Origin of the sequence: Parahaliea aestuarii, assembly GCF_008064635.1 — a bacterium.
Lineage (GTDB): Bacteria > Pseudomonadota > Gammaproteobacteria > Pseudomonadales > Halieaceae > Parahaliea > Parahaliea aestuarii.
Genome location: NZ_VRYZ01000005.1, coordinates 55526 through 286211, shown reverse-complemented (window position 1 = coordinate 286211; position 230686 = coordinate 55526). Strand labels below are relative to the sequence as shown.

The window sequence follows — 230686 nt, the reverse complement described above, 5'->3', positions numbered from 1 at the left end:
CGGCGGCGAAACCAACTACATCCGCGCCACGGTGTCGCTGTACCTCAACATCTACAACCTGTTCGTCCACCTGCTGAGCCTGCTCACGGCGCTGGGCGGCGATGACTGAACAGCGGTTGTGGCCGCTCAAACCCCGGTGCTGGCCACCGGGGTTTTTTATTTGTAGGCCCGCTTATCCATGAACTACGCCCTCCTCGTCCTGGCGCCACCCGGCAGTGCAAGCCGCGCCGCTCTCGGCTTTGCCCGCGCGGCCTGCGCCCGCGGGCACCAGCTGGAGCGGGTGTTCTTCCTCGACCGCGGGGTGGAGAACGGCATGGGGACGGCCGTTGCGCCCCAGGGTGAACGGGATCTGCCGGCACAGTGGGCACAGCTGGCGTCAGAACAGGGCGTGGAACTGGTGCTGTGCATCAGTTCCGCCATCCGCCGCGGGCTGCTGGATGCCACCGAGGCGCAGCGCCACGAGAAAGTGGGCCCGACTGTCGCCCCGGGGTTTACCATCGGCGGGCTCGGCCTGCTGGTGGAAACCTGTACAGATTGCGAGCGCCTGCTCACCTTCGGAGAGGGCTGCTGATGGCTTCCGATACACCGAAAGCCAGCGGCCAGGCAGAGCCGCCCCGCCTGCTGCTGGTCACTCGCAGCCCGCCCTATGGCAGCAGCCTGGCACGCTCAGCACTGGATACTGCGCTGGCGGCGGCCGCCTTCGATATGGCCCCGGCGCTTTTGTTCCTCGATCACGGCGTACTGCAACTCTTGCCGCAGCAGGAAGGTGCCGCGTCGGAAACCCGCAGCCACGGCAAGGTTCTGGACTCCCTGCCCCTTTACGACATCGACAGGATCTACGTGGACGCCGCTGCACTGCTGCATTTCGGGCTGCAGGACATGCCCCTGCCGGCCGCCGCCGAAGTCGTGGACAGCACAGGTATTCGCGCCCTGCTGGAGGGCTGTGACCACATTCTGAGTTTTTGAGATGATCCTGCACACCCTTAACGCAAGCCCCGGCAGTACAGCTTTTGACCATTGCCTCGCACAGGTCGCGGCAGATGATGGCCTGCTGCTGATGGGCAATGCCGTGTACGCCGCACTGGCCAACGCCCCGGCCCTGGCCCGGCTGCGCGCAACTGGTGCACGCCTCCACGTACTGGAAGACGATGCCCGCACAGCGGGCGTGACACCGCAGATGTCGGAAGATGTCCTGGCCATTGACTTTGATGCTTTCGTCGCACTCAGTGAACAGCATGCACGGCAGGTGGCCTGGTTCTGACATGCTCGGCGCGGATGCATTCGACACGGAGGGTTTCCTGCGCCACCTGAAGGACTGGAGCCCGGCGGTGGCAGAACAGATTGCCAGCGATGAAGGTATCGCGCTCGACGAGGCGCACTGGGAAATCATCTACCTGCTGCGGGACTACTACACCGAATTCGATTCCTCACCAGCCATGCGCCCTCTGGTAAAATACTGCGCCGCGAAACTCGGTGCAGACAAAGGCAAGAGTATGTACCTGTTGTCACTGTTTCCCGGTTCGCCCGCCAGGCTCGGTAGCAAGATTGCCGGGCTCCCGAAACCTGAAAACTGCCTCTAGGAGGCGCCCCTGATGGCCCCAGCACCGCTCGCAGCCGTAACCGCGGAGCATCCCTTTGCGCCCTTCGTCCGCATTCTCGGCAAGGGCAAGACCGGCACCCGGTCCCTGACCTTCGACGAGGCCCGTGACGCCTTTGCCATGATCCTGCGCAACGAGGTGGAGCCCCTGCAACTGGGGGCCTTCCTGATGCTGCTGCGGGTCAAGGAGGAGTCCGGGGAAGAACTGGCCGGGTTTGTCGCCGCCTGTCGCGACTGCATGGTGCCACACGATCTGGCGGGCAAGGCCGATCTCGACTGGTCGAGTTATGCCGGCAAAAAGCACCAGCACCCCTGGTATCTGCTCGCCATACTGCTACTGGCCCAGGCCGGCTACCGGGTGTTCATACACGGCGCCGGCGGCCACACCGCGGGGCGTCTGTACACAGAACAGGCGATGGCGCAACTGGGCCTGCCGGTGGCGGCCGACTGGCAGCAGGTGGGCGAGCAACTGAATACAGCGGGGCTGAGCTACCTGTCCCTCCAGGCCTTCTGCCCCGGCCTGTACAACATCATGCAGTTCAAGCCACTGCTCGGCCTGCGCTCACCGGTCAATACCTTTGCACGCATGCTCAACCCGCTGGGGGCAGCAGCCAGCATCCAGAGTATTTTTCACCCGGCCTACGCCGCCCTGCACCGCGACGCCGATCTGTTGCTGGGCCAGCCCGCTTCGCTGGTTTTCAAAGGCGACAGCGGCGAAATCGAGATCAAACCCCAGGCCAATACCCGACTGCTGTTCCAGCGCAACGGCGCAGCCAGCGAGGTCGCTTTTGAACGCGCCATTGATGAGCGCGTGACTGCCGTGGAACAGCCGGATGTTGAACCGCTGCGCGCACTGTGGCGCGATGACGCAGCGGATCCCTACGGTGAGCGGGCCAGCCTGTCCACCTGCGCCACCGCCCTGTTGCTGCTGCGACCGGAGCTCGATCAGCCGGCCGCGCTGGTGGAAGCCCGGCGTCTGTGGACCGAGCGCGACCGGGAGAGGTTGCCACCATGCCGCTGAGCGCCTTCGCACCCGAACACTACGAAAGCCTGCTGCAGGACAAGGTCAACCGTGTCAGCGCCTTGCTGGCGCCCTTCAAAGCACCCGCCGCCGAAGTGTTTCGCTCCCCTCCCAGTGGATTCCGCATGCGCGCGGAGTTTCGCATGTGGCACGACGGGGATGCACTGGATTACGTGATGTACCGCCGCGACGATCCCAAGACCCCGGTTCCGGTTCACGAATTCCCCATCGCCTGCGAGCGGATTCAGCAGCTGATGCCGCAACTGCAGGGGAAACTGCGTGCCAACGACCTGCTGCGGCGCAAGCTGTTCCAGGTGGAATTTCTCAGTACGCTGGCCGGGGACACGCTGGTCACCCTGATCTACCATCGTCGGCTGGAGCCGGACTGGTGTGATGCTGCACTCTGCCTGGCGGACGAACTCGATGTGGCCATTGTCGGGCGCAGCCGCAAGCAGAAGGAAGTGCTGAGCCGGGACTATGTTACCGAGACGCTCCCGGTCAGTGGCCGCGATTTCCACTACCGCCAGTTTGAACAGGCCTTCACCCAGCCCAATGCCCGGGTCAATATCCAGATGCTGGAATGGGCGGTTGGCCGCGCCAGCGGACTCGGTGGTGACCTGCTGGAACTCTACTGCGGCAACGGCAATTTCACCCTGCCGCTATCGTCCTGCTTCGATCAGGTCATCGCCACCGAACTGGCGAAAACCTCGGTGCGCGCGGCGCAGTGGAACCTGGAACGCAACGGCATCGACAACGTGCAGATGATTCGACTGTCCGCGGAGGAGGTCAGTCAGGCCATGGCCGGCGAGCGGGAGTTTCGCCGTCTGGCAAGTCTGCCCAGGCCGCTGCCGGATTACGACCTGCGCACGGTGTTCGTCGACCCGCCCCGGGCCGGCCTGGATGCCGCGACCCAGGCCATGGTGAGCGGTTTCGAGCATATCCTCTATATTTCCTGCAACCCGCAGACCCTGGCCGACAACCTGCAGCAGATCAGCGGGAGCCACCGTATCGAACGCTTCGCCCTGTTCGACCAGTTCCCCTACACTGACCACATGGAGTGCGGTGTCCTGCTCAGCCGGCGCTGAGACAGGGAATATACTTTAACTATCTGCTGTACAAGCGAGGATGTATCAATGTCACTGGTCAAATTGTCCGCCGCCGAAATTGAGGAAATGCTGGCATCCCTGCCCGACTGGGGTATTGACCAGCACAAGCTCTACCGCCACTTTGTCTTCAGTAACTTCGTCGACGCCTGGGGCTTTATGTCGCAGGTAGCGCTGCTGGCAGAAACGGCCAATCACCACCCGGAATGGTCCAATGTCTACAACCGGGTGGAAATCCATCTGACCACACACGACTGCGACGGCATTTCCGAGCGGGATTTCGCCCTGGCCAGGCAGATCAACAGCCTGCTCTAGCAGCGAATACCGAAAGCCAGCAGCCCCCGGCCCAGCACTTCGTCCAGGCGCTCGCCGTCGCCCTTGTTGACTTCTATCGCCTTGAGCCCGAGGTCCCGGTAGTACTCCCGCCGCCGCAATCGGGCCGACAGGTCACCGCCAGCTACTTCGTCATCCCAGCAATCGATATAGACATGCCCCTGGGGCAGGTAGAAATCGGCGTACAGCGCCTCTTCGCAGGGCAGCGCGCGGTGATGTGCGTGCACCAGTTGGGCCAGGTAGAGCCAGTCACACACCTGGCGCTGCAGGCTGGATTTAAGCTGGTGGCCGTCCAGGCCCGCCAGCGGCGCAACAGCGGCTCCGGCGAACAAGTCCACTTCACCGGGCGCCGTCCCGTCATCGCCAGCCTCCGCCGACGGAGCGTGCACCGGCAACAGGCGGGACAGCTCCCGCTGCACCACCGGGTGATCGACTATCTCGTGGGGCCAGGTGACGTAAAAGGTGCCGTTGTTTTCGCTCTCTGCCTGCTGGCCGCCCCAGGCCTGCCCCAGGTCGGTCAATTCCCAGCCGAGGATACTGTGCTGTTGCAGGCCAATTTCCGCCAGCGCCCGATTGATGCTGCGGGCGTGCACACCGGGAAAGAAACGTCGCAGAGAGGCGGCGGTCATGCGCTGGCTGGACTCAATGGCACTGAGCATTGGATGTTCAACCAGTTTCTCTGGCCAGACAATGTAGCGGCCAAAACGCTTGCTATTGCGGTAACTGCCGCCCTCATACTCGCCCTTCGGGGTGAGCAGCCAGTTGTCGCCCCGGCGTTCAATCCAGCCGTAGTCGCGCAGGGTGACGAAAAGCTGCTGCAGCGGGATATCCAGTGCCCGCGCCAGAGCCGTGGTGGAAAGTTTGTCGGCCGCTTCACTCACGCTGGCATCAGCCTCCGTTCAACTCCCGGTAGCGCTGTTGCAGGGCGCTGTAGACCTGTTCGGCAAAATCCGCGGCACTCTGGTCCAGGCCGGCGATCAACTCAACCAGGTGTTCGTTGTCCTCGCGGCCCTGCCAGTTCTTGATATAGCTGCCGTCCTTGTAGCCGTGATCTTGACGAAAGAAATTGAGAACGTTTTTCCCGACATAGGCGGAGTACAGGGATTCGAAATCCAGCCCCGCCGCCAGCATCAACTCCCAGAACCGCGCAGCGGAAAAGCTCTTGCTCTGCAGCGAGTGTTCGGCCAGCGCTTCGGTGGCTTCGCGCACACCCAGTCCAGCTGGTTTGTAATCGGCGACTTCGCTGGCGATTTCGGCGGCCAGGCGCGCCTCGCTCTTGCCCGGCGCAAACAGGGCCGACATGCCAAAATGCCAGATATCGATGACTTCCAGCCGCACCTGCTCCATATCCGGTTCCTGCTTTTTCCACCACTTGTAACCGTAGTGCTCTATCAGTTCACCGCACTCAATCCAGATGGCCCGGTACCATTCAAAATTCTGCTCGATCCAGTGCTCATGAACCCGGGTGTTCATCCGGTGCTGCATGGCCAGCATGTTTTCCAGTGCCTGTTGCAATGCCTTTCCTCGTCTTGGCGGTAGAGAATCTATCACAGCCAGCATAGCAGCTGCGTTGTGCCGGGAGCGATCAGCCGTCGATGGCTGCCCAGCTACCGGGGATATTGTCCTCCACCAGTTCGTTAATACTGATACTGATGATGTTGTGATCCTGGCCGACCTCGGAGGCGAACAGGGATTCCTTGCTGCTGCGCGAGATCACCATGGACAGGGGATACTTGCGTCGCAACCACAGGGCGGTGCGCAGGTTGTCCTCTTCGCGGCCGGTACCGAGCACAAACACGGTGTTGTCCCCCCTGACTTCCACGGCGTCACTGACCTGCCGCCAGACCTCGGGATGGGAAATATCGCCGTCATAGATTTCCCGGCGATAGCGGCCGGAGAAGGCCATCTGTTCGTCCGCGACCAGCACCCGGCGGCGGGCATCGCGGTCGATGATAAATACTGTCGCCAGTTCGTCGATGGCACAGCGCTGCAACTCTTCCAGGATAGTCTGCCCGAAACGGCCAAAGCCGGCGATAATCACTACGTCCTTGGAGCGGGTCTCGCGAAAGTGCTGAATCATGTGGCTGCGCACCAGGCCGGCGGCCGCCAGGTGGTAGGTATTGAATGTCTCGCACTGCCGGGCCACACGGGTATCGGACATGGCGCGCATGAAGCGCAGGTTGCCGCAGTGAATCACTACCCGGGGGCCTATCTCCGGTTCCAGTTGCAACAATTTGCTGGCGGCCTCGTAGCTGCGCAGGCTGTTGTCATCCAGCAGCAGGATCTTGCGCGCGCGCTGCACTTTCAGCTGGTCGAGGCAGTACTCATGGGTGATATCCCCGATCATTACCAGGGCGTCAAAGCTGTGCTTGAGCTCTTCGATTAACGAGCTCTCCATGGCGGCATCGCTGACCACCACCACCGGTAATCTTGGGTTACGCTTGCGCAGCACCCGCAGGTAGCTGAACGTCAGTTCGCCGTGCCCCACCACCACAATATGGTCCTTCAGGCGACGAAACTGCCAGCGCCGGGGAGCGATGGCTTTCAGCAGGGCCTCAATAAGGGTAGATGCCGCCAGGATAGGGGCACCAAAGAAAGACAGCCACAGCAGCATGCGCGCCGGCAGGCTGCCCCCCTCGGGTGTGCCGAGATCGGCTCCGCCCACCACAAACAGGGTCAGGGCGTAGTAAGCCTTGCTGAGCAGGGAGCCCTCGGCAACGGCCGGGCGCTCGCTGACCGTGACGCCCAGTTCAAAAGCGACGATCGCACCGACAAAGAAAAACAGCGCGCCGGCCGTGCGCCAGGGGAAGCGTCGTTTTATCTGTATCGGCTGCATGGCGTCGGCAAAAAGGCCAGCTTAGCGGTGGTGACCCAGCGCGTCTACGGCGGACTCAGCTTTTCCAGGTAAAGCAGTGCATTTAACCAGGCGACAAAACGCGCGCTGGCTGGCGCCGACAATTGCTGCATATTTGTCAGCGCCCGGGTCGCCAGCTTTTGCGGATTCAGCGGCCCCGATTCCTCCGGTGCCCCGGCCACTGAGTCCGCCAGCAAGCGCTCTGCCCCGCTGCGTTGCATGCGCTGCCGGTAGGAGCGAGCCGAACGCAGTTCGCCGCTCTCCCCGACCTGCCCGAATTCCGCCATGAGCTGGCGCTCCTGGCGACGCAGCTGTACTTCCAGACTGTCGCCGCCGTCATCCAGCGGAGACTCCCGGTGCAGCGCCTCTATCTGTGTTACCAGCTCTGCCAACGGCCCCGCCGCGATGCAGGCCGACTGCCCGCGTTGCAAGCGACGCAGGGCACGCCCGTCCCAGTTTTCCAGGGCGGTGTTAATGGCGAGAGCCAATGCCGGGGTGTTGTCATAGAGTGCCTGCGCGTCTTGTACCCAGGCAGCCCGGGCCGCTTCGGCGCTATCGGCGTAGTCCACCAGCGCCTGGCGTGCGCGCTGATCGTACCAGTCGGCCAACGGCCCCTCAGCCAGCTGGCAGCGCTCAACCAGTGCGCAGATATAGGCATAGCGCGGAGGGTCGTACTGATTGACACCCAACCCTTCCAGCGTGGCCAGGGCCTCGTCCAGCGCCATGGCATCCGTATCCGGAAGCGCTGCAGGCAGGCTCAGTACCGCTTCCGCCGGGAATTCAGCCATCGTTGCTCAACCTGGGGACCGGAGCCATCTCGACCCGACGATTGCGCGCCCGCCCCTCCTCGTCACCATTCGCGGCCACCGGCTGCTGCTCGCCAAAAGCCGAGGCAAACACCAGGGAGGCGGGCATCCCCTCTTCAATCAGCGCCCGCGTGACCGTCAGGGCGCGCTGAGCGGACAGTTCCCAGTTGTCTTCAAAGTACAGATTGTCACGCTGAATCGGCAGGTCATCGGTAAAACCACTGACCATCAGCAACTCCTCCCGCTGGGAAAGGTAGTCCTGCAGCGGCCCCGCCAGGGAGGCCAGCAGGGAGCGCCCCTCTTCCTGTAAGTCCGCCGAGTTCAGGGCAAACAGCACACTGCCGGAAATACCGATGCGGCCATCGCGCAGTGAGATGCGCCCCTCTGCCAGCGGTCCCGCCAGCGCTTGCTCCAGTTGTTCGCGGCGCTGCTGTTCGACCTGTCGCTGCTCGGTTTCCCGGGCGAGGTCCTGTGCCAACTCCAGCTGGTAGCCAATCACCCACACCAGTATCAGCACAAACACGCCCACCAGGGCGGCCATCAGGTCGCCGAATATGGCCCAGATCGGTGTCTCGGTATTGCTGTCCTGCAGCTCGCTCATGAATTCGCCTCCGGGGCGAACAGTTGCTGCTGGCCACCGAGCTGACGCAGTTCTTCGATGATCTCTTTTTGCGACAGGACGCTGTGATCGATAATCTCCCGGGCCTGGGCCACGTAATAGCCCAGCTGCTCATCGCTGCGCGCGCCCGAACGCTCCATGGCCTGCTCCATCCGCTCCAGGCCATCTATCAGGGCCTGGTTGGCCTCGCCGAACTGCTCCACCGCAACCCGGAAGGACTCGCCCAGACTGGCGACATCGCCAGCGCTGCCGGCCACGTCCACCGCCAGCCCGGCCAGCTGCCCGGCACTGCCATTGAGATCCGCACCGATAGTCTGCCCCAGCTCCAGGAGAGTATCGGCGGAGCGGGACACCGCCGACTGCACTGCGTCCAGCTGCCCGGCAGAGGTCGACTCCATGTTGTCGAGCAGCACTGCCAGGCGCTCCAGCAATTGCTCGCGCTCCTCCAGCAACTGGTTGTCGCGCACGACATTATTGCTGAGCTCTTTGCGCAGCTGGGCGATAACTTCCGCCGCCGCCTTGGGGGTTTCCGATGCGGTTTCGATCAGTCGCGTCATCGGCGCTTCCAGGCTGGCGCCCAGCGCGCCGAGATGCTCGGCCGCCACTGCCTCCAGCGCGGCCAAACGCTGGGCGGACGCTTCCGCCCTCTGTTCTTCCGCGTCGCGCAGGGCGCCGAGCTGCTCAGCGAGATTCGCGGCCAGTGACTGCCACAGCTCACCTTGTTGCACCAACGACTGCTGCTGGGCTTCCAGGGTCTGTGCCCCTTGCCGCTCCTGCTCTGCCTGCAGTGCCTGCAGTTGCGTCAGTACACGGGTTGCACCCTCCGCTTCGCTGTCGCGGATAGCCGCCAAAGCAGAGCTACTCTGTTCAAGCAGGGCCTGTAACCGCTGATCCAGTTGTTGCAGGCGTTCCGTTTCCGCCGCTGCGCTGGCCTGCTGATGTTCCTGCAACGCGGATTCCAGGGCCAGCAGGCGTTGCTGGCTTGCCGCAGCGCGGGTCTCATCGGCGCTGGCCAGTTCATCCAGCGCCGCTGCACTCTGTGCCAGCAGCGCGGACATACGCTCCTGGTGTTGGGCCAGCCAGCGTTCCTCTGCGTCTGCTCGCTGTGCCACCAGAGCTTCGGTTTGCACAAACAGCGCCTCGAACTTCGCCAGCAGGCCCGCCTGCTGTTCTGCCTGTGCGGCTTGCTGACCGGCGGCGGAGGAAGCCAGACTGTTCCCGATTTGCTGCGTCAGTGTGGCGTGGGCCTGAAGCTGCTTTTCAGCCGCGGCATTCACTTCAGCCTGCAACTGAGCGGTCGCCGCGTGCAAATGCCCGGCCAGGCGTTCGCCCTGCTCGCGCGCCAGTTCGATCAGCTGCGCCTGCGTGCTGCTACTGTGCTCGGCCAGTGCTGACACCGTCGACTCCAGTGCCGGGCGAATGCCCTCCGCAGCGGCCCGGCCACTCTCGCTGAGACTGCTGTGCATCGTATCGCCCACCTGCTGCGCCAGCCGGCTGAACGATTCACCCAGGCCGTCCTGCAGCGTTTTCTGGTTGGCCAGTAGCGAGTCGCCCAACTCCCCGCCCAGGCGCGACAGGCGATCCACCAGGGCATCCAGGCGATCGACCACCGCCGGCACTGCTGCGGACTGCGCTTCCAGCGCCTCAAAGGCCTGCTGCCGGCGACGATCCAGGTGATGATCCGGAAATATGTCGCGGGCAAAGCTGTCCAGTGCACGCCCGGCCAGCAGGCGCTCGCGGCGGCAAATGACCGACAGCAGACCGAGACAGGCAGACGCGGCGATACCCGCTACCGACGTGCCAAACGCCACACCGAGGCCAGCGATCGGCGCGGCCAGCCCGGCGCGAATGGCATCGAGCTCAGTACTGCCCTGCAGTGCTCCCACGGCGCCAGAGAGGGTGTCGACCATGCCGAAAAAGGTACCCAGCAGGCCCAGCATCACCAGCAATCCCACCAGATAGGGCGTGATCAGCGGCCCGGGCAGGGCCACTGATTGACCTTCGATACGCAACTGGACCGGCCCGCGCAGCTCGCTGTCCAGTCTTGCCAGCCAGCCTGTCAGAGTGCCGACCTCAGCGGCGGGCATGGCCAGCGCCGCCACCAGACTGCCGGTGCTGCGCCGGAAGCGCCACAGTTCGGCCACACCCACGCCGTAGGCGGCGCCGATCAACAGGGTGACCGCCAGTGCCAGCGTTGTCGCGCCGACAAAGCCGGCCGCCACCCAGGCGATGACGGCGGCGCCGGCCAGGCCAACCAGGGGGAAAAGCAGTCTATTCATGTTCATTCGCATTCCAGGTGTTCATCCAGGGCCTCTATCAGACCCAGCGCAGGTAACAGGCGAGCGTCGATTTCCGCCAGCAGCAAGGCCTGCACATCGGTTTTCAGTTGACCTTCAGCGTCGGCGCCGCCCTGCAGCAGCATTTCCCGTGCGGCCACCTGCATTTTTTCCAGCACATCTGGAATGTTTCCGAACAGGCGGCGGCTGTGCCCGGCGAGCGCATCCATCAGCGCCTGGTCCAGTGTGGCCAGTTGCATCAGCGCCGCGGAGCACCCCCTCAGGGCATCGCGGCAGCGCTCCTGCAGTCCCCGCACGCGGGCATCCATCTCACGCTGGTGGGCGCTGTAAAAACGCCGTAGCGCATCGCCGCCCCCCGCGTCCAGCACCGCCTCTGGCCAGCGTATGCGGGACGCCCCGCCGTCTGGCACCAGGCTGCGTATGACGGCGCCCATCATTGCCGCACGCACCCGCAGGAAGTCCTCCCGTGCGCGTGCCGGGTCTTCGTCCACAGGCTCAAAGGGCTGGCGTTCCAGCGAAGCGAGGGTATCCGCCAGTATCACCGAGTGCGACAGATCGATCAGGCCACCCAGGCGCTGGCCAAACTGGCGCGAATCGGCGTCGCCGCGCGGCCCTCCCAGAGAACTGAGAAGACTGATCAGGCGAGTCTGGCTGAAACTGCTGGAGGTTGGCGTTCGGCTCATCACTTCATTGGGCAGGGGCGAACCCCGCCCGGCGCGCGCTCCACTAATTTATTGATTTAGTTGCGCTTTTTCGAAACACAGGCAAGGAACAACAAGCCCGCATTATACGTGGGGGGCCGGTGATGGCAAGGCGCGCGAAGCGCCGACTGACGGACCTTCATATGGTGCGACGGGCGGGACTTGAACCCGCAAGGCCTGTTAAAGCCGGGGGAGTTTAAGTCCCCTGTGTTTACCGATTTCACCACCGTCGCAATGCGATCTGCAGGGGAACTGACTCTGCGCATGTGCCGCACCCCGAGGGGGCGGGATGATAGCACAGGGCCAGCGGCGGGCAAGGCGCAGCGTGCTACACTGCCGCGAACGCCGTCACTACTGCCACCGCATGCGCCTGCTCGCCGTACTGCTGATCTCCCTGCTCCTGTGCGCAGCCCTGCTGGCCGGCGCCGGGGTATGGGTGCTGCAGTCGCCACAGCGCAGCATCGCGACGCTGAAATGGGCGGTGTCGCAGTTCAGCGATCTGCGGCTGGAATTGAACGGGGCACAGCTGCAACTCACCGAGGACAAGGTCTCCGCCCGGCAGATACTGCTCTACCAGGACGGCAGCGATAATCTCCCCCTGCTCAGCATCCACAACTTCCACGCCACGCTGAAACCGCACCACCTGCCCTTCGACCGCCTGCGCAATGCCAGCCTGAGCGCCGACAACCTCACCGTCTATATTGCCTCCCACGACAGCACCAAGGATCCCGGGCCGGCCAGTTGGATGGCTTACCTGCGCTGGCTGCCGCGGCAACTCCATATCGGCTCGGTGCATCTGATACGGCACGGCGAAGACATTCTGGTTTTCCCCTTGCAGCAGCTCAGTGGCGAGCGCGAGAGCGCGGGAAGCTATCGTCTGCACGCCGTCGGCGACTATGACGGGGAACCGCTGGACACCACGGTTTATCTCTACGCCCTGCACAACACCCGCGGTTTCCGCGGTATACAGTTGCGCGCAGACCTCCACGCCACCCGCAGCTCTCGTCTGGCAATTCTGGAGGGCGAGGTGCTCGGTGGCGTCGACGACTTCAGCTATGACTTCAGCCTCAACGCCGCGCTGCCGGATATCAACCGGCTGGCAGGCTTTGGCGACAGCCTGGCGGCACTGGAGGGCGCCCTGCAGGTGCGCGGGCGACTGCAGGGTGACGATCGCCAGTTCCGCCTCACTGAAGCCGAGTTCGCCCTGCTGAATGCGCCCCGGTACGAGTTCATCGCCCGCGGCAGCTTCGACTACCGCGGGCCGGGAGACACCCTGCTGCAGGCCGAGGCCACCGGACATCTGGAAGAGCTGGGACTGCTGCTCAACTGGATCGAGGCCGACTTCTCCAACCTCGGCAGCGCCGCCGCGGAACTGACCATAGAGGGGCCGGTGGACGCCCTGGCCGTGCCCCGTTTTACCCTGCAAACCCGCCACCAGCGCGGACTCGAACTGAGCCTGCAGGGCAGCCTCGCGCCGGGCGCACTGACCGGGTCGAGCATCCAGCCAGAAGACAATGAAGTCCAGCTACTGGCCCGCGGCAGCGGACTCGATGTGCTGCACCCGTGGATTGGCGAGTTACCCTTCGAGCCCGGCCCCTGGCAGCTCGAAGCCACACTGGGGGGCAGCCGTGACCAGCTGGCACTGAGCGGCATCAAGGCCCGGCTGGGAGCGAACGGGCAGACTCAGTTGCACGCCAGCGGTGCCATCGGAACCGTCGATCTGACGCCGCCAGTCGCCCTCACGTCAGTGCGCGACATCGATATCAAGCTCGAACTGGAGGCGCCCACATTGGCGCAGATCAGGCAGTGGTTTGACCTCGATATCGACAGTGAATTTCGCCTGACGGCGTCTGCCCTCGCCACTGGCAATGCCGACAGCATCCGCTTCAGCGCCGGCAGCGCCCGGCTCGAGGACAGCGACCTCAGCATCGTGTTGACCAGTGTATCGGGGGAACTGAATCCGGAGGGTCTGCCGCGGCAATTGCGGGCGGATATCGCCGCCAGCCTGAGTGACACCAGCGCCCTGTCCCAGTACCTGACTCTACCGGTACCGGTATTGGGAGCTGTCAATCTGACCGGCCGGTTGCAGCAGGCTGACGCCGGCTGGCGCCTGGACAATTTGCGCGGCGGAATCGACAGCGAACAGCTGGCACTCAAGGTAACAGGGAGCATTGACGATCTGACGACTCTGGCGGGCACTCGCCTGGCGCTGGATTTTGCCCGCCTCGACCTGCGCAACCTGATTCACAGCCAGCTCGACGACTTTCGCTATCCACAGCCGCTGGGACACCTGGCCGGCACCCTTGAGCTGCAACAGCGCGACGGTCACTGGCACCTCCCGGCGTTTGCCGTAAACAGCGACGACAACCGCGCCCTGTACCTGACCGCCCGCGGTTCCGCCAGCGACCTGTTGGGGCAGACCGCCGGAGAGATGGCCGCAGAACTGGCGATCTCCAGCCCGGCTCTGCTCAAGGCGCTGAGCGGGCGCAATCTGGCGCCGCTCAGGGCGCAATTGAAGGCCAACGCTGAGGGCGACCGCCTAAACTTGAGCGCCCGGGGTACCCTGGGTGAGAACCCGATCGACGTTAGCGCTGAATTGCGCCACGAACAACGCGCGATCACCGCTTTGAAGGCCCGCCTGAGCGCACCGTCCCTGCACCTGGCGGATCTTGGCCTGCAAGCCGGCGATACGTCTCCGGCACCGAAAGCCAGTACGGGGCAAGCCGACGCTTCCCTGGAAGGCTTTATCGCCAACTTGCCGCCCTATCCCCTCGATCTGCAGCTGCAACTGGGGCGCCTGCGCGGCGACAGCATCGATGTACAGGATATCGACCTCGCCCTGGAGGGCAGCGCCGGCCGCTACCTGCTGCGGCGCATGAATTTCCGCGGCGGCCAGGGACACCTCGAGCTGGCCGGTGTTATCGACCTCGCGGCAAAACCGCCGGCGCTCAGCCTCGGCGGCCAGGCCCTGTCACTGAACATGCGGCAATTGATCAATGATCTCGGTCTGCAGGCCGATGTGACCGGCGTGCTCAGCCTGCGTGGCGGCGTCAGCGCGCGCGGCCACGGCGCGGCCGAATGGCTGGGCAGCCTGGATGGCAACCTGTCGATGGCGCTGCAGGCCGTCGAGATCCAGGGCGCCGCCTACGACCTGCTGGCCACCGATCTATTGGCCTGGATCTACTCGGGCGCGGCACTGGAAACCTCGACCCACGTGGACTGCAGCATGGCCAGTTTCACCCTGCGCTCCGGCATTGCCCGCAGCGAAAATCTGTATATCGAATCGCCGCGTATGCTCGCCACCGGCACCGGCACCTTCAACCTCGTGCAGCAGACGCTCGACGTGCGCATCAAACCGTTGTCCAAAAGCCGGGTGCTGCAGATACCATCGGCGGTGACCCTCAGCGGCAGTATGAAAAAGCCGCGCACCTGGGTATCCCCTATTGCCGCCACCGCCGACGCCTCCGCGGAAGCCCTGATGCTGATCCCGAAATTGACGATGAAGCTGCTCGGCCTGGACCGGGAGCGCAGCGGGCCGGTCCGACCCTGCGAAGCCCTGCCCCCGGCGTGAACCTGCGTGTTACACTCCCCGCCGCAATAACAAGCACACGGAACTCTCTTCTATGGCATCTCCCCGGGGCGAATTCAGCTCGCGTTTTGGCTTTATCATGGCTGCCGCGGGCAGCGCCGTCGGCCTCGGTAATATCTGGGGCTTTCCCACCCAGGCGGCCAGCAATGGCGGCGCCGCCTTTTTGCTGGTCTACCTGGTGCTGGCCTTTTCACTGGCCTACCCGGCATTGATGGCGGAACTGATCATCGGCCGCCACGCCCACGCCAACGCGGTTAACGCCCTGCGCCAGATTGCGCCGAACTCACTGAGTCGCCGTATCGGCGCCGGCACCGGCATTATCGGTTTTGTGATCGCCAGCCTGATTCTCAGTTTCTATGCCATCGTGGCCGGCTGGATGATGGCCCACTGCCTGGGGTCCATCGTGGAGTTGCTGGGCTTCGCCGACGCAGCCCGCTGGCTCACCGAATTCAGTTTTACCCGCAACGTCCTGTTCATGGCGCTGTTTATGGTTCTCACCATCGGCATCATCTCGGAGGGGGTCCAGGGCGGTATCGAGCGCTGGTCCAGCCGCCTGATGCCCATGTTGCTGATCACCCTGGTGGTGCTCGCGCTCTACGTTTTCACACTGGACGGCGCCGCCGATGGCCTGCGCGTCTACCTGTTGCCGGATTTCGAGCGCGCACTGTCCCCGCAGCTGATCATCAGCGCGCTGGGGGCGGCCTTCTTTTCGCTGTCCCTGGGGGTCGGCACCATGCTGATCTACGGCTCCTATGTGTCCGACCGGGAGAATCTCCCCAGCCTGGGGGGCATGGTGACACTGGTGGATATCACCATCGCGGTACTGGCGGGTTTCCTGGTGCTTCCGGCGATGTACGTAGCGCTGCACAACGGCGTGGAGATTTTCAATGCCGGTGGCACCCTGATCTCTGAGGACACCCTGATCTTCACGGTACTACCCGCTCTGTTCAACACCATGGGCCTGGCCGGCACCGTTGTATCGCTGACCTTTTTCTTCCTGATGAGCATCGCCGCGCTGACCTCGTCCATCTCCATGCTGGAAGTGCCGGTTGCCTACACCATCGAGGAACACGGCGTGAGCCGCAAGAAAGCGGTGGTACTGATCGGCGGTGCCATCGCCATTATCAGTACGGTTATCCTGTTGAATTTCGGCGAGCTGTTCGGCTTCGTAATCGCGCTCACCACCCGCTATGCACAGCCCCTGCTGGGCTTTATGTTCTGCATTTACGCCGGCTGGCTGTGGCACCGGGACAGCCTGTTGCAGGAACTGCGCAAGGGCAATCCGACAGCAGAAAACACCCTGTTCTGGAAGATCTGGCCAGGCTATGTACGCGTGGTCTGCCCGCTGATTATTCTCGCCATCTTCGCCCAGTCTCTACTGGGCTGAAGCGGCCTCAGTTCAGTTTGAGGCTGCCGGTCTCTTCCACCCGCTGGGTGGGCAGAAAGCCCTGGAAATCAATTTTGGCGGCAAAGCGATAATCCAGGGCATCGCCCTGGCTGCGTCCAAGATCTGCCAGCAAGCGCAACATCTGGAACAGATGCACGCCCGCTTCCAGCTTTACCACCTGTTCCGAATAGGCTTCGATGCGCGGCACCTGGTTGGTCACACCACTGACCAGTTCGTGATCCATAATATCGATGGTGTAACTGATACCGGCGATTTCCAGGGCCTGCTTGTTCGGATTGGCCACCCGCAGGGTGATTTCAAAGCGTGGGCCCGAGTCCTGGGACGGCAGCGAACGCACGTTCTCCACGGTGACTGCGGGCGGATCGATATCGGCAATCAGCGAGGCGCATCCACTCGCCAGCAGCAGGGTAAAAAGGCATGCCAGTCGCAGGGGCCATTCACGCACAACGGTGATGAACATCAGGAAATCTCCTTGTTGCCGGCTTTCTTCGCCGCCATGAAGAAAATCGCATAGCCGAAACTGCCGCCGGCAAAGACCAGCGCCACCCAGTCACCGGTCTGCAGGTACATCCAGGTGCTGAATACAAACATCGCCAGGGTCAGTGCGAGACCAATCCAGCGCGCGCCCTTGGACATGAATTGCCTCGCCATGTCAGTTTGATCACTCGCGGGCCTTTCCAAGCCCACGCCAGCTCACCATAATAGCACCCACATGAAAAAGTTTATTCTCGTCTTTCTCGCCGTCCTGATCGGCCTTTTCACGCTGGAAATGCTGACTGCGGTGCAGCTGCATGTGGTGCAACCCTTTACCGGTTGGCTGGCGACACTCAGCGCGGCATTGATCACACCCTTCGACAGCGACGTGGTGGCCTACGGGCGCATTATCGAACACACCACCAATCATTTTGCCGTATCGATTGAAGCCGGCTGCAATGGCGTGGAGGCAGCCATTGTCCTGATCGCAGGTATCATTGCCTTCCCCGCTTCCCTGCGTGACCGCCTGCTGGCCATCGGCCTCGGCTTTATCACCATCCAGGTACTGAACATCTTGCGCATCATCAGCCTGTTCTACCTCGGCCAGTGGAATGAAGCTGTTTTCTCCTTTACCCACCTCTATCTGTGGCCGGTGCTGATCATGCTCGATGTGCTGATCGTATTCCTGCTCTACCTGCGCTACCTCGAGCGACGCAGGGCACCGGTGGCTGCGGCGTGAATACGGCGACGCCCCTGCGATTCATGGGCTGGGTCATACTGCTGATGATCCCTCTGTTCGGGCTGTGGTACGCGCTGGGCACCCTGCCCGCAGCCCCGGCCTTCCTGCTGGCCCGCTACGCCCTGGAGTGGGGCCTGCCGGATATCGTGGCCGGCGTATCGCTGGACCAGACACGCATGCTGGTGCTTACCCACTTCGGCGAAGTGGACGGCGCCCTGGTCAGCGCGGAGCAGGCCGGTTACCAGCTCGCCTATCCCGTCGATACCCGACTGGTGTCCTATTCCCTGCCCTTTTACGCCGCCCTGATATTCGCCGCCCGGGTGCCGCAGGCGATCGAGCGCTTCTGCCGCGGCATGGTAGTGCTCTGGTTGTTGATGGCAATCGGGCTGGTCTGTATCGAACTGAAAAACCTGATGCTCGGCCTGCAGGATGCGCTGTTTCAGCGCGCGGCGCTGCCACTGCCCCCGCCGCCGGTGATCGCCCTGCTCTACCAGCTCAACACTCTGATTATTCCGACCCTGGCCCCGGTACTGATGTGGCTGTGGATGGCCCGCGACTCCGCGCTGCTGCAAAACCTTGGCCGTGTACCGGTGGCGGCAGCGGCCACCGGAAGCTCCTCCCCGGAACTCTGACTGCGTGGCGCCAGGATACCGGCGCCGGCTGATCTTTTAGTGCCGGTTGTGCGTAACAAGGCTTATGAAACCTGAGGAATACCCCACAACGGATACGTCGCGACCGGTGGTTGGCATCGGCGCCTGCCTGAATGGCCAGCCGGTGCGCTACGACGGCAGTCAAAAGCGCGCCCACGAGGCCCTTGAGCGCATGAAACAGGCCTTTGCATTGCGCCCCTTCTGCCCCGAGGTGGGCATCGGCATGGGCGTGCCGCGCCCGCCGATTCACCTGGTCGGCAGCGACGCGGATCAGGTGCGGGCGCTGGACGTGGCCACTCACCAGCGCGACTACACCGATGCTCTGGACGGCTTTGCCCGGGACGTGCTGTCGCGGGCCCCGGAACTCTGCGGTTATATCCTGGTAAAAAACAGCCCCAGTTGCGGCTACGCGCGGGTCAAGCGCTATAACGAAAAGGGCAATCCGGTCGGCGCAGACAGCCAGGGTATCTTCGCCGCGGCGCTGCAGCGGGCCGCCCCCCTGCTGCCGCTGGAGGACGATGGGCGCCTGCATGACCCGGGCCTTCGAGACAGCTTCATCGCCCGCGTTTTTGCCTACCACGACTGGCACCAGTGCTGCGCCAGCGGCCTCAATGCCGGCGCGCTGATCGCCTTCTACAGCCGTTACAAGTACCAGGTCATGGCCCACAGCGTCAGCCACTACCGGGAAATTGGCCGCCTGCTGGCCAATGCGGGCAAACGCGACATCTCCGCGCTCGCCAGCGAGTTTATCTCCCTGTTGATGGACGCACTTTCACGGCGCGCCACAGTGCGCTCCCATACCAACGTCCTGTTCCATATCTCCGGCTACCTGAAGCGGGAACTGGGTGATGCCGAGCGCCAGCGTCTCAAGGCGCTGATCGACGACTATCGCCAGGGCCTAATCCCCCTGGTCGTGCCGATTACCATGCTGCGCCACCATTTTGCCAATCACCCAGACCGCTACATTGCCGGGCAAACCTATCTGCAGCCCTACCCGGACGAACTCGGCCTACGCAACCATCTGTAACAGAGATGCCGGGGCATTGATCCGACTGCGCTGAAACGACGTACCCCAATCATGCCCGATACCATCATTCTCTGGTTCCGCCAGGATCTGCGAATCAACGACCACCCCGCCCTGCAGGCAGCTGCCGCCGCAGGCGGGCCTGTACTACCGCTCTACATACTCGACGACGACTCACCGGGCCGTTGGCGTGCCGGCGGGGCCTCGCGCTGGTGGCTTCACCACAGCCTTGCCGAACTGGCCACAACGTTAAAGAGCAAGTACCGCCTGCCACTGGTATTGCGCCGGGGGGAGCCCCGGCAGATTCTGGCCGACCTGTGTCGCGAGAGTGGCGCCAGCAGGGTTTTCTGCAGCCGGCAGTACGAACCCTGGGCCGCCAGCCTGGAAGAGCAACTGCATCAGTCGCTGGGGGAAATGGGCATCACCCTGCGCCGCTTTGCCGGCAGCCTGCTGTTTGAACCGGGCAGTGTGCTGACAGGCGCGGGCACCCCTTTCAAGGTATTCACGCCGTTCTGGAAGGCCTGCCGCTCGGCACCGGAGCCGCGCTGGCCGCTTAGCCCCCCGGACACACTTCCCGCACCCGCACAGCTACCCGCCTCGGATTCACTGGCCGACTGGCAACTGACACCGCGCAAGCCGGACTGGGCCCGGGGCTGGGACGAGCGCTGGCAACCGGGTAGCGAGGGTGCCGCCGCGGCACTTGCGGCCTTCCTCGGCGATCGTCTGGGGAGCTACAGTCACGACCGCGACGTACCCGCTCTCAGGGGCACCTCCGGTCTTTCACCCCATCTGCATTTTGGCGAAATCTCGCCGCGCACGGTGTGGCACGCCGCCAGCCAGCAGGCGCGCGGCAACCCTGCACTGACGGAGGAACTGTCGCGCTTTCTGGGCGAGCTGGGCTGGCGTGAGTTTTCCTACCATCTGCTGCATCACTTCCCCGGCCTGCCCGATGAGCCCTTCCGCGAGGCCTTCAGGGCATTTCCCTGGCAACGCAACGACAGCTTGCTGAAAGCGTGGCAGGCGGGCCAGACCGGCTACCCGCTGGTGGACGCCGGCATGCGTGAGTTGTGGCAGACCGGCTACATGCACAACCGGGTACGGATGGTCGCCGCGTCCTTCCTCACCAAGCACCTGCTGCAGCCCTGGCAGGATGGCGAAGCCTGGTTCTGGGATACGCTGGTGGACGCCGACCTGGCCAACAACGCCGCCAGCTGGCAGTGGGTGGCCGGTTGTGGCGCGGATGCGGCGCCCTACTTCCGCATCTTCAACCCCTCCGCCCAGGGCGGAAAATTCGACCCCGACGGGGAGTATGTCAGGCACTGGGTGCCGGAACTCGCACGCCTGCCCGCCCGCTATGTGCACTGCCCGGTGGAGGCGCCGCCAGCGGCGCTGGAAGAAGCCGGCATTGTGCTCGGCAGGGACTATCCGCTACCGCTGGTCGATCACCGCCTGGCGCGCGAGCGCGCCCTGGAAAGCTACCGCAGTTTGAGCCAATGAGCCCTCTGCCGCGTGGCAATTCTGCGCCAAACCACTACACTGAACACTGTCTGAAAGACCGGGGCAGCGCCTGCCCCGCAGTACGGGCATCGCGGGATAGCCTTGCCCCAGTCAGGACCCTGTGTCCCCAGTGATAACCCCAAAGGAAGACACCATGATCCGCAAGATCCAGAAAACCGCACTCGCCTGTGGCATCACTCTGGCCCTGGGCAGCACCATTGCCAGCGCCGACATTGCCGAGGTCACCACCGAAGATGGCGAAGTCATGACCTTCGAGTACGAGGGCAACCAGCTCCGCATCAACGCCGGCGCCAACGGCGAAGGCTACATGCTGCTGCGCGACGAAAAAATGTATGTGGTGAATTACAACGAAGGCAAACCCATGGTCTTCGACCTCGGCTCGGCCTTCCGCATGTTCGGCCAGATGGCTGCCAGCGCCACTCCGAACACGGTCGAAAGCAAGGTCATCTCACTCAAGGCCACCGGCGCCAGTGAAACCCTGGGCGGCATCAAGGGCGAGGTCTACGAACTGCGCTTTGTCGACCACGAGGGTCGCGAGCGGCAGGACACCATGGTGCTGTCCAGCGATCCGCTGGCGATTGGCTTTCGCGACGCTATTGAAAACATGGCGAATACCATAGCCAGCAACCTCGACGAGGAAGATATCAAGCAGCAGGTAGAAGCCAGCGAAAAACTGCAGCAGCAACTGGCCGACCTCGACAAGGGGGTATTGCGCTACGGCAAGGACATGCAGGTCCGCTCGATCAAGGACACCACCGTGGATGCCCAGCGCTTTGTCCTGCCGGCGGAACCCACTGACCTGGGTGGCATGATGAGCGGCATGTTTGGCGGCGGAAGTGGCCAGAACGGCAGCGGCGGCGGCCTTGGCGGCCTGTTTGGTGGCGGCAGCAGCGATGAGGATGCGCCAGCCGATCAGGGCAGCGAAGGTAGCGGCTCCGCTGCGGAGGATGTCGGCAAGGCAGTGGGCGAAGCCTTCGGCAAACTGTTCGGCAACTGATCCAGGTCGCGACTGACTTGCGATAGGCCGCCCCCATCGGGGCGGCCGGCGTTTCAGACTCCCAGCGCGTCCAGCTCCGCCAGCAAATCCTCGTGGTGGGTCTTGGTCTTGAACTTGTCCATCACCTTTAACAGGCGACCGTCCTGGCCAATGATAAAGGTGGTTCGAATCAGGCCCATGAACTCCTTGCCCATGAACTTCTTCAGCCCCCAGCATCCGTATTTTTCAGCGATGGCGTGATCCTCGTCGGACAGCAGGGAAAAATTGAGCCCCTGCTTTTCGATGAATTTCGGCAAACGCGCTACCGGATCCGGGCTCACACCGAACACCGCAACGCCGCGCTTGTCCAGTTCCTTGCGAATATCGCGAATACCGCAGGCCTGCACCGTGCATCCGGGGGTCATCGCTTTGGGGTAGAAAAACAGCACGACCGGCTGTTTGCCCTTGAAGTCTTTCAGGCTGACTTTGTTGCCGTCCTGGTCCTGCAGGCTGAACGCCGGTGCCATATTGCCAATTTTGGGGTGTGCCATGGGGCCTCCTCAACAGCGGGTGAAGGGAATTGCCGCTGAGTCTACTTGCACCCTCCACGAAAGGCTAACCCCGGCGCGCTATTCGCCGTCATTCAGCATCACGCCAACCTCGTTGCCGTCGTAGACCAGCTCAAAGGTGCGCAGGCCGCGGCAGGGCTCCTCAGTGGCGTGAATCAGCTGACCGTCGGCAATCGCGAACTGGTACTGGTGCAGGGCGCACTGAATGATGCCATCGGCAATGGTCGCCGCATCCAGGGGATGGTCGCGGTGGGGGCAGCGGGCCTCGATCAGGTAGCGCTCACCCGCCCGCTGTATCAACAGCAGTTCGACGCTATCGATCTTGAAGCGCCGGGTGTAGTGATCGTGCAGGTTGATCAGTTTCTCCAGCGGGAAGAATCGCATGCCATCAGGCCTGGAAAACGTCCATGATCCGGCGGGCAGCAGCGTAGGCGGTCGCCCTGCCCTCGGCTACATCGCGCTCCAACGCCGGCAGGATCTCTCTGACCCGCGGGTGGCGGGCGAGACCCAGGTGCAGCATTTCATCGACCAGCTGGTGCATCCACTGGCGGTTCTGGCGCGCGCGCTTGCTGATAAAGGCGCCGTTGTCCTGCGCCTGGAAATAATAATCGACAATCATGCCCCAGACTGCATCGACGTTCTCGTTCTGCAGCGCCGAGCAGGTCATGACCCGGGGCGTCCAGAAGCTGGTGTGGCGCAGCAGGTTCATGGCGTTGTTGTAGTGCTGGCGGGTGCGTTTGGCCAGCGTGGAGCTGTCGCCGTCGGCCTTGTTGATGACCAGCGCGTCTGCCAGTTCGACAATGCCCTTTTTGATACCCTGCAGTTCGTCGCCACCGCCGGGCAGCATGAGTACCATGAAGAAGTCGACCATGCCGGCCACCTGGTACTCGGACTGGCCGACACCCACGGTTTCCACCAGGATGACGTCGTAGCCAGCGGCCTCGCACAGCAGCATGGTCTCGCGCGTTTTCTGCGCCACGCCGCCGAGGGCGCCCTCGGAGGGAGAGGGACGGATAAAGGCCTCGTCCCGCCGCGACAGTTCCTCCATACGCGTTTTGTCGCCCAGGATGGAGCCACCGGCTACGGGGGAACTCGGGTCCACCGCCAGTACGGCGACGCGCTTGCCCTGGCTGATCAGGTAGAGGCCAAAGGCTTCGATAAAGGTCGATTTACCGACGCCCGGCACGCCGGTAATGCCGATGCGAACGCTGTTGCCGGTGTGGGGAAGTACCTGTTGCAGGATGTCCTGAGCCTGCTCGCGATGGCTATCGAGTTTGCTCTCGACGAGGGTGATGGCCTTGGCGAGGGCGCGGCGGTTGCCTTGTAGCAGGCTGTCCAGATCGATATGACTCATTGGGTGGGAGTATACCTGTTTGCTTTGTTGTTCATTGTTCACTTGGCATTGAACGCCGGCAACCGCACCGCGCAGCCCGGTAATGCCCTCACCGGACCGCCAAAAAGCGTACACCGGAGCGCCGGACCGCCATGTACAGGCTCGACAGCCGCCCCGTCCTGGCGGCTGACGCCCGTTGAGGGCATTACCGGCCCACACGGCGCTCCTATGGAGCCCTGAATGCACGTTGCTGACCCAAATACTCAAGCTTCTAGAGTCGTTCGGAAAGCTACTCACCAAACGCTCAGTGGACGCTTAAAGAGAATTCGGAGTAACGAATCAGCGCTTCGATGCCCGGTGAGGGTTGGCGGCGGCGTCGGCGGACAGGACGTCCGCCGCCGAGCCTGCACAAGGACGTGCGCTTTTTGGCGGTCGCCGCAAACCCTCACCGGGTAGCGGAGCGCGGGCCGTTCTGGGAAACCCTGGAAAGTTGCCCAAACAGAAAACAGGTCAGCCCTGCACCTGATTTACGGCGTCAAGCACCTCACGCGCACACTGCGGAATCGGCGTCCCCGGTCCGAAGATGCACTTCACCCCGGCCTGGTACAGATGATCGTAGTCCTGCCGCGGAATCACCCCGCCCGCAATCACCACAATGTCATCCGCACCCTGCTTGCGCAGCTCCTCCACCAATTGCGGCACCAGCGTCTTGTGACCAGCCGCCAGCGACGAAGCACCGACCACATGAACATCGTTCTCGATGGCCTGACGCGCCACCTCCTCCGGCGTCGAGAACATCGGCGACAGGTCGATATCAAAACCGACATCAGCAAAGGCCGTGGCAATCACCTTGGCGCCGCGGTCGTGACCGTCCTGGCCCATCTTGCACACCAACATGCGCGGCCGACGGCCGTGCTTCTCGACGAACGCGTCAATGTCGCTGCTGATGTTCTGCCAGTTCTCATCGTCCTGGAAGGCCGACCCGTAGACACCGGACACCGTCTGGGCCTGGGCATTGAAACGACCGAACTCACGTTCCATGGCAAAAGATATCTCCCCGACGCTGGCGCGGCGGCGGGTGGCCTCCACCGCGAGCGCCAGCAGGTTGCCCTTACCGGATACCGCACACTGGTAGATGTCCTCGAGGATGGCTTCCACGGCGGCTTCGTCGCGACCTTCCCGCAGCGCGGCGAGGCGCTGCAGCTGGGACTGGCGTACGGCCTCGTTGTCGATGTCCAGTACTTCCACGTCGCTGGCGGCATCGGTCTGGTACTTGTTGACGCCGACAATCACATCGTCGCCGCGGTCGATACGGGCCTGCTTGCGTGCGGCGGCCTCTTCGATACGCAGCTTGGGCATACCGGTTTCAATCGCCTTGGCCATACCGCCGGCCTGCTCGACTTCCTCGATCAGCTCCCAGGCCTTGTCGGCGATATCCTGGGTCAGGGATTCCATCAGGTAGGAGCCGCCCCAGGGGTCGACCACGTTGGTGATGCCGGTTTCTTCCTGGATGATCAACTGGGTGTTGCGGGCGATGCGGGCGGAAAACTCGGTGGGCAGCGCGATGGCTTCATCGAGGGCGTTGGTGTGCAGTGACTGGGTGCCGCCGAACACGGCGGCCATGGCCTCGATGGTGGTGCGCACTACGTTGTTGTAGGGGTCCTGCTCGGTGAGCGACCAGCCGGAGGTCTGGCTGTGGGTACGCAGCATGGAGCTCTTCGGGTTCTTCGGGTTGAACTCGGAGACGATTCGCGCCCACAGCAGACGCGCGGCGCGCATCTTGGCGATCTCCATGTAGAAGTTCATGCCGATGCCCCAGAAGAAGGACAGGCGCGGGGCGAACTGGTCAATGTCCAGGCCCGCCGCCAGTGCGGTACGGATGTACTCCTTCCCGTCAGCCAGGGTATAGGCCAGTTCCAGCGCGGCGTTGGCTCCCGCTTCCTGGATGTGATACCCGGAGATGGAAATGGTATTGAAGCGCGGCATGTGCTCGGAGCAGTAGGCGATGATGTCGCCAATGATTTTCATGCTCGGCGCGGGCGGGTAAATGTAGGTGTTGCGCACCATGAATTCTTTCAGGATATCGTTCTGGATGGTGCCGGCCAGTTGCTCCTGGGTGACGCCCTGCTCCTCTGCCGCGACGATATACCCCGCCAGCACCGGCAACACGGCACCGTTCATGGTCATGGACACCGAAACCTGGTCCAGCGGAATGCCGTCAAAGAGGATTTTCATGTCCTCGACCGAATCGATGGCAACCCCCGCCTTGCCCACGTCACCGGTCACCCGCGGGTGGTCCGAGTCGTAACCGCGGTGGGTAGCCAGGTCGAAGGCCACCGATACACCCTGCCCACCGGCAGCCAGAGCCTTGCGGTAGAAGGCGTTGGAGGCCTCGGCCGTGGAGAAACCGGCATACTGACGGATGGTCCAGGGCCGGCCGGCGTACATGGTGGCCTGGGGGCCGCGGATGTAGGGGGACAGCCCGGGCATGGTATCGGTGAATTCCAGCCCTTCGATATCAGCAGCGGTGTACAGCGGCTTGACCGGGATATCCTCCGGCGTCTGCCACACCAGGTCATCCAGGGTCTTGCCCCGCATCTGCTTGCTGGCGAGTTCCTGCCAGGCCGCAGGAGTGGCCGCGGATTTGTCGTAGATTTTATCGCTCATGGGGTAGTCCTCACACAATCTGCTCGAGGAAGGCGCCGGTGATCCGGCGGCGACGGGCGGCGATTTCTTCCGGTGTCTGAACCACGATTTTCTCGTCCGGTGTAATCTTGAACAGCGGTTGGCCCTTGCTGATGATCACTCCGTCATCCTCCACCAGCACTTTCTCGATGGTACCGGAGAACGGCGCGTAGACTTTGTTGAACATCTTCATGACTTCCACGATGTACAGGGGGTCACCGGCATTGAAGTGGTCGCCCTCTTTCACGTAAACATCGTGCTGCGGCGTTTCGCGGCCGTAGAACATGCCGCCGCTCTCCGCCAGGATTTCATCGGACTTGGCCACAGGTGGTGGCACCAGTACTTTGGCCATGCGTTCCTGCAACTCGCCATCGAACAGCCGCTCGGGGATGTGGATGCTGAGATCGGGATTGACCGCAAGATCGTAGTAACCAGTGGCCTCGGCAATGGCGGGCAGAATGGCAAGAATTTCCGCCCCGGCCTGGAAGCCCTTGTGGGCGGCGCGCACTTCGTTCCATCCGGCCGCGGAAAAGCCCGCCGGGGCCTCGCCCTGGGCCAGCAGGGTCTGCAGCGAAATCCAGTCGTCGGCGTCCACCCGGTTGTTCAGCTCGGCGTAGAAATCCATCGCCTGCTGCAGCACTTCGTTGTCGTGATCCCAGATCACGCTGGCGGCGGGTGCACCGGCCACGAAGTCCATGTTCAGGTAGTGATAGCTGTCTGCCAGCAACTCCACCGGGTTCTCGTTCCAGCAGATCTTGCCTTCGATCAGGGTATAGCAGTCGCGGTTGATACTGAGCCAGCCGGACAGCACATGCGGTTCTTCCAGCAGGCGCGCAAGCGGGCGCAGGAACAGGGTGCTCTTGCGGTCCAGGGCCGTGGCCAGGGCTCCCGCGGCATCGCCGTCATGCCCCTCCAGCGCGGCGCGACTGACTTCGCGCCAGGCGTAATCGAGATCGACGCCGTTGGCCTGCTCCTTTAATTCACCCACTGCCGTCAGGTAGGGCACGATAAAGCGGGTAGTCGGCCGGGCGTTGATGTTCTGGCCGATAAACCAGTTCACCAGGCCGTAGTGGAACTCCAGGTTGGTGGCCAGGTCCTTGCCGCGCATGTTGGTCTGGCGGATAACCTCCGCCATGCGCTCGTAGGTATCGAGGCGGGTTTCACCCACTGTCAGCAACAGCGCGATGTTGGAGTCATAGGCGCCGGCCAGGGTGTACTTCATGAACACGTCGGTGTCAGGGTTGTGCAGGCTGATCCCCTGGTCGTCGCGAATCTCGCCCTCCACCGCATCGGACCAGGCCTCGATGACGCCGCCGGCACTGGGCTGCAGGGCCTGGTTGGTGGCGTTGAGGCGCGCTTCCACGCTGTCGTTGTGACGCAGGATGCGCTCCGGGCGCGGCAGTTTCTCACCGTGGGCCGCCAGCAGCACCATGGCCTCTACCAGTGACTCGACGATGAAGTGCTCTTCCGGATTGTCGGGGTTGGCAAACTTGAGGGCGTAGCACAGTTCGGTGACCCGGTGTTCCACCTGGATACGGGTATTCATCTCCATGAAGAAGTGCTTGTCGCGATCGACTATGCACTCGAAGGTGGATACCGAGTCCAGACCCACCGCGGCGCCAAAGCGGGCTGCCTCATCTTCCATCGCTTCCAGGGTCAGCAGATCCTGCTTGAGGATGCGGGTTTCCACCTCGTTGCCGCTGGCCTCGGCCTGGGTAATAGCGGCCTGCAGCGACTCCACCGTCACCGACACTTCCAGCAGCTTCTGCTCGTGCATCTGCAGGGAACAGTCACGGCCGCCCATGGTCATGCACCACTCGCCGTTACCGATCACCTGGATTTCCTGGTGACGGGTGGTTTCGATATTCAGTTCCACCAGCACGTTCTTGTTGTCGCCAACGCCGGTGGTTTTCACTTCGTTGAGGATCTCGCGCACCATCTCCGACGTGCGCGCGGCCTCACCGATACCGAGAATGCGCTGACCCTTGCCACCGCCGCCGCTGATAGCCTTCAGGCGCACGCGGTTTTCCGGGTACTCGGCGGTCATTTTTTCCACCGCCTCAGTCAGCGTCTCGCTGAGCTCATCGACCGTGTAGAGGTCGATGCCCTTCCTGTAAGAGGCGGCGAGCACCAGGTCGGCCTTGTCTTCCAGGCTGATGTCCGGGTTGTCCAGTACGCCCTCTTCCACCGCCAGCCCCTGATCTGCACACAGGGTCTTGAGGTCGGCAATGGTCGGATGCTTCTTCAGCAGGGTCAGGGCGGTGCCATTATCGATGCCGGGTGTAACGGAAACGCCAGTCTTCAGTGCGGTGCGTTTGGCTTCATCCTTCAAGCCGGCATCGTGCACAGTGCGCGAGCAGGGGCCGATAAAGTTGAGGCCGGCGCGCTCCATGGCCGCCACCATGTTCTCGTCTTCCGCCATGAAACCGTAACCGGCGAAAATGGCGTTGTAGCCGTTCTCGTGAGCAATGGCGATAATCTGGGCGATGCGCTGGTCGCGCTCTTCCTTGTTGGCACCGGTGTAGTCCGGTACCCGGTGCACACGGTCGGGATTGGCGATGCTGCGCAATTCCGGTGCCAGCGCGCTCTGGTAGACAATGGAGTCTTTTTCAGAAAGCAGAATGCCGAAGTCCTGGATGCCCATTTCGCTGAAGACGTCCATGGCTTCCTTGCGAATGGGGCCGCGGCAAATGATCAGCGGGCGCAGGTGGGTGCAGTCGAACTGGTTGATCCAGTCGGAGTGCCGGCGGCCCAGGCGCCGGTCGCGGTGAATCAGGGGGTTGCGCAGATAGTGCTCGTTGGACACGGTGTTTCCTCTGTTCTTGTGCGTTGCGGCGGCTTAGTGGAATTCGCGCTGTACCGAGGACAGCGGTTCCGGCGTGTAGTGGCGCAGGCAGAAATCCATGTGCTCCGCCAGCACCTGGCGCAGGTCGGAGGGCATGACAATCTGCGAGATGGAACCCAGGCTCAGGGCCTCGTTCGGATTCATCAGCTCGCGCTCGTAGCGCTGGGCCAGCAGCTGTTCTTCGGACTTGACCCAGTTGCCGACCAGTTGCTTGGCCATGGCGCTGGCATCGTCGGCGGACAGGCCGGCCTGCATCTGGGCTTCGGTCTCGGCGGCAATTTTGCCGGCCACGGCACCGCGCAGCTTCTTCAGTTCGTCCTTGTAGACATACTCCACACCGGCGGGCCCCATCACGGCCACCCTGGTGGTGGGCAGGGCCACCACGAAGTCAGCCCCGGTGGGATAGTTGTTGTAGGACGCATAGGCACCGCCGAAGGCGTTGCGCACCAGTACCAGGAAGCGCGGGGTGCGCAAGTCGACGATGGCGTCGAGCATGGCGCGACCGGCCTGCACGATACCGCGGCTCTCCTGCTCGCGGCCGGGCAGGAAGCCGGTGGTGTCCTCGAGGAAGATCACCGGGATGTTGTACAGATTGCAGAAGCGGATAAAGCGGGCGTTCTTGTAGGCCGCATCAATGTCGATCTGGCCGGAGGCTACCGCCGAATTGTTGGCCACGAAGCCGACCACGTTGCCGCCCATGCGACCGAGGGCGGTAATGGTGTTGCGGGCGCGTTCCGCCTGGATTTCGAGAAAATCACCGTGATCGCAGAGCTGCTGGATCATGATGGTGATATCGATGGGCGTGTTGAAACCGGTGGGCGAGTTGAAGGCCTTCTTCAACAGGATATCGATATCCCAGGTCTTGCGGCTGACCGGGTCGGAGGACGCCTGGTGCGGCGCCAGCGAGTTGTTGCTGCTGGGCAGGTAGTTGAGCAGGGCCCGCACCTTGCGCAGGGCCGCCACTTCGTCGGGCACCACAAAGTCGGTCACGCCGCTCTGGCTGTGTACGCCGGGGCCACCGAGCTCATCGGGGGTCACGTCTTCGCCGAGCACCGACTTAACCACGCCGGGACCGGTGAGGCCGAAGAAGGTCTCGTTGGGCTGGATCAGGAAGCTGCCCTGGCGCGGCAGGTAGGAACCGCCGCCGGCGTTGAAGCCGAACATGCACATAATGGAAGGCACCACGCCGGAAATCTTGCGCAGGGCGGTGAAAGCATCCGCGTAGCCATCCAGCCCCCCCACACCGGCCGGAATGTAGGCGCCGGCGGAGTCGTTCAGGCCCACCAGGGGGATGCGACGCTTGGCGGCCAGTTCAAACAGGCGCGCAAGCTTTTTGCCGTTGGTGGCATCCATGGAGCCGGCGCGCACCGTGAAGTCGTGGCCGTAAATGGCGATATCGCGGCCGCCGACCTTGATCAGGGCCGTCACCAGGGAGGCGCCGTCGAGGTTGGGACCCCAGTTCTGGTAAAGCACCGTCGGCGCTTCATCGGCGAGAAACTGGATGCGCTCCCACACCGTCATGCGGTTTTTCTGGTGCTGGCGCTGGACGCTTTTGACACCGGCGGCCCGGTAGGGGCGCTGCTGCAGTTCCCAGCCGGCCTTGAGGGCATTTTCGTAGAGACCCGGTTCGCTGGCGATCTGGCCGGGAACCTTGAATTCCACTTCGTTGTGTTCGGCGAAGGGATTCTCCAGGGAGGCGATGAGTGCTTGATCGTTGTGTGCTGTCATAGTCCTTCTTTACCGGGCTGTAAGGTTGCCGTGCGGCAGCCTTGGGGTGTGCCCGTTCATGCTCCTCGAGACTTTGGGGGATTTGCGCGTTGCGATTGGCGGGCTTAGGATGCAGTCCAGCCGCTGTATCGGCGCAACACAGTAATTCACCACCCTGGGTGAGTCAATTTCTTGAGGTGACACGAAAATTGACATTCTGGACGCAATTCAAGTGGTTAAACCGGTCTCCTCTGCCGGTTTGCGTATTTTTCGCTCACCGCTGATACGGATGTAAGCAGTGACAATATTGCACCGCCCGCACACGCCGGCCCTCACCCGGGGGCAAAGTGCCTGAGTTCGCCCTCAAGCTGGAGGAGGTGCCCTACTTCCCCGACGTCTGCGAGCTGTTTGCCCGCCTGCGCGAGTTACCGGACGCCGCGCTGCTCGACAGCAGCCACGGCGCACCACGGGCCGGGCGCTTCGACATCCTTGTCGCGCGGGCAGCCGAAGACAGTCCCCCGATGCTGACGGGAGGCGCTACAGGCGCCGCCGTGCGGCGTCACCTCGGCGAACTGCAAACCTTCCAGCGCCAACGCTACCGGGGCATCGGCGCCCCGGATGCAGACCTGCCCTTCTGCGGCGGCCTGCTCGGCTACATCAGCTACGATGCCGGCGCCCTGCTGCACGGTATTGATACAGCCCAAAGCGAACACCAACCGCTGGTTGCCCTGCGCGCCTACGATGCCTGTGTGATCCAGGACCACCTGCTGCAGCGCAGTACCCTGGTCACCCTGCCGGCCCTGCCGACGCAGTGGCGCAGTGACCTGCTGGCAAGGCTGCGCCAGGCGCCTGCCACCGACAACGGCGAATTCTCCCTCTCGCGCCCCTTCCGGTCGCAGCTGGGCGAGCGCGGCTATCGCGAAGCCTTCGCCCGTATCGCCGAATACATTGGCGCCGGCGACTGCTACCAGGTCAACCTCGCCCAGTGCTTCAGCGCCCCTTATCGGGGCGACCCGTTTACCGCCTACCGCGCCCTGCGCCGGGTCGCAGGCGCTCCCTTCTCGGCCTTTGTGCAGCAGGAGAATGGCGCCCTGCTCTGCCTGTCCCCGGAGCGCTTCCTCTCGCTGCGCGGCCGCCATGTGGAAACACGGCCCATCAAGGGCACTCGCCCGCGCTCTGCGGATCCGCAGCGGGACGCCGCACTGGCAGCGCAACTGCGTCAAAGCCCCAAGGACCGGGCTGAAAACCTCATGATCGTCGACCTGCTGCGCAACGACCTCGGCCAGAACTGTGTACCCGGCAGTGTCTGCGTCGACGCCCTGTTTGAGGTGGAGAGCTACCCCACCGTGCACCACCTGGTCAGCGCCATCAGTGGCGAGCTGGTACCACAGCGGGATGCCCTGGACCTGCTGCGCGATGCCTTCCCCGGCGGCTCCATTACCGGCGCCCCCAAGCGCCGCGCCATGCAGATCATCGCCGAACTGGAAACCACACCCCGCCTGGCCTACTGTGGCTCTCTGATCTACATCAGCGCCGACGGGCGTATGGACAGCAATATCGCCATTCGCAGCCTGCTCTGCAGCGACGGTGAGATGAGCTGCTGGGGTGGCGGCGGTATCGTCGCCGACTCGGATTGCGAAGCAGAGCACCGCGAAACCCTGGACAAAGTCGGCCGCTTCCTCGACTGCCTGGAAAACGAATTCGGGGCGGGCTAAAAACCCCCTTCGCTTTCACCAACCTGCACTATAGTGAACAGTGACCACAGCGATGGCCGTTTGTGGTACAGCCAGCATGTAATAGGCGATAGCTAAACGGCGGCAGCCCCTGGCGGCCGCGATGGGGGTATCAGGTTATGCGCGTTGCACATCTTTCCCTGCTCTGCGGGCTGCTCCTGTTGGGGCCGGTGGGCTGTGGCAAGGACAGCTCCGACACTACCCCGGCGGCCTCCCCGGCCGCACTGACGCTGCGGGCAGACCAGGTCGCCACGGTCAGCGAGCGCACCATCGAACCGGAATTCACCCTGACCGGCAAGACCGAGGCCGTCCAGTCCGCCAGGATCAAGCCGCAGATTGCCGCGCGAATACAGGCCCAGCATTTCCGCGGCGGCGAAACCGTCGAGGAAGCCCAGCTACTGGTGGAACTGGATCCGGCTGACTTCAAGGCCAACCTGGCGGCAGCCAGGGCCGCGCTGCAGTCCGCAGAAGCTTCAGTGAGACAGGCAGAAGCAAACTGGGAGCGCGCCGAGTCCCTGCTGCCCAAAGGCTATATATCCCGACTGGATTACGATTCCGCACGCGCCTCGGTGGAGAGCGCCAGGGCCGAGGTGGCCGAGGCCGAGGCCAGCCTGGAACAGCACGAACTCGACCTGGAGCGCACCCGTATTCTGGCGCCCTTCAGCGGGCGCATCAGCCCGCCCGGGCACGCGGTGGGAGACCTGGTCAGCCAGCTCTCGGTCAACGCCCTGTTCGAACTATCCCAACTGGACCCGATCTATGTGACCGGCAGCGTCGAGCAAGGCACCTACAACCGCTTCGCCCTGCTGGCGCAAAAACTCCAGGCCCAGGGTAGCGAACTGCCGCAAATCAAGGTCACCCTGGAACTCCCCGGCGGTGAGCCCTATCCCCATGAAGGCGTTTTTCAGGCCTGGGATCACAGTGCCAGTGCCGCGCCGGGAATGATCATTGGCCGCACCGAGTTTCCCAACCCGGACGGCATTCTTTTGCCGGGTCAGAACGTCACCCTCCACGGCCACGCGCTGCGCAGTGTCACCGGGGCCTTCATTCCCCAGGCCAGCGTACAACAGGACCAGCAGGGACACTTTGTGATGATCATCGGTAATGACGGCACCCTGCAGCGGCGCAACATTGAGGTCGGCATCCGCGACGGCGCCGACTGGTCGGTGCGCACCGGCCTCAGCCCCGGTGAGCGGGTGGTACTGCAGGGTGGCCAGGCCCTGCCCCCCGGAGCGCCGGTTGTTGTCGCCGACCCCTGAAGCAGCGTCTGAACGCCACCCCCGGAGGCCCGCCAGGTGAGTCCCCAGTTCTTTATCCGCCGCCCCAGGTTCGCCCTGGTGATCTCCATTCTGATCACCTTGCTGGGAGTTCTCGCGGCCATCGTGATGCCGGTGGATCAGTATCCGGATATCTCGGCCCCCAAGGTGGTGGTGCGGGCCAACTTCCCCGGCGCCAGCGCCGAGACGGTCAAGAAAGCGGTCGCCGCGCCCATCGAGGATGAGGTCAACGGCGCTGAAGGCATGGTTTACATGTCGTCCAAATCCGCCAGTGACGGCAGCTACACGCTGACCGTGACCTTCGAAATTGATGTCGACCCCTCCCTGGCCCAGGTCGATGTGCAGAACCGCGTGGCCCTGGCGACACCGAGGCTGCCGGAAGAAGTGCGCAAGCGAGGCGTCAGTGTAAAAAAGCGCTCCCCCGACATGTTAATGGTCGTCAACCTGCACTCCCCGGACGAGCGCTTTGACGGTGTTTTCCTGTCCAACTACGCCAGCCTCAATATCACCGGCGAACTGGCGCGTATTCCCGGTGTCGGCGAAGCCAGCGTCATCGGCGCCCTCGACTACGGCATGCGCCTGTGGCTCGACCCGATCAAGCTCAATGCCCACGATCTCTCGGTCAACCAGATCCTGGCCGCTGTACAGGAGCAGAACCAGCAGGCCGCCGTGGGCCAGCTCGGTGGCCCCCCCAACCCCGACTCGACCCAATTCCAGTATGTACTGAAAACCAAGGGCCGTCTGGCCACGGTAGAGGAATTCGAGAACATCATCCTGCGCAGCGACGACCAGGGCGCCCGTCTCACCATCGCGGACGTGGGCCGGGTGGAACTCGGCGCCCAGGCCTACAAGGGCTACGGGGAGTTCAACAACCGCCCCGGGGTACTGATCGCCATTTACAAGCAGTCCGATGCCAACGCCCTGGCCACCGCAGAACAGGTGCGCGAGCGCATGGACGATCTCGCCACCTATTTCCCGGAAGGCCTGGAATACGCGGTGGGCCACGACACCACCCTGTTCATCGAGGCCTCGCTGGAAGAAACCGTCTTTACCCTGATATTCACGATCGCGCTGGTGGTGCTGGTGACCTATCTCTTCCTGGGCAGCGTGCGCGCCACCCTGGTCCCCACCATCGCCGTGCCGGTCGCGGTGATCGGCACACTCGCTGTTCTCTACGCCCTGGGCATGACCATCAATACGGTCACCCTGTTCGCCCTGATTCTCTCTATCGGGATCGTGGTGGACGACGCCATCCTGGTGGTGGAAAACGTCGAGCGACTGATGCACGAGGAGCACCTGGCGGCCCGCCGCGCCACCGAGAAGGCGATGCAGCAGGTGGCCGCCCCGATAGTGGCCACCTCACTGGTACTGGCCGCGGTGTTTGCCCCCACTACCCTGCTGCCGGGCATCACCGGGGAAATGTTTGCCCAGTTCGGCGCCACACTGGTGGTATCGGTGCTGATCTCCGCCGTCAACGCCCTCAGCCTGAGCCCGGCGCTCTGCGTGATGCTGATGAAGGAGAGTGAGCACGCCCCCAACCCGGTGATCCGCGTATTCAATCGCGGTTTCGCTGCGGTCACCCGCGGCTATGTGTCCCTGGTCGGTTCGCTCGCCAGTCACCTGGTGATCAGCAGCGCGCTGATCGTCGGCCTGTTCGCCCTGCTGGTATTCATGTACCAAATCGTTCCCACCAGCTTTATTCCCGAAGAAGACAAGGGCTTTTTCATCATCGACGTGCAGTTGCCAGCCGCCGCCTCACTCAACCGCACCGGCAAGGTGATGGACGAAATCCATACCCAGCTCGAGAACGATCCGGCGGTGGAACTGGTGCTGTCGGTCAACGGATACAGCCTGCTGAACACGGCCCTGCAATCCAATGCCGGCATGGTGATCGTCAAACTCAAGCCCTGGTCGGAACGCAGCGGCCCCGACAGCCACCAGTTCACCCTGCAGCGCAAGTACCAGCAGCAGTTGAGCGGCCTCGGCACCGCGCGCATCCTGGTGTTTGGCTCGCCTGCCATACCCGGTCTCGGCACGGTGGCGGGCTTCTCCTATGTACTGGAAGACACCCAGTCCCGCGGCGCGGAGACCATGGCGGCGCAGGTGGAGACACTACTGCAGCAGGCCAACAGCCAGCCACAACTGGCGCGGGCCTTCTCCACCTTCCGCGCCGACTATCCACAGATCTGGCTGGAAGTGGACCGGGAACTGGCCAAGAACCTCGGCGTTTCGGTGCAGGATATTTTCCTCACCCTGCAAACCCAGCTCGGCGGCTTTTACATCAACGATTTCAACCTGTTCGGCAAAACCTATCGGGTCATGGCCCAGGCCGAAGCCGAATTCCGCCAGACCGAGTCCGACCTGAAATCACTCTACGTACCCGGCCAGAACGGGCAGATGGTGGCACTGTCGGCGCTGGTCAGCACCCGGCCCGTGCAGGGGGCCGATGTGCTGTACCGCTACAATACCTACGACGCCGCCACGATCACCGGGCAGCCCGCCGCCGGCTTCAGTTCCGGCCAGGCCATGGACGCCATGGAAAACCTTTCTGCCGGCTCGCTGCTACCCGGGTTCAAGTACGAGTGGACCGACTCCAGCTACGAAGAGCGGAAATCGGGCAACCTGGCGCCCATTGCGCTCGGGCTGTCGCTGGTGTTCACCTTTCTCTTCCTGGCCGCCCTGTACGAGTCCTTCAGCATGCCCATCGCCATTATCCTGTCGGTACCGCTGGCCCTGGTCGGCGCCATGGCGGGGCTGTTGATCGGCGGGGAATCCCTGAGCCTCTACGGCCAGATCGGGTTGGTGCTATTGGTGGGGCTGGCGGCCAAGGTGGCCATTCTCATCGTGGAGTTTGCCAAGTCCCTGCGCGAGGCGGAGGGCATGGACCTGCAGGAAGCCACGGTCACCGCCGCCCACCAGCGCTTTCGCCCGGTGATGATGACGGGACTGTCCTTTACCGTCGGCGTGGTCCCGCTGGTGTTGGCCAGTGGCGCCGGGGCGGCCAGCCGGGTATCGCTGGGACTCGCCATTTTCGGCGGCACGATCGCCTCGGCGGTGTTCGGTACCCTGCTGGTGCCGGTTTTCTTCAAGTTGGTGCAGTTGTTCCGGGAGCGCATCCACGGCGGCCGCACGCTGCCGCCGGAATAACGCGCGAGCCGTCATCGCCAAATCACTACAGGCTGAGATCCCGCACGCTGGCGTCGATAAAGGCCTGCTTGAGGTCGGCGTAGGTGTGCACCGCGGGGAACTGGGGGAACTCGGCAATCACATTGTCGGGGGCGTGAAACAGGATACCGGCCTCGGCCTCCGCCAGCATGGTGGTGTCATTGTAGGAATCGCCAGCGGCGATCACCCGGTAGTGCAGGCTGTGCAAGGCCTTGACCGAGGCCCGCTTCGGGTCCTCCTGGCGCAGTTTGTAGTCCACCACACGCCCGCTGTCGTCGGTAATCAACCGGTGGCAGAACAGCGTCGGCCAGCCAAGTTGGCGCATCAGTGGCTGGGAGAACTCGTAGAAGGTGTCGGAGAGGATAATGACCTGGAAACGCTCCCGCAGCCAGTCGACAAACTCCACCGCACCGTCGAGGGGCTCGAGGGTGGCAATCACCTGCTGGATGTCGTCGATCTTCAGGCCGTGCTGGTCCAGCAGGTCCAGTCGCTGGCGCATCAGCACGTTGTAGTCGGGAATGTCCCGGGTGGTGGCACGCAGTTCATCGATGCCGGTTTTCTCGGCGAAGGCGATCCAGATTTCGGGGACCAGTACCCCCTCCAGATCCAGGCAGGCCAGTTCCATATTGTTTACTCCAGCGGGGGAAGGAAGCGCGACAATCTAGCGGCTGTGGCCCGAGGGTGCAAGCGTGAGGCGCCTGCAACGATGGCGGGGTTCAGTAGACCGGTAATTCCAGATGGGAAAACAGCTCTTCCAGTTCTGTCTTGCTGTGGCAGGCGAAGGCTTCCGTGACTACCTGGCGGGTCAGGTGGGGCGCGAAGTCCTCGATGAAGTCGTACATGTAGCCGCGCAGGAAGGTGCCGCGACGACAGCCGATACGGGTTACGCTGCTGGCGAACAGGCGGCTCGCATCCAGCGCCACCAGATCACTGTCGACACTGCTGTCATAGGCCATGTGGGCGACAATGCCGATGCCCAACCCCAGTCTGACGTAGGTTTTGATAACGTCGGCATCGGCGGCGGTGAACACGACTTTGGGCACCAGCCCCTTGGCCATGAAAGCCTCATCGAGCTTGGAGCGGCCGGTAAAGCCAAACACGTAGGTGACAATGGAGTGGGCGGCAACATCCTCCAGGGTCAGCTCGGACAGCTGGGTCAGGGGATGATCTCGCGGCACCAGCACGCAGCGGTTCCAGCGGTAACAGGGCATCATCACCAGGTCGGAAAACAGCTCCATGGCCTCGGTGGCGATGGCGAAGTCCACGGTGCCGTCCGCGGCCATCTCGGAGATCTGCATCGGTGTGCCCTGGTGCATGTGCAGGGACACTTCCGGATAGCGTTCAATGAAAGAGCGAATGGTGGCCGGCAGGGCGTAACGGGCCTGGGTGTGGGTGGTGGCGATGGAAAGGCTGCCCTTCTTCTCGTTGGAATACTCCTGGGCCACCTGCTTGATGCTTTCAACCTTGCGGAGCACTTCTCCAGCAGCCTTGAGGATGGCCTCTCCCGCCGGTGTGACATGAGTGAGGTGCTTGCCGCTGCGGGCGAAGACCTCCACCCCGAGTTCATCTTCCAGCAGGCGAATCTGCTTGCTGATACCGGGCTGGGAGGTATACAGGCTCTGGGCAGTAGCAGACACGTTGAGGTCGTGGTGGGCCACTTCCCAGATATAACGAAGTTGCTGCAACTTCATGACCGCCTCCCGTGAAACCACCAACGTGCGCCGCCGCGGGCGGTGCTATATGCACAATAGTAGTTAATCCAGGCCAACGCTAGGGCTTCAGGCATAAGGACCTAAATCAGGCATTGGCGACGCCATGAGGTACGTGACCGGTGGCCACATGGGGGCCGGCGGAGGCGCAGTGTGTTTGCTGGTCATCAAAGAACACATCGGCCTGGTAGGCTCGCAGGAACTCGGTTTTGTTGAGTCCACCGAGAAAGATGGACTCGTCAATGCGGATATTCCAGGCTCGCAGGGTGCGGATGACCCTGGCGTGGGCCGGCGCCGAGCGCGCGGTCACCAGGGCGGTACGAATCGGCGCCTCGCTGGGCGGGAAGGCCTGCTGCAGGCGGTGCAGTGCCGCCAGAAATGGCTTGAAGGGGCCGCCCCCGAGGGGGGTATGGGCGGCCGCCTGCTCACTCGCGGTAAAGGCTTCCAGCCCTTCGGTTTTGTAGATCCGCTCGGCCTCGTCGGAAAAAAGTACCGCGTCGCCGTCGAAGGCAAAGCGCAGTTGCCCCTTGTCGGAACTGCCGCCGCGGGACGACACCAGGGTCGCGGCCGCCACGCCACACTCCAGGGCGTGGCGCACGTCGTCCGCCTCGTTGGACAGGAACAGCTGGCAGCCGAAGGCGCGGATATAGCGCCAGGGACTCTCGCCGCCGCAGAAGGCGGCGCGACTGATGGGCAGGCCGAAGTGCTCGATGGAGTTGAATACCCTGAGCCCGGTGTCTGCGCTGTTGCGCGACAGCAGGACCACTTCCACCTGGGTTTCACCGCCCAGCATTTCGTTGAGGCGCAGCATTTTCTGCACCAGCGGAAAAGCCTCGCCCGGCTCCAGCGGTTCGTCCTCGTGCTCCACCTGGTAGTCAGAATAGGCCTGCAGGCCCTCCTCCTCGAAAACCTGGTGACTGGCGTCCAGGTCGAACAGCGCCCGGGAGGAAATGGCGATAACCAGTTTGTTGTCTGTCGTTCTATCCATGGCCACTAGCATAGCGCCGGCGCGGGAACGGCACCAGACGAGGGGCGAGGTTAAAAATCACCACCCGCGACTCGTGAGTCGCCCTGCAACCAGCCGCGCTCCTGCAAAAGGCTGGACAACACCCGCCCCAGCAGACCTTCACCCACGTTCGCCGGCGGCGCCAGTTGCAGGCGCTGCAGGTAATCCGCCGCCGCCGCGGTCGGTTTATGGCGCAGCGCACGCCACAGCAGCCCCGGCCACTCCCGCGGCTGCTGGCGCATGCCGTCCAGCACCTTGAGGCAATCCGCAAGGCCCTGCTCCACGCGTGTCAGGTCCGAGCCAAAGGGGTAGTCCGGTAGCCAGCCATCGCGCCGGAAGGGCTCCAGCGCCGCCGCCAGTCGCTGCGGTGTGTTGTTCAGGCAGGACTCCGGTAAGCGGTAGTCAGCCTCCACCTTGCCACTGGCCACGGCCGCCTGCAGCAGCTCCCCCTGGAAGCGGGAATCCGCCACCTGGATCAGGCGTTTCATCACCTCGCCGTCATCCTGCCCACGCAGATCGGCAATACCGTACTCGGTGACCACGATATCCCGCAGGTGACGCGGGATGGTGGTGTGACCGTAGCGCGGAACGATATTGGAATGCAGGCGACGCCCGTCCCTGCGGGTGCTGCGTATACAGAGGATGGAGCGCGCATCGGGCAGGTCGTGAGCCATGGCCACGAAGTTGTACTGCCCGCCAACGCCGCTGATCACCGTGCCATCCTCCAGCGCGTCGGATACCACCGCGCCGGACAGGGTCGCCATCATGCCGGTATTGATAAAGCGGGCGCGGCGGCGCTGGGCGCGATACAGGGGAGCATTTTCCAGCAACTGATTGGTGCGCCCGACCCAGGTCATGCAGAGGCTCTCGGCCACAGCGGGTTCAAGCTCCCGCAGGCGCTGGTAAAAGTCCCGGGGGCCGAGAAAGAAACCGGCGTGCAGCAGATTGCCGTGGCGCAGTGGCATGCCGCGGTTTTGCTCGAGCAGAACGCGACGCACCGCGTGCTGGTCGATATCGTTGTCGAGGCGCTCTCCTGCACAATAGAGATCGCCCTCCGCCAGCGTCACCGAGTCGCCCACAATGCCCCAGTGGCGCAGCCAGGCAAGGTCCCCTTCTCCCAGCCGGGCGGGCAATGCCTCACACTGGCGCAGCCAGAGCAAAAGCTGCTCGTCCACAATGCCACCAATAGCGCCTTCATTCAGACCCTCCTGCAACAGCAGGTCGTCGTAGACCCTGCGCTTTACTATGCCTGCCTCGATCAGCGCCAGCATGCCGCTGACAAACATTTCGGTGGACACATACAGGCCCTTGTCGAAACCTCCCCGATACTGCTGCACCGGGCTGGGCAGGGTTTCGAGGCCAGCCAGCAGCCGCTGGTAGGTGGCGTTCTCCCGCTGGCGCAGTATACAGGCCTGGGCCACGGCATCGCCGAGCGCGCCGATGCCGATCTGCAGTGTGCCGTTATCGGCGATCAGGCTGCTGGCGTGGATGGCAGCCGCATAATCCGCCAGCGGCACCTGGCCGTTGGGAGCACTGAACAGGCGCCGGCCGCAATCCGGCCCCGCCACCAGTACATCAAAGAAGTCCGGCGCTACCCGTGCGTCTCCGCCCATGAAGGGCAACTCCGGATGGACCTGGCCGAGATGTATGCAGGGGCGTCCGGCCTCCGCCAGCATCCTGGCCATGTGAAGAGTGAGATCAGGGTTGCAGGACAGGCTGATCTCGCCGTCGCGTCGCGCCACCAGCTGCGCGATGACATTGACGCCGTGCCCCACCAGATCCCGGGCAACATGAGTGTAATTACTGGAAATATAGTGGCGCTGGGCCTCGGCCACGGATTTCATGGCACCGGCCCGAAAGTAGAACTCGCTGATGCGGATATTCTCCGGCAGCTCGCCGGCGCGCAGGGGCGCCATATAGGCAAGCTCCTCATAGTCGCCGTAGATGCGCTCTATGACCGGCCCCGCCAGGCGGCCCGCCAGTCCCGGCGGTACCTCCGGCCGCTCCAGCGACAGAGCGGTCAGAATATGCAGGCTGATGCCGGGATCGGCTGCAGCGCGCCGATAGAAGGCGTTGACCAGTTGCACTGGCTTGCCAAGGCCCAGTGGCACTGCCAGCACCAGCTGCCTGCCCACTCGCGCCAGAGCGCGATCGACACAGTCCTCTACCGACTCGATCAGCGCCGTTGCTCTCCCTGTATCGGACACCGCTACCTCCCTGGCCGTCCGGCCGCCAATCCCTGGCCCTGGCTTACTGTTTACCGCGGCTGAAATACTCCCGGCTCAGCTTGAACACCAGCGGCGACAGCAGTAGCAGGGCTATCAGGTTGGGGATCGCCATAAACGCGTTGAGTGTATCGGCAATCAGCCACACCAGATCCAACTGTATAACTGTTCCCACCGGAATTGCCACAACCCAGGCCAGGCGGAACGGCAAAATACCCCGGGTACCAGCCAGGTAGACCACACAGCGCTCGCCGTAGAAGGACCAGCCGATCATGGTGGTAAATGCGAACAGGCAGAGGCCGATAGTGACGACGTACTCGCCCCCCGGAAAGGCATTGGCAAAGGCCATTGAGGTCAGCACCGCACCACTCTCCCCGCTGGGAAGAACATCCATGATAACGATGACAAGGCCGGTCATGGTGCACACCACCAGGGTGTCGATAAAGGTGCCGAGCATGGCGATCATGCCCTGCTCCACCGGCTCATTGGTACGCGCCGCAGCGTGGGCAATCGGCGCGCTGCCGAGCCCGGCCTCATTGGAAAAAATACCCCGTGCCACACCGAAGCGCAGGGCCGCCATGACCGTGGCGCCGGCAAAGCCGCCGGCGGCGGCGCTGCCATTGAAGGCGCTGTCCACAATGACGGCGATCGCGTGGGGGATATGTTCCAGGTTGACAGCCAGTACCACCAGGCTCATCAGGATGTAGCTGAGGGCCATGAAAGGCACCAGCCAGCTGGCGACGGTCGATATGCGGCGAATACCGCCAAGTATCACCGCACCCACCAGTACCATCAGCACAAAGCCGGTGGCCAGCGGCGGCACCGAGAAAGAATCGCGAAGAATTTCCGAGACCGAATTGGACTGCACGGTATTGGCGATACCAAAGCCCGCCAGGCTGCCGAAAATGGCGAAGGCATAGCCCAGCCAGTGCCAGCGACGGTGCAGACCGTTGCGGATGTAGTACATCGGGCCGCCGCTGAAATTGCCGTTGCTGTCGGTCTCGCGAAAGCGCACGGCACACACCGCCTCGGCATACTTGGTAGCCATGCCAACCAGCGCGGTGATCCACATCCACAGCAACGCGCCGGGGCCGCCGAGAGCGATAGCGGTGGCCACCCCGGCGATATTGCCGGTGCCGATGGTGGCCGACAGGGAGGTCATCAGCGCCGCGAAGGGCGAGATATCGCCTTCGCCCTTGCCCTTGCGGCCGCCCAGCAAAAGCCCGAGGGCCACCGGGATCTTGCGCACCGTGGCAAAGCGCAAGCCGACGCTGAGGTAGATACCGGTACCCAGCAACAGCACCAGCATCACTGGCCCCCAGGCAATGGCATTTACCGATTGAATGATTTCTGTCATGAGGCCCCCTCGTTCTGTTAACGGGGCAGTCTAGCAGAGAGCGCCTAGAGGCAGGAGTTACGTTGCGCCATGAGGCCGAAAATTCCGCCGGTATGGACGAAGACAATATCGCGGCAATCGGCAAAGCGCCCACGCTCCAGTTCCCGCAACATGCCGTAGAAGGCCTTGCCGGTGTAGACCGGGTCGAGTACCAGCCCTTCGAGTCGGGCAAGATCACGGATGAGGTCGAAGATTTCCCGCCCCGCCTCGCCATAGCCGCTGCCCACGTAGCCGTCCAGCACCCGTGCCACAACCGTGGCATCCGGCTGCCCGGGATAGCGCTTGCGCCAGTCGCTCACATCGTCGGCGACCTTGTCGATAAAGTACTGCTCGTCATCGCAGACATTGACACCCCAGACCGTCAGCGGCAGTTCGTGCAGCGCCGCCCCGAGGGTAAGCCCGGCCTGGGTGCCGCCGGAACCGGTGGCGCAGACCAGGTGTGCGCCGTCGATGCCGGCGCTTTGCAGGTCGTCCCCCAGTTCACCGGCGGCGGCGATATAACCCCACAGCCCGAGGCCATCGCTGCCCCCTGTGGGGATCACCAGCGCCCGCCTGCCCTGCGCGACGTAGTCCGCCTCGACCCTGGCCAGCAGGGCCTGGAGCTCGCGGAAATAGCGCTGTGGCGGGTGAATCTCCACCTCGGCGCCGGCCAGCAAATCGAGGAAGTAATTACCGTCGGGTGCGGCCGGCGGCTCGCCGCGCAGCAGCAGGTGGGCTTTCAGCCCGGCCTGGGCCGCGACAAAGGCGGTGGCGCGGCAGTGATTGCTCTGCAAACCGCCGCAGGTGACCAGGGTGTCGTAGCCCCCGTCCTGGGCGTGGGCCAGGATGAACTCCAGTTTGCGCACCTTGTTGCCGGACAGCAGGCTGCCGGTGAGATCGTCGCGCTTGACCCACAGGCGGTGCCCGCCGCCCCAGGCGACGGTCGCCCGGGGCAGGTATTGCAGGGGAGTTGGCGTGCAGGCCAGGTCGACCCGCCGCGGATAAGTGATCGCCATCAGGCTGGAAGGCTGGCGGTCATACCCGCCGGTATCCGAGTCAGCCGATGGACTTCAGGGTGCCCTTGGGCAGCACCGCGTGAACGTGTACACGCTGGAACTTCATGTCCACTTTCTCGGCTACGGTGAGCACGATGTAGTTGTCGTCCAGTGCGCTGATACGCCCGAGAATGCCTGAGGTGGTCACCACTTCATCGCCCTTGGCCAGGGCGGCGACCATCTGGGCGTGCTCCTTCTGGCGCTTGCGCTGGGGGCGAATGGCGATGAAGTAGAACAGGGCGAAAATACCGACCAGAAACACGATCTGGAAGATTTCTCCGCCGGGGGCGGGGGCCGCGCCCGCCTGGGCGTGGGCGCTGGCGATAAACAGACTCATAACAGGTTCCTTGCGATGGGCCCGGACCGCAACGGGTGCGGGCGTTAAAGCGCGCTAATGTACCCGTTTGCCCCGGGCGGGGCAATCGCCGGGGTCCCGCCCACGCACTATCGCGGCATCGTGGCAATAGACACATTCGCGCAAAACAATAGATACAAAAGGTCGCTCTCGCACAGCCCGGTACAAATAGGTCAACAGGCACTGCAATTCACTGTCACCGGCGGTGCAGCCAATCACGCCCCCTAGTATCATGCCGGGTTTGATAACAAGCGCAGCGACCGGGCGGGATCGCACCCGGTCCCGCGCAATGCGCCACACCCGCAGCACAGGAGCAGACATGAGCACAGAACTGACGGCACTGGTGAGCGCGATGGATACCGCGCGACAGCAACTCACCGGCCCCGGCGCCCCCTGGGAACTGGAACAGCGCACCATCAATGGCGTTGAGCTGCGCTGCTACAAGCAGGCGCCCGGCACCCTGCGCGACGCCATCGACAGTGGCCGCACCCACGGTGACAGGATCTGTGTCAGCTACGAGGACGAGCGCTATACCTTCGATGCCTTCTTCGAAGCCGCCGACCGCCTGGCCAATCACCTGGTGAGTAACTGCGGGGTTCACCGCGGCGATCGCGTGGCCATCGCCATGCGCAACTATCCCGAGTGGATGATGACATTCGTCGCCGCAGTGTCGATCGGCGCCATCGTGGTACCGCTCAACAGCTGGGGCAAGACAGAGGAACTCTGCTACGGCATCCAGGACTCCGGTTCGCGCATTGTCGTGTGCGACAGCCAGCGCCTGGAGCTGATCCGGGACGCGCTGCCAGAGCTCGACTGCAAGGCGATCCTGGTGCGCGGCGGCGATGCCGGCGATGAGCGGGTTGAACCCTGGTCGGTCAGCCAGCAACAGGCTGCCAAGCACCCGGAAGTCGAGATCAGCCCCGGCGACCTCGCCATCATCATGTACACATCCGGCACCACCGGCAAACCCAAGGGGGCCGCCTCCACCCACTTCGCCGTGGCCCAGGCGCTGTACAACTTCGAATTCCACGCCGCCCAGTCCGCCATGGCCAATATGCCGACTATCGAGAAAATGCTGGGCTCGGGCTTCGATTCAGCCACCCTGCTGGCCGTGCCCCTGTTCCACGTATCCGGCTGCTATGCGATATTCCTGGGCAACCTGCGCGGCGGCCGCAAGACCTGCATCATGTACAAGTGGGACCCGGCCAGGGCACTGGAGATCATCGAATCCGAGCGCATCACCGTATTCACCGGCGTGCCCACCATGACCATGGCCCTGCTGGAGCACCCCAACTTTGCCAGCACCGACACCAGCAGCCTGTTCGCTCTGGGCGCCGGCGGCACCGCCTGCCCGCCACACCTGACCGATCTCATCTACAGCAAGCTGCCGGACGCCTACCCGGGCACCGGCTACGGCATGACCGAAACCAATGCCACCGGCTCCAGCTGCACCGGCGCCGCCTTCCGCCTGCGCCCCAATGCCGCGGGCAATCTCTCGCCCATCGTCGAGGTGCGCACGGTGAACGAGAACGGCGAGGCGCTGCCGGCGGGGGAAACCGGCGAGCTCTACCTGCGCAGCCCCACCAATGTGCAGCGCTACTGGAATCTGCCCGAGGCCAGCGCCGCCACCTTTATCGACGGCTGGGTCGCCACCGGTGACATCGGCCACGTGGACGATCTCGGATTTCTCTATGTGGTGGACCGGGTCAAGGACATGGTGATTCGCGGTGGCGAGAACATCTACCCGGTAGAGGTGGAAGGCGTCCTGCTGACGCACCCGGCGGTGCACGAGGCCACGGTGTTCGGAGTGCCCCACCAGCGCTGGGGCGAGGAGTTGATGGCCAGCGTCTATCTCGGGGAGGATGTCGCCAGCGAGGAGGAACTGCGCACCTTCCTCGGCGAGCACCTGGCGGCCTTCAAGGTGCCTGCCCGCATACTGATCAGCAGTGGCGAGCTGCCGAAAAACGCCACTGGCAAGGTGCTGAAAAAAGCCATTCGGGACGCCTACCTGGCCCAGTCCTGAGCAGCCAATACTGACACCGCCCCGCTTCTGCGGGGCGGCGGCGACTGACTCAAAGCCCCATAAAATCGGGGACGTTGAACACCCAGCTCTTTTCTTCCGCCCGCCGGCTGATGCGCCAGCCAACGTCGGTGCGGCGGTATTCATCGACGTACCACAGTCCGAGCATGAACACCTGAGTACTGCCGTCGGGCATGGCCATCTCCATCGGGTTGTAGCACATCACCCGCCCCTTGCCGGTATCCCCCTCCACGCTCACCTGCACATTGGCATTGAGGTGCTGTGAATTGGGAAACACGCCTTCCGACACCGCTTCCTTGAGGTAGGCGATGGTGGTCTCCAGGTCGCCGACACTGCCGCCGAACACGCTGTAGTCGATATGGGCGTCGACGGTGAACACATCGCGCAGGTCGTCAAAGGACTTTGTATCAATCAGATGCGCATAATGAAAGACCAGGTCCTGGATTTCCCAGCGGTCTGACATTTCCTGTTGGCTAAGCATGCTGTTCTCCTTATGTGTGCATACCGTCGCTCGCGATGAGCGACAGCTAGAAATCCAGTGGCAGATCGAGGTGACGTTGATAGATGCGGTCGCGGTGGGCCCTGAGGCGCGGGGTCAACAGCGCCTGGACCGCCTCGCCCCCGGAACCATAGGTACTGCGCATAAAGGCCGGCATAGGGCACAGGTCCTCCGGCAGCGGGTCGATCATGGTGGCGAAGGTGGCCCAGTAGATGTCGGCCGCGCCCAGGCGATTGCCGACGAAATACTCGCCGCCCCCCTCCTCTGCCGCGGCGAGCACCGCGTCGAGATGGCCGCTGATCGATTCCAGTTCTCCCTGTGCCGATGCCGCCGCAGCGGCGCTCCAGCCATATTTCTGCGCCATGCGGGCCACTGCCTCGGGCGGCTCATCGAGCTGCATTCCGGGCGTCAAAAGCTGCAGGCGGCGCTGCCAGCCGAAGCCGTTGACGCCGGCAATCAGGGCACACAGGCCAATGGCCTCTGCGCGCTGCGCCATTGCCCGCGGCAGCAGCGGCGAATCCGGCGCGAGTCGCTCGGCATGCAGCAGGATGTCGAGCCAGTGACTGACTGGCGGTAAAGCTTCGCCCACCAGCACCGGCGCGGAGTCTTGCCCGGTCCACGCGCGCAGGGAGTCGTTGGCCTGCCCTGCGTCCTGGCGCACCGGCAGGTAGTCCAGGCGCTTGTGGGAGAGGATGCCCTTGGCCGCCTCGCCCCAGGGGCCGGGCACACCGGCGGTCAGCACCAGCTTCAGGCCCGGCAGCTCGCGGGCTTCCTCGACGCTTGAATAGTCCATCTGTACTTATTTATCCAGTTTGAATACACGGAGGGCATTTTCCCGCAGGAACTTGGGCCACACTTCATCGCGGAAGGGTACGTCGGGCATCTCCCTGAAAATGCGATCCAGCGAAAGGCCCATGGGGAAGTAACCGGCATACATCACCTGGTCGGAGCCGCGCGTGTTGGCGAAGTGGACGATGTCCTTGGGGTAGTGCTTGGGCGCAAAGGCGCTGGTCATGTAGTGCAGGTTGGGGTATTTGAGCATCATCTTCCAGGCCACGTCTGTCCAGGGCTCGCAGCCGTGTCGGGTTACCACGTTCAGCTCGGGGAAGAACCACAGCACCTCGTCCAGCAGCTCGACCTTCTGCGGGCCGAAGGGCAGGCGCGGGCCGGGAATACCCATGCAGGGGCAGAAGGGAATATCCAGCTCCACCAGCTTGGCGTAAATCGGATACCACTTCTTATCATTCACCGGCACCGGCGGGCAGATCATGGCGGGCGACGCGGTCACCGCCTTGATGTCGAACTCCTCCTTCAGCGCAACGATGGTGCGTACTTCCTCCATCCCGTTATTGGGGTTGGCCTCGTAACAGGCGAAGAAGCGATCCGGGAAGCGGCGCAGGGCCTCCTTGTGCTGCTCGGCGTAGGGGCCGACTCCGATCATGGCGCGATCGATGCCGTGCTTGTCCATCTGCGCCACAGTGTAAGCAACGTAGTCATCCTGGCCGTCTATCTGGGGGATGTCCTTGAACATGTACTGGGCGGGCATCTTGAACATCTCATGGCTCTGTTTGTCCATGAGCATCGGCTTGATCCACTCGTAGAAGTGGCTGTTGTCGTCACCGGGAACGGCCAGCATCAGGTCGATGACGCCGATATCTTTGGGCATGGGCATGTGGATTCTCCAGTCTGTGTCAGCTCATCGCACCATTGTGGCCAATCGGGCGCGTCCCACAAGCAGGCACAACGCCGGGGCGAGAGAATCCCACCCCGGGCTTAAATGGATGTACCGGTAACGAGACCCTCAGGCCACGTCAAATACAATCGGCATTTTCTTGATGCCGTTGATGAAGTTGGAGCGCAGCCACTGGATGTCGCCGTCGAACCGGGGATTGCGGATGTGCTTGAGAATCTCGGTGAAAATAACCTCGAGCTCCAGCCGCGCCAGGTGAGAGCCCAGGCAGAAGTGCTGGCCGATACCGAAGGCGCGGTGCTCGTTGCGCACGTCCTCGCGACGATTGCGGGTCACGTCGAAGGTGTCGGGTTCGCTGAAATTGGCCTCGTCGGCGCTGGCCGCACCGTAGTAGACCTGCACCCTGTCACCCTTGCGAATCACCTCGCCCCCGAGTTCCACATCTTCCATGGCGGTGCGCTTGAAGGCGATCACGGCGGGGTTGAAGCGCAGGAACTCCTCAATGGCGTCACCGATCAGGCTCCGGTCATCCACCAGCATCTGGTACTGCTCCGGATGCTCGATCAGCAGACGCATGCCCTGGCTGGTAACGGTGCGGGTGGTTTCATTGCCGGCCACGATCAACAACATGAAGAAGTTGCAGAACTCGTCGTCGGTGAGGGGTTCGTCTTCCACCGTGCCTTCCAGCAGGGTGTTGACGATGTCCTCCTGGGGCTTTTGCTTGTGCGCCGCGGCAATGTCCATGGCCATCATGAACATTTCCACCATGGCGTTGGTGCCATCTTCCGGCGAGGTGGTGAGCTCCGGGTCGTCCATGCCGAGCATGATGTTGGTGAGTTCAAAAAGACGCTGGCGACGCTCGATGGGCACGCCCATCAGCTCGCAGATGGCCAGCAACGGGAGCTCCATGGCCACATCCTCCACGAACTCGCAGCGCCCGCCCTCGACGGCGCGGGCCACAATGTCGCGGGCGATCTGCTCGAAACGCTCACGGTAACTCTCCACCTTGGCCGGGGTGAAAGCGTTGCGAATGAGGCGCCGGTACTTCAGGTGCTGGGGCGGATCCATATTGATCATCAGCAGGCGCAGCATGGCCAGGTCGTCGTCGGTGGCCGGCTCGTGCAGCATGCAACTGCGCTCGTGGGAGGAAAACAGCTTCGGATTCTTGGACACGAAATCCAGTTCCTCCTGGCGACTGATCACCCAGTAGCCCGGATGATCGCCAATGCCTTCGTGCCAGTACACCGGCGCCTCGTTGCGCAGGTAGCGGTACATCTCACGCGGATGGCCGCCTTTGAAAGTGTCGGGATTGATCAGGTCGATATGGGGACAGCCGCTCATACGGGTACTCCTCGCTGCAGGGTTGCGCCGCTCAAGGTGGGCGCGCATGACTCAATACTACTAACTAATAGGTATTAGTCCAATAGGCGCAGAATGAATTTGTCGGCCCTTCCGGGATGACGTTAGCAGGGGGCGACGGGGGACGAAAGCCCCCCGGCGTCAGGCGTGCCTACTGGCGGTCGATATAGGCGGTGAAGCCATCGCTGAACACATCGCGGCCGATGATCAGCTTCATCACCTCCGAAGTGCCGGCAAAGATGCGGGTAATGCGGGCGTCGGTGTACATACGGGAGATCGGGTACTCGTCCATGTAACCGGCGCCACCGTGCAACTGCACCCCCTCGTCCACCATTCGCCCGAGGACTTCACTGGTGAAAAGCTTGGCCTTGGCGGCCTCTTCCGAGGTCAGCTTGCCGCTATTGAAGGCCGCCACGCAGGCATCCACGTGGGCCTGGGCGACATCGATCTCGGTGCGCAGTGCCGCCATCCTGAACTGGGTGTTCTGCATGTACGACAGGGGCTTGCCGAACACCTTGCGCTCCATCACAAAGTCCCGGGTCACCTCGAATGCCTTCTGCGCCCCGGCGATAAAGCCGCAGGCGCCGATCAGGCGCTCCTCCGCCAGGCCCTGCATCAGGTAGATAAAGCCCTTGGCGGGGTCGCCCAGTACATTGGCCTTGGGCACCTTGACGTTATTGAAAAACAGTTCCGCGGTGTCCTGGGCCTTCATGCCCATCTTGTTCAGGTTGCGGCCGCGCTCGAAGCCGTCCATGCCCCGCTCCACCAGGAACAGGCCCATGGCGTGGGGGTTGTTCTCCGGGTCGGTCTTGGCCGCCACGACCACCAGGTCGGCATTGATGCCGTTGCTGATATAGGTCTTGGTGCCGTTCAGCAGCCAGTGGTCGCCCATATCCTTCGCGGTGGCGCGCATGCCCGCAAGGTCGGAGCCGGCGTCCGGTTCGGTCATGGCCACCGCTAGAATGCACTCGCCGCTCACGCATTTGGGCAGAAAGCGGGATACCTGTTCCTCGCTGCCGAAGCGGGTCAGATAGGGGCCCACCAGGCGGCTGTGCAGGGTATTGGTCCAGTCGCCGGCGTAGACGTTGGCGGTTTCCTCGATGATGATCTGCTCGAAACGGAAGTCGGCATCGCCCATGCCGCCATATTTTTCCTCCGGCCACACCATCAGGAAGCCCTGCTCTCCCGCTTTCAGATAGGCCTCGCGATCGACGATGCCCTGTTCCCGCCAGCGCTCGACATGGGGAGCAATTTCGCGTTCGAGGAATTTGCGGTAGGCATCGCGGAACATGAGTTGTTCCTCGGTGAAGTTGCGTGGAAGCATGGACTGGTCCCGTTATGGTTGGCGTAAGGCAGCCAGTAATACCGGGGATATGGCCGCTGTACAACCTCGCACAAATTACAGTGGCGTATTCAGCCGCAGGCCGTTTCGGCAAGCTTCGCCTGGCTTGAAATCCTCGGCAGCGGTACGGAGGCATGACAGCAGAAAAGCAGGATATTTTTTGCGCAAAAATCCCGCCTTTCTCTTGATTTCAAATATTCGGTATGCAAAATTTCCCGGCAACATAACTACAACGAGCGGCCCTGCCGCACAGCCAGGAGATTCACCCATGCAGCCGTCCAGCCTGTCCAGCCTGCGGAACGCCGGTTTCGCCCCGGTTCTCGCCGCCCTCCTCGGTTCCACCCTCAGCGCGTGCAGCGACAGCAGCGATCCGGCCCCGGCGGTGCCGCTGCCGCCCGAACCCAGCCCGCCGGCCTACAGTTTCAGCGCGGTGGATGACCGCTTCCAGCGCTTTCTCGATGAGAGCGAGGTCTTCGACGGTATTTCCTACACCATCGTGGATCGCGAACAGGGTATAGTGCACGAGTCCGCGCTGGGCGATCACACCCTCGACATCGTGGTGATGCTCGCATCCACCAGCAAGATGCCGACCGCGGCCCTGCTGATGGCCCTGCACGAAGACGACACACTCGATTACGACGTAGCGGCGAGCATCGACAACTACCTGCCCTGGGAGGGCGTCTACGGCGCTGCCACCAGCATACAGTTGCTCAGCAACACCTCCGGCATTCCCGGCCTGGAAGCCCTGTCCAGCTACGGCGCCCACCTCTGCCAGTACGCGCCCGCCGGCACCCTGGAAAACTGCGCCCGCACCATCTACAGCACTCCTCTGGCGAACAGCCAGCCCCCGGGGACCAGCTACAGCTACGGCGGCTCCCAGTGGCAGCTGGCAGGCGCGGTGGCGGAGCAGGTCAGCAACAGCAGCTGGCGCCAGGCCTTCGACAGCTACATCGCCGAACCCTGCGACCTGGAGGTGTTCCAGTACGGCAACATGTGGAGCGACCTCAGCGCCTGGAGCGGCAGCCCGGACAGCCTGCGGGGGCTGGACAACCCCAACATCGAAGGCGGCGCCATCAGCAACATGCAGGACTACGCAAAACTATTGCTGATGACCCTGAGGGGCGGCGTCTGCGGCGAAAACCGTGTGCTGTCCGAAGATGCGCTGGCCTTTATGCGCGAGGATCGCGCCGGCGAGTTCGGCACCCCCTACGGCATGGGCTGGTGGATTGCCGCCCCCGACACCGACGGCGAGGCGGCCACCGTGTTCTACGACCCGGGTGCCTTTGGCGCCGTCGCCTGGATCGATACCGCCCGCGAAATCGGCGGCTATGTCGCCATCGACGACTACAGCCGCACCGATTCCGGGGCGCCCGTTCAGCTGGTGCTGGAGGAAATCATTGCCATGGTGGCCGAGGAAGTCGATCGCGCCCGCGCCGAAGCCGCCAACTAGATCGGTGAGCCCGGCGGCGCCCCGAGCAACTTCAGCCCCGCCAGCGCTTCCCCGTCATCGAGGAAGCGGTCAATCTGCACCGCGAGAAAACGGTAGTGGGCGCGCCAGTCAGGGCTGGCCACGGGCGCCCGCTCCTCCAGTTGCGGCTGTAATGCCAGCAGCACATCCAGGGCCTCGGCCCGGGCCTGGGTCTGGGCGTCCGCGTTACCCGCCAGCTGCATCAGGCGATCCAGTGTGACCGTATTCACCACCCGCTGCAGCGCGCCAGCGTTGCCGGTGGCGGGTTCGGCGTAGAAGGTGACCGCCAGCAGTGCACCCAGCAGATCGAGGAAAGCCGGCTGTGCGGCAGAGCGCGCACGGTTGTTATTCATACGTGCAGCCCGGGTCGGGTTCAGGAGCAAATCCACACTGAGCGAGGCAGCCACCTGCGCCGCCGCCAGTGGGTCGACCACGTAGCCGGTCTGGCGCGGGAACAACTCGCGGTCATCCCCGGAACCCGGCGGCCGCGGCGGAATCAACGCCAGCAGTTCCGGGCGCAGGGCCAGGGCCTCGGGCTTCAATGTATCCAGCAGTGCGCTGATCGCCTCGCGCTGCCGCGCCGGCGTCACCATCGCGGTCGGCACCAGGCCATCGCCGCGCATGGCGTAGGAGAACTCCTGGCCGCCGATCAGGGTCGCCGCGGCCTGCACCTGGTAGCGGTGCATCAGGTACATCGGCACCAGCGCGTCCTCGATACTCGCCATCGGCCGACCGACGCGGACAGTGCGCTCGGAAAATTGCGCCAGCACCGTCTCGCGCAGCGTCATCAGGCGCTGCAGTTCTGCCACCGGGTCGCTGCCGTTGTCCCACAGGCTGCCGCGGGGATGGGCCGGGCCGGCGGAGACGGCAAAGGCATCGCCACGTGAGTGCGCGTCCGCCACAAAATGCAGGCCCCGGGCGTAGGTGTCGCGGATAATCTGTTCGCGCGCGGCGGCTGCGTCTGTACCTTCCGGAAAATCCTGGTAACCGTAGAGAATGGCGCGCTTGTCCCACTCGCCCATGCCGCTGTCATAGGCCTGTGACAGGTCCACTTCACCGTTGCCGGTGAGGGTGACGTAGGGATGGGGATAATCCATTACCGAGGCGCGATTGTCGGTGCTGGCGGCAAAATTGTGTTCCAGGCCCAGGGTGTGACCCACCTCGTGGGCGGACAACTGCCGTATACGGGCCAGGGCAAACTCCAGCAATTCTTCCGGCACCGCGCCGTCCTCGCCGTAGGGCGCGGTCAGACCTTCCGCCAGCAGGTAGTCCTGGCGCACCCGCAGGGAGCCGAGAGTCACGTGGCCTTTAATTATCTCCTGGGTGCGCGGATCGCGGACGCTGGCGCCATAGGACCAGCCCCGGGTGGAGCGATGCACCCACTGGATCACGTTGTAGCGCACATCCATCGGGTCGGCGCCCTCCGGCAGCATCTGCACCTGGAAGGCGTCCTTGTAACCGGCCGCCTCGAAGGCCTCGTTCCACCACAGGGCGCCTTCAATCAACGCAGTACGCACCGGCTCAGGGGCGCCCCGGTCCAGGTAGTAGACGATGGGTTCCACCGGCTCGCTCAATACCGCCGCGGGATCGCGCTTTTCCAGCCGGTGGCGCCAGGCGTAGGTCTGGCGCAATGGCTCGCCAATAGGGCTGCCGTAGTCATAGCGCAGACTGCCGTAGCTGGGATCGATAAAGCCCGAGCGCGGATCGTAGGGCAGGGGCTCGTAGCCCGGCTCCGGCAGGCGCACGAAGGAGTGGTGCTGGTGCACGGTCACAGCGCGGGCATCCGGCGTCACGGTGCCGATAACAGCGCCTGAAGGCTCACCAGCCAGGGTGACCATCGCCTCTATTTCGGTGTTGTCCGGGAAGGCTTTGGTGCGCGGCAGGAAGATGGCAGAGCGCTGTGGATCGGCCTTGTAACTGCCCTGCTCCGTCTGTTTCAGGCGTGCGGCGACATTGTGGGCATCGCGCAGGAACCAGTCAGTCGCATCCACCAGCACCCGCCCCCGGCTCTCGGCGACTATCTCGAAACCGCCCAGTGCCGAGCGGGCGAAGGCCTCTCTTATGGCCTGCAGTTCGTCGGCGTTGTCGCTGGTGGCAACGTAAGCCGGATTGTCCGCGAGCAGCAGGACCTTCTTGCCCGAGCGCACAAAACGCGCGAGATGGGTTTCGCCCAGCTGTCCGCGATCCAGGCCGAGGTCGTTGGAACCGACCCCGCGCGCCAGGCTGCTGACATAGATAAAGGGCGTTTCCAGCTCGGCCACTTCCAGCAACAGCTTGCCACCCTCTTCGTCCCAGTACAGGTCGACGAATCCGTCGAGGTGCTGCATGCCACGGGTGTGTCCGTCGATACCGGGCAGTCCGGCCGGGGCGTTGTCGCCGTCGCCGCCACAGGCCGCAAGCGCCAGGCCAAGCAGAACAATACAGAGGGCTCTCATACCCGTTCTCCAATGCGCAAAAGCGCGCAGTCTAGCAGGAAAGCGGCGGAAGCCGCCGCTTCAGTCCCGGGACACGCCAAACTGCTGCAGTACCGCCTCCCGCAACAGCGCCGGCGGCAACAGGCCCTGCTTCAGGATGAAGTCGTGGAATTCCAGCGCGCTGAAATCGTCACCCAGGGCGATTTCCACTTCCGTGCGCAGGCGCATCAAGCGCACATAGCCGTAGTAATAGGAGGTGGCCTGGCCGGGCAAGCGGAAGGCATAGCGGTCGGCCTCGGAGCTGGCCATGGGCCGCGACAACGCCGTCTGCTCCACCAGGAAATTCTCCGCCTCGTCGCGGCTCATCTGGCCGGTGTTGACCATCGGGTCGAGGAACATGCGCGCCGCCCGCATCAGGCGTGTGTAGAGGTCAAACAGCTGGCCTTCCAGCGGCAGGTAGGGCTGCATGATGGATTCGGCGTAGAGCCCCCACCCCTCGGCATTGGCGCTGTTGAAGGCGTAGATGGCCCGCGCCAGTGAGGTGCCGTCTTCCACCAACCGGGAGAACTGCAGTTCGTGACCCGGTCGCGCCTCGTGCACCAGCAGGGCCCATGTCATGGCGTCGTGGCTCCAGTCGTCCATCTGCGCTTCCGGCCCCAGCGCGGGATTGCTCTGCACCAGTACGAATTCACCGTACTGGCCGGTGTTGTCGATCAACTGGGGCGGGCTCATGAAGGACGCGGGGATCGCGGCGGCTTCTGCCTCGCTCGCCATGCGGATAACCGCATCGCGCCCGGGCAGCGTGACCAGTTGCTCGCGGCGGATGATGTCTTCCACCGTCTTCAGGCGCTCCCGGTACAGCGCCAGCAGTTCGTCCTGTGGCACCTGCTGTTTTTTCAGCTCGCGCAGCACCGGCACCAGGCGATGGTCTTTCCAGCCGCGTTCCGCCGCGATGCGCATGGCCAGCGCCTGCATCTGGCTGCGGATCAACTGGTAGCTGTACTGTCCCTCGGCGATCAGGGCCTCGGGAGAATCCATGACGCCGTAGCTCTTGAGACTGTCCACGTAGAGGGCCTCGGGCAGGCGATTGTCCTCCCGCGCCAGCGGCAGCACGGTCTCGCGTACCCAATTCCCGTAATCCGCCAGCTGCTGTTCCAGCAGCGCCAGACCATCCTGCCAGCCGTCGAGGCCCGAATCCTCGAACACGCTGCGCAGGCCGGCCAACAGGTGGGGAGCGGACTCGAGATGGTTTTCCACTTCGCCGCGGTAGGGACCGAGCAGGGTCTTGTCAGCGCGGCGGGATTCGGTGAGCGACCGGGCCTGCTCGGTGATCGGCGTAACGCCATCGGCCTGGCCAGTGTACTTTGCCAAACGCTCCAGCGCGGCGGGATAGCGCTTCCTGTCGACGCGAGGATCCAGCAGGCTGCGGAAGCTGTTGAACAGGAAAGCGTGCAGGTCGACGTAGGGCAGCAGGTACTGATGCTCCAGCTGCAGAGTGTCGAGCTCTCCCTGCATGGCGCTGGCCATGATCTCCAGGTCCTGAATGACACGGGTATTTTTCTCGCTCTCGCGCCAGCCGTCGATAGCAGCCAGCAGCTCCCGGTACAGCGCCAGTTGGCGCTGATGGCTGCCGGGACCAATGTGCGCCACCTCCGCGTCAAAGCGGGACAGGCCATAGGCGGCGACTGTCTCCGGCTCAACACTGGCCTGGCGTTCCAGGACCTGCATGGCGTAGCGATTGCTCTGCTCAATCCAGTCGGCATGAGCGGACAGGGACAGCAGGGCGAGAAAAGCCAGTAGGTAAATTCTGGTCATATTGATAATCCATGTAACTGGTTCATGAGACTGGTAAAGTGTTGCGAACCAGGCGGCCTAGGGCAAGGGTCACCTGGCGCTGCGGCCCAGGGCGGTCGGCGTAACTGGCGCAGATATTGCCTATAATTTATGAAAATCTGTTCCTGAGTCCCAAGCCATGCTGGAATCCTACATACACATCGAATTTGACAGCGACCGCACCCTGCAGGACCAGGTACGTGAACACCTGGTCGACCTGATTCTCAGCGGCAAACTGCCCGCCAGTGAACCACTGCCCTCCTCCCGGCGCATGGCCAGCATGCTCGGCGTTTCGCGCAACACCATCGTACTGATCTACGAGCACCTGGTGGACACAGGCTACCTGGTCAGCCGCCCGCGTCGCGGCTACTTCGTGGCCCCCACTTACGCCGACCCGGAATACCTGCCCGGCAACTGCGACGCAGGTGATGTCGAAGCGGTAGACTGGCAGCAGCGTTTCTGCATCCGCCCCGGCAGCGACCGCAATATCGTCAAACCCAACAACTGGGCCAGTTTCGAATACCCCTTTATCTACGGGCAGGTGCAGCACGAGTATTTCCCCATCGAGCAGTGGCGGGACTGCGCCCGCAAAACCCTCCACGAGCGCTGGAGCCGGCACTGGATCGACGACAGGGTGGACACCGACGACCCGATGCTGATCGAGCAACTGCGCACCCGCCTGTTGCCCCGGCGCGGCATCTACGCCGAGGCCAGCGAGATACTGGTGACCATCGGCACCCAGAATTCCCTCTACCTGCTGGCCAACCTGCTTTGCCAGCCCGGCGTACGGGTGGGGCTCGAGGACCCGGGCTTTCGCGATGCGCGCAATATCTTTGCCACCTTCGGCGCGGACCTGCACCTACAGGGCGTCGACGAACAGGGCATTGTGGTCGACGAGCAACTGGAAACCTGCGACTACCTCTACCTCACACCCAGCCACCAGGTGCCCACCGGGGCGGTACTCAGCGCAGATCGTCGCAAGGCCCTGCTGCACATGGCACAGTTGCGCGACATGATACTGATCGAGGACGACTACGATGCCGAAATCAATATGCAGGACAACCCCACACCGGCGCTGAAGGCCATGGATCGCGGCAACCGGGTGGTCTATATCGGCAGCATGTCCAAATCGATTTCTCCGGGGCTGCGCATCGGCTTTATGGTGGCGGACGAGGAATTGATCAACGAGGCCCGCTCGCTGCGCCGGCTCATGTATCGCCATCCGCCAGCCAACAACCAGCGCCAACTGGCCCTGTTCCTGTCACAGGGCTACTACGATGCCTACCTGCGCAAGATTCGCGAACTGTATCGCTCCAAGCTGGATCGCATGGTGCAGGGGGTAGAACAGTACCTTCCCGGTATGCTGGGTGGCTCGGTCAGTTCCGGCGCCACCTCCCTGTGGCTGCAGGCGCCGCCGGGGGTGGATAGCGAGGCCCTGGCCTGGCGCGCAGCGAAGAAAAGTGTGCTGGTCGAACCGGGCGGCATTCACTTCGCTGGCGACAACCCGCCGGCAAACTATTTCCGCATGGGTTTCTCCGCCATTCCCGCCCACAAAATTACACCCGGGATTCAAACCCTGGCGCAGTGTTTTGATCGCTAGTGCAGCCGGGAATGCCCGCGACTTGCGCCAATCGGGAGCAGCAAAGCACTACCGCCGCACCACGGCGGCGCAAAGCGGCGGTGCAGACGGTATGATAGGTGCCCGTTTCAACTCCGGAATCTGACCATGCAAAAGACTGTTTTCATCACCGGCGCCACCTCCGGCTTCGGACTCGCCTGCGCCCGCCGTTTCGCCCATGAGGGCTGGAACCTGGTCATCACCGGACGTCGCAGTGACCGTCTGGAAGCCCTGAGCACCGAGCTGGCCCCTCTCAGCACGGTATTGCCGCTGACGCTTGATGTGCGCGACACCGATTCGGTACAGGCCGCCGTGGCGTCCCTGCAAGCGCCCTTCGACAGCATCCACACCCTGATCAACAATGCCGGCCTCGCCCTGGGAACCGAGCCAGCCCAGCGCTGCGACCTCGAGCAGTGGCATCGCATGATCGACACCAACGTCAAGGGCCTGACCACCGTCACCCATGCCCTGCTGCCGCGTCTCATCGAAACCGGCACAGGTGCCAGCGTCATCAACATCGGTTCGGTGGCCGGCCACTGGCCCTACCCCGGCGGCAACGTGTACTGCGGCACCAAGGCCTTTGTCGAGCAGTTCTCCTACGCCCTGCGCGGCGACCTGCAGGGCACCGGCGTGCGCGTCACCAACCTGGCGCCGGGGCTGTCGGAGAGCGAGTTCACCCTGGTGCGCACCGACGGCAACCAGGATGCCCACGACGCCCTGTACGCCGGCGCCAACCCGATCCAGCCCGAGGACATTGCCGAAACCTGCTGGTGGATTGCTTCCCTACCACCCCACCTGAATGTGAACGCGCTGGAACTGATGCCGGTGAGGCAGGCGTTTTCGGCCCTGTCGATTTACCGGGATTGAAAAAAAAAGGCCCGGCACCTGATCGGTGCCGGGCCAAACTGCACAGCCCGCAACGGCTGGTTCAGATTTTTCGATACACGGCCTCTCCTCCGACATAGGTGAAAAGTACCTCGATATCGCGTAGTTCCAGCGGATCAATGGTCAAAGGGTTCTTCGACAGCACCACGAAGTCCGCGAGCTTGCCCACCTCGATCGACCCCTTGTCCACCTCCTCGAAGTTCTGCCAGGCCGCGTCGATGGTCAGGGCGCGCAGGGCGCGCTCCACGGCCACCCGTTCCTCGCCACCCAGCACCTGGTTACTGCGGGTCAGGCGGTTGGCAGACACCCACAACAGTTGCAGGGGATCCACCGGCGTGACCGGGGTGTCGTCGTGGATGGTGTACACGATGCCGCGTGCGTCGGCGGAGGCCAGCGGGCTGATGCCCGCCGCCCGCTCGGGGCCCATGAAGATGTCGCGGTGGCGGTCACCCCAGTAGAACACGTGGCCGACGAAGAACGATGGCGTGATACCGAGTTCAGCGATGGTATCGAGCTGGTCCTTGCGCACCATCTGGCAGTGCTCGATACGGTGGCGCGCATCGGCGCGCGGGAAGGCTTCCTGGGCGGCGCGGAAGGCATTGAGGATCTGGTCTATGGCGGCGTCGCCATTGCCGTGGATGGCGATCTGGTATCCCTGCTGGTGCAGGTCTACCACCATCGCCGTCAGCTCTTCCTGGCTGCGCCAGGGATAGCCGCGCCACTGGTCGTCGCCGTGATAGGGCGTGTGGTAAGGCTCGGTGAAATAGCCTGTATAGCCCTGGTTGGAGCCGTCCTGCACAATTTTAACGCCACCGAGCTTCAGGTGACTGTCGCCGAAACCGCTGACAAAACCGGCACTCTGCACCGGGGCTGGTTCTTTGCTGTCCATGCACATGGACATCGCCACCACCCTCAGGTCGAGGATATCCTTCTGCCGCGCCTTTTGCAGTGCCCTGAAGGTATCCGGGCGGGCACCGGTAATCACCGTGGTGGTGACACCCTGGCGCAGATAGAGATCCACCGCGGCGCGGTAGGCGGCCATTTCCTCGTCCTCGGACATGGGCGGGATCAGTGCCGACACTACCTGGGCCTTCTCCTCGAGCACCCCATCGGGCTCACCGGTTTCAGGATCCACGCGGATAACGCCGCCTTCCGGTTGCGGGGTGGCCGCGGTAATACCGGCCATCTCCAGGGCAAGGCTATTGGCCACGCCGAGGTGCCCCGAAGTGTGACTGATCCAGATCGGATGCGCGGTCGAGGCCCGGTCCAGGTCCTCGCGGGTGGGGTGGCGGCCGTCCTCCAGCAGGGTGTCATCGTAGCCGCGGCCCTGAATCCACGCTCCGGCCGGGGTGCTGGCTGCACGCACGGCCAGTGCGTCTACCACATCGTCGATGGTGGTCATGCGGCCCATCGGCGGGCTGTTCAGGTCGACCAGCCGGGTGGCGACAACGCCGGCACCGGGAAAATGATCGTGGGCCGCATAGAGCCCAGGCACCACCGCCCTGCCCTCGAGATCGACAACCTCGGTTGCCGGCCCGGCCAGGCGCCGCATGGCGTCGCTGCTGCCCACCGCTACTATGCGCTCACCCAGTACGGCGAAGGCTTCGGCCCTTGCGTCCTCCCCGGCCATGGTGATCACTTCACCGTTCAGGTACAGGGCATCAGCGGGCAGGCCGCTGAAAGCCGCCTCTTCCGCGGCAGGCACAGCGACCTGCCGCTCGCTACACGCCCAGAGCCAGCCGGCGATGGCCAGGGCGGACAGCGCCCGCCCGATGATCGCCAGTCGCCGCGTCAAAGCGGGGGATACTACTGACTGCCGTTCTCCCATACTCAGAACTCCGCCCGTACGCCGATACGAAAACGACTGCCGAGGAAGTCGTAGATACTGCGGTTGGTCTGCGGGTAGGCAGCGGGAATGTCAGTGCCCTGGTACAGGGGCTCCGAACTCAGCGGCGGATCCTCGTCAAAGATATTGCTCCAGGCCAGGTAGACTTCGCCGGTACTGTCATCCCAGAAGTCAAAACTGCGCGAGACATAGGCATCGAATACGACCTGGCCGTCGACGTCGTTATCATCAACCGTCAGGGCCGGATAGACGCTGGCCGGGCAGTCACTCGAACACTCGATAAAGTCATTACCCAGTACACCCGAGCTGACACCGCGCATGGTCAGGTTGAAGGTCCAGGGGGCGAGGCTGTAGAGTGCCGTTGCCCGGTATTTCCAGTCCGGCGTAGCGCCGGCCAACGACGAATTGCTGCCGGCCATATCGATCGCAGTAGTGCCATTGTCGGTGACGTTTTCCATGTAGTGGGTCGCCATAAAGCGCAGGCTGACGTAGCCGGGGACGTCAGACACCAGTTGCGCCATTTCGAAATCGTAGGACAGTTCCAGATCCAGTCCCTCTGCGCGCAGGCTGTTCAGGTTCTCGTAATAGATGTTGATCGTGGTCAGTGTCGTGGGGTCACTGGGATCGGTGAATACCATGTCGTCACAGTAGGCCTGGATGCCGCTGTCAAAGCAGAAGCTGGCAACCTGCTCCGCCGAGACACTGCCAATCACATCGTTCACTTCGATATCGTAGTAGTCCAGCGAGGCGCCAAAGCCGGGCAGGAAGCCGGGCTGCCACACGATGCCACCGCTCCAGCCCTCGGCTACTTCCGGGGCGAGTTCGGTGCTGCCCTGCAGGCTCTGCTGGTAGGGCACGATGACGCCGTTGATCTCGACCGTGTTGCCGCGCGCAGTGCCGGTGGCGAACAGCTCGCCGAGGTTGGGCGCGCGAATATCACGCGAGCGTGTGCCTCGCAGCGTCACATCCTTAATCGGCTGCCAGGTGAGGCCCAGCTTCCAGGTTTCCACCTCGCCGCTCAGGCTGTAGTCGGCATAGCGATAGCCGCCGTTGAAGTCCACACCGAAGCCGAGCGGTACCAGGGCCTCCACGTAGCTTTCCCAGACATCGAACTCGCCGCGGTCTTCCTGGAAGTTCCCGAAGCGCCAGCCGCTCTGGTACTGATCCTCCACCTCGCCGTATATCGACTCTTCGCGCCACTCGCCGCCAAAGGCAACGGAGATGGGGCCCGCCCAGCCGGTGATGTCATTGACACGGAAGTTCATCGCCACCACGTCCATATCGTAGGTTTCCTCACGCTCTGGCGCACCACTGACATAATCCCAGGCCTCGGGTGTGGAAACGCCCGTACCCATGATATTAAGTGGCACACAGCCGTTGTCCGGGTCTGACAGGCTGGTGCGGCACACTGCTTCGCCAGTGGCCGGGTCGATCACCGCATCGGTGGCCATGGCATAGCGTTCGAGGTGGTAGATGGTTGGCAGGTACTTCTGCAGGGCCACAGTGCGCGACTTGGTATAGCTGGCATCCCAATCCCAGTCTTTCTCGAACAGATTGAAGAAGCCCTCGGCACCGGCGGTGAAGCGATAGGTCTCGCGTTCATTGTTGTGCCCGGAGATCTCCGAGTCGCCATTGGCGGTCGACAGCAGGAAGGAATCAACACCCGCCGTATCCATCGCCTGGGCCATTTCGTCGGACAGGAAGGCATTATCGCGCTGGATCACATTGCGCAGGGTGGGCACGCGCAGGTAATTGGCGTAGCCCTCCCAGCCGGCATAGGACGCCTCGCCGAACACGCTGAAAGCCTCGTTTACATCAAAACTGGCGCGGGTGAAAAAGCTCTGCCGCTCATCGGCGGCCGCCAGCGACTGGGTCCCCGCCTGGTGCGAGGTGTACTGCCAGTCTCCGCCCTGCATCCACTGGCCACCCACTTCACCGTAGTTGAGCTGATTGATCGATCCCCCCTCACCGAAGTAGGTCCCACGCAGGGGCCCGTCGACAACCAGGCCACCGATGGTGTGTGAGGACAGGCCGATATTCTTGCCGGTAATGAAGGTGGGAACACCCTGCTCGCCCCGGAACAGGGCCGGGTTGGGCATTGCATAGTAGCCGGACTTGTTCCAGCCGCGCTGCGTCTCGTGAATGCCGTCGCTGTCAGTGGCCTGGGAATCGAACAGAAAGTGGCCGCGCCCGCCGGCGAAGGCGGACCCCGCCGTAAAACCAATGCGTTTGGACTCGTTGTCACCGCGGGTGGTGATGCCATAGTCCGCCGTGGTTTTTACCCCTTCGTAATCCTTGTCGAGAATAAAGTTGACCACGCCCCCGACAGCCCCGGAACCATAGGCTGCCGAGGCGCCTCCAGTGACCACTTCCACCCGGTCGATCAGTCCCTGCGGCATGGTATTGGTATCGATAAAGCCGGAAGAGGTAGACACCGGTGAGCGGCGGCCATCCAGCAACACCAGTGTGCGGCCCGCGCCGAGCGCGCGCAGGTTGATCGCGCTGATGCCGGCGATACCGGTCGCCAGACTGCCCGAGTTGGTAGTGCCGGTCTGGCTACCCGCCACTGACGGCAGGGTGTTCACCAGGTCGGCGATATTCTCCGGCGCCTGGGTCGCCAGTTCTTCCGAGCCCAGAGAGGTCAGCGGCGTTGGCGTATCGTAGCCGGTTCGACTCAAACGTGAGCCGGTAACAATCACTTCCTCGACCACACCTTCCGGCTCGGCCGCCTGGGCCTGTAACTGGCTGGTTCCGAGAACTACCCCGCCGGCCAGCAATATCGCCAGAGGACGCTTTTCGAATTGGAATACTTTGTTCATGTGACCCCCTATCGCGAGATTCCTCCCGGGAATCTCACAAGACTGTTACCGTCGACTCCCCCGTGCTTGCGCCGGCGGAGGCACCTGTTCCGACTGGAACGTAAAGGAGCTGCGCTTCCCGTTGGGGTATTTATTAGGCTTTCCGCGCTCTCGTGATCACAGTAGTGGCTGTGTCGAAAGCACCATAGAACCAGCATTGTGGAAAGGTGAGGCCACCCGTCGGGTGCATCGATTCCTGCACGCTATCTGAGCGTTTTGGTGAAAATTTTCTGTTGCCGCGCACCGGAACCGGGCAAAAACGGGGTGGCCGGCGCCGGTTATCACGGACTCTCCCCCGGAAGGACGTCAATCACGTAAGGTCGTATCGACAATGACACAGGGTGCGTGTTGCGAGTGCGGCTCTACGGGCCGCCATAGGACCAACCTGAAAAAAGGCGCACTGTCGAGACAGTGCGCCCTTCTACACAGGTGTTTGGAAAGGTGTTTGGCAATCAGGTGCGGGCGGGCTCCTGTTGCACCTGCAGGGGCTCGTTATCGCGCACCTGCTGCGCATGGCGTCGCAACTCGCGACGCACAACCGGCGCCAGCAGGTAGAGCCCGAGGATATTGGGGACACAGATCAGGAACACCATGGCGTCGGAAAAGTCGAGGATGGAACCCAGTTGCATACTGGAGCCGACGACCACAAACAGGCAGAACACCAACTTGAAGCCGGCCTCCGCCAGCTTCCCCTCGCCGACCAGGTAGGTCCAGCCCTTCAACCCGTAATAGGCCCAGGCGATCATGGTAGAGAACGCGAACAGGAAGCCGGCAACGGCAATGAAATAGGGTGACCAGGCCACATTGCGTTCGAAGGCCCGGGAGGTCATTTCAATACCGCCGAGCCCCTGGGTGAAACTCGGTACATAGTAGAGCGTGGTGATGATCACCAGTGCTGTCATGGTGCTGATGATCACCGTGTCGATGAAGGGCTCGAGCAGGGACACAAAGCCCTCTGTCACCGGATCGTTGGTCTGCACCGCCGAGTGGGCGATGGCGGCAGAGCCAATACCGGCTTCGTTGGAGAATACGGCCCGCTGGAAGCCGATCACCATGACACCCAGCGCACCGCCGGTGACGCCCTCGGCACTGAAGGCACCGCTGACAATGGCCTGCAGGGCGAAGGGCAGCGCCTCGCGATTCATGACCAGAATCAGCAGGGCGCCGGCGCAGTAGAACAGCGCCATGAAGGGCACTACCTTGCCGGTCACCCGGGCGATACTGCGTATGCCCCCCAGAATCACCAGCGCCACCAGCGCCGCCAGAATCAGGCCGAACAGCCAGCCCTTGTCGCCAAACCAGCTGGAACCAAAGCCGCCAGTAACGTTGACCACCTGCACATAGGCCTGGTTGGCCTGGAACATGTTGCCGATGCCCATGCAGCCAATAACGATACCCAGCGCATAGAAGCGGCCGAGGAAGCGGCCCAGCCCCGCCCTGCCCTTCTCGGCAAAGCCTTTTTCCAGGTAGTACATCGGGCCACCGGACACGGAGCCATCGGGATTCTGCCGGCGGTACAGCGTACCGAGGGTACACTCGACAAACTTGGTGGACATACCGAGCACACCGGCGGCAATCATCCAGAAGGCCGCGCCGGGCCCACCGACGGAAATGGCCACCGCGACACCGCCGATATTGCCGATACCCACAGTGCCGGAAACCGCCGTGGCGAGGGCCTGGAAGTGAGTAACCTCACCTTTGTGATCGGGGTTGTGGTAGGCGCCGCGCACAATGCGCAGCGCATGTGGCAGGCCGCGAACATTGAGGAAACCGAAATAGCAGGTGAAAAACACCGCCGCGGCAACCAGCCACAAAACCACCAGGGGCAAATCGGCGCCAAACAACGGCACGCTGAAAAAGACAAGGGCGGACAGTGCTTCGGTCACCGGACTCATCAGGCCGTCGACCCAGGCGTCGATGTCGGCCGCCAGCGCGGGCAACGGGGCCATCAATGCCGGCAGGGTAAGGAGGGTGCGGTGCTTCATGAAGAGATTCCTGTGTGCGGTTTGACTATAACGCAGCGCGACGCAGGATGCAGGCGCCGCGAGGCCCTGCCTAGGTTGTCGTGCGCCTCCGGCCAGTCCTGACCGTAAGGCGCAGCAACGGGTGGTTGATTGCGTACTGCTTCCCGGGCTCAGCCACAACGCATCAGGGCTCCGTCGAGGGCTTCGATGATGTCGTCGATGTCGCGACTGGAAGCGATCAGTGCGGGGCTCAGGCACAGGGTGTTGTTGAACTCACGAAAACTCCGGTTGGTGCGCCCGATCAGCACACCCTGGTCGGAGCAGTCTTTGGCGATGGCCATGGCGGTCTGCTCCGGGGCCGGCTGTTTGCTTTCCCTGTCCTGCACCAGTTCCAGGCCGGCAAAGAGGCCCACGCCGCGCACATCGCCCACCAGCGGATACTTGGCCTTCAGGGCCTGCAGCCCGTCCATGAGTTGCGCGCCGCGCTGGCGCACATTGGCCAGCAGGTCCTCGCGCTCGATGATGTCGATATTGACCAGCCCCGCGGTTGGTCCGGCAGTGCAGCCGCCAAAGGTGCTGATATCGCGAAAGTAGCCGAGGCGGTCCGCCGGTAGGGCCTTGAAGCGCTGGAACAACGATTCACTGGTGACCGTACAGGAGATGGCGGCATAGCCGCTGGCGACGCCCTTGGCCATGGTGACAATATCCGGCTGCACCTTGAAGTGCTGGTAGCCGAACCATTCGCCGGTGCGCCCGAGACCGCACACCACCTCGTCGATGTGCAGCAGTACCCCGTACTTGCGGCAGATGGCCTCGATGATGGGAAAGTACTCCGGTACCGGTGGAATCACGCCGCCACCGGCAGTGATCGGCTCCAACACCACCGCCCCGACAGTCTCCGGGCCCTCCCGCTGGATGACGGTTTCCAGGTCCTGGGCACAGTCGATATCACAGCTGCCGTAGGTCTTGCCGAAGGGGCAGCGATAACAGCAGCAGTTGGCAAAGGACACAAAGCCGTCCAGGAAGGGGCCGTAGTGCTCCTTGCGCTCGAACTGTCCGGTGGAACTCAGGGCACCGAAGGTCGTGCCGTGATAATCGCGATCGCGGTAGATGATTTTCGACTTGCTGCCGTCCCCCTCCATATGGGCCAGCTGGCGCACCATCTTGTAGGCCTTTTCGTTCGCCTCGGAGCCGGAGTTGGAATAGTAGACACGGCCCAGGCCCGGCAGCTTCTCCAGCAGGCGTGCGGCAAAGCGCGCGCCCGGCTCGCTGCCGGCGGTACCGGCGAAGTAACACATGGTCACGAGTTGGTCGCGCACCGCATCAGCAATCTCGGTACGTCCGTAACCCACGTTCACCGACCACACGCCGCCGGAGGTCGCATCGAGGTACTCGCGCCCGGTGGCGTCAGTCACCCGCATGCCTTCGCCGCGCACGATCACCATGGGGTCACTGTGCTCAAACTGGCTGTGCTGGGTAAGGTGGTGCCAAACCGTCTCGCGATCAGTCTGGATGATGTCTGTGGATGGTGCCGTCAGGGCCGCCTGTTGCATGCCAATGCTCCCGTGTGGTGTCCGGGGGCAAAGGTGCCCCGATTGACGTCCAGCTTAGGGACTCAGGCGGTGCGCGGCGTAGGTCCAGCCCATATAAGCCGATGGCACCAGCACCCCGGAGCGACAAGCTGCGCACCAATACGGTGCACAAAGCTAGAGCATGCTCTCAGGCACGATCAGCGACAGGGTCCCCGCGGCAAAACGCTGCCACCAGGTGGTATGGGGCTCGGTATCGTAGATGATCGCCTGCCCGTCGGTGCCCGGGTCGGTCCAGCGCAGCTTGCCATCGACCAGTTCCACGCGGTAGGCCTGTCGACCGACCATGGTGTCGAAACTGTCGTGCAACTGAGTGGCGACGGTCTCGTTCTCGATGAGAATGCCCATTTCCGTGTTGAGGGCGATCGAACGCGGATCGAGGTTGAAGGAACCGACAAAGACCCGCTGATGGCCTGAACCCATGGTTTTGGCGTGCAGACTCGCCTCCGAGGAACCGATCCATTTCTTGTTGCGGGTGATCTGGCTGGGATCGGGTTTGTACTCGTACATTTCAACCCCGCGCCGGATCAGGGCCTCGCGGTAGCGCATATATCCCGCATGCACCAGACCGACATCATTGGCGGCCAGCGAATTGGTGATAATCCGCACCCGAACGCCCTTGTCGGCGAGGTCGCCGAAAAAATCCACCAGCTTCTCGCCGGGCACGAAGTATGGCGATACGATCACCACTTCACCCCTGGCCTCGGTGAACAGCGGCGCGAGCTGTGGCGCCAGGTGGGTATCCGCGGTAATTTCGGTGGCTGTCACTTTGTCCGGGGAGTCATAGAGCAGGGTCGCGCGCCCGCGAAGAAATGTCATCTTACTTAGTTGCAGTCGCTCCAGCGCGCCATCGGCCCGAATGGCGCGGACATAGTCCGAATCCATGTACTCCGCTGCGCGCTGCTCCAGTGCGGCGCGCGCCTGCGGCAGGGTGTCGTCACTACTGCCATCGTCCAGCCCGAAAGCCGCGACCGGCACCACGACATCGCTGTTCCAGTACCGGTCGAACATGGTGGACACCTTGCCGACCACAGGGCCGACACCCATTACATCGAGATCCTGGAAGGCAGTGTGCGCCACGGCACCAAAGTATTCATTGCCGATGTTGCGCCCCCCTACCACGGTGACCTGATTGTCTGCGGTAAGCGACTTGTTGTGCATACGGTGGTTGAGGCGCTTCAGATCGCCGGCGAAACCGATACCGCGGCTGCCGCGATAGCCAAAGGGGTTGTAGAGCCTTACCTCAATGTTGGGGTGAGCGTCGAAGCGGGCGAGAAAGGCATCCTTGCCGGCGGTATCGAGGTCGTCCAGCAACAGGCGCACACGCACGCCGCGATCGGCCGCCTTGAGGAGTTCATTGACCAGCAGGACACCGCTGGTGTCGTTGTGCCAGATATAGTACTGCACATCGAGGCTGCGCTCGGCCGCCGCCACTACTGCCATACGCGCGACAAAAGCATCCATGCCGTCAACCAGCGGATAAAAGGCCGACTGGTCCGCAATGTCACCGAGACCTTCCCGCACCAGCTGCCCCAGGCGGGTGCCCTGCGTGTCAGTCAGCGCATGGCTTGCAGGCTTCTCGTAACTGGCGGGGTCGGGAACGGAAGCGCAGGCGCCGAGGAAACCGAGCACCAGTGCTATCAGTACCGGCAGACCAGTACGGTTCAGACGACGCTTGCTCATGCGGATACCCCGGCTGTGTCTTGTTATGCTGGGCTCGATTGTAACCTGCATGACCACCAGCCAGGCAAGGTGATGCCAGCGGGTTTCCCTCAGGCTCCGGCGCCCAGTTCGCTGTGGACAATCCGCGACTTCACTTCGCCGCCACTGACCGATTCAAGTATCACCTCGAAGCCCCACAGCTGTTGCAGGTGACGCACAACCTCCTCTGCACTGCCCTGCTCCAGCGGCCGGCCGCGATGCATTTCATGGCGCAGGGTCAGGGTACGGTCACCACGTACATTCACGTTGTATACCTGGATATAGGGCTCGATATTCCCGAGGTCGTAATTGGCCGACAGGGATTCGCGCACCTTCTGGTAACCGGCGTCGTCGTGTATCGCGCTCACTTCCAGGTAATCCTTTTCCTGGTCGTCCACCACAGCGAACAGCTTCAGCTCCCGTATCAGGCGGGGTGACAGGAATTGCAGGATGAAGCTCTCGTCCTTGAAATTACGCATGGCAAAGTCCATGGTTTCCTGCCAGGGCGTACCGGCGATATCCGGGAACCAGCGTCGGTCCTCGTCAGTCGGGCTTTCGCTGATTCGACGCAGCTCCTGCATCATCCCGTAGCCCAGAGTGTAGGGATTGATGCCACTGTAGTAGGGCGAATTAAAGGGCGGCTGGTAAACCACGGCCGTGTGGTACTGCAGAAACTCCATCATGAAGCCGTCGTTCACCAGCCCCTCGCGGTACATCTCGTGCAGAATGTGAAAGTGCCAGAAGCAGGCCCAGCCCTCGTTCATCACCTTGGTCTGGCGCTGGGGATAGAGGTACTGGGACACTTTGCGCACGATGCGGATGATCTCCCGCTGCCAGGGCTCCAGCAGGGGCGCATTCTTCTCCAGGAAGTAGAGAATGTTTTCCTGGGGTTCCTCCGGGAAGCGATGCTCCTGCTGCTGCGCCTCGGTCTCGGTCACCGGCAGGGTTTTCCACAGCTCGTTGACCTGCTGTTGCAGGATGGCCTCGCGCTCTTCCCGCTTCAGCCGCTCCTCCTCCACCGACAGTGGATAGGGTCGCTTGTAGCGGTCCACCCCGTGATTCATCAGCGCATGGCAGGCATCCAGTACATCCTCAACGGCATCGATGCCGTGGCGCTGCTCGCACTCGGCGATGTAGTTACGGGCGAACAGCATGTAGTCGATGATGGACTCGGCATCGGTCCAGGTGCGGAACAGATAGTTGTTCTTGAAAAAGGAGTTATGGCCGTAGCTGGCATGGGCGATCACCAGGGCCTGCATGGTGAGGGTGTTCTCCTCCATCAGGTAGGCGATGCAGGGATTGGAGTTGAACACGATCTCGTAGGCTAGGCCCATGCGGCCGCGCTTGTAGTTGTTCTGCACCCCCAGGAAATGCTTGCCGAAGCTCCAGTGGTGATAGTTGATGGGCATCGCCGCGGAGGCATAGGCGTCCATCATCTGTTCCGAGCTGATGATCTCGATCTGGTTGGGATAGGTGTCGAGACCGAAATTGCCGGCGATTCGGGCGATCTCCCGCTCGTAGTCCTGCAACAGCTCGAAGGTCCAGTCGGACCCGGTGGACAGGGGCTCGCGTTTTAGTGGCTCTGCCATGTCTTGCCAACTCCCTGGTCAGGCGCTCTGCTTGCGAAACAGTTCGTGAAAGACGGGGTAAATATCCCCCGGACCGGTAATATGCTGCATGGCGAACACATCCCGCCACTCGCTCTCCAGCCCCGAGTAGGTCTGCCACAGGGGTTTGTCGCCACTTTCGGTAATTTCCACGTAGGCATAGTACTGGCACAGGGGCAGTATCTGCCGGATCAGCGCTGTACTGCGCTGGGCGTCGTCGGGCCAGTTGTCGCCATCGGAAGCCTGCGCACCATAAATATTCCACTCGGCCGGCGAATAACGCGCCTCGATAATATTCTTCATCAGTTCCAGCGCACTGGATACCACAGTGCCGCCGGTTTCCCGCGAATTGAAGAACTCCTCTTCGTCGACCTCCTTGGCCACCGTATGGTGACGGATAAACACCAGTTCGGTGCGGTCGTAGTTCCGCGACAGGAACAGGTACAGCAGAATGTAGAAGCGCTTCGCCAGGTCCTTGGTAGCCTGGTCCATGGAGCCGGACACATCCATCACGCAGAACATCACCGCCTTGGAATGGGGGATCGGCTCGTTGTAGTGCCGGTGAAAGCGGATATCGACGTCGTCCAGGAAGGGAATGCGCGAGAGGGCTTCTCGCAGCGCCTCGATACGTTCGCCGAGTTCCGACCGCCGCGCCTCATGTTCGGGAGCCTCCGGCAGCGCGGCGAGCTCTTCCTCCAGTTCGCGCAGTTCGCGCCGGCGGCCGGCACCGAGTGCTATCCGGCGCGCTGTGGCTGAGCGCAGGGAACGCACGATACTGAGATTGGCAGGCGTACCATCAGAGGCGAAGCCGCCCCGCCGGCGCTGGAATTCCTCCAGCCCGGACAATTGCCGCTTGGTCAGGTTGGGCAGTTCCATATCGTCGAACAGGACGTCGAGAAACTCCTGCTGGTTGATCTGGAACACGAAGTCATCCATGCCCTCGCCATCGGGACTGCCCTGCTGCCCGCCCGCGCCACTACCGCCCTGGGGGCGGGCGATGCGATCGCCGCGAGTGTACTCTTCGTTGCCCGGGACTACGTGGGTAATCTGGCCGCCGCGGCCGTGGTGGAACTGCGGCTCGCCGATATCCTTGGTGGGAATCGATATCTGTTCACCGCGATCATTGTCGGTGATGTGTCGACCTTTGAGACTGTCAGAGACAGAGCGCTGAATCTGTTCGCGATAGCGGCGCAGGAAGCGCTGGCGATTGACGGCGCTTTTCTGTTTGGGGTTGTTGCGGCGATCGATCAAAAATCCCACTGCATTACCTCCGGGCGGCTTCGACTACCGGCGAAGGCCCGTGTATTTGGCTTCCGCGACACGCTGTGAATACATCCATGTACGCTCCTATTCGGCGTCCTGCCTCATAGGGTCGCTTCAGCCAAATACACGCCCCTCCGCCTGCTTTGGTGCCAAATTCCTTTGCTCTTGCCTCGCTGCCCTACTGCGATTTCCTCACCCGCAGATACCACTCGGACAACAGCCGCACCTGCTTCTCGGTGTACCCGCGATCGACCATGCGTTCGACGAAGTCGGAGTGCTTCTTCTTGTCCTCGGCGGAGGCCTTGGCGTTGAAGGAGATAACCGGCAGCAAGTCTTCGGTGCTGGCGAACATCTTCTTCTCGATCACGGTGCGCAGCTTCTCGTAGCTGGTCCACCGCGGGTTGCGCCCCTCGTTGTTGGCCCGCGCGCGCAGGGTGAAGTTGACGATCTCGGAGCGGAAGTCCTTGGGGTTGGAAATCCCGGCCGGCTTCTCGATCTTCTCGAGTTCGTCGTTGAGCGCCGAGCGGCTGAGTATCTCGCCGGTTTCCGGGTCGCGGTATTCCTGATCCTGCACCCAGAAGTCGGCGTAGGTGACGTAGCGGTCGAACAGGTTCTGGCCGTATTCGGCGTAGCTCTCAAGATAGGCCGTCTGGATTTCCTTGCCGATGAACTCGACGTAGTTCGGCGTCAGCCACTCCTTGATGAAGTTTAGGTAGCGATCGTGGGTCTCCTGGGGGAACTGCTCCTGTTCGATGGCGGTTTCCAGTACATACAGCAGGTGCACCGGGTTGGCGGCCACCTCCACAGCGTCGAAGTTGAACACCTGTGACAGGACCTTGAAGGCAAAGCGGGTCGACAGGCCGTTCATACCTTCGTTGACGCCAGCGTTGTCCCGGTACTCGGCAATGGACTTGGCCTTCGGGTCGCGATCCTTGAGGGACTCGCCGTCGTAGATGCGCATCTTGGAGTAAATGCTGGAGTTCTCCGGCTCCTTGAGGCGCGACAGCACGCTGAACTGGGCCAGGATATCCAGTGTATCCGGTGCGCAGGGCGCCTCGTGCAGGGAACTGTTCTGCAGCAGTTTTTCGTAGATCTTGATCTCTTCCGTCACCCGCAGGCAGTACGGCACCTTGACGATGGAAACCCGGTCGATAAAGGCCTCGTTGTTCTTGTTGTTCTTGAAAGACTGCCACTCGGATTCGTTGGAGTGGGCCAGCACAATGCCCTCAAAGGGAATGCCGCCGATGCTCTCGGTGCCGTTGTAATTGCCCTCCTGGGTCGCCGTCAGCAGCGGGTGCAGTACCTTGATCGGCGCCTTGAACATCTCGACGAATTCCATCAGCCCCTGGTTGGCGAGACACATGCCACCGGAGTAGGAATAGGCATCGGGATCGGACTGGGCGAAGTGTTCGAGTTTGCGGATATCCACCTTGCCCACCAGTGAAGAGATATCCTGGTTGTTCTCGTCGCCCGGTTCGGTTTTGGATATGCCGACCTGGTCGAGTATCGACGGAAACACCTTGACCACCTTGAACTGGCTGATATCGCCGTGAAACTCATGCAGGCGCTTCACCGCCCAGGGGGACATTACCGATTTCAGGTAGCGCCGGGGGATGCCGTACTCGTCCTCGAGTATCTGGCCGTCCTCGTCCGCGTTGAACAGGCCCAGTGGCGACTCGAACACCGGCGAGCCCTTGATGCAGTAGATGGGCTGGCGCTCCATCAGCTGCTTGAGGCGTTCGGCGAGTGACGACTTGCCGCCGCCCACCGGCCCCAGCAGATAGAGAATCTGCTTGCGTTCCTCCAGCCCCTGGGCGGCATGGCGAAAGTAGGAGACGATTTTCTGGACGCACTCTTCCATGCCGTAGAATTCGTCAAAAGCCTTGTAGCGCTTGATGACCTTGTTGGCGAAGATACGGCTGAGGCGAGGGTCCTTGGAGGTATCCACCACTTCCGGCTCGCCGATCGCGAGCAACATACGCTCGGCGGCGGACGCGTAGACACTGGGATCGGACTTGCACAACTCCAGGTACTCCTGAAGGCTGCACTCTTCCTCGCGCGTGGATTCGTAGCGGTCCTGATAGTGATTGAATAGGCTCATCGTTCTATTCCTCCCTGTCCCTGGACAAAGAAAACTCACTGAAGACTCGTCCTCAGCATACAGGAATTTCAAGCGCTAAGAAGACGAAGATTGAAAATTTAATGCGTGATTTTACGCAGAAAACCTTTTTTAATAGGGCGATCTGCAGCGCCTGAATGCGGCTAACTGCAGCGGGCGTTGCCGCCGGTTTACCGCCTGCCATCCCGGCACCATCGTCCCCGGACACCCACGTTACACGCTGCAATAATTGTTCCCACCCTCTGCCCGTTGCAACCTTGCACACCGCGCCGTCAACTTTGCGTCACCCCGCTATCTTGCGGCGCCGATGTCGCCACTGCTATAACGGGCCGCTCGCTATTGCACCCTGTCCCCTGATTTCCCAGAAGGAAAGCCCATGTCACACCCCCTGGACCGCGCCATCGCCCTCCGCAGCGATGGCGAGAATACCTTCCAAGGCCAGATACCCACGGACTACGCCAACTTCATCGGCCCCTTCGGCGGCGTACTCGCAGCGGTGATGCTGAATGCCCCCTGCCTCTCTGCCGACCGCCTGGGGGACCCGCTGTCGCTGACCGTCAATTTTGGCGGCCCGGTGGGCGAGGAACCCTTTGCGGTGGTGGCCCGCCCCACGCGCACCAACCGCTCCTCCCAGCACTGGCAGATAGAATTGCACCAAAATGGCGAAATCCCGGTAACCGCCAGCGCCATCTTTGCCCTGCGCCGGGATACCTGGGCGGACCTGGAGCGCCGCTTTCCCGATGTGCCGCCGGCAGCAGAAGCGCCCTCCCTGGCCTCGGAACATCTGCCACGCTGGGTGAGCAACTATGAAATGCGGGTGGTGCGCGGCGGAATGGGCTTCCTGGCGCAGGCGCCGGAGGCCAGTGACAGTTCGGAAACCGTGCTGTGGATTCGCGACAACCCGCCGCGGGCGCTGGACTTCCCGGCCCTGGCGGCGCTCGCCGATAACTTCTTCCCACGGGTGTTTGTGCGCCGGCCACAGTTTGTACCGGTGGGTACCGTGAGCCTGACCACCTACTTCCACGCCGACGGCGCCGAACTCGAACGGCAGGGGGACCGCTTCCTGCTGGGACGGGCCTGGGGCAACCGCTTCCACAAGGGCTATCACGACCAGTCAGCCGAGTTGTGGAGTGAGTCCGGCCAGTTGCTGGCCAGCACCCACCAGTTGGTCTATTTCAGGGAGTAGCCGCGCGGACGCGGCTCACACAGGCAGGCTCAGGACAGGCGCTGGCGAAAATCGTCGTAGCCGAACTCGCGGATGACCTCGAGCTCGTCCGTTTGCGAGTTCCACACCGCGATGGCGGGCAAGCCGCAACCGTTGAAGGTGGTGGTTTTCACCATGGTGTAGTGGGCCATGTCCTGAAACAGCAGGCGCTGGCCCACCTGCAGGGGGGCGTCGAAACTGTAATCACCGATCACATCCCCGGCCAGGCAGGTCAGGCCGCCGAGGCGATAGTCGTGCCCGCGCTCCCCCGCCTCCCCCGCGCCGTAGATGCCCGGCCGATAGGGCATCTCCAGCACGTCCGGCATGTGGCAGGTGGCGGAGGTATCCAGGATGGCCTGGTCGAGTCCGTTCCAGGTGGTATCGAGCACCGAGGCCATCAACACCCCGGTGCCAATGGCCACCGCCTCGCCCGGCTCCAGGTACACCTGCACGCCGTGGCGGGCGGAGAACTGGCGGATACAGTCCACCAGCGCATCGACCTGGTAGTCCGGCCGGGTAATGTGGTGACCGCCGCCGAAATTGACCCACTCCATCCGTCCCAGCAGATGGCCGAAGCGCTCCTCCACTGCCGCGAGGGTGCGCTGCAGGGGCGGGAAATCCTGCTCGCAGAGGGTGTGGAAATGCAGCCCGGAGATGCCCTCCAGTACCGACTCATCCAGTTGTGACAGGGGAATGCCCAGACGCGAGCCGGGCGCGCAGGGATCGTAGATGGCGACGTCGCCCTCCGAGTGCTCCGGGTTGATCCGCAGGCCGAACTTCAGGCCGGGCCGCCGCGCCAGCGCGGCCTGCACCAGTGGTTGGGCGCGCTGCCACTGGCCGCAGCTGTTGAACACCAGGTGATCGGTGATCGCCAGGATCTGCTCCAGGTCGGCCTCGCTGTAGGCGGCGCCGAACACGTGCACCTCCCCCTGGTAGAACTCGCGGCCCAATTGGGCCTCGTGCAGGCCGGAGGCGCAGGTGCCGCTCAGGTAGCGCGATACCAGCGGCGCAAAGTGCCACATACTGAAGGCCTTCAGGGCCGACAGCACCCTGGCGCCGCTGCGCTCTGCCACGTCGGCGAGAATGCGCAGATTGCGCTCCACCGCCACCTCGTCCACCACATAGCAGGGCGAAGGCAGACGCGACAGGTCCAGCCGCGAGAAGTCAGTGAACTGATTGATTTCCACTTAGATTTCCACTCAGAGTTCCGCGCCTTTGCGCACGTCCAGGCGGAAACCGGGGTCCAGTTCCACTACCTGCCAGGACAGGCCGTACTGGTTCATGTCCGCCATGAAGGGATCCGGGTCGCACTGCTCCATGTTCCACACGCCGGGTCGTTTCCAGTGGCCTTCCAGGATCATCTTGGCGCCGATCATGGCCGGCACCCCGGTGGTGTAGGAAATCGCCTGGGACTGCACCTCGGCATAGCAGGCCTCATGGTCGCAGATGTTGTAGAGGTACATCACCTTCTCCTGACCGTCCTTCCTGCCGCGCACGATACAGCCGATGCAAGTCTTGCCCTTGGTGCGCGGCCCCAGTGTTGACGGGTCGGGCAGCAGCTTGGCCAGGAACTGGATCGGCACAACCTCGACACCGTTGTACTCCACCGGCTCGATACCTGTCATGCCGACATTGCCCAGTACTTCCAGGTGCTTGAGATAGCTGTCGCCGAAGCTCATCCAGAACTGGGCGCGCTTGAGCGAGGGGAAGTGCTTGGCCAGCGACTCCAGTTCCTCGTGGTACATGCGGTAGATGTTGTAGCTGCCCACCTCGTCGGGGCACTCGAAGCGTGCCATTTTCGACATCGGCGGCGTAGTCACGAACTGCCCGCCCTCCCAGTGGCGGCACTCGGCGCTCACTTCGCGGATATTGATCTCCGGGTTGAAGTTGGTGGCGAAGGGGTAGCCGTGGTCGCCGCCGTTGACATCGATGATGTCCAGTTCCTCGATCTCGTCGAAGTAGTGTTTGGCCAGATAGGCGGTAAACATGTTGGTGGCGCCCGGGTCGAAGCCGCTGCCCAGCAGCGCGGTCAGCCCGGCCTGCTCGAAGCGCTCCCGATAGGCCCACTGCCAGTGGTACTCGAACCTGGCGGTGTCCGGCGGCTCGTAGTTGGCGGTGTCCAGGTAGTTCACGCCGGCGTTGAGACAGGCGTCCATGATCGACAGGTCCTGGTAGGGCAAGGCCACGTTGATCACCAGCTCCGGTTGCTCTTTCTCCAGCAGGGCGGTGAGCTCGGCGACGTTATCCGCATCCACCTGGGCGGTGCGAATGGGGCGCCCGATCTGCTCGGCAATCGCCTTGCACTTGGCCTCGGTGCGGCTCGCCAGCAGGATGTCACTGAACACCTCCGGCAGCTGCGCACACTTGTGGGCCACAACGCCGCCGACGCCGCCGGCGCCGATAATAATTACCTTTGCCATGAATCCTCCTGTCAGGAATGATGTTCGAAGTAAGTGTAGCCCTGCAGGCTCTCGCGGAAGGCCTGGAGAATGCGCTGGCGTTCGGCCACGCTGATACGGCCACTGCGCACGGCGTCTTCCGCGACCTTGCGGAACTGTTCCTGCATGTGCTTGGGTTCGTACTCCACGTAGCTGAGCACATCGGCGATGCTGTCGCCGTGGAATTCGCGCACGAAGTCGAAGCTGCCGTCGGGATTGATCGACACGCTTACCACATTGGTATCGCCGAACAGGTTGTGCAGGTCGCCCAGGGTTTCCTGATAGGCACCCACCAGGAAGACGCCGAGGTAGTAGTCTTCCCCCTCGCGCAGGGCGTGCAGGGGCAGCGTGTTTCGCAGGCCACCCGGCAGGGTAAATTGGTCTATGCGGCCGTCGCAGTCACAGGTCAGGTCTGCCAGGATAGCCTCTCGCCGCGGTTCCTCGTCGAGTCGGTGAATCGGCATGATGGGGAAAACCTGCTCAATCGCCCAGATGTCGGGCAGTGACTGGAACAGGCTGAAGTTGCCGTAGTAGATATCCGACAGCTGTTCCGGCAGGCTCTCAAGATCCGCCGGCACCCGCTCCAGTTGCGGCAGCAGGGCGTTGATGGCCTGCATCACCGCCAGGCAGATATCCTCCGCCAGAGCCCGGTCGCGCAGGCTGGCCTGGCCGCGATGAAACAGCTCCCGCGTCTCGTCGCGGTAGAAGATGGCGTCGTTATAGCACTCCTGGTAGCTATCGATATCCACGCGCGCCAACACGTCCAGCAGGTGGGCAATGAACTCGGAGCTTTCCTCGGGTGCCTGTGCGGGAATGTTCCCCGGCCGGGTGTCACGCACGTCCAGCACGTTAAACAGCAGCATGGAAGAGTAGGCCACCGTGGCGCGACCGGATTCGCTCACCAGCACCGGGTGCGCAATCTCCAGCGGATCCAGGGTTTCGCGCACCGTCTCGACGATATTCACGCAGTATTCGTCAAGCTGGTAGTTCATGCTGTGGGTGGAATTGGCGCTGGCGCCCTCGTAGTCCACCGCCAGGCCGCCGCCGAGGTCGAGGTAGCCCATGGGGGCGCCCTCCGCCACCAGTCCGGCATAGAACTGGCAGGCCTCCAGCACGCCGCTGCGCACATTGCGGATATTGGGCACCTGGGAACCGAGGTGGCAGTGCAGCATCTGCAGGCAGTGCAGCATGCCCGCCTCGCGCAGCTCCGCCGCCACCTGCAGCAGGGCGGTGGTGGAAAGACCGAAAATCGAGCGATCGCCGCTGTCCTGGCTCCAGTGCCCATCCACTTTCGTTGCGCTGCGCATGCGCACGCCTATCAGCGGCTCGATACCCAGGTGGCGGCTGCGCTCGATGATGACCCGCAACTCGTGCAGGGACTCCAGCACGAAAAAGACCGGGTAGCCCATGCGCCGCGCGTAGAGGCCGAGGTCGATGAACTCGGCGTCTTTGTAACCGTTGCAGACCACCAGCGACTCGGTGTCGCGCAGCTGGCTGAGGGCGATGATGAGTTCCGCTTTACTGCCCGCCTCGAAACCGTGGTGATAGCGGCGGCCGTAGTCGGCGATTTCCTCGATCACGTGGCACTGCTGGTTCACCTTGATCGGGAACACGCCGCGGTACACGTTGTTGTAGCCGCCTTCGGCGATGGCGCGCCCGAATGACTCGTTCAACACGGCAATGCGATGATCCAGCACGTTGCGGATACGCAGCACCGCCGGCATGTCGAGATGGCGGGCGCGCATGCCTTCGACAATGTCGAGAATGGACACGGCAACGGTATCGTCGCCCTGCTCCACCAGAGCCTGGACTTCGCCGTTGCCGTTGACGGAATAGTAAGGCGCACCCCAGGCGTCGATGCCGTAGAGGGCGCTGCTATGGGCCGGGCTCCAGCCCGGAGGGAGTTCAGGCGCCACGGCGGATGACCTCGCGGTGGCAGGTTGTGGAACCGACACGGGAAACGGCCGGTATGGAAGGCTCAGCAAATCTCTGCACTGACGGAGCTCCTCGCAGGTTCAGGTGTCACACCGCACCGGCGAAAATCGCCCGGCATCAGTGTGGGAAGGCCAAAGACATAAAATCCTGATGGTGAACAAAACGGCCCGCATTCTAGAGCTGCCCTGTGGGAACGCAAGCAGAATTTTGACCTCCCTTTGTGAATTTTTAGCGCATACCCGGCACTGGTACCGGAAGCGCAGCCGCTATAGGCTGCCTGTTCTATGAGTAACGACCACTGACATGGACATCCGTTCCCCCAACGACAGCGATCTGCCGGCCCTGCTGGCCCTCGAAGAAGCCAGTTTCCGCAGCGACCGAATCAGTCGCCGCAGTTTTCGCCGCTGGTTGCGCCACCGCGACTGCGTGTTTCGCATTGCCGTAGACGATACAAAGGATAGCACGCTGCTCGGCTACGCCCTGGTCACCCTGCGCCGCGGCACCCGTCTGGCGCGCCTCTATTCCCTGGCGGTGGACAGTGCGGCCCGCGGCCGCGGCATCGCCCAGGCCCTGCTGCAATCCGTGGAGCAGGCGGCGCGCGAGGCCGGGGCGATTTACATGCGCCTGGAAGTGGCGGAGAACAACCTCGGCGCCATCAGTCTCTATGAGAAACTCGGCTATAGCCAGTTCGGGCTTTACGAGGACTATTACGAAGATCACGCCAGCGCCCTGCGCATGGAAAAGCGTATACGCCCCTACCAGCCCTCGGGCGACAACCGCCAGCTGCCCTGGCTGCCCCAGACCACCGCCTTCACCTGCGGCCCCGCCGCGCTGATGATGGCGATGGCGGGACTGCCCGGCGGCCACTACCAGCCGAGTCCCGAGGAGGAAATCGAACTCTGGCGGGAGGCGACCACGGTGTTCATGACCTCTGGTCACGGCGGCTGCCACCCGCTGGGGCTGGCGCTGGCCGGGCAGCGCCGCGGCTTTCGCGCCGAGGTGTGGGTCAATATCGAGGGACCGCTGTTTCTGGACGGCGTGCGCGATGAAAACAAAAAGCGTGTCATGCGCATCGCCCACGACAGTTTTGTACGCCAGTGCGGCGCGGCCGGCATTGAGGTGAACTACAGCGATATCGACCAGGATGAACTCACCCGCCGCTTCAGCGCCGGCGCCAACATCCTGATTCTGATCTCCACCTACCGCATGGACAGCATGAAGGCCCCCCACTGGGTCACCCTGAGTGGCTTCGACGACACCTGCCTCTACGTGCACGACCCGGATATGGGCGATACCAGCCCACGGGCGCTGCGGGAGGCGCCACGCAATCCCCTCGACTGCCAGCATCTCCCCATCACCCGGGACAGTTTTGCCGCCATGAGCCGCTTTGGCAGCAGCCGCTTGCGGGCTGTGGTGGTGCTGGAATCGCTGTCCTGAGGCCTTGCACGGCGCCCTGCGGCGCTTGCAGCTAACGCAGACGCCGCCGGGACCGGCGTATACGCTGCGCCGCATCCCGGCGCGAATCGCGGGAAGCCGCATACTGGGCATTCTCGTAAAGACCGGTCACCTCGGCTACGACCTCGGCATGGGCAGGCAGTGCCGCAGCGACCCGGCGGGCGAAATCCCGCGGCCCTTCGCCGGGTGCACGCTCCACACCCCGGCGGGCCAGCTGCGCACAGAAAGCAAGGTACTCCCGACTCAGGCCATCCAGGGTCGCCCCCCCGCGCTGGCGCAACAGCCAGGCTGCGAGCGGTAGCAACACCAGCAGGCCACTGCCCAGCAGAATCAGCACGAACTTCTGCGCGGTGAGTTCGCCCAGGTAGCGCTGCAGCAGCTGCAACTGGTTCTCGCTGTTGAAACCCACCACCCAGGACTGCCAGCGGTAGGTCAGGGCGTCATAGCGCAGGCGCAGGCTGTTGATCCAGTCGACACGCCGGTAGCGCAGCGGCGACAGCGGCGAATCCGCGAGAAAGCTGCCCTCCCCGGCCAGCGCCTGTTCCAGACCCTGTTCAATCCGCGAGGGCGATACCGCGGCCGTCGGGTCGACCCGGCGCCAGCCCTCGCCTTCCAGCCACACCTCGGCCCAGGCGTGGGCGTCGAACTGGTGCACGATAACGGTGCGATTGACCGGGTTGACCTCTCCGCCCTGGTAGCCCGCCACCACCCGGGCCGGCACACCACCCGCGCGCATCAGGGTGACAAAGGCGGAGGCGTAGTGCTCGCAGAAACCGCGACGGGTTTCGAACAGAAACTGGTCAGTGGCGTTCTCGCCCAACAGGGGGGGCTGCAGGGTGTAGACAAAGGATTCTTCACGAAAGCGGGCGAGCACCGCTTCGACAAGGCCTGCATCGCTGCCGGCCTCCTCCCGCAGCTGCAGCGCCAGGGCGCGGGTGCGCGGATTCTCACTGTCGGGCAGGCGCAGTTCCGCCAGCCGCCGCCAGTCGCTCAACACCGGCTCCAGCGCAGCCTGCGGCCAGGAGCGCACCTGGTAGCGGTACTGCTCCTCGATCTCCACCGGCCGGAACAGGCGGAAATCCGGCGCCTGCATGATTCCCGCCTGGGACGACTCCGCGTAACGCAGGCTGTACAGCCAGTTCTGCTGGGTGGGCATCATCAACACGCTGTAGCGCAGCGGCTCGCCCTCGGTGGCGACTTCCGCGGCGCGGCGCTCGGCCGCCGGCACGTCGTAGTAGTTGAAAGCCGACCAGGTACCCTGCTGCAAGCGGCTCATCACCAGCCCCCGCCAGTACAGGTTGGCCCTGGGGGGAATCTCCCCCTCGAAGCTGACCCGGAAGGCGACCTCGTCGGATTTACTGAGACTGGATATCGAACCCGGGCTCATATTGTCGGACACGCCGGTGCGAGCCGCGTGGGTTTTTACCGGTACTGTCCACAGGGGCCCGATGCGGGGGAACAGGAAGAACAGCACCAGCATCAGCGGAAAGGCCTGTGCCAGCATCACCCCGGACTGCCGCAGTGGGCCAAAACGAAAGTGCTCCTGAACGCCCTGGTGCAGGGCCACCAGCGCCGCCGTCACCAGCCACACCGTCGCCAGCGAGTAGAGAACGACCAGCAGATCCTGGGTGAACAGGAATTCAGTGATGCAGATGAAGTAGCCCAGAAACAGCAGGACATAGGCATCCTGGCGCCGGGCCAGCTCCAGCAGCTTCATGGCGTAGGCCGTGAGCAGCAGGGCCACGGTCGGTTCCAGGCCCAGCAAACTGCCGTAACTGAGCCAGATACCGGTGCCGGCCATTGCGATCAGGCCCAGTTTCACCAGCCGCCGGGGGAAATGCCAGGCGCCGCGGAAAATCTGCAGGCGCCACAGGGCGCACGCTATGTACACCACCAGCACCCAGATGGGCAAACGGCCGAGATGGGGTGCCAGCAGGGCCGCCATCCCCAGCATGATCCACACCAGGGCATTGCGCGGTATCTGCTCGTCGACCTTCACGCCGGGCGCTCCACGCCGTGCAGGGCCAGTGCCGTCAGCACCAGTTCCCGATGGGTGTCGCCACTGTCGGGCCTGATCTCCGTCCCGGGCAGGCGCAGGCCGAATGCCTCCCGCCGGCGGTCAAAATCCAGCGCCCAGTAACACAGGTGGGAGAGTCGCTGCTCCACCGGCAGGCCGGCGAAGGCCTCCCACTCCAGCCAGCGATCGCGCTCGGCATGGGCGACATAGAGCTTGCTTTGCAGGCTCTGGCCCCGCGCCAGGCCCTTCCAGTGCACATGGCGCAGCGAGTCACCGCCGCGGTAATCGCGAAAACCGTCGAAGTCCTCGGAACCGGGCATCGGCAGGGCCCCGCCATCCCCTGCCAGCGCCGCTTGCCCCGGCAATTCCGGCGAGGCCAGCGGTTGCGGGTAAACCACTGCGCACAGATCCAGGTCCACCCAGGTCCAGCAGCGCAACAGCCCCAGCGGGTAGGTGGTTTCAATCAGCAGGCGCCCCGGGTGATACCAGCCGCGCCTTCCCACCGGGAGATAAAAACGCAGCACTTCACTGGCGGAATCGGCCAGGTTGATACGCTGCTCGCTACTCTCGGGCCAGCGCAACCGCAGGTCGAAACGCGGCCGCTTGCCACCCCGCTCGAGACGCAGGTCGAATTCGGTCTGCTGGCCGGGAAAGGCGGCGCGGGCCAGTACCGCGTGAACGCCGAGACCGGCGAGATTGGCGTAGGTGTGGAGAATGGCAACGATGAACAGGGTGGCGAGAAGAAAAGTCAGGCCGTAGCTCATGTTGTTTTCGTAGTTAATCGCGGTGAGCAGCATCACCGCGAGGCACAGCAGAAAGAAAAAGCCCACCCGGGAGGGCATGATGAAAATTCGCTTTTGGTCCAGGGTGACGCTGCGGGACGGGGGAATGCGCCGCTTCACCCAGCGCTGAAAGCGTCCTCGCAGGCGGGCGCGCCATCCCTGCGGATTGGCGACGGACGCCTGCTCAGGGGCGTATGACATCCACCTTGCGCTGCATTTGCATGACCAGGGCCATGCCGTCGCCGGAGAAATCCCCGCTGGGCACCAGGCGGTGGGCAACCACCGCCGGCAGCACCATCTGCAAATCCTCCGGTACCACATGACCGCGATTGTGCATCACCGCCCAGGTGCGCGCGCAATCCAGCAGTGCCAGCGCGCCGCGCGGGGACAGGCCGACAGCGAATTCCGGCGCTTCACGGGTGTAGGCCACCAGTCGCTGCAGGTAGTCCAGCAGGCTGTCCGAGGTGTGCACGCCCGCCACTGCCTCGCGGATCTGCTGCAGTTGCGCGGCGCTGATACACTGGCCTGGACGCTGGCTGTCACGCCCGGACAGGGCCTTGCGCTGGAACATTTCACGCTCGGCCACCGGATGGGGATAACCCAGTTCCAGACGCATCAGAAAGCGATCCAGTTGCGATTCCGGCAGCGGATAGGTGCCGCTCTGGTGGATCGGGTTCTGGGTGGCGATCACAAAAAAGGGCTCGGGCAGAGCGCGGGTTTCACCCTCCACTGTCACCTGCCCCTCGGCCATGGCCTCCAGCAGGGCGCTCTGGGTACGCGGCGTAGTGCGGTTGATCTCGTCCGCCAGCAGCAGCTGGGTAAAAATGGGACCGGGGTGGAAGGTGAAGCTGGCGTCATTGCGGTTGTAGATGGATACCCCGAGGATATCTGCCGGCAGCAGGTCGGAGGTAAATTGCACCCGCTTGTAGGACAGCCCCAACACGTCCGCCAGGGCGTGGGACAGGGTGGTTTTGCCCATCCCCGGCAAGTCTTCGATCAGCAAGTGCCCGCGGGCGAACAGACAGCACAGGGCCAGGCGGATCTGCGCCTCCTTGCCCAGCAGTACGCGCCCGACTTCGGACACCGCAACGTCAACCAGCCCCTGTATCTGCATTCCCGCCCCCCGCGGTCAGTGCGACTCAGGCCAGGGCATCCAGGCCCCGCCGCAGGTCGGCTTTCAGATCTTCTACATGCTCGAGACCGACCGCCACGCGGATCAGGCCTTCGCTGATCCCTGCCTCTGCCCGCTGTTCCGGTGTCAGGCGGCCGTGTGTGGTGGTGGCCGGGTGAACAATGGTGGACTTGGCGTCGCCGAGGTTGGCGGTCAGCGAAAGCATCCGGGTGCCGTCGATGCAGCGCCAGGCCCCTTCGCGCCCGCCGCGCACCTCAAAGGCCAGCACTCCGCCAAAGGCGCTCTGCTGGCGCGCGGCCAGGGTGTGGCCCGGATGGTCCTCGAGGCCGGCATAGAACACTTTCTGCACCTCCGGCTGCGCCTGTAGCCAGCGCGCCAGTTCCAGCGTCGAGCGGCAGTGGGCCTCCATGCGCAGACCCAGGGTTTCCAGGCCCTTGAACAGCACCCAGGCATTGAAAGGGCTGAGACTGGGCCCGCAGGTGCGCAGAAACGTCATCACCTCGGCCATGTGCTCGCGGCTGCCCACCACCACGCCCCCCATGCAACGGCCCTGGCCGTCGAGGAACTTGGTGCCGGAGTGCAGGACGATGTCCGCGCCGAATGCCAGCGGGCGCTGCAGGGCCGGAGTGCAGAAGGTGTTGTCCACCACCAGCAGGGCCCCGGCATCCTTTGCCAGCTGGGCAAAAGCGGCGATGTCCGCCACTTCATTGAGCGGGTTGGACGGTGTTTCAATAAACAGCATGGCGGTATTCGGCTTCACTGCTTCGCGCCAGGCAGCGGTGTCCAGCAGTGGCACAAAGTCCACCTGTACGCCAAAACGCGTCAGGTATTTACCGAACAGGTTGGTAGTAGTGCCGAACACGTCGCGGGAACAGATGACATGGTCGCCGCCGCTCAGCAGCGCCATCGCGGTGGCGAGAATGGCCGCCATGCCGGTGGCGGCACCCACTGCAGCCTCACCGCCTTCCAGCGCCGCCATGCGCTCTTCAAAGCCGCGTACCGTCGGATTGGTATAGCGGGAGTAGACATTGCCGGGCTGCTCGCCGGCAAAGCGCGCGGCGGCTTCCGCCGCAGAATTGAACACATAGCTGGAGGTGGTGTAGATCGGTTCGCTGTGCTCCCCCTCGGGAGAACGGCTGATACCGGAGCGCACCGCCAGGGTTTCGATACGGGCACCGTCGAGGGCGTCCCGGTTGTCTCGGTCAGTCATTTTTCAACTCGCGTCATTGTGCAGGCCCACCACGGCGCCCTCTTCCTGCTGGCGGGCGCGCTCCTTGCTCTGGGCTTCGTCGTTGCGCAGCGCCTCGATCCGGTCGAGATAGGCCTGGTCGACATCACCGGTAATATACTGCCCGTCAAACACCGAACAGTCGAAGCCGTTGACATCTTCATTGCCCTCGCGGGAGCACTCCACCAGGTCTTCGAGGTCCTGGAATACCAGCCAGTCGGCGCCGATCAGTTCTCCCACCTCGTCCACACTGCGTCCGTGGGCAATAAGTTCGGTAGCCGACGGCATATCGATACCGTAGACATTGGGGTAGCGCACCGGCGGCGCGGCGGACGCAAAGTAGACATTCTCGGCACCGGCGTCCCGCGCCATCTGGATGATCTGCCGGCAGGTGGTACCGCGCACGATGGAGTCGTCCACCAGCATCACGTTCTTGCCTTCAAATTCCAGCGGTACCGGATTGAGTTTCTGGCGCACGGACTTCTTGCGCTGGCTCTGGCCCGGCATGATAAAGGTGCGACCGATGTAGCGGTTCTTCATAAACCCTTCGCGGAACTTGATACCGAGTTCATGGGCCATGGACTGGGCCGCAATGCGGCTGGTGTCCGGAATCGGGATCACCACGTCGATACCGTGGTCGGGGCGCTCCCGCAGAATCTTTTTCGCCAGCGCCTCACCCTGGCGCATGCGCGTCTTGTACACCGAAATGCCGTCCATCAGGGAGTCGGGACGGGCAAAGTACACATGCTCGAAAATACAGGGGCGCAGGCTGTGTTGCGCCGCACACTGGCGCCGGTGCAGGCGCCCGGCACTGTCGATGAAAATCGCTTCCCCCGGCGCCACATCGCCGATCAGCTGGTAGCCGAGTACATCCAGGGCAACACTCTCGGAAGCCACCATGTACTCCTCGCCCTCCGGTGTTTCGCGCTTGCCCACCACCAGCGGGCGGATGCCATTGGGGTCGCGGAACCCGACAACCCCGTAGTCCACCAGCATGGCGACAGCGGCGTAACCGCCGCGGCAGCGCCGATGCACAGCTTCCACCGCCTGGAAAATGTCATCGGGACTGGGGCTCAGCTTGCCCAGGGTCTGCATTTCATGGGCGAAGATATTGAGCAGTACCTCGGAGTCGGAATCCGTATTCAGGTGCCGCAGGTCGTCCTGGAACAGTTCCCTGGCCAGCTGCTCGGCATTGGTCAGGTTGCCGTTGTGGGCCAGGGCGATGCCGTAGGGTGAATTCACATAGAAGGGCTGGGCCATGGCGGTGCCCGAGCTGCCCGCCGTGGGGTAGCGCACATGGCCAATGCCGATCTTGCCCTGCAGGCGCTGCATGTGATGCTGCTGGAAGACATCGCGCACCAGGCCCTCGCGCTTGCGCTGGTGAAAGCGGCCAGCGCTGCAGGTCATGATGCCGGCGGCGTCCTGCCCGCGGTGTTGCAGCACCGTCAGGGCATCATAGATATCGGGAGCCACATTGCCGTGACCAACCAGTCCAACCAGACCACACATGCTTCTTTCCTCATTGCGGCACTACCACCGCGGCTTGTAACTTACACCGACTGGCCGGGCGCCAGGCCCGAGAGGTTGTCGGTATTAAAATTGGACAGAGTGCCCCGGGCCCAGCCCATCAACGCATCCACCTGCGGCATCAGGCGCGCCTGGTGTAGCCACACCTGATCCCGGGGCGGCAGCAGTTCGCGCACCAGGAATACCAGCACCATGACAATGACCACACCTCGGGTGAAACCGAAAATGGTGCCCAGCAGGCGATCCGTGGCGCCGAGGCCGGTGGCCTTGACCACTTGCGACATGAACATGCTGACCAGGCCAAACACCATCAGCACTGCGATAAACAGAATCAGCCAGGCGGCAATGTAGCGGGCAGTGATATTGCTGATGTATCCGGTGAGGCTGGTCGCCAATTCGCTGGCGAACAGGTTGGCAATGACAAAGGCGGCGACCCAGCCCGCCAGGGACACGGCCTCGCGGGTGAACCCCCGCCACAGGCTGACCAGCGTGGAGAGTCCCACGATGGCAATAATCGCCCAGTCGACCCAGGTCAGTTGCGTCCAGTCCAAGAAATCCACCTGTTCAGTTGCGGGCGCATTCTAACAGAGCGATTGCAGGCAAAACACCGCGAAAATTCCCGCGCGCCAGTCACGGGTAATAGCGTCGCACCATGGATTTCACGCCGAGCTGGCGATCGATATCGGCCTGGATGTCATCGAGGCGAGCGCGTTCGAATTTGGGGCCAACATAAACCCGGTACAGTTTGCGCCCGCTGACTTCTGCCACTTTGACGTAGGCCTTGTGGCCCATGGCATCGAGCCGCTGGCGGGTCTGTTCAGCACTGTCCTTGCTGCTGACACTGACCACCTGCAGGGTCCAGGCGACGGGGATTCCCTGGTCGTCGGTTTCCGGTTGCGCGGGGCGCTGGTCCCGGGGCTGCCGGACGGTCTCGGGTTCCGGCTCTGGCTCGGCCACGGGGGCAGCCGGCTCAACAGCGACAGTTTCAGAAGTTCCGTCCGCAGTTGGCTGGTTGGCATCGACAGCGGAAGCTGCCGGCGATGCGGGGGACAACCCGAAATCCGGGTCCGTTGCGGCGGACTCAAGCTCATCCTCGCTGACGTCCAGCGGCGGTGATGACCGCAATCCCACCTTGTCCGGCGAGGGCAGCGGCGCAGTATCAATCACCGGCGGCGGCGGCATGCGCACAACCGGCGCACTGGGCCCGGTATCGGGTTCCACAAAGATGATCGGCCAGAACACCACGCCCAGCGCCACCAGGATCAGCGCCCCCACCAGACGCTGTTTGAGCACGTTATTCACGCCTTGCCCCTGCTCTCATCCCTATCCAGCAACGGCATGACGGCCGCCACAGTAAAAAATGAACCGAACACCACCAGCCGGTCGCCCTCGCTCATCACACTCTGCGCCCGGCGCAGAGCCTGGCGCAAATTCTTGCTGACACTGATCATGAACTCCCCCTGCTCACGCAGCAAGTCACCCAGTCGCGCAGCCTGCTCTGCCCGGGGGTTGTCGGGCTGATCGGCGAGAAACCAGGCGGCGAAACGCCCGGTCGTCAGGCCCAGCATGGTTTTCAGGTCCTTATCCTTCATCGCCGAAAAAATGGCAATTGTTTTTCCTTTACAGGGAGTTGCGTCGATATATTCAACCAGTTTATCGACCGACTGGGGATTGTGCGCCACATCCAGGAGGTAGTCGATACCGCCGATGTGGCGAAGCTGGCGGCGTCCCGCGGGCTGCAGGGCAGCAAAGATGTCCCGCAGCGGCAGTGCCGCCACGTCCACCCCGAGTAGCAGGGCTGCCTGCAGGGCGGCACAGAGGTTGGAGGGCAGTAACGCGCCCCTGGCCTGCGGCGGTAGTACCACTGGCTCGCCCGATGCCTGAAGCAGTCGGGGAGACCAGGCATCCGCGGCCTCATCGCAGTAAAAATCCTGCCCGAGGTAGCGGGCATTGGCGCCGCTCGCAGCCACCGCCTCCAGTAAACCCCGCGGCGGCTGGCTCTCGGCGATCACGGCGTGCACACCGGAGCGCAGAATGCCGGCCTTTTCCCGGGCGATACCGTCGATGTCATCGCCCAGCCAGTCCTGGTGGTCGAGGCCAATGCTGGTAATCACCGCGACAGTGGGATCGACAATATTGACCGCATCCAGGCGGCCGCCGAGTCCGACTTCCAGCACCAGTACGTCAGCCGCCTGCTGGCGAAACACCAGCAGGGCCGCCAGGGTGGCAAACTCGAAGTAGCTGAGGGATGTTTCAGCGCGAGCGCGCTCGATGTCGGCAAAGGCGGCCACGATGGCACCGTCGTCGGCCTCGCGCCCGGCCACCCGGATGCGCTCGTTGTAACGCAACAAATGAGGAGAGGTATAGACGCCGGGTTGACGCCCTGCCGCCAGCAGCAGGGCCTCGAGGGCCGCGGCGGTGGATCCCTTGCCGTTGGTCCCGGCGATGGTGACCACCGGTACCGTCACCGGCAGCAGGCCGAGCCTGTGCGCGACCACGCCAACGCGTTCGAGGCCGAGGTCGATTTCGCGAGGATGCAGTGCTTCGAGGCGCTCCAGCCAGGCCGCCAGGCCGGTGTCAGTCATCGTCCTGGACGGACTCCACCTCTTCACCGTCGCGCGTTTCGACCCCTTCCTCCTCCGCCGCTGGCGGAGATTGCGCCAGTTCCGTGGCGGTGAGCTTGGCCAGCAGCCGGCCGAGGGTGTCGCGCATGTCATTGCGGTGCACAATCATGTCGATGGCGCCGTGATCGAGCAGGAACTCGCTGCGCTGGAAGCCCTTGGGCAACTTCTGGCGAATGGTCTGCTCGATAATGTTGGGGCCGGCAAAGCCGGCGCGCGCATCGGGCTCTGCCACATTGATATCACCCAGCAGGGCCAGGGAAGCGGAGACACCACCGTAGATAGGATCGGTCATCACCGATACGTAGGGCACACCGGCCTGCTTCATGCGCTCGATCACCGCTGACGTCTTGGCCATCTGCATCAGGGAAATCAGGGCTTCCTGCATGCGCGCGCCACCGGAGGCGGAGAAGCAGACCAGGGGAATCCCCTCTTCCAGCGCCAGTTGCGCTGCGCGGGTAAACTTCTCGCCCACCGCGTAGCCCATGGAGCCGCCGTGGAAGGCGAACTCAAAGGCCACCACCACCAGCGGCATGCCCTGCAGGGTGCCGCGCATGGCAATCAGGGCGTCCTTTTCGCCGGTGGCTTTCTGCGCCGCTGTCAGGCGGTCCCGGTAGCGCTTCTTGTCCTTGAACTTGAGGCGATCAACCGGCTCCACATCGGTGTGGATTTCCTGCCGGTCGTGCTGGTCGAGAAAGATATCCAGGCGCCGGCGTGCGCCGATACGCATGTGGTGGTCACACTTGGGGCAGACATCGTCATTGCGCTCGAGATCGGGACGATAGAGCACCGCCTCGCACTTGACACATTTGGTCCACAGGCCCTCCGGTACGTTGGAGCGGCGATTGCCCTCCTCCTTGCGCACCCCGGTGGGCAGAATCTTGTCTATCCAGCTCATGGCATCTCCCGCTTTGTTGCGGGCATTATAAACGTCGCCCCCCGCAACTAGGAAGGCGCGCCGTCGATTCCACGGCGGATTTGCGCCAGTAATTCCACTGCGTGGGCAATGGTCTGCGCTTCGTCATCCTGCCGCCCGGCGGATTCCGCCAAACGCTGCACCAGGGCACTGCCCACAACAACACCGTCGGCGACATCCGCCACGGCCCGGGCCGAGGCGGCATCCTTGATACCGAAGCCAACTGCCAGTGGCAAATCGGTGGTTTCGCGGATACGGGCCAGATGGGCCGACACATCGGCAATATCGAGGTGGCCTGCGCCAGTGACACCTTTCAGGGCCACGTAGTAAATGAAACCGCTGGCCTGGGCGGTAATCAGGCCAATCCGCTCGCTTGGTGTCGTGGGTGCAATCAGGAAAATATTGTCCATACCCACGCGGTGCAGTTCGGCGTTCACCGCCGCCACTTCCTCCGGCGGGATATCCACCGTCAGCAAGGCGTCGACGCCCGCCCCGGTAGCGGCATCGGCGAAAGCGGCATGACCCATGCGCTCCACCGGATTGGCGTAGCCCATCAGCAGCACCGGGGTATCGCCGTCCCGGGCGCGGAATTCGCGCACCATGTCCAGGACGTCCCGCAGGCGCACCTTGTTGGCGAGGGCGCGCTCGTGGGCCAGCTGGATGGTGGGGCCCTCCGACATCGGATCGGAAAACGGCACACCGAGCTCAATCACATCGGCGCCAGCCTCGACCAGCGCATGCATCAGGGGCACGGTGATGGCCACCCCCGGATCGCCGGCCACCACATAGGGGATCAGGGCCTTGCGCCCCTGCTCTGCCAGCTGTTGAAAACGTTCCGCAATTCGACTCACCGCTATCCCCTTAAAACTCAATGCCGTCAATCGCGGCGACGGTGTGGATGTCCTTGTCTCCGCGGCCGGAAAGGTTGACCACGATGTGCTGGTCCGGGCTCATTCCCGCGGCCAGTTTGGCGGCATAGGCCAGGGCGTGACTGCTCTCCAGGGCCGGCATGATGCCCTCGACACGGGTGAGGATATGGAAGGCTTTCAGCGCGTCATCGTCGTCAGCCACCACGTAATTTACGCGGCCGATATCCTTCAGCCAGGCGTGCTCGGGGCCAACACCCGGATAGTCGAGACCAGCGGACACGGAATGGGTGTGCAGTATCTGGCCGTCCTCGTCCTGCATCAGGTAGGTGCGGTTGCCGTGCAGGACACCTGGCGTGCCGGCCGTCAACGGCGCGGCGTGCTCGCCGGTGGCGAGGCCGTGACCGCCGGCTTCCACCCCGTACATGGCCACGCTTTCGTCCTTGAGGAAGGGGTGGAACAGGCCAATGGCATTAGAGCCGCCACCCACGCAAGCCACCAGGGCATCCGGCAGGCGGCCGGTCTGGGCCAGCGACTGGGCGCGGGCCTCGCGGCCGATCACGCACTGGAAGTCGCGCACCAGTTCGGGATAGGGATGGGGGCCGGCCACGGTGCCGATAATGTAAAAGGTGTCGTCGACGTTGGTGACCCAGTCGCGCATGGCTTCGTTCATGGCGTCTTTCAGGGTCTTCGAGCCGGAAGTTACCGGAATCACTTCAGCGCCCAGCAACTTCATGCGGTAGACATTGAGTGCCTGGCGGCGCACATCCTCTTCGCCCATGTACACCTGGCACTCGAGCCCGAGGCGGGCAGCGATGGTGGCGGTGGCGACACCGTGCTGGCCGGCGCCAGTCTCGGCAATCACCCTCTGCTTGCCCATGTGCTTGGCCAGCAGGGCCTGGCCAATCGTGTTGTTCACCTTGTGGGCGCCGGTGTGGTTGAGGTCTTCGCGCTTGAGATAAATCTGTGCACCGCCGACTTGCTGCGACCAGCGTTGCGCGTGATACAGCGGCGACGGACGACCTACGTAATGAGTGAGGTCAGCGTCCAGTTCAGCCTGGAAATCGGCATCGGCGGAGAGCCGGCGGTACAGCCGCTCCAGTTCCGCCAGTGCCGACATCAGGGTCTCGGCAACGTATTTGCCGCCGTAATCGCCGAATCTGCCATGGGCATCGGGCACACTGTCAAAAAGGTTCTGTTCGCTTGTCATCTTGGCTAGTCCTGCAATTCGTCAGCGGCGCGCACCGCCGCAATAAACGCTCTTACTTTGCCCGGATCCTTGCGCCCGGGCGCGCTTTCCACGCCACCGCTGACATCAACCGCCGCGGGGCGCAACAGTTGTATGCCCTGCCCGACATTGTCGGCATTCAAACCGCCGGCCAGTACGACCGGCATGGGAAACTCTCCCCTGGCCTGCTGCCAGTCGAAGGCCTTGCCTGTGCCGCCAGGCACTCCCTCCTGCCAGCTGTCCAGCAAAATAGCGCTGGCTTCGCGATACGGCTGGCAGGCCGCGGCTGGAGCGCTTCCCGCTTTGACCCGCAGGGCTTTCAGCCAGGGCCGCTGAAACTGGCGGCAGAAATCGGGGCTTTCATCACCGTGAAACTGCAAGGTGTGCAGAGGGACCTGCGCCAGCACCTCTTCGATACGCTCAGCCTGCTCATTGACGAACAGGCCCACCAGCTGCACAAAGGGCGCGGCGGCGGCGGCGATTTCCCGGGCGGTGGCAATGTCCACTGCCCGCGGGCTCGGCGCGTAAAACACCAGCCCCAGGGCATCGGCTCCGGCACGGCAGACCTGCTGCGCATCGTCCGCGGAGGTAATGCCGCAAATCTTTATTCGGGTCCGGGACACCAGAAAAACACCAATTACCAGGGGGCCGCATCATAGCAGACCGGACGCCGGACTGTCTTTACAGCGGCCGTTCAGGTACCGCCCAGCAGCAGCGGCCCGGCCGGCGTTGCCGGCAACCCGAAATGCCCGGGGTAACTGACATCCACCAGGTACAGGCCATCGGGCGGCGCGGTATCGGCGGCCACGGTGCGATCGCGCCCCGCCAGCAATTGCGCCAGCCAGCCCGCCGGGGCACGACCACTACCCACCGCCATCAGGCTGCCGGCAATGTTGCGCACCATGTGATGCAAAAAGGCATTGGCGCGAATATCGATCACCAACAGTGCCCCGCGTCGCTCCACACTCACACTGTGTACGTTGCGAAAGGGGCTGTTGGATTGGCAGGCCGCAGCGCGAAAGGCGCTGAAATCCTGTTCGCCCAACAGGCACTGGGCCTCGCTGTGCATCAGGCCGACATCCAGTGGTCGCCGCTGCCAGGTGACCTGGCCGCCGAGGTGGGCCGGTCGCACCGGGGTGTTGGCGATAATGTAGCGATAGCGTCGCGCGGTCGCTGAAAAACGGGCGTGAAACTCCCCCGCCACCGGCACGGCCCAGTGCAGGCGCACATCGAAAGGCAGGTTGGCATTGCCCCCCAGCACCCAGGCCTTTGGACTGCGGGACACCGGACTGTCGAAATGCACAATCTGGTTGTGGCCGTGAACGCCCGTATCCGTGCGCCCGGCGCAGTGCACCCGAACCGGCGCATTGGCAACCCGCGACAGTGCTGCCTCCAGGGTTTCCTGCACGGTACTGACATCGAGGTGGGGTTGCGACTGCCAGCCGCTGTAACGACTGCCATCGTACTCGACCCGGCAGGCCACCCGCGCAGCGGGTGGCAGCGGGTCGGCGGAGAGAAAATCAGCCAAGCCGGTCAATCAGCCCCTGTGCTTCCTGACGCTGCTCGTCGCTGCCTTCAAGGAGAACTTCTTCCAGGATCTGGCGGGCACCGGGCTCGTCGCCCATATCAATGTAGGCGCGGGCCAGGTCGAGCTTGGTCGAGACCGGGTTGCCTTCGGCGGCAAACACCATGTCCTCGCTGTCCTCGTCATCCTCCTCCACACTGGCGGGAGCGGCGGTCTCGAAATCGCCGCTGAGGTCGAGTTCATCCTCGAAATCAGCGAAATCGTCTTCAATCTCCAGGTCGCTGAAGCTGTCCTCGGGCGACTCCAGGCTGTCCTCAAATTCGGGAGCACTGTCGAAACGGGAAAGCGGCTCATCGGCTATCGGCGATGACAGCGCGCCGCCGGGATTGCCGACAGTTGGCGCGGCGCTGAACACAGGCACCACCGTATCCGCAGTCGAGGAATCGAACTCGGCGGCGGAAAGCGCCTCCTCGGCGCGGGCAATCGCACTCTCGTCGCCGATGTCCCGCAGCGCCTCCAGTTCCTGCAGTGCCTCGGCCTCGCGGTCAGTGCGGGCGTAAAGCTCGAGGAGTTTGACGCGGAACACCGGGTTGCCGGGCTCGGCATTGATGGCATTGCGCAGCAGCTCAATGGCCTGGGGATAGCGGCCGTAGGCAATGTAGATATCCGCCTCGGCGAGCGCGTCACCGGAATCGGCATCGGACGCGTACTGATCGTGCTTGCGCTGCCCGTAGCCGCGCTCCTCATTCTGCCGGGTACGCGAGTCCGGCACTGGCGGAGCAGTGTCTGCATGACCTGCCGGCTCCAGTTCCAGTTCGTCGTCGACATCCAGTTCCTGATGCTTCAACTCTACGCCGGCGAAGACATCCTGCTCTTCGTCAGCCTCATCGCGATCGGCTTTGCGTCGCCGCCACAGTAGCAGGCCCGCCAGCAGAGCCAGCAAAGCAATACCGGGATAGAGCAGGCTGTCATACCAGTTGCCGCTACTGGTGGTAGCCGCAGCGGGGGTCGGCCCGGGAGCCGGTGCGGCGGCCTCGGCCGGCCGGGATTCCGGTTCCGCGGCGGGGGCGGCATCGCCAGCTGCTGTCTCTACGGCCGAGGCAGCATCGCCACTATCGCTGTTATCGCCGTCGCCAGCACCTGGCTGTGCGGGACTACTTGCGGCAGCGTCGAGGCCGGGGGCGCCGTCCTCCGTTTCAGAGCCTGCAACATCGGCATCGATATCGGCATCCCGCAGCGCCTGCTGCAGCGCGGCTATCTGTTCATCCTTGACCGAGACGATGCTTTCCAGGGTTTCCACCCGGTCGTTCAGGGCATCGAGGCGCCCCTGCAATTCTGCGTTTTCCAGCTCGGAACGCTCGAGGCTCTCAAGCGCCGCGGCGCTGCTGGCGCCGGCACTGGCGGACGCGGGAGCTGAGTTGCTATCACCGTCACCACCGCCGCTTTCCTCTGTCGCGTCATTGGCCGAGATGCGTAGGGACGGGCCGGAGGCCGCATAGGGGTCGGAGGCGCGACCGGCGCGCCAGTCTTCATTCTGTTGCTTTACTTCGGCGAGCGCCTCTTCGAGGTCAGCCGAGCTGATGTCACCGGAGGCCGGCAGGTAAATGATATAGCCGGCCTTGATGCGATTGATATTGCCGTCGATAAAGGCATCGGGATTGAGACGCTGGATATCGAGCATGGTCTGGTGCACCGAGGTGCCGTCGGGGCGCGCCGCCTGGGCAATCGACCAGAGATTCTCGTCGCGACGCACCATGTAGCGCGCACCCGGGGCGGGGGCCTGAGAGGTATCGGCACTGAAGTTACGCTGGGGCATTTGACCCGGTGCGAGGCTGGATTTCTGACCCACCCCGACGCGGGTGCCCGTGGCGACTTCCGGCTCAGTCTTTTTTGCGGATGGATCGGGAATGCCTTCGACTTCTTCCACCCGCCTGCTGGCAGATACTACCTCGGCGGCGCTGTCGAAGGCCGGCGGATCCACCAGCACGGTGTACTCACGCAGCAGGCGGCCGGAGGGCCAGCGGGTTTCAATAATAAAGTCGAGATAGGGTTCCAGCACCGGGTCGTCGGACCTGATCAGGATGCTGCCCTGTCCGTTTTCTTCCACCTGGACTTCAAATTTGATGCCCGTGAGGAAGTAGGCGCGGTCCACGCCCATGCGGTCAAAGTCCTCGGTGGTGGCGAGACGCACGCGAATCTGATCCTCGTGCAAGCCGCCGGTGTTGAGCAAATCGACCTTGGCTTTCAGGGGTTCGTTGAGGAAGGACTCAAGGGTAATGTCACCGAGGCCCAGCGCCCAGACAGACCCCGCATGCAGGCAGCCGAGGGAAAACAACACCGCCGGCAACGTCCGTTTCCTAGCCATACCCAAGCCTTTATTATTCTGCACCTGCTTCGCCAAGCCGGCATCCCCCTAGTCCAGCCGCAATCGCGACGCGAATCGCTGCAGCCGGGAACTGGTTCCCGATCCCGAATTGGCCCCCAGGGACACTGCAGCGGGTATAGAAAGGACCCCTTGAAAAGGCTTCCCGACGCCCGTCGGGGTCCTCATTTCGCCCAAGTATGTCGACTAGGTCATTATTAATCAAGATAGGTGCTGATCATGCTCTCGGCAATTTGCACACTATTGAGCGCGGCCCCCTTGCGCACATTGTCGGCCACAATCCACAGGTTCAATCCGCGCGGATGGGAGATATCTTCGCGAATGCGACCGACAAATACCGGGTCCTTGCCCGCCGCCTCGGTCACCGCCGTGGGGTAGCCGCCATCGGCGCGCTCGTCCATCAGCGTGACGCCATCGGCCTGCGCCAGTAGCTCGCGCACTTTCTCCACGCTGATTTTCTCGCGGGTTTCGATGTGCACGGCCTCGGAGTGGCCGAAGAAAACGGGAATGCGCACACAGGTCGGGTTCACCTGAATGCTGTCGTCGCCGAAGATCTTCTGGGTCTCCCACACCATCTTCATCTCTTCCCGGGTGTAGCCGTTGTCCTGGAAGGTGTCGATGTGCGGCAAGGCATTGAAGGCGATCTGCTTGGGGTAAACCTCGCACTCCGCGTCCTGGCCATTGAGCAGGCGTGCCGTCTGCCCGGCCAGCTCCTCGATCGCTTCCTTGCCGGTACCGGATACCGCCTGGTAGGTGCACACATTAATGCGCTCGATACCCACCGCGTCGTAGATCGGCTTCAGCGCCACCAGCATCTGAATGGTGGAGCAGTTGGGGTTGGCAATAATATTGCGGTTGCTGTACTGGGCCAGTGCCTCTGGGTTCACCTCCGGCACCACCAGCGGAATGTCTTCGTCACGGCGGAAATGGGAGGTGTTGTCGATCACCACACAGCCGGCCGCGGCCGCCTTCGGGGCAAACTCCTCGGAGATGCTGCCGCCGGCGGAGAACAGGCCGATCTGTGCCTTGCTGAAATCGAACTCGGCGAGGTCGGTCACCTTCACCGACTTGCCCTTGAACTTGATGGACTTGCCCGCCGAACGGCTTGAGGCCAGCGGGTAGAGATTGCGCACCGGAAAGTTCCGCTGCTCGAGAATCTCGATCATGGTCTCGCCGACGGCACCGGTGGCGCCGACGACGGCTACATCGTATGAATCTGCCATTGTTTTGTTCCGTTAGTGAGTGAGTTTCAGGATTCAAGGGCGCGCAACACGGCGTCGCCCATTTCCGTGGTGGATACCCGGCTGTCGCCCTCGGCCCAGATATCCGCTGTGCGCAGCCCCGCATCGAGCACCTGGCTGACCGCACTTTCTATCGCGGCGGCGGCCTCCGGCTGGTTCAGCGTATACCGCAGCATCATCGCCACCGACAGGATGGTGGCCAGGGGGTTGGCGATGCCCTGCCCTGCGATGTCCGGCGCGGAGCCGTGACAGGGCTCGTACATACCGCGGCCGTTCTTGTCGAGGGAGGCGGATGGCAGCATGCCGATAGAACCGGTGAGCATGGCGGCGGCGTCGGAGAGGATGTCGCCGAACATGTTGCCGGTCACCAGCACGTCGAACTGCTTGGGCGCACGCACCAGTTGCATGGCGGCGTTGTCCACGTACATGTGGGACAGCTCGACGTCGGGATAGTCCTTCGCCACTTCTTCCATGACTTCGCGCCAAAGCACCGTCACTTCCAGTACGTTGGACTTGTCCACACTGCACACGCGCCTGTCGCGCGCCCGGGCCAGATTGAAGGCCAGGTGGCCGATGCGGCGAATCTCCGACTCGCTGTAGACATAGGTGTTATAGCCCTGGCGCTCACCATTCTCCAGGGTGCGGATGCCGCGGGGCTCACCGAAGTAGATGCCGCCGGTAAGTTCGCGCACGATGAGAATATCCAGCCCCGCCACCAGCTCCGGCTTCAGGCTGGATGCCGCGGCCAGTTGCGGATAGAGCAGCGCCGGGCGCAGATTACCGAACAGTTCCAGCGCCGAGCGCAACCCCAGCAGGCCCTTCTCCGGGCGCAGGGCGGCCTCGACCTTGTCCCACTCGGGGCCACCGACTGCGCCCAGCAGAATGGCGTCGGCCTGCCTTGCCCGGGACAGGGTTTCCTCCGGCAGGGGTACGCCGGTAGCGTCCAGGGCGGCGCCGCCCAGCAAACCGTATTCCAGGTTCAGGTCGAGGGAAAACTGCCGATTGACGACCTCCAGCACTTTCACTGCTTCGGCCATGATTTCCGGGCCGATGTGATCGCCGGGGAGTATCAGGATGTTCTTGCTCACAATTCTGTCTCTTGTCTCGTGTCGTATGGCTTTCAGCAAATGCTGCCAAACAGCCAGGGAGCGCGCTGCCGGTACTGCGCTTCGAAGGCGCGGATGGCGTCCGCACTCTCCAGTGTCAGGCCGATATCGTCAAGGCCATTCAGCAGGCAATGCTTGCGGAAGGACTCGACCTCGAAAGCGATAGTCTCGCCTTCGGGAGTGCGGATCACCTGCTCAGGCAGGTCGATCTCCAGCGTGTAACCCTCGCTGGCGTACATGGCCTGGAACAGGCTGTCCACGGTCTCCGCCGGCAGCGCGATCGGCAGCACACCATTCTTGAAGCAGTTATTGAAGAAGATGTCGGCAAAACTGGGCGCAATAATACAGCGGAAGCCGTAATCCTCCAGTGCCCAGGGCGCGTGCTCGCGACTGGAGCCGCAGCCGAAGTTCTCCCGCGCCAGCAGCACCGAGGCGCCGGCATAGCGCGGCAGGTTCAGTGGAAATTGCGGATTCAGCGGCCGCCCGCTGCAGTCCTGGCCCGGCTGCCCTTCATCGAGATAGCGCAGTTCATCAAACAGGTTGGGGCCGAAGCCGGAACGCTTGATCGATTTCAGAAACTGCTTGGGGATGATCAGGTCGGTATCGACGTTGGCCCGGTCCATCGGCGCGGCGAGGCCACTGTGTACGGTAAAGGCTTTCATTGTGCGTCCTCCGCGAAAGTGCGTACGTCGACGAAATGTCCGGCCACTGCGGCCGCCGCGGCCATCGCCGGACTGACCAGGTGGGTGCGACCACCAAAGCCCTGGCGGCCTTCGAAATTGCGGTTCGAAGTGGAGGCACAGTGCTCACCGGCACCGAGCTTGTCGGCGTTCATGGCCAGGCACATTGAACAACCCGGCTCGCGCCACTCCATGCCGGCGTCAATAAAGACGCGATCCAGCCCTTCGGCCTCGGCCTGGGCCTTGACCTCGCCGGAGCCGGGCACCACCAGCGCCTGCTTGATGGAAGCGGCAACCTTTTTACCGCGCACCACATCCGCCGCGGCGCGCAGATCCTCGATGCGGGAATTGGTGCAGGAACCGATAAACACCCGATCCGGGCGGATATCGGTAATCTTCTGGCCGGCGCTGAGCCCCATGTACTCCAGGGCGCGCCGCACGGCTTCTTTTGCGGTGGCTGTGGGTTGTGCTTCCGGGTCGGGTACGGTACCGCCCACCGGCAGTACCATTTCCGGGGACGTGCCCCAGGTGACCTGGGGCTGGATGTCTTCGCCGCGCAGTTCGATCACGGTGTCGAACTCGGCGTCCGCGTCCGAGTGCAGTTCGCGCCAGGCCGCCACCGCCTGCTCCCACAACTCGCCCCGGGGCGCATAGGTGCGGCCCCTGACATAGTCAATGGTGATGTCGTCTACCGCTATCATCCCCATACGGGCGCCGGCCTCGATGGACATATTGCACAGCGTCATGCGCCCTTCCATGGTCAGGCCGCGCACAGCCTCGCCGCCAAACTCGATGGCGTAGCCGGTGCCGCCGGCGGTGCCGATGCGGCCAATTACTGCCAGCGCTACGTCCTTGGCGGAGACGCCGGGCTGCAGTTTGCCGTCCACGCGCACCAGCATGTTTTTCATCTTGCGGGTAATCAGGCACTGGGTGGCCAGCACGTGCTCGACTTCCGAAGTACCGATGCCATGGGCCAGGGCGCCGAGGGCGCCGTGGGTGGAGGTATGCGAGTCGCCGCAGACCACCGTCATGCCCGGCAGTGTCGCGCCCTGCTCCGGGCCCACGACATGCACGATGCCCTGGCGGCGGTCGTTGATCGGGATCTCGACAATATTGAAGTCGCCGCAGTTATCATCGAGTGTCTTTACCTGCAGGCGGGATACCGGGTCGACAATACCGTCCACCCCGCCACTGCGCTCGGCTGAGTCGGTGGGCACGTTGTGATCGGGCACCGCGAGGTTGGCATCCAGGCGCCAGGGCTTGCGACCCGCCAGACGCAGCCCCTCAAAGGCCTGGGGCGAGGTCACCTCGTGTAACAGGTGGCGGTCGATATAGATCAGGGCGGTGCCGTCGTCGCGGCTTTCCACCACATGCTGTTGCCAGAGCTTGTCGTAGAGGGTTTGTCCAGCCATGGGCTTATGTCCCTTCCTTTAACAGGTAATTGAAGCGCAGATGCGCGGGCAGCGTTGAATGGGGGCGATATTACGCTTGAGCATTCTATAAAACAAATCTATTATTTTTATCCAATCGATTCCTCACAGGAATAGCAATGGAAACCCAGAACCTGCAGGCCTTCATCCAGGTTGCCGAAGACCGGTCCTTTTCCCTCGCGGCGGAAAAGCTCCATCTCACCCAGCCCGCGGTGAGCAAGCGCATCGCACTGCTGGAGCAACAGCTGGACTGCCAGCTGTTCGACCGCATTGGCCGCCACATCGGACTCACCGAAGCCGGCGAGGCCCTTATGCCCCATGCCAAGTCGGTGATCCAGCAACTGAGCATGGCGCGCCAGGCGGTGCGGGATTTGTCGGGCCAGGTGGCTGGCGACCTGCGCCTGGCCACCAGTCACCATATCGGCCTGCACCGCCTGCCGCCGGTGCTGAGCCGCTTCAGCAGGGCCTGCCCCCAGGTACAGATCGATATCGAGTTCATGGATTCAGAGCAGGCCTACGACCTGATCACCCACGGCAAGGTGGAACTGGCGGTGGTCACCCTGGCGCCTGACGGAGACCCCTCCATCATCACCCGGCCAGTGTGGCCGGACCCGCTGGATGTGATGGTGGCCCGCGACCACCCCCTGGCACGCCTCAACCCCTGCCCGCTGGCGGCGCTGGCCGAACACCCCGCGGTACTGCCCGGCCTCAACACCTACACCGGCCAGATTGTGAAACGGCTGTTCGACCAGCACCGGCTCGACCTGCAGGTCTCCATGGCTACCAACTACCTGGAGACCATCCGCATGATGGCCTCGGTCGGTTTGGGCTGGACGGTGCTGCCGCGCAGCATGTGCGACCACACCCTGCTGCCGCTGTCGGTGGAAGGTATCCGCATCGAGCGCACTCTGGGTGTGATCTATCACCGCGGGCGCAGCCTGTCTCGGGCGGCGCAGGCATTTATTGAAGAGTTGGGTTACGAGGCTAGTTGACCAGATCTGTTTCTATGTAACCAATATAGTCTTCAAGGTCTTCCCCAGCCAAAGATACCCAGTACATCCTTGGATTCCTTGAATCCCTGTATAGGACAAATAGCAAGTTACACTCCGGATGACACACCCTTGCTTCGAACATCTTGGTGGGGTGAGACCCGCTCTGCTTGAAATATTTCCAATCAGAAATGTCGTTTCTTAGGGCCCCAAGGTCGTGAACTCTATTTTCTCCAATCAATACAACCTTTTCTGAATCAGACAAGTTTTCATTAATATAATCAAATCCCGAATTTGCCCTATACAAAGCTGTAAATAGTGCATAGAGCACAAACAATACCAATAAGATCGAAATAGTGCTGAAGAATAATTCGCATATTAAATTCTTAAATCCGAAAATTTTCATACACCAATCAAGTCCTAGTTAAACGGAAATTCTGAAACTCTCCCCGCATAGGCAATAAGTCGCGAAAAACACAAGGGGACAGCAGCACAATCTCCTTGCGGAGTTGACCCCCAATCCTGACACTGCACTCACTTGAGCCATGTGGTCATGGCCTGACCCTGAATCTCTTTAATTAATGATGGCCTATACCTGGAAAAATAGTAAAGTATAGCTCCAAAGAAATAAGTAACGAGGATCACGGCGAACCACGCCAGCTTACTGAAGCTATACCCATCTTTGAAAAGGGAAACCATCATCCAAAACCAAAAACCAACGCTACATAACGCCCCAATAATAGCTCCTAGCTGTAGCAAAAAATAACCAAATCCGCCACTTGGAAAAAAGCCATCAAAGTAAGATGCAATGGAGCAGGCCACGCCTGTCGCAATTATTACGTCGCCCATCCGCACTTTCGTCTGAGCATCAGCCATCATCACAAATCTCACTGCTAGATCAGCCTAGAGGGCGGCAGTTTATTTGAAAGTTCTTTCAGTTCTTTTCCTCACTTAATCTATCACCTCCAATCCTGCCGGCAATTACAAAGAACTCCCGGTCGAGCATTTCAACAGCCTAGCAGGCTTGTAGCGACCACTAAGCGCATGATGCGCTTACCACATCGCATATAAACAGGCGAGGGTGAGAAAAAATATGCCGCCCAGACCTTCCGCTCAAATCTATCCTCTGGATGTTCCAGTTTTTTAATAGAAATATGAAAAGGGGAATACATCGCAAACGCACGAAATACAGCGATTAAATATGCAAGGGCGAGTCCGGCCTCTATCCACTGCCACATTGAATAATCGACATTATTCTTGCAATAAAAAGCTAGCAAGCAGATAGCCCAAAAAAATATTGCCAGCACATATGATAATTGATTTGTTGATCTAACCTTCACAGACAGGGTCAGGCCTTACATTTGACATTACATGCAATTCAGGACCGGCCACCCAACGCCCCACTGCCCTTTTCTCCCTGCCACATGCCATCGTGATCCGGCAGGTAAAAGGTGCCGTTGTAACGGGCGACTATGCCTCGCTCGCTGACGATCAGGCCGTTACAGAAACCAAAGCGCCGCTTTACCGTCACCTCGCTGTTGCTGGCTTCCAGCCAGTCGCCCATTTTACCGGCGCCGATAAAATCGAGGGACAGGTTGATGGTGGGGCTGCCACCCACGGCGCCGCGGGCGTGGTTTACCCCGGAGGCGGCGGCGATATCCGCCAGCGTCATCAGTGCGCCGCCGTGGCAGATACCCATCATGTTGGCGTGCTGGGTATCCACAAAGAGGCCGAAGGTAACGCCGTCCTCCCGCACCCGCCGATACAGGGGCTGCAGGTTGTCGGTAAAGCCCATCCCTGTCTGTACGAGCTCAAAACCCGCGGGAACCCGCTGTTTGCCTGTCGTATTGTTGTCACTACCCACTGCCTGCCTCACTCTGCTTTATTTTTCAATGTCTACGTTGGGCTCAGAAAATCCCCATGGCGAGCCCTGCCACCAGCGCCTGACCCAGTTCCCGGCATTGCTGGCGATGCCGTTCGGTGACTTCACCGCGGCAGATCAGCGCCTCTGTAGCCTCGCTGAAGGGAATGCCCGACAGAATGCGCTGCGCCTGGCGGCGGGCATTGCGACCGTCGTTACCGGCCGAAAAGACCAGCGCACAGGGCATCACCCTACCCGCGGCGATCATCGGGTAGAACACCCGGTCCAGGTAGTCCTTGAGGCCGCCGGCCAGGGCACCGGAATTCTCCGCCCCGATCAGCACCAGGGCATCGGCCTGCAGCAGGTCGGCACTGCCGCTGTCGCAGGCGCGACGCAGGGTCAATGTCACTTCGGCTTCTGCCGCTTCGGCGCCGGCCCCCTGCCACAGCGCTCGCGCCAATTCAGCGCTGGCGCCACTCTGGCTGTGATAAACGATCAGCAGGGTTTTCACGACGACGGTAAGTACCTCTTCTACGCGGGGACAAAACGCGACGAAAACAGGGATTTCACCACAGCCGGCAGGCACTGTCATGCCACGGCCCCTGCGAACTTGGCAGGACGACAGCGCCAGTGCTCTAATGTCGCCTTTCGCCGGCGGCACCACTGCCCGCCCCGCTTCGGCCCATTCACCGACCATAAGGACAAGATCGATGAGCGACACCAACCGCCAGTGGCTTCTGAAAACCCGCCCCCAGGGCATGATCGGCCCGCAGCATTTTGAGCTGGTGCATTCGCCCCTGCCCGAGCCGGACCTGGACGCCGGCCAGGTGCTGGTCAAAACCCTGATGCTGAGCTTCGACCCGGCCATGCGCGGCTGGGTGGAGGACGAACCGTCCTACCTGCCGCCGGTCCCCCTCGGCGAGCCGATGCGCGCCAGCGGTATCGGACAGGTCATCACTTCAAACAATCCCGACCTGCCCGCCGGCACCCTGGTACAGGGCATGATGAACTGGCAGGAATACAGCGTGGGCGATCCGGCCTCGCCGCTGATGCCGCCCCGCCCCCTGCCCGCGGGCACCCCGCCCGCCATGGCCCTGGGCGTCTTCGGCGCTACCAGCCTGACCGCCTACTTCGGGCTCCTGCATGTCGGCCAGCCAAAAGCGGGCGAAACCGTACTGGTATCCGGCGCCGCTGGCGCAACCGGCTCGGTGGTCGCGCAGATTGCCCGCATCAAAGGCTGCCGGGTGATCGCCATCGCCGGTGGCGAGGACAAATGCCAGTGGCTGCGCGACAGTTGCCGCATCGAGGACGTCATCGACTACCGCAACCAGGACGTGGCGGCGGAACTCGCCCGCCTCTGCCCCATGGGGATCGACGTATTCTTCGATAATGTGGGCGGCAGCACCCTGGAAGCGGGCATCGAGCAGATGGCGGACTTCGGCCGCATTGTGCTCTGCGGCGCCATCTCCGGCTATAACGACGACACACCGAGCCCCGGCCCCAACAACATGATGAAGCTGATCACCCGCCGCATTCGCATGCAGGGCTTCATCGTGATCGATTTCCTGGAACAGGCGGAAGCCGCCTACGCCGACCTCGGCCAGTGGGTGGGCGCCGGCGAGATCACCTGGCGCGAGGACATCCAGGAAGGCTTCGACAACATTCCCGCCACCCTGCTGCGCCTGTTTGAAGGCCGCAACCAGGGCAAGCAGCTGTTGAAACTGGCGGACCCCGACTGATTCCCCCGGGCACGGCTGTCCCCCACACCTTATCCACAGAACAGCCTGTGGATAACTTTGGGGACAGCTGGCCGGTACCAAAACCAGAGTAGAACCCGCCCGGGGTGCCCGATCGGAACCAACCCTGACCTGGGCAGTGTTTTTTCCTTTTTAATCAACCTGTTGCAAAGGCAACTTCGGAAACTACTAGTCGTTAGTAATTCGGTCGGGGCAGCATCCATGTCTTGTGGATAGCTGAACCGGGCGGGTTTGTAGACACTTACCCGAAAGCCCGTGTTCGACGGGCTTTATCATTCCTCAAAAGCCCGTCACGCGGCGCTGCCACCGCGGTGACGCAGGCTGAAACACACGTGGATGCGCGGGTTGCGCTCGAAGTCCGGGTCCAGCGTTTCGCGGGTGATGTCCTGGCAGTCGAACTGCTCCGCCAGTTCCGGCTCCAGACGGAAGCCCCGGCGGTTATTGGAAAAGTACAACTGGCCCCCCGGGCGCAGGCGCGACATGGCCGCCCGCACCAGGGCCGGGTGATCCCGCTGCACATCGAAGCTGTCCTTGACCGCCCGCGAGTTGGAGAAGGACGGCGGGTCGAGCATGATCAGATCGTAGTCCCGGCCGCCCTGCTCCAGCCAGTTCAGGCAGTCGCCGCGCTCGATGCGATTGCCCTGCTCCGACAGGCCGTTGTGGGCGAGGTTCTTGCGCAGCCAGCCGAGGTAGGTATTGGACAGGTCGACACTGGTAGTGGAGCGGGCGCCGCCCACTGCCGCCTGCACCGTGGCGGCCCCGGTGTAGCAGAACAGGTTGAGAAAGTCCCGGCCCCGGGCCTCGGCGGCAATACGCAGGCGCAGGGGCCGGTGATCCAGGAACAGGCCGGTGTCGAGGTAGTCGTGCAGGTTGACCAGCAGTTTCGCCTGGCCCTCGCGCACACTGAAATACTCCCCGCGTTCGGCCTGCCGGGTGTACTGCTCGGCTCCGCGCTGGCGCTGGCGCACCTTGAGAGCGATGTCGCCGGGCCGCACATTCAGTGCCGCCGGCAGCGCCGCCATTACCTCGTCCAGACGGCGCGCAGCAGCGTCTGGATCGACATCGGCGGGGGCGCGGTACTCCGCCACATGCACCCGATCACCGTAGATGTCCACCGCGACCGAGTACTCGGGCATGTCGGCGTCGTACAGCCGGTAGCACTCCACTTGCGCCCGCTTCAGCCAGGGATTGAGGCGTCGACGGTTCTTGCGCAGCCGGTTGGCGACCATTTGCGCGCCCTCGGACAGCGGCGCGTTGTCCGCTTTGTGCGTCTCCGGCGCAGCGGCGGCACCGTTGTCGCTGAGCCGGTTGTCCTTGAGGTCGAACAGCAGCAGGCTGGCCGGCAGCGCACCGTTGTAGAGCTTGTACTGGCGGTGACTGCGCAGGCCGATGGCCCGCCCCAGGTCGAGGTCGGAGGTGAAGATCGCGGCCTGCCAGCCGTCGAACTCCCGCTTCATTGCCTCGCCCAGTTCGCGATAGAGATAGCGCAGGCTCTCCTTCTCGCCCAGGCGCTCGCCGTAGGGCGGGTTGCACACCAGCAGGCCCTCGGCAATGGGCAAATGAGTGGGGCGACGCAACTCCGCCAGCGGTTTGCGCAGCACCCGCACCGCCCGCTCCAGGCCGAGGCGGGCGATGTTCTCCTGGGCCCGGCGCACCACGCGGTTGTCGGCGTCGTAGCCGCGCATTTCCGGCAGTTGCCGCTGGCGGCCGCGCTCGGCGCGACCGCGGGCATCGCTGAGAATGGCCTGCCACTGCTGTGGATTGTGACCCGACCAGGCCTCGAACCCGAAGCGCCGTCGATCGAGGCCCGGGGCAATATCCGCCGCCATCATGGCCCCTTCCAGCAACAGGGTGCCCGAGCCGCACATGGGGTCGATCAGCGCACCGCCACGCGCCGCCATACCGGGCCAGTCGGCACGCAACAGAATGGCCGCTGCCAGGTTTTCCTTCAGCGGAGCGGCCCCGGCCTCGCTGCGATAGCCGCGACGGTGCAGGCTGCCGCCGACCATATCGAGGGCCAGCATGGCCCGGTCTTTCGACAGGCGCAGGTTAAAACGCAAATCCGGGGCGCGCCGGTCCACCGAAGGCCGGCGGCCGAAGCGCTGCTGAAACCAGTCCACCAGTGCGTCCTTGGTGCGCTGGGCACCGAACTGGGTATTGCGGATAGCGCGATTCTGGCCGCTGAAATCGATGGCGAAAGTCTGGCTCACCTGCATCCAGGCCTGCCAATCGAGCGCACTCAATCCGGCGTAAAGCTGATCGCCATCAGCGGCATCCACTGTGGCCAGGGGCAGCAGCACCCGGTTGGCCAGACGCGACCAGAGGCAGGCGCGGTAAGCCGCGGCCAGCGGGCCGGTAAAATACACGCCAGCCACGGTTTCACGCGCCGTATTGGCTCCCAGAACCTGCAGTTCATGGGCAAGCAGGCTCTCAATGCCCTTCGGGCAGGTGGCGAACCACTGGCGTTCGTCAGTACTCAATCATTCTCTCCTGTGGACAGTGCCGTTGCGTTCAGGCTTTGCGGCGCGGGGATTTGCGCCTGGCGGCGGGTTTGCGCGCGGCTTTTCTGCCGGCGCTGGTTTTCGGGGCGGGGGCGGCGCGCTTTTTCCCGCCGGCGGCATGGGCGGCCTTTTCGCGCGCCATCAGCTCGAGCACAAGGTTGGAGGAGCTGTCCATGTACTCCAGGTAGCGCTGGAACTCGCTGTCGCTGAAGCCGCGCAGGGCATCGTGTTTGCGATACAGGTTGATAAAGCGGCGCTCGCGCTCGTACTGGCGCGGCAGGGCCATCACCCCCCAGTCCTCCAGCCGCCTTTCCAGCTGCGGGTTGTAGGTGCGCAGGAATTTGAGCAGGAAGGGAATCGGGTCGTGGCGCGCGAGCAGGGAGGCACTGCGCAGCACCAGTTCCAGCGGCAGTATCTTCTCGCCGCTTTCCACCGCCTCCAGGATGTCCTTGTCGGCGAGCCCCAGGCTCTCCGCCAGTTCCTTGATGGTCAGGCCGGCGGTCTCCCTGGCGTCGCGCAGGAAGTGTCCGGCCTCGGCCATGGCCTCCAGGCGCTCGGGCTCCATGCTGGCATTGAGCAACTGGCGCAGCCAGGTTTCACCGAACATGGCGCTGAGGGTTGCGGTATTGCGGGCCAGCTCCAGGGTACCGCCGGCCACCTCGCCGCTCAGGCGCAACAGCACATCAATCAGGGTGCGCTCCTGCCCTTCCTCACCCCGCTCGCCGCGCTCACTCATACTCTCTGCCCCATTTTGCGGCCACTGCGCCATCCAGAGCTTCCAGTATAGCCAGCGCGGCGCGAATCACTGCCCCTCCGGCGCAGCGGGCAGGCCGGTTTCCAGGGCGAATATCTGCCGTAAAATGCCCTGCCACTCGCTGTACTGAGACTCCAGGCTGCCGCTGAGGCGAAACACCCGGCCGCTGACATCCAGCACCGTGGGGCTGACTTCGTTGTCGAAGCCCTGAGCCAGTTCGCGCAGATCCTGCTGCTGCACCTTGCTCCAGCGGAAGGTGTTGTAGCTCTGCTGCAGGGCGGCGAAGGAGCCGCGGCGCCCGGCGCTGTCCCGGTCCTGCAGGCGCTGCTGGTAGTCCTGCATGTACTCGGCCTGTTCGCGGCCGTACTGGCGCCACAGGTCGTAGGTGGGGCGCATGTCTTCCACCAGGTCCACATATTGCTCATCGACGGTATCGATGAAACGGTATTCCTGGTCGCGAATGCGCTGCACCCGCGCCATCATGGGGTCGCCCTGCGCCGGCAGGCGCTGCACCCGGTAATGCCCCGCCTCGTCGCGCCCCAGGTAGCCGGCAAAGGCATCCGGCGCCAGGCTCGCGGCATATCGCAACTCGCCGACGTCGCCGATCGCCTTTATTTCCGCCGCAGTGAGGCTGCGCTTCACCGCCAGCAGGTCGTTGGCTATCTGGCGGTAGAGGTCGGCAAATGGGTCGCCGCCCGCGGGCACCGGGTAATCGGCGGCGCCGGTGACGTCGGTGTACACACCTTGCAACCACTGGCGGCCGGTGGCATCGCTGGCGCTCACCTGCAGCGCCAGGCGCTGGCCGTCGGAGTGCAGGATGGTGGCGCTCACCTGTAGTTCGGCGCTGTCGTCCGGTTCCGGCAGTACCCTCACCACGCCCCAGGCCCCGGAATCCACCAGTGCCTGGCGCAGCAGTACCGGCAGGTAGCGGACCTCGGCGCGGCGAATTTCAGGAAAAATGCCGCGTGTACCGTGGGATGTCACATCCTCTGTCAAACCCGGGTCGAACACCGCCAGGCCGATGTCGATTGCCTCGCTGTCAGCGGGCGGGGCCGATCGCTGCAGGGTCACGCTGCCGACCGGCGCGGGCCACGTCGCCGCCTGCTCTGGCACGGCGTGCTGCGGCGCCGGCCCACTCGGGGCAGCACTACAGCCCGCCAAAGAGCACAAGCCCAGAAGCAGCGGCAACAATAGACCTTTCACGGAGCCTCCGTGGTACATACGCGGCCACGGGTAACCGTCATCTCACAGCGGAAGCCGCTGCTACCCGGCTCAAAGCGGGTGTAGACGCGATTGAGGGTGAAAGGCTGGCTGACCTGGTCGGACAGTACGGTGGTGGCGATGTTCATATTCTGGCGATCCGGGCTTAGCGTCAGGCGGTGACGAATGCTGAGTCCGTCCGGTAGCAGCAGGGTAAACACCAGCTGGTGCCCGTCCCAGCCACACAGCTCGCGCCCGAAGGGCGAGTCCAGGCGGTAGGCATCGGGGCCGGTAAACTGACAGTCCAGGGCGAAGTTGCCCTCGCGCTTGACCTGGATTCCCTGGCTGTCCTGGTCGATCGTCACCAGGGCGGACTGGGTGATCATATCCGCCATCTGCGCCAGCCCCATCACCGAGGCGCCGCTGTTGGCGCCGCCGATGGCAATGGCCGGACCGCCGACTTCGCCCCCCGCGGCGCTGCGACGCTCATTTTCCTTGCGCAGTTCCCGAACCAGGGCATTGAGACGGGCCTGGATATTGTCGCTCTGGGCGTAATTCATCTCCCAGTGGCCGCTGAAGTCCACTGGCTGGCCGCGGCTCTCGCCGGCCAGCCGCGGCTGTTGTTCGGCGCAGGCCGACAGCAGCAACAGGCTGCTGAACAGGAGGGCTCTGAGAGGGATGGTAATCATGGGCGGCAAGTGTACCCCAGCGCCCCGTTATCGGTAAGCGAGGGGGTATTTTTCAACAAATGGCGGAGCGGGCCCGCGCGCCCCTCAGGCGAACAGGCCCTCGCCCGCCGCCAGGCTGCGCCCGAGGGCCGCCAGGTGAACACTGCTGCCGCCGAGGGTCATCTCGTTGTGACGCAGCCACAGGCTGTAGCGCCACAGGCTGTAGTCGCGGTCGATGCCCATACCGCCGTGCACGTGCTGGGTGGCGTAGTTCACCCGGTGGCCGGTGTCGCCCGCCCAGATCTTGGCAATACGGGTTTCAACGCCGGCCTCGCACTCGTCGTGCAACAGCGAGCAGGCCTGGTAGGTCGCCAGGCGCAGGCATTCGATATCGATATAGCAGTCGGCGACGCGGTGCCCAACCGCCTGGAAGGTCGCCACCGGCACGCCAAACTGCTGGCGCTCAGACGTGTAGGACGCCGCCATGCGCATGGCGGCATCGGCCACGCCGATCTGGTGGGCACAGTGGGCCGCGCACAGGCGCTCACCGAGCCAGTGCATGATAGCGGCGCCATCGCTGGGCTCCAGTACATACTCCGCCGCCACTTCCACATTATCCAGCAGCACATGTGCCTGGGGCTCAAAGGCGGTGGACTGGCAGTCCTGCAGGGTGACGCCCGGCGCGCGGGTATCCACGAAGCACACCGCCACACCGTCCACATGCCGCGCCGCCACCAGCAGGTAATCCGACTGGCGGGCGAAAGCCACCGCCTGCTTGCTGCCGTTCAGGCGCAAGCCGTCGCCGCTCGTTTCAGCACGGGTGAGTAGCGGATTGACGGGGTCTTCGTTGCCCGCTTCCAGCACCGCCGCCCCCAGCAGCAGTTCCCCGGCCAGGGCCGGGCGCAGCAGGCGCTGCTTCAGATCGCTGCCGGCGAAGCGCTCCAGCACCATCAGCCCGCCCACGCAATGGCTCAGCACCGGCACCGGGGCGATACTGCGACCGACCTCCTCCAGCAACAGCGCCAGCTCCATAAAACCGAAGCCGCCGCCGCCCTCCGCTTCACTGACGGGAACCGCGACCAGGCCGGCCTCACTCAGGGTCCGCCACAGCGCGCGGTCAAAGCGCGGCGCGGCGTATTCATCGTAGGCCTTGAGGCTTTCCGCGCTGACCTGTTCGCCGAGAATCTGGCGGGCAAGCTGGCGAATGTCCTGCTGTTCGCTGCTGAATCCAAAATCCATACTGTACTCCCGTCACTCGCTAGCGGCTGGCCCGGGGCATCCACAGGCCCGCGGCGGAAATAATGTCACGCTGAATCTCATTGGTGCCGCCGCCGAAAGTAATGATGGAAGCGGTGCGGTACAGGCGCTCCAGGCGGCGGGCACTGTCGCAGCCGGCCCCGTCGCGCAGCAGACCGGCCTGGCCGACGATTTCACCCAGGGCCCGGTACAGTTCGATAAAGGTCTCCGAGCCGTAGACTTTGGCGGCGGAGGCGTCCGCCATTTCGAGGTTGCCGGCCGTCATGGCCCAGCTCTGTTTGTACACGATCAGCTTCATGCACTCGATGGCCGCCCGGCAACGGGCGAGATTCATCTGTACCCAGCCCTGGTCGATGACCCTGCCGCCGGCAGGCAATTCGGTGTCGCGGGCCCAGCGCACCGTGGCATTGAACAGTTCCGCGGAGGGGCCGAAGTTGATCAGGCTCAGGCGCTCGCGATTGAGCTGCCCGGTAATCAGCTTCCAGCCGCCGTGCAGCTCGCCGACCCGGTGGTCGTCGGAGACGCGGATATTGTCGTAGTAGGTCGCGTTGGTGCGTACACCGCCGAGGGTATGCACCGGCGTGCAGCTCCAGCCCGGATCCGAGTTCGGCACCAGGAACATGGAAATGCCCTTGTGCTTCTTCGGCGCCTCCGGATCGGTGCGCACGGCCAGCCAGGTGTAATCGCAGAAATGGGCGAGTGAGGTCCACATTTTCTGGCCGTTGATGACCCAGTCGTCACCGTCGCGTTCAGCGCGGGTTTTCAGGTTGGCGAGGTCGGTGCCGGCCCCCGGCTCGGAGTAGCCGATGGCGATCAACAGATCGCCCGCCAGGATTTTCGGCACGATCTCGCGCTGAATCCAGGCGTTGCCATGCTCGGCGAGTATCGGGCCGACCGACTCCGTGGTCAGGAAGGGGAAGGGGTAGCCCGCCCGCATCACCTCTTCCACAAAAATGAACTGCTCCAGGGGCGTCAGGCCGCGTCCGCCGAGGGACTCCGGCCAGCCCAGGCCGATCCAGCCGTCGCGCCCCATCTGGCGCAGGGCCTCGCGCCACAGGGGGCCGCCGCCCTCGCCCATGTCGCGCTCACATTCGTCGCGCAGTTCCTTTGTCATCAGGGCGCGAAAATACTGTCGCAGTTCGTCCCGCAGGGCCGCCTGCTCCGACGTGAACTGGATTTTCATAGACTGTTTCCCGTCGCGATAAGGATGCTCACCGGCACATAGTAGCCCCGCCTGCTCCACCGGGCTTGGACCGGGGCGGCCAAATTTTTTGTCATCCGGGCTCCCCCCGGGCAGGGCGATGCAAGCCTGCCGGTCCACACTACCGGTACAGGCGCGCCACCCGCGACTGCGCAACGATAGTCCGGTATTGCAACAGCGACGCGGCGCTGGTTTACCATGCTGAACAGACAGGCCCACAACCCGGGACGAGGCACGCCATAATGACCCTGCCCGGCGCGCGAGGATCGCCGCCCCTGCTAACAACACGACGAGCACAGCACTATGAAAATTGGCCTCTGCCTGCCCTACATGAAAGACGGACTGACCCGCGACGACTATCTCAACTGGTTCCAACGGGTGGACGAAGGCCCCTTTCACAGTGTGTCCTGCGGTGAGCGGGTGCACGGCCCCACCTACGACATGCGGGTGGTACTGGCGGCGGCGGCCGTTGCCACCAAACGGGTGAAGATCACGCCCACCCTGTATGTCCTGCCCATGCACCCGGCAGTGGCGGTAGCCAAGGAAGTGGCGACCATGGACATCCTGTCCGGCGGGCGGGTCGAACAGGTTTGCGTCGGTTACGGCGGCCGCGAAAAGGACTATCAGGCCATGGAGAGACCGATCCGCGGGCGCTACCAGCGCATGGATGAACAGGTGGTGGAGCTGCGCCGGGTCTGGAACGGCGAGGAAATCATTGCCGGCGGCGGCAGCATCGGCCCGGCCCCCACCCGCCCCGGCGGCCCGCAACTGCTGGCGGGCGCCCTGGGGCCAAAAAGCATCGCACGCTGCGCGAAGTGGGCCGACGGCCTGTACGCCTGGTCCGGCAACGGGGAACAGGCGGAGCTGGCCAATGCCTTTGCCCTCGCCAACAATGCCTGGGCCGAAGCCGGGCGCGAACAGGTGCCCTACCGCCTCGGCGGTTTCTGGTATTCGCTGGCGGACAATGCCGAACAGCGTCTCTACGACTACGTCTACGATTACCTGGACATCGCCGGCCCGGAAATCGCCACCGCCATGGCCCGATCGGTACACCGGCACAACGCCGACGCGGTGCGCGAAGGCCTGGACAATGCCGAAGCCGCCGGCTGCGAGGAAGTCTTCCTGGTGCCCGCCACCGCCGACCTGTCGGAGATCGATCGCCTCAGCGACCTGTTGGCGCGGCGCTAGCATCGGCCGCTGCCGGGGCGGTGAAAAGCCGCCCACCTCGGCTAAACTGTAGTAAATCTACAAGGAAGGCGCGTTTCCGGGCAACCCTGCGCCCATACTTGTAGTTTCACTACAAGTTGTTGATATTGAAACAATTTTATATAACGCCGCGCTCCCCCGGCAGACCTGCAGCCTATATACTCGCGGCCTCACTCACCCCAGCCGACCACTATCGGGAGTTTTCATGGCCAAACGAGTCTACCTGTTTAACGAAGGCAGCAAGGACGACCGCGACCTGCTCGGCGGCAAGGGCGCCAACCTGTGCGAGATGACCACCCTCGGCCTGCCGGTGCCCTTTGGCTTCATCATCACCACTCCTACCTGCCGCGAATTCTTCGAGGCCGGCAACAAACTGCCGCCGCTGCTGGAGCAGGAGTACCGGGTGGCGCTGGACCTGGTGGAAAAGAAAATGGGCGCCCGCTTCGGCGACCCGGAGAACCCCCTGCTGTTTTCCGTGCGCTCCGGCGCGCCGGTGTCCATGCCCGGCATGATGGACACCATCCTCAACCTCGGCCTCAACGATGACATCGCCGAGGGCCTGGCGAAAAAGACCGACAACCCCCGCTTCGCCTACGACTGCTACCGCCGCTTCATCCAGATGTTTGCCAACGTGGTGCTGGAAGCCGACGGCGAGCAGTTCGAGCACGAAATCGAACGCTATAAAGAGCAACACAACAAGCCCCTCGACACCGATATGACCGCCGAGGACTGGCAGGCCGTCATCGCCACCTTCAAGACCCTGGTGAACTTCCCGGAAGACCCCTTCGTACAGCTGAAGATGGCGGTGGAAGCCGTGTTCCTGTCCTGGCACACCCCCCGCGCCTACGTCTACCGGGAGATGAATAACATCTCCGAGACCCTCGGCACCGCGGTCAACGTGCAGGCCATGGTCTACGGCAACTTTGGTGACACCTCCGGCTCCGGCGTGGCCTTTACCCGCAACCCCTCCACCGGCGAGCACGAGTTTTTCGGCGAGTTCCTGTTCAACGCCGCCGGCGAAGACGTGGTGGCCGGCACCCGCACCCCGCTGCCGCTGGAATCCCTGCGCGAAAGGTTGCCCGAAGTCTACGACGAGCTGTACCGGACCCAGGCCCTGCTCGAGAAGCACTACCGCGATATGCAGGATCTGGAATTCACTGTGCAGGAAGGCCGCTTCTACATGCTGCAGACCCGCAGCGGCAAGCGCACCGGTCGCGCCTCGGTAAAAATCGCCGTGGACATGGTGAATGAAGGCATGATCAGCGAGAGCGAAGCGTTGATGCGGGTCTCTCCCGAGCACGTGGAAGCCTTCCTGCACCCGATGGTGGACCAGGCGGCCAAGACCGACATCGTCGCCACCGGCCTGCCCGCCAGCCCCGGCGGCGCCACCGGCAAGGTGGTGTTCTCCGCCGATGAGGCGGTGCAGGTAGCCGCCGGCGGTGACAAGGTGGTGCTGGTGCGCCGGGAAACCACCCCGGAAGACATCCACGGCATGAAGGTGGCCGAGGGCATCCTCACCGAACTCGGCGGCATGACCTCCCACGCAGCCGTGGTCGCCCGCGGCATGGGCGTGTGCGCCATCACCGGCTGCGGCAGCCTGAAAATCAACTACGCGGAAGGCACGGCCACCACCAGCGGCGGCGTGGTGATCAAGCGCGGCGACGTGATTACCCTGGACGGCACCGCCGGCGATGTGATGCTGGGCGATATTCCCAAGACCGAGGCCTCCTCCTCCGACGACTTCCAGACCCTGCTGAGCTGGGCCGACAAGCACCGCCGCCTGAAGGTGCGCGCCAACGCCGAGACGCCCGAGGACGCCGCCAAGGCGCGGGAGCTGGGTGCCGAGGGCATCGGCCTGTGCCGCACCGAGCACATGTTCTTCGAGGCCGAGCGCATCGACCTGATGCGAGCCATGATCTTGTCCGAGTCGAAGGACGAACGTCAGGGCTATCTCGACCAGTTGCTGAACTTCCAGCGCGACGACATGCTGGAACTGTTCAAGGTCATGGACGGCCTGCCCGTGACAGTGCGCCTGCTGGACCCGCCCCTGCACGAATTCCTGCCCCACGACGAGGCCGAGATCGAGGCGCTGGCGAAACGCATCGGCAAGAGCGCCGAAAAAATCCGCGATATCGTCAAGGACCTGGCGGAGGTGAACCCCATGCTCGGCTTCCGCGGCTGCCGTCTGTCGGTGGTCTACCCGGAAATCACCGAGATGCAGGTGAAGGCCATCATCAGCGCCGCGGTGGCCGCCATCGAGGCCGGCCACAAACCGCTGCCAGAGATCATGATCCCGCTGGTGGTGAATGTGCGCGAGATTCGCCTGGTTTCCGCCATCATTGACCGCGGCATTCGCGCGGTACTGGCGGAGAAGAAGATCTCCGTGCCTTACAAGATCGGCACCATGATGGAAACGCCCCGCGCCACCCTCGGCGCCGACCGCCTGGCGGGCGAGGTGGAGTTCATGAGCTTCGGCACCAACGACCTCACCCAGATGACCTACGGTTTCTCGCGCGACGACGCCGGCAAGTTCATCCCCCAGTACCTGGAGAAAAAGCTGATCGAGGCCGACCCCTTCGTGTCGCTGGATCAGCGCGCCGTGGGCCGGCTGATGGAAATGGCGGTCAGCGAGAGCCGCGCCCGCAAGCCCGGCATCAAGTACGGCATCTGCGGTGAGCACGGCGGCGACCCGCGCTCCATTCAGTTCTGCCACGACCTGGGTCTGGACTATGTGTCCTGCAGCCCCTTCCGGGTGCCGGTGGCGCGCATCGCCGCGGCCCAGGCCAAGGTAAAGCGGGAGATGGGTAATAGCTGATCGCGCGGCGGCGGGTATCACTGCCATGGATGCAGAGTATTGATCCCCGCCGCTTAAGCCTCCCAGGCAATACTGCTAGGCTTGCGCCTCCCACAGATTTCGACCCGGAGTTTTCCCCATGACCGGTAGCTTCTACCCCCCCCAGCGCACCCTGATGGGCCCCGGCCCCTCGGACGTACCGGCTCGCGTCCTCGGCGCCCTGGCCCGCCCCACCCTGGGCCACCTCGACCCCCTGTTTGTCGGCCTGATGGACGAAATCAAGGGCCTGCTGCAGTACGCCTTCAAAACCCGCAATGAACTCACCCTGCCGGTATCTGCCCCCGGTTCCGCCGGCATGGAGGCCTGCTTCGTCAACCTGCTGGCACCCGGTGACACTGTGATCGTCTGCGCCAACGGCGTGTTCGGCGGCCGCATGAAGGAGAACGTGGAGCGCTGCGGCGCCACCGCGATCATGGTGGAAGACGAGTGGGGCCAGCCGGTCTCCATCGACAAGGCTCGGGCCGCCTTCGCCGAACACCCGCAGGCCTCGGTGCTGGCTTTCGTCCACGCCGAGACCTCCACCGGCGTGCGCTCCGACGCCGCCGCGCTCTGCGCGCTGGCCCGTGAACACAATGCCCTGTCCATTGTCGACACCGTGACGTCCCTCGGCGGCATTGAGCTGGATGTGGATGGCTGGGGTGCCGATGCGGTCTACTCAGGCACCCAGAAGTGCCTGTCCTGCGTACCCGGCATTTCACCGGTGACCTTCAGCCCGCGCGCCGTGGAACGCATCCAGAGCCGCGAACACAAAGTCCAGAGCTGGTTCCTCGACATGCAGCTGGTCATGGGCTACTGGGGTGGCAACAGTAAGCGCGCCTACCACCACACAGCGCCGGTCAACGCGCTGTATGCCCTGCACGAGTCGCTGGTGATGCTGCAGGACGAAGGCCTGGAAGCGGCCTGGGCGCGCCACGCTCGCCACCATGCGGCACTGGTCGCCGGCCTCGAGGCCATGGGCCTGTCGATGGCGGTGGCCGCAGAGTACCGCCTGCCGCAACTGAACGCCGTGAACATTCCCGCAGGTGTAGACGATGCCGCCGTGCGCAGCGCCCTGCTCAACGAGTTCGACCTGGAGATCGGTGCCGGCCTGGGGGCACTGGCGGGTAAAACCTGGCGCATCGGCCTGATGGGGCACTCCAGCCGCGAGCGCAACGTCCTGACGTTGCTGGCGGCCCTGGAATCCGTACTCGGTCGCCAGGGCGCCGCCATCAACAGTGGCGCTGCGCTGCCTGCCGCTCAGGCCATACTGGCCGGCTGAACTAACTACAGCGCCGGCGCCACGTCGCCGGCCTCTCCTCCCCCCATCAGCATCCGCCACAGCGCCGTGCTGCGCTGCGGTCCGCCTTCGCGATGGGTAATGTAATCCGCGTGGGCGTCGTTGGCGGCTGCCGGGTCCAGCACGATGCTCCACAGGGGTGCGATTTCGTTGGGCAACAGGGAATAGCGAATATCGATCACCCGGTTGGCATGTAATGGGTCGAGCGCCACATAGCCATTGCTGAACCAGCTGAAGCGCGCCACATCCAGCGCTTGCTGGCTGTCCGGCGCCAGCCAGGGCAAGTCCCGCTGCACATCCAGCACCGGCAGGGAATCGCCGGCGAAAACCCTGCGGCTGAAGCCGGTGCGCACCGCATCCACATAGAAGCGATCCTTTGTCTGGTACACCACCTTCCACAACAGGATGTTGGCGAAACTGGGCTTGGCCTCCAGCCGCAGGGGCTGGTGGCCGCGGGATGCCGCCAGCTCGCGGCCGATGGACTGCGCCTCGTTGCGCTGCCACAGGCCGATACAGAGATAGACCAGCACCCACACCAGGGCGTAGCGCGCCAGCACCGGCTGTTTGCGCAGGCCGGCCAGCAGCACCAGCAACAGCAGCGGCAGGGTAAACAGAGGGTCGATGATGGAGATGGTATTCCAGGCGATCCGCGCCTCGCTGAAGGGCCAGAACAGCATGGTGCCGTAGGTGGTGCAGGCGTCCAGCAGGCCGTGGGTGGCGTAGCCCAGGGTGCAGAACAGGTAGCTGCGACCGAAAGAAAAACCCCGCCGCCTGCCGATCAGGCCGTGTAACGCCAGTGCGCAGAGCAGCCCGCCGACCGGAATGAAAAGCAGCGAATGGGTGAACTGGCGGTGGTACTCAAGAAACAGCAGCGGGTCGGAGGAGGAGCGAATCAGCACGTCCAGGTCCGGCGCCATGCCCGCCAGAAACCCGAGCAGGCCAGCTCCCGCCACCTCCCTGCGCCGCGCACTGCCCTGGGGTAGCGCGGCGCCTAGCACCCCCTGGCTGAGAGGATCCATCAGGCGACGCGGGTCAGGGTATTGACGTCTTTGTGGTCGTAGCTGCGTTTTTCGTAGATATCGAGGGTGGTGCTCTCGGTGTAACGCATCTGGTCGCCCTTGACGGTAATACGGTGGGTGAAAGCAGAGGTGCGGCCATTTTCGTACATATACGCCGACTGGGCGATGCCACTGCCAGCCGCATCGCAGGCCACCTCAAACACCCAATCATCGTCGGGACTTGCGGGTGCCGTTACGGTTCCTGTGGCGACCACCGCCACGCCGCGGGGGATGGTGAAGGTTTCCATAACGGTGTTGTTGGCTTTGTCCCACATCCAGAAGCCCACCTGGTCGTGGAATACCTTGTCGTTGGACTTTCGGCTCACCACCTGGTGATAACGCACGATGGCCAGAACCTGGTCTTCGCAGTTGGTGACATCACCGGCGGCGTCAAAGGTGATGGTCTCGTAGTAGGGATTGCGCTCCTCTCCATCCGGTTCCGGTGCGCGATCGACCCCTTTATCACCTCGCCACTCACCCAGCAGCACCATCAGGGGACCGTAATCCACGCCATCGCCGGTGGTTCCTTCGCTCATTCTGCCAATCTCCCTGCTCCAGTTATATCTCAGATTCCAGTGTTCTGCGCCCCGCCGGGGGGCATGCTTCCATCGCGGCATTAAACTACAAAACATCCGGCAAAGGCGCTACTTTAGTCAGACTGACTCTATCCACAACGAACCTTGGACCCACCCCGGTGTCCAAGCATCCAGCCCGGCGATAACGGGCGCAGCACCGGGCGGAACCCGGTGTACAACCTTCCACAAGGAGCCAAGACCAATGGGAACTCTTCGCAAAACAGCGCTGGCAGCCGCCGGTATGCTGGCCCTCAGCGCCTGTACCACCAACCCTTACACCGGCCAACAGCAGGCCAGCAAGGCGGCCACCTACGGCGCTGGCGCCGCCGCCGTCTGTGCCCTGGTGGGCGCCATCGAATCCAGCAAGCACGCTCGCAACGCGGCCCTCGGTTGCGGCCTGGCCGGCGCCGGGGTGGGCGCCTACATGGATGTGCAGGAAGCCAAACTGAAAGAGCAACTGCAGGGCACCGGGGTACAGGTACAGCGCGAAGGCGACAACCTGCGCCTGATCATGCCCGGCAATATCACCTTCCAGACCGATTCCTACAACCTCCGCTCGGACTTCTATCCGGTGCTGAATTCCGTGGGCGAAGTGCTGGCCAAGTACGCCGACACCACCCTGCGGGTGACCGGCCACACCGACAGCACCGGCAGCCGCGCCTACAACCAGACCCTGTCCGAGCGTCGCGCCGGCTCGGTGGCCGATTACCTGGTGACCCGCAACGTCACCCGCTCGCGCATGCTGGTGCAGGGCATGGGTCCGGATCAGCCCATCGCCGACAACGGCTCGGATGCGGGTCGTGCCCAGAACCGCCGGGTTGAGCTGTACATCCTGCCCAAAACGATCTGAACAGACGCGGGGTGACGACAGCGCGTCGCCCCGCCCTCGCCTGCCCCTCTCATTCGATATCGAAGCTGTAGTACAGATCGACCGAGCTCTCCAGCCGGCTGACCACTTCGAGCCACAGGCGGGTATACAGGTAGAGTCGCGCTGTCAGGACATTCACCGGTTCATACAGACCCACCCCATAGGACAGGTAGATGCGCTCGCCGAGATAGCCACTGACGGTGGCGGCGGTCTCGTCGGCGCTACCCTCGGCGCCAAACTCCACCTGGCTGAGTCCGGGCAGGCGATTGATCCCTTCCACCAGGGCACTGCGATTGAGGATACCGCTACCCAGCGACAGTGCCAGTGCGGTGCCATCGGCATCGGCACCGGCGTCCAGCCCGCGGCCGCGCACCAGATAGGACAGGGCCTCTGACTGCGACATGGGCGGGTCGCTGTAAACCAGCAGGGTAGGCGCATCGAGGGTGCCGCCGACGCGCACCCCGGCAGTCACCTGTTCCAGGGATATATCCCGCTCGGCCCGGAGTTCCAGCTCGGGATTTTCAGGGGCGCCAGCGAAGGAAACGCGTCCCTGGCGGATATTCAGATGCTGACCGTAGGCGCGGAATTCACCGTCCACTACATTCAGGTTGCCGTACAATTGCAGTGGCCGGCCGGGGCGCTGACGCACCTCCAGGTCGCCCCCCACCCGCGCATCGAGCCCGCTCCCCAACACCCGAAAGCGCTCGGCAATGGCCAGGCGCAGGTCGATCTGGGTCGCAAAGGCCTGTTGCTCATCAATCTCCTTGCCGGCGTAATCCACCCGCACTACATCGCTGGACAGTTCCACACTGCCCTCTGGCAGCTGATCCTGCTCCAACCGCCCCTCTTCGACCTGAATCTCCCCGGCCACGGTCACCAGGTCGGCCCGGGCGCTGAGTTGCAGATCCGGGCTGACCACCACTTCCAGGCTCGGCGGGTACAACAGGCGGTTGCCGCGACCTTTGACATCCAGCGTCATCGACCAGTCCGGCAGCCCCTGCAAGTTGCCCTGCAGGGTGACGTCACCGCCCCCGAGCAATCCGCCGCCGGCCAGCTGCATGCGCTGGCCCTGCAGGTCCAGCCGCAGGTCCAGTTGTTCCAGTTCAGTGGGGTTCTCGTGCAGGCGCAACGCCCCCTGCTGCCAGTGCAGCCTGCCCCGGGTATCCGGCTGACTGGCCGTGCCGGACAACGCCAGTTCGCCGCTCAGCGAGCCTTCAAGTCGCGCCAGTTCCGGTATGAAGGGCCGCAGCGCGGCCAGCTGCAGATTGCCAATGTGTAACTGACCGGACAGCGCGTCGTCGCGGTTGCCATCGATTGCTGCGTCAAGCCCCAGCACATTCACATCCTGCTGTTGCAGGCGGACACTGAGTTCAGTCAGCCCGGACACGTGCTGTGCATCCAGCGCAAGCAGATCCCAGCGCCAGCTGGCGCTGCTGTGTTCCAGTTGCTGGCTGACCTCGCCGTCGACAAGGCGCAGGCTGGCATGCGCCTGCAACGGCGAACTGTCAGTCCAGCTGGCATCCAGTTCACCGTCGAGCCGGCCGCTGACCCGCACCCCCTCGCTGGCAAATTGTTGCAGCAGTGCGGCGTCGCCGCCAAGACTCAGGGCCACCTCACCGGTAGTTCCGACACGTCCCTGCTGCAGGCACAGTTCGGTTGCCGACTGTTGCCAACAATGCGGCGCGACATCGAACACACCCTCGCGCAGGCTCAGCTGCACCGGCTGCGGCAGTGTCCAGCGCCCGAGCGGCGTCTGCAGCTCGGTCGCCGCCAGCTCGCCGCGCCAGCGAAGCCAATCGCCGCCGGTACGCTGCGCCGTCATTGCCAGGGTTCCCTCGATATCACCCTTGCTCTGCCAGTACAGCCGATAGCTGGCTCCTCTGCCCTCAACAGCGAGCTCACTGCGATGCACCAGCACATCGCCCTGCTTCAATCCTCGTAGCAGAACCTCGGCCTGCAGCGAACCTTCACCCTGCAGATTGAAACGACCACTGGCGCTGCCCTGTTCCAGTCCTGCGCCCTGCCAGACCACGTCCTCTGCGGCAAACTCGAAATCACCTGCAAGCAGGGAGGGCCGCAGGCGAGCACTGGCCGACAGGGAGCCGCGGCTGTCGCGCTGCCAGCGGCTGAGGTCGTCTACCGCAAGACGTACCAGGCTGTCTCCGCCCTGCGCGGTGGCAGCGCGCAATAAGCCGCGAGCGCCATTCACGTCAAAGTCCAGTTGGCCTGAGGTGAGATAGCGCTCGCTGTCCACCCCGAGCACTCCCCGGACCTTTGCCGGCAATCCATTGACCTCGCCGGACAGCTCCACGTTCTGCAGGTCCAGCGCCCAGCCTTCATCCGCCAGTGTCGCCGCGAGTTTCAGCTCACCCTGGATTCTCCCGAACAGGTAGTCACTGAAGGATGGCAGGGTCAGTCCGGGACTGCTGATACTCAGCGCCAGCGATGGCGCTGTATCGAGTTGCAGGCGGCCCTTGGCAAGCAGTGCACTTCCCTGCTCCCCCGGCTCCAGCGCGCTGAGGGAATCCAGTCGCAACTCGCTGCCCCGCCACTGCCCCTCGAGCAACAGCGCCACACCCTTATAACCAAGGCCGCTGGCATTGGCCCCGGCCAACAGTGTTTGCTGCTGCAGATTGCCCTCTACTGAAAGCGACAGCGGCGAGTGCAGGGTTACCGGCGGAGATTCCTGCGGCAGAGCAACCAGCGACGACAGCGCCAACTCGCCCTGCCATGACAGCTGTGCTTCGGCGTCAAAGGCCATATCGGAATCGAGTGTATCCACCGTCCCGCGCACCTGAAGCTGGCGGGCCCCGGTACCTTCCAGAGACAGGACCAGGGCACCGAGGTCACCGCTGGCGGCAAGCGACAGCGGCCCCGGTTGCAACTCGGCAATCCCCGGCAGCTCAGGATTCAACACCACGCTGGCGCGCGCATCCACAGGCCAGTCCCGTTCAAATCGCAACTCGCCGGCAATATCTGCCTGCCCCCAATCGCTGTGCCGAAGTGCGGCCCCTGCAATCTGCAGGCGCGGGCCGACCCAGCGCCCCTGCAGACCGGCCCGCGCCAGCTGCCCCTCCTGTCCCGCCAGATCCCAGCTGGACTGGACCAGTTCGAGCTGGTCCACCGCCAGCTCAAAGGGCAGCCAGATTGCTGGCAGCTCGACCCGCGACCGGTCTGTTTCGTCACCGGGTTCAAGCGTCAGCCGCGCGCCGCGTATTCGGGCGCCATTGACGTAGATGCCAGTGGTTTCAACCTGGGCACTGAGCTGCGTCCTGTCCTGCACCCAGCTGCCGCCCGGCCAGTTCACCTCCAGGCCAGCCAACTCGATTTGCGGGGCCAGGATACGCAGCGGGAACACCAGCGGCGTGGTGTCCGGAGCGTTATCACTGTCGCCGCTATCCTCTTCGCTGGCGGATACCGTCACCGCTATCCGCCGGGCGGACAGACGCTCGAAGCAGAGCTGCCCCTGCACCAGGCAGGCGGCTTTCACCGCTGCCTCCACACCTTCCAGCTCGACCAGGACATCCCCGGCTGGCAATCGCACCGAGTGTAGCTGGAAGCGGCCGTACAGGCTGCCGCCGCCGTAGTCGAAGGTCAGCGGCGTATAGCGCTCCACCATCCGCAACAACGCGCGACTGCCTGTGTCCGTCAGCGGCAGGGCCAGCAGCACTACCAGCAACAGCACCAGCAACACGGGCAGCAGGGCCAGTACGCGCTTCAAAACTCGGCCCCGATGTTGATGATGAAGCGCCAGTCGGGGTCGTCCTCGCTGACACTGTTGGCCACTTCCAGTTTCACTGCGCCCACCGGGGTCAGGTAGTGCAGGCCGACACCGACGCCGACGTTCGCATCGAACTGTTCGGCGTCAAAGGCGTCACCGGCATCGACAAAAACCGCCCCGCGCCAACTCGGCCGAAAGCGGTACTGGTATTCCAGGCTGCCGATCAGCAGCCGGTCGCCACCCACCACCAGGGTATTGGTGCTGCCGTCATCGCGCGTGAATTTCACTTCCTTGCCGATGCTCTGGTAACCATAGCCGCGCAGGCTCTGGGAGCCACCAGCGAAGAAGCTCAGGGACGGCGCCAGATCGTCACGCTGCCCTTCGGAAACAAACACCGCCCCCGCCTCCAGGCGACCGACCAGCCGGTGGCGCTCATCCGGCAGGGAGTGGACATACACGAGCTTGCCGTAGCCGCGCACCAGGTCGAGATCGGAGCCCGCCTGGTCACTGCCCCCCTCCAGCAGATAGTACTGACTGAGGCCGCGACTGGGGTTTACCAGCGCGCCTTCCCGGTATTTGTGGGACAGGCTGAATCCGGGCAACAGGTAATCGTCGCTGCGGGTCGTGCCGGCCACATCCCAGCGTTCATTGAGGTGGCGCAGGGAATAACCGTAGATCCAGCGTTCGCGGTGAATCTCGCGTCGCACACCGAATTCCAGCTGTTCGCTGTCGATGTCGCCAAACTCGTTCTGTTCGAGGCGCGCACGTAACTGCAGCACATCATAGAGGGGATGGGACAGCGGTATGTTGTAGGTGATGCGGCCGCTGGGGTTGATCGCCGAGTATTCCAGCCGGGTTTCCTGGCTGTGCCCCCAGCGGTTGATACGGGGGGTACGCCACACCATTGATACCCGCTCCTCGGTGTCGGTGCTGTAACCCAGCCCGACCTCGAAACTGTGACGCCTGGCCGGCGCCAGATCCAGTGCCAGAGGAATGGCCAGGTCAACCGCCTCCTCTACCCGGGGGCGCACCAACACACCGCGAAAATAGCCGGTGCGTTGCAGTTGGGACTGGAACTCCTGGAGCCGCGCCAGTTCAAAGGGGTCCCCCTCGGCAAAGGGCATCAAGCTGTCCAGTTGCTCGCTGGACAGTGCATCTCCCTGGTACTGGATGGGACCAAAGCGGTAGCGCGGGCCGCTGTCGAAGTGCAGGCTGAGACGCGCCGTATTGGCCGCCACTTCCACCGCCACCCGGTTCGCGGTAAAGCGGGCGTCAAAATAACCGCGTCGCTGAGCCAGCGTCATCAGCTTTTTTTTCATCGCCTCGTAGGCGGCGTGGTCCAACTGATCGCCAGGTTGCAGGGGGGCCTCCGCGAGGTAGCGCTCAAAGGCCGGGTCGGAAGCAGCCTCACCGGACAGCCGCAGATCGTATTCATCCAGGTGCACCGGATCACCAGCCGCGACCTGGATGGTGAGTCGCCAGGTTGTCCTTTCCTTGTCGAGGGAGAAATCAATATCAGGCTGGTAGTAACCGAGAGCCTGCAGGCCCTTTTCCACCCGTTCGCGCACCGTGGCGAGGAAGGCGGTGCGCTCCACTTCGTCGGCGGGCGCTTCGCCCAGCCAGGCCACTACGTTCTCGCGCTGGGATTTATCCAGACCCTCGACGCTGTAGTCCAGCGTCGCCGCCCCGGCCAGCAGCGGCCACACACATAGCCATAGCCCGGCCCACCAGCGGGCCCCGCCCCGCGAACGCTTCAGCACCTTCGTCAGCCCTGTTGCCACGGATACGGCGCACTGTCGGGGATAGCGGAAAAAAGGCACTGTAGGTCGTTCGCTGAACTCACGGAAGCAATCCTGTCACGGGCAGCGGATTATAGCCAGCAGCCGCCATCCGGCCTACGCTAAAGCAGTCAGTACGGGGAATAACATCATGTTTGAAGCACTGGAAACCGGCAAGCGCCTCGACAAAGCCACCTTTGATGCGCGCGAGTTGGTATTGCGCGAACAATTACTGCAGTACCAGTTCAGGCTGGTTGACCACAAAGTACCCACCATCATTGTGGTCGCCGGCGTCGACGGCGCCGGCAAGGGCAGCCTGGTGCACCAGCTAAACACCTGGATGGACCCCCGGGGCATCGAAACCAACGCCCTGTGGATGCACTCCGACGAAGAGGAGTCACGCCCCTATTACTGGCGCTACTGGCGGTGCCTGCCGCGGCGGGGAGAGATCGGCGTTTTCCTCGGTTCCTGGTATACCCGCCTGATCCGCGAACGCCTGGAAGACAAGACCGATGCGGCGCGGCAGGCCAGGCGCCTGGCGCAGATCAACGATTTTGAGCGCCTGCTCTGCGCCGACGGCTACCTGATCGTGAAACTGTGGTTGCACGTATCCAGCGAGACCCAGCACCTGCAACTGACCGAGGAGGCACCGCGACAGCAACAGAATCCGCGCATCGAGGCCGACGCCAGCGCGTGGCAAAAGGTCTACCCCCAGGTATTGCAATGCGCCCAGGAGGTGATTCTCGCCAGTGATACCGCCCACGCTCCCTGGCACCTGGTGGAGGCCGACGACCGCAACTACCGCGAGATCGCCTGCGGGGAGATACTGCTGGAAGCCATGCGCGGTCATCTGGAACAGCCGCGGCCTCCCGCGGCGGAGCCGCTGCCAGCACTGGCCGATACCAGCGGCGGGCAGCCCACCGTGCTGGACCGCGTCGACAGCAAGGCGAGCCTTGCGAAAGAGGACTACCGCAAACTGCTCCCACAATGTCAGGCACGACTCCAGGACCTGGCCTGGAAGGCCCACCGGCAGCGGCGCTCCTTTGTGGCGGTGTTCGAGGGCTGGGACGCCGCCGGCAAGGGTTCCGCCATTCGCCGCGTCACCGGCGCCGTCGACCCGCGGCTCTACCATCTCGCCCAGTACGCAGCGCCCACTGACGAAGAGCTGGACCACCACTATCTATGGCGTTTCTGGCGCAAAATCCAGCGCGATGGCCGCGCCACCCTGTTTGACCGCTCCTGGTACGGCCGCGTCCTGGTAGAGCGCGTCGAAGGCTTCGCCACCAACGCCCAGTGGCAGCGCGCCTACAATGAAATCAATCAGTTTGAAGCGCAACTGCTGGAACACGGCACCGTGCTGTGCAAATTCTGGATTCACATCAGTTCGCAGGAGCAACTGGCGCGTTTCAAGGCCCGCGAAAACACGCCCCACAAGCGCTACAAAATCACCGACGATGACTGGCGCAACCGCGATAAATGGCGCGACTACGAGTTGGCGGTGGAAGATATGGTGGCCCACACCAGCACCTCCCTGGCCCCCTGGACGCTGGTGGCCGGCAACGACAAGCACTACGCCCGCATCCAGATTCTCGAGACACTGTGCCAGGCGCTTGAGCAGGCCCTGGACTGAACGCTGGCCCCCGCCGGAGCGGCCTCGCTATAATGCGCCTTCTTCAAGCCCGCCACCGCGGGTGAGCACTGGCAGAAAGGCACAGTCCCAGCATGAAACTCCACATCATCACCACCGGCGGCACCATCGACAAGATTTACTTCGACGCCAAGAGCGACTACCAGGTCGGCGACCCGGTCATTGGCGAGCTGCTGCAGCGCATGGGGGTAGGCTTTGCATTCAGTGTGGAGTCGGCCATGCGCAAGGACAGTCTGGACATGGACGATGCGGACCGCGCCCGGATCCGTACGCTGGTGGAGGGCTGCAGTGAGGAGTGTGTGCTGATCACTCACGGCACTGACGGTATGGTGGCCACGGCGAAGGCGCTGGCCAATATTCCGGGCAAACGTATTGTGCTGACGGGCGCTCTGCAGCCGGCGGCCTTTGCGGAAAGCGATGCGGTGTTCAATATCGGCTGTGCGATTGGCGCGGTGCAGAGCAAGCCGGCCGGTGTCTATATCGCGATGAACGGGCAGGTGTTTGATGCGGACCGTGTGGTGAAGAATGTGGCAGCGAACCGGTTTGAGGCGGTGTAATTCCGCAGGTTTTGTTACGAGACATTTTAACCATGAGTGGCGGAGCGACTGCCGGGTAAGGGATACCGGACCGTCAGCGGCCATGGACGTGCTCGTAGCGTGTCTCGTAGCGGCCCTGCCAGATGGTCTCCGCCATCCAGCGCGAACGAAAAAAGAAGCAGAACAAATAGCAAAGGGCTTACCCCACCGGCGCCGCCAACTGCATCAACACCGCACACAACCACGCTGCATAGGTGCCCAGCGCATAGCCCAGCACCGCCAGCAACACCCCCACCGGCGCCAGCGAGGGATGGAAAGCCGCGGCAACCACCGGTGCCGACGCCGCGCCGCCCACATTCGCCTGACTGCCCACCGCAATGAAGAACGTCGGCGCCTTGATCAGACGCGCCACCAGCAGTAGCAGCCCCGCGTGGATCGAAATCCAGATCAGTCCCACCACAAAAATGCCCGGATAATTCACAATCGCCTTGATATCCATCTTCATGCCGATGGACGCCACCAGGAAGTAGATAAACACCGAGCCCATACGGGAGGCGCCGGCGGCTTCAAGGTTGCGTACCCGGGTAAAGGACAGGCCGAGGCCGATGGTGGTGGCGATCACCACCAGCCAGAAAAACTGGCTGCCGAGGCTGAACTTGTTGAGGGCCGGGTAGTTGGCGCTGATCCAGGGGGCGATGGCGTCGGCCAGCAGGTGGGAAAAGCCCATCACGCCCAGGCCCACCGCCAGCATCAACATGAAGTCCGGCAGGTAGGGCATGCGCGCGTGGTGGCGTTCAAAATGTTCCACCGCCTGGCGCACCTCGTAGATGGCGGAGTTGTCGGCGCCGCGCTTTCTATCCAGCTCGTCGGCGCGACCGGCCATGATCAGCAGCACCGCCATCCAGATATTGGCGACGATGATGTCCACGGCAATCATCGACGGGAAGATGTCGTTGGACACCTGCCACATTTCGTACATGGCGGTCTGGTTGGCACCGCCGCCAATCCAGCTGCCGGCGATGGTCGACAGGCCGCGCCATATTTCGTTGGGCGCCGCGCCGCCGACGGTTTCCGGGCTCACCAGCGACACCAGCAGGATGGCGATGGGGCCGCCGATCACGATGCCGACGGTACCCGTGAGGAACATCACGACGGCCTTGGGCCCGAGGGCGGCGATGCGCTTCATGTCGATGGACAGGGTCAGCAACACCAGCGCCGCCGGCAGCAGGAAGCGCGAGGTGACGTAGTAAATACTGGAGTGCTCACCGCTGATGATACCGGTGGTATTGAGGATGGAGGGCAGCAGGTAGCACAGCAGCAGGGAGGGAACATAGCGGTAGAAACGCTGGCAGGCCGGGTGTTTGCTGTGCTCGGTGTAGAACACCAGGCCCAGGCACAGGGCCAGCAGCCCCAGGGCCACGGCGTCGCTCTGGATCAGCGGCAGTTGACTGAGATCGGCACTGGGACTGGCCATGCATCCTCCCGGGGCAAAGCGCGCAGGATAGCGCCCGTCCCGGGACAATGCCAGAAACCGGGTCAGGCCTTCAGGGGCAGGCCGCTGTCCTGTTTGATGGCCTCTATCACCACATAGGTATGGGTCTGGGCCACGCCGGGCAGGTCGACGATGGTCGCCAGCACCTCGCGATAGGCTTCCATGTCCTTGAGGCGCAGCTTCAGCAGGTAGTCAAAGCCCCCCGCCACCATGTGGCACTCGGCTACGGCATCTATCAGTACCACCGCGTCGCGGAAACGGTCGAAGACATCGGCGGTGGTGCGATCGAGGGTGACCTGGATAAAGGCGGAGGTGCCGTAACCCAGCGCCGCCGCATCCAGTTTGGCGCCGTAGCTGCGAATCAGCCCCGCCGCTTCCAGCCGCCGCACCCGCTCCAGGCAGGGACTCGGCGAGAGGTTGACCCGCCGCGCCAGCTCCACATTGGAAATGCGGCCCTCGGCCTGCAGCAGAGCCATAATTCTCGTATCTGTACGGTCAATCGCCGCCACACTACCCGCTTTGACCTTCATCACCACCTTTGTCAGAACTTTATTCTGTAAATTCGTATTCTAGCCAAATATAAGACGAGGAAAAGCCCAAAAAAGCCAGCTCATGCTGCGGGCAAATGACTACACTTTCCTTTTTCAGCCCTTCGCCAATGAGGACAGATCATGCTGCTGGAAGGCTCCCTGGCCGCCCCCGATACCCTGCGCGCGCAGATGCGCGACTTCTACCGCAAGGACGAGAACGCCGTACTCGACCACCTGTTGCCGCTGGCGGATATCAGCCACGCGGCGCGCAGCCGCGCCTGGGAGCGGGCCCGCAAGCTGGTGATGAAAATTCGCGCCGAGCAGAGCGGCAAGGGCGGCGTAGACGCCCTGTTGCAGGAATACGCCCTGTCCACCGAGGAGGGCGTGGTGCTGATGTGCCTGGCGGAGGCCCTGCTGCGGGTGCCCGATCGCCACACCATCGACCGCCTGATTCGCGACAAGCTGGCGGACGGCAACTGGAGCTCCCACCTGGGGCAGTCCGATTCCCTGTTCGTCAACGCCTCGGCCTGGGGCCTGCTGCTCACCGGCAAGATGGTGAACTACAACGACGAGGACAAGAGCGCGCAGTTCGGCCTGCTGAAAAAGACCATGGGCCGGCTGGGTGAACCGGTGATCCGCGCCTCGGTGCGCTACGCCATGCAGATCATGGGCACCCAGTTTGTGATGGGCACCACCATCGACTCGGCGGTGGTGCGCGCCAGGGAAGAGGAAGCCCGCGGTTACCGCTATTCCTACGACATGCTCGGCGAGGGTGCCCGCACCATGGCCGACGCCGAGCGCTACTACAACAGCTACATGAACGCCATCGAGGTGATCGGCCGGGCCGCCGCCGGACGTGGCCCCATCGAAAGCCCCGGGATTTCAGTCAAGCTCTCGGCCATTCACCCGCGCTACGAATTCGGCCAGCGGCAGCGGGTCATGACTGAGCTGGTGCCCCGACTCAAGGCTTTGGCACTGGCCGCCAGGGCCCATGACATCGGCTTTACCGTGGACGCCGAGGAAGCGGATCGCCTCGACCTGTCGCTGGACGTCATCGAGGCGGTGTTCGCCGACCCGGACCTGGACGGCTGGGAGGGCTTTGGCATCGCCGTGCAGGCCTACCAGAAACGCGGCATATTCGTGATCGAGTGGCTGCGCGAGCTCACCCTGAAGGTGGGACGACGCATGATGGTGCGACTGGTCAAGGGCGCCTACTGGGATACCGAGGTCAAGCTGGCCCAGGTGGAAGGCGAACACGACTTTCCGGTATTTACCCGCAAGCCCTCCACCGATGTGTCCTACCAGGCCTGCGCCGCGAAAATGCTGCAGTATCGCGACAGCCTCTACCCGCAGTTCGCCACCCACAACGCCTACACCGTGGCCACCATCCTGGAGATGAGCGACGACCGCACAGGCTTTGAGTTCCAGCGTCTGCACGGTATGGGCGACGCCCTCTACGACCAGGTGGTCGAAGGCGAGAATATTCCCTGCCGGGTCTACGCTCCCGTGGGCGTCCACGCCGACCTGCTGGCCTACCTGGTGCGCCGCCTGCTGGAGAACGGCGCCAACTCCTCCTTCGTCAACAACATTGTGGACGAGGACATCCCGGTGGAATCCCTGCTGGAGGACCCGGTGGAACAGGTGCGACAGTGGCGCGACCGGCGCAACCCCCATATTCCGTTGCCCCCCGCCCTGTACGGCGCAGAGCGGGCCAATGCCGCCGGTATGGACCTGACCGACCCGCAGGTGCTGGAGCCCGCCCGCGAGGCGATGAACGCCTGGCTTGCCACCCTGCCCGTGGATGCCAGCAGTGGCGGCGAGGTGGTGGAGATACGCAATCCCGCCGACCACGCGGAACTGGTGGGCCGTATCAGCTACGCCGATGACGCCGCCATTGAAGCGGCGCTGGACACCGCACACGCAGCCTCCCCAACGTGGGCGCAGCGGCCGGTACAGGAGCGCGCCGACATTCTGCGCCGCCTGGCGGATGCACTGGAGGCCAACCGGGACGAACTGATTGGCCTGTGCTGCAAGGAAGCCGGCAAATCCCTGCCCGACGGGGTGGCGGAAGTCCGCGAAGCGGTGGACTTCTGCCGCTACTACGCCGCCCGCGCAGAGCAGGCGGACTTTGCCGCCGAAGGCCTGCGTCCCCGGGGTACTGTGCTGTGCATCAGCCCCTGGAACTTCCCGCTGGCGATTTTCCTCGGCCAGGTGAGTGCAGCGCTGGTTACGGGCAATACGGTTATCGCCAAACCCGCCGAGCAGACCAGCCTGATCGCCTGGCGCACCGTCCAGCTGGCACGCGACTGCGGCCTGCCGGAAGACGTGCTGCAGCTGCTGGTCGCCCCCGGCCCACGGGTCGGTGAGAAACTGGTGCCCGATACCCGCATCAAGGCGGTGATGTTCACCGGCTCCACCGAAACCGGCAGCTGGCTGGGCAAGGCCCTGGCTGCCCGCCCCGATGCCCCGGTACCACTGATCGCCGAGACCGGTGGCCAGAACTGCATGGTGGTGGACTCCACCGCCCTGCCGGAGCAGGTGGTGGACGATGTCATCACCTCCGGTTTCCAGAGCGCCGGCCAGCGCTGCTCTGCCCTGCGGGTACTGTTCCTGCAGGAGGATATCGCCGACAAGGTGATCGACATGATCATCGGTGCGATGCGCGAGCTGCGTATCGGCGACCCGTCGTTGCTGGCCACCGACATCGGCCCGGTGATCGACGGCAAAGCGCTGGCGCGATTGCAGGAACACGTGGACTACCTGGACGGCACCGGGCGCCTGCTGCATGTGTGCCACATCCCCGAAGGTGACGGGCACACCTTCTTCGCCCCGCGCCTGTACGAAATCAGCAATCTGTCCCTGTTACAGCGGGAAGTGTTCGGCCCGGTGGTGCACGTGGTGCGCTTCGCTGGCCAGGACTTCCGCCAGGTGCTGGAGCAGATCAACCAGACAGGCTACGGCCTGACCTTCGGTATTCACAGCCGTATCGAGGACGCCTGTGAGGAAGCGGCCCGCGTCGTCAGCGCCGGCAACATCTACGTCAACCGCAACATGATCGGCGCCATCGTGGGTGTGCAGCCCTTCGGCGGCCGCGGGCTGTCCGGCACCGGCCCCAAGGCCGGCGGACCGGACTACCTCGGGCGTCTGGTCACCACCGGTGAGGAAGCGGAAAACGCCGAGCACCAGCGCCCGCTGCCCATCGCCGGCGGCCGACCGGTCATCGACCAACTGCGCGCCGGCAAGGACCTGCAGAAGGCCTGGGCATCGCGCTCCCTCAACGAGCGCATTTCCATCCTGCGCCAGTTCATCGCCACCTACGCCGAACGCCCGGCGGCCGACGACCCGCTGATGCTGGAAAACACCCTGGCCGCGGCGCGCAGCCAGCTGCGCTATGCCGCGGATTGCCTGGGCGAGGCGACGGTGCTGCCCGGCCCTACCGGCGAGTCCAACACCCTGCAACTCGAGCCCCGCGGCAACCTCAGCATTCTGCTGGACGATCCGGCCCACAATGGCGAGTACCTGATGGCAATACTGTCAGTGCTGGTCGGCGGCAATGCCCTGACCGCCTTCGTCGCCCAGAGCCTGCTGCCGGAATGGGAGGACATCGCAGCCGCGCTGCAACGTGCCGGTCTGCCCGCGGGCCTGTTGGTCGTGGCGCCCCTGGCCAGCGCCGAGCAGGCCCTGGAATCACCGCTGACCCAGGGCGTACTGGTGCACGCCCGCAGCGCCCATCTGCATGCGGTGGCGCGCCAGCTGGCCGGGCGCAAGGGGCCCATCATCCCGCTGATTACCTGTGTCTCGCCGCGCACTCTGCTGCGCCAGACGCAGCAGGAGAAAACCGTCAGCATCGACACCACGGCCTCCGGCGGCAACGCCTCGCTGATGACGATGCCCGGCTGAGGTTTCATCTGGCGGGCTCCCTGGCATATAGTGGCGTGGCATTCCAGACCGGGGCCACGCCAGCCTGCCATGACCGCGCGCGACATCTCTCCCCTGCAGAAGGCGTTCTACGACGTCATTTTCGGCACTGAAACACCGGCCGGGAAATGGTTCGACATCATCCTGATCGTCGCCATCGTGGCCAGCGTGATCATCGTCATGCTGGATTCCATCTGGAATCTGCACACCGAGTGGGGCTGGCTGTTCTGGCAGATCGAGTGGGTTTTCACCGTGCTGTTCACGGTGGAATACCTGGTGCGTATCTGGTGTTCGCCCAATCGCAAGGCCTATGTGCTGAGCGTGTACGGGGTGGTGGACCTGCTGGCGATCCTGCCCACCTATGTCGCCCTGGTGTTCCCGCAGGCGGCGTCCCTTCTGATCGTGCGCCTGTTGCGCATCCTGCGCATCTTCCGGGTGCTGCGCCTGCTGGCCTTCCTCAACGAGGCCAATATACTGGCCGGGGCACTGCGCCGCTCCACCCGCAAAATCTTCGTATTCTTTTCGATGATGATGATCATCACCGTGATTTTCGGCTGTCTGCTGTATGTCGTGGAGGGCCCCGAGAGCGGCTTCGACAACATCCCCATCAGCATCTACTGGGCCATCGTGACCATTACCACCGTCGGCTACGGCGATGTGGTACCGCTGACCGCCCTCGGGCGGGCCATTTCCGCCACCGGCATGCTGATCGGCTACGCCATCATCGCCGTGCCCACCGGCATCATCACCGCCGAACTGGCCTCTGGCCTGCGCGGCAATCACCTCACCACCCGCAACTGCAGCCAGTGCTCCCGGGCCGGGCACGACCTCGATGCCAGGTATTGCAAGTACTGCGGCAGCGACCTCCCCCCCCTCAGTCGCGACGGCGAATAGAGCGTCAGCACCGGGGCTGGCCTTCCTGGCGTCCCGCTCCTAGAATGTGTGCGCCGTAAACCGGCCTTCGAACCTGCATAACGATTAGAGAGCTGTACCGCATGAAACGCCACCAACGCCACGCCCTTGCCGCTGCCATCATGGCCGCATCCACCACCGTTGCCGCCCAGCCGATGCTGGAAGAAGTCATCGTCACCGCCCAGAAACGGGCCGAAAATGTGATGGACGTGCCGATTTCCATCAGTGTTTTTAACGACAGTACCGTCGAAAAACTATCCGCTCGCAACCTCACCGACCTGGGGCGCTTCACCCCCGGCGTGGAAATGAACAATGACAATGCCCTGCAGCCCACCTACAGCATCCGCGGCGTGCAAACCAACGACTGGACGGTCGGCTCGGATCCGGCGGTCGCGGTCTATGTCGACGGCGTGTATGCCGCGCGTGGCGCCGGTGCCGAGGCAGCGCTGGCCGACATTGCCCGGGTAGAAGTGCTCAAGGGCCCCCAGGGCACCCTGTTCGGCCGCAACGCCACCGGCGGCGCCATTCACATCATCAGCCAGCCGCCGGTGTTCGAGCAGGAGGGACGGGCCAAAGTCAGCGTGGGTGACTACGGTCGACTGGACGGCGAATTTATGTACAACACGCCCCTGTCGGACACGGTGGCCCTGCGCTTGCTGGCAGTCAGCCGCAATCGCGACGGCTATCTGGATAACCTGACCGGCCCCGACCAGAGTGAACAGAACTCCGACAGTGTGCGCGCCAGCTTGCTGTGGGATGTCAGCGAGAGCACGGAAGTGTTGCTGCGGGCCGAGTACAGCAAGATGGATCAACACGGCGGCGCCCAGTTCACCCTGATCGACAGCGTGTTCGAAGGCGCCAACCCGGGCCGGCGGCTCGACCCCTACGGCGATATCGCCAACGACTTCGTCAGCAAGGAAGAGCGCGACATGTTCGCCACCTCCCTGGAAGTCAATCACGACATGGGCGATGTGACCTTTACCTCCATCACCGGCTACCGCCAGTTTGAAACGGAATTGCTGGAAGACCTGGATGGCTCCAACAATCCGGATTACTACTTCGCCTCCTCCAACCCGGACGACAACGAATACTTCTCGCAGGAGTTTCGCTTTACCGGCGCCACCGACACCCTGAAATGGACCGCGGGCGCCGCCTACTCACGGGAAACGGTGGACCACCTGACCACTGCCGAATTCAAAATGAGTACGCTGGAATCCTTCGCCTGGTCGGAAATTCTGCGCAACTCGACCTCCGAGACGTCCCAGACTTTCCTGTCCGTGCTCGCCGGCCTGCCCCAGGAGGACATCGACGCCCTGGACGGACTGACCAATACCGAGGTGTCCGAGCTCCAGCCCGGCTACCGCCAGCAACTGAAAGATCGCGGCCTGGACGGCATGGCCAGCTCCGCCTTTATCTGGAGCTTCCTGAACGACCAGGGCACACTGCAGGACTTCGGCCTGTCCAGCAATCCGCTGGTCGGCCTGCTGCAGATCCTGAATGATGTCGGCCCGCGCATCGCCGCCGGCGACGACTGGATAGAGTCGGTTGAGAGCAGCGGCACCTACGAGAGCTACGCCCTGTACGGCGATGCCACCTGGAGCGTGACCGACCGCGTCAACCTCACCGGCGGCCTGCGCTATACCTATGACGACAAGGCCTTCGACCTGTTCACCCAGTACCAGAACCAGATTGCCGGCGCCGACTTCGGGCTGGCCTTCTACAACAACGGCCAGGCGGTGCTGGACAGCTCCCAGAGCGATACCTGGGGCGCCCTCTCCGGGCGCCTGGTGCTGGACTACCACTTCACCGACAGCGTCATGGGTTACGCCAGCGTGGCCACCGGCTTCAAGTCCGGCGGCTTCAACAGCCTGAACTTCGGCCCGGATATCGATACCTCCTACGATGAAGAGGAAGTGATCAACTACGAGATCGGCAGCAAGGGCGCCTACTTCGAGAACCGGGTACAGTTCAATGTCGCCGCCTTCTTCTACGAATACAGCAACCTGCAAGAGCTGAAACTGCTGGGGCAGCCGATTCCCAGCTACAACCTGCGCAATGCCGATGCCGAGGGCTACGGGGTGGAACTGGAAGGCTCCTGGCTGATCACCGACCACCTCAGCCTGTCCGGCAACTACAGCTGGCTGAAAACCGAGTACACCGACTTCGACATCATCGCCGCCGCCGGTGAAACCGCCGAGGACGACCTGACCGGCCAGCCCCGGGTGGGCACACCGGAGAACAAGGTCAACCTGGCGCTGGAGTACTACCTGCCGCTGGGCGATTTCGGTGAACTGCTGACGCGCTTCGATTACACCTGGAATGACGAGCGGGTGGAGAGCCTGAACGACCCGACCCGCAAGGTGGACGCCTACGACCTCGCCAACCTGCGTATTTCGCTGCTGCCGGAGGGCGAGCGCTGGGAAATCAGCGCCTGGAGCACCAACCTGTTCGACGAGGAAGTGATTACCGTCTTCGGTGACAACGGCGACGCCATCGGCTCGCTCACCGGCTGGCGCATTCCACCGCGCATGGTGGGGATGGACTTTGTCTACCGTTTCCAGAGCTGATTCAAGGCAATGTCAGCGTATTCGCAGTGTGCGGCAACACACTGCGAATCCTTGAACTATACTCCAGACGCCCGCGGAGCCTGGAGTGCCGCAGCCTATTGGCCGGCGCAGATCGGAGGGCATTCGAACGTAAAACACCTTCCAAGGAGATAACGATGACACGTACATCCACTGCTTCCCGTTTCAGCGCCTGGCTGCTTTTCGCAAGCCTTCTTGTGCCGGCAATGGGAGCCAGCGCCGAGGACGCGGAAGCGGAAGCGGCCAAAACGGTCCCGACGGCCAAACGCGCTGCCGCGGTTCAGCTCGAGGCCACCATCACGGCCATTGATCACGACACCCGCGACGTCACTCTGGAAGGCCCCGAGGGCAACCTGTTTACCCTCTCTGCCAGCGATGATATTGAGCGCCTCGACGAGTTTGCCGTGGGCGATGTGGTCGTCGCCACCTATCTCGAAGCCTTCGCCGCCGAGTTGCGCGAGCCCACCGAACAGGAGCTGGCCAACCCCTGGCAGGAAGTCGACGACGCGGAAATCGCCTCGCTGGACGAACTGCCCGCCGCCGCCGGTGTTCGCGTTGTCCGCGCGGTCTGCTCGATCGAAGGCATGAACCGCCTGCTGGGTACCGTCACACTCCTCGACCCCCGCGACAACTACCACACAGTGACTGACGTGGACCCCGAGATCATGCCGGAACTGCGTATCGGCGCCCCGGTGGTGGTGACCTTCAGCCAGGCTCTGGCGCTGGAACTGGAGAAACCCGAGACCACTGCCCCAGCCAGCTGAGCCTCCCCGGAGTCCGGCGTTCCGGCCCCCGGGGCCGGGGCGCCTGAAGCGGACATTTGCACAGGGCAAGCAAACCACTTTTCAGGTACAATCGCGCCCCTTGTCGAATGACCCTGGCCCCTGTTACTGGCCATCCAGCCCGCGCCACGAGCGCCTGTTCACATGTCCGCTTCCGAAAACGCCCCCACACCGCTGTACAACTACCGCCGGTACTGGGCCGAATGCTTTGGCCCGGCTCCCGAACTGCCCATGAGCCGCGCGGAAATGGACGCCCTCGGCTGGGACAGCTGCGACATCATCATCGTCACCGGCGACTCCTACGTGGACCACCCCAGCTTCGGCATGGCGGTGATCGGGCGGGTGCTGGAGGCCCAGGGCTTCCGGGTGGGCATCATCGCCCAGCCCGACTGGACCAGCGCCGAGGCTTTCAAGGCCCTGGGCCGGCCCAACCTGTTCTTCGGCGTGGCCGCCGGCAATATGGACTCCATGATCAACCGCTACACGGCGGACCGCAAACGCCGCAATGACGACGCCTACACCCCGGGCAACGAGGGCGGCAAGCGGCCGGATCGGGCGGTGGTGGTGTACAGCCAGCGGGTGCGCGAAGCCTTCAAGGACGTACCCCTGGTCATTGGTTCCATCGAGGCCAGCCTGCGCCGCATCGCCCACTACGACTACTGGAGCGACAAGGTGCGCCGCAGCGTGCTGCTGGACAGCCGCGCCGACCTGCTGCTCTACGGCAACGCCGAACGCGCCATTGTCGATGTAGCTCACCGCCTGGCAGCGGGCGAGAGCATCCGCGATATCCGCGACCTGCGCGGCACCGGGTTTGTGCGCAAGCGGGTCCCCGAGGGCTGGCGTGTCGTGGACTCCACGGACATCGACGTGGTGGGCCCGGTAGAACCCCACATCAATCCTTATGCCGATACCCGCAGTGAGAGCTGCGCAACGTCCGGCGAGCAGGACGGCGGAACCGGAGTGGTCGAGGTAATGACACCCGGCGGCGCACTGCCCGCGGCGGTGGCGGCGGAGATCGAGGCGGTGCCAGTCACCCTGCTCGACCGCCGCGATACGCGCCCGGCGGTGATCCGCATTCCCGCCTACGAACAGGTGAAGGATGACCCGGTTCTCTACGCCCACGCCTCGCGCATCCTGCACAAGGAAACCAACCCCCACAACGCCCGCCCGCTGGTACAGGCCCACGGTGACCGCGATGTGTGGCTGAATCCGCCGCCGATCCCGCTGGACACCGACGAACTGGACTGGGTGTTCGAACTGCCCTACACCCGCCTGCCGCACACGGCCTACGGCGATGCCCGCATCCCCGCCTACGAGATGATCCGTCACTCGGTCAATATCATGCGCGGCTGCTTTGGCGGTTGTACCTTCTGCTCGATCACCGAACACGAAGGCCGCATTATCCAGAACCGCTCGGAGGACTCGATCATCCGCGAGGTGGAGCGCATCCGCGATACCTCGCCGGCCTTTACCGGCGTGATCTCCGACCTCGGCGGCCCCACCGCCAACATGTGGCGCCTGGCCTGCAAGAGCACGGCCATCGAAGCCGCCTGCCGCAAGCTGAGCTGCGTGTTCCCCGGCATCTGCAAGAACCTGAACACCGACCAGACGCCCCTGATCAGCCTGTACCGCCGCGCTCGCGCCGTGCCGGGCGTGAAGAAAGTGCTGATCGCCTCGGGCCTGCGCTATGACCTGGCGGTGGAAACCCCCGAATACGTGGAGGAACTGGTCACTCACCACGTCGGCGGCTACCTGAAGATCGCCCCGGAGCACACCGAGGACGCGCCGCTGTCGAAGATGATGAAGCCCGGCATGGGCAGCTATGACCGCTTCAAGGCGATGTTCGAGAAGTATTCGAAAAAGGCCGGCAAAGAGCAGTACCTGATTCCCTACTTCATCGCCGCCCACCCGGGCACCCGCGATGAAGACATGATGAACCTGGCCCTGTGGCTGAAGCGCAACAAATTCCGCGCCGACCAGGTACAGACCTTCTACCCCTCCCCCATGGCCACCGCCACCGCCATGTACCACAGCGGCAAGAACCCGCTGAAGAAGGTCAGCCGCGGCGCCGACACCATGCCCACCGTGAAGAAGCTGTCGCAGCGCCGCCTGCACAAGGCCTTCCTGCGCTATCACGACCCGGACAACTGGCCGGAACTGCGCAAGGCCCTGAAAAAGATGGGCCGCTCCGACCTGATCGGCAACGGCAAGGTACATTTGGTGCCCCCCCGCCAACCGCCCAAACGCCACCAGCGGGTCGCCGGTGACAGCCAGTCCCGCCCCTTCGCCACCCAGCACAACGGCCTGCCGCGCACGCCGAAAGCACCCCGCCGCAAAGGGCGCTAAAGCACTTTTCCGGACGCCGCCGACCGGCGGAGCTACAACCGCTTGCCCCGCCTTGCACCCATCAATTGCGACAGGGGTGGGTAATTTCCGTTTTCATACCGGGAATTCTTTGCTAGCGTAGGCCGCGTACTCGAAGTTCTAATCATAAAAATCGGAGTATGGCCTATGTCCCGCGGTTCAGTCGGTACCCCCTTTGCGCTCGGCCTGCTGGCAGCGTCGCTCGCCCCACTCAGTTTCGGCCAGGCTGCCGGCATGCTGGAGGAGATCATCGTCACCGCCGAGAAGCGGGCCACCACGGTGCAGGATACGCCCATCGCGGTCACCGCCTTCAGCGGCACCGAACTGGATCGGGCACTGATCAGCAAATCCCTGGACATGCAGTTCTCGGTGCCCAACATGCTGATGAGCAAGGACAACTTCACCACCGCCGCCATTTCCATCCGCGGCATCGGCAACCAGGCCATCGGCGCGGCCGCGGACAGCGGCACCGGCGCCCACTTCAACGGCGTCTACCTGAACAATGGCCGTATTTTCGAAACCGAGTATTTCGACGCCGAGCGGGTGGAAGTCCTGCGCGGCCCCCAGGGCACACTGTACGGGCGCAACACCACCGCCGGCGTGATCAACTTCATCACCCGCAAGCCGGAAGATGAGCTGGGCGGCAATATCAACCTGGAAGTGGGCAACTACAACCACGTCAAGGTGAAAGGCGCCGTCAACCTGCCCGTCACCGACAACCTGGCCCAGCGCTTCTCCCTCTTCTCGCTGAAACGCGATGGCTTTGTCGACAACGAGCACACCGGCAATGACATCGACGGCCGCGACATGTACGCCCTGCGCTCCTCCACCCGCTGGTCCGGCGAGCGCGCCGATGTCAACCTGGTGGTCAATTACATGAAGGAAGACTCCGACCGCATGCGCGGCAGTAACCAGCGCTGCCTGCGCGACCCGGCCGGTATCATCGGCTGCCTGCCCACCGGCCTCGCCAACCAGCGCACCAACAGCCAGGCAACGGTCACCGGTTTCCTGATCAACAACCTGGTGGCCGCCCGCCTGGGTATGGACTTTCCCGACGACGATTACCTCAACTCCGCCATCAGCGACGACCCCCGCAAGCAATTCCTGGATTTCGAACCGCGCTACGAGGTGGAGGACTGGATGGCCTCCTTCGAGGTGGAGTACGACCTCGACAAGCTGACCCTGACCTGGCTGACCGGCTACCACAACTCCGACCTGGACGCCCGCAACGACTACGACTTTGCCGTCGCCTCGGAGCCCTGGCCGGTGGAAGTGACCGTCGATCGCGGCCCGGATGGCCCCATCACCGTGGACCGGGCCTATTCCAGCGACCGCTCCACCACCACACCGGAACAGTGGAGCCAGGAGATACGCCTGGCCTCCGATTTTGACGGCCCCTGGAACTTCCTGGTGGGTGGCTTCTGGCTCAACTACGAGAGCGAAGTCCACTACTATGTGCATTCGGCCGCGCTGGAACTGTATGGCGACACTCTCGGCATCGCTTCTGATCAACGCTTGTTCGACAACGACACCCGCACCTACGAACTGGAGACCTGGGCCGCCTTCGGCGAGCTGTACTGGCAGGCCACTGACAGCCTGCGCCTGACCCTGGGCCTGCGCTATACCGAGGAAGAGAAATCCTCCGAGCAGCGCACCATCTACCTCAACTTCCTCAACGACCCCACCCTGCCCGGCGGCGACTACGACGCCTTCGACGGCAACTGGGAGGAGCCCACCGGCAAGTTCAATGCCACCTGGGATATCAACGCGGACGTGATGGCCTACCTGACCCTGTCGCGCAGCTATAAAAGCGGCGGCTTTAATCCCATCTCCGCCGATTCCGTGCTGTTGCAGGAAAACCCCTCGCTGGCCGAATTTGATCCGGAGTACATCAATGCCTTTGAAGTAGGGATTAAATCGCGCCTGTTCGACAACACCTTGCAGGCCAACCTGACCTACTTCTACTACGACTACGAGGGAATGCAGATTTCCAAGATCACCCAGCAGACCAGCCTCAACGAGAACTTCGACGCCTCCATCCAGGGCTTCGAGGGCGAGTTTGTCTGGCTGCCCACCGACAGACTGCGCCTGACCGCGAACCTGTCCTGGCTGGACACGGCAATGGACGGCGGAACCAGCCTCGATCCGGCCGATATCAACCAGATGGGCACCACCGAGTTCATCGCCAACGCAGTTAACGCCAACGTGTACCTTGGCCCCGGCTGTCCCGGAGGCGTAGCGCCCTGCGCAGGTATCGAGGCCGACCTGGACGGCAACCAGCTGCCCAATGCGCCGGAGTATTCCATCAACCTCGGCCTGCAGTACAGCTGGCCCTTCGACAATGGCATGGAACTGGTGGCCGGCACCAATTACTACTGGCAGGATGAATTCTACGCGCGGGTATTTAACACCGGGAACGATACGGTCGATGCCTGGGATGTGTGGAACGCCACGCTCACACTGTACAGCGCCGACAACAGCTGGTTCGCCGAAGTCTGGGGCCGCAACCTCAACGACGACGACCACGTGACCGGACAGTACCTGGGCGACCAGAACGTGGGGCTGGCCACCAACCAGTTTCTGCTGGAGCCGAGGACATACGGTATAACCCTGGGCTATACTTTCTGATCTTTACCATTCCAAAGAGCAGAAGGGAGCTGACCATGCGTACATTGAAATTTGCGGTACTGGCCGCGGCTGTCATCTCAACCACCGGGTGCGCCACCAAGAGCTATGTCGACGAGCGTTTCGCCGCGCTGGAAACCCGTGTTGACGAGTGGAGCGCCACCAGCCGCGAGGCTCTGGAGCGTGCCGAAAAGGCCGGTGTGCTGGCCGAGGGCAAATTTCTCTACAACGTGGTCCTGACTGAAGACGATCTCACTTTCACTGTTGACGACGCCAACCTGTCCAGCAGCGCCCAGTCACGCCTGGGCCAGCTCGCCAGCCAGCTGCAGGCGGACAACGCCAATGTCTACCTGGAGATTCAGGGACACACGGACGCCACCGGCTCCGCAGAGTACAACCAGGGGCTGGGCCTGGCCCGGGCCGAATCGGTGCGCCGCTACCTGCACAGCCAGGGCGTGGCCCTGGACCGCATGGCGACCATCTCCTACGGCGAAGATGCGCCTGCCGCGGACAACAGCAGTGCCAGTGGGCGCGCCATGAATCGCCGGGTTGAGGTGGTCGTACTCAAATAGGCTGTAGTGCCGGGCGCCTCAGCCCGCCTCCTGCGCCTGCCGCGCCCGGGTGTGCCGGGTCGGCAGCGCACTGACCGGGTCTTCCGGCCAGGGGTGCTTGGGATAGCGCCCCCGCATTTCCTTGCGCACCTCCGCATAGCCATTGCGCCAGAAGCTGGCGAGGTCGGTGGTCACCTGCAGTGGTCGTCCGGCGGGCGACAACAGGTGAATGCACAGGGCCACCCCACCGTTGCAGATACGCGGGCCATCCTCGCAGCCAAACATTTCCTGCAGCTTCACCGCCAGTACCGGCGGGCTCTGGCTGTAGTCCACCGCGATACTGGAACCGGAGGGCACAGCGATACGTTCCGGTGCCAGCCGCTCCAGTTCCAGCGGCTGGGGCCACGGCAACAACGCCTGCAAAATGCTTCGCAAATCCAGCCGGGCAAAATCGGAGAGGCGCTGGACATCATCCAGCCAGGGCAGCAGCCACTGTTCGAGCCCGGCCAGCAGGGCCGCATCGGATAGATCCGGCCAGGGGTTGTCTGTGCCAGCGGCTGCGGCCTCATCGTGCAGCAGTTGTACCCGGGCGCGCCACTGCAGCAGCGCCGGTGTCCAGGGCAGCACAGCCAGTCCGCGCTGCTGCAGCATGTCCAGCAATGCCCGCCCCCGCGCCTGGGCGGACACCGTCTGCAGACTCTCCGAGCGCAGCTCGATGTTGCCCACGGAAAAAGTCCGCCTGGCCTGAAAGCGCTCACTGCGATCGTCCCAGGCCACAATTTCACGCTCTTCCACCAGGGAGGAAAGCACCCCGTCAAAGGCGCTGCCTGTCAGTGGCACCGCGCTGAATATGCGGTCTTCGCTGTCGCCGCGGCGCCCCCCCACTTCGGCCACCGCCAGCCAGGTTTCGCCGCAGAGCTCATCCTCCGCCGGCAGGCGCGCGCTGCGGCCGTTGGCCAACTGGTAGGCGGCGCTGTCGGCGGCGGAGCGCAGGCGCGCGATACGGTCTGGCCAGGCTGCCGCCAGCAGTACCCCGAGTGCATCCTCCGCTGCAACTTGCAAGGCCACCGCGCGCGGCTGGTGAATCGCGCTGGAAATACGGGCATAGCGCCGCGCCTGGTCCCAGATGCGCCGGTACCAGCCCTGCAGGGCCTTGGGGCAGGGAGAATCGCCCAGCAAAACCGCCATGCTGCGCTGCAGGTCGGCGCCGCTGTCCGCCAGCGGGTTGCGCTCGGCGAGCAAGGCGGCCAGCAGGCAGGCCAGTTCGCCAGCGTGAATGTCACAGCCGAGCAGCAGCATATGGGCCAGCCGCGGGTGCAGGGGCATCTGCGCCAGCCGCACCCCGTGGGGAGACAACTGCCACTGCCCCGGCGCCGGGCTGAACACCGCATCGCAGGCCGCCAGCACCTCCAGGGCCTGGCGATAGGGCCCGGCGGGAGGCGCGTCGAGCCAGCGCAGTTCCGTCGGTCGCTGTACGCCCCACGCCAGCAGTTGCAGGGCCAGGGGGGCGAGGTCCGCCTGCAGTATCTCCGGCGTGGCTTGCGGTGCCAGCTGCCGCTGTTGCTCCTCGCTCCACAGGCGATAGCAGGCGCCGGGCCCCAGCCGGCCGGCGCGGCCGGCGCGCTGTTCTGCCGAAGCGCGCGAGATGCGGCGGGTCGCGAGGCGGGTGATACCGGTGCCGGTATCGAACAGGGCCTGGCGTTCCAGGCCGCTGTCGACCACCGTGTGAATGCCTTCAATGGTGAGGCTGGTCTCGGCGATATTGGTCGCCAGTACCACCTTGCGCGCGCCGGGCGCTGCCGGGGCGATGGCCGCCTGTTGCCGGCTCAGGGACAGGCCACCGTAAAGCGGGCAAACCGACACCCCTGCGTGCCGCGCAAGGCGGGCTGCCAGTTCGCTGTTGGCGCGGCGAATTTCCGCCTGCCCGGGCAGGAATACCAGCACACTCCCGGACTGTTCATGCAGGGCGCGCAGCACCGTATCAACCAGCGGTGCAATGATGCTGTCGCGCAACTGGTAGGGTGAGCCGTAGTGCACCTGCACCGGGTACTGGCGCCCCTTCGAGGTGATGACGGGGGCATTGCCGAGCAATGCGGCCACCGCCTCGCCGTCGAGGGTGGCCGACATGGCCAGCAGGCGCAGGGGGGCCTCCGCCTCGCGAAACAGCTCCCGCGCCTGCAGGGCCAGGGCCAATCCCAGGTCCGAGTCCAGGCTGCGCTCGTGAAACTCGTCGAAGATCACCAGCCCCACCCCGTCAAGGGCCGGGTCGGATTGCAAGCGGCGGGAGAGAATGCCCTCGGTGATCACCTCGATACGGGTGGCTGCGCTGACGCAGGTATCCAGGCGAATGCGGTAGCCCACCGCCTGCCCCACGGGTTCATCGAGCAGTTGCGCCATGCGCTGGGCCGCCGCCCGGGCCGCCATGCGTCGCGGCTCCACCATGAGAATGGTGCCCCCGGCCAGCCAGTCGCTGTGCAACAGGTCCAGCGGCACCACGGTGGTCTTGCCGGCGCCCGGCGGCGCCTGCAACACCGCTTCAGTGCCCGCCGCCAGCGCCGCGCGCAGCTGCGGCAGCACCTCGTGGATGGGGAGATCGCTAGTGGCTGTGTCGGGCATCGCGCAAGTCTAAGGGATTGGCCGGGGCGAAGCTATTACAGGCCATCGTCCAGACCATCGGCATGCCCCTGATGCAAGGCCTTGGTGCCGCGGGGGAAATCGGTGCGCGGTTTTGGTGCGGGGCATTGCCGGCTCCACGGCCACACTGTCGCGGCAGCGGCAATTTGTCACAGCTTTTGCCGCCGTCACACCGCTGTCACTCGCAATATTTAACATCGCTGCGCTTCTGGCAAGTTATTTGCTCTGTCTATTACTGACGCGCTGCCAAAGCGCGCTGACTGCGCTCTGCGCAAGGACGAACATGGCCTACTCTAACTTTGAAGCCCATCTGGATGGGCTGGAACAGAGGGCTGGCGAAAAGCCTGCGGTTGCCTTCTTCGACCTCGACGGCACCCTGATTGCCGGGTACTCCATTGTCGCCATGGCCTGGGAGACCGCCCGTCACGGCGCCCGCCACGGCGAGCTGAAACAGTCCCTGCGCGTCATGCGCGACCTGCTGCGGCAACGCACCCGGGACACCGGCGGCAACTATCACCGCCTGGTGCGCCGGCTCACCCGCAGCCTGGCCGGTATCAGCGAACAGACCCTGAGCGAACTGGGCGAACGCGCCTACCACAACACCCTGGCCCGCAGCCTGTTCCGCGAGGCCATCGCGCTGGTAGAGGCCCACCGCGCCGCCGGCCATCACCTGGTCATCGTCACTGCCGCCAGCCAGTACCAGGTGGAACCCATCGCCCGGGTACTGGGTATCGGCGAAATCTGCTGCACCCGCCTGGAAGTCGTGGACGGCAACTTTACCGGCAAGGTCATCAACCCCATGTGCTACGGCGAGGGCAAGAGCCTGGCCGCGCGACGCATCGCCCGGCAACAGGGTGTGAAACTTCGCGACTGCTGGTTCTACACCGACTCCAGTGCCGACCTGCCCCTGCTGAAGGAAGTGGGTCACCCGGTGGCGGTAAACCCCTCCGACCGCCTGGCGGCCCACGCCCGCGCCGAGCAGTGGCCGCAACTGGGTTTTGCCTCACGTGGCAAACCGAATCTGGAATCCCTGCTGCGCACGGTACTGACGGTGGAAACCGTAGCGGCCACCACCCTCGCCGGCGTGATTGGCCAGCGCCTGGGCTTCAAGCCCTTTGGCAAGGCCAACCGGCTGACGCGCTTGCTGGGCGATGTCGGCAGCGGCTTTGCCGGGCTCGACTTCGAAGTGGAGGGCATGGACCACCTGCTCGGCGTGCGCCCGGCCATTTTCACCTTCAATCACCAGAGCCTGCTGGACTCACTGGTACTGGCCCACCTGTTACGGCGGGACGTGGTACCGCTGGTGAAAAAGGAAATGGCGGGCAACCCGCTGATTGGCCCGCTGTTACAGCAGGCCGGTACGATCTTTGTGGATCGCGAGGACAAGGACCAGGCCGCGGTGCTGCAAAACGCGCTGGAGGTCCTGCAGAGCGGCCGCTCCCTGCTGATTGCGCCGGAGGGGACCCGCAGCACTCTCGGCAATATCCAGCCCTTCAAGGCCGGCGCCTTCTTCCTGGCCAAGAAAGCCAAGGTGCCGGTGGTGCCGATTGTGCTGCACAACGTGAAGGACGCCCTGCCCAAGGGCGGCTTCCTGATTCGCCCGGCGACCATCCGCATCACCATCCTGCCGCCGGTCTACCCCGAAAGCATGGGCAGCGTGCGCCAGACCTGCCACGCCATCGAGAGCCAGTACTGCGAGTTGCTGGGCAAGTCGAGCGTGGCCGCCCTGCCCCAGTCTTTGCGGGCGGCCAGTTAGAGGAGCGCTATTTCCAGGGACGGATCAGGAATTTCTCGCCCGTGGCCTGGCGGCTGTAGCGACGCAGGGTTTGCAGGTCCAGCGCGCCGCTCAGGCTGACTTCGCTGGTGTAGTGGCTGGCGAAAGTGGTGTGGATATCCCGCGCCACCCGGGCCCGCATTTCCAGCATCTTCTCGATACCCGCTTTGGCCAGGAACTGGGGCAACAGCCAGCCGCCCAGCCCCCAGGCGAACCCGAAGCTGCGCTGGATCACGGTAGGTGACATATCCAGGCCGCCGTAGATATACACCTGCTTGTAGGTATCGGAGCCGTAGCGATTGTACTCGGTCATCTTGCGCGCCGCTGCAGTTTCCATACAGGTGAGGATCTGGCTGGCCAGCTTGCCGCCCCCGGTGGCGTCAAACGCCAGGGTGGCGCCGGTTTCGGCAATCGCTTCGGTCAATTCGCTGAAGAAATTGTCACTACTGGAATTCACCACGTAGCGGGCACCGAGGTCGCGCAGGATCTGTTCCTGCTCCGGGCGGCGCACGATGTTGACCAGGGCGATATCCTCCGCCTGGCACAGGCGGTTCAGCATCTGGCCGAGGTTGGAGGCGGCCGCGGTGTGCACCAGCGCGGTGTGGCCTTCCATGCGCAGGGTTTCCACCATGCCCAGGGCCGTCATCGGGTTGACGAAACAGGAGGCGCCATCCACGGCGGTGGTGCCGGGCTCCAGCGGCAGGCATTGCATGGCGTTGATGCAGCGGTACTGACCGTAGGTTTCACCGCCGAACAGGCCGACAGTTTTCCCAAGCAGCGCCTGGGCCGCGTCGGAGTCACCCGCCGCCACCACTTCACCGGCGCCCTCGTTACCCACCGGCAGGGACTGCCCCACCCGCCCCTGCAGCAAACGCATGGCCCCTTCCGGAATCTTCGCGGTGATCACCGGCCGCTCCGCGCTGCCGCCCTGGGTGGCGGACTCCAGGTCCGCCATCGCCGTCAGCAGGGCCAGGTCGGAGGGATTGATGGGAGCGGCATCCAGTTTCACCACGACCTCGCCGGGGCCGGGTTCGGGAACCGTCACTTCCTGCAGGGACAGTTCCAGCGTGCCATCTTCGCTCACCAGCGAGCGCAATTGCAGTCCAGTGGTCATGGGGGTACTCCTTTCATCGAATGTGGGCCGTAGCGCAGGCCGCTCACTATAACCAATAGCAGAAGCCCGTACACTCCTCGGTATAGCGCCACAGGCGATCAGCCGCCTCTCTGTCCAGCGCCCAGGGCTTGGGACTGACCTCGCGGCTGTTGACAAAGTACTTGCCGCTCACCTGTGCCACCGCCGGGTCACAGGCGAGAAACAGCGTGGTTTGCGCCCCCTGCTGCGGCGACTTGAAAAAGGGCTTGAGCAACAGCGGCAACAAACCGCTCAGCACGCCGTCGTTCTGGCTGCCAAGCGAGGTGGACACCGCCCCCGGGTGCAGGCAGTTAACGGTGGGCCCCCGCTCTCCCAGGCGCTCCGCAAGGCTCAGGGTAAACAGCATGTTGGCGAGCTTGGAGCGGCCGTATTCGCGAAAGGTGCGAAAACCCTGCTCGGCCTGCATGTCATCAAACCCCATCCCGCGTACGAACTTGTGGGCATCGGAAGCGACATTGACGATGCGCGAAGCGGGCTCCGCCTGCAGCAATGGCAATAACAGTCCGGTCAGTACGAAGGGGGCGAAATGATTGACCGCCAGGGTTTCCTCGAAGCCGTCCACGCTTTCCCGGCGTTCGGTATTGATCAGGCCGGCGTTGTTGATCAGCACATCGATGGGCTCACCGCGCTCGACCAGTGCCTGCCCGGCGGCCCGCACACTGGCCAGCGAGGCCATATCGAGGGGTATCACCTGCGGTGTGGCGCCGCCCTGCCCGGCAATCTCCGCGGCCAGTGCTTCGCCCTTGTCGCGATTGCGACACAACAGCGTCAGCTGCGCGCCCCGGCGCCCCAGTTCCAGCGCCGTCTCCCGCCCGATGCCCGCCGTCGGCCCGGTGATCACTATCCGCTTGCCCTGCATATTGAGTCCCGTACTGTTGTTATGTAGCGTTCCACTCTAGCGCAGGCCCGCACGATGCACTAGCACCGCTCCAGGTGCTGCTATTACAGGTGTTTGCCTCTTGCCCGTCTGCGCCTTTTGCCGCCTAATGACAAGCCATGAACCCACTACTCGAACTTACCCGCATTGTTCAGGCCGCCGCCCAGGCCTCTGCTCACACCGAGCAGGTGGAACTGATTGTGGAATCCATTCACCGCGCCATCGGTGTGGATGTGTGCAGCCTGTACATCTCCCAGCCGGATCACGGCATGTTGCTGGCAGCCAGCCACGGCCTGGACCCACAATCCGTCGGCCACACCCTGTTGCCGGAAGGTACCGGCCTGGTGGGGCTGGCGGCGCGCAGCCGACACCCCGTGAACATCGCCGAGGCCGCAGCACACCCGGACTTCCGCTACATCGCCGAAACCCACGAGGAAGCCTTTCACAGTTTCTGCGGCGTGCCACTGGTGCGCGGCGGCGAAGTGATCGGCGTACTGGTGGTGCAGGCCCGGGAAGCGCGGCTGATGAGCGAGGAGGAACTGGCCTTCCTCGTGACCCTGTCAGCCCAGCTCGCGCTGGTACTGCCGGCGGACCCACAGCAATTCAGCAATGCCTTGTCCGCCACCCGTCGCCTGCGCGGGGTGAAGGGCGCCCCGGGCATCGGCATCGGCAAGGTGCAGATGTGCGACCAGTTCGACCTGTACAGTGTTTCCGACAAGGCCTGCGACGACCCCGAAGCCGCCCTGGGGCGCTGGTATGCGCTGCTGGAGCAGGTCAGCGCCGAGGTTGAGGCAGAGCGCCGCTCACTCGGCAGCGACGTATCCGACAGCGTGGCCGCCGTGTTCTCCGCCTACCAGATGCTGCTGGCGGACAACCACCTGCGCCAGGGCGTGGCGGAACGTATTCGCAACGGCCAGTGGCTGCCCGGCGCGCTGCGGCAGACGGTCCAGCACTTCGCCGACATCTTCCTGGCGATGGAGGACCCTTACCTGCGTGCCCGCCACGAGGACATCTACCACCTCGGCAACAAACTCTACTCGGCCTGGGCCGGCGACAACGACACCGGCGCCCTGCCCGGCGACGGCCCGATTGTGCTGGTGGGCAGCAAGGTCAGCGTATCGGATATCGCCTCCTGCGACCCGGCCCGCCTGCAGGGCATCGTCTGCTTCGAGGGTTCCACCCTGTCCCACACCGCGGTGCTGGCGAACGCCCTCGGTGTGCCAGCGGTGATGGGAACCGGCGCCATCAAGGCGGTCAGCAACGGCGACCCGGTGATTGTCGACGGCAACGTCGGCCAGATCATCCTGCACCCGCCGCTGTCGGTGAAGAAGGAATTCCGGCGCCTGCAGCAGGCCGATCGCACCCTGCAGGGGGAACTGGCCGAACTGGTAAACGAACCCGCCACCACCACCGACGGGGAAAGAGTCCGCCTGTACGCCAATACCGGTCTGCTGGCGGATATCTCCCCGGGCATCGCCAACGGTGCCGAGGGCGTGGGCCTGTACCGCACCGAAATGCCCTTCATGGTGGCGGAAACCTTCCCCTCGGAGGACGAGCAGGAATTCATTTACAGCCAGGTGCTGAAAGCCTACGCCGGCAAGCCGGTGTATATGCGCACCCTGGATATCGGTGGCGACAAGCCCCTGCCCTACTTCCCCATCGAGGAAGAAAACCCGGCACTGGGCTGGCGCGGCATCCGCTTCTGCCTCGACAACAGTTCCCTGATGATGACCCAGTTGCGGGCCATGCTGCGCGCCGCCGGCGAGGCCGACAACCTGCGCATCCTGCTGCCAATGGTGAGCAACACAGGTGAAATCGACCGCCTGCGGCTGCTGCTGGACGACGCCCTGACGCAATTGCGCGAAGAAGGTTACCTCGTACAACGCCCCCCGGTGGGGATCATGGTGGAAGTGCCGGCGGCCATTTCGCTGCTGCCCACCTGGGCGACGCGTATCGACTTTGTCTCCATCGGCTCCAACGACCTGAGCCAGTACCTGCTGGCACTGGATCGCAATAATCCCAGGGTGGCCTCAGCCTACGACCACCTGCACCCGGCCGTCCTGCGTGAAGTGTCACGCATTGCCCTCTGCGCGCGGGACAGCGGCCTGCCCCTGAGCCTGTGCGGCGAAATGGCCTCGGATCCGGCGGCGGTCCTGGTACTGGCCGGGCTCGGCGTGCGCACCTTGAGCATGAGCGCCTCGAAAATTCCGCGCATAAAGTGGCTGCTGCGCTCCATCGCCGCCGCAGACGCCACGACACTGGCGCAGCAGGTACTGCAGATGGAAGACGCCGCCGGTATCCGCGAGGTGCTGCAGCAGGCCCTGCGCGAGCGCGGGCTCGGCCGCCTGCTCGGCGACCAGTAGCGCCTATACTGTTTTAAACGGGCTGACGATGGAGCGAACACTGTGCCGATAGATTTTTCCAGCCACCATGACCCCCTGGCCGACGATGCCGCGCTGGCAGCCCATATCGAGGCGGCACTGGCCTCGGAGTTGATGCCGGACCATCAACTGGCGCTGATGTTCAAGGTGCTGCAAAAACTGTTCAGGCCAAGTGTACTGCACGGCGAACGGGTACCCGAGCAGCCCTGCCTGTTCATTGGCAACCACTCCCTGTTTGCACTCGACGGCTGGGTATTCTCTCCCACCATTCACAATGCCCTCGGCCGCATGGTGCGCCCGCTGGGCGACCGCTTCCTGTGGAGTAACAAAACCCTGGGCGACGCGCTGTTGCGCTGGGGCGCAGTGATGGGCCATCCCAGCGTGTGCGACGCGCTGATGGCAGAGGGGCACGACCTGCTGGTATTCCCGGGCGGCGCCCACGAGGCGGTCAAACCGGCCAGCGCCATGTACGAACTGCAGTGGAAGGAGCGCTACGGCTTTGTGCGCCTGGCGGCCCGGCACGGCTACACCATCATGCCCTTTGGCATGGTCGGACCGGACGAGTTCTATGACCACTGGATAGAAAGCGACGAGTTGCCGGGCTCTGCCCTCGGCCGCCTGCTCAGCCGCTTCGGCCTGCTCGATGCAAATACCCGCACCGACATGCTGCCGCCCATTCCCCGCGGCGCCCTGGGCACCCTGCTACCCCGACCCCAGCGCTGCTATATCGGCTTCGGCGAAGCCGTGGACCTCTCCGCCTACGCCGGCAAAACCCCGACCAAGGCCCAGCAGCGCAAAATCCGCAACCAGGTGGCGCAGCAGATCGAGGAACAGCTGGGGGAACTATTGCGTGTGCGCGAACAGCGGCGCAGGGATGACAGCCTGCTGCGGCGGATTCTGACGATCTAGGGATTTGCCGCAGTGCGACCGGGCGATCAGGCGTTGCGCCAGCGCTTCAGGCCGGCGGCCGCTTCAAACGTTCAATGGACGACACCCGCACCGGGTACTCGCCCCTGCGCCGGTCGTCAAAGTACTCCTTGAGCGCCTTGTAGACCACCGGAAAGGCGATCTCGTCCCAGGGAACATCCGCCTCGTCAAACAGCGCTGACTCAAGGCTCTCGGGCCCCGCGCCAAACGCGCCGTCCTCCAGTCCGCAGCGATAGAACATATAGAGCTGACTGATGTGAGGCACATCAAAAATGCGGTAGAGCTGCAGATCGATCGCTTTCGCCTCGGCCTCTTCCCAGGTCTCGCGGGCCGCGCCGCCGGCGCTGGTTTCGCCGTTCTCCATAAAACCGGCGGGCAGGGTCCAGAAATTGCGCCGCGGCTCAATGGCCCGGCGGCACAGCAACACGCGGCCTTCGTACACCGGCAGACAGCCGACGATCACCCGCGGGTTGGTGTAGTGGATGGCCTCGCAGGACACACAGACATAGCGCTCGCGGTCGTCACCCGCGGGGATGGTAAGGGATACGGCGCTGCCGCAACTGGAACAGAAATTCATTGTGTGGCGTTCACGGCCGGCTAAAACGCCCCAGTATAGTCACATCGCCGGGGCGCTGACAGGCCTCAGTGGATTTCGCCGTAGGTGCCGCCGTAGAACAGCAGCGGCTTGCCGGTGGGCCGGTGCGTCATGTTCAGCACCCGGCCGACAATGATCAGGTGGTCACCGCCGGCATGGGTGGCGTCCAGTTCGCACTCGAAGGTCACCAGCGCATTGCGAATCACCGGCGCGCCGTACTTGCCCGGGCGAAAATGTTCGCTGGCTACGGCGTGATCACCCTTGCGCGCATACTGGTTGGACAGGGCCTGCTGTTCATTGGACAGCACATTGATATTGAAATAGCGGGCGGCGGCGTAGTCGCGGTAGACCTCTGAGTTATTCTGCAGGCTCCACAGCACCAGCGGCGGCTCCAGTGAAACCGCGGCGAACGAGTTGGCGGTCATGCCGATTGGAACCCGCTCTTCGGTAGTAGTGGTGATGATGCAGACGCCGGTGGCGAAGCGCCCCAGCGCATTTCTCAGTTCACGTCCTTCCATATTCCGCTGTACCTCCAAGGTGTATTTTGCTGTTGGCTATTGTCGACGCGGGGGCAAACTGCCGCATCCCCCATTCAGGTGGTGTCACCAGCGGCCGGCCCGCTGCTGGTCACTGTCGCGGGCCTCGACCCAGTGCTCGCCAAACTGGCCGAATTCCTTCTTCCAGAAGGGCGCGCGGGTCTTCAGGTAGTCCATCACGAACTCGCATCCGCTGAAGGCTTCACCCCTGTGTAGCGCACTGGCGCCGACCCAGACAATCTGCGCGCCGGTGTCGAGTCGACCGATACGATGCACCACGCCGACGCTCTTCAGCGACCAGCGTTCCACCGCTTCGCGGGCGATTGCCTCAATGCTGCGCTCGGTCATCCCGGGATAGTGCTCCAGTTCTATCGCGGTCACGGCGTCCGTGCCGGCTTTGACGTAGCCGGTGAAGGTCACTACGGCGCCGGCGTCATCGCCTTCCAGCTGGCGCTGGAGTTCGAGAGGGTCAAAGTCCTGTGCCTGCACCTGCACCCGAATGCCCATCCACTAACCCCCGGTCACCGGCGGATAAAAGGCCACTTCGTCGCCATCGTTGAGCACGGTGTTGCCGTGAACCACCTCGTGATTGACAGCGTGCAACAGGTTGGCCTCGGCCAGAACCGACGCCCAGGGTTCCCCCCGCTGGCGCAGGGTGGACAGCAGGGTGTCGAGGTCGGGCGCCTCCGGGGCGGCCATCTGCAGGCCATCGGTGCCGAGCGCCTCGCGCACCCGGGCGAAGAACACTACGTTGATCACGGCGCACTGTCCTCCCTAAGCCAGTGGCCGCTGTTGCCGCCCTGCTTTTCCAGCAGCGCCACACTGCGAATTTCCATTCCCCGGTCCACCGCCTTGCACATGTCATAGAGCGTCAGGGCGGCGACGGAGGCGGCGGTAAGTGCTTCCATCTCCACCCCGGTCCGGCCCGATACCCGGCAGCGGGCGAGCACTCGCACTTCGCTGTTGGCCTCGTCGGGCTCGAAATCCACACTGACGCTGTTCAGCATCAGTGGGTGACAGAGGGGGATGAGATCGGCGCACTTCTTGGCGCCCTGGATACCCGCCACCCGGGCCACGGCGAACACGTCGCCCTTTTTGTGGCCGCCCGACAGCAACAGCGCCAGGGTCTCCGGCTGCATCACAACCCGGGCCTGCGCCAGCGCTTCGCGCACGGTTTCCGCCTTGCCCCCGACATCCACCATACGGGCGGCACCGCTGTCGTCGAGGTGGGTCAGTTTGCTCATGAAAGTCTCCGGCCGGGGTGACCGCAAAGTCTATCCAATCGCCCCTGCAAATCATACCGGGTGATCATTCCTGTCAGAGCCGCTGGCCGCAACGACTGATTGCAGCGGCGCGCGGTAGCCGTAAAGTAGGCCATTGTATTTTCACGGAGATGCCGACATGGCCAAACTGAAGCTGGGACTGCAACTGGGTTACTGGGGCGCACAGCCGCCACCGGACTTTGTCGAGCGCGCTGTGGAGGCGGAGAACCTCGGCTATGACTCGGTGTGGACCGCCGAATCCTGGGGCAACGACTGCTTCACCCCTCTGGCCTGGATCGGCGCCCGGACGTCCACTATCCGGCTCGGCACCTCGGTGGCGCAACTTTCGGCGCGCACCCCCACTGCCTGCGCGATGGCAGCCCTGGCCCTCGACCACCTGTCGGGCGGACGCATGATCCTTGGCCTCGGCGTATCCGGGCCCCAGGTCGTGGAGGGCTGGTACGGCCAGCCCTACGCCAAGCCCCTGACCCGTACCCGGGAGTATGTGGACATCATCCGCCAGGTGCTGCGGCGCGAGGCGCCCGTGACCTCCGATGGCGAGTTCTATCCCCTGCCCTTTCGCGGTGACAATGCCTGGGGCATGGGCAAGCCGCTGAAGCCCATCACCCACCCGCTGCGCGCCGATCTGCCCATCTTTATTGGCGCGGAAGGCCCGAAGAATGTCACCCAGACCGCCGAGATCGCCGACGGCTGGCTGCCCCTCTACTATTCACCCTACCGTCAGGAGGTCTACGCCGACCAGCTCGCTGGCGCTCCCGCCGGCTTTGAAATTTCCAGTACCGTCATGGTGAACATCAACGACGACCTCGCCACAGCCCTCTATCCGGTCAAGGCCATGCTCGGCTTCTACATCGGCGGCATGGGCTCCAAGCAGCGCAACTTCCACAAGGAGCTGATGGCGCGCATGGGCTTCGCCGACGAAGCGGAGACCATCCAGAACCTGTTTTTCGAAGGCAAGCGGGATGAGGCCATCGCCTGTGTCCCGGACGCCTTCGCCGATGAAATCTCCCTGTGCGGGCCGAAAGAACGCATTCGCGAGAAACTGCAGGACTGGGAGGACTCGCCGGTCACCAGCCTGCTGATTCACGGCGACCTGCAACTGATACGCGACATGGCAGAGCTGGTGCTCTGATCGCGCCGCCCGGCTGCGCTTATCCATCCACGCCGGAGCTGGCCCTGCAATCACCTGAATGGGGGTGACGGGGGCTTTTGAATCCCGGATGGGCTTCGGCTACGCTGCTGTTTTGACACCTGATCGGGCACATGGCGACCGCACTGACAAAACGCAACAAGGCCGCAATCGGTCTGGGCATTCTCGCCCTGATTGGCTTTGGCATATACGCCGAGGAGTCCTTTGTCAGGCTGTTCCGCGAGCGCGCCATCGACCTGGAGCGGGAGCAGGCGCACCAGGCCATCGCCCTGGCCCGCGCGCGGCTGGAAGCCGAAATGCTGCGCAACACCTACCTGTCAGACAGCCTCGCCAGCTTTATCACCATGGATCCTGAGCTGAGTGAAAACCGCTGGAAAACCGTCGCCGAAAAGCTGTTTGAAAAATCCACCACCCTGCGCAGCGTGGGCATCGCCCCGGGCGATGTGATTTCACAGATCTACCCGATCGAGGGCAACGAAAAGGCCCTTGGCCTCGACTTTCGCACCGTGCCGGAGCAGATGCGCTCCATACAGCGCGCGCGGGAGTCGGAAGATGTCTACATTGCCGGGCCGGTGCAGTTGGTGCAGGGTGGAGATGCTCTCATCGCCCGCTTTCCGATTTTCCGCGACTTTCCCTACAACCAGAACTACTGGGGCTCTGTCAGCGTAGTGATGGGCTTTCAGAGTATTGTCGAGGCATCCGGCCTGGCGGCCATTGAGGGCGCTTCCGTTGCCCTGCGCCGGGCGGACATAGAATCCGGCGAGCCAGTCTTGATCTATGGCGATGAAAGCGTCTTTGCGGCGCCCGATATCGAGCTGCCGGTGAACACCCCGTCCGACGTCTGGCAACTGGCCGCACGCTATCACGACAGCGATACACCCGGACTGCGGGGCGCTGTCGCCTTCATTCGCGGCATCGCGCTGGCGGTCACCGCACTGATCATCACCTCCATCCTGCTGCTGTTCCGCGCCTACCGACTCAGCCGCAACGCTGCGCTGATCGACGAGCTGACCCATATTCCCAACCGCCGCTTTGTCATGGCCCACCTTCACCGGCTGATTTCCGGCGGTTCCCGCCCCGCCCATTTCACCCTCCTGCTGATCGATCTCAACCGCTTCAAGGAGGTCAACGACAACCTCGGCCATGAGGCGGGCGACGCCCTGCTGGTACATGTGTCCAGGCACCTGCAGCAGGCCGTGCGCACGGCGGACATTGTCGCCCGCCTCGGCGGCGACGAGTTCATCGTGATCCTGCACCGTGTCAGCGAAAAACCGCAGGCGGAGGCGATTGTCGAGAAAATTCGCGCCCACATGCACTCCAGCACGCTGTTCTGGCACGGCGAAAAAATCCAGCCATCGGTCAGCATCGGCTACGCCCTCTGCTATGGGCAGGACACCAGCGTAAAGGAACTGCTGGCGCGGGCGGACGAGATGATGTACCGCAGCAAGCGCGAACGGCTTGAGGTCATTTCTTCCTGGCGATAATCGCCACCACCCTGCACATCGGCGAATACGATCAGGCGCCGGCGCCCGGCTCCACCCAAAGATGCTGCGGGCCACGCATCACCGCCCCGGTAATGCTCGGCTCCCTGCCCGGGGCAATGCACATGGCCGGGAAGCGCTCGAACAGTACCTTGAGGGAGCATTCCAGTTCGCGCCTTGCGAGGTGCGATCCCAGGCAGAAGTGCACGCCGTGGCCAAAGGCCAGGTTCTTGTTGTCGCGCCCGGGCAGAAAACGACGCGGCTCCGGAAACACCGCCGGATCACTGTTGGCCGCGGTAACGCCAAACAGCACCCAGTCACCCGCCTGCATAGCGGCGCCGTGGAAGCGGATGTCCTTGCTGCACATGCGCGGCAGCAGCGCGGTGGGCGACTCGATGCGCAGCCCTTCCTGCACCAGCGCCGCGCGCTCGTCATCGCTGCCCCGTGCCAGGGCCACCAGCGCCGGGTCGCGCAGGATATAGGTCAGCAGGCTGCCGAGAATTTTATAGGTGGTGTCGGAACCGGCCGGAAACAGCAGGCGACAGAAAGACAGGATCTGCTCGTCGTCGAGGTAGTGCCCCTCGAACGCGGTGGTAGCCAGAATCGACAGGACGTCATCCGCCGGCTGCTGTCGCCGCGACTCGATAATCGGCGCCATGTAGGCGCTGAAATCCTGCCGCGCGCGCAGCGCCCCCTCGGGGTCCCAGGGAAAATCAATCAGCTTCAGCGCCCACTCCAGGAAGGTCTGTTCATCGTGGGTGGGAATGCCCAGCATGCGCGTAATAACCCGGTAGGGATAGGGCCGGGCATAGGCCGCAATCAGGTCGACCTCGGCCGCGCCGGCAAAGCGATCCACAACAGCGTGGGCCTCCGGTTCCAGCAGCGACTCGACCCGCTCCCTCACCTGACGCGGAAAGAAGGGTGAAGACACCAGGGCGCGATTGATGCGGTGCTCGTTGCCGGCCATGGTCTGGATGGTCTTGCCCATGGACGGCTCCGAGTGCACACGGTAGGCCGCTGCCGCCTGAAAATGTACTTCATCGGAGAAGGCTTCTTTCAATGCATCGAACCCGGTAATGAGCCAGGCGCGGCCCCCGTGGTAGGTGACCGGAACGACCGGCCCCGCCGCTCGCAACTCGTCGATGACACCGTGCAGATCCGGCAGGGGGTCGTAGGCAAAGTCGACGTCCTGCGGATGGGGCTGGGCGATTGTCATTATGGGCCTCCCGGGGGCTATTATGGGAGGAGTATAGATGGTGGTGGGATATTGTGGATGGGTGGATTGCGGACGGGGCTTCGGGAGAGATGAATCACTGCAGCCCATCGGCTGCAGTGACCCTGCGGGCTTCGGCGCTGGCGCGCCTCGTTGCAAATTGCTGGCGCAATTTGTCGAACTGGAGAGTTCTCATCATGAACCCCTGACCACCCCACAAACGCAAAAGGGGCCCATCGGGCCCCTTTTGCGTTTGTATGGCGGTGAGGGAGAGATTCGAACTCTCGAACGGTTTCCCGTTACACACTTTCCAGGCGTGCGCCTTCGACCACTCGGCCACCTCACCAGATAACTTGTCTGCCCCGCCTTGCGCCGGGCTGCGCTGCTGATGGCCGGTCGGCCTCTGCAGCAGAGGGCGCGCATAATACCACAGGATTTGTCGATTGCCAGTCCTGTCTGCCCGTTTTGGCGCAGGAAATATCGTCGCGCTACTGGCGGTTCATTCGCGGCAGCGGAAGGCGCCCCCCGGTGCTGCGAAAGGGCGTGATATCGAGCCCGCCGCGGCGGGTGTAGAAAGCCTGCACGTGCAGTTCAGCCGGGGCGCAGGCGGACTGCAGGTCGAGGAAGATGCGCTCGACACACTGCTCGTGGAATTCCTGGTGGTTGCGGTAGGCCAGCAGGTAGTTGAGCAGACTCACGCCGTCGACACTGGCGCCCGTCATGGCGATCCACACGCTGGCCCAGTCGGGCTGGCCGGTGACCGGGCACAGGGAACGCAACAGGTGGGTGTGCACTTCCATCGCTCCCGCGCGGCCCTGCGCCAGCTGGCTGGCATCGGGTTCCCCCGCGCGCCAACGGCCCGGCAAGTCGTCCAGGCAAGCACCCGGCAGGGCCTGACCGGCCAGGCCCGGGTCATCGGGGGCAAAGAGAGTCAGTCCGACCTCGGCGCCGGCCGCCGCGCTGAGGTCGGTGCAGATACGCTGCACTGCCTCGTCGTCGCTCTCGAAGGACTCCTGGTTCAGGGAGTTCAGGTAGAGCTTGAAAGACTTGGACTCCACCAGGTTGGCGCTGTGTGCCGGCACGGAGAAGCGCCCCACCCGCGACACCGGCCTGCCCTGCCCGTCCAGCCAGGACAGTTCGTAGGCGTGCCACAGGTCCACCCCCTCAAAGGGCAGCGCGGAGGCATCGATGCCCAGGGCGTCGCGCGCCAGGCGGCGCGGGATGGGATAGAGCAGCTCCGGCGCATAATGCTCGCTGACCGGTACCTGGCGGCCGAGCAGCAATCCCTCGTCGTTGGTATCGGCCATCGGGTTACTGCCGCAGGCGCTTGCCGGAATTCAGCAGGTGCATGCTGAAGACAAAGGCCGCCACGGTGAACAGTGCAATCATGCCAAAGGCGAAGGGCAGACTCACGTCGGACACGCCCAGCACGCCGTAGCGGAAGGCGTTGACCACATACACCAGCGGATTGAGCTTGGATACAGCCGCCCAGAAGTCCGGCAGCAATTCCATGGAGTAGAACACACCGCCGAGGTAAATCAACGGCGTCAGCACAAAGGTCGGGACGATGGATATGTCGTCAAAGTTGTTGGCATAAACGGCGTTGATAAAGCCCGCCAGGGCGAACAGGATCGAGGTCATCAGCACGATGGCGATCACCACGAACCAGTTGTGGATATGCAGGTGGGTGAAAAACAGGGACACAATGGTCACGATCACCGCCACCAGCAGGCCCCGGGTCACACCGCCCAGTACGTAACCCATCAGGATGACGTAGTTGGGCGTGGGCGACACCAGCAGTTCCTCCACGCTGTGGTTGAACTTGGAGCCGAAAAAGGAGGACACCACATTGGAATAGGAGTTGGTGACGATGGCCATCATGATCAGGCCCGGCACAACGAACTGCATATAGGTAAAGCCGCCCATGTCGCCAATGCGCGAGCCGATCAGCGAGCCGAAGATCACGAAGTACAGGGACATGGTGATGGCCGACGGCAACAGCGTCTGGGTCCAGATGCGGGTATAGCGCTTGATTTCCTTGCGCAGGATTGTCATGAAGGCGATGAATTGCTCGCGCGGGGTCATGCGGCGCCCTCCACCAGGTTGACGAACATCTCTTCAAGACGGTTGGCGCGATTGCGCATACTGGTTACCTGTATGCCGTGACGATCCATCTGGGTGAAAACCTCGTTGATGTGCTGGCCCTTTTCCACTTCCACTTCCAGACTTTGCTCATCGATCACCCGGGTCACAAAACCTTCGATGGCGATGCTCTCGGGCAGCGCCGCGGCACAGTCGAGAATGAACACCTCCCGGTGCAAGCGCTTCAGCAGGTCGCGCACGGAACTGTTCTCGACGATGTTGCCGTGATTGATGATGGCGATATTGCGGCACAGGGCCTCCGCCTCTTCCAGGTAGTGCGTGGTGAGGATGATGGTGGTGCCCTCGGCGTTGATCTTGCGCAGGAAGTCCCACATGGAGCGGCGCATTTCGATATCCACCCCGGCGGTCGGCTCGTCGAGAATCAGCAGCTTCGGTTCGTGCACCAGGGCCCTGGCAATCATCAGGCGCCGCTTCATGCCGCCGGAGAGCATGCGAGAAGCGACATCGCGCTTGTCCCACAGGCCCAGTTCCTTCAGGTATTTGTCTGCACGCTCCGCGGCGAGGTGCGCCGGCAGGCCGTAGTAGCCGGCCTGGTTGACGACGATGTCGCGCACCTTCTCGAACTGGTTGAAGTTGAATTCCTGCGGCACGATGCCGATGAATTTCTTGGCGGCGGGAAAGTCCTCGTCGATATCGACACCGTGCACCGCTACCCGGCCGCCACTCTTGCTGACCAGTGAGCAAATGATGCCGATGGTGGTGGACTTGCCGGCGCCGTTGGGACCCAGCAGGGCGAAAAAGTCCCCCTGCCGCACCTCGAGGCTGATGCCCTTGAGGGCCTGAAAGCCATTACTGTAGGACTTGCTGAGATTTTCGATAGTCAGGGCTGGTATCATGAAATAGCGCGTCATTCTGCGGCAGACAAGGCGCGCCATTGTACCTGTAATCCCCGCCCTTAACGACCACAGCCACCGCAACAGGAAGCCACGGCATGAACGATGAACAGTACCTGCAACACAGCCTGGACACCTGGCGCGAGTTCGCCGCCATCATGGTGCGCCGCTGCGCCTCCCTGACAGAGGGCGATCCACTGGCGGAACTGGCCGCCGCCTGCCAGCGGGCCGGTGAAGACAGCGGCCATCTTTACCGGGACGGCCCGGAGCTGGTCAACCGCCTGTTCACGGCCTACCCCGAGTTTGCGCCCACGGTGCCGCGGGAACTGCTCTGGTTCCTGGGCGGTGAATGCCTGCACTACCTGACCGATGAAGAGATCGCCGGCTACCAGCAGGTGGACGAAGCGCGCGACGAGGCCGCAGCCCGGGGCGAGGTCATCGACCTGGCGGCCGCTCGGGCCAAGCTACTGAAAGGCCAGTAGAAATTCCCGGAATTTTCCAAATTCAAGCTTGACGCAAGGGGTGGCCCTACCTACAATGCGCGCCTCTTGATTGAGACCTGATGCGTCCCCTTCGTCTAGTGGCCTAGGACACCGCCCTTTCACGGCGGGAACAGGGGTTCGAACCCCCTAGGGGACGCCACTCAATCAGGGCACTTCAGGTGCGGGAATAGCTCAGTTGGTAGAGCGCAACCTTGCCAGGGTTGAGGGGGGACGCCCAGTCTCGCCGGTTCCGGCGACCGCGACGGCGGTATAAACGCGTTGATGTGCGGGAATAGCTCAGTTGGTAGAGCGCAACCTTGCCAAGGTTGAGGTCGCCGGTTCGAACCCGGTTTCCCGCTCCAATCTCTCCCCCTACTTACCTAGTCTTCCTCCAGCCGGATCGATGCACTGTTGATGCAATAGCGCAGGCCGGTGGGTGCCGGGCCGTCGCTGAACAGGTGGCCGAGATGGCAGCCACACTGGGTGCACTCTACCTCTGTCCGGTTCATGCCGTGGCTGGTGTCGGGTTTCTCGAGGATGTTGTCCCGCTCCAGGGGGCGGCAGAAGCTGGGCCAGCCACAACCGGCATCGTACTTGGCCGAAGAATGAAACAGGGCGCTGTCGCAGCAGCGGCAGCGGTACACCCCGACGTTGTCACAGTCCCAGTATTCGCCGGTAAATGCGCGCTCAGTGCCCTGCTGACGACAAATGTGGAACTCCTGTGGCGTCAGCCGTTCACGCCAGTAATCGTCGTCCCTGGGTACCACTGTGTCTGGTGTTTTGCCAACCATAGCCCGCTACCCCGCCAGCCCGATAATGCGACCATAGCATACACCGGCAGCTAATTTCGCCGTTTTGCGGATCGCTGAGGATTGCCCACCCGGAGCCAGGGAAGCCTCAGGTGGAGGCTGCCACCCGATACAGGATTTCATCCTCGTAGCCTGTGGTTACGGGGTAGTAGCCCTCCAGTTCCCTATCCAGGGCCGGGTCATTGGTATCCACCAGCAGGGGCCGCCCTTCCAGCGCCGCGATCTTCGATTTGGCGGCGATCAGGCGAATATTCTGGCGCCCCACCGCGCGAATGACCAGGGGTGAAAGTTGCTGGTTGCCGCGCCCGAAAATGTGGCCCTGCCCCCCAATGGCCGTGACAATGATCTGCGCCGGGCCATCGTGCCCGGCCAGCAAGGCCAGCAGGCCGCTTTCGTCCGCATCGGCGGCGAGGATTTCACCGCCGCGCAAAGCGTCCACGCCCAGCAGGGTAGCGGGCAGGCCCAGCGCCTCGAGCAACGCTGCCGTAGTAGAACCCGGACCCAGCAGGTAGAGCGTGTGCGGATCCAGTTCCGGCGCCAGCCAGGCGGCGATATCCGCGGCAACCAGGACCTGGTCTTCGCGTCCGCCCACCTTGGTGTGCTGCAGGAAGCGCCCCTCCCCCGGCACCATCATTTCACCGTAGAAGCGGGTGCGCACACGGCCCTCGCGGAAGGCAGTCTCGTCGATGTCGCGCACCTCCTGCCGCCGCAGCCCCACCAGGCCGCCCCGGGCCAGTTGCAGCAGCAGCTCACCGGCCGCCTCCGGTGACACCGCAAACACCGCCGAGTGCATTTTCACCCCGGCGGGTATGCCCAGTACCGGTTGCTGCTCGCCCACGGCGTCGTAGACATCGCGGGCAGTGCCGTCGCCGCCGACAAACACCAGCAGGTCACAGGCCTGCGAGAGTTCCGCCGCGGCCCGGCGCGAATCGGCGGCGCTGCTGGGCTCCCGCTCCGCGCGCCCGAGTACCGCCGGCGCAAACCCCAGCTCCTCCAGCACCGTTTGCCCCATGGCGCCGCCCCAGGTCACAAAGGACAGCTGCAGACCTGGCGCGCACAACAGCGACAGGGCGCGCCGGGCGCGCTCCGCGGAGCGCAGTGAGGCGCCCTCTCTGGCGATCCGCTCGCGGATCATTTCGCCATCGGAGCCCTTCATCGCAAGGCTGCCGCCCACACCTGCCAGGGGATTGATCAACAGCCCGATGCGCAGGCGACTCACCGCGTCGACTCCGCAGCCACTGGCTGGTAGCCCAGGGCACTGGCCCAGGCCTCCGGCGCTGACGGCGCGCACACCGGGCTGCCGCGCAGTTCGCGGCGCTGGGGATAGTGGCGGCGCAAGTCGTCAAATGCCGCGGCCACCGCAGCGGGGGTTGCCGCAGTGCCGGGCCCTGTCACGGCATGGCGCAGGGCCGCATCGTCGGCGCCAATGTCGTAGCGCGCCGACAACAGCCAGCGCAACAGCGCACTACCCGCAAGTTCCTGTGGCGCCGACAGGGTTGGCGCGCCTCCGGCCTCCCGGGGAACCCCGGGGGGCGCCAGGTCAAAGGCCGTCGCCAGCGCGGCGCCGAGCATGCGGGTTCCCTCCAGCTTGGCATCCAGGCTGTGGCCCGCAATATGGGGCGTGCCCAGTCGCACCTGCTCCAGCAGGCCAGGTTGCAGATGGGGCTCGTGCTCCCACACGTCGAGTACACAGGCCGGGCCACGCCCCTGCTGCAGCCGCTCACACAGGGCGGCGTTATCCACCACCGCGCCGCGGCTGGTATTGATCAGCAGGCTGTCGCCCGACACCTGCGCCAGCCTATCGGCATTGAGCAAATGATAGCTGGGGTGGGGCTTGCGGCGCGTGAGTTCCGGGTGGAGGCAGATCACGTCGGCGGCCAGCACCGCGGCCAGGTCGGCCTGGTCTTCCACCGATTCCAGCCAGGGGTCGTGGCAGCGAATGCGAATACCCAGAGCGCGTGCGCAACGCGCCAGTGCGGCCCCCACATGCCCCTGCCCCACTATGCCGAGCACACCGCCGTCCAGCAGCCGCTCCAGGTAGTCGTCGCAGGCGGCAATGGCCGCCAGGTCGTACTCGACGACCGCGTTGGCATTGGAGCCGCGGGCGTGGGCGAAGCGGATACCCTGCTCCGCCAGATAGTGTCCGTCCACATGCTCCAGGCCACTGGTGGCGGTACCGACAAAGCGCACGCCGGTGCCGCGCAACAGTTCGCTGTCGACGCTGGTGACCGAGCGCACCAGCAGCACGTCCGCGCCCTGCAGGTCCTGGCGTCGCAGGCTGCGCCCCTCGACCAGGTGTACCTCACCGTAGGGCTGGAACACCGCTTCCACGCCGCGCATGTTGGCATCGGCGATGATTTTCAAGCCACTCATTCTCTACCTCCGTCAGCGCCGGTGCGGAGCTGCTCTTCAGGCGGCGACACGCGCCGCCAGTTGTTGCCAGCGCTGCAGCAGCCGGCCACCCAGCCCCAGCGCCTGTAAATAGTCCCGAACCGCCTCTAGCGACTGCAGGTCCATGCGCCAGCGCGGAACGTCGCTCACGCCCGGTACGGCGCTCTCCAGCCGCGCCAGCTCGCGCGACATCAAGGCCTGGGGCCAGTGGGCCTCAAGTTTGCGCTGCAGGCCCGATGCGCCGCGCAGGGGCAGCCCCGCTACCTCATCGAGGCGAACGGCCAGCGCATCCAGGCTGTCGAAGTGCGTCAGCAGTGCCACCGTGCTGCGAGCACCGACGCCCGGCACCCCGGGGATGTCGTCGATGGCATCGCCCACCAGGCCCTGGTAATCGGGAAACTGCCGCGGCAGGACACCGAAACGCTGGCGGAAGCCGTCTGCGTCCAATGCCTGATCTGCGGCGGCATCCCACAGCGCATCACCGGGAAACAGCAACTGCCCCAGGTCCTTGTCGCGGCTTACCAGCGTGACCGGATATCCGGCCTCCCGGCACAGGCGCGCCAGAGTCGCGAGGTAGTCGTCGGCCTCATAGTCCGGGCCACCGTAACAGGGCAGTCCCAGCCGTTCGGTCAGTTCACGACAGGCATGCAACTGAAATGCCAGTGTTTCGTCCGGCAGGCTGCGACTGGCCTTGTACCCGGGATAGATGGCATTGCGGAAGCACGTACCCAGACTCTCGTCAAAGGCCGCCGCCAGCAGCGCCTGCGGTGCGCAGCGCTCCACCATGGAGGCCAGGAAGCCGGCATAACCCACCACGGCATTCAGCGGCATGCCGTCGGGGCTGTGCCAGCGGTCCGGCAGGGAGAACCAGGCGCGAAAAATATAGATGGAGGCGTCGAGCAGCCAGGCCCGCTGTGGCATCAGCCCAGGTCGTCCACGCTGAATACCAGTGACGGTGCGCACAGGTGGGTGCCAAAGGTCTCGCTCAGGGCCCGGAACCACTGCGCGGCGCGCGGCGGCAGGCCATCGCCGCGGCGACGATTGGCCTCGGCGGTGACGGCGATGCGAAACGCCGCCTCTTCCCGGCGCGCCGCTTCACCACCGGCAAGATTGTCGAGACTGACACGAAAGGGGTAGCCACAGGCGCGGGCGAAGTACCACTCCAGCGCCTGCGGCGCCACTTCCACCTGCTGGAAGGCCGCCTGCTGCTCCACGCTGCGACCGTCCGGGGCGTACCAGTAACCAAAATCCCGCAGCTGCCTGCGCCCGGGGCCGGCAATACACCAGTGTGCGCACTCGTGCAGGGCGCTGGCGAAATAGTCCTCGCGGAAGTACAGGCGGTGGTAAGCACACGGACCGCCGGGTCCGGGCTCCCCCGCGGGGACATACTCCGGCTCCGCCGCGCCGCCGAGCAGCCGGGTGTTTTCGCTATCGGCAAAGCAGCGCTGGAACACCTGCTCCAGCAGGCGGCAGTCAAAGCCTGTACCGCTCGCAGGCATGCCGCCCGCAAAACCCGGCTGTAGCGCCGGCTCGGCTGCCGTCATGTCGACGGCGCCGCCTTGCGCAGCCAGTAGCGATACTCGCCCGCCGATACCTGCTGGTACAGCAGTTCATGGCCGAGGAAGTGGCAAAACTTGGGGATGTCCCGCTCGGTGGCCGGATCGGTGGCGATCACCTCCACCACTTCGCCCACCGCCATGTCACGCACCGTGTTGTGCAGCATCATGACCGGCTCCGGGCAGTAGAGGCCGCAGGTATCGAGTTCATGCTGGCTTACCGGGGGCGAATCGCTCACGCGCCCTCCCCGGCCAGCCACTGTTCGGCCCGCTCCCGGTCCACCAGGTCCCAGTGCTCCGATTCGGCGTCGTACAACAGTTTCAGGGCGCCGCTATCCAGCCCCTGGCGCAACTGGCTGACCTTGTCTTCCAGGCTGGCCTCCCGCAGGCCGTAATCAGTGCCATCGCGGGAGGCGAACTCCTCCAGCAACCCCTGCAGGGTGTCGGCCTGCAACCGGCCGGCGGGAATGTCGAGCAATTGGGCCATCAGGCTCCGGGACGCTCGAACAGCAGGGTCATGCGGTCGCTCTCGCCAATGGCCATGTACTTCTCGCGATCTTTCTCGCCATCGCGCAGGACCGGAGGCAGGTTCCATACCCCGTTAGGGTGATCGGCGGTATCTTTCGGGTTGGCGTTGATGTCAGAGCGTTTCACCAGCTTGAAACCGGCTTTCTCCGCTGCTGCAATAACATACTCCTCACTCACGTAACCGCTGGATTTCATGGTTTCGACATCGGTGCCGGGTTTGGCGCGGTGCTGCACCAGTCCGAAGCGACCGCCGGGTTTGAGAGCCGTGAACACCGCCTTGAGGGTGGGCTCCAGCACATCGCCGCGCATCCAGCTGTGGACGTTGCGAAAGGCCACCGCCAGATCCACAGAAGCGGCCGGGGCCGCGGTCATTTCGCTCGGGGGCTGCAACTGGGTGACCACCACGGAACCGTAGAGATCGTCGTCTGCCGCCAGTTTTTGCAGGTACTTGCCGAGGGAATTGCGGTAGTAGGCGTTGGGCGGGTTCAGGCTGCCGTGGGCGGCGAAATAAGTGCCGTTATCCTTCATCAGCGGCGCAATCACCTCGGAGTACCAGCCGCCGCCGGGGGACACTTCGAGGACGTTCATGCCCTCGGCAATACCGAAGAACTCCAGGGTCTCCCGCGGGTGGCGAAACGCGTCGCGGGCCTTGTTCTCCTCGCTGCGCTGGGCGCCGTTGAGGGCGGTATCCCAGTCCAGCGCCGCGTGGGCCAGGCTGGCGGACAGGGCCAGCAGCAATGCAATGGCAACTTTCATGACGTGCTCCTTATAACAAGGGGAATTTGCGCGTTAATATACGGGCTGCGCTAACGAATGTGGAGTCCAGCGGCATGGAAACATCCTTTATCGTCACCTTTATCGGCGATGACCGCCCCGGTCTGGTGGAACAGCTGTCCTCGGTTATCGGTGCCGCCGGCGGCAACTGGCAGGAAAGCCGGCTCACCCAGCTCGGCGGAAAATTCGCCGGTCTGGTGCTGGTGAGCCTGCCCACCGAGCGGGCAGAAGGCCTGGAAGCCGAACTGAAGGGGCTGGCCGCCAGCGGCCTCAGTGTCAGGGTCACGCCCACTGCATCGACCGTCGCCCTCGCCTCGGCGCGGCGTATCAAACTCAGCCTGATCGGGCCGGACCGGCCCGGCATTGTGCTGGAGGTGTCTCGCGCCCTGGCCAGGCAGCATTTCAATGTGGTGGAAATGGACAGCGAGGTGGTCAGCGCGCCGATGACGGCAGAGCCCCTGTTCCAGGCCCTGATCGAGGCAGACACCGCGCCCGATGCGCGACTGGAAGAGCTGTCCGAGGCGCTGGAAATCATCGGCAACGAGATGACCCTGGACATCGATCTGGAGGAGATCCTCAGCTAGGGGGACCGCCTCAGTCGCGGCGCCGCAGCAGGCGCCGCAAGCCCACCCACAGCGCGACAAACAGGGCGGCGGCAACGATGGCAAAGCCCACCATCAACAGCGCCCCCAGCGCCAGTTCCAGCAGGGTATCGGTGGACACGCCGAACTGGTCCACCGCCGCCCAGATAAGGGTCGCCAGGGCCAGTATGCCCAGCACCATGGTGCGCAGAAAGCGTTTGGCGGCGCGGCTCCTGGCCATGATTACTCTACCTCAGCCCCGCGTGTCCGGCGCCCGGGCGGGAATCACCGGTGTATCGCACTGCACATCCATGTTCTGGCCGCGATGGCGCAGGACATGATCCATCAGCACCAGGGCCAGCATGGCCTCGGCGATGGGCGTGGCGCGAATGCCCACACAGGGATCGTGGCGACCGTGCGTGGCCATTTCCATGGCTTCACCGGCGGTGTCGATGGTGGCGCCGGGCTGGCGGATACTGGAGGTGGGCTTCAAGGCGATACTGACGGTTATGTCCTGGCCGCTGGAAATGCCGCCCAACACGCCACCCGCGTTGTTGCCGACAAAGCCCTGCGGCGTCAGCAGGTCACGGTGCTCGCTGCCGTGCTGCTCGACACTGGCGAAACCGGCGCCGATCTCCACCCCCTTCACCGCGTTGATGCCCATCATGGCGCTGGCGATATCGGCGTCGAGACGATCGAACACCGGCTCACCGAGACCCGGCATCACGCCGCTGGCCACTACGTTGATACGGGCGCCGATGGAATCACCGCGCTTGTTCAGGGCCGCCATGAACTCTTCCATTTCCGCCACCTTGCCGGCGTCGGGGCAAAAGAAGGGATTGCTTTCCACGCAGTCCCAGTCGAGCTGCTCGGCGCGAATCGGGCCGAGCTGGCTGAGATAGCCGCGCACCTCGATGCCGTAGCGCAGGCGCAGGTATTTCTTGGCGATGGCGCCGGCGGCCACGCGCATGGCGGTCTCGCGGGCCGAAGAGCGACCGCCGCCGCGGTAGTCGCGAAAGCCGTACTTCTGGTTGTAGGTGTAATCGGCGTGGGCCGGGCGAAAGGTATTCTGGATATTGGAATAGTCCTTCGAGCGCTGGTCGGTATTCTCGATCAGCAGGCCGATAGAGGTGCCGGTGGTTTTGCCTTCGAACACTCCGGAGAGAATCTTGACCTCGTCCGCCTCCCGGCGCTGGGTGGTGTAGCGGGAGGTGCCGGGCTTGCGTCGGTCGAGGTCGCGCTGCAGGTCGCTGGCCTCCAGCGCCAGCCCCGGCGGGCAGCCGTCGACGATACAGCCCAGGGCCGGGCCGTGGCTCTCGCCAAAGCTGGTAACGGTGAAAAGTTTGCCAAAGGTATTGCCAGCCATGGTGAAAGGTTCCGCGCCCAAAAGCAGTCGATTATATAAGGGAGGCAGGGCAGTTCGATAGCGTCTGCCGGAATCTCGGCGCAGAACAGCAATTTTGTTCAATACGGCAGCACCGGGAAAGCGACAGACTGCATCCGCTCAACCCAGGAGATTACCCCATGAGCCTGCTGTCTTCCGCCCTGTCCATGTCTGCCTTTGCCCTGGCGGCATCCATTTCGCCGGGCCCGGTCAATCTGGTCTGTCTCAGCAGTGGCACGCGCTATCCCCTCGCCCGGGGTCTTGTCTTTGTTACCGGTGCCACGTTGGGATTTATCGCCCTGTTCCTGGCCATCGGATTCGGCCTCGGTGCGTTGCTGGCCGAACGGCCGGAACTGGAGCGCTGGCTGACTGTCGCCGGCGTTTTGTTCCTGCTCTACCTGTGCGTACAGCTGGCCCGGGATGATGGCAGGCTCGATACCTGTGACGCACAGCGGGCGCCGGGCTTCGTCAGCGGCGCCCTGATGCAGTGGCTCAATCCCAAGGCATGGCTGGCCTCCGCCGCCGGTATTGGCGCCTTTGCCGGTAGCGACACCGCATACATCGCCCTGTTCGCGGCGCTCTACCTGCCTATTTGCTGGCTGTCCCTCAGCGCCTGGGTGCTGGCCGGTGCCAGCCTCCGCTCCGTCGTGAACCAACCGCGCGTACTGCGAGCCATCAACCGTGTCCTGGCAGTCCTATTGGCGTCGAGCTGTCTTCTGCTCCTGCTCTGATGGCCCGCGATACTGGCACGGCGTGGCCGCCACCAGCCGTTTGAACGTGCGCTGGAAATGTGCCTGATCGGCAAAACCGGCGGCATGGGCGGTAGCAGCGATGCTCAAACCGTTTTTCAACTGCCGTTGCCCGTACTGGACACGGCGGTTCAACAGGTAGGCGTGCGGCGTCATACCGAAGTGGCGCCTGAAGCTGCGGATCAGGTGTCCCTGGCTGTACCCGCTGAGCGCACAGAGATCGTCCAGCGACAGGTCTTGCGTACAGTGGGCGTCGAGATAGGCGGCCACCTGCGCCAGCTCCGCCGAAGCGGCGGGAAAGGATTCCGCCGCGCCACCGTCCACGCTGAACATCAGGTCCGACAGGTATTCCACCAGCTGCGTTTGCTTGTCGAGCAATTCCCGCCCGGTATCGAGCAGGCAATCCGCCAGCGCGCAGTAGCCCCGGTAAAGGGCCGGATCAGTGACAACGGCCGTCGCGATGTCGCGCCACTGCGTCCCTGGCAACAGACCGCAGGCGTGGCGCAGGTGACACAGCCAGCCGGTATCGACATACAGCATCAGGTAGGACCAGGGCTCGTTGTCCACGGGGTTACAGGCATGCGGCCACTCGGGATTCATCAGTACCAGCGCGCCTTCCGATACCGGCAGCATTTGGTCGCGGTAAAGGAAGGTGCTGCGGCCGCCGGTAATGGCGCCAAGCGACCAGTGGCGGTGACTGTGCAGCGCGTAGCAAACCTCGCGACCGTCGGCCACTTTGCGCAGTTCAACCTGCGGCATGCGCGCATCGCGCCAGAAACGGGGTTGGTGGCTGTCATTCATCCAGTCAGCTCCTTGCGGTAGGCGTGCAACTCCCGGGCGCCAAGCGCGAACACCCCGTGGCCGCCGTGCTCGAATTCCAGCCAGGTAAAGGGCACCCGCGGATAGGCCGCCTCCAGCGCTTCCCAGCTGTTGCCCACTTCCACCACCAGCAGGCCGTGGGGCTCCAGGTAATGCTCCGCTGCGGCCAGGATGCGACGGGTGATATCCAGTCCATCGGCACCGGACCCGAGAGACAGCTCCGGCTCGTGGTGATACTCCGCCGGCATCGAAGCCAGGTCAGCCGCGTCCACATAGGGGGGATTGCTGAGGATGATGTCGTAGCGCCGCCCGGACACGGCGGAGAACAGGTCGGATGCCAGGCACTCCACCCTCCCCTGCAGGCCGAGCTGTACGCAATTCTCCTGCGCCAGGGCCAGGGCCTCCGTGTCGAGATCGAGCAGGTCGACGACACATTCGGCCCCATAGTGGGCCGCGGCAAGCCCGATAGCACCGCCGCCACAGCACAGATCGAGAACGCGCCGCGGCGGCGGCCCTTCGTACCAGGGAGCGTAGTCATCGAGGATCAGCTCGCCCAGCGGCGAGCGCGGGACAATGGCGCGTTCGTCACAGCGTAGCTCGAGACCGGCAAACCAGGCGCGCCCGGTCAGATACGGCAGCGGCACCCGCTCTTCGATGCGCCGCGTGAGCCAGCCCTCTATGCGCTTGCGCCGGGCGCTGTCGACCGGCAGCGGCAATACGCTGTCGTCGGCATCCACGGGCAAGTCCATCGCCATCAGCACCAGTTGCACCGCTTCGTCCCAGGCGTTGTCGCAGCCGTGGCCGAAACAGACCCCCGCCGAGTCGAGCGCCTGCGCGCAGTATTCCAGAGCGTCGTTAACCGTGTGCATAAGCGTCCTGTAGCGCGGCCGGCCACAAGGGACGGCTGATTTTGATGCCTTGCCAAGCTGTGGCGAACGTGGTGGCATTGTCGGCAAGTCGCGAACACGGATTCTAACAGAGCCGCCCCATGACAGTACGACCTGCAGTGATGTTTGCGGTCTGTGGCCGCGCAAAGTTACCTGAAGGGAGTACGAAGCATGGACGCAGTGTGGCGACGACAATCTTTACCGGTGCGTTCGCTGGCTGTAGCGGTGCAATCAGCATTAACGGGGCTGACATCACTGCTGCTGGGCGCTGTACTGGCGGCCTGCAGCAGCGGAACATCCCCCGCCGGCGGCCCCCGGGCCGATGCCGACGGGCAACTGGTATACGGCACACTGACCTTCCATCCCTGCGCCTTGAACAGTGCCAGCGGCCGCTCGGTGGAAGCCCATTGCACGGGAATAAGCGTGCCTGAAAACGCCGCTGATCCGGCGAGTCGAAATATCGAACTGGCGCTGGCACTGGTCCCCGCCACCGGTATCGCCGAGGAGGACCCGGTGTTCATGCTGGCCGGCGGCCCCGGGCAGTCTTCGCGCGACAGTTACCCCGATCTTCACGGGGCCTTTGAAAACGTGCTGCGCAACCGTCACATTTTGCTGCTGGATGCCCGGGGTAGCGGCGGCTCGCACCCCCTGCACTGTGCTGAGGATGGAGCGGAAACCGCCCTGACCGGGGTCGGCCAGCAGAGTGTCGAGGCGGTGCGAACACTGGCCGCGGAATGTCGCGATGACCTGTCACAGGTCGCCGACCTGCGCTTTTACACCACCACCGAACATGTTCAGGACCTGGAGCGGGTGCGCGCTGCACTGGGCGTGCCCCGGGTCAATCTGCTGGGCATTTCCTATGGCACACGGGTCGCCCAGCAGTACGCAGGGCGCTACCCGGACAACACCCGGGCACTGGTACTGGACTCGGTGGTGCCCAACACCCTCGTTCTGGGCCAGGAACATGCGCAGAACCTGGAGCACGCCCTCAACACCCAGTTTGCGCGCTGCCGGCAGGATGCGGCCTGCAGCACGGCACTGGGAGATCCGCGCCAGCACCTGGACCAGGTGCGGGAGCGCCTGCGCAGCGGCACGCTGGCGCCGGTGCGCTATCGCGACCCGGTGAGCGGCGCATGGCGCGAAGAAATCCCTCAATTTGAACACCTCGCCATCCTGCTGCGCATGTACGCCTACCAGCCCTCCATGGCGGCCTCCCTGCCCCTGCTGTTGCACGAGGTAGCACAGGGGCAGTACGACAGCCTGCTCGCCCAGTCGCAGATGCTGTCGCAGGAACTCGGACAGGCGCTGGCCATGGGCATGAGCCTGTCCGTGACCTGCAGCGAGGACGCCATCGAGTACCGGCAGGATCCGCGCGATGCGGGCACGGTGCTCGGCAGCGAGTTCGTGACCCTGACCCTCGCCATGTGTGCAGAGTGGCCGCGGGGCGCACGGCCGGAAAATTTTCGCGCCCCCCTCACCGGCCCGGTGCCGGTACTGGCCATCAGCGGTGAACTGGATCCCGTGACCCCACCGCGCTACGGCGAAACGGTGGTCGCCCCGCTGCCCAACGGGCGCCACCTGGTACTGCCCGGCCAGGGTCACAGTGTGCTGGCACTCGGCTGCATGCCCGGCCTGGTAGCGCAGTTCATCGAAAGCGCGGACAGCGCAGCGCTCGACGCCAGTTGCCTGGAACAACTGATCAGTGCGCCCCCCTTTGCCGGCCGCTACGGCTGGGAGCCGTGACATGATCCATATCGACGACCTGCACAAATCCTTCCGCACCCGCGGCGCCACCGTACAGGCAGTGCGCGGGGTGAGTTTCAGCGCCCGGGACGGCGAGATTCTCGGCCTGCTCGGCCCCAACGGAGCTGGCAAGACTACCACCCTGCGTATGCTCTACACCCTGATGGCACCCGAGCAGGGCCGGGTCGAAGTGGACGGTGTCGATGTGCAGCAGCACCCCACCACAGTGCGACAGCGCCTGGGTGTATTGCCGGATGCCCGCGGCATCTACAAGCGCCTCACCGCCAGGGAAAACATCGCCTACTTCGGCCGCCTTCACGACCTCGATGCAAGAACTATCGACACCCGTATTGCAGCTCTGGCCGACACCCTTGCCATGGGCGACTTCCTCGACCGGCGCGCCGAGGGCTTCTCCCAGGGCCAGCGCACCAAGACTGCTATCGCCCGCGCCCTTGTCCACAACCCGCGCAACGTGGTGCTGGACGAGCCGACCAACGGCCTCGACGTGATGACCACGCGGCGTTTGCGCAGCTTTCTGCGCGGGCTGCGCGACGACGGGCACTGCATCGTGTTCTCCAGCCATATCATGCAGGAGGTGGCCGCCCTGTGTGATCGCATGGTGGTAATGGCACGGGGCGAGGTACAGGCCATCGGCACACCCGACACACTGCGCCGGCAGACCGGCCTCGATGACCTGGAAGATGTGTTCGTGCGCCTGGCCGGCCTCGAGGAGAGCGCCGCATGAGGGCTATCTGGACGGTGGCCAGCAAGGAGCTGGTCGACCTGTTCCGCGACCGCAAGACAGTGGTTCTGGGGCTCCTGCTGGGGCCCCTGCTGATGCCGGGGATTATCCTGGGCACCGGCGCGCTGGTTGAGAGCAAGGTGCGCACCCAGCTTGAATCCACCCTGGTTTTGCCTGTTGCCGGCGCCGGGCGCGCGCCGAACCTGGTGGCCTTTCTGGAGAGCCGCAACATCGAGGTCGTGGAAGCGCCGGAAAATACCGTCGTCGCCGTCCGGGAACAGGTGGCGCCAGTGGTTTTGCACATCGCCCCTGACTATGCCGCGCGCTGGCGCGACAGCCTGCCGGCGCCGGTGGAACTGACCTATGACAGCTCCCTGCAGGATGCCCAGATTCCCCTGCAGCGGGTGCACCAGGTCCTGCGCGAGTACAGTGCCACAGTGGCCTCCCTGCGCGCCCTGCAGCGGGGGCAAAGCCCTCTGTCATCACAGGCGGTGCAGGTCGCGTGGCGCGATGTCGCAACCCCGGAAGCCCGCCGCGGCATGCTGCTCACCTTTCTGCCCTACCTGCTGATCCTGTTCAGTTTTATCGGCAGCGCCGCCCTGGTCATCGATGTCACCGCCGGCGAGCGGGAACGCCAGTCGCTGGAGCCCCTGCTGGCAACCCCCGCCGCGCGCACCGCGATCATGAGCGGCAAGATTCTCGCCGCCTGCCTGTTTGGCATGCTCGGCCTGCTACTGATCGTGCTGGCCTTCAAGGTCAGTTTTCAGCTGGCACCCGGACCGCTGCAACTGGTGGACGTGTCGCTGCCGGTCGCTGCGCAGCTACTGCTGGTGCTGCTGCCCATGGTGCTGATCGGCACCACCCTGCTGACCCTCATCGCCGCCGGCGCCCGCTCGGTCAAGGAAGCGCAAAGCTACCTGAGTGTGCTGATGCTGCTGCCCATCGCACCCACCCTCATCCTGATGGTGAACCCGGTGAAGAACCAGTTATGGCAGTTCTCCGTTCCCTTTCTGGCACAGAACCAGATGCTGCTGAAGCTGATTCGCGGCGAAGTGATCTCCCCCGCGGAATGGGCCGTATACATGCTGTGTGGTTTTGCACTCGGGCTGTTTCTCTGGTTGCTCGCGGCGCGACTCTACCATCGCGAATCGCTGGGCGTGTCAGGCTAGGGAAAGCGCCCTCCCGCGGTTTGCCATGACATAGGCGGATTGCTACTATCGCCGTCCTTTTTACCTCCCTGACGAGGAATTTCCCGTGGAACAACACTGGGCACGCATCATCGAAGCCATTGGCGAGGACCTGAACCGGCCGGGGCTGGTGGACACTCCGACGCGGGCGGCCAAGGCATTCGAGTTCCTCACCCGCGGTTACCAGCAGTCCGTGGATGAAGTCGTCAACGACGCCCTGTTCCCGTCCGACTCCAGTGAAATGGTGCTGGTACAGGATGTCGAACTCTACTCCCTGTGCGAACACCACCTGCTGCCCTTTATCGGAAAATGCCACGTGGCCTATATCCCGACCGGCAATGTGCTTGGCCTGTCAAAAGTGGCTCGTATTGTGGATGTCTTCGCGCGTCGCCTGCAGATCCAGGAGTCCCTGACGACCCAGATCGCCGAAACCATCATGCAGGTGACTGGTGCCGAAGGTGTCGGCGTAATCATTGAAGCCCAACACATGTGCATGATGATGCGCGGGGTGGAAAAACAAAACTCGGTGATGAAAACCTCGGCCATGCTGGGCTGCTTCCGCGAGTCCCAGACTACTCGCGAGGAATTTCTGTCGCTGTTGCAGCTACGGCGCTAGGTCAATCACTTCCGCGTGGAGATACTGGCGATCCGTGGTGCGGGCCGCAGCGTAGGCCAGCACCAGGTAGCCCTGCTCTCCACCAAAGCTGAAAACCGTATAGCGCTGGGCATCCGCGCGGCCGTACAGTACCCGCTGCCCGAACACCAGGTTGGCCCACTGGGCGCCGTTGCCGCAGGATCGTCCTTCACAACTGAAAAGCTGTTCACTACCTTCCCAGCCGGACAGCCTGGTAGTCAGCTGCCGATACACTTCCTCCGAACTGAAGCCATCTGTTATCTGCCAGGTGTAACGTAATCGTTCGCCATTGACGCGGCGACTGTGCTTGAACTGCCAGTCGCCCAGATGCTTTTGCATGGCACCCAGGCCAACTTCGTAATCCACCACCGCCTCTTGCGACGTGGCAACCTGTACCGCGTGTGGGAAATCATCCAGTTCGCCGAGCAGGGGAGCGGGACTGTCGTCCGGGGCTGCCACTGCCGCGCCCGCCAGTAGCAGTGCAAGGCAGCAGCGAGCCAGGCCGGGTAGAGCTTGAATTCCAGGCAAGGGCACTCCTTTTTATTCCTGTGCCAGAAAGGCGAGAAGATCCGGTATCCACTGATCGACCACTGCCTCCATATGGAAATGGTGCCCACCATCGACATCGGCCACACGCAATTGCGGAATGTGACTGCGCGCCAGTTCCACCAGAGGTTCATGCTGCATCATGCCACGTCCGGCCCGCAATAGCAGGGCCGGCGCCCGGATGGCGCCCAGCGTGGCGCGAATCTGGCCATCGGTCATCTTCACTGCCGATGCGGCGCGCAGGCGCGGGTCGATGCGCCAGGCCCAACCCAGCTCACTATCCCCTTCCAGACCGCGCGAGGCCAGCATTTCGGCGCACGGCTGTTGAAAGCCGTTGCGTACCCGGGCCGCCACTGCGGCCTCCCGGGTAGGATAGCGCCGGGCCCGTCGGGCCAGGGCGCTGTCGCGCTCGCTGACAAAGCGCCCTAGCTGATAGGGGAATGCGGTCTCCTTCACGGCCTCAGGCACAATACCGTCGAGCATGATGAGATGGCTGACCCGCGCCGGTACGGCGGCGGCCAGCAGCGTGGAAATTATCCCGCCACGAGAGTGCCCCAGCAGCGCACAGCGCTGCCAGCCAAGCTGGTCCATCAACGTCACCAGTTGCGGCACATCGTCCCATATCTGGTAAGTGGCATCCGCCGAGCGGAAACTGCTCTGGCCCTGCCCGCTGAGGTCCACGGCCACCACACGACAGCCCACCAGTTGCGGGGCGAGCCGTGCAAAGCTGGCGGCATTATCCTGCCAGCCGTGCAGGGCGAGCACCGGCCGACCGTCCGCCGGGCCCCAGCTCAGGCCGCACAGGCGCAGCCCGTCGATATCCCAGTGACACTCAGTGGCGGCGGCGATATCCGTTGCACTGTTCACCGGCTGGCCTCGTAGTGCGGCGGAAAAGCCCACCACAGCAGACTGCCGCATCCCCTCGCCGGCGCTTCAATCTTGAGACTGACCAGCCCGCCCGGTGGATGGGGTGGCGCCGCCCTGCTCTCTCCGAGCCAGTGATCGACCAGTTCCGACACCAGGGGCTGGTGGGAGACCAGGACCAGGTGGGCCGGCGGCGCGGGGGTGTCCCGCAGTGCCTCCAGCGCCACATCGACCTGCATAGGCCCCGCCCCGGGAATCAGCGCTTCCTCCGGGCGATTCGGCAGGTCAGCATGGCTGCGCAGCAGCATCTGGGCAGTCTGCGTGGTACGCACCCAGCGGCTGTACCACAGCGCATCCGGCGCCGGCAGGCTGCGCTCGGCACACAGCGCCCATTGCCTGGCAGCGCCCGTGGCGATATCCAGCTCGCCGTGCGGTGTGAGTCGCCGCAGTTGATCCTCTGCGGCCCGCCCCGCTTCCCCGTGTCGCCACACTGTCACGATCATCACGCCTCTCCTGTGGTTTGCTTTTGCCGCCGAACAGCCTAGCCAGCGACAAACTCCACATCCTGTGCCTGCTCGCGGCTCATCATATCACTGAACAATTCCGAGACCGGACGGCTGTGGTGGAGGATGTCATAGAGCCCGTTGACCAGCGGCATGGGCACGCCACGCTGCTCCGCCTGGGACTTCAGGAGTTCAAGGGTATTGATGCCCTCTGCCACCTGGTCCATCTCCGCCAGGACTTCCGCAAGGGGCTGGCCGCGACCGATGGCCTGGCCGATGCGGTAGTTGCGCGACAGGGGCGACGAACAGGTCACAAAGAGATCACCCACCCCGGCCAGGCCGAGGAAGGTCATCGGGTTGGCGCCGCTGTGCACGGCAAAGCGCGACATTTCGCTGAGGGCGCGGGTCAACAGCAGGCCGCTGGTGTTTTCGCCAAAATCGAGGGCATCACCCAGCCCGGCGAGGATGGCATAGACGTTTTTCAGCGCTCCGCCCAGCTCCACCCCGTACATATCGCCGGAGCCATAGATCAGGAAGCGCTCGCTGTGCAGCAGATCGTGGAGGGTGCTGTTGATGGCATCACTCCGGGAAGCCACGACTGCGCCGGCGATACCACCGGCGGCAATCTCGCCCGCCAGATTGGGGCCGCTGAGAACGGCACAGGGGTTGTCGGGCAGCTCCTGGGCCAGAATTTCACTCATCAGGTGAAAGCCCGGGGCCTCAATGCCCTTGGTCAGGCTGACCAGCAGGGTATCCGGCGACAGCAGTCCCGCCAGCCGCCGCGCAACTTCGCGGAAGGAGGCACTCGGCACTGCCAGAAACAGAATGTCGATGGCGCTGACCGCATCCTCCAGCGAGGTGGTGGCGCGCAGTTTTTCGTGGAGCCGGTACCCCGGCAGATATTCAGCGTTCTCGCGTTCGCGATTGATGGCCCCGACGCGCTCGTCATTCCGCAGCCAGAGGCAGACCCGGTGACCATTACCGGCAATCAGATTGGCGATCACAGTGCCAAAACTGCCGCCGCCGAGCACCGCTACGCGGTGGGTGTGCATCATAGGCAATACCTGAATTTATGGAGTCCAGAATTTATTATGATCGACCCCGCCCGGGGCAGCCGGGCGGGGTCGAGTCTATCAGTTTTGCCGCTGCACCCGACAGGGCGCAGCGGGCGCGAGGATCAGCCAGTGTGCCCGGCTTCAGCTGGCCATCGTGTCCAGCAGCAACTTGTTGAGGCGGGCCACATAACTGGCGGGGTCGTCCAGTTGGCCACCCTCGGCGAGAGTCGCCTGGTCGAACACGATATTGGCGAGGTCCGCGTAGCGGTCTTCATCGGCTTCGGCGTCGAGCATTTTCACCAGCGGGTGCTGCGGATTGACTTCGAGAATGGGCTTGCTGTCCGGCACCGGCTGGCCGGCGGCCTCCATGATGCGGCGCATCTGGGCGCCCATGTCGTAGTCGCCCACCACCAGGCAGGCAGCGGACTCGGTGAGACGGGCAGTGGCTCGCACCTCCGACACCTTGTCCTCCAGCACCTTGGCCAGGCGTTCCACCAGACCTTCGCTTTCCTTCTGCAACTTTTCCTGCTCGGCTTTTTCCTCCTCGGAGTCGGAGGCCAGGTCCAGGGCGCCGCGGGCAACGTCCTGCAGTTGCTTGCCGTCGAATTCCTGCAGGTGATTCATCAACCAGTCGTCGACGCGATCTGTCAGCAGCAGCACCTCGATGCCCTTTTTGCGGAACACTTCCAGGTGGGGGCTTTTCCGCGCCGTGTTGAAGTTCTCCGCTACCACGTAGTAGATCTTGTCCTGGCCGTCCTGCATGCGCGACACGTAGTCCTCCAGGGACTGGTCGTGCTCAGGGCTGTCGGTGTGGGTGGTGGAGAAGCGCAGCAGTTTGGCGATTTTCTCCTTGTTGGCGAAGTCCTCCGCGGGGCCCTCCTTCAGTACCTGGCCAAACTCCTTCCAGAAAGTGGCGTAATCGTCGCCCTCCTTCTTGGCCAGCTTGCCCAGCATGTCCAGCACCCGCTTGGTCAGGGCGGAGCGCATGGACTCCACCGCGCCGTCCTGCTGCAGGATTTCGCGGGACACGTTCAGGGGCAGGTCATTGGAGTCCACCACACCCTTCACAAAGCGCAGGTACAGGGGCAGGAACTGCTCTGCCTCGTCCATGATGAATGTGCGCTGCACGTAGAGCTTGAGCCCGCGGGCCATGTCGCGGTTCCACATATCGAAGGGCGCGCGCTTGGGCAGGTACAGCAGGCTGGTGTACTCCAGCTTGCCTTCCACCTTGTTGTGGCTCCAGCTCAGGGGCTCGTCGAAATCGTGGGAGACGTGGCGATAGAAGGCCTTGTATTCGTCATCGCTGACCTCGCTGCGGGGGCGGGTCCACAGGGCCGTGGCTTCGTTGACCGCCTCGTACTCCGGGGCTTTGTCTTCCGCCTTCTCCTCATCCTCTTCAGCGGTAGGCATTTCCGGCTTCAGCATCAGCACCGGCACGGAGATGTGATCCGAGTACTTCTTGATCACGCTGCGCACGCGGAAGTCGTCGGCGAATTCCTTGCAGTCGTCTTTCAGGAACAGGGTGATGGCGGTGCCGCGGCTGTCCTTGGCACGGCTTTCGATGGTGAACTCCGCCTCGCCGGCGGATTCCCACACCACGCCACTATCGGCGCCTTCTCCGGCCTTGCGGGTGTGCACTTCCACGCGGTCGGCGACGATAAAGCCGGAGTAGAAGCCCACACCGAACTGGCCGATCAGCTGGGAATCCTTCTTCTGGTCACCGCTGAGGCTCTCCAGGAAGGCGGCGGTGCCGGATTTCGCGATGGTGCCGAGATTCTCGATCACCTCTTCCCGCGTCATGCCGATGCCGTTATCGCTGATGGTGATGGTGCCGGCCTCTTTGTCGACATCCACCTGCACCTGGAAGTCGCCCTGCCCTTCCAGCAGGGAATCATCCGACAGGGCGGCAAAGCGCAGCTTGTCGATGGCATCGGAGGCGTTGGATATCAGCTCCCGCAGGAAAATCTCCCGGTTGCTGTACAGGGAGTGGATCATCAGGTGCAGGAGTTGCTTGGCTTCGGTCTGGAAGCCCAGGGTTTCTTTCTGAACGTCGGCGGTCATGGGGTCCCTCTTGCTGAATCTGTGGTTGGGATGACAGTCAGGTTGGGGAGATGGGGGTGGCCTGCAGCAATTTCAAGTCATCGATGCGGCGCATAACCAATCAGCGGCCGGACGGTCATACAGCCCCGTTCGCGACGGCAACAACGCAGGCTTTCTGGCCGCTACGAAAAAGGCCCCGCCAGCCTGCGCTGACGGGGCCCTTTCAGAGCCGGATGAGACTTACCAGCCGGTCACTTCAGCCAGCGCGTTGCCGATCTCGGCCAGGGAGCGCACGGTTTTCACACCGGCGTCTTCCAACGCGGCGAACTTCTCGTCCGCGGTGCCCTTGCCACCGGAGATGATGGCGCCGGCGTGGCCCATACGCTTGCCTTTCGGTGCGGTAACACCGGCAATGTAGGAAACCACGGGCTTGGTCACGTTGGCCTTGATGTAGGCCGCGGCCTCTTCCTCGGCGGTGCCGCCGATTTCACCGATCATCACGATGGCTTCGGTGGCCGGATCCTTCTCGAACATCTCCAGGATGTCGATGAAGTTGGAGCCGGGGATGGGGTCGCCGCCGATACCGACACAGGTGGACTGGCCGAAGCCCGCGTCGGTGGTCTGCTTGACCGCCTCGTAGGTCAGGGTGCCGGAGCGGGACACGATGCCCACCTTGCCGGGCAGGTGAATGTGACCGGGCATGATGCCGATCTTGCACTCGCCGGGGGTGATCACGCCGGGGCAGTTGGGGCCAATCAGGCGCACGCCCAGCTCGTCGCACTTCACTTTCGCGTCCAGCATGTCGAGGGTGGGGATGCCCTCGGTGATGCACACGATCAGCTTGATGCCGCTGTTGGCCGCTTCCAGGATGGAGTCCTTGCAGAAGGGAGCCGGTACATAGATCACGGAGGCATCCGCGCCGGTGGCTTCCACGGCTTCCGCCACGGTGTTGAAGACCGGCAGGCCCAGGTGCTCCTGGCCGCCCTTGCCGGGGGTGACGCCGCCGACCATCTGGGTGCCGTAGGCGATGGCCTGTTCGGAGTGGAAGGTGCCCTGTGAGCCGGTGAAGCCCTGGCAGATTACCTTGGTGTTCTTGTCGATCAGAATGCTCATTATGCTGCACCTCCCGCTGCTTTAACTGCCTGCTGAGCAGCGTCTGTAAGGCTGGTGGCAGCAATGATGTTCAATCCACTGTCGGCCAGCACTTTCTGGCCCAGTTCCGCGTTGTTGCCTTCCAGGCGCACAACCACCGGCACCTTCACGCCGATTTCCTCGACCGCGCCGATCACGCCTTCGGCGATCAGGTCACAGCGCACAATGCCGCCGAAGATGTTGATCAGAACCGCCTTCACCTTGTCGTCGGACAGGATGATCTTGAAGGCCTCGGAGACGCGCTCCTTGGTGGCGCCGCCGCCCACGTCCAGGAAGTTGGCGGGGAAGCCACCGTGCAGGGCGACGATATCCATGGTGCCCATGGCCAGACCGGCGCCGTTCACCATGCAGCCGATGTTGCCGTCCAGTGCCACGTAGTTGAGCTCCCATTTGGCGGCGTGAGCTTCACGCTCGTCTTCCTGGGAGGGATCGTGCATTTCACCCAGTTGCTTCTGGCGGTACATGGCGTTGCCGTCGACACCCAGTTTGGCATCCAGGCAGTGCAGGTTGCCTTCGGTGGTGATCACCAGCGGGTTGATCTCGATCAGGGCCAGGTCCTTTTCCTGGAACAGCTGCGCCAGACCCAGGAAGATCTTGACGAACTGCTTGATTTGCTCGCCCTGCAGGCCCAGTTTGAAGGCCAGTTCGCGGCCCTGGTAAGGCTGCGCACCGACCAGCGGATCGATGGTGGCGCGGAGGATTTTCTCGGGAGTTTCCTCGGCCACTTTCTCGATTTCCACGCCGCCTTCAGTGGAGGCCATGAAAACGATACGACGGGTGGCGCGGTCAACCACGGCGCCCAGGTAGAGCTCTTCGGCGATATCGGTGCAGGATTCCACCAGGATCTTGCTGACCGGCTGACCATTCTCGTCGGTCTGGTAGGTCACCAGGTTCTTGCCCAGCCAGTTGGCGGCGAATTCACGCACCTCGTCGGTGGTCTTCACCAGCTTCACACCGCCGGCCTTGCCGCGACCGCCCGCGTGCACCTGGGCTTTCACCACCCACATGTCGCCGCCGATCTGTTCGGCGGCCTTGACCGCATCTTCTGGGGTGTCGACCGCGTGCCCTTTGGACACCGGCAGACCGTATTCGGCAAACAGCTGTTTGCCCTGGTACTCATGAAGGTTCATGCTCTATCCCGTTCTCGTCTTGGGTTAACGTTTACCCGGTGCGGAGGCCTTCTTTAGCTCCCGTCACCCGCTGTTGCCTCCGGCACCAAAATTAGGCTCTTATGCTTGCGCGCCGGGGACGGATTCTACTCTTTCATTAAGCAAACTGCCCTCGCGGGCAGTTTGGCATTTCGCCCGCGGGCGATTATTTCCGCTTCTTGCGGTTGGCGATGTGGATGGCGTGGCCGTCCACTGCCAGGGCCGCCTCGTGCACCGCCTCCGACAGGGTCGGGTGACCGAACACAGTCAGCGCCAGGTCCTCCGCGCTGGAGCCGAACTCCATCGCAATCACCACCTGCTGCACCAGGTCCGCCGCTGAGGGGCCGACAATGTGGCAGCCGAGAATACGGTCGGTCTCGGCGTCCGCCAGCATTTTCACCATGCCGTCGGAGTCGTTGGCCGCGAGCGCGCGACCGCTGGCAACGAAGGGAAATACGCCGGTCTTGTATTCAATGCCCTCGGACTTCAGTTGCTGCTCGGTCTTGCCCACGGCGGCCACTTCCGGGTGAGTGTAGATAACCGAAGGGATAACATCGTAGTTCATCTGCACCGGCTTGCCGGCGATGCGTTCGGCGACCATGACGCCCTCTTCCGAGCCCTTGTGGGCCAGCATCGGGCCGCGCACCACGTCGCCTACGGCGTACACGTGAGGGGCCTCGGTAGCGCAGTAATCGTCCACATAGATGAAGCCGCGCTCATCCAGGGAGACGCCGCTGTCAGAGGCCAGCAGCTCCTCGGAGCGCGGGCGACGGCCCACGGCCACGATCAGCTTGTCGAAGATCTCTTTCTGCTCGCCATCGGCGTTGCTGTAGGTCACCTCAACCTTGCCTTTGCTGACTTCAGCCTTGGTAACGCGGGTGCCGAGGCGGATATCCAGACCCTGCTTCTTCAGGATCTTGGCGGTTTCCTTGGCGATCTGCGCGTCCATCATCGGCAGGAACTCGTCCAGCGCCTCCAGGACCACGACCTCAGCGCCGAGGCGACCCCAGACACTCCCCAGTTCCAGGCCGATAACACCGGCGCCGATCACGCCCAGGCGCTTGGGCACTTCGGTAAACTCCAGGGCGCCAGTGGAATCGACAATGTGTTCACCATCAACAGGTGCCGGCGGGATGTTCACTGGCACCGAACCAGCAGCGATGATGACGTTACCCGCCTCCAGTACGCTGACCTCGCCCTTGGCGTTGGTCACTTCAACCTTGGCGCCGGCCAGCACTTTGCCGCGCCCCTGGATCGGGGTGACGCCGTTGTGCTTGAACAGGCCGGCGATACCGCCGGTGAGCTGGCCAACGATCTTGTCCTTGCGGGCAATCATGGCGGGCACGTCCATTTTCGGCTTGCTGACGCCGATGCCGTGCTCCTTGAAGTGGTCGCGTGCTTCCGCGAACTTGTGGCTGGAATCCAGCAGCGCCTTGGAGGGGATACAGCCCACATTAAGGCAGGTGCCACCGAGCTTTACCTCGCCCTTGTCGTCGAGCCACTGCTCCACGCAGGCGGTATTCAGGCCCAGCTGGGCGGCCTTGATGGCCGCCACATAGCCGGCGGGGCCGGAGCCAATTACTACTACATCGAATTTGTCAGACATGGTGTGTCCCGTTGTCAGTGCGTTGCTTACCCTATTACGGCGGCGGTATTACAGTTGCAGCAGGATGCGCGCCGGATCCTCGATCAGGTCCTTCACTGCCACCAGGAACTGCACGGCGGTCTTGCCGTCGATGAGGCGGTGGTCGTAGGACAGAGCCAGGTACATCATGGGCAGGATTTCCACCTTGCCATTGACCGCCATCGGCCGCTCCTGGATTTTGTGCATGCCCAGGATGCCGGTCTGCGGGGGGTTGAGGATCGGGGTCGACATCAGCGAGCCGAATACACCGCCATTGGTCACGGTGAAGGTGCCGCCGGTCATGTCGTCGATGGACAGCTTGTTATCGCGGGCCTTGAGGCCGAGGTCGCGAATCGCGGCTTCCACGTCCGCGAGGCTCATGAAATCGGCGTCGCGCAGCACCGGAACCACCAGACCGCCCTCGGTGGACACGGCCACGCCGATGTCCTGGTAGCCGTGGTAAACCACGTCGTTGCCATCGATGGAGGCGTTCACTTCGGGGAAGCGCTTGAGCGCCTCGCAGCAGGCCTTGACGAAGAAACCCATGAAGCCCAGGCGGGTGCCGTTGTGGGTCTTCTCGAACTGGTCCTTGTACTTGCTGCGCAACTCCATGACCGGCGCCATGTTCACCTCGTTGAAGGTGGTGAGCATGGCGGTTTCCTGGGAGGCCTGGAGTAGGCGCTGGGCGATGCGCGCGCGCATGCGGGTCATCGGCACACGCTTCTCGACACGCTCGCCAGTAGGCGTGGAGGCAGCCGGTGCCGCTGCGGGCGCAGGAGCGGCCGTTTTCGCTGCCTTGGGAGCGTCCTTGAGGTGGTTGAGCACATCTTCCTTGGTCACGCGACCGCCCTTGCCGGTGCCGGAAATCTGGCTGGCGTCGAGCTTGTGCTCCTCCACCATCTGCCGGGCGGCCGGGCCCAGCAGCGGTTCCGCAGCGCTGTCGCCCGCGGTGCTGGCGGCGGGAGCGGGAGCGGCTTCCTTCGCTGCGGGCGCACTGCCTGCGTCGGCGCTTGCACCAATCTCCAGGTCGGCCAGCAGCTGGTCAGATTCGATAGTATCGCCCTCACTCGCGTAGATCTTGGTGAGAACCCCGTCCTCCGGGGCGACAACTTCCATCACCACCTTGTCGGTCTCGATTTCCACCAGCAGCTCGTCGCGAGCAACGGCCTCCCCTTCCTGCTTGTGCCAAACAGCGATTTCACCGTCGGCAACGGATTCCGGGAATGTGGGTGCCTTGATTTTGTGTGCCATTTCGCTTCCTTTAATGCGATCGCTTACGCCTGAGGCCGGGGCCCCAGGGCTTCATTGATAAACCGTTCCAGCTGCTCGAGGTGCAGCGCCATATAACCCGCCGCGGGTGCCGCCGAGGCATCGCGGCCCACATAGCTGAGATAGACATCGCTCTTGTGGGCGTGAATCACCCGCCGCATGTGGTGCTGGCTGGCGTACCAGGCGCCCTGGTTCATGGGCTCTTCCTGACACCAGATAGCCTCTTCCACATTGGGGTAGGCGCTCAGAATCTGCAGCAATTCCGCCTCCGGGAAGGGGTATAGCTGCTCCAGGCGGATGATGGCAATGTCCTTGATCTCGCGCTCCCGGCGCGCCGCGCGCAGGTCGTAGAAGACCTTGCCGGAGCACAGGATAACGCGCCTGACCGCTGACTTGTCGAGATCGTCGGTCTCGTCCAGCACATTGTGGAAGTGGCCGTGGGCCAGGTCTTCCAGGCTGGAGATCGCCTCCTTGTGACGCAGCAGGCTCTTCGGCGACATCACCACCAGCGGCTTGCGCAGGGGGCGGATGGCCTGGCGGCGCAGCATGTGGAACACCTGGGCCGGCGTGGTGGGCACGCAGACCTGGATATTGTGCTCGGCACACAACTGCATGAAGCGTTCGAGACGGGCCGAGGAGTGCTCGGGGCCCTGCCCTTCGTAGCCGTGGGGCAGCAGCATGGTGAGGCCGCACAGCCGCGACCACTTGTGCTCGCCGGAGGTAATGAACTGGTCGATCACCACCTGGGCGCCGTTGGCAAAATCGCCGAACTGGGCCTCCCAGATCACCAGCCCGGTGGGCGAGGTGGTGGCGTAACCGTATTCAAAGGCCAGTACCGCTTCCTCGGACAGCAGCGAGTCGTGGATGGTGAAATCCGCCTGGTCTTCGCTGACATGCTGCAGCGGAATGTAGAGACTTTCGTCCTTCTGGTTGTGCAGCACCGCGTGGCGGTGTGAGAAGGTACCGCGGCCCACGTCCTGGCCGGTGAGGCGCACCGGGTAGCCGTCGCGCAGCAGCGAGGCATAGGCCAGGGTCTCGGCGGCGCCCCAGTTCAGGGGCATCGCGCCGGCGGCCATCTTGCGCCGGTCCTCGAAGATCTTGTTCACCTGGCGCTGTACCGGGAAACCGTCCGGCAGCACATTGCTGTCATGGGCCAGGGTCTGCAGATCGTGCAGGTCCATGCCGGTATCGGCGTGCAGAGTCCACTCGTGGCCGAGGTAGGGGCTCCAGTCCACGAACATGTTTTTATTCGGTTCCGACACCAGGCTGCTGACCAGCGGTTCGCCGCGGTCCAGCGACTCGCGGTAGCCGTCCATCAGGCGCTGGTCTTCTTCGGCGGTAATTACACCCTGGGCAATCAACCGTTCGGCGTAGAGGTCGCGGGTGGACTTCTGCTTGCGGATCTGCTGGTACATGAGCGGCTGGGTCACCGACGGTTCGTCGGCTTCGTTGTGGCCCCGGCGGCGGTAGCAAACCAGGTCGACCACAACGTCCTTGTGAAACTCATTGCGGTAGTCCACCGCCATCTGGGTGACAAACAGCACCGCTTCCGGGTCGTCGGCATTCACGTGGAAAATCGGCGCCTGCACCATCTTGGCGACGTCGGTGCAGTACTCGGTGGAGCGGGAGTCTTCGCGCTCGCTGGTAGTAAAGCCCACCTGGTTGTTGAGCACGATGTGCACCGTCCCGCCGGTTTTATAGGCGCGGGTCTGGGACATCTGGAAGGTTTCCATCACTACGCCCTGGCCGGCAAAGGCGGCGTCGCCGTGAATGACGATGGGAACCACCTTGTGACCGACGGTGTCGTCCCGGCGGTCCTGGCGCGCGCGCACCGACCCTTCCACCACCGGAGAGACAATCTCCAGGTGGGAGGGGTTGAAGGCCAGCGCCATGTGCAATTCGCCACCGGGGGTCATGACGTTGGAGGAGAAGCCCTGGTGGTACTTCACGTCGCCGGAGCTCTGGTAGGTAGCGCGGCCCTCGAACTCGGCGAACAACTCGCTCGGGTTCTTGCCGAAAATATTGACCAGCACGTTCAGGCGGCCGCGGTGAGCCATGCCGATGACAATTTCCTGGGCCCCGTAGCCGCCCAGGCGCTGCACCATCTCGCTCAGCATGGGGATCAGGCTCTCGCCACCCTCAAGGCCAAAGCGCTTGGTACCCGGGTATTTTGAGCCCAGGGATTTTTCCAGCCCCTCGGCCTTGATCAGCCGCTTGAGCAGCGTGGTGCGAACTTCATTGCCCCACTCCGGCGCCGAGCGCACGGACTCCATGCGCTGCATCACCCAGTGACGTTCGTCGGTGTTGACGATGTGCATGAACTCCGCGCCGATGGTGTGGCAGTAGGTTTTTTCCAGCGAATCGACAATTTCGCCGAGACTGGCATCGGCCTTGCCGATGTACAGGCTGGCGGTCTGGAACACCGTATCCAGGTCGGCGGCGGACAGCTGGTGGAAGCCGAGGTCAAGATCGGGCACGGGCTCGCGCACATGCAGGTTGAGCGGGTCCAGGGAGGCCTTCTGGTGACCGCGCTGGCGATAGGCGGAAATGAGCTGCACCACCTTGACCTGCTTGCGCTCGTAATCGGTGGCCTGGGAGTCGTGGGCCACCGTGGCCTCTGTGCGCACACGCATCTTGGAGATACGGGCGAACTGCTCGCGGATCGTGGAGTGGGGAATGTCCTGGATGACGGCCGACTTGGACTCTACCCGGGGCAGCGTGTCGAAATAGCTGCGCCACTGCTCAGGCACTGAATTGGGATCAGTGAGGTAGGTTTCGTACAGGTCTTCCACGTAGGTAGCGTTGCCACCTGCGATGTGCGAACTCCGCCACAGGAGTTCCATAGAACTTTCTTGCATCGTGACCTTTCCGGCAAGGTAAAACGGCCGGTGCCCGGCTGACTGCAAGCGCGAGTGGACCACCTTGCAGGGGGGCGCCGCGGCCCCGGTCCCAGAGTGTAACCTCGCCGCCAGCGCTTCAGGGAAGCACTGGCGGCAGGGGTGAAACTATATTAAAAACAATCGCTTGCTGACACTGACTTATGTCAGGTTGCACGCGATAACAGCATGTTGCGAATGTGCCCGATAGCGCGGGTCGGGTTCAAACCCTTGGGGCACACGTTGACACAGTTCTGGATGCCATGACAGCGGAACACGCTGAAGGGGTCATCCAGTTTCGCCAGCCGCTCTTCGGTGGCGGTGTCACGACTATCGGCCAGGAAGCGGTAAGACTGTAGCAAACCGGCCGGCCCGATAAAGCGATCCGGGTTCCACCAGAACGACGGGCAGCTGGTGGAGCAGCAGGCGCACAGGATGCACTCGTAGAGGCCGTCCAGCTTGGCGCGGTCCTCCGGCGACTGCAGGCGCTCGATGGCCGGCGCCGGGCTGTTGTTCTGCAGGTAGGGCTGAACCTTCTCGTACTGGGCGTAGAACATGCTCATGTCCACGATCAGGTCGCGCACCACAGGCAGGCCCGGCAGCGGACGCAGTACCAGCTTGTTGCCCTTCACAGTGGCCGACAGCGGCGTGATACAGGCCAGGCCGTTCTTGCCGTTCATGTTCAGGCCATCGGAACCACAGACGCCCTCACGGCAGGAGCGCCGATAGGTGATGGTGGTGTCCTGGGCTTTGAGCTGCTCCAGAACGTCCAGCACCATCAGGTCCTTGCCCTGGGTATCGAAGTCGAAGTCCTGCATGTAGGGCTTGTCGTCGACTTCCGGGTTGTAGCGGTAAATACTGACTTTCAACATCGCTGGGGCCTCTTAGTAAGTCCGCGCCTTGGGCTGGAAGGTGTCCACCGTCTTCGGCGTGAAGTTAACCGCACGCTTGCCGACGCGCTTCTCGCCGGGGAAGTACATGGAGTGACACAGCCAGTTCTCGTCGTCGCGATCCTGGTAGTCGTCGCGGGCGTGGGCACCGCGGGACTCCTTGCGCTCCTCGGCGGCGATAGCGGTCGCCTCGGCCACCTCGAACAGGTTGTGCAGTTCCAGTGCTTCGATACGAGCCGTATTGAAGGCCTGGCTCTTGTCTTCCAGGGCGGCGTTCTCGATGCGGCCGCGCAGGTCGGCCAGCTTCTGGATACCCTCCTGCATGAACTTCTCGTTGCGGAATACACCGAAGTGATTCTGCATGGTGGTCTGCAGCTCCTTGCGCAGGTCCGCCACTTTCTCGCCACCGGTGGAGTTGTTCAGCCTGTCGAGACGACCCATGGCCTGCTCGATGTCGCTGTCGGAGGCGTCGCGCATGTCGATACCTTCGCGCAGGGCCTTCTCGATAAAGAGGCCGGAGGCGCGACCGAACACCACCAGGTCGAGCAGCGAGTTACCGCCCAGGCGGTTGGCGCCGTGCACCGACACACAGGCCACTTCGCCACACGCGTAGAGGCCGGGGATGATCACGTCGTTGCCGTTGGCGTCCACGGTCAGGGCCTGGCCGTGAACGTTGGTGGGAATACCGCCCATCATGTAGTGACAGGTGGGCACCACCGGCACCGGCTCGTGGACCGGGTTGGCGTGGGCAAAGGTTTCCGACAGTTCGCAGATACCGGGCAGGCGGCTGTGCAACACTTCCTCGCCAAGGTGGTCGAGCTTCAGGTAAACGTGGTCGCCCTCGGGGCCGCAGCCGCGACCTTCGAGAATCTCCATCACCATGGAGCGAGCCACCACGTCGCGGCCGGCCAGGTCCTTGGCGTTGGGGGCGTAGCGCTCCATGAAGCGTTCGCCGTCCTTGTTCACCAGGTAACCACCCTCGCCGCGGCAACCTTCGGTCACCAGCACGCCGGCGCCGTGAATACCGGTTGGGTGGAACTGCCACATTTCGATGTCCTGCACCGGGAAGCCGGCACGCAGGGCCATGCCGATACCGTCACCGGTATTGATGTGGGCATTGGTGGTGGACGCGTAGATACGGCCCGCACCGCCGGTGGCGAATACAGTGGCCTTGGATTTCACGTAGACGGTTTCACCGGTTTCCATGCAGATGGCGATCACGCCGACCACTGCACCGTCCTGGTTCTTCACGATATCAGTGGCATACCACTCGTTGAAGAACACCGTGTTGTTCTTCATGTTGCCCTGGTACAGGGTGTGCAGCAGGGCGTGACCGGTGCGGTCAGCCGCGGCGCAGGTGCGGGCCGCCTGGCCGCCTTCACCGAAATTCTTGGACTGGCCACCGAAGGGACGCTGGTAGATGCGGCCCTCTTCGGTACGGGAGAAAGGCAGACCCATGTGCTCCAGCTCGAACACCGCCTCGGGGCCCACGGAGCACATGTACTCGATGGCGTCCTGGTCACCGATGTAGTCGGAGCCCTTGACGGTGTCGTACATGTGCCAGCGCCAGTCGTCCTGTGGATCGGCGCTGGCAATGGCGCAGGTGATGCCGCCCTGGGCGGATACCGTGTGCGAGCGGGTGGGAAAGACCTTGGAGATGACCGCCGTCTTGTAGCCGGACTGGGCCAGTTGCAACGCCGCGCGCATACCTGCGCCGCCGCCGCCGACGATCACGCCGTCAAAGGAAATCGTACGCATATTCGCCATAGCTTAATAACCCCACAGGATCTGGACGCCCCAGACCACATAAACAAAAATGGTGACAATGACCAGCAGTTGCAGGGCCACGCGCAGCACATTGCCCTTGGTGCCCATCAGGCGCTCGGTCAGGTAGTCGGTCAGCACCGCCCAGATACCGATCCAGGCGTGAGCGGCGAGTGACAGCAACGCCATCAGGCTGAACACCCTGACCCAGGTCTGGGCAAAGAGCGCCTTCCAGGCGATGTAGTCGACGCCACCGATGAGGTTGCAGCCAATAAACAGGAAGTAAGCCAGCAGGATAACACCGCTGACACGTTGAACCAGCCAGTCAGAAAGACCGGAGCGACCAAAACTGGTGACAGCCCTTACCATATCCAAACCCCCGCGAGAACGATCAGTACAACAGACAGGCCGATGACCAGGCGCGCGCCGAGCACGCCACCCTGCATGGACTCACCAATACCGAAGTCCATGATCAGGTGCTTGACACCTGCCAGTGAGTGATAGATCAGCCCGGCGACAACTGCCCACAACACCAGCTTGGCGATGGGACTGGTGAGACACTCTTTGAGCGTGGCGAAGCTCTCGGGGCTCTTGAGGCTGGCATCCAGTATATAAAGAAGCACAGCCATGCCGACAAAAAGGAATACGCCGGAGGCGCGGTGGGTGATGGACGTCCATGCGGTTATGGGGAGCCGCATGGTACCGATGTCCAGGTTCACGGGACGCTTGTCATTCACAGTATGGGTACCATTGTTGTTTTGACGCCAAAAATGGCGGTTACAGAGCCGGCGGCAGCCGGGGCGTTGCGCCCCCCGAGGCGGGAGACGGCCAAACCAAAACGCGCGAAATTATAAGGAGTCGGGGCGACGATTACAAACCTGTAATAAATAAGACGGGGCGCACCGACCGGGGGCCACGCGCAAAAAAACGGATGCCACGATCTTCGCCGAACGTCGCCTATCCTGATAGGCGACAATCCCCGCAGTATCTACTGACATAGGGCCAAAAACCCCCTTCCAATTGACAAAATCTGACGAAACTCTATAGTTGGGCACCCCACAGAAACACACCTCCAGCAGGACTTTTCATGAGTGACAAAAAAGCGACATTGACCGTCGATGGCATCGACGGAGCCATCGATCTGCCGATTTATTCCGGCACCCTGGGGCCTGACGTAGTAGACGTGGGTGGCCTCACCGGTAAAGGTATGTTCACCTACGACCCCGGCTTCGTTTCCACTGCCGCCTGTGAATCCCAGATCACCTACATCGATGGCGGCAAAGGCACCCTCCTGCACCGCGGCTACCCCATCGACCAGCTCGCCGAGCAATCCGACTACCTCGAAACCTGCTACCTCCTCCTTTACGGAGAGCTGCCCTCCAAGGCCCAGTACGAAAAATTCGTCAGCACCGTCAAGAACCACACCATGGTGCACGAACAGATCCGCACCTTCTTCAACGGTTTCCGTCGCGACGCCCACCCTATGGCCATCATGTGCGGTGTGGTCGGCGCCCTGTCCGCCTTCTACCACGACTCCCTGGACATCTCCGATGAACACCACCGCCAGGTAGCGGCCTTCCGCCTGATCGCAAAAATGCCGACGCTGGCGGCAATGAGCTATAAATTCTCCATCGGCCAGCCCTTTATGTACCCCGACAACAGCATGGGCTACGCCGAGAACTTCCTGCACATGATGTTCGGCAACCCTTGCGAGCCCAGCAATATCAGCCCCACCCTGGCCAAGGCCATGGACCGCATCTTCCTGCTGCACGCCGACCACGAGCAGAACGCCTCGACCTCCACGGTACGCCTGGCGGGCTCCTCCGGCGCCAACCCCTTCGCCTGTATCGCCGCTGGCATTGCCGCCCTTTGGGGCCCCTCTCACGGTGGCGCCAACGAGGCCGTACTGGAGATGCTGGAAGAGATCGGCGATGTGTCCCGCATCGACGAATTCGTGGCCCGCGCCAAGGACAAGAACGACCCCTTCCGCCTGATGGGCTTCGGCCACCGGGTCTACAAGAATTTCGACCCGCGCGCGAAGGTAATGAAGGAAGCCGCCGACGAGGTGCTGGCGGAGCTGGGCATCGAAAACGATCCGCTGCTGGCCATCGCCAAGAAGCTGGAGCAAATTGCCCTGGAAGACGAGTACTTCATCGAGAAGAAGCTCTACCCGAATGTGGATTTCTATTCCGGCATTATCCTGAAGGCGATCGGCATCCCCACCAGTATGTTCACGGTAATTTTCGCTGTGGGCCGCACGGTGGGCTGGATTGCCCACTGGCACGAGATGATCAGCGGCAGCTACCGCATCGGCCGCCCGCGCCAGCTGTACACGGGCCACCCGCAGCGCGACTACGTGGCACTGGACAAACGGTAATCGCCGCCTGAAGCCTGCCTGATACGAAGGGGCCAGCGTGAGAAATCCGCTGGCCCTTTTTTGTTGGTTGCCAGGGTTACACAGCTAACCGGGGATTGAGCGCTGAACTTGTGTGGTGGCGGTCACCACTGCCGGGGAGGCTTTCGCAAACCGCCAAAAAGCGGACGTCCATGTCAGGCTTCTGGGCGTCCGTCCATGGACGCCCAGATTTGCTACAGCCTCCCCGGCAGCGGCTCCCTTCTCGATAAGCCCCGTGAAAACGACCACCAATGCGTCAGAAAGAATGCCTTCAGCCAACAAGATGAAGCATAAGAACCCGATTGCTGATCATCGCTCCACTGCCGATGAGAAGGCTTGCGCGGCCGGGGTCCCTTGAGCGAACGTCGGCGGCCATGGATGGCCGACGTCGAGCCTGACATGGATGTCTGCTTTTTGGCGGTTCGCGCAAGGGGCCCCGGCCGTGAAAGCCGCCGATCAACCAACAGCAAAATGCCAAAACAAAAAAGGCCCGCCGCCGAAGCAACGAGCCTTTCGTGAGGGTGCAGAGCCTTACCCTGCACTGGATACGTCAGTGCGCCGGGGCAGCGCCTCCCGGTATCAGATCAGGCTTTTTTTCATCGTGCTCCCCCGACAGCGCATACTTCGCCGCGCGCAGGGCTTCCAGGCGGCTTTCATAGTCACTGCCGGGCACGTTGCCCATCAGGCCGCTCAGTACCTCGCGAACCTCCTCGCTCATCCCCGCCAGAAACAGCGACTTGCCACCGCTCTTGGCATCCGTGGCGATCGTCTCGATCGCCAGCGCCGCCGACAGGTCGAGGAAGGGCACACTGGAAAAGTCCAGGATCATGATGCGCGTGCCCGGCTCGCTGTGCTCGCGCACATGGTGGCCGAGGTCCGCCGCCGCGCCAAAGCTCAGCGGGCCGCCGAAATCGAACAGCGATACCTGCTTGCTGATTGCAGACAGCAGCTCCTTCTCTTCCGGCGAATCCAGGTGCTCCGGCAGGTTTTTCAGGCTTTCCACCTGGGTCTTGGCAACCTGGCGCACAAAGGCCAGCGCTGCCAGTACCACGCCGGCAGCCACCGCCGTAATCAGGTCGACAAACACCGTCAGGCCCAGTACCAGCACCATCAGCGCCAGATCCCAGCGCGGACCGCGGTGGGCGCGCTTGAGGTAGCTCCAGTCGATGATGTCCAGGCCGACCTTGACCAGGATACCGGCGAGCACCGCATGGGGAATGTTGGCCGCCAGCGGACCGAGGCCCAGCACCACCGCCAGCAGCACCAGGGCGTGCGTCATGCCGGACAGGTTGGTTTTACCACCGGTGCGAATATTGACCACAGTACGCATGGTGGCGCCGGCACCGGCAATGCCTCCGATCAGGCCGGCGATGCCGTTACCGATACCCTGCCCGATCAACTCCTTGTTGGAGTCGTGGCGGGAGCGCGCCATGTTGTCGGCCACCAGGGAGGTCAGCAGGCTGTCGATGGCGCCAAGAATGGCGAGAATGACTGCCGCCTCGACCACCAGGAACAGACTGTCACGATCGAAAACGGGCATGTGCAGGCTGGGTAGACCGGTGGGAATATTGCCGAGTACGGGCACATTCAGCGCAAAGAAAGCAATCAGGGTGCCAGTAATCAACGCAGCCAGCGGTGCTGGCAAATACTTACCCCATTTCGACGGCCACAGGTAGCACATCGCAAGGGTGCCGAGGCCGAGGGCCAGAGCGGCAAAATTGATGTCGGACAGCGCATGGGGCAGGAAAATCATCGCTTCCACCGGCTCCCCGGGAGGCGCGTGCCCCATCAGGCGACCGAGTTGCAGGATGATGATGATGGCGCCGATACCGGACATGAACCCGGAAATTACCGGGTAAGGCACCAGGCGGATGTACTGGCCAACGCCGAGCACACCGAACACGATCTGCAGTACCCCGGCCAGCATCACCGCGGTAAATACCAGTTCCACACTGCCGGACAAGCTGGCAAAAAGACCGGCCAGCACCACCACCATCGGTCCGGTGGGTCCGGAAATCTGCGAGGGCGTTCCCCCGAACAGGGCGGCGAAGAAACCCAGCGCTATCGCACCGTAGAGCCCCGCCATGGGGCCGAGACCCGAGGCCACGCCCAGGGCGATGGCCAGGGGCAACGCGACAACGCCGGCGGTAACCCCGCCGGCGATGTCGCCCCGTACATTACTGAAATCCAGCTTGACCATTTCAGGCCTCCACGCTGCCTGCGGCTGCAGACTTGCCACTCAACGGCGTCATGCTGCGAGTGGCTTCGTCATAGCACAGCACCTCACCGGTGCCGATGTTGTACAACCAGCCGTGCAGTTGCACTTTTCCTGTCGCCAATTTGGCGGCGACCGACGGATGGGTGCGCAGATGCTGCAACTGCAGCGCCACATTTTCCGAGGTCACACAGTCGAGGTGCTCGGCGCAAACCTCGCCTTTCTGCTCGCGCACGACCTCCACTGCGGCACGACAGTGACCCAGCCACTCCTTGACGTGTGGCAGGGTGACAAGGGATTCAGGGTTCAGCGCGCCCTTCATCGCGCCGCAGTCGGTGTGGCCGCAGACCACGATGTGACTGATGCCGAGTACCGCTACGGCGTATTCGATGGAGGCGGTCATACCACCGGTGTCGTTGCTGTGGGGCGGCACGACATTGCCGGCATTGCGCAGGATGAACAGTTCACCAGGTTGGGTCTGGGTAATCAGGCTGGGATCGATACGGGAATCGGCACAGGTGATGAACAGGACTTCAGGCTGCTGCCCATCGGCCAGTTCGCGAAAGCTCTCGGCTTTCTCGGGATAAACTTCGCGGCGAAATTTGGCGACACCGGATAGAACGTGATCCATGGTTACTCCTTCACGGATGACTGTTGTGGATTGGCGTGGGTATGAGTGACAAATTAGCTTGATAATTTCATAGAAGTATCTGTAAGTTGTTGATAGCCTAAAACTATCAGACATCTGTGGAGCAACTTGTGGCACGCCCGAAAGAACCGACCCTGCGTCAACTTGAATACTTCGAAAACGTCGCCCGCCTGCTCAGTTATCGCGGCGCCGCGGAGGAGCTGCAGATCAGCCAGCCAGCGCTTACCGCCCAGATCAGCACCCTGGAGGCGGGTCTGAACGTAGCGCTACTGGAGCGCTCCCGCAGCGGCACCCACCTCACGCCGGAGGGCCGCGAGCTACTGCCCTATGCGCGGGAAGTGCTGTCGACCATGCGCAACCTGCGCGAGCGGGCGGCAGTGGTGAGCGAGGGGCGGCAGACCACTTACCGGCTCGGCGTCCCCCCCACCCTCGGCCCCTACCTGCTGCCCCACGTGATGCCCGAATTGCACAAACGCCACCACAAGCTCAAGCTCTATGTGCGCGAACAACCGCACCAGATTCTGCTGCAGGAATTGCGCAGCGGCTCCCTCGACATCGCCATCCTGCCACTGCCGGTGCGCGCCGAAGACCTGATTATCGAGGGCCTGTTCAGCGAACCGCTGCGCTATGTGGTACCTGCGGATCACCGCCTGGCCGGCAATCCGGTGGTGCGCCCCCCGCAACTCAGGGGCGAGCGGGTGCTGACACTGGAAGCGCAGCACCATATCCATTCACTGGTGAAAAATGTCTGCGACAGGATTGGCGCGGTGATCGAACGCGACTACGAAGGCACCAGCCTCGACACCCTGCGCCAGATGGTAGTGATGGGACTGGGCACGGCCTTTCTTCCCGCCCTGTACATTCACTCCGAGATGCACAAGCCGGAGGCGCTCTATGTCAGCCAGCTGGAAGGTGTGCCGCTGGTGCGAGACCACGGCCTGGCCTGGCGTGCAGCCGCCCCAAGCCGGCACTTCTACCGCGAACTCTCCGCGGACATCCGCGAGTTCGTGGGGCTGCGCCTGGGCGATGTGGTGACCATCGCCAATACCAGCCGCCGCTAGCGGGCCGGTAATTTTCCCGCCGCAACGGCGTCACGGCAGGATTCGGGGTACACTAGCGGCCATTCAAAGGCCCCGAAATCGGGTCCGCCATTTCACCTTCAGGAGTTCCCGCATGACCGCCATCGTCATCAGCGGCACCGGCCTCTACACCCCGCCGGAGTCCATCAGCAACGCCGAGCTGGTGGCCGCCTTCAATACCTATGTCGACAATTACAACCGGGACAACGCCGACGCCATCGGCCGCGGTGAACTGCCCGCCCTCGCGCACTCCTCCGAAGAGTTTATTCTCAAGGCCTCGGGCATCAAATCGCGCTATGTGGTGAACAAGTCCGGCGTCCTCGACCCGGAGCGGATGACGCCCAGTATTCCCGAGCGCAGCAATGACGAGCCCTCGGTACAGTGTGAAATGGCAGTGGCCGCAGCCCGCGAGGCCATGGCCCAGGCCGGTAAAACGGCCTCTGATATCGACGCCGTGATCGTCGCCGCCTCCAACATGCAGCGCCCCTACCCCGCTATGGCGGTGGAAATCCAGGCGGCCCTGGGTATTGAGGGTTACGGCTTCGACATGAATGTGGCCTGCTCCTCGGCCACCTTCGGTATCCAGCAGGCCCGCGACGCCATCGCCAATGGCAGCGCCCGTTGTGTGCTGATGCTGAACCCGGAGATTTGCAGCGGCCACCTCAACTTCCGCGACCGCGACTCCCACTTCATCTTTGGCGATGTCTGCACCGCCGTGATTGTCGAACGCGAAGACAGCGCCACCAGCAGCGACTGCTTCCGCATCCTCGACAGCAAGCTGCAGACCATGTATTCCAATAACATCCGCAATAACTTCGGCTTTCTCAACCGCGGCGACGAAAGCGGCATCGGCATGGCGGACAAGCTGTTCGTACAGGAGGGGCGCAAGGTATTCAAGGAGGTCTGCCCGGCAGTGGCAAAGCAGATGTCGGAACAACTCGAGCGACTGGACATCCCCCCCACCCGCCTGCGCCGCATGTGGCTACACCAGGCCAACCTCAGCATGAACCACCTGATTGCCAGGAAGGTCCTGGGGCGGGAGGCCACCGACGAGGAAGCGCCCACCATTCTGGACGAGTACGCCAATACCAGTTCCGCCGGCTCGGTGATCGCGTTTCACAAGCACCGCGCGGACATGGGCAGCGGCGACCTCGGCGTACTGTGCTCCTTCGGCGCCGGCTACAGTATTGGCAGCGTAGTACTGGAAAAGTGCTGACGCGCTACTAGAGCAGCTGTTCGAGCGCCTCTACGAGTATCTCGCAGTCCGCGCGACTGCCAATACTGACTCGCAGGAAGCGGTCGATACGCGGCCTGGCGAAGTGCCGCACGATGATGCCCTGCTCCCGCAGGGCCTCGAACAACTCCCGGGCATGCCGCTGCGGGTGGCTGGCAAAGACAAAATTTGCCGCTGAAGGCAAACACTCAAAGCCCAGCCGCGCCAGCTCGCCACACAGCCACGCCCGGGTCTCCATCACCTCGTTGCAACCGGCCCTGAACCAGCTTTCGTCCTCCAGCGAGGCCACCGCCGCGCGCTGGGCAATGACATCCAGGGGATAGGAATTAAAACAGTTCTTCACCCGGTTCAGGCCCTCGATCAGCTCCGCCTGGCCGAGGGCGTAACCGACCCGCAGCCCCGCCAGTGCCCGCGACTTCGACAGGGTATGCACCACCAGCAGATTGTCGAACTCCGGAATCAATGCCGCCGCCGATTCGCCACCAAAGTCGATATAGGCCTCGTCGATAATCACGACACTGTCGCGGTTGGCCTGCAACAGGCGGCGAATATCTTCAAGCGGCAGCAGAATGCCGGTGGGGGCATTGGGGTTAGGCAGGACGATGCCGCCATTGGGTTCGGCGTATTCGCCCACCTTGACCGCAAAATGTTCATCCAGCGGCACCTGGCGACAGGCGATGCCATAGAGGCCGGCCCACACCGTATAGAAGCTGTAGGTAATATCCGGGAACAGCACTGCTTGCGGATGCTTGAGCAGGCCGAGGAAGGCGTGGGCCAGCACTTCATCAGAACCGTTACCGACAAACACCTGCGCGGGGTCGAGAGCGAAGCGTGTGGCTATCGCCTGGCGCAGGGCCACCGATTCCGGATCCGGATAGCGCCGCAGCTGGTCGCCGCTGGTACTGCGAATGGCCTCAAGCACCTTCGGTGATGCCTCGATCGGCGCCTCGTTGGTATTGAGTTTGACCAGTCGCTGGTGACGGGGCTGTTCCCCCGGCACATAGGGAACCAGCGTGTGGGTAATCTCGCTCCAGAAACGGCTCATGGCCAACCTCCACCCGGCGGCTATCGCAGAGACAAAAAAGCCCGGTGCAATACCGGGCTTTTTGCCGCGCCCAAAAGGCGCAATTGTATGGCGTCCCCTAGGGGGTTCGAACCCCTGTTCCCGCCGTGAAAGGGCGGTGTCCTGGACCACTAGACGAAGGGGACGCAGCGTTCCAACCTGTGTGTTGGAAGCGCGGTATTTTACTCATGCGTCGGATCAATGCAAGCGCGACGCGCGACAAAAACCGGAGGCGACAGCCGCCATCGAGCATAAGGCGCTCAAAACCTGCCCCCAGTCCCGGCAAAGTGCTGCCAGAAACAGCCCGTGGGACGCGCCGCCTCAGTCGCGACGCCGGGATTCCTCGACCTGGGCGACGACCTCATCGGGCTCGATATGGCGCACATCGAGGCCGCGCACCAGATAGACAACGTGCTCAGAGATATTGCTGGCGTGATCGCCCACCCGCTCCAGACTGCGCAACGCCCACATTTCGTTGATCACCGGCCCGATGGTACGGGGGTCTTCCATCATGAAGGTGATCAGGCTGCGCATGGCCGTGGCGTATTCGGTGTCCACCGAGCGGTCCGACACGATGGTGTCCACCGCCATGTCCACATCGAGGCGGGCAAAGGCATCCAGCGATTTGCGCAACATCGTATTGACGTAGCTGCCTATGTGGCGGATTTCCACAAAATTGCTGGGCGAGCCACCCTCCTCCGACAGGCGCACCGCCTGGCGGGCAATCTTGGAAGCCTCGTCACCGATACGCTCGAGGTCGGTGGTGACCTTGGAGATAGTAAACACCAGGCGCAGGTCGGAGGCCGCCGGCTGGCGCCGGGCCAGAATGCGCGAGCACTCCTCGTCGATACTGATCTCCAGTTTATTGACCAGTTCATCGTTGGCGATGATCTCTTCCGCCAGGCCACTGTCCCGATTCAGCAGGGACTCGATAGCGCGGGAAATCTGCTGCTCGACCATCCCGCCCATTTCCAGCAGATGATTCTTGACCGCTTCCAGTTCGGCGTTGAACTGGGCGGAAATGTGCTGCTTGTAGCTGTCCTGTTGCAACATCGCGCTTGCGTCTCCTGGAACGGCAGGCCGGATTAACCGTAGCGACCGGTGATGTAGTCCTCGGTCTGCTTCCTGGCGGGATTGGTAAACAAATTGTCGGTGGTATCGAACTCTACCAGCTTGCCCATGTACATGAACGCCGTCATGTCTGACACCCGCGCGGCCTGCTGCATGTTATGGGTCACAATAACTATAGTGTAGCGGGATTTCAGCTCGTAGATGAGTTCCTCGATCTTCAGGGTGGAAATCGGGTCCAGCGCCGAGGCCGGCTCATCCAGCAACAACACCTCGGGTTCCACCGCAATGGTGCGCGCAATCACCAGACGCTGCTGCTGACCGCCGGACATGCCCAGGGCGCTCTCGTGCAGGCGGTCTTTTACCTCGTCCCACAGGGCCGCGGCGCGCAGGGACTTTTCCACCACCTCATCCAGCACGCGCTTTTTGTTGATGCCCTGGATGCGCAGGCCGTAGGCCACGTTCTCGTAAATCGATTTGGGGAAGGGGTTGGGCTTCTGGAACACCATGCCCACCCGCCGACGCAGGCTGGCCACGTCCACTCGCGGGTGGTAGATGTCTTCGCCATCCAGCAACAGTTCACCCTGCACACGGCAGCCGTCCACCAGGTCGTTCATACGGTTGATGCAGCGCAGCAGGCTCGATTTGCCGCAGCCGCTGGGGCCGATGAAGGCCGTCACCCGCTGGCGCGGTATTTCCAGCTTGATGTCGTAGAGCGCCTGGGCATCGTTGTTGTAGAACAGGTTGAGACCGTTCACCGCCAGGCAGGTGGGCGGTGTGTCCTGCTCCGCCTTCAGGCTGCCGCGTCGCAGCGCCTGGATATCGATGGCGTGATTTTCCAATTTAGTTCTCCAGTGACTTGTAGCGCTCGCGCAAATGGTTACGCAAGTAGACTGCCGCCAGGTTCAGCAAAGCGATAAGTATCACCAGCAACAGGGCGGTAGCGTAGACCAGCGGCCGCGCCGCCTCGACGTTGGGACTCTGGAAGCCCACATCGTAGATGTGGAAGCCCAGGTGCATGAATTTCTGATCCAGGTGCAAGAACGGATAGTTGCCGTCCACAGGCAGCGAAGGCGCCAGTTTTACCACCCCTACCAGCATCAGCGGCGCCACCTCCCCCGCCGCCCGAGCCACCGCCAGGATCAGGCCGGTCATCATCGCCGGACTCGCCATCGGCAGCACCACCCGCCACAGTGTTTCCGCACGGGTGGCGCCGAGGGCCAGGCTGCCCTCGCGAATCGACTTGGGAATGCGGGCCAGCCCCTCCTCCGTGGCCACAATCACCACCGGCAGGGTCAGCAGGGCGAGGGTCAGCGAGGCCCACATCAGGCCGGGGGTGCCAAAAGTGGGGCTCGGCAGTGCGGCAGGGAAGAACAACTGATCCAGTTCGCCGCCGACGAAATAGACAAAAAAGCCGAGGCCGAAGACCCCGTAGACAATGGATGGCACACCGGCCAGGTTGTTCACTGCCACACGGATAGTGCGGGTGATAAAACCCTGCCGGGCGTATTCACGCAGGTAAACCGCCGCCACCACACCGAAGGGTGTCACCATGATGGACATCAGCAGCACCATAATGACGGTGCCGAACATGGCCGGGAAAATGCCGCCTTCTGTATTGGCTTCCCGCGGCTCATCACTGAGAAACTCCCACAGCTTTTCGAGATACATGGCGCACTTCTGCCACAAACTCATTGCATTGGGCTGGTAGGCCCTGACCACCTTGGCGACAGGCAACTCCACCACCCGGCCGTCCGCCAGGCGGGCGCTGTAGCTGGCACCCTGGATACTCTGGTACAGGCTCTGCAACTGACTCTGGAGAGCCTGGTAGCGGGCGTCGAGTTCAGCGCGTTCGGCCGCCAGTTCAACCTGCGCGGCAGCATCCAGTTGGCCGTCCAGTTGCAGCGACCGCTCGCGCAGGCGCAGGCGCTCCATCTGGTGGTTGATGGCACCGATCTCGATGCGCTCTATACCGTGAATTTCCTTGCGCACCTCGAGGGTATCGGCGATCTGCGCCTGGAAGGCCTGCCACAACTGCTCCGGCTGCGTGGCATCTGCAAGCATTTCACCGTCAGCCTCAACCGATACCAGCTGGCCGTAGAAGTTGCCCCACTCCAGTCGCTCCACAACCACGATGTCCCGCGGCCAGGAGGGATCGGACATCTGCTCATCCAGTACCCAGACGAAATCACTGCCCAGGTAATCGCGATTGCCCTGCTTCACCAGGGAGCGGCCGTAGAAAGGCCCCGGCCCCTGCAGTTCGATACCCGCTTCGCTGAGCTGCTCGCCAGACACCTGCACCTGCTCGACCACCTCACCCAGCAAGGGCTTCTGCTGACCCTGGTAGCTGCTGGTGACAGCCATCACATTCCGCGGCCAGAAGTGGCTTAATCCGCGTACTGCCAGCAGCAGGATCAAGCCCAGCACGGCGATGACGCAGATGCTGACTGCCGCCGCATTGAGCCAGATCATCGGCTCGCCGCTGCGAAACCAGGCGATCGGGCCACGATGGCCCTTGGCGTATATGTCAGACTGCTGCGCCATCAAAGCGACCCATACTTGCTGCGCAGGCGCTGGCGAACCAGCTCTGCGATGGTGTTAAACACGAAGGTGAAGAGGAACAGGACAAAGGCCGCTAAAAACAGCACCCGGTAGTGGGTGCTGTCCACTTCCGCCTCGGGAACTTCCACCGCGATATTGGCGGACAGCGTGCGCATGCCCTCGAAGATATTGGCATCCATGATCGGCGTGTTGCCGGTGGCCATCAGCACGATCATGGTTTCACCCACGGCGCGGCCGAGGCCGATCATCAGGCCGGAAAAAATGCCCGGGCTGGCGGTCGGCAGCACGACCCCCACCAGGGTCTGCCAGGGCGTGGCCCCAAGTGCCAGGCTGCCATCGCTGAGATGCTGCGGTACCGAGAAAATGGCGTCTTCGGCGATGGAGAAAATCGTGGGGATGACCGCCATGCCCATGGCAATACCCACCACCAGCGAGTTGCGCTGGTCGAAAGAAATACCCAGTTCCCGGGTGATCCACAGCCGCATGTCACCGCCAAACAGCGTCAGTTCCATGGGGTCGTTGAGGGCAAAGCTGAGATAGCCGATCAACACGACGACGGGCATCAGCAGGGCCGCGTCCCAACCCGTCGGCACCCGACTGCGCAGGGACAGGGGCAGGCGGGAAAAGGCATAGGCAAACAGCAATATGCCCACTGGCATGAATACCAGCAGGGTGAATATTCCGGTGAGCTTGTCCTCGATAAAAGGCGCCAGCCACAGGCCGGCGAGGAAGCCGAGGATCACCGTGGGCAGCGCCTCCATCAACTCGATCACCGGCTTGATCTTGCGACGCAGCGCCGGCGCCATGAAATAGGCCGTGTAGATGGCGCCGCAAATGGCCAGCGGCGCCGCCAGCAGCATGGTATAGAAAGCCGCCTTCAGCGTGCCGAAAGCGAGCGGGGCAAAACTGTACTTGGGTTCGAAATCATTGTTGGAGGCCGAAGACTGCCAGATGTAGGCCGGCTCGTCGTAACTCTCATACCAGACCTCGTCCCAAAGGGCCGACCAGGAGACATCGGGATGTTCGTTGTGTACCTGCCACTGGCCCAGAACACCGCCCGACACCGCCACCAGCGCATCGCCGCGCGGCGCGATAGCAGCCACCGCAGCGCCCTCTATACCGAGGGGCGCGGCGTAGAGCCGGCGGTGGGCAGTGGTGTGGAAAAGCTGCAACTCACCCTGCCGGCCGATCAGCAGGAACCCTTTGCGCCGGTGTTCTGGCAGCAACTGCGTGGCGATCGCGCCATCGGTATCAAAGCTGCGGACACGGTTCAGGCGATTGCCGCCCTGGGCGTCCCGCACCATGAAGTACTGTGCCAGTTCACCCTTTTCCGAGGCTGCCAGCAGGGAAATGTTGCCGAGCAGCATGGCGCTGGTGGCCAGCGGGCCGCCGCCCTCGAACAGCGGCTCGGTGGCAACGATGGGCACTACGCCATCGTCGCCAACCCGGCTGATATCCAGCACGGTCACATAGCCGGCGCGATCGAGGCGGTACAGCCAGCGCTGGCCTGCGCCGAGATAAAGGGCGGCGGTCTGCCCGGCGAGACTGGGCAGTTGCAGCACTTCCTCTTCCAGGGTGACCTCGCCGGTGAGGAAGTTTTCCTCGCGGTTGTAACGCAAACCGCGCAGTCCGGCGCCGTCCAGGTCCGCCACCAGCAACAGGCCATTGTTACTGTCGCTGACCGCCAGGGCGCGCACGGCACCACTGCCAAGACGCAGTACCTGATCCGCATACAGGCGGTTCAGCGACGGGGTGATCAGGCGGCCGTCGTCGGGATAGGTGACACGGTAGTCGTGACGCGCCAGGGTCACTTCCCCATCGCCATGCCCCAGCGCCAGCAAGCGGCCTTCAGCACTGTCGCGGGCAATCACCGTCACCGGCGCATGGCCGGCAGCCAGATCCCGGCGACTGATGACACTGGCGTCCTCGACGCGGAAAAACTGTGCCTCTCCGCCCGCAGACACCGACAGTCCCACCTCACCCTGCTCCTCCACATAGAGCAGGGCCGGCGCCTCACCGGCCCAGTCATGCTGCACTCCGGGTTCCACCTCGGCGCTGCCGAACAGCGGCAGGACTTCGTACAGGAGGTAGAAGAAAATCAGCAGGATTGCCAGCAATACGCCAGTGCCACCGGCGGTGATGCTCACCGTCGCCAGGCGGTCCTTGATATACCGTAGCTTGGCGCGGTGGGCCGGTATGTACTGTGCCAGGTCTGTCATCAATTTGCCGTCAAAAGGAATAGTCGCTTGCCAAAATAGCGGAGGGGCCGCCATTGCGGCCCCCCGAAAAGACGCCGCTTACAGGCCGAGTTGTGCACTCAATCGCTCGACCACCGCCGCGGGCAGCGGAATATAGCCATCCTTGAGCACCACTTCCTGCCCCTGGCGGGAAAACACCAAACGCACAAACTCGCGCTCCAGCGGCGACAGGGGCGTGTTTGGATCCTTGTTGATGTACACGTAGAGGAAGCGCGACAGCGGGTAGGCGCCGGTCACTGCATTCTCCGGAGTCGCTTCGACCATCTCGTCGCCCTGCTTCTTGCTCAGCGGCACGGCGCGCACACTGGAGGTCTTGTAGCCAATGCCGGAATAACCGATACCGTTGATCGAGGTAGATACCGACTGCACCACTGAGGCCGAGCCAGGCTGCTCATTGACCGTGTTCTTGAAATCGCCTTTGCACAGGGCTACTTCCTTGAAGTAGCCATAGGTGCCTGATACCGAGTTGCGACCGAAAAGTTGCATGTCCCGCGATGCCCAGGCGCCTTCCAGCCCCAGCCCGCCCCAGCGGCTGACATCGTCGGCCCGACCACAGCGGCGAGTGGAGGAGAACACCGCATCGACATCGGCGATAGTCATGCCGGCAATAGGGTTGTCCTTGTGCACGTAAACAGCCAGTGCGTCGATGGCCACCGGCACCGCGGTGGGCTTGTAGCCGAAACGGGTCTCGAAGGCTTCGATTTCCTTGTCCTTCATCTTGCGGCTCATCGGCCCCAGGTTGGCGGTACCCTCGGTCAGGGCCGGCGGTGCCGTGGAGGAGCCGGCGGCCTGAATCTGGATATTGACGTTCGGGTAGGCGCGCTTGAACTCCTCGGCCCACAGGGTCATCAGATTGGCCAGGGTATCGGAGCCGATGCTCGACAGATTGCCGGACACGCCACTGGCCACTTCATAGTCAGCCAGGGCCGGATCCACTTCGTTCGCGGACAGGCTGCTCGCCAGGCCGAGCCCAATGACTGCCAGGGCTGTTTTGATCAGTTTCATGTGTGTCTCCAGGGCCGGTTGTCAGGTGGCGCCTACGTTAATCGCCAATTGTGACAGTTTTATGACATTTTCGCGTAAGCGCCAGATAAGCTGCTCCGCAAACGCTCAGGCGGGGCTGAACAACAGGGTAAAGGTGCTGCCCTTCCCGGGCCGGCTGTCAATTTCCAGCCGCGCCTGGTGTGAAGCTGCCACGTGCTTGACGATAGCGAGGCCGAGGCCAGTGCCACCTGTCTGTGAGGAGCGACTGTCATCGACCCGATAGAAGCGCTCGGTCAGCCGCGGCAAGTGGTTTTCGGCAATGCCGATACCCCGATCCTCCACCGAAAGCGCGAGATTGCCCTCCCGCGCCTGCCAGCGCACCGTCACCGGCTGGTCCTCAGCGCTGTATTTAAAAGCGTTGATCACCAGGTTGGAAATAGCACTGTGCAACTCCCGGTAGTCACCGAATACCTTGCCCTCGCAGTCCAGCTGCAGGTTCAGGCGTCGCCCGGGGTGGGAGGTCTGCATTTCATCCTGCAATTCCTCCAGCAAAGCCGCCACGTCTACCCGCTCGTGCTTGGGCAGACTTTCGACACTCTCGATCCGCGACAGCCATAGCAGGTCCTTGAGCAGATTCTCCATGCGCTGGGCCTGCTGGTCCATCTGCTGCAGGGGGCGTACATAGCGCGGCTCCAGCTGGTCGGCGTTGGCGAGAATCGTCTCCAGGTAGCCCTTGATCACCGTCAGCGGAGTGCGCAGTTCGTGCGAGACATTGCCGACGAAATCCCGTCGCATCTGCTCCAGTTGCGCCACCTTGGTAATGTCGCGGACGAATACCAGGCGGTCGCCCGCACCGAAGCGGGTAACCTCGAACTGGTAGATGCGCCGTTTGTCGCCGCCCATCTCCAACTGCAGGGGCTCGCCATAGCTCTCTGCCAGAAAGTACTTGTGAAAGGCCGGGATGCGCAGCAGGTTGAGCAGGGCCTGCCCGCGGTCCCGCGGGTACTGCAAGCCCAGCATGTGCTGGGCGGCGGTGTTACTCCACTCGATCGCCCCCTCCCGGGTCACCATCACCACGCCGTCGCGCATGGCGGCGAAGGAATCCTGCAGGTAGTCGACCGTGGATTGCAGGCGGGCGTAATTCTCGCGGTTGCGGCGTTGCAGGTGGTGAATCTCGTCGAAGACTTCACCCCAGATACCCATGCCCTCCGGCGCCTCCTGCTCCGGGTCCTGCAACCAGCGGTGGATCATCAACAACTGGCGCAGCCAGTAGACCGTCACGGCCACCAACGCCAGTGACACCCCCAGCCAGGGGCGCCCAAACAGCCAGCCAATACCGCCGCCGATAACGATCAACAGGCCGAGTCGCTGGAGTTCCAGCAGCCAGCCACCCGGCACTCTCACCGCGCTGCGACTCCCCGGCTGGAAAAGCGGTAGCCGGTACCACGGACGGTCTGGATCAGGTCGCTGTAGTCGCGCAAATCAGTTTGCAGCGCCTTGCGCAGACGACGGATGTGTACATCCACGGTGCGCTCCTCGACGTAGACATTGGCGCCCCAGACCTGGTCCAGCAACTGGTTACGGGTGTAGGCCCGTTCCGGGTGGGACATGAAAAACTGCAGTAAATTGAACTCCGTCGGCCCCATGTCCACCGGCTCGTCGGCGAGAAAGATGCGGCGACTCTCACCGTCCAGTACCAGTTCGGCGACCTGGATACGGTCTTCATCGTCGCCACCCGCCACCCGCCGCAGCAGGGCCTTGATGCGGGCAATGAGTTCCCGCGGGGCGAAAGGCTTGGTGATGTAGTCGTCTGCGCCGACATCCAGCCCCTGAATCACATTGTCCTCGGCGGTCTTCGCGGTGAGCATGATCACCGGAATATCCTTGGTGGTGTCGTTGCGCTTGAGGCGGCGCAGCAGCTCCAGGCCACTGCCACCGGGCAACATCCAGTCCAGCAGAACGATATCGGGGCGGTCATCCACTACGCGGGTAAAGGCCTCGTGGATATTCTCAGCCTCCAGGCAGCGAAATTCGGCGATTTCCAGCGCCATCCGCAGCATGTCGCGAATGGCGAATTCATCGTCGACGATCAGCACCTTGCGTTCATTCATTGGTCATACATCCCTGATAGCTCCATCTCGAGGAGTCTATTAGATGATGGAAATATGACAATGTTATTACAGCGGCGACAATTGCGGCCATCGTCACACCCACGCGGGTGAAATCGCCCCCGGAAACGGCATCGCCTGCGCCCGGGGCACCTCCCCCTAGCGCAGGCTGGCGTTGATATTCTGCAGCACCTTGTCGCCGGGGCAGAGATCCTCTTCCACCAGGGTATTGAGCGGGCGCCGGCTGGTCTCCAGCACCTCGTGCAGGTCGCGGGAGTCCTTGTCCATGTAGATCAGGCCGGTGAGTATCTGGCCCGAACTGCGGTAGCGCTCCAACGCCAGCAGGGCGGAACTGCGATCAAAGGGATCCAGTTCCTCTGACACCTTGTGCAGATGCAGCACCGAGCCGTCGTGCATGGTCACCTCCTGGCTCTGCCCCGGCGGGTAGCTGGTGGTGATTTCCTCGCGCATCGGCACGAAGTCCACGGTACCGGTTGCCGCGGCGTGCTCACGCACAAACTCGTAACTCTTGGTCGAAGCGGTATTGTTGTTAAAGGTGACGCAGGGCGATACGACATCGATCAGCGCGAAACCGCGGTGGGTCATCGCCGCCTTGATCAGCGGCACCAGCTGCTCCTTGTCGCCGGAAAAGGAGCGCGCCACGAAAGTGGCGCCCAGTTGCAGGGCCAGGCCCGGCAGGTCAATCGCGCCGAAGGGATTGGGGTCGCCCTTTTTACTGGCCGATCCCTCGTCGGCGGTGGCGGAATCCTGCCCCTTGGTGAGGCCGTAGCAACCATTGTTCATGACGATGTACACCATGTTCAGGTTGCGCCGGATAGCGTGGGTGAACTGGCCCATGCCGATGGACGCCGTGTCGCCGTCGCCGGAGACACCGAGGTAGAGCAGATCACGGTTGGCCATGGCCGCCCCGGTCACCACCGAGGGCATGCGTCCGTGCACAGAGTTGAAACCGTGGGACTTGCCGAGGAAGTAGGTCGGCGACTTGGAGGAACAGCCGATACCCGAGAGCTTGGCAATCTTGTGCGGCTCCAGCGACAACTCGTGGCAGGCGCGCACGATGGAACCGGAGATGGAATCGTGGCCACAGCCGGCACACAGGGTGGAAACCGAGCCCTCGTAATCAGCACGGGTGTAGCCGAGTTCGTTGCGCGGCAACTCGGGGTGGCGAAACTTCGGTACCTGATAACTCATCGCTTATTCTCCGTTACCGACAACACGTTCGCGGCGCAGGGGCGTCACGTTGTACCCGGGCATCTGCAGCAGAATCTGCTTGCGGATATTGCGGGCACTGATGGGCGTACCGTCAAAGCAAAGCACGGACTTCAGCTTGTCCGGCCCCAGTTCAAACTCCGCCATCAGCAGGGTGCGCAGCTGGGCGTCGCGGTTCTGCTCGATGATAAACACCCGCTCGTGCTCGTGCAGGAAGGCCTCGACCTCGTCGTTGAAGGGAAAGGCGCGGACGCGCATGGCATTGACGTGAATCCCGTCCTCGGCGAGGTAGTCCATCGCCTCGCGGGAGGACTCTTCACTGGTGCCGTAGTACAGCAGCGCGGTATCCGTTTTCTGTTTGCTGCGTATGACCTGCGGTTTCGGCACGTACTGCTTGATGGTTTCCCACTTGGCCATCAGGCGGTGCATATTCTTCTCGTACTCCTCGCCACGCTCGGTATAAACCGCGTACTCGTCGCGGCTGGTACCGCGGGTAAAGAAGGCGCCCTTCTCCGGGTGGGTTCCAGGGTAGGTGCGATAGCAGATGGCATCGCCATCCACGTCGAGGTAGCGCCCGTAGCGCTCGATCCTGTCGAGGTCATCCGCGGAGAGCACCTTGCCGCGGTCGTACTTGCGATCGTCGTCCCAGTGCAGGGGCTCGGACATATTGTCGTTCATGCCGAGGTCGAGGTCGGTCATCAGGATGATCGGCGTCTGCAGGCGCTCGGCGAGATCAAAGGACGCCGCCCCCATGTCGAAACACTCTTTCGGCGTCGAAGGAAACAGCAACACCTGCTTGGTATCCCCGTGGGAAGCATAGGCCGCTGACAGTACATCCGACTGCTGGGTACGCGTGGGCATGCCGGTGGAAGGACCGGCGCGCTGCACATCGAACAGCACCGTGGGTATTTCGGCAAAGTACGCCAGGCCCAGGAACTCACTCATCAGCGACAGGCCCGGACCGCTGGTGGCGGTAAAGGCGCGGGCCCCGTTCCAGCTGGCACCGATCACCATACCCATGGCGGCCAGCTCGTCCTCCGCCTGCACGATGGCATAATTGCGCGAGCCGGTACCCGGATCGATACGCAGGCGCTTGGCGTATTTTTCATAGGCATCGACCACCGAGGTGGAAGGCGTGATCGGATACCAGGCCGCCACCGTGGCACCGCCATAGATGGCGCCTAGGCCGAGGGCTGTATTGCCATCCAGCAGGATTTTTTCGCCCACCTGATCGCTGGTGCGCACGGTGATGCCGATGGGGCAATCGAGATTGGACTTCACATACTGGTGGCCGAGTTCCAGTGCGTGGATGTTGGGCAACACCAGTTTTTCCTTGCCCTTGAACTGATCGCCAACCAACTGGGTAATGACCGCAAAGTCCATGTCCAGCAAGGCCGCCAGCGCGCCGACATAAATCACGTTCTTGAACAGCTGACGCTGGCGCGGGTCACTGTACTGCTCGTTGCAGATGCGAGTCAGGGGCAGGCCGATAATATTCACATCATTGCGAATCAGGCGCAGGTCGAGGGGCTTGGTGTCGTCGTAGATGAAGTAACCGCCCGGCTCCACCTCCTTGATATCCTGCGGCATGCTCTGGGGGTTGACCGACACCATGATGTCGACACCACCGCGGCGCCCCAGATAGCCCTTCTCGCTCACCCGCACTTCGTACCAGGTGGGCAGGCCCTGAATGTTGGAGGGAAAAATGTTCTTCGGGCTGACCGGCAGCCCCATGCGGAACAGGGCCTTGGCGAACAGGTTATTGGCACTCGCGGAACCGGTACCGTTGACGTTGGCGAACTTGATGACAAATTCGTTGACTGCTTCGAGTGATTTCATGCCGCCTGCCCCGCCTTGCTCGTGTTATACAGGAACTTCTGCATATCCCAGGCCGTGGTTGGACAGCGCTCTGCGCACAGGCCACAGTGCAGGCACACGTTCTCGTCCTTCACCATCACCCGGGTAGTCGGCAGCGGCTCGGATACATAAAGATCCTGGGTCAGGTTCCCGGCCGGTGCGCTGAGACGGGTGCGCAGCTCGCTCTCCTCGCCATTGGCGGTAAAGCTGATGCAGTCCGTGGGACAGATGTCCACACAGGCGTCACACTCGATGCAGCGACTCTCCTGGAACACCGTCTGCACATCACAGTTGAGGCAGCGCTCGGCTTCCTTGAAACCGACCTCCAGGTCAAAGCCCAGCTCCACCTCCACTTTGCGATCACTGAGGGCCTGCTCCAGTGGCGCCAGCGGTACAATATAGCGCTGGTCGTTCTCGACCGCGTTATCGTAGCTCCACTCGTGGATGCCCATCTTCTGGCTCACCAGATTGGTAAAGGGTGGCGGGCGTTTCTGCACCGATTCACCGCGGCAGAACAGGTCGATACTGACTGCCGCCTGGTGGCCGTGGGCCACGGCGGTGATGACGTTCTCCGGGCCGAAGGCGGCATCGCCGCCGAAGAAAATTTTCGGGTTGGTGGACTGGAAGCTGGCCTCGTCCACCACCGGCATGTCCCACTTGTCGAAGTCGATACCGAGGTCGCGCTCGATCCAGGGGAAGGCGTTTTCCTGACCGATGGCCATCAGCACATCGTCCGCTTCCATGAACACCAGGTCCTCGCCGGTGGGTACCAGGCTGCGCTTGCCGTTGTCGTCGTACTTTGCCTCAACCTTCTCGAACAGCATGCCCTTGAGCACACCGTCCTCGACCACAAACTCCTTGGGCGTGTGGTTGTCGTAGATGGGGATGCCCTCATGCATGGCATCCTCTTTCTCCCAGGGGGAGGCCTTCATGTCGGCGAAGGGGCTGCGCACCACCACGCGCACATCCTCGCCGCCGAGGCGCCTGGAGGTGCGACAGCAGTCCATGGCGGTGTTACCACCGCCGAGCACCAGCACTTTTTTACCGATGCTGTCGATGTGTTCGAAGGCCACACTGGATAGCCAGTCGATGCCGACATGCACCGCATCACCGGCCTCCTCCAGCCCCGGCAATTCGAGCCCCTTGCCGCGCGGTGCACCGGTGCCGACAAAGATGGCATCGTAGCCCTTGTCAACAATGGACCGCATGCTGCTGACTTCGGTATCGAAGAAGGTGGTCACACCCATATCGAGAACGAAGTTCACTTCCTCGTCCAGCACCTGGATGGGCAGGCGGAAAGAGGGAATCTGGCTGCGCATCATGCCGCCGCCGGCGAACTGGTTGTCGTAGATATCGATGCTGTAACCCAGCGGCATCAGATCCCGCGCCACCGTCAGGGAAGCCGGCCCGGCGCCGATGCAGGCAATACGCTTGCCGTTTTTCTGCTCGGGAATGGCGGGCATGCGATCGCGCACCTCGCCCTTGTTATCTGCCGCCACCCGTTTCAGGCGACAAATTGCCACTGGCTCCTGCTCCAATCTGCCACGGCGACAGGCCGGTTCGCAGGGGCGGTCACAGGTGCGCCCCAACACACCGGGAAACACATTGGATTCCCAGTTAATCATGTAGGCGTCGGTGTAACGCCGGGCGGCAATCAGGCGAATATATTCCGGTACCGGGGTGTGAGCTGGACAGGCGTACTGGCAGTCCACCACCTTGTGAAAGTACTCGGGATTCTTTACATCGGTCGGTTCCACAGCAGCGACTTACTCCCGCACGGGTGCAATGCCCGCGTCTATTATTCAGGTCTCTGAAGTTTGTCACAGCTCCCCGGCCATTTCACCCGCCGGGCTCATGCATTTACATGAAAATGCTGTAACGGCGCTGGCTTAAAGGGGTTGCGGGCGGCATGTTAAACCGCGCCGCATAGGTGCTGGATGCGGCTGTCAGAAGATACCGAAGAACCAGCCGTCGTCCTGCAGGTCCTCTTCGCAGGTGGCCAGCTGCGCGGTGTAACTTGCGGCGCGCCGGGACACTTTCTGTGCCACTTTCTGCAGCCACTCCTTGCTGCGATAGCTGCCGCGGTTATAACCGCCGTGGCCCTCGTGATAGGCCAGGTAGAGCCGGTAAGTATCGGCGCGGTTGATGCCGCTGCGCTTGTAGGACTGGTAGTTGTACCAGCCGATAAAGTCGATGGCGTCACCGAAATCGTCGCGGTCGGCGCCATAGCGACCGGCATCGCGCTTGTAGCTTTTCCAGGTGGACCCCAATGCCTGACTGTAGCCGTAGGAGTCCGACGGTCGCGGCCCGGGAATGAAGCCGAGGATTTTCTTGCGCGGCGGTTTGGCCCGCGCCACAAAGCGGGACTCCTGGTGCATGATGGCCATCATCACCGGAATCGGGCTGCCCCACTCCTTGCGTGAATCCTCGGCCTCTTCGTACCAGTCGTCCTTTTCGTAAAAAATACTGCAGATATTGTCGACGTTATTGGGTGTCGACGCGCAGCCACCGAGCATCGCCAACGCCAACAGTACCGGGATGATTCTCACTATTCTCAAGGGTTCACTCCGTGTTGCGCCAGCAGTGCGATAAACGCGGCTTCATCGATCACTTCGATACCCAGCTCCCCGGCCTTCGCCAGCTTGGAGCCGGCACCGGGGCCTGCCACCACGCAATGGGTTTTGGCCGACACGCTGCCCGCCACCTTCGCCCCCAACGCCTGCAGGTGGGCCTTGGCATCATTGCGCCCCATGGCCTCCAGGCTGCCGGTCACCACCCAGGTCTGGCCGTTCAGCGGCAACGCATCGGCCTCGGGCACCTCGACATCGGGCCAGTGCACCCCGCCCGCCCGGAGCTGCTCAACCACCCCCATGAGGCCGGCGTCATCGAAAAACTGCCGCAGGTGGTCGGCCACCACGGGGCCGACGTCGGGTACTTCCAGCAGCTTTTCTTCGGAAGCGGCAGACAGCGCCTCCCAGCTGCCGAAGTGTCGGGCCAGGTTGCGGGCCGTGGCCTCACCCACCTCGCGAATGCCGAGGGCGAAGATAAAGCGCTCCAGAGTGGTGTGCCGGCTCTTTTCCAGCGCCTGCAACAGCTTGTCGGCGGACTTTTCGCCCATGCGTTCCAGGCCGACCAATTGATCCCGCTGCAGGCGATACAGGCCCGCGGCGTTATCGATCAGCTGCTGATCCACCAGTTGTTCAATGAGTTTGTCGCCAAGACCGTCGATATCCATGGCCCGGCGCGAGACGAAGTGGCGCAGGGCCGCCTTCTGCTGGGCGCCACACACCAGGCCACCCATGCAGCGCAGCACCGCCTCGTCGGGCTCGCGCTCCACCGCCGACCCGCACACCGGGCAGGTGTCAGGAAACATCACGTCCGCGGCATCTTCCGGACGCTGCTCCAGTACCACTGACACCACCTGGGGAATGACGTCGCCGGCCCGCCGCACGATAACGCTGTCCCCCACCTTGACGCCGAGCCGTTCAATCTCGTCGCTGTTGTGCAGGGTCGCATTACTCACCGTCACGCCGCCGACAAAGACCGGCTCCAGCCGTGCCACCGGGGTGATGGCCCCGGTGCGCCCGACCTGGAATTCCACCGCCAGCAGACGGGTGATTTCCTCCTGGGCGGGGAATTTGCGGGCGATGGCCCAGCGCGGAGCGCGCGATACAAAGCCGAGCTGCTCCTGCAGGGCAAGTTCATTGACCTTGTAGACAATGCCGTCGATATCGTAGGGCAGTGCATCCCGCCGCGCCGCCAGCTCCTCGTAGTAGGCATCGCAGGCGGCAAAGCCCTTAACAACCCTGGACTCGGAATTGATGCGCAGGCCCCAGCGGTGCAGGCAGTCGAGAATGTCTGACTGCCGGGCCGGCAATTCCCCCCCCTCAAACAGGCCCACACTGTAGCTGCACATTTGCAGGGGGCGCTGCGCGGTGAGACGGGCATCGAGCTGGCGCAGGGTACCGGCGGCGGCATTGCGCGGATTGACGAAGGTCTTCTCGCCCCTTTCCCGGGCGCGCGCGTTGATGTCCTCGAAGCCGGCCTTGGGCAGGTAGATTTCGCCGCGCACCTCCAGCAGGGACGGGTAACCACTGCCGCGCAAGCGCAGGGGCACCGACTGAATGGTGCGCACGTTATGGGTGATGTCTTCGCCGGTACTGCCGTCGCCGCGGGTGGCGGCGCGCTCCAGCGTGCCATCGCGATACAGCAGGCTGACGGCGATACCGTCCAGCTTGGGTTCGCAGGCGAACTCGAGGTCGGTATCCGGCTCCAGCTTCAGGCGATCCAGCAACCGGCGATTGAAATCCCGCAGTTCATCGGCATTGAAAGCGTTGTCCAGCGACAGCATCGGCAATTCGTGCCGCACCTGGGTAAAGCCGGCCAGCGGCTGCGCGCCGACCCGCTGGCTGGGCGAGTCGGGGCGCAGCAGGTCGGGGTGCTGCGTTTCCAGGTCCACCAGGCGCCGCATGGCGCGGTCGTACTCCGCGTCCGGTACGCTGGGATCATCGAGAACGTGGTACTGGTAGTTCCACTGCTCGAGTTGTTCCCGCAGGCTTGCCACTTCCTGCTCCGGACTCGCTGTCACGCCGGTCATTTCCCGTATGGCTTGCCTGGCAGACTCAGCGCGCCTTGGCCAGCAGGCGACGCTCGAGGTCGCGAATCTGCTGCCGGGCATGCTCAAGGGTCTGGCGGGTGAGTACGCTGCGTGTCTCGTCCAGCACGTCGCCCTTCAGGTTGCGGGCCACCGCCTGGGCGGTTTCGAGCATGTAGTCGTAGGCCTTCATCATGTCGTCAGGCCCGGGCAGGGTGACGAAGAACACCAGGCCCTTGGTGGTGAAATCTTCCATACGGTCGATATCGAACACACCCGGCTGCAGCATGTTGGCGACACTGAACTGGATAGGGCCCTTGCCGGTATCGTGCTCATGGCGGTGGAAGAAACTCATGTCGCCAAAGCGCAGGCCGCAGGCCAGGAGAATCTGCAAAATGTCATCACCGCGGAAGCCCTGGGGATCTCGCGCCACTACATTCAGCATGAATACTTCCGAGGCGATGTCCCGCGGCAGGTGGGCCTGGGCGCTGTGCTGGGGCTCCGGTTTCGGATCGGCCTCCAGCGCATCCAGCCAGTCGAGATTTTCCGGCTCGTCGCTATCGCTGCTCATGCCGCTGAACAGTTCGACCTCGTCTTCCCCCGAACGCGCAGAGTGACGGGCCGTGGCCGGTGCTGCTTCAGGCTTTGCAGGGGCCGCCGGTGTTTCCACGCGGGGCGGCTCAGGCCTTTTCGGTTCAACAGGCCTGGACGCCGCAGCCGGTGGCGATGCCTCCCGCTCTGCCGCCCCGGCCCTGGGCGCCGGCTTGTCGTCGCGGGGTTCAGCACGGGGAACAGTACGACTGGCGCTTGCCGGCTGCGGCGATGCCGGCCGGGAAGCCTCTACTGCCTCGTCGAAGTCTTGTTCAGCGCCATCTTCACTCCCGTCCATCGACGCATCGCGATTCACCACGCGGGCGCCGCCGTTGGGCAATTCCTTCAGCCAGGCGAGGTCAACGTCACGGGGACTGCGCCCCTCCTCCTCGCCGCTTTCGCCACGCGACAGTTTCATCCGCACCGGCGCCCGCCGGTCCTGATAAATACGCCGCCAGGCATCGGCCAACACCGCCAGTATCAGCAGTGTGCCGATGACTACCATCCAGTCCCGAATCGTTAAGTCCGCCATATCACTCGCGCCCGTACCTGACTCGATCTCTGTTAGCTGGCGGCCATTTCGGCCGCCTCTTCCACGTCCACCGTCACCAGCCTGGATACCCCGGGCTCGTGCATGGTGACCCCCATCAACTGATCCGCCAATTCCATCGATATCTTGTTGTGGGTGATGTAAATGAACTGCACTTTCTCCGACATCTCCTTCACCATCCGCGCATAGCGGCCGACATTGGCATCGTCCAGCGGCGCGTCCACCTCGTCCAGCATACAGAAAGGTGCCGGGTTGAGCTGGAAGATGGAAAACACCAGGGCGATGGCGGTAAGCGCCTTTTCGCCACCGGAGAGCAGGTGGATAGTGCTGTTTTTCTTGCCCGGGGGCCGCGCCATGATGGAGATGCCGGTGTCGAGCAGGTCGTCGCCGGTCAGTTCCAGGTAGGCGCTGCCACCGCCAAACACCCGCGGGAACAGTTCCTGCAAACCGGCATTCACCTTGTCGAAGGTATCGCGGAAACGGTTGCGGGTTTCCTTGTCGATCTTGCGGATGGCCGATTCCAGGGTTTCCAGCGCAGTGTGCAGGTCCTCGTTCTGGGCATCCAGGTAATTCTTGCGCTCAGACTGCAGGCTGTATTCGTCGATCGCCGCCAGGTTGATCGGCCCCAGGCGGGCGATGCGGCTGGCGACCCGCTCCAGCGAGCGCTGCCATTCGTCCTCGTTGGCGCCCTCCGGCATCGTTTCCAGCACCTGCTGCACATCGTGCTCATTCTCGGTCAGCTGGCGCTGGATGTTCTCGCGCTGCACCTGCAGGCCCTGGTGCTTGAGACGCAATTGCTCCAGTTCGCCGCGCACGCCCTGGGCGCGCTGCTCGATGGCGCCGCGCTGTTGCTCGGCCTGGCGCAGGGCGTGCTCCACTTCCGCCATCGCCTGGCGGGCTTCGGTCAGCTCGCCTTCCGATTGCAGGCGCAATTCCAGCTGGGCTTCCAGCTCCTCCTGCAGAGCGTCGAGGGGGTTGTCGGACTCGTTGAGGCCGGATTCCAGAACCTGCCGCCGCTCCTGCAACTGCTCCACCTGGCTGCGCGTGCGCTCGATGGTCTGGCGCACGGCGTTGAGCTGTGTTTCCAGCGACTGGGAACGCATGGCCGCCTGGTGGGCCGCATCCTTGTCGTGGCGCGCCTTCTGGCGCACCGAGTCGAGGTTGCTGCGGGTTTCGTCGCGGGTGGACAGCAGTGCTTCGCGCTCGCGCGAGTCGGTTTCCATCCGCTCGATGGCCTCGGACAGAATCTGCCGCGCCTCGGCCACCGATTCCTGCTCCTGGGCAAACTGCGCCCGGGCTTCTTCTATATCCGCCTGCAGACGCTCGCGGCGGGCGGTGATCTGCTCGACCTTGGCGCGGTGAGCCGATAGCTGGGCGCTGTACTCGGCGTGCTGGCGAGTGGCCGCCTGCAGTTCGCGCTGGCCCTGTTGGCGCTGCTCTTCCAGTTGCCGCATCTGTTCGCGGGCACTCTGCTGTTCTGTTTCCAGCTCTGCGATACGCGCCGCCAGTTGCTCCACTTCGGCGGCGAGGCTTTCCAGCTCCTGCTGGCGCTGCAGCACACCGCCCTGCTGGTCGCTGAGCCGGGTGACCCGCACCCAGTTGGGGCCGAGCCAGATACCGTCGCGGGTAATGACGGATTCGCCACCGGCCAGCGCGCCGCGCATGACGAGGGCAGCGGGCAGATCATCTGCCACCCTGACACCCGCCAGCAGAGCACCGGCGAGGCTGCTGTCGCGCACCTTGGCGGCCAGTTGGTCGCTGCCGGACGGTGCCTGCGCGCCGGGCTGAACCAGGGTCACCTGCCCTTTTTCCAGCGTGGCGAGTTGATCGCCCAGGCCGTCCAGCGCATCGACGCAAACCGCCTGCAGGTCGGCGCCGAGCACGGTTTCCACCGCCAGCTGCCAGCCCTCCTCGACCTCGAGCTTTTCCAGCAGGCGGGGGCGGTCGCTCAATTGCGCATTGCGCAGCCAGTCGCCGACTGCCTGGTCGCTGTCTTCCATTGCCGCCTGCTGCAGGGCCTCCAGCGAGGCCAGGCGCCCGCGCCGCTGCTGCAGGGTGGAACGCAACTGATCCAGCTCCGCACCCAGCGCCTCGGTGCGCTCGCGGTGACCAGCCAGGTCGTCGACCAGCGATTCACCGCGCTGCTCGAGTTCCGCCATCATCATTTCGGTCTCGGCGAGCTGCTCGCCAAAGGCTTCAATGTCGTCATCGGCCGGACCGGGCGCCAGGTTCTGGCGCTCCTGGTCGAGCTGGTTGACCCGGTTCTGCAGGCGCTGCATGGCCTGCTCCAGGTGCTGGATACGGGATTGCTGAACCTCGGCCTGCTGGCGCGGCTCGGCGGCGTGCTGGTTGAAATCGTCCCAGCGCTGCTGCCACTCGTGCATGGCCTCCTCGGCCTGCAGCAGGGCCTCAGCGGAACCCTGCTCCACCGCCTGCAGCATTTCCAGGTCCGGGGCGAGACTGTCGCGCTCTTCCTCCCAGGCTTCCAGCTTGCGGCTGTCCTCGCCCAGGTGGGCTTCGGATTCCGCCAGGCTGGCGAGGGTCTGGCTCAGGTCTTCCTGCAGTTGGCGCCCGCGTTCCTGCTGGTGCTTGATGGTCTGCTCGATGCGCGCCACTTCCGAGCCGAGGGCGTAGTAGTTGGCCTGTACCCGGTTGAAGGCGTCGTTGCGGTCAGTGTGCTCGAGACGGTGCTGTTCGATGGCGGTGTCCACCTGCTGGTGCTCGGCGTGCACCGATTCCAGCCTGACCTCCAGCTCGGCGATAGCCTGGCTGACACTGCGCACCTGCACATCCAGCTCCCGCCATTGCAGGGCCTGCAGCTGCGCCTTCAGGGTACGCTCTTCCTCTTTATACTCGCTGTACTTCTCCGCCGACTGGGCCTGGCGTTGCAAATGTTGCAGCTGCCGCTCCAGTTCGTCGCGCAGGTCGGTGAGACGCTCGAGGTTTTCCAGGGTGCGGCGCATCCGGCTCTCGGTTTCCTTGCGCCGCTCCTTGTACTTGGAGATGCCCGCGGCCTCCTCGATGAAGACCCGCAGATCTTCCGGCTTGGACTCGATCAGGCGCGAAATCATGCCCTGCTCGATGATGGCGTAGCTGCGTGGCCCGAGGCCGGTGCCGAGGAAGATGTCGGTGATATCGCGGCGGCGGCAGCGCGTGCCGTTCAGGTGATATTCGGACTGGGCTTCGCGGGTGACCACCCGCTTGATGGAGATTTCGGCATAGCTGGCGTACTCGCCGCCGACACCACCATCGCTGTTGTCGAACACCAGTTCGATGGAGGCCTGCCCCACCGGCTGGCGGTTGACCGAGCCATTGAAAATGACGTCGGTCATGGATTCGCCGCGCAGGTTCTTGGCGGAACTCTCGCCCATCACCCAGCGCACAGCGTCGATTACATTGGATTTGCCACAGCCGTTGGGGCCGACCACCGCACACATATTGCTGGGGAAGCTGACGGTTGTCGGGTCGACAAAGGACTTGAAGCCGGCCAGCTTGATGGACTTGAGTCTCATATGACCTTAAGTAACTTGCGCACCCTGCTGTTTTATAAGGTTTTATCCCGAAAGCGTACGGATTTTCAGCGACCCCGGAACACTACATCTAGTGTATCGGACTTACTTCGGTAACACTATGCCCCCAGCCCATAAATGCTGAAAACAGCCGCCGGGGAGCCTGTGCCGATGACGACACCTCACCCGGGATGCGGGGACGCGCTCGCACCCATATTGGACCACAGCCCAGTGGCCGACCCGGTGGCGGGCTGGATGCCCCGCGAGTCGTCACTATTTACACTCGTTACACCCGCTTTGTCATATTACTGTCATAAAAATGACTTAACTTTCGCGTCACCCGGCGTTCACACAAATGTCATATTCTCGTAACAGTGTTGTGACAAGCGAACGACAAGGAACCTGAAACCTATTTCTTGCCTCTCTTAGCGGCTTTTTAGCGAAGATGGCGGCTTCAACATTGCGACTGGAAGCCCGCTGGTGCCATCTCAATTGTTTCACTGACATGAACACAGGATGACATTACCGTGACCAAACGATCTCACTTCAGCCCCCTGGCCACTGTACCCTTGCTGATATCGCTTGCCGGCGCGTCTGTACCCGCCGCCGCTGCCGACAAGGCGCTGCTCGATATTCTCCTGGGCAATGGCGTCATTACCCAGGAACAGTACGACGGCCTGATGCAGAAGCAGAGCCTGACCAGCGAGGACATTCTCGGTGGCGGCGCTGCCACCCCCGCGCCCGAACCCGCGGCCAAATCCGCCACCCTGGCTGAACAGCCGGTGTCTCCGCAGGTGGCCCGGCAAATCGATGTCGCCGTCGCCCAGGCGGTGGACAAGCGCATGACCGACGACAGCGATAGCGGCTTCATCGAGAGCCTTGGCAACCAGGTGGCCCTCAACCTCCCGGTCAATGCAGACTACACCGACAAGGGCTTTCGCCTGGAATCCAAAGACGGTCGCTACCAGACCAACCTGCAGTGGCGCGCCCAGATGCGTTACAGCGACCCCTATCGCAGCGATCCGCGCCAGGTGTCAGACTTTGGCGGTGATGGCACCCGCGACTTCGACACCCGACGCCTGCGCATGAAAATCGGCGGTCACGGCTACCAGCCCTGGCTCAAGTACTATTTCGAAGTGGATCTGCAGCCTACCCGGGACGTGGACGACGACACCTTTTCTTCCAGTGCGCGCCTCATCACCTGGCGCGCCGACATCGCCAAGTGGGACTGGGCGAGCCTGCGCCTCGGCCAGTGGAAGGTCGACCTCAACCAGGAACGGGTGGACTCCTCGGGCCGCCAGCAATTCGTCGAGCGCTCCATCGTGAACCGGGTATTCACTGTCGATCGCCAGATGGGCGTGCAACTGTACGGCCACCTGTTCCAGGAAACACCGGCAGACATGCGCTACTACGTGGGCGCCTTCACCGGCGAGGGTCGCGGTACATCCAACGACGACGACAACCTGATGTACATGGGACGCCTGCAGTGGAACTTCCTCGGCCGCGATATGCCCTGGCGCATGACCGATGTCGAATACACCGAGCAACCCACCGGCGCCCTGGCCTTCGCCGGCTTCACCAACGAAGGCGTCTGCACGCGCTGGTCATCCTCCGGCTGCGGCCATCTGGACGGCTACGAGCCGGCCCTGCTGGCCCAGCCAGGCCAGTACGAGATCGACCAGTGGGTCCAGGAATTCTCCTTCAAGTGGCGCGGCTTCTCGGCGCTGCAGGAATACCACAACAAGACCATCAGGGATTCGGTTAACAATACCGAAGACGAAATGACCGGCGGCTTTGCCCAGGCCGGCTACTTCTTCCATCACCTGTTCCCGGTGGTACCGGCACCGCTGGAAGTCGCCTTTCGCTATGCCTACGTGGACGAACCCAATGCGGTCGACCGCACGCTGGAAAACGAGCGCCAGGAATACACAGTGGGCCTCAACTGGTTCTTCAGCGGTCACAACAACAAGCTGACCCTGGACTACTCCCACCTCACGCTGGATGACGAGTTCCTGTCCGAGGACGTGTCGGACAATCGCATCCGCCTGCAGTGGGACGTGTCTTTCTAGCTCTCATCGCCGGGAGCCGGCTGGCCCCGAAGAAAGCTGGCGCGGGTTAACTGCGCCGCGGGCTGAGCTCGATCTGCAGTGCTTCGCCGGAAGCGGAGGGCTGCAGCGGCCCACCCTCCCCCAGCCAGCTGGCATTGGACTCGCCGGGCTGGCCGGTGGGGGAAACCTGCACCATCACAACCACCTCATCGCTGGTGGAGATTTTCTGGCCCGCCATGGAGTGGCTGTCATCCAGCCGCAGGGTCACAGGCAACTGCGCCGCGCTCAGGCGCTGCACGGCAATGGGCATGCGGCTGCCGCTGCCGGGGTTGCGCGCCAGCACGAATACGGTGTCATCCGGATTGACGTCGGCGCCCTCGGGCAAGCTCACCCGCACGGTAACGCCCACAGACGTGTCTTCACTATCCGCTTGGGCCACCGGCGCCGCCTCGACCCCGGACTCCGGCGCCTCACCGAGGCGCTCCTGCGCCTGCCCGATGACCCCGGCGATCATGCGATCGCTCTCGGAGCCGGGCTGTTCAGTAGCGCGCAGACGCTCCCAGTACTGGATGGCTGCGCGGTACTGGCCCTGCTCGAAGGACACCATGCCCAACAGGCCCAGCGCAGTGCGCTGGTGGGGATTAATCGCCAGGGAAGCCTCGGCCATGCGCTGCGACTCATCATCCAGTACCCGCCCCGCCGCCAGATAGCGGGCCTGCGCGGCGTAGGCCAGGGCGTAGGCATCTTCCGGCGCCTCTTCCGCCATCAAGGTGTAGGTTTCCGCCGCCCGGGCGTACTCTTCCTGACCCATGTAGTAGCGACCCAACAGCGCCTTGTAGTGCAGGTTGTCCGGGCGTTGGGCGGAGCGCGCCTCCACGGCCGACATCACCGAATACACTTCAGTGGCAGTGGCATTTTCATTCAGTTGCTTGAGGCGTTCGTTCAACAACACATCGGGAGCGGCGCCCAGCGTGTAGTAGAGCCCGAAGGCCGCCACTGCCACCAGCGGCAGCAGCAGCCAGGCGGGAAAGCGCTGGCTCTCGGGCAGGGGCGTCGATTTCGCCGCAGCCCGGGCCTGCTCTTCTTCCATCAGGCGCAGGCGGGCATCGTCGTCCAGGGCCTCATCGCCGCCCTCGGCCAGTTCCCGCTGGCGCAGGCGATACCACTCGAAATTGGCGCGCTCCAGCTCCCTGGCACCGCTGCCGCGGCGGGAGGGAAACAGGTAAAACAGCCCGCTGAGCAGGACCAGCCCGGCACAGGCGAGAATAAAAGTGGTCAAGCGTCTTGCTCCCGCTCCAGCATTTCCTGCAGCTTGCGCTGCTCCTCTTCCGACAGGCCGCGATCCCTGTCACCGCGACGCGAGCGCAGCACCAGCAGCGCCACCACCACCCCCGCCGCCAGCAACAGTACCGGCGCCAGCCAGAGAATCAGGGTGGGACCGGCCATCTCCGGGCGATAGCGCACGAATTCACCGTAGCGAGCCACCATGTAGTCGAGAATCTCCTCGTCAGAGGCGCCGGACTCCAACTGCTGGTAGAGCTGCTTGCGCAGGTCCTGGGCAATCGGCGCATTGGAGTCGGCGATGTTCTGGTTCTGGCACTTGGGGCAGCGCAGTTCCTGGCTGAGGGCGTGGTAGCGCGCCTCCAGCTCCGGGCTGCTGAATTCGTAAGTTTCGATCACCGCCAGCGCGGCGACTGCCCAGCACCAGAGGAGTACTGTCATCAGTATTCTCATGACCCGGCTCCCGCCAGTGAAGGCGGCAGCTCGCCGCCGATTTCTGCATAGATGGCCGCCAGCTTGCTGCGCCACACCCGCTCGTCGATGACCCCGACATGGCGATAGCGGATCACACCCTCGGCATCGACAAAGTAAGTTTCAGGGGCGCCGTAAACACCGAGGTCGAGACCGAGGTTACCCGCGGCGTCGACAATATTGATGCTGTAGGGATTGCCCAGGTCCGCCAGCCAGCGTTTGGCGGATTCGTCATCGTCCTTGTAGTTCACACCGACAATATGAATGCCCGCCTCGGTCAACTGGTTCAGGTAGGGGTGCTCCACGCGGCAGGAAATACACCAGGTGGCCCAGATATTGACCAGGCTAACTTTGCCCAGCAACAGGCTGCGGTCGAGCGTTTCTCCGCTTTCCAGCGCCGGCAGGGAAAACACGGGAAAAGGCTTGTCGATCAGCGCCGAGGGCATGGCCCGCGGGTCCAGTGACAAGCCGCGGAACAGGAACAGGGCCAGTACCGCGAAGAGGATCAGCGGCAGGAACAGCTTAAGCCTGGGCGCCACGGGCCACCTCCCCGGCGCTGGCCGTGCTGGCTGCCCGCTGGCGCCGGTAGCGCTTGTCCACCACGGTGATGAAGCCGCCCACCGCCATCAGGATGGCGCCGAGCCACATCCAGCGCACCATCGGCTTGTAGTGCAGGCGAATTGCCCAGGCGCCGCCCTGCCCCACCGGTTCGCCCATGGCGATAAACAGGTCGCGAAACAGGCCTGCATCGATGGCGGCCTCGGTCATGATCTGGTTGCTGGCCAGGTAGCGGCGCTTCTGGGGCGCCAGGCGTGCAATCTCTTCGCCGTCGCGGGTCACCACAAATCGGGCTTCGTCGGCGCGGAAGTTGGGGCCGCGGAAGTTGGCCAGTTCCACAAATTCAAAGCGGTATCCGGC

At 63.4% G+C, this 230686-nt stretch carries 188 protein-coding genes and 5 tRNA genes (2 of these 193 cut by a window edge); 57 read left to right on the top strand and 136 right to left on the bottom strand.

Annotation, left to right across the window (positions count from 1 at the left end; translation table 11 throughout):
* The 8 genes from FVW59_RS12965 to FVW59_RS12930 form a co-directional block, all read left to right on the top strand.
* Positions 1–109, top strand: partial view of a Bax inhibitor-1/YccA family protein gene (locus FVW59_RS12965; protein WP_148064766.1) — the final stretch only. 578 nt of this gene lie to the left of the window's left edge; only the last 109 of its 687 coding nucleotides appear in the window; its start codon lies off the left edge, out of view; its stop codon occupies positions 107–109.
* Positions 110–178: 69 nt separating this feature from the next.
* The gene (tusD, locus tag FVW59_RS12960; protein ID WP_148064765.1) at positions 179–571 is read left to right on the top strand and encodes a sulfurtransferase complex subunit TusD; all 393 of its coding nucleotides are present in this window, start codon (positions 179–181) and stop codon (positions 569–571) included.
* On the top strand, positions 571–966 hold the full coding sequence (gene tusC / locus FVW59_RS12955; RefSeq protein ID WP_148064764.1) for a sulfurtransferase complex subunit TusC: 396 nt from the start codon (positions 571–573) through the stop codon (positions 964–966). Before tusD ends, tusC begins: the two co-directional genes overlap by 1 nt.
* A 1-nt stretch (position 967) precedes the next feature.
* Complete coding sequence (gene tusB, locus FVW59_RS12950) at positions 968–1261, top strand: sulfurtransferase complex subunit TusB (RefSeq protein ID WP_148064763.1); 294 nt, start codon at positions 968–970, stop codon at positions 1259–1261.
* A 1-nt stretch (position 1262) separates the two neighbouring features.
* Positions 1263–1580, top strand: coding sequence for a TusE/DsrC/DsvC family sulfur relay protein (locus FVW59_RS12945; protein WP_148064762.1), 318 nt, complete (start codon positions 1263–1265; stop codon positions 1578–1580).
* Between the two features lie 12 nt (positions 1581–1592).
* Positions 1593–2618: a glycosyl transferase family protein gene (locus FVW59_RS12940; protein WP_148064761.1), complete on the top strand. Its 1026-nt coding sequence runs from the start codon at positions 1593–1595 to the stop codon at positions 2616–2618.
* Positions 2576–3703 carry a tRNA (uridine(54)-C5)-methyltransferase TrmA gene (gene trmA, locus FVW59_RS12935; RefSeq protein WP_342779701.1) on the top strand — a complete coding sequence of 376 codons (1128 nt, stop codon included), beginning with the start codon at positions 2576–2578 and terminating at the stop codon, positions 3701–3703. Before FVW59_RS12940 ends, trmA begins: the two co-directional genes overlap by 43 nt.
* Before the next feature lie 48 nt (positions 3704–3751).
* Positions 3752–4036 (top strand): 4a-hydroxytetrahydrobiopterin dehydratase, encoded by a 285-nt coding sequence (locus FVW59_RS12930; RefSeq protein WP_148064759.1) that lies wholly within the window; start codon positions 3752–3754, stop codon positions 4034–4036.
* Here FVW59_RS12930 and FVW59_RS12925 read toward each other — a convergent pair.
* The 8 genes from FVW59_RS12925 to FVW59_RS12890 all read right to left on the bottom strand — a co-directional run bounded on the left by FVW59_RS12925 (position 4033) and on the right by FVW59_RS12890 (position 11564).
* On the bottom strand, positions 4033–4935 hold the full coding sequence (locus tag FVW59_RS12925; protein ID WP_148064758.1) for a hypothetical protein: 903 nt from the start codon (positions 4933–4935) through the stop codon (positions 4033–4035). The genes FVW59_RS12930 and FVW59_RS12925 overlap by 4 nt on opposite strands.
* A 7-nt stretch (positions 4936–4942) precedes the next feature.
* Positions 4943–5548, bottom strand: a complete 606-nt coding sequence (locus FVW59_RS12920; RefSeq protein WP_148064861.1) for a dUTP diphosphatase — start codon at positions 5546–5548, stop codon at positions 4943–4945.
* A gap of 91 nt (positions 5549–5639) precedes the next feature.
* Complete coding sequence (locus FVW59_RS12915) at positions 5640–6890, bottom strand: NAD-binding protein (RefSeq protein WP_148064757.1); 1251 nt, start codon at positions 6888–6890, stop codon at positions 5640–5642.
* A gap of 44 nt (positions 6891–6934) precedes the next feature.
* Positions 6935–7696, bottom strand: coding sequence for a DUF2894 domain-containing protein (locus FVW59_RS12910; protein WP_148064756.1), 762 nt, complete (start codon positions 7694–7696; stop codon positions 6935–6937).
* Positions 7689–8315: an OmpA family protein gene (locus FVW59_RS12905; protein WP_148064755.1), complete on the bottom strand. Its 627-nt coding sequence runs from the start codon at positions 8313–8315 to the stop codon at positions 7689–7691. Before FVW59_RS12905 ends, FVW59_RS12910 begins: the two co-directional genes overlap by 8 nt.
* Positions 8312–10612, bottom strand: a complete 2301-nt coding sequence (locus FVW59_RS12900; protein WP_148064754.1) for a DUF802 domain-containing protein — start codon at positions 10610–10612, stop codon at positions 8312–8314. Before FVW59_RS12900 ends, FVW59_RS12905 begins: the two co-directional genes overlap by 4 nt.
* A 2-nt stretch (positions 10613–10614) precedes the next feature.
* Complete coding sequence (locus FVW59_RS12895; protein WP_148064753.1) at positions 10615–11313, bottom strand: DUF3348 family protein; 699 nt, start codon at positions 11311–11313, stop codon at positions 10615–10617.
* A gap of 162 nt (positions 11314–11475) precedes the next feature.
* A tRNA-Leu gene (locus tag FVW59_RS12890) sits at positions 11476–11564 on the bottom strand.
* A 56-nt stretch (positions 11565–11620) separates the two neighbouring features.
* Here FVW59_RS12890 and FVW59_RS12885 point away from each other — a divergent pair.
* Positions 11621–14902 (top strand): AsmA family protein, encoded by a 3282-nt coding sequence (locus tag FVW59_RS12885; RefSeq protein WP_148064752.1) that lies wholly within the window; start codon positions 11621–11623, stop codon positions 14900–14902.
* Positions 14903–14954: 52 nt separating this feature from the next.
* Positions 14955–16307, top strand: coding sequence for a sodium-dependent transporter (locus FVW59_RS12880; protein ID WP_148064751.1), 1353 nt, complete (start codon positions 14955–14957; stop codon positions 16305–16307).
* A 7-nt stretch (positions 16308–16314) separates the two neighbouring features.
* On the opposite strand, the gene FVW59_RS12875 is transcribed toward FVW59_RS12880, so the two are convergent.
* Positions 16315–16788: an LEA/WHy family protein gene (locus tag FVW59_RS12875; RefSeq protein WP_148064750.1), complete on the bottom strand. Its 474-nt coding sequence runs from the start codon at positions 16786–16788 to the stop codon at positions 16315–16317.
* On the bottom strand, positions 16788–16964 hold the full coding sequence (locus tag FVW59_RS19625; protein WP_187275876.1) for a hypothetical protein: 177 nt from the start codon (positions 16962–16964) through the stop codon (positions 16788–16790). The genes FVW59_RS12875 and FVW59_RS19625 overlap by 1 nt, the downstream gene beginning before the upstream one ends.
* A 76-nt stretch (positions 16965–17040) precedes the next feature.
* On the opposite strand from FVW59_RS19625, the gene xrtH reads away from it, so the two are divergent.
* The 5 genes from xrtH to FVW59_RS12850 all read left to right on the top strand — a co-directional run bounded on the left by xrtH (position 17041) and on the right by FVW59_RS12850 (position 21730).
* Positions 17041–17541 (top strand): exosortase H, encoded by a 501-nt coding sequence (xrtH, locus tag FVW59_RS12870; protein ID WP_148064749.1) that lies wholly within the window; start codon positions 17041–17043, stop codon positions 17539–17541.
* Positions 17538–18173, top strand: coding sequence for an exosortase H-associated membrane protein (locus FVW59_RS12865; RefSeq protein ID WP_148064748.1), 636 nt, complete (start codon positions 17538–17540; stop codon positions 18171–18173). Before xrtH ends, FVW59_RS12865 begins: the two co-directional genes overlap by 4 nt.
* A gap of 64 nt (positions 18174–18237) precedes the next feature.
* A complete protein-coding gene (locus tag FVW59_RS12860; RefSeq protein ID WP_148064747.1) occupies positions 18238–19218 on the top strand; it encodes a YbgA family protein in 981 nt (326 codons plus the stop codon).
* A gap of 51 nt (positions 19219–19269) precedes the next feature.
* Positions 19270–20712, top strand: a complete 1443-nt coding sequence (locus FVW59_RS12855; protein ID WP_148064746.1) for a cryptochrome/photolyase family protein — start codon at positions 19270–19272, stop codon at positions 20710–20712.
* A 154-nt stretch (positions 20713–20866) separates the two neighbouring features.
* Entirely contained in the window at positions 20867–21730 is an 864-nt protein-coding gene (locus FVW59_RS12850) for a hypothetical protein (protein WP_148064745.1), read from the top strand.
* A 53-nt stretch (positions 21731–21783) separates the two neighbouring features.
* Here the strand turns inward: FVW59_RS12850 and bcp are convergent, their stop codons facing one another.
* From bcp to FVW59_RS12820, 6 genes are all read right to left on the bottom strand, one after another.
* Positions 21784–22260, bottom strand: a complete 477-nt coding sequence (gene bcp, locus FVW59_RS12845) for a thioredoxin-dependent thiol peroxidase (protein WP_148064744.1) — start codon at positions 22258–22260, stop codon at positions 21784–21786.
* Positions 22261–22338: 78 nt separating this feature from the next.
* The gene (locus FVW59_RS12840; protein WP_148064743.1) at positions 22339–22662 is read right to left on the bottom strand and encodes a Rieske (2Fe-2S) protein; all 324 of its coding nucleotides are present in this window, start codon (positions 22660–22662) and stop codon (positions 22339–22341) included.
* A gap of 4 nt (positions 22663–22666) precedes the next feature.
* Positions 22667–23632, bottom strand: a complete 966-nt coding sequence (gene meaB, locus FVW59_RS12835) for a methylmalonyl Co-A mutase-associated GTPase MeaB (protein ID WP_148064742.1) — start codon at positions 23630–23632, stop codon at positions 22667–22669.
* Between the two features lie 489 nt (positions 23633–24121).
* Positions 24122–26278, bottom strand: a complete 2157-nt coding sequence (gene scpA / locus FVW59_RS12830; RefSeq protein WP_148064741.1) for a methylmalonyl-CoA mutase — start codon at positions 26276–26278, stop codon at positions 24122–24124.
* Positions 26279–26288: 10 nt separating this feature from the next.
* Positions 26289–29102: an ATP-binding protein gene (locus FVW59_RS12825; protein WP_148064740.1), complete on the bottom strand. Its 2814-nt coding sequence runs from the start codon at positions 29100–29102 to the stop codon at positions 26289–26291.
* 33 nt (positions 29103–29135) lie between these two features.
* Positions 29136–30869: an acyl-CoA carboxylase subunit beta gene (locus FVW59_RS12820; protein ID WP_148064739.1), complete on the bottom strand. Its 1734-nt coding sequence runs from the start codon at positions 30867–30869 to the stop codon at positions 29136–29138.
* A 326-nt stretch (positions 30870–31195) separates the two neighbouring features.
* On the opposite strand from FVW59_RS12820, the gene pabB reads away from it, so the two are divergent.
* The 3 genes from pabB (at position 31196) to FVW59_RS12805 (ending at position 37005) form a co-directional block, all read left to right on the top strand.
* Complete coding sequence (gene pabB / locus FVW59_RS12815; protein ID WP_222711506.1) at positions 31196–32563, top strand: aminodeoxychorismate synthase component I; 1368 nt, start codon at positions 31196–31198, stop codon at positions 32561–32563.
* Between the two features lie 137 nt (positions 32564–32700).
* Entirely contained in the window at positions 32701–33840 is a 1140-nt protein-coding gene (locus FVW59_RS12810) for an efflux RND transporter periplasmic adaptor subunit (RefSeq protein WP_148064738.1), read from the top strand.
* Positions 33841–33876: 36 nt separating this feature from the next.
* Positions 33877–37005 (top strand): efflux RND transporter permease subunit, encoded by a 3129-nt coding sequence (locus tag FVW59_RS12805; protein ID WP_148064737.1) that lies wholly within the window; start codon positions 33877–33879, stop codon positions 37003–37005.
* Positions 37006–37030: 25 nt separating this feature from the next.
* On the opposite strand, the gene thrH is transcribed toward FVW59_RS12805, so the two are convergent.
* From thrH to yajC, 7 genes are all read right to left on the bottom strand, one after another.
* Positions 37031–37648 (bottom strand): bifunctional phosphoserine phosphatase/homoserine phosphotransferase ThrH, encoded by a 618-nt coding sequence (gene thrH / locus FVW59_RS12800; protein ID WP_148064736.1) that lies wholly within the window; start codon positions 37646–37648, stop codon positions 37031–37033.
* A 91-nt stretch (positions 37649–37739) separates the two neighbouring features.
* A complete protein-coding gene (gene cysB, locus FVW59_RS12795) occupies positions 37740–38714 on the bottom strand; it encodes an HTH-type transcriptional regulator CysB (protein WP_148064735.1) in 975 nt (324 codons plus the stop codon).
* A gap of 106 nt (positions 38715–38820) precedes the next feature.
* A complete protein-coding gene (locus FVW59_RS12790; protein WP_148064734.1) occupies positions 38821–39720 on the bottom strand; it encodes a 5'-nucleotidase in 900 nt (299 codons plus the stop codon).
* A 50-nt stretch (positions 39721–39770) separates the two neighbouring features.
* Entirely contained in the window at positions 39771–41945 is a 2175-nt protein-coding gene (locus FVW59_RS12785) for an acetyl-CoA hydrolase/transferase C-terminal domain-containing protein (RefSeq protein WP_148064733.1), read from the bottom strand.
* Between the two features lie 43 nt (positions 41946–41988).
* Positions 41989–43320 carry an alanine/glycine:cation symporter family protein gene (locus FVW59_RS12780; RefSeq protein WP_148064732.1) on the bottom strand — a complete coding sequence of 444 codons (1332 nt, stop codon included), beginning with the start codon at positions 43318–43320 and terminating at the stop codon, positions 41989–41991.
* A gap of 44 nt (positions 43321–43364) precedes the next feature.
* Complete coding sequence (locus tag FVW59_RS12775; RefSeq protein ID WP_148064731.1) at positions 43365–44354, bottom strand: 1-aminocyclopropane-1-carboxylate deaminase/D-cysteine desulfhydrase; 990 nt, start codon at positions 44352–44354, stop codon at positions 43365–43367.
* A gap of 40 nt (positions 44355–44394) precedes the next feature.
* A complete protein-coding gene (yajC, locus tag FVW59_RS12770; protein ID WP_148064730.1) occupies positions 44395–44730 on the bottom strand; it encodes a preprotein translocase subunit YajC in 336 nt (111 codons plus the stop codon).
* A 337-nt stretch (positions 44731–45067) separates the two neighbouring features.
* Between yajC and FVW59_RS12765 the strand changes: the two genes are divergently transcribed.
* Positions 45068–46771: a class I adenylate-forming enzyme family protein gene (locus FVW59_RS12765; protein ID WP_187275875.1), complete on the top strand. Its 1704-nt coding sequence runs from the start codon at positions 45068–45070 to the stop codon at positions 46769–46771.
* A 49-nt stretch (positions 46772–46820) separates the two neighbouring features.
* Here the strand turns inward: FVW59_RS12765 and FVW59_RS12760 are convergent, their stop codons facing one another.
* From FVW59_RS12760 to FVW59_RS12740, 5 genes are all read right to left on the bottom strand, one after another.
* A complete protein-coding gene (locus tag FVW59_RS12760) occupies positions 46821–47270 on the bottom strand; it encodes a nuclear transport factor 2 family protein (RefSeq protein ID WP_148064728.1) in 450 nt (149 codons plus the stop codon).
* Positions 47271–47316: 46 nt separating this feature from the next.
* A complete protein-coding gene (locus tag FVW59_RS12755) occupies positions 47317–48081 on the bottom strand; it encodes a glutathione S-transferase family protein (protein ID WP_148064727.1) in 765 nt (254 codons plus the stop codon).
* Between the two features lie 6 nt (positions 48082–48087).
* Positions 48088–48960, bottom strand: coding sequence for an amidohydrolase family protein (locus FVW59_RS12750; RefSeq protein ID WP_148064726.1), 873 nt, complete (start codon positions 48958–48960; stop codon positions 48088–48090).
* 129 nt (positions 48961–49089) lie between these two features.
* Positions 49090–50319: a cytochrome P450 gene (locus tag FVW59_RS12745; protein ID WP_187275874.1), complete on the bottom strand. Its 1230-nt coding sequence runs from the start codon at positions 50317–50319 to the stop codon at positions 49090–49092.
* A gap of 169 nt (positions 50320–50488) precedes the next feature.
* On the bottom strand, positions 50489–51661 hold the full coding sequence (locus FVW59_RS12740) for an acyl-CoA dehydrogenase family protein (RefSeq protein ID WP_148064724.1): 1173 nt from the start codon (positions 51659–51661) through the stop codon (positions 50489–50491).
* A gap of 286 nt (positions 51662–51947) precedes the next feature.
* Here FVW59_RS12740 and FVW59_RS12735 point away from each other — a divergent pair, with 286 nt between their 5' ends.
* Entirely contained in the window at positions 51948–53129 is a 1182-nt protein-coding gene (locus tag FVW59_RS12735) for a serine hydrolase domain-containing protein (protein WP_148064723.1), read from the top strand.
* Here FVW59_RS12735 and FVW59_RS12730 read toward each other — a convergent pair.
* Positions 53126–55582 (bottom strand): zinc-dependent metalloprotease, encoded by a 2457-nt coding sequence (locus FVW59_RS12730; protein ID WP_222711505.1) that lies wholly within the window; start codon positions 55580–55582, stop codon positions 53126–53128. The genes FVW59_RS12735 and FVW59_RS12730 overlap by 4 nt on opposite strands.
* A gap of 60 nt (positions 55583–55642) precedes the next feature.
* The gene (locus FVW59_RS12725; protein WP_148064722.1) at positions 55643–57376 is read right to left on the bottom strand and encodes a DUF885 domain-containing protein; all 1734 of its coding nucleotides are present in this window, start codon (positions 57374–57376) and stop codon (positions 55643–55645) included.
* A 157-nt stretch (positions 57377–57533) separates the two neighbouring features.
* Between FVW59_RS12725 and pdxR the strand changes: the two genes are divergently transcribed.
* Positions 57534–58994, top strand: coding sequence for a MocR-like pyridoxine biosynthesis transcription factor PdxR (gene pdxR / locus FVW59_RS12720; RefSeq protein ID WP_148064721.1), 1461 nt, complete (start codon positions 57534–57536; stop codon positions 58992–58994).
* A 126-nt stretch (positions 58995–59120) separates the two neighbouring features.
* Positions 59121–59879: an SDR family NAD(P)-dependent oxidoreductase gene (locus FVW59_RS12715; RefSeq protein WP_148064720.1), complete on the top strand. Its 759-nt coding sequence runs from the start codon at positions 59121–59123 to the stop codon at positions 59877–59879.
* A 61-nt stretch (positions 59880–59940) separates the two neighbouring features.
* On the opposite strand, the gene FVW59_RS12710 is transcribed toward FVW59_RS12715, so the two are convergent.
* The 8 genes from FVW59_RS12710 to FVW59_RS12675 form a co-directional block, all read right to left on the bottom strand.
* A complete protein-coding gene (locus tag FVW59_RS12710) occupies positions 59941–61725 on the bottom strand; it encodes an amidohydrolase (RefSeq protein WP_148064719.1) in 1785 nt (594 codons plus the stop codon).
* 2 nt (positions 61726–61727) lie between these two features.
* On the bottom strand, positions 61728–64562 hold the full coding sequence (locus FVW59_RS12705; protein ID WP_148064718.1) for a TonB-dependent receptor plug domain-containing protein: 2835 nt from the start codon (positions 64560–64562) through the stop codon (positions 61728–61730).
* 491 nt (positions 64563–65053) lie between these two features.
* Positions 65054–66586, bottom strand: coding sequence for an alanine/glycine:cation symporter family protein (locus FVW59_RS12700; protein ID WP_148064717.1), 1533 nt, complete (start codon positions 66584–66586; stop codon positions 65054–65056).
* Positions 66587–66735: 149 nt separating this feature from the next.
* A complete protein-coding gene (locus tag FVW59_RS12695) occupies positions 66736–68118 on the bottom strand; it encodes an aminotransferase family protein (RefSeq protein WP_148064716.1) in 1383 nt (460 codons plus the stop codon).
* A gap of 153 nt (positions 68119–68271) precedes the next feature.
* Complete coding sequence (locus FVW59_RS12690) at positions 68272–69837, bottom strand: phospholipase D family protein (RefSeq protein WP_187275873.1); 1566 nt, start codon at positions 69835–69837, stop codon at positions 68272–68274.
* A gap of 89 nt (positions 69838–69926) precedes the next feature.
* Entirely contained in the window at positions 69927–71444 is a 1518-nt protein-coding gene (locus tag FVW59_RS12685) for a SpoVR family protein (protein ID WP_148064714.1), read from the bottom strand.
* An 18-nt stretch (positions 71445–71462) separates the two neighbouring features.
* A complete protein-coding gene (locus FVW59_RS12680) occupies positions 71463–72722 on the bottom strand; it encodes a YeaH/YhbH family protein (RefSeq protein WP_148064713.1) in 1260 nt (419 codons plus the stop codon).
* Positions 72723–72903: 181 nt separating this feature from the next.
* Complete coding sequence (locus tag FVW59_RS12675) at positions 72904–74826, bottom strand: PrkA family serine protein kinase (protein WP_148064712.1); 1923 nt, start codon at positions 74824–74826, stop codon at positions 72904–72906.
* Positions 74827–75220: 394 nt separating this feature from the next.
* Here FVW59_RS12675 and FVW59_RS12670 point away from each other — a divergent pair, with 394 nt between their 5' ends.
* Positions 75221–76030 (top strand): acyl-CoA thioesterase, encoded by an 810-nt coding sequence (locus FVW59_RS12670; protein WP_148064711.1) that lies wholly within the window; start codon positions 75221–75223, stop codon positions 76028–76030.
* 29 nt (positions 76031–76059) lie between these two features.
* Here the strand turns inward: FVW59_RS12670 and nspC are convergent, their stop codons facing one another.
* From nspC to speA, 3 genes are read right to left on the bottom strand one after another with little or no spacing between them, the layout of a single operon-like run.
* Positions 76060–77235: a carboxynorspermidine decarboxylase gene (gene nspC, locus FVW59_RS12665; protein ID WP_148064710.1), complete on the bottom strand. Its 1176-nt coding sequence runs from the start codon at positions 77233–77235 to the stop codon at positions 76060–76062.
* A gap of 12 nt (positions 77236–77247) precedes the next feature.
* Complete coding sequence (locus FVW59_RS12660) at positions 77248–78468, bottom strand: saccharopine dehydrogenase family protein (RefSeq protein WP_148064709.1); 1221 nt, start codon at positions 78466–78468, stop codon at positions 77248–77250.
* 11 nt (positions 78469–78479) lie between these two features.
* Complete coding sequence (gene speA / locus FVW59_RS12655; RefSeq protein WP_148064708.1) at positions 78480–80402, bottom strand: biosynthetic arginine decarboxylase; 1923 nt, start codon at positions 80400–80402, stop codon at positions 78480–78482.
* Between the two features lie 322 nt (positions 80403–80724).
* Between speA and FVW59_RS12650 the strand changes: the two genes are divergently transcribed.
* On the top strand, positions 80725–81858 hold the full coding sequence (locus FVW59_RS12650) for a GNAT family N-acetyltransferase/peptidase C39 family protein (protein WP_148064707.1): 1134 nt from the start codon (positions 80725–80727) through the stop codon (positions 81856–81858).
* Positions 81859–81889: 31 nt separating this feature from the next.
* On the opposite strand, the gene FVW59_RS12645 is transcribed toward FVW59_RS12650, so the two are convergent.
* The 18 genes from FVW59_RS12645 to leuC form a co-directional block, all read right to left on the bottom strand.
* A complete protein-coding gene (locus FVW59_RS12645) occupies positions 81890–83875 on the bottom strand; it encodes a transglutaminase TgpA family protein (RefSeq protein WP_148064706.1) in 1986 nt (661 codons plus the stop codon).
* A complete protein-coding gene (locus tag FVW59_RS12640; protein WP_148064705.1) occupies positions 83872–84876 on the bottom strand; it encodes a DUF58 domain-containing protein in 1005 nt (334 codons plus the stop codon). Before FVW59_RS12640 ends, FVW59_RS12645 begins: the two co-directional genes overlap by 4 nt.
* On the bottom strand, positions 84860–85789 hold the full coding sequence (locus tag FVW59_RS12635; RefSeq protein ID WP_148064704.1) for an AAA family ATPase: 930 nt from the start codon (positions 85787–85789) through the stop codon (positions 84860–84862). The genes FVW59_RS12640 and FVW59_RS12635 overlap by 17 nt, the downstream gene beginning before the upstream one ends.
* A gap of 25 nt (positions 85790–85814) precedes the next feature.
* Positions 85815–87017 carry an O-succinylhomoserine sulfhydrylase gene (locus FVW59_RS12630; RefSeq protein ID WP_148064703.1) on the bottom strand — a complete coding sequence of 401 codons (1203 nt, stop codon included), beginning with the start codon at positions 87015–87017 and terminating at the stop codon, positions 85815–85817.
* 3 nt (positions 87018–87020) lie between these two features.
* Positions 87021–88544: an amidophosphoribosyltransferase gene (gene purF, locus FVW59_RS12625; protein WP_148064702.1), complete on the bottom strand. Its 1524-nt coding sequence runs from the start codon at positions 88542–88544 to the stop codon at positions 87021–87023.
* A gap of 41 nt (positions 88545–88585) precedes the next feature.
* Positions 88586–89113 (bottom strand): CvpA family protein, encoded by a 528-nt coding sequence (locus FVW59_RS12620; RefSeq protein ID WP_246139730.1) that lies wholly within the window; start codon positions 89111–89113, stop codon positions 88586–88588.
* 79 nt (positions 89114–89192) lie between these two features.
* The gene (locus tag FVW59_RS12615; protein WP_148064700.1) at positions 89193–89864 is read right to left on the bottom strand and encodes an SPOR domain-containing protein; all 672 of its coding nucleotides are present in this window, start codon (positions 89862–89864) and stop codon (positions 89193–89195) included.
* On the bottom strand, positions 89861–91147 hold the full coding sequence (locus FVW59_RS12610) for a bifunctional folylpolyglutamate synthase/dihydrofolate synthase (RefSeq protein ID WP_187275872.1): 1287 nt from the start codon (positions 91145–91147) through the stop codon (positions 89861–89863). Before FVW59_RS12610 ends, FVW59_RS12615 begins: the two co-directional genes overlap by 4 nt.
* Positions 91140–92081 carry an acetyl-CoA carboxylase, carboxyltransferase subunit beta gene (accD, locus tag FVW59_RS12605; RefSeq protein ID WP_148064698.1) on the bottom strand — a complete coding sequence of 314 codons (942 nt, stop codon included), beginning with the start codon at positions 92079–92081 and terminating at the stop codon, positions 91140–91142. The genes FVW59_RS12610 and accD overlap by 8 nt, the downstream gene beginning before the upstream one ends.
* A 47-nt stretch (positions 92082–92128) precedes the next feature.
* Positions 92129–92950 carry a tryptophan synthase subunit alpha gene (gene trpA, locus FVW59_RS12600; protein ID WP_148064697.1) on the bottom strand — a complete coding sequence of 274 codons (822 nt, stop codon included), beginning with the start codon at positions 92948–92950 and terminating at the stop codon, positions 92129–92131.
* Between the two features lie 10 nt (positions 92951–92960).
* On the bottom strand, positions 92961–94175 hold the full coding sequence (gene trpB, locus FVW59_RS12595; RefSeq protein WP_148064696.1) for a tryptophan synthase subunit beta: 1215 nt from the start codon (positions 94173–94175) through the stop codon (positions 92961–92963).
* Between the two features lie 5 nt (positions 94176–94180).
* A complete protein-coding gene (locus tag FVW59_RS12590) occupies positions 94181–94816 on the bottom strand; it encodes a phosphoribosylanthranilate isomerase (protein WP_148064695.1) in 636 nt (211 codons plus the stop codon).
* A gap of 71 nt (positions 94817–94887) precedes the next feature.
* The gene (gene truA, locus FVW59_RS12585) at positions 94888–95721 is read right to left on the bottom strand and encodes a tRNA pseudouridine(38-40) synthase TruA (protein WP_222711504.1); all 834 of its coding nucleotides are present in this window, start codon (positions 95719–95721) and stop codon (positions 94888–94890) included.
* On the bottom strand, positions 95714–98083 hold the full coding sequence (locus FVW59_RS12580; RefSeq protein ID WP_148064694.1) for a motility hub landmark protein FimV: 2370 nt from the start codon (positions 98081–98083) through the stop codon (positions 95714–95716). Before FVW59_RS12580 ends, truA begins: the two co-directional genes overlap by 8 nt.
* Before the next feature lie 215 nt (positions 98084–98298).
* Positions 98299–99324 (bottom strand): aspartate-semialdehyde dehydrogenase, encoded by a 1026-nt coding sequence (locus tag FVW59_RS12575; protein WP_148064693.1) that lies wholly within the window; start codon positions 99322–99324, stop codon positions 98299–98301.
* A gap of 26 nt (positions 99325–99350) precedes the next feature.
* On the bottom strand, positions 99351–100430 hold the full coding sequence (gene leuB, locus FVW59_RS12570) for a 3-isopropylmalate dehydrogenase (protein ID WP_148064692.1): 1080 nt from the start codon (positions 100428–100430) through the stop codon (positions 99351–99353).
* Positions 100431–100462: 32 nt separating this feature from the next.
* Entirely contained in the window at positions 100463–101110 is a 648-nt protein-coding gene (gene leuD, locus FVW59_RS12565) for a 3-isopropylmalate dehydratase small subunit (RefSeq protein ID WP_148064691.1), read from the bottom strand.
* Positions 101107–102540 carry a 3-isopropylmalate dehydratase large subunit gene (gene leuC / locus FVW59_RS12560; RefSeq protein ID WP_148064690.1) on the bottom strand — a complete coding sequence of 478 codons (1434 nt, stop codon included), beginning with the start codon at positions 102538–102540 and terminating at the stop codon, positions 101107–101109. Before leuC ends, leuD begins: the two co-directional genes overlap by 4 nt.
* A gap of 137 nt (positions 102541–102677) precedes the next feature.
* Here leuC and FVW59_RS12555 point away from each other — a divergent pair, with 137 nt between their 5' ends.
* A complete protein-coding gene (locus FVW59_RS12555; protein WP_148064689.1) occupies positions 102678–103550 on the top strand; it encodes a LysR family transcriptional regulator in 873 nt (290 codons plus the stop codon).
* Here the strand turns inward: FVW59_RS12555 and FVW59_RS12550 are convergent.
* From FVW59_RS12550 to FVW59_RS12535, 4 genes are all read right to left on the bottom strand, one after another.
* The gene (locus tag FVW59_RS12550) at positions 103543–103953 is read right to left on the bottom strand and encodes a hypothetical protein (protein ID WP_148064688.1); all 411 of its coding nucleotides are present in this window, start codon (positions 103951–103953) and stop codon (positions 103543–103545) included. The genes FVW59_RS12555 and FVW59_RS12550 overlap by 8 nt on opposite strands.
* Positions 103954–104081: 128 nt before the next feature.
* Positions 104082–104426, bottom strand: a complete 345-nt coding sequence (locus FVW59_RS12545) for a PLDc N-terminal domain-containing protein (protein ID WP_246139736.1) — start codon at positions 104424–104426, stop codon at positions 104082–104084.
* A 499-nt stretch (positions 104427–104925) separates the two neighbouring features.
* Positions 104926–105411 (bottom strand): PaaI family thioesterase, encoded by a 486-nt coding sequence (locus FVW59_RS12540; RefSeq protein WP_246139729.1) that lies wholly within the window; start codon positions 105409–105411, stop codon positions 104926–104928.
* Positions 105412–105454: 43 nt separating this feature from the next.
* Positions 105455–106000: a flavodoxin family protein gene (locus tag FVW59_RS12535; protein ID WP_246139728.1), complete on the bottom strand. Its 546-nt coding sequence runs from the start codon at positions 105998–106000 to the stop codon at positions 105455–105457.
* Between the two features lie 118 nt (positions 106001–106118).
* Between FVW59_RS12535 and FVW59_RS12530 the strand changes: the two genes are divergently transcribed.
* Positions 106119–107147: an NADP-dependent oxidoreductase gene (locus FVW59_RS12530; RefSeq protein ID WP_148064686.1), complete on the top strand. Its 1029-nt coding sequence runs from the start codon at positions 106119–106121 to the stop codon at positions 107145–107147.
* A gap of 308 nt (positions 107148–107455) precedes the next feature.
* On the opposite strand, the gene rlmKL is transcribed toward FVW59_RS12530, so the two are convergent.
* The 6 genes from rlmKL to FVW59_RS12500 form a co-directional block, all read right to left on the bottom strand.
* Positions 107456–109645: a bifunctional 23S rRNA (guanine(2069)-N(7))-methyltransferase RlmK/23S rRNA (guanine(2445)-N(2))-methyltransferase RlmL gene (gene rlmKL / locus FVW59_RS12525; protein WP_148064685.1), complete on the bottom strand. Its 2190-nt coding sequence runs from the start codon at positions 109643–109645 to the stop codon at positions 107456–107458.
* 31 nt (positions 109646–109676) lie between these two features.
* The gene (locus FVW59_RS12520; RefSeq protein WP_148064684.1) at positions 109677–110402 is read right to left on the bottom strand and encodes a helix-turn-helix domain-containing protein; all 726 of its coding nucleotides are present in this window, start codon (positions 110400–110402) and stop codon (positions 109677–109679) included.
* A gap of 66 nt (positions 110403–110468) precedes the next feature.
* Entirely contained in the window at positions 110469–111533 is a 1065-nt protein-coding gene (locus tag FVW59_RS12515; protein ID WP_148064683.1) for a hypothetical protein, read from the bottom strand.
* Between the two features lie 86 nt (positions 111534–111619).
* Positions 111620–112309 carry a hypothetical protein gene (locus FVW59_RS12510; protein ID WP_148064682.1) on the bottom strand — a complete coding sequence of 230 codons (690 nt, stop codon included), beginning with the start codon at positions 112307–112309 and terminating at the stop codon, positions 111620–111622.
* A gap of 84 nt (positions 112310–112393) precedes the next feature.
* A complete protein-coding gene (locus tag FVW59_RS12505) occupies positions 112394–113527 on the bottom strand; it encodes an acyl-CoA dehydrogenase family protein (RefSeq protein WP_148064681.1) in 1134 nt (377 codons plus the stop codon).
* Between the two features lie 19 nt (positions 113528–113546).
* On the bottom strand, positions 113547–114728 hold the full coding sequence (locus FVW59_RS12500) for an acyl-CoA dehydrogenase family protein (RefSeq protein ID WP_148064680.1): 1182 nt from the start codon (positions 114726–114728) through the stop codon (positions 113547–113549).
* A 321-nt stretch (positions 114729–115049) separates the two neighbouring features.
* Here FVW59_RS12500 and FVW59_RS12495 point away from each other — a divergent pair, with 321 nt between their 5' ends.
* From FVW59_RS12495 to FVW59_RS12485, 3 genes are all read left to right on the top strand, one after another.
* Positions 115050–115934, top strand: a complete 885-nt coding sequence (locus tag FVW59_RS12495; RefSeq protein WP_246139727.1) for an LLM class flavin-dependent oxidoreductase — start codon at positions 115050–115052, stop codon at positions 115932–115934.
* A 223-nt stretch (positions 115935–116157) separates the two neighbouring features.
* Positions 116158–118767, top strand: a complete 2610-nt coding sequence (gene ppdK, locus FVW59_RS12490) for a pyruvate, phosphate dikinase (RefSeq protein WP_148064679.1) — start codon at positions 116158–116160, stop codon at positions 118765–118767.
* A 118-nt stretch (positions 118768–118885) separates the two neighbouring features.
* A complete protein-coding gene (locus tag FVW59_RS12485) occupies positions 118886–120064 on the top strand; it encodes a pyridoxal-phosphate-dependent aminotransferase family protein (protein WP_148064678.1) in 1179 nt (392 codons plus the stop codon).
* 5 nt (positions 120065–120069) lie between these two features.
* Here FVW59_RS12485 and FVW59_RS12480 read toward each other — a convergent pair whose 3' ends face one another.
* Both FVW59_RS12480 and FVW59_RS12475 read right to left on the bottom strand, forming a co-directional pair.
* Complete coding sequence (locus tag FVW59_RS12480) at positions 120070–121101, bottom strand: metal-dependent hydrolase (RefSeq protein WP_148064677.1); 1032 nt, start codon at positions 121099–121101, stop codon at positions 120070–120072.
* Positions 121101–121676 (bottom strand): heme-binding beta-barrel domain-containing protein, encoded by a 576-nt coding sequence (locus tag FVW59_RS12475; protein ID WP_187275871.1) that lies wholly within the window; start codon positions 121674–121676, stop codon positions 121101–121103. The genes FVW59_RS12480 and FVW59_RS12475 overlap by 1 nt, the downstream gene beginning before the upstream one ends.
* A 241-nt stretch (positions 121677–121917) precedes the next feature.
* On the opposite strand from FVW59_RS12475, the gene FVW59_RS12470 reads away from it, so the two are divergent.
* On the top strand, positions 121918–122565 hold the full coding sequence (locus FVW59_RS12470) for a YiaD family glycine zipper/OmpA-like lipoprotein (protein WP_148064675.1): 648 nt from the start codon (positions 121918–121920) through the stop codon (positions 122563–122565).
* A 49-nt stretch (positions 122566–122614) separates the two neighbouring features.
* Here FVW59_RS12470 and FVW59_RS12465 read toward each other — a convergent pair whose 3' ends face one another.
* Positions 122615–126304, bottom strand: a complete 3690-nt coding sequence (locus FVW59_RS12465; RefSeq protein ID WP_148064674.1) for a translocation/assembly module TamB domain-containing protein — start codon at positions 126302–126304, stop codon at positions 122615–122617.
* Positions 126301–128010 (bottom strand): autotransporter assembly complex protein TamA, encoded by a 1710-nt coding sequence (locus FVW59_RS12460; RefSeq protein WP_187275870.1) that lies wholly within the window; start codon positions 128008–128010, stop codon positions 126301–126303. The genes FVW59_RS12465 and FVW59_RS12460 overlap by 4 nt, the downstream gene beginning before the upstream one ends.
* Before the next feature lie 223 nt (positions 128011–128233).
* Here FVW59_RS12460 and pap point away from each other — a divergent pair, with 223 nt between their 5' ends.
* Entirely contained in the window at positions 128234–129712 is a 1479-nt protein-coding gene (pap, locus tag FVW59_RS12455; protein WP_148064672.1) for a polyphosphate:AMP phosphotransferase, read from the top strand.
* A 92-nt stretch (positions 129713–129804) separates the two neighbouring features.
* Complete coding sequence (locus FVW59_RS12450) at positions 129805–130287, top strand: asparaginase domain-containing protein (protein ID WP_148064671.1); 483 nt, start codon at positions 129805–129807, stop codon at positions 130285–130287.
* Between the two features lie 178 nt (positions 130288–130465).
* Here the strand turns inward: FVW59_RS12450 and FVW59_RS12445 are convergent, their stop codons facing one another.
* Complete coding sequence (locus FVW59_RS12445) at positions 130466–131740, bottom strand: DUF819 family protein (RefSeq protein ID WP_148064670.1); 1275 nt, start codon at positions 131738–131740, stop codon at positions 130466–130468.
* Positions 131741–131802: 62 nt separating this feature from the next.
* Positions 131803–132234 (bottom strand): Lrp/AsnC ligand binding domain-containing protein, encoded by a 432-nt coding sequence (locus FVW59_RS12440; protein WP_425468406.1) that lies wholly within the window; start codon positions 132232–132234, stop codon positions 131803–131805.
* A gap of 195 nt (positions 132235–132429) precedes the next feature.
* Here FVW59_RS12440 and putA point away from each other — a divergent pair, with 195 nt between their 5' ends.
* The 7 genes from putA to FVW59_RS12405 all read left to right on the top strand — a co-directional run bounded on the left by putA (position 132430) and on the right by FVW59_RS12405 (position 146046).
* Positions 132430–136188 (top strand): bifunctional proline dehydrogenase/L-glutamate gamma-semialdehyde dehydrogenase PutA, encoded by a 3759-nt coding sequence (gene putA / locus FVW59_RS12435; RefSeq protein ID WP_148064668.1) that lies wholly within the window; start codon positions 132430–132432, stop codon positions 136186–136188.
* Positions 136189–136257: 69 nt separating this feature from the next.
* The gene (locus FVW59_RS12430; protein WP_148064667.1) at positions 136258–137100 is read left to right on the top strand and encodes an ion transporter; all 843 of its coding nucleotides are present in this window, start codon (positions 136258–136260) and stop codon (positions 137098–137100) included.
* 101 nt (positions 137101–137201) lie between these two features.
* Positions 137202–139685, top strand: coding sequence for a TonB-dependent receptor (locus FVW59_RS12425; protein WP_148064666.1), 2484 nt, complete (start codon positions 137202–137204; stop codon positions 139683–139685).
* Positions 139686–139840: 155 nt separating this feature from the next.
* Complete coding sequence (locus FVW59_RS12420) at positions 139841–140467, top strand: hypothetical protein (protein WP_148064665.1); 627 nt, start codon at positions 139841–139843, stop codon at positions 140465–140467.
* 162 nt (positions 140468–140629) lie between these two features.
* On the top strand, positions 140630–142831 hold the full coding sequence (locus tag FVW59_RS12415) for a YgiQ family radical SAM protein (RefSeq protein ID WP_148064664.1): 2202 nt from the start codon (positions 140630–140632) through the stop codon (positions 142829–142831).
* A 165-nt stretch (positions 142832–142996) separates the two neighbouring features.
* Positions 142997–145477 carry a TonB-dependent receptor gene (locus FVW59_RS12410; protein WP_148064663.1) on the top strand — a complete coding sequence of 827 codons (2481 nt, stop codon included), beginning with the start codon at positions 142997–142999 and terminating at the stop codon, positions 145475–145477.
* A gap of 35 nt (positions 145478–145512) precedes the next feature.
* Complete coding sequence (locus FVW59_RS12405) at positions 145513–146046, top strand: OmpA family protein (RefSeq protein ID WP_187275869.1); 534 nt, start codon at positions 145513–145515, stop codon at positions 146044–146046.
* 18 nt (positions 146047–146064) lie between these two features.
* Here the strand turns inward: FVW59_RS12405 and hrpB are convergent, their stop codons facing one another.
* A complete protein-coding gene (gene hrpB, locus FVW59_RS12400) occupies positions 146065–148641 on the bottom strand; it encodes an ATP-dependent helicase HrpB (RefSeq protein ID WP_148064662.1) in 2577 nt (858 codons plus the stop codon).
* A 301-nt stretch (positions 148642–148942) separates the two neighbouring features.
* Here hrpB and FVW59_RS12395 point away from each other — a divergent pair, with 301 nt between their 5' ends.
* Positions 148943–150415 carry an HAD-IB family hydrolase gene (locus FVW59_RS12395; RefSeq protein ID WP_148064661.1) on the top strand — a complete coding sequence of 491 codons (1473 nt, stop codon included), beginning with the start codon at positions 148943–148945 and terminating at the stop codon, positions 150413–150415.
* Between the two features lie 7 nt (positions 150416–150422).
* On the opposite strand, the gene FVW59_RS12390 is transcribed toward FVW59_RS12395, so the two are convergent.
* The gene (locus FVW59_RS12390; RefSeq protein ID WP_148064660.1) at positions 150423–151547 is read right to left on the bottom strand and encodes a zinc-binding dehydrogenase; all 1125 of its coding nucleotides are present in this window, start codon (positions 151545–151547) and stop codon (positions 150423–150425) included.
* Between the two features lie 46 nt (positions 151548–151593).
* Positions 151594–152445, bottom strand: coding sequence for an SDR family oxidoreductase (locus FVW59_RS12385; RefSeq protein ID WP_148064659.1), 852 nt, complete (start codon positions 152443–152445; stop codon positions 151594–151596).
* Positions 152446–152582: 137 nt separating this feature from the next.
* On the opposite strand from FVW59_RS12385, the gene ptsP reads away from it, so the two are divergent.
* Both ptsP and FVW59_RS12375 read left to right on the top strand, forming a co-directional pair.
* Positions 152583–154826 carry a phosphoenolpyruvate--protein phosphotransferase gene (ptsP, locus tag FVW59_RS12380; RefSeq protein ID WP_148064658.1) on the top strand — a complete coding sequence of 748 codons (2244 nt, stop codon included), beginning with the start codon at positions 152583–152585 and terminating at the stop codon, positions 154824–154826.
* A 42-nt stretch (positions 154827–154868) separates the two neighbouring features.
* Positions 154869–155753 (top strand): lysophospholipid acyltransferase family protein, encoded by an 885-nt coding sequence (locus FVW59_RS12375; RefSeq protein WP_246139726.1) that lies wholly within the window; start codon positions 154869–154871, stop codon positions 155751–155753.
* Between the two features lie 46 nt (positions 155754–155799).
* On the opposite strand, the gene FVW59_RS12370 is transcribed toward FVW59_RS12375, so the two are convergent.
* The 5 genes from FVW59_RS12370 to moaC form a co-directional block, all read right to left on the bottom strand.
* Complete coding sequence (locus FVW59_RS12370) at positions 155800–156348, bottom strand: NUDIX hydrolase (protein ID WP_148064657.1); 549 nt, start codon at positions 156346–156348, stop codon at positions 155800–155802.
* Between the two features lie 65 nt (positions 156349–156413).
* Positions 156414–156884 carry a flavin reductase family protein gene (locus tag FVW59_RS12365; RefSeq protein WP_148064656.1) on the bottom strand — a complete coding sequence of 157 codons (471 nt, stop codon included), beginning with the start codon at positions 156882–156884 and terminating at the stop codon, positions 156414–156416.
* An 84-nt stretch (positions 156885–156968) separates the two neighbouring features.
* Positions 156969–157409: a molybdenum cofactor biosynthesis protein MoaE gene (locus FVW59_RS12360; protein WP_148064655.1), complete on the bottom strand. Its 441-nt coding sequence runs from the start codon at positions 157407–157409 to the stop codon at positions 156969–156971.
* Between the two features lie 3 nt (positions 157410–157412).
* Positions 157413–157661, bottom strand: coding sequence for a MoaD/ThiS family protein (locus FVW59_RS12355; protein WP_148064654.1), 249 nt, complete (start codon positions 157659–157661; stop codon positions 157413–157415).
* Positions 157658–158146 (bottom strand): cyclic pyranopterin monophosphate synthase MoaC, encoded by a 489-nt coding sequence (gene moaC / locus FVW59_RS12350; protein WP_148064653.1) that lies wholly within the window; start codon positions 158144–158146, stop codon positions 157658–157660. Before moaC ends, FVW59_RS12355 begins: the two co-directional genes overlap by 4 nt.
* Before the next feature lie 157 nt (positions 158147–158303).
* On the opposite strand from moaC, the gene FVW59_RS12345 reads away from it, so the two are divergent.
* Positions 158304–159317, top strand: coding sequence for an LLM class F420-dependent oxidoreductase (locus tag FVW59_RS12345; protein WP_222711503.1), 1014 nt, complete (start codon positions 158304–158306; stop codon positions 159315–159317).
* A 131-nt stretch (positions 159318–159448) separates the two neighbouring features.
* A complete protein-coding gene (locus tag FVW59_RS12340) occupies positions 159449–160819 on the top strand; it encodes a diguanylate cyclase domain-containing protein (RefSeq protein WP_148064652.1) in 1371 nt (456 codons plus the stop codon).
* Between the two features lie 31 nt (positions 160820–160850).
* Here FVW59_RS12340 and FVW59_RS12335 read toward each other — a convergent pair whose 3' ends face one another.
* From FVW59_RS12335 to FVW59_RS12315, 5 genes are all read right to left on the bottom strand, one after another.
* The gene (locus FVW59_RS12335) at positions 160851–162032 is read right to left on the bottom strand and encodes a cytochrome P450 (protein WP_187275868.1); all 1182 of its coding nucleotides are present in this window, start codon (positions 162030–162032) and stop codon (positions 160851–160853) included.
* A gap of 255 nt (positions 162033–162287) precedes the next feature.
* Positions 162288–162375, bottom strand: a tRNA-Ser gene (locus FVW59_RS12330).
* A gap of 142 nt (positions 162376–162517) precedes the next feature.
* Positions 162518–163336, bottom strand: a complete 819-nt coding sequence (queF, locus tag FVW59_RS12325) for an NADPH-dependent 7-cyano-7-deazaguanine reductase QueF (RefSeq protein WP_148064650.1) — start codon at positions 163334–163336, stop codon at positions 162518–162520.
* Between the two features lie 4 nt (positions 163337–163340).
* The gene (locus FVW59_RS12320; protein WP_148064649.1) at positions 163341–164114 is read right to left on the bottom strand and encodes an ABC transporter permease; all 774 of its coding nucleotides are present in this window, start codon (positions 164112–164114) and stop codon (positions 163341–163343) included.
* Positions 164111–165028 carry an ABC transporter ATP-binding protein gene (locus tag FVW59_RS12315; RefSeq protein ID WP_148064648.1) on the bottom strand — a complete coding sequence of 306 codons (918 nt, stop codon included), beginning with the start codon at positions 165026–165028 and terminating at the stop codon, positions 164111–164113. Before FVW59_RS12315 ends, FVW59_RS12320 begins: the two co-directional genes overlap by 4 nt.
* Before the next feature lie 95 nt (positions 165029–165123).
* Here FVW59_RS12315 and FVW59_RS12310 point away from each other — a divergent pair, with 95 nt between their 5' ends.
* From FVW59_RS12310 to FVW59_RS12300, 3 genes are all read left to right on the top strand, one after another.
* Complete coding sequence (locus FVW59_RS12310; RefSeq protein ID WP_148064647.1) at positions 165124–165507, top strand: PA2817 family protein; 384 nt, start codon at positions 165124–165126, stop codon at positions 165505–165507.
* Positions 165508–165591: 84 nt separating this feature from the next.
* Positions 165592–165667 (top strand) — tRNA-Glu (locus tag FVW59_RS12305).
* A 126-nt stretch (positions 165668–165793) separates the two neighbouring features.
* Positions 165794–165869: transfer RNA gene (locus FVW59_RS12300), tRNA-Gly, on the top strand.
* Positions 165870–165887: 18 nt separating this feature from the next.
* Here FVW59_RS12300 and msrB read toward each other — a convergent pair.
* The 8 genes from msrB to FVW59_RS12260 form a co-directional block, all read right to left on the bottom strand.
* Positions 165888–166298 carry a peptide-methionine (R)-S-oxide reductase MsrB gene (gene msrB, locus FVW59_RS12295; protein WP_148064646.1) on the bottom strand — a complete coding sequence of 137 codons (411 nt, stop codon included), beginning with the start codon at positions 166296–166298 and terminating at the stop codon, positions 165888–165890.
* A gap of 106 nt (positions 166299–166404) precedes the next feature.
* Complete coding sequence (locus tag FVW59_RS12290) at positions 166405–167535, bottom strand: ATP-NAD kinase family protein (RefSeq protein WP_148064645.1); 1131 nt, start codon at positions 167533–167535, stop codon at positions 166405–166407.
* Positions 167532–168689, bottom strand: coding sequence for a 4-phosphoerythronate dehydrogenase (locus FVW59_RS12285; RefSeq protein ID WP_148064644.1), 1158 nt, complete (start codon positions 168687–168689; stop codon positions 167532–167534). The genes FVW59_RS12290 and FVW59_RS12285 overlap by 4 nt, the downstream gene beginning before the upstream one ends.
* Positions 168690–168725: 36 nt before the next feature.
* Positions 168726–169628 (bottom strand): 5'-3' exonuclease, encoded by a 903-nt coding sequence (locus tag FVW59_RS12280; protein WP_148064643.1) that lies wholly within the window; start codon positions 169626–169628, stop codon positions 168726–168728.
* On the bottom strand, positions 169628–170251 hold the full coding sequence (locus FVW59_RS12275; protein WP_246139725.1) for an elongation factor P hydroxylase: 624 nt from the start codon (positions 170249–170251) through the stop codon (positions 169628–169630). Before FVW59_RS12275 ends, FVW59_RS12280 begins: the two co-directional genes overlap by 1 nt.
* Positions 170248–170502: a sulfurtransferase TusA gene (tusA, locus tag FVW59_RS12270; RefSeq protein WP_148064642.1), complete on the bottom strand. Its 255-nt coding sequence runs from the start codon at positions 170500–170502 to the stop codon at positions 170248–170250. The genes FVW59_RS12275 and tusA overlap by 4 nt, the downstream gene beginning before the upstream one ends.
* On the bottom strand, positions 170499–170750 hold the full coding sequence (locus FVW59_RS12265) for a YheU family protein (protein WP_148064641.1): 252 nt from the start codon (positions 170748–170750) through the stop codon (positions 170499–170501). Before FVW59_RS12265 ends, tusA begins: the two co-directional genes overlap by 4 nt.
* Positions 170750–171547 carry a class I SAM-dependent methyltransferase gene (locus FVW59_RS12260; RefSeq protein ID WP_148064640.1) on the bottom strand — a complete coding sequence of 266 codons (798 nt, stop codon included), beginning with the start codon at positions 171545–171547 and terminating at the stop codon, positions 170750–170752. The genes FVW59_RS12265 and FVW59_RS12260 overlap by 1 nt, the downstream gene beginning before the upstream one ends.
* 74 nt (positions 171548–171621) lie before the next feature.
* Between FVW59_RS12260 and FVW59_RS12255 the strand changes: the two genes are divergently transcribed.
* Positions 171622–172149, top strand: coding sequence for a glycine cleavage system transcriptional repressor (locus FVW59_RS12255; RefSeq protein ID WP_148064639.1), 528 nt, complete (start codon positions 171622–171624; stop codon positions 172147–172149).
* A 10-nt stretch (positions 172150–172159) separates the two neighbouring features.
* On the opposite strand, the gene FVW59_RS12250 is transcribed toward FVW59_RS12255, so the two are convergent.
* A complete protein-coding gene (locus FVW59_RS12250; RefSeq protein WP_148064638.1) occupies positions 172160–172387 on the bottom strand; it encodes a hypothetical protein in 228 nt (75 codons plus the stop codon).
* Positions 172388–172399: 12 nt separating this feature from the next.
* Positions 172400–173512: a chorismate synthase gene (gene aroC, locus FVW59_RS12245; protein ID WP_148064637.1), complete on the bottom strand. Its 1113-nt coding sequence runs from the start codon at positions 173510–173512 to the stop codon at positions 172400–172402.
* A 158-nt stretch (positions 173513–173670) separates the two neighbouring features.
* Here aroC and FVW59_RS12240 point away from each other — a divergent pair, with 158 nt between their 5' ends.
* Complete coding sequence (locus tag FVW59_RS12240; RefSeq protein ID WP_148064636.1) at positions 173671–174261, top strand: LysE family translocator; 591 nt, start codon at positions 173671–173673, stop codon at positions 174259–174261.
* On the opposite strand, the gene FVW59_RS12235 is transcribed toward FVW59_RS12240, so the two are convergent.
* On the bottom strand, positions 174226–175080 hold the full coding sequence (locus tag FVW59_RS12235; protein WP_148064635.1) for an AraC family transcriptional regulator: 855 nt from the start codon (positions 175078–175080) through the stop codon (positions 174226–174228). The genes FVW59_RS12240 and FVW59_RS12235 overlap by 36 nt on opposite strands.
* Positions 175077–175967, bottom strand: a complete 891-nt coding sequence (gene prmB / locus FVW59_RS12230; RefSeq protein WP_148064634.1) for a 50S ribosomal protein L3 N(5)-glutamine methyltransferase — start codon at positions 175965–175967, stop codon at positions 175077–175079. The genes FVW59_RS12235 and prmB overlap by 4 nt, the downstream gene beginning before the upstream one ends.
* Positions 175968–176210: 243 nt before the next feature.
* On the opposite strand from prmB, the gene FVW59_RS12225 reads away from it, so the two are divergent.
* The 4 genes from FVW59_RS12225 to folE all read left to right on the top strand — a co-directional run bounded on the left by FVW59_RS12225 (position 176211) and on the right by folE (position 180273).
* Positions 176211–177728: an alpha/beta hydrolase gene (locus FVW59_RS12225; RefSeq protein WP_187275867.1), complete on the top strand. Its 1518-nt coding sequence runs from the start codon at positions 176211–176213 to the stop codon at positions 177726–177728.
* A gap of 1 nt (position 177729) precedes the next feature.
* Positions 177730–178473 carry an ABC transporter ATP-binding protein gene (locus tag FVW59_RS12220; RefSeq protein ID WP_148064632.1) on the top strand — a complete coding sequence of 248 codons (744 nt, stop codon included), beginning with the start codon at positions 177730–177732 and terminating at the stop codon, positions 178471–178473.
* Positions 178470–179639 carry an ABC transporter permease gene (locus tag FVW59_RS12215; protein ID WP_148064631.1) on the top strand — a complete coding sequence of 390 codons (1170 nt, stop codon included), beginning with the start codon at positions 178470–178472 and terminating at the stop codon, positions 179637–179639. Before FVW59_RS12220 ends, FVW59_RS12215 begins: the two co-directional genes overlap by 4 nt.
* Positions 179640–179724: 85 nt before the next feature.
* Positions 179725–180273, top strand: a complete 549-nt coding sequence (gene folE, locus FVW59_RS12210; RefSeq protein WP_148064630.1) for a GTP cyclohydrolase I FolE — start codon at positions 179725–179727, stop codon at positions 180271–180273.
* Here the strand turns inward: folE and FVW59_RS12205 are convergent.
* From FVW59_RS12205 to sdhC, 14 genes are all read right to left on the bottom strand, one after another.
* Positions 180262–180819, bottom strand: coding sequence for a DUF4892 domain-containing protein (locus tag FVW59_RS12205; protein WP_187275866.1), 558 nt, complete (start codon positions 180817–180819; stop codon positions 180262–180264). The two genes, folE and FVW59_RS12205, sit on opposite strands and share 12 nt — an antisense overlap.
* 12 nt (positions 180820–180831) lie before the next feature.
* Positions 180832–181755, bottom strand: coding sequence for an alpha/beta fold hydrolase (locus FVW59_RS12200; protein WP_148064628.1), 924 nt, complete (start codon positions 181753–181755; stop codon positions 180832–180834).
* Entirely contained in the window at positions 181701–182204 is a 504-nt protein-coding gene (locus FVW59_RS12195; RefSeq protein ID WP_148064627.1) for a SixA phosphatase family protein, read from the bottom strand. Before FVW59_RS12195 ends, FVW59_RS12200 begins: the two co-directional genes overlap by 55 nt.
* 38 nt (positions 182205–182242) lie before the next feature.
* On the bottom strand, positions 182243–183259 hold the full coding sequence (locus FVW59_RS12190) for an NAD(P)H-dependent glycerol-3-phosphate dehydrogenase (protein ID WP_148064626.1): 1017 nt from the start codon (positions 183257–183259) through the stop codon (positions 182243–182245).
* Positions 183260–183400: 141 nt separating this feature from the next.
* Complete coding sequence (htpG, locus tag FVW59_RS12185) at positions 183401–185320, bottom strand: molecular chaperone HtpG (RefSeq protein ID WP_148064625.1); 1920 nt, start codon at positions 185318–185320, stop codon at positions 183401–183403.
* Positions 185321–185539: 219 nt separating this feature from the next.
* Positions 185540–186412, bottom strand: coding sequence for a succinate--CoA ligase subunit alpha (sucD, locus tag FVW59_RS12180; RefSeq protein ID WP_148064624.1), 873 nt, complete (start codon positions 186410–186412; stop codon positions 185540–185542).
* Complete coding sequence (sucC, locus tag FVW59_RS12175) at positions 186412–187581, bottom strand: ADP-forming succinate--CoA ligase subunit beta (protein ID WP_148064623.1); 1170 nt, start codon at positions 187579–187581, stop codon at positions 186412–186414. The genes sucD and sucC overlap by 1 nt, the downstream gene beginning before the upstream one ends.
* Before the next feature lie 184 nt (positions 187582–187765).
* The gene (gene lpdA, locus FVW59_RS12170; protein ID WP_148064622.1) at positions 187766–189205 is read right to left on the bottom strand and encodes a dihydrolipoyl dehydrogenase; all 1440 of its coding nucleotides are present in this window, start codon (positions 189203–189205) and stop codon (positions 187766–187768) included.
* A 48-nt stretch (positions 189206–189253) separates the two neighbouring features.
* Complete coding sequence (odhB, locus tag FVW59_RS12165; protein ID WP_148064621.1) at positions 189254–190474, bottom strand: 2-oxoglutarate dehydrogenase complex dihydrolipoyllysine-residue succinyltransferase; 1221 nt, start codon at positions 190472–190474, stop codon at positions 189254–189256.
* 23 nt (positions 190475–190497) lie between these two features.
* Positions 190498–193350, bottom strand: coding sequence for a 2-oxoglutarate dehydrogenase E1 component (locus FVW59_RS12160; RefSeq protein ID WP_222711502.1), 2853 nt, complete (start codon positions 193348–193350; stop codon positions 190498–190500).
* A gap of 185 nt (positions 193351–193535) precedes the next feature.
* Positions 193536–194240 (bottom strand): succinate dehydrogenase iron-sulfur subunit, encoded by a 705-nt coding sequence (locus FVW59_RS12155; protein WP_148064619.1) that lies wholly within the window; start codon positions 194238–194240, stop codon positions 193536–193538.
* Positions 194241–194252: 12 nt separating this feature from the next.
* A complete protein-coding gene (gene sdhA / locus FVW59_RS12150) occupies positions 194253–196025 on the bottom strand; it encodes a succinate dehydrogenase flavoprotein subunit (protein WP_148064618.1) in 1773 nt (590 codons plus the stop codon).
* A 3-nt stretch (positions 196026–196028) separates the two neighbouring features.
* Positions 196029–196391 (bottom strand): succinate dehydrogenase, hydrophobic membrane anchor protein, encoded by a 363-nt coding sequence (sdhD, locus tag FVW59_RS12145; RefSeq protein ID WP_148064617.1) that lies wholly within the window; start codon positions 196389–196391, stop codon positions 196029–196031.
* Positions 196385–196759: a succinate dehydrogenase, cytochrome b556 subunit gene (gene sdhC, locus FVW59_RS12140; RefSeq protein WP_148064616.1), complete on the bottom strand. Its 375-nt coding sequence runs from the start codon at positions 196757–196759 to the stop codon at positions 196385–196387. Before sdhC ends, sdhD begins: the two co-directional genes overlap by 7 nt.
* Positions 196760–197109: 350 nt before the next feature.
* Between sdhC and gltA the strand changes: the two genes are divergently transcribed.
* Positions 197110–198399 (top strand): citrate synthase, encoded by a 1290-nt coding sequence (gene gltA / locus FVW59_RS12135; protein WP_148064615.1) that lies wholly within the window; start codon positions 197110–197112, stop codon positions 198397–198399.
* Between the two features lie 568 nt (positions 198400–198967).
* Here the strand turns inward: gltA and FVW59_RS12130 are convergent.
* Together FVW59_RS12130 and FVW59_RS12125 are read right to left on the bottom strand one after the other, a co-directional pair.
* Entirely contained in the window at positions 198968–200617 is a 1650-nt protein-coding gene (locus FVW59_RS12130; protein ID WP_148064614.1) for a SulP family inorganic anion transporter, read from the bottom strand.
* A 1-nt stretch (position 200618) separates the two neighbouring features.
* Positions 200619–201263 carry a carbonic anhydrase gene (locus FVW59_RS12125; protein ID WP_148064613.1) on the bottom strand — a complete coding sequence of 215 codons (645 nt, stop codon included), beginning with the start codon at positions 201261–201263 and terminating at the stop codon, positions 200619–200621.
* 128 nt (positions 201264–201391) lie between these two features.
* Between FVW59_RS12125 and FVW59_RS12120 the strand changes: the two genes are divergently transcribed.
* Entirely contained in the window at positions 201392–202342 is a 951-nt protein-coding gene (locus FVW59_RS12120; protein WP_148064612.1) for a hydrogen peroxide-inducible genes activator, read from the top strand.
* 112 nt (positions 202343–202454) lie between these two features.
* The gene (locus FVW59_RS12115; protein ID WP_148064611.1) at positions 202455–203576 is read left to right on the top strand and encodes a beta-ketoacyl-ACP synthase III; all 1122 of its coding nucleotides are present in this window, start codon (positions 202455–202457) and stop codon (positions 203574–203576) included.
* 7 nt (positions 203577–203583) lie between these two features.
* Here FVW59_RS12115 and hisC read toward each other — a convergent pair whose 3' ends face one another.
* The 16 genes from hisC to smc all read right to left on the bottom strand — a co-directional run bounded on the left by hisC (position 203584) and on the right by smc (position 225971).
* Complete coding sequence (hisC, locus tag FVW59_RS12110; protein WP_148064610.1) at positions 203584–204639, bottom strand: histidinol-phosphate transaminase; 1056 nt, start codon at positions 204637–204639, stop codon at positions 203584–203586.
* Between the two features lie 88 nt (positions 204640–204727).
* Positions 204728–204803, bottom strand: a tRNA-Glu gene (locus FVW59_RS12105).
* 175 nt (positions 204804–204978) lie between these two features.
* The gene (gene phoU, locus FVW59_RS12100) at positions 204979–205710 is read right to left on the bottom strand and encodes a phosphate signaling complex protein PhoU (protein WP_148064609.1); all 732 of its coding nucleotides are present in this window, start codon (positions 205708–205710) and stop codon (positions 204979–204981) included.
* A gap of 32 nt (positions 205711–205742) precedes the next feature.
* A complete protein-coding gene (pstB, locus tag FVW59_RS12095) occupies positions 205743–206567 on the bottom strand; it encodes a phosphate ABC transporter ATP-binding protein PstB (protein WP_148064608.1) in 825 nt (274 codons plus the stop codon).
* Position 206568: 1 nt separating this feature from the next.
* The gene (gene pstA / locus FVW59_RS12090; RefSeq protein WP_148064607.1) at positions 206569–208269 is read right to left on the bottom strand and encodes a phosphate ABC transporter permease PstA; all 1701 of its coding nucleotides are present in this window, start codon (positions 208267–208269) and stop codon (positions 206569–206571) included.
* A complete protein-coding gene (locus FVW59_RS12085) occupies positions 208269–210506 on the bottom strand; it encodes an ABC transporter permease subunit (RefSeq protein WP_148064606.1) in 2238 nt (745 codons plus the stop codon). Before FVW59_RS12085 ends, pstA begins: the two co-directional genes overlap by 1 nt.
* 78 nt (positions 210507–210584) lie before the next feature.
* A complete protein-coding gene (locus FVW59_RS12080; protein ID WP_148064605.1) occupies positions 210585–211550 on the bottom strand; it encodes a PstS family phosphate ABC transporter substrate-binding protein in 966 nt (321 codons plus the stop codon).
* 105 nt (positions 211551–211655) lie between these two features.
* Positions 211656–212933, bottom strand: a complete 1278-nt coding sequence (gene phoR, locus FVW59_RS12075; RefSeq protein ID WP_148064604.1) for a phosphate regulon sensor histidine kinase PhoR — start codon at positions 212931–212933, stop codon at positions 211656–211658.
* Positions 212930–213640 (bottom strand): phosphate regulon transcriptional regulator PhoB, encoded by a 711-nt coding sequence (phoB, locus tag FVW59_RS12070; RefSeq protein ID WP_148064603.1) that lies wholly within the window; start codon positions 213638–213640, stop codon positions 212930–212932. The genes phoR and phoB overlap by 4 nt, the downstream gene beginning before the upstream one ends.
* A gap of 156 nt (positions 213641–213796) precedes the next feature.
* Positions 213797–214849, bottom strand: coding sequence for a 2-oxoacid:ferredoxin oxidoreductase subunit beta (locus FVW59_RS12065; protein WP_148064602.1), 1053 nt, complete (start codon positions 214847–214849; stop codon positions 213797–213799).
* 3 nt (positions 214850–214852) lie between these two features.
* Positions 214853–216706, bottom strand: coding sequence for a 2-oxoacid:acceptor oxidoreductase subunit alpha (locus tag FVW59_RS12060; RefSeq protein ID WP_148064601.1), 1854 nt, complete (start codon positions 216704–216706; stop codon positions 214853–214855).
* On the bottom strand, positions 216703–218481 hold the full coding sequence (locus tag FVW59_RS12055) for an FAD-dependent oxidoreductase (RefSeq protein WP_148064600.1): 1779 nt from the start codon (positions 218479–218481) through the stop codon (positions 216703–216705). The genes FVW59_RS12060 and FVW59_RS12055 overlap by 4 nt, the downstream gene beginning before the upstream one ends.
* Positions 218482–218670: 189 nt before the next feature.
* On the bottom strand, positions 218671–219282 hold the full coding sequence (locus FVW59_RS12050) for a transglycosylase SLT domain-containing protein (protein ID WP_222711501.1): 612 nt from the start codon (positions 219280–219282) through the stop codon (positions 218671–218673).
* On the bottom strand, positions 219279–221321 hold the full coding sequence (gene ligA / locus FVW59_RS12045; RefSeq protein ID WP_148064599.1) for an NAD-dependent DNA ligase LigA: 2043 nt from the start codon (positions 221319–221321) through the stop codon (positions 219279–219281). Before ligA ends, FVW59_RS12050 begins: the two co-directional genes overlap by 4 nt.
* 25 nt (positions 221322–221346) lie before the next feature.
* On the bottom strand, positions 221347–222441 hold the full coding sequence (gene zipA / locus FVW59_RS12040) for a cell division protein ZipA (RefSeq protein ID WP_148064598.1): 1095 nt from the start codon (positions 222439–222441) through the stop codon (positions 221347–221349).
* Between the two features lie 32 nt (positions 222442–222473).
* Positions 222474–225971 carry a chromosome segregation protein SMC gene (smc, locus tag FVW59_RS12035; protein ID WP_148064597.1) on the bottom strand — a complete coding sequence of 1166 codons (3498 nt, stop codon included), beginning with the start codon at positions 225969–225971 and terminating at the stop codon, positions 222474–222476.
* 524 nt (positions 225972–226495) lie between these two features.
* Here smc and FVW59_RS12030 point away from each other — a divergent pair.
* Positions 226496–228037, top strand: coding sequence for a porin (locus tag FVW59_RS12030; protein ID WP_246139724.1), 1542 nt, complete (start codon positions 226496–226498; stop codon positions 228035–228037).
* A gap of 46 nt (positions 228038–228083) precedes the next feature.
* Here FVW59_RS12030 and FVW59_RS12025 read toward each other — a convergent pair whose 3' ends face one another.
* The 4 genes in view from FVW59_RS12025 to FVW59_RS12010 are tightly spaced (at most 8 nt apart) and all read right to left on the bottom strand, a layout consistent with a single transcriptional unit that may run on beyond the window.
* The gene (locus FVW59_RS12025) at positions 228084–229295 is read right to left on the bottom strand and encodes a c-type cytochrome biogenesis protein CcmI/CycH (protein WP_148064595.1); all 1212 of its coding nucleotides are present in this window, start codon (positions 229293–229295) and stop codon (positions 228084–228086) included.
* The gene (locus FVW59_RS12020) at positions 229292–229738 is read right to left on the bottom strand and encodes a cytochrome c-type biogenesis protein (RefSeq protein ID WP_246139723.1); all 447 of its coding nucleotides are present in this window, start codon (positions 229736–229738) and stop codon (positions 229292–229294) included. Before FVW59_RS12020 ends, FVW59_RS12025 begins: the two co-directional genes overlap by 4 nt.
* 8 nt (positions 229739–229746) lie before the next feature.
* On the bottom strand, positions 229747–230307 hold the full coding sequence (locus FVW59_RS12015) for a DsbE family thiol:disulfide interchange protein (RefSeq protein WP_148064593.1): 561 nt from the start codon (positions 230305–230307) through the stop codon (positions 229747–229749).
* Positions 230291–230686, bottom strand: the final stretch of a protein-coding gene (locus FVW59_RS12010) for a heme lyase CcmF/NrfE family subunit (protein WP_148064592.1). The gene runs 1587 nt beyond the window's last position; the window shows 396 of its 1983 coding nt (coding positions 1588–1983); its start codon lies off the right edge, out of view — the gene reads right to left on this strand; the stop codon is at positions 230291–230293. The genes FVW59_RS12015 and FVW59_RS12010 overlap by 17 nt, the downstream gene beginning before the upstream one ends.

Coding starts and splice junctions, on each gene's coding strand:
- tusD (WP_148064765.1), top strand. CDS start 179: ATGAACTACGCCCTCCTCGTCCTGGCGCCACCCGGCAGTGCAAGCCGC.
- tusC (WP_148064764.1), top strand. CDS start 571: ATGGCTTCCGATACACCGAAAGCCAGCGGCCAGGCAGAGCCGCCCCGC.
- tusB (WP_148064763.1), top strand. CDS start 968: ATGATCCTGCACACCCTTAACGCAAGCCCCGGCAGTACAGCTTTTGAC.
- FVW59_RS12945 (WP_148064762.1), top strand. CDS start 1,263: ATGCTCGGCGCGGATGCATTCGACACGGAGGGTTTCCTGCGCCACCTG.
- FVW59_RS12940 (WP_148064761.1), top strand. CDS start 1,593: ATGGCCCCAGCACCGCTCGCAGCCGTAACCGCGGAGCATCCCTTTGCG.
- FVW59_RS12930 (WP_148064759.1), top strand. CDS start 3,752: ATGTCACTGGTCAAATTGTCCGCCGCCGAAATTGAGGAAATGCTGGCA.
- FVW59_RS12920 (WP_148064861.1), bottom strand. CDS start 5,548: ATGCTGGCCATGCAGCACCGGATGAACACCCGGGTTCATGAGCACTGG.
- FVW59_RS12915 (WP_148064757.1), bottom strand. CDS start 6,890: ATGCAGCCGATACAGATAAAACGACGCTTCCCCTGGCGCACGGCCGGC.
- FVW59_RS12910 (WP_148064756.1), bottom strand. CDS start 7,696: ATGGCTGAATTCCCGGCGGAAGCGGTACTGAGCCTGCCTGCAGCGCTT.
- FVW59_RS12905 (WP_148064755.1), bottom strand. CDS start 8,315: ATGAGCGAGCTGCAGGACAGCAATACCGAGACACCGATCTGGGCCATA.
- FVW59_RS12900 (WP_148064754.1), bottom strand. CDS start 10,612: ATGAATAGACTGCTTTTCCCCCTGGTTGGCCTGGCCGGCGCCGCCGTC.
- FVW59_RS12895 (WP_148064753.1), bottom strand. CDS start 11,313: ATGAGCCGAACGCCAACCTCCAGCAGTTTCAGCCAGACTCGCCTGATC.
- FVW59_RS12885 (WP_148064752.1), top strand. CDS start 11,621: ATGATAGCACAGGGCCAGCGGCGGGCAAGGCGCAGCGTGCTACACTGC.
- FVW59_RS12880 (WP_148064751.1), top strand. CDS start 14,955: ATGGCATCTCCCCGGGGCGAATTCAGCTCGCGTTTTGGCTTTATCATG.
- FVW59_RS12875 (WP_148064750.1), bottom strand. CDS start 16,788: ATGTTCATCACCGTTGTGCGTGAATGGCCCCTGCGACTGGCATGCCTT.
- FVW59_RS19625 (WP_187275876.1), bottom strand. CDS start 16,964: ATGTCCAAGGGCGCGCGCTGGATTGGTCTCGCACTGACCCTGGCGATG.
- xrtH (WP_148064749.1), top strand. CDS start 17,041: ATGAAAAAGTTTATTCTCGTCTTTCTCGCCGTCCTGATCGGCCTTTTC.
- FVW59_RS12860 (WP_148064747.1), top strand. CDS start 18,238: ATGAAACCTGAGGAATACCCCACAACGGATACGTCGCGACCGGTGGTT.
- FVW59_RS12855 (WP_148064746.1), top strand. CDS start 19,270: ATGCCCGATACCATCATTCTCTGGTTCCGCCAGGATCTGCGAATCAAC.
- FVW59_RS12850 (WP_148064745.1), top strand. CDS start 20,867: ATGATCCGCAAGATCCAGAAAACCGCACTCGCCTGTGGCATCACTCTG.
- bcp (WP_148064744.1), bottom strand. CDS start 22,260: ATGGCACACCCCAAAATTGGCAATATGGCACCGGCGTTCAGCCTGCAG.
- FVW59_RS12840 (WP_148064743.1), bottom strand. CDS start 22,662: ATGCGATTCTTCCCGCTGGAGAAACTGATCAACCTGCACGATCACTAC.
- meaB (WP_148064742.1), bottom strand. CDS start 23,632: ATGAGTCATATCGATCTGGACAGCCTGCTACAAGGCAACCGCCGCGCC.
- scpA (WP_148064741.1), bottom strand. CDS start 26,278: ATGAGCGATAAAATCTACGACAAATCCGCGGCCACTCCTGCGGCCTGG.
- FVW59_RS12820 (WP_148064739.1), bottom strand. CDS start 30,869: ATGACAGCACACAACGATCAAGCACTCATCGCCTCCCTGGAGAATCCC.
- FVW59_RS12810 (WP_148064738.1), top strand. CDS start 32,701: ATGCGCGTTGCACATCTTTCCCTGCTCTGCGGGCTGCTCCTGTTGGGG.
- thrH (WP_148064736.1), bottom strand. CDS start 37,648: ATGGAACTGGCCTGCCTGGATCTGGAGGGGGTACTGGTCCCCGAAATC.
- cysB (WP_148064735.1), bottom strand. CDS start 38,714: ATGAAGTTGCAGCAACTTCGTTATATCTGGGAAGTGGCCCACCACGAC.
- FVW59_RS12790 (WP_148064734.1), bottom strand. CDS start 39,720: ATGGATAGAACGACAGACAACAAACTGGTTATCGCCATTTCCTCCCGG.
- FVW59_RS12780 (WP_148064732.1), bottom strand. CDS start 43,320: ATGACAGAAATCATTCAATCGGTAAATGCCATTGCCTGGGGGCCAGTG.
- FVW59_RS12775 (WP_148064731.1), bottom strand. CDS start 44,354: ATGGCGATCACTTATCCGCGGCGGGTCGACCTGGCCTGCACGCCAACT.
- yajC (WP_148064730.1), bottom strand. CDS start 44,730: ATGAGTCTGTTTATCGCCAGCGCCCACGCCCAGGCGGGCGCGGCCCCC.
- FVW59_RS12765 (WP_187275875.1), top strand. CDS start 45,068: ATGAGCACAGAACTGACGGCACTGGTGAGCGCGATGGATACCGCGCGA.
- FVW59_RS12760 (WP_148064728.1), bottom strand. CDS start 47,270: ATGCTTAGCCAACAGGAAATGTCAGACCGCTGGGAAATCCAGGACCTG.
- FVW59_RS12755 (WP_148064727.1), bottom strand. CDS start 48,081: ATGGACTATTCAAGCGTCGAGGAAGCCCGCGAGCTGCCGGGCCTGAAG.
- FVW59_RS12750 (WP_148064726.1), bottom strand. CDS start 48,960: ATGCCCATGCCCAAAGATATCGGCGTCATCGACCTGATGCTGGCCGTT.
- FVW59_RS12745 (WP_187275874.1), bottom strand. CDS start 50,319: ATGAGCGGCTGTCCCCATATCGACCTGATCAATCCCGACACTTTCAAA.
- FVW59_RS12740 (WP_148064724.1), bottom strand. CDS start 51,661: ATGCTTCCACGCAACTTCACCGAGGAACAACTCATGTTCCGCGATGCC.
- FVW59_RS12735 (WP_148064723.1), top strand. CDS start 51,948: ATGCAGCCGTCCAGCCTGTCCAGCCTGCGGAACGCCGGTTTCGCCCCG.
- FVW59_RS12730 (WP_222711505.1), bottom strand. CDS start 55,582: ATGAGAGCCCTCTGTATTGTTCTGCTTGGCCTGGCGCTTGCGGCCTGT.
- FVW59_RS12725 (WP_148064722.1), bottom strand. CDS start 57,376: ATGACCAGAATTTACCTACTGGCTTTTCTCGCCCTGCTGTCCCTGTCC.
- pdxR (WP_148064721.1), top strand. CDS start 57,534: ATGCTGGAATCCTACATACACATCGAATTTGACAGCGACCGCACCCTG.
- FVW59_RS12715 (WP_148064720.1), top strand. CDS start 59,121: ATGCAAAAGACTGTTTTCATCACCGGCGCCACCTCCGGCTTCGGACTC.
- FVW59_RS12710 (WP_148064719.1), bottom strand. CDS start 61,725: ATGGGAGAACGGCAGTCAGTAGTATCCCCCGCTTTGACGCGGCGACTG.
- FVW59_RS12705 (WP_148064718.1), bottom strand. CDS start 64,562: ATGAACAAAGTATTCCAATTCGAAAAGCGTCCTCTGGCGATATTGCTG.
- FVW59_RS12700 (WP_148064717.1), bottom strand. CDS start 66,586: ATGAAGCACCGCACCCTCCTTACCCTGCCGGCATTGATGGCCCCGTTG.
- FVW59_RS12695 (WP_148064716.1), bottom strand. CDS start 68,118: ATGCAACAGGCGGCCCTGACGGCACCATCCACAGACATCATCCAGACT.
- FVW59_RS12690 (WP_187275873.1), bottom strand. CDS start 69,837: ATGAGCAAGCGTCGTCTGAACCGTACTGGTCTGCCGGTACTGATAGCA.
- FVW59_RS12685 (WP_148064714.1), bottom strand. CDS start 71,444: ATGGCAGAGCCACTAAAACGCGAGCCCCTGTCCACCGGGTCCGACTGG.
- FVW59_RS12675 (WP_148064712.1), bottom strand. CDS start 74,826: ATGAGCCTATTCAATCACTATCAGGACCGCTACGAATCCACGCGCGAG.
- FVW59_RS12670 (WP_148064711.1), top strand. CDS start 75,221: ATGTCACACCCCCTGGACCGCGCCATCGCCCTCCGCAGCGATGGCGAG.
- FVW59_RS12660 (WP_148064709.1), bottom strand. CDS start 78,468: ATGGCAAAGGTAATTATTATCGGCGCCGGCGGCGTCGGCGGCGTTGTG.
- FVW59_RS12650 (WP_148064707.1), top strand. CDS start 80,725: ATGGACATCCGTTCCCCCAACGACAGCGATCTGCCGGCCCTGCTGGCC.
- FVW59_RS12640 (WP_148064705.1), bottom strand. CDS start 84,876: ATGTCATACGCCCCTGAGCAGGCGTCCGTCGCCAATCCGCAGGGATGG.
- FVW59_RS12635 (WP_148064704.1), bottom strand. CDS start 85,789: ATGCAGATACAGGGGCTGGTTGACGTTGCGGTGTCCGAAGTCGGGCGC.
- FVW59_RS12630 (WP_148064703.1), bottom strand. CDS start 87,017: ATGACTGACCGAGACAACCGGGACGCCCTCGACGGTGCCCGTATCGAA.
- purF (WP_148064702.1), bottom strand. CDS start 88,544: ATGTGTGGTCTGGTTGGACTGGTTGGTCACGGCAATGTGGCTCCCGAT.
- FVW59_RS12610 (WP_187275872.1), bottom strand. CDS start 91,147: ATGACTGACACCGGCCTGGCGGCCTGGCTGGAGCGCCTCGAAGCACTG.
- accD (WP_148064698.1), bottom strand. CDS start 92,081: ATGAGCTGGATAGACAAGATTCTGCCCACCGGGGTGCGCAAGGAGGAG.
- trpB (WP_148064696.1), bottom strand. CDS start 94,175: ATGACAAGCGAACAGAACCTTTTTGACAGTGTGCCCGATGCCCATGGC.
- FVW59_RS12580 (WP_148064694.1), bottom strand. CDS start 98,083: ATGGCTAGGAAACGGACGTTGCCGGCGGTGTTGTTTTCCCTCGGCTGC.
- FVW59_RS12575 (WP_148064693.1), bottom strand. CDS start 99,324: ATGGCAGATTCATACGATGTAGCCGTCGTCGGCGCCACCGGTGCCGTC.
- leuD (WP_148064691.1), bottom strand. CDS start 101,110: ATGAAAGCCTTTACCGTACACAGTGGCCTCGCCGCGCCGATGGACCGG.
- leuC (WP_148064690.1), bottom strand. CDS start 102,540: ATGGCTGGACAAACCCTCTACGACAAGCTCTGGCAACAGCATGTGGTG.
- FVW59_RS12555 (WP_148064689.1), top strand. CDS start 102,678: ATGGAAACCCAGAACCTGCAGGCCTTCATCCAGGTTGCCGAAGACCGG.
- FVW59_RS12550 (WP_148064688.1), bottom strand. CDS start 103,953: ATGAAAATTTTCGGATTTAAGAATTTAATATGCGAATTATTCTTCAGC.
- FVW59_RS12545 (WP_246139736.1), bottom strand. CDS start 104,426: ATGATGGCTGATGCTCAGACGAAAGTGCGGATGGGCGACGTAATAATT.
- FVW59_RS12535 (WP_246139728.1), bottom strand. CDS start 106,000: ATGACAGTGCCTGCCGGCTGTGGTGAAATCCCTGTTTTCGTCGCGTTT.
- FVW59_RS12530 (WP_148064686.1), top strand. CDS start 106,119: ATGAGCGACACCAACCGCCAGTGGCTTCTGAAAACCCGCCCCCAGGGC.
- FVW59_RS12520 (WP_148064684.1), bottom strand. CDS start 110,402: ATGAGTGAGCGCGGCGAGCGGGGTGAGGAAGGGCAGGAGCGCACCCTG.
- FVW59_RS12510 (WP_148064682.1), bottom strand. CDS start 112,309: ATGATTACCATCCCTCTCAGAGCCCTCCTGTTCAGCAGCCTGTTGCTG.
- FVW59_RS12505 (WP_148064681.1), bottom strand. CDS start 113,527: ATGGATTTTGGATTCAGCAGCGAACAGCAGGACATTCGCCAGCTTGCC.
- FVW59_RS12500 (WP_148064680.1), bottom strand. CDS start 114,728: ATGAAAATCCAGTTCACGTCGGAGCAGGCGGCCCTGCGGGACGAACTG.
- FVW59_RS12495 (WP_246139727.1), top strand. CDS start 115,050: ATGAAAATTGGCCTCTGCCTGCCCTACATGAAAGACGGACTGACCCGC.
- ppdK (WP_148064679.1), top strand. CDS start 116,158: ATGGCCAAACGAGTCTACCTGTTTAACGAAGGCAGCAAGGACGACCGC.
- FVW59_RS12485 (WP_148064678.1), top strand. CDS start 118,886: ATGACCGGTAGCTTCTACCCCCCCCAGCGCACCCTGATGGGCCCCGGC.
- FVW59_RS12480 (WP_148064677.1), bottom strand. CDS start 121,101: ATGGATCCTCTCAGCCAGGGGGTGCTAGGCGCCGCGCTACCCCAGGGC.
- FVW59_RS12475 (WP_187275871.1), bottom strand. CDS start 121,676: ATGAGCGAAGGAACCACCGGCGATGGCGTGGATTACGGTCCCCTGATG.
- FVW59_RS12470 (WP_148064675.1), top strand. CDS start 121,918: ATGGGAACTCTTCGCAAAACAGCGCTGGCAGCCGCCGGTATGCTGGCC.
- pap (WP_148064672.1), top strand. CDS start 128,234: ATGTTTGAAGCACTGGAAACCGGCAAGCGCCTCGACAAAGCCACCTTT.
- FVW59_RS12450 (WP_148064671.1), top strand. CDS start 129,805: ATGAAACTCCACATCATCACCACCGGCGGCACCATCGACAAGATTTAC.
- FVW59_RS12445 (WP_148064670.1), bottom strand. CDS start 131,740: ATGGCCAGTCCCAGTGCCGATCTCAGTCAACTGCCGCTGATCCAGAGC.
- FVW59_RS12440 (WP_425468406.1), bottom strand. CDS start 132,234: ATGGCTCTGCTGCAGGCCGAGGGCCGCATTTCCAATGTGGAGCTGGCG.
- putA (WP_148064668.1), top strand. CDS start 132,430: ATGCTGCTGGAAGGCTCCCTGGCCGCCCCCGATACCCTGCGCGCGCAG.
- FVW59_RS12430 (WP_148064667.1), top strand. CDS start 136,258: ATGACCGCGCGCGACATCTCTCCCCTGCAGAAGGCGTTCTACGACGTC.
- FVW59_RS12425 (WP_148064666.1), top strand. CDS start 137,202: ATGAAACGCCACCAACGCCACGCCCTTGCCGCTGCCATCATGGCCGCA.
- FVW59_RS12420 (WP_148064665.1), top strand. CDS start 139,841: ATGACACGTACATCCACTGCTTCCCGTTTCAGCGCCTGGCTGCTTTTC.
- FVW59_RS12415 (WP_148064664.1), top strand. CDS start 140,630: ATGTCCGCTTCCGAAAACGCCCCCACACCGCTGTACAACTACCGCCGG.
- FVW59_RS12410 (WP_148064663.1), top strand. CDS start 142,997: ATGTCCCGCGGTTCAGTCGGTACCCCCTTTGCGCTCGGCCTGCTGGCA.
- FVW59_RS12405 (WP_187275869.1), top strand. CDS start 145,513: ATGCGTACATTGAAATTTGCGGTACTGGCCGCGGCTGTCATCTCAACC.
- hrpB (WP_148064662.1), bottom strand. CDS start 148,641: ATGCCCGACACAGCCACTAGCGATCTCCCCATCCACGAGGTGCTGCCG.
- FVW59_RS12395 (WP_148064661.1), top strand. CDS start 148,943: ATGGCCTACTCTAACTTTGAAGCCCATCTGGATGGGCTGGAACAGAGG.
- FVW59_RS12390 (WP_148064660.1), bottom strand. CDS start 151,547: ATGACCACTGGACTGCAATTGCGCTCGCTGGTGAGCGAAGATGGCACG.
- FVW59_RS12385 (WP_148064659.1), bottom strand. CDS start 152,445: ATGCAGGGCAAGCGGATAGTGATCACCGGGCCGACGGCGGGCATCGGG.
- ptsP (WP_148064658.1), top strand. CDS start 152,583: ATGAACCCACTACTCGAACTTACCCGCATTGTTCAGGCCGCCGCCCAG.
- FVW59_RS12370 (WP_148064657.1), bottom strand. CDS start 156,348: ATGAATTTCTGTTCCAGTTGCGGCAGCGCCGTATCCCTTACCATCCCC.
- FVW59_RS12365 (WP_148064656.1), bottom strand. CDS start 156,884: ATGGAAGGACGTGAACTGAGAAATGCGCTGGGGCGCTTCGCCACCGGC.
- FVW59_RS12360 (WP_148064655.1), bottom strand. CDS start 157,409: ATGGGCATTCGGGTGCAGGTGCAGGCACAGGACTTTGACCCTCTCGAA.
- moaC (WP_148064653.1), bottom strand. CDS start 158,146: ATGAGCAAACTGACCCACCTCGACGACAGCGGTGCCGCCCGTATGGTG.
- FVW59_RS12345 (WP_222711503.1), top strand. CDS start 158,304: ATGGCCAAACTGAAGCTGGGACTGCAACTGGGTTACTGGGGCGCACAG.
- FVW59_RS12340 (WP_148064652.1), top strand. CDS start 159,449: ATGGCGACCGCACTGACAAAACGCAACAAGGCCGCAATCGGTCTGGGC.
- FVW59_RS12335 (WP_187275868.1), bottom strand. CDS start 162,032: ATGACAATCGCCCAGCCCCATCCGCAGGACGTCGACTTTGCCTACGAC.
- queF (WP_148064650.1), bottom strand. CDS start 163,336: ATGGCCGATACCAACGACGAGGGATTGCTGCTCGGCCGCCAGGTACCG.
- FVW59_RS12320 (WP_148064649.1), bottom strand. CDS start 164,114: ATGACCCCGCGCGAGCAATTCATCGCCTTCATGACAATCCTGCGCAAG.
- FVW59_RS12315 (WP_148064648.1), bottom strand. CDS start 165,028: ATGATACCAGCCCTGACTATCGAAAATCTCAGCAAGTCCTACAGTAAT.
- FVW59_RS12310 (WP_148064647.1), top strand. CDS start 165,124: ATGAACGATGAACAGTACCTGCAACACAGCCTGGACACCTGGCGCGAG.
- msrB (WP_148064646.1), bottom strand. CDS start 166,298: ATGGTTGGCAAAACACCAGACACAGTGGTACCCAGGGACGACGATTAC.
- FVW59_RS12285 (WP_148064644.1), bottom strand. CDS start 168,689: ATGAGTGGCTTGAAAATCATCGCCGATGCCAACATGCGCGGCGTGGAA.
- FVW59_RS12280 (WP_148064643.1), bottom strand. CDS start 169,628: ATGCCACAGCGGGCCTGGCTGCTCGACGCCTCCATCTATATTTTTCGC.
- FVW59_RS12275 (WP_246139725.1), bottom strand. CDS start 170,251: ATGACGGCAGCCGAGCCGGCGCTACAGCCGGGTTTTGCGGGCGGCATG.
- FVW59_RS12265 (WP_148064641.1), bottom strand. CDS start 170,750: ATGGCCCAATTGCTCGACATTCCCGCCGGCCGGTTGCAGGCCGACACC.
- FVW59_RS12260 (WP_148064640.1), bottom strand. CDS start 171,547: ATGAAAGTTGCCATTGCATTGCTGCTGGCCCTGTCCGCCAGCCTGGCC.
- FVW59_RS12255 (WP_148064639.1), top strand. CDS start 171,622: ATGGAAACATCCTTTATCGTCACCTTTATCGGCGATGACCGCCCCGGT.
- FVW59_RS12250 (WP_148064638.1), bottom strand. CDS start 172,387: ATGGCCAGGAGCCGCGCCGCCAAACGCTTTCTGCGCACCATGGTGCTG.
- aroC (WP_148064637.1), bottom strand. CDS start 173,512: ATGGCTGGCAATACCTTTGGCAAACTTTTCACCGTTACCAGCTTTGGC.
- FVW59_RS12240 (WP_148064636.1), top strand. CDS start 173,671: ATGAGCCTGCTGTCTTCCGCCCTGTCCATGTCTGCCTTTGCCCTGGCG.
- FVW59_RS12235 (WP_148064635.1), bottom strand. CDS start 175,080: ATGAATGACAGCCACCAACCCCGTTTCTGGCGCGATGCGCGCATGCCG.
- prmB (WP_148064634.1), bottom strand. CDS start 175,967: ATGCACACGGTTAACGACGCTCTGGAATACTGCGCGCAGGCGCTCGAC.
- FVW59_RS12220 (WP_148064632.1), top strand. CDS start 177,730: ATGATCCATATCGACGACCTGCACAAATCCTTCCGCACCCGCGGCGCC.
- FVW59_RS12215 (WP_148064631.1), top strand. CDS start 178,470: ATGAGGGCTATCTGGACGGTGGCCAGCAAGGAGCTGGTCGACCTGTTC.
- FVW59_RS12200 (WP_148064628.1), bottom strand. CDS start 181,755: ATGCGGCAGTCTGCTGTGGTGGGCTTTTCCGCCGCACTACGAGGCCAG.
- FVW59_RS12195 (WP_148064627.1), bottom strand. CDS start 182,204: ATGATCGTGACAGTGTGGCGACACGGGGAAGCGGGGCGGGCCGCAGAG.
- FVW59_RS12190 (WP_148064626.1), bottom strand. CDS start 183,259: ATGATGCACACCCACCGCGTAGCGGTGCTCGGCGGCGGCAGTTTTGGC.
- htpG (WP_148064625.1), bottom strand. CDS start 185,320: ATGACCGCCGACGTTCAGAAAGAAACCCTGGGCTTCCAGACCGAAGCC.
- sucD (WP_148064624.1), bottom strand. CDS start 186,412: ATGAGCATTCTGATCGACAAGAACACCAAGGTAATCTGCCAGGGCTTC.
- sucC (WP_148064623.1), bottom strand. CDS start 187,581: ATGAACCTTCATGAGTACCAGGGCAAACAGCTGTTTGCCGAATACGGT.
- lpdA (WP_148064622.1), bottom strand. CDS start 189,205: ATGTCTGACAAATTCGATGTAGTAGTAATTGGCTCCGGCCCCGCCGGC.
- odhB (WP_148064621.1), bottom strand. CDS start 190,474: ATGGCACACAAAATCAAGGCACCCACATTCCCGGAATCCGTTGCCGAC.
- FVW59_RS12160 (WP_222711502.1), bottom strand. CDS start 193,350: ATGCAAGAAAGTTCTATGGAACTCCTGTGGCGGAGTTCGCACATCGCA.
- FVW59_RS12155 (WP_148064619.1), bottom strand. CDS start 194,240: ATGTTGAAAGTCAGTATTTACCGCTACAACCCGGAAGTCGACGACAAG.
- sdhA (WP_148064618.1), bottom strand. CDS start 196,025: ATGGCGAATATGCGTACGATTTCCTTTGACGGCGTGATCGTCGGCGGC.
- sdhD (WP_148064617.1), bottom strand. CDS start 196,391: ATGGTAAGGGCTGTCACCAGTTTTGGTCGCTCCGGTCTTTCTGACTGG.
- gltA (WP_148064615.1), top strand. CDS start 197,110: ATGAGTGACAAAAAAGCGACATTGACCGTCGATGGCATCGACGGAGCC.
- FVW59_RS12130 (WP_148064614.1), bottom strand. CDS start 200,617: ATGGTCAAGCTGGATTTCAGTAATGTACGGGGCGACATCGCCGGCGGG.
- FVW59_RS12125 (WP_148064613.1), bottom strand. CDS start 201,263: ATGGATCACGTTCTATCCGGTGTCGCCAAATTTCGCCGCGAAGTTTAT.
- FVW59_RS12115 (WP_148064611.1), top strand. CDS start 202,455: ATGACCGCCATCGTCATCAGCGGCACCGGCCTCTACACCCCGCCGGAG.
- hisC (WP_148064610.1), bottom strand. CDS start 204,639: ATGAGCCGTTTCTGGAGCGAGATTACCCACACGCTGGTTCCCTATGTG.
- phoU (WP_148064609.1), bottom strand. CDS start 205,710: ATGTTGCAACAGGACAGCTACAAGCAGCACATTTCCGCCCAGTTCAAC.
- pstA (WP_148064607.1), bottom strand. CDS start 208,269: ATGGCGCAGCAGTCTGACATATACGCCAAGGGCCATCGTGGCCCGATC.
- FVW59_RS12085 (WP_148064606.1), bottom strand. CDS start 210,506: ATGACAGACCTGGCACAGTACATACCGGCCCACCGCGCCAAGCTACGG.
- FVW59_RS12080 (WP_148064605.1), bottom strand. CDS start 211,550: ATGAAACTGATCAAAACAGCCCTGGCAGTCATTGGGCTCGGCCTGGCG.
- phoB (WP_148064603.1), bottom strand. CDS start 213,640: ATGAATGAACGCAAGGTGCTGATCGTCGACGATGAATTCGCCATTCGC.
- FVW59_RS12065 (WP_148064602.1), bottom strand. CDS start 214,849: ATGAGTTATCAGGTACCGAAGTTTCGCCACCCCGAGTTGCCGCGCAAC.
- FVW59_RS12060 (WP_148064601.1), bottom strand. CDS start 216,706: ATGAAATCACTCGAAGCAGTCAACGAATTTGTCATCAAGTTCGCCAAC.
- ligA (WP_148064599.1), bottom strand. CDS start 221,321: ATGACCGGCGTGACAGCGAGTCCGGAGCAGGAAGTGGCAAGCCTGCGG.
- zipA (WP_148064598.1), bottom strand. CDS start 222,441: ATGGCGGACTTAACGATTCGGGACTGGATGGTAGTCATCGGCACACTG.
- smc (WP_148064597.1), bottom strand. CDS start 225,971: ATGAGACTCAAGTCCATCAAGCTGGCCGGCTTCAAGTCCTTTGTCGAC.
- FVW59_RS12020 (WP_246139723.1), bottom strand. CDS start 229,738: ATGACAGTACTCCTCTGGTGCTGGGCAGTCGCCGCGCTGGCGGTGATC.